Origin of the sequence: Pseudomonas sp. JS425 (assembly GCF_018223845.1) — a bacterium.
Taxonomy (GTDB): domain Bacteria; phylum Pseudomonadota; class Gammaproteobacteria; order Pseudomonadales; family Pseudomonadaceae; genus Aquipseudomonas; species Aquipseudomonas asiatica.
In genome coordinates, this window is record NZ_CP073661.1 from 2390829 (window position 1) to 2619013 (window position 228185).

Consider the following 228185-nt stretch of genomic DNA (forward strand, 5'->3'; position numbering starts at 1 on the left):
CAACCCAGCGCGCTGATCATCAGCACCAGCGCGCCGGTCAGCAGCGCGCCCGGGGCTGGCCAGCGACTAGCCGCGGATGATGCCATTTGGCCCCATATCCAGGTCGTAGAGCATGGCGTTGCGCCCGGCATAGTCCAGCTTCACCGCCCCGGAGCAGTTGAAGGTGGCGCTGGCACAGTCCGTCTCGCCGAACTCGAAGCCCTCTGGCAGCACCAGCCTGGCCCGGTGCACCGATCCGTCCACGGGGTTGCGGATCGGCTCGGCCCGGCCATCCAGCACCCCGGGCACGTGGATGCTGGCGGTCAGTGCGGCGCGGTCGGTGTGCACCTTAACCGGCACGAACTGCGGTGCGTGCATGGTCTGCACCGTGCTGGCGAAAATGGCGAAGAAGGCCGTGGGTTCCTGCTCCTGGCCGCTGAGAATGGTCAGCAATGCCTGGCGCTGGGCATCACTGGCGCGTTCATCGATAAAGGCCTGGCATTGCCCACCGCCCTCGTGGATGGGCCCAGGCCAGGCGAAGGTGCAGGCCACATTCAAGCCGGCCAGCGATACCTCGTCGAAATACCCCTCCTCGATGTGATAGCCCACTGCCGCTTCGCAAGTGCCATGGGTGGGCAAGGCGTTGAACTGGCAGGGGCAGCCATAATCGCAGTTGCAAAGGTCGACCCCTGCGCCGTGCAATCGCCAATCGACATAGGCCATGATCCTATCCTCGCAAACAAGTGCCATTTGTTAGTTTAGTTCCGGATCATGCCGCCATATTTAGATAGATTCGGCATCTGACACGGGCCGTATAAAACCACTGCTTCAAAGCATCGGCCTTCTCAGTCAGATGGGGCAGTGCGGGATTCACGGTCAATGTCCTCCGGCCAATGAACCTTGGGTGCCAGGCAATGCATGTGGCTCAGGCCATCGTCATCGTTCCAGTCACGGGGTGGGTGTACGAACTTCGGCAGGGCTTCGGGGCCTTGCTGCATGAATAGTCGGGCGATGGCCCAGTAGGCTTCGCCTTTGTAGAGGTCATAGGTGAAGAACACACGGTCGATGACTTCGTTGGTTTCCGGGTTGCGGACCGACAGCATGACGTTTTCGATCAGGCCACCGTGGCCGGGGGCGTAGACTCGGTAGACTTCGGCGGTTACGTCCTCCCAGTTGTAGGCGACCGGCTTGACGCCCCATCGTTTGCGACTGAAGATGAAGATACGGTCATATCGAAACTCATAAATATATATTTTTTGGCGTAGTCGATTGAAGCGAATTGGCTCGTCTCTAGGGGCAACCAGATCAAGCCTGACGTAGGCAGTCAAAGCCCATAATGCTACCGGAAGAAGAGCTATTGATATGTTTGTAAGCCAGTCGCGCGGCCAACTGCCATGCAAAAGGCTCCAGTATAAGTAAAGCGTAACTCCTAAAGCAAATAGCAAACCCGGAACCCCAATCAAAAATATAACACCTCGAAGGATGGTGCTGCTCCGCGGTAACTCGAGATATACATCATCGAAATAGTTTGGCGACGGCTTGACACTCGTCCACACTTCCCGCCACTTTGGAACTTCATGCACCGTGGGAAGGTCATGGCTCCAGCCTAAAGCGCGCTCGCACAAAACTTTATCATCACGCTTCACTCGCTAATCTCCTTGGCACAAATCTCAATGTACCCACTTGGCATCTAGGCAGAGCGTGTAGCAGCTTGCCGTAGGGCCTAGCTGTGCAGGGGCCTTGCGGGAGCAGTGAGGCTGCCGCAACCTATGGCAGCCTATACTTCTAGGCCCGGGGGCATCGGCCTTCTCATTCAGATGGGGCAGTACGGGATTCGCGGTCAATATCCTCCGGCCAATGAACCTTGGGTGCCAGGCAATGCATGTGGCTCAGGCCATCGTCGTCGTTCCAGTCACGGGGTGGGTGCACGAACTCCGGCAGGGCTTTGGGGCCTTGCTGCATGAATAGCCGGGCGATGGCCCAGTAGGCTTCGCCGTGGTAGAGGTCGTGAGTGAAGAACACGCGGTCGATGACTTCGTTGGTTTCTGGGTTGCGGATCGACAGCATGACGTTCTCGATCAGGCCGCCGTGACCGGGGGCGTAGACTCGGTAGACTTCGGCGGTTACGTCGTCCCAGTTGTAGGCGACCGGTTTGACGCCCCATCGTTTGCGGCTGAAGATGAATATGCGGTCATATCGAAACTCATAAATGTATATCTTTTGGCGGAGTCGATTGAAGCGAATTGGCTCATCTCTAGGCGTAACCAGATCAAGTCTGACATAGGGAATCAAAGCCCATAGTATTGCCGGAGGAAAAATTATTGATATGTTTATTAGCCAATCGCGCTGCCAACCGTCATGCAAAAGACTCCAGTAGAGGCAAAGCGTCAATCCCAGAATAAAAATCAACCCCGGAATCCCAACTAAAAATATGACACCTCGGAGGATAATGCTACTCCGAGGTAACTCGAGATAAACATCATCGAAGTAGTTGGGCGACGGTTTGACACTTGCCCACACTTCCCGCCACTTTGGCACTTCATCTACCTTGGGAAGGTCATGACTCCAGCCTAAAGCGCGCTCCCACAGAACTTTACCATCACGCTTCACTCGTTAATCTCCCTGGCACAATACCCACCTGGCAAGCTCCGATCCGGCCAGTACATCACCACCAGCGTAGCTGCCAGTATCGTGTGGTTTCCTATAGTTGCCATGAGCGATATCGAGCCAGAAATTTCTAACTGACTGAGCCCCGCAGGGTAAGGTTTTCGCTTCTCGCTGATTGAATAATTGCGGTCGTGGTCGGGTATTCGCGGCGATGTAAAGCTGGAAAATGAAGAGGACGGTGAGAGAGGCTCTTCAGAGTTTGCAAAGAAATTGCCCGAAGCAATAGTTTCCCCGCCAACGTAATCAGGGTGATGGCCATCACCGTGACGATGCACGATCAATTTCCAGTGATATCCCGAAGACCGCTCGTCGTACATAGGCAAAGCGATCAAGAATTTTAGCTCCCTCATTATTTCGACACTAATCAAGCCACCGATTTTCGGAAGACCTGGATCAGTTGCCACGTGCGACTCAAAGTGCAACTTCGCCTGCACCCCTAACGTGGCAGCATTGAGTTCGGCAAAAGCGATATCCGCATGTTCTGGGGAATTCCAATGAATGCTCGGCTTTTCGTCTGCCTTTCCAAAGCAGCACCGCCTTACCCAGCGTTCCAAATCAGTTGATTCATTTTTCTCAGCCCGTTTGCTTAGTTGATAAGCAGCAAGCGTGAGGGCTATCGCCAATCCCAGCGGGCCGAAAAATAACGGGTTGAGTACTGCGACTCCGAACGCGATAGTTCCAGCCGCATAAAAAAAGGCTGAAGTTAGATGTTGGTAGTACGCTACATCATCACCCGCAGCGGCGGTGCGCCTCATGGCATTGATTGCTTGAGCCGTATCAAAGACCCCTGCAACCACACTTACCAAAGCACCAAGCCTTATCAAGGCCCCCCCACTGGCTGCAACACCCTTTGCCCGCGCCAAATTCAGTAGACCAGCGCTTGATCTCAAAATGAGCCCAACCAGTTCGATTTGCCCTCCCAACAGGCCCAACTGCGATCCTTGCAACGCCAACCTGGCCTCATGCGCCTTCGGCCCAACCTCTGTCTCCGCCTTTTCCTGATTCCTGCCCAGGCTGTCCTGCTGCAGATACAACCCGCCAATCGCCAGCAGGACTTCCCAGCTACCAGCAATCCCGCGCAACCCGGAAAAACCGGTTTTTACCAATCGGGCCGCCTGCTGCGACGTGATCTTCATCCCCTGCAATAATTTGCGCGCATCGGCTTCCAGCGTCCCCGCTGCCACCGAGATATCCACCAGGGCAAGCTGCGCCGCGCTGCTCGCCTGGGTTACCCCCATGCTGGCCTCCTTGAACAACCGCCCATGCACTTCCTCGGCCTTGCCCTCGACCCACACCGTCACGCTGATCATCGAATTGGTGAACCGCGGGTCGAGCACGGCCAGGCTCATCAGCCCGTGCTGGATGATCGGCCGCACCTTGCGCATGGCCTTCATCGAGCCAAACTCGAAGTCATCGATATTGCGGCGCATCCGGTCCCGCGCCTCGGCGATCGACGCATTGGCCTTGTGCTGCAACTCACGCAAGTGGGCGCTCTGCAAGGCGTAGTACTCGCCCAGCTTCATCTTCACTTCCAACTCGATCAGATGGACGCCGTTGTAGAGAAACTGCGTGGCGCTGTTCAGATGCCGCACGGCCTTCTGAATACCTGGCGATAGACATGGCGCCAGCCGCTGACTGGCCGCATTGAGCGCACCCTGCGTTTCAGCAATGGCCTGTTTGAGGGTATTGCGCGTGCGCAAGCCGGCGTCATCGCTGGCGATGATCTTGCTCAGCATGCCGTAAAGCTTGTCGCTGTCGTTCCAGTTGATCGCTTCTGTGGCGGAGAAACTGGGCAGCAGCCCGGCCAGCAGTGCCTGGTCGCGTATCAGCAAGGCGCGGTAGGGCGGGCTGTCAGGGTCCTGCAGCCATTTCAGCCAGAGCAGTTCGCTGGTGCCGGAAGCGGGAACATGCGGTTCAAGACGGGGGACGACAGCTTCCGTAACCCCGCCGCCCAGGCACAGGGCCATGGTCTTGGCGTAGGCCACCCCGGACTCACGATCGTTACCGTCGTAGTCGTATGCCTCGGCCACCTTGAACATGGGCGTATCGAACAAGGCAACGTACGCCTGGGCATCCTTGTCGATGTAACGCTGAAACTCACGCTCCTGCTGCTCATATTCAGCCTGGAACGCGGCCCGCTGCGGTTCGTGGTAGCGCTCTTCAAGCCGCTCGTCACTCTCCTGCTGCGCACGCTCGACCAACAGCTGCCGCTCGACTGCCGGGTCGGTGAACACCGGTGGCCCATCACCCGTCATCGGTTCCAGCGACGGCACCTTCTGCGCCGCCCATTCCCTGTGCGTGGCGCGAATGATCTGCAGGATCTGCGAGGTCTGCAGCTGATAGGCGCGCATCGGGTCTTCACGCCAGGCCTGACGCTTCACTACCCAGTTCAGGCGCTGATGGTTGTACTCCTGAATCAGCCCGACAGTGTCGTCGAGCACCACCGCCAGCACGCCGTTTTCCAGCTGGTGCCGGTTGATCGCATTGACCAGATAGCCGCGCAGGGCGAACCGGCGCAACCAGCGGCTGTGGAAGCCGTGCGCACTGTCGAAGGGGGCGCAGCCATGCTGGGCATACTCGAACACCTGCTGGTCGACCCCAAGCTTATCGGGCGTCATGGCGATGCCCAGCAGTTCGGGATTGCTGCGGGCCTGGATCAGGTCCAGGCCCTCGAAGCGATGCGCAGGCGACGCGCCGCTCTTGTAGGCGTTCAGCACGCTCACCGGCCAGGCGTCACTGGAGAAGGCCAGCCAGGCGCTGGTGTACCTGCCGGTATCGAGGTTGAGAAAGGCCGAAGGAATGTCGTGATCTGCGTTCACGCATTTTTCGGGCAGCGGCGACGGCGGGCCATCTGGCGGCTCGTAAGGGTTGAAGCGGCGCAGATGACCTTGCTCGCTGATGGCATAGGCATGCCAGACCTGCTGGTCGAGCAGCACATACAGGAAGCCCCTGCGCAAGGTGCGCAAGCCGATCTTTGTCGAGATATGCCGGTTATCCGCCACGGTGGAGACACACTCGGGGCGGGCATCGGGCACCAGGGCGCGGCGCAGCGGCAGGATCGGCAGGCCCTGGCGCTCGCAGAACATGCACTGGTCGTGCGGCAGCCCGGCTTCGGCGATCGCGAGGGCAATACGTTGGCTGATGGTCATGAGCGATCCTAGTGTTGGACAGGTCCTTGTCGACCCCTGAACACTAACGGGGAATCGCTTTCCAGAGAGGCTTTGGGCTTCCCAAAACCTTGTAGGAAACGTCTCTGAATAATGGTTTAGCTCTATATGGGGTCATGATCGGTACCCCGGCCTTTTGCGCCACCTGTCGAGCCCAAGGCACTGCTGGTGTCCGTTTTCCGTCCGATCTGTATGCGCGATCAACGCGCAAACCCAGGAGAACGTCCATGGCAAACGATCAGAATGACCCCGGCCTCGAGCAAACCGAATCCCAGCCCGGCAGCGGTGACGGAGAGGTCCCGCTACCTTCGGATGACGAAGGCCCGATCGAGGAGGAGATGGAGGACGTGCAGGCAAACAATTCGGTTTCTGCCGAGCACCCGCAGCCTCGCTGACGGGATTTGGCCAAAACGAATGCGGTTCACATCTTTCTTGCGAGGTATGCAGCGATGAGCCCCAACCCGAATGCACAAGGCGGCACGAACCCGGAAATGCCCACTTCACCCGACCCGGCCGTTGACCCCGACCGCCCGACCATACCCGACCCTGATGACGACCCGCTCATGAACGAAGAAGAGGGTGGTGATTGGCAGGAGGAAGACAACTTGGCTGATGACGGCCGGCAGAGCGTGGAACAGCCTGCGGTAGACCTGGATCAGCGCAGGGAATGACCATTGATAGGGCAGGCCCCTGTGGGAGCGGGTTTACCCGCGAAGAATCCAACTCGGTGTATGGCACCGGCTGCGCCGGTGTTCGCGGGTGAACCCGCTCCCACAGGTACTGCGGCTGCCTTGAAGGTTGTGGTGATCCTGTGGCTGCCTTGAAGGTTGTGGTGATCCTGTGGGAGCGGGCAAGCCCGCGAAGAATCCAGCGCGGTGGCTGGCACCGGCTACGCCGGTGTTCGCGGGCACGCCAGCTCCCACAGGTACTGCATCTGCCTTGAAGGTTGTAGTGATCCTGTAGGAGCTGGCTTGCCTGCGATGGGCTGCGCAGCAGCCCCCTGGCATGCGCGCCGGTGTATCACCCCCGTCGCAACGCAGCCGCCAGCCCCACGGTCAGGACCACGGCACAAAGCATGGCCAGGCTGATGGCGATTGCGACACCCCAGGCATCGAGCAGCCCTGCCAATACCAGATAAAACGCAATCACCCCCACCGCCCCGATCGCATTGCCCCGCACCATCGCCGCCATTCCTGCACGGCCAGTCTGCACATGGGCGAACACCACTAGCGGCCAGGCAATCACCGGGATCGGCGCCAGCATCCCGCTGGTCGCCGGGCCCAGCCAGTTGGCCAGGCTTGTGGTGATCATCAGCAACGAAGTGGCAGACACCATGCGCAGAGGGATTTCCCAAAATCGATGCCGGGGCCGGACCAGGGTGTCCGGCCTGGGCTCGCGGCCGCTGGCGCGTATCAGCACGCCGATCAGCACCAGCGCCACGGCAATCGACAGGTACAGGTTGCCCCCGTGTGTAAACGCGTAGGCCGCGACGCCATAGAACAACATCGCCAGCAATACAGCCCAGCCGATGCCGAGCCTGCGTGTGGCGAACAGGTAGAAGGTGTACGTGGCCTGCACCGCCGCCAGGCCGCCCAGCGCGCCGGGCACCGCACCCAAGGCAAAGGCCGTGCCCTGTTCCAGGCACAGGAAGGTCATTACCAAGGCCGAAGTGATCGGCAGGCCGGACAGCAACCCGCCGAGCAGGCCACCCCAGCGACGCGAGGCGAGGGAGATGGCCCACATCAGGAGCGGGGTGACGATCAGCTTGAGGTAGAACAGGGTCATCGCAGGGCTATCCAGATGTGCGAAAGGTGCGCCCGCCGTAGGCATTGGGTAGGGCGCAGATGAATCAACCGCGGCTGGCCTCCAGCGCCTGGGCCAGGTCGGCGATGATATCGTCGCTGTGCTCGATGCCGATCGACAGGCGCACCATGTCCCGTGGCACGCCGGCCTTTTCCAGCTCCTCGTCATTGAGCTGGCGGTGGGTGGTAGAGGCGGGGTGGCAGGCCAGCGACTTGGCGTCGCCGATGTTCACCAGGCGCACCACCAGCTGCAACGCATCGATGAAGCGCGCACCGGCCGCCTGGCCGCCCTTGATGCCGAACGACAGGATCGACGCTGGTTTGCCGCCGGTGTAGCGCTGGGCCAGTTCATGCTCGGGGTGGTCAGGCAGCCCTGCATATTTCACCCACGCTACCTGCTCGTGGGCTTGCAGGTAACGGGCGACCTTCAGCGCGTTCTCGGTGTGGCGTTCCATGCGCAATGCCAAGGTTTCCAGGCCTTGCAGGATCAGGAAGGCGTTGAACGGCGACAGCGCCGCGCCAGTATTGCGCAATGGCACCACGCGGCAGCGGCCGATGAAGGCGGCGGGGCCGAAGGCTTCGGTGTAAGTGACACCATGGTAGGACGGGTCGGGGGTGTTGAGCAGGGCGAAGCGCTCCTTGTTGTCCGCCCAGGGGAACTTGCCGGAGTCGATGACGATGCCGCCGATGCTGGTGCCATGGCCGCCGATGTACTTGGTCAGCGAGTGCACGACGATATCGGCACCGTGCTCGAACGGCCGGCACAGCACCGGGGTGGCCACGGTGTTGTCGACGATCAGCGGCACACCATGGCGGTGGGCGGCCTCGGCCAGCGCGGCGATGTCGACGATATTGCCGGCAGGGTTGCCGATGGACTCGCAGAACACCGCCTTGGTGCGCGAATCGATCAGCGCTTCGAGGGCGGCGATGTCGTCATGGGCGGCGAAGCGGGTATGGATGCCCATGCGTGGCAGGGTGTGGGCCAGCAGGTTGTAGGTGCCGCCGTACAGCTTGGCCACCGAGACAATGTTGTCGCCGGCCTCGGCGACGGTCTGGATGGCGTAGGTGATGGCCGCCATGCCCGAGGCCACCGCCAGCGCGCCAACCCCGCCCTCCAGGGCGGCCATGCGCTGCTCGAGCACGTCGTTGGTGGGGTTCATGATGCGCGAGTAGATGTTGCCGGCCACCTTCAGGTCGAACAGGTCGGCGCCGTGTTGGGTATCGTCGAAGGCGAAGGAAGTGGTCTGGTAGATCGGTACGGCCACTGCCCGGGTGGTCGGGTCGGGGCTGAAGCCTGCGTGGATAGCGAGGGTTTCCAGCTTCATGCAATCGTTCCTTGAGCGTGGGTGGAGCGATCGAGCATGTGGTGGGTGGAGGGTGTGGGTCAAGGGTGAAACCGCGATGGGCTGCTCGACAACAGCCCATCGCGTTCAAGGGCGCGTTAGAACGTTGTAAATGGCGCGCCGGTGCAGCATGGCCCCGCCATGCCAACCGCTACAGCATTCGCACCATCTCCCAGAACGATGCCGCCACCCCGGTAATGCTTTCCCCGGCAATCAGCCCCGCTGCGGCCGTGATCGCAAACCGCTCTGTAACGCTCGGCCAACGGCAACCGACCAGCCAGGTGACCACCGCGCCGAGCCCCATCATCATGCTGATCGATGCCGGCAGTATGAACGCCAGCCCCAGTGCGCCGGTACTCGGCAGCCAACGCGCTACCCATTGCGGCAGCAGGCTGTCCAGCGTGCCCAGCAGGACGCCTGCCGCGCTGCCGGCCACGATCGCCCAGCGCAGCTCCGGCGACAGCGCCCCCAGCCCCTGCATCAGGGTCTGGGCCACGGCCTTCCAGGTTGCCACGGCCGGTGCGGGCCATTGCTCGGTGAGCAGCAGGGTCTGCGGATCGGGAATCAGCACCAGGTACACCAGCACGCCCACCACGCTGCCGATGAGGATGCCCAGGCACTGTGCAATCAGTTGCTTGTGTGGCGTGGTGCCGATCGCCTGGCCAACCTTGAAGTCGTTCATCAGGTCGGTGGCTTGCCCGGCCGCGCCGCCGGCAGTGTTGGCGCTCATCAGGTTGATGGCCACCTGGCCCGGGGCGACCAGGCCAAAGCTGAGCTGCGACAGCTTGCCGATGGCGCCGATCGGCGCAATACCGGTGGCGCCGACCACGCGCGCGGCGACCACCGCAAGGCATATCGCCAAGGGAATGCTCAACAGCGCCATCCACCAGTCGATGCCGAACAGCAACGCCTGTAACGCCACCACCAGCGTAATGGACAATAACAGCCCGCACGCAGGTGCCAGGGGAAACCGCCCACGGGTGTGCGCTGCCCGACTTGCCAGCGGGGCGGTGGGCCTCTGCCGGGGCATTTGCAACAGGCGGACCGACAATGACGTCAGGGTTGCGCATACCATCAGGCTGACGCCCGGCCACAACAGCCATTCCACCAGGGCGGCGAACTGTGGGCCGCTGGCGTTCGGGGCCAATACCACCAGGGCATGGTCGATCAGCCACGGTGCCAGCCCGCCCCAGGCCAGCGCGGCGCCGAACAGCAGCGTCAGGCCCACGCGGATGCCGATGATGCCGCCGAAGCCGACCAGCATCAGCGAAGGGTCGAGCGTGAAGGTCAGGCGCTCGAGCACAGGCGAGGGTGCCCAGCGCGGTATCGTCCAGACAAACCCGTCAATCCACTTCACCAGCCCCGACAGCAACGCGGCGCTGCACAGCACCTTTATCCGCATCATGGCTTCGTGGCCGTGGCGGTAGATCTGCTGCAATGTCTCCAGGGTCGCCATGCCCTCAGGGAACTTCAGGCCATGGTCATCGAGCAGGGCGGGGCGCAGATACCAGGCAATCCAGATGCCCAGGAAGCTCACGGAGAACACCCAGGCCATCATCGGCAGTGGGTCCAGCTGGTGACCGGTGAGCAGGGTATAGGCGGGGATCGGCGCGACCAGCCCGCCAGAAACGATGGAAGCGGCGGCCGAGGCCACTGTCTGGTTGATGTTGCTTTCGTGCAACGTCCATGCGGGCCGGCCCTTGCTGCGCCCCGCCAGGCCCTGCCACAGGGTGAAGCCGACCAGCAAGGCGATGATCGACATGTTGAACGACCAGCCGATCCGAAGGCCCGCGTATACATTCGAGGGTGTCAGCAGAATGCCCAGCACTACGCCGGTGAGCACCGCCCGCGGGCTTAGTTCACGTTCGATGCGAGCCTGGGGAAGGGCGGTGGAGGGGGCATCTCTCATGGCAATCCCTTGTCGGAGTGGTAAGCGCGCTTTGCACAACTGAGCCACTGCTGCCACAAAGGTTCACTGTCGCTTCTGGTTGTGAAAGGTGTCCGGCAATAGCCCGGAAGTGCTAGCGGTTACACCGGCGGGTCTCAAGAAAAGTGCTGCGCACAGGGGCCCGCTCTTGCTGACACTGCCGAATCAAGAGAGATTAGTGAAGTTATCTAAATTCGATAACTTTCCTAATCTTGGTATAAGTCAGGAGTGGGGCAAGCACTCATGGGATGTAGCCTCGCAGAGCCCCATCACCAGCGCTGATGTCGAAACCGCTTCAGAGCAGGCGATTGCCACACTGGATGAGAGCTTCTTCCGGGTGCGCTTTGACCGCCTTACGCTTGCGGAAAAGAAGTACCTGCGTGGCATGGCGGATCTGGGGGCCGGCCCTCATCGTTCTGGTGATATCGCGGCCAGCCTGGCGCGGAAGGTTTCCACGCTCGCACCACTGCGCAGTGCATTGATCGAGAAAGGGATGATCTACAGCCCGAACCACGGTGATACGGCGTTCACTGTGCCGCTTTTCGATGAGTTCATGCGGCGTATCATGCCGGGCGATGATTGGCGGATGGGCTAGCCTGCTCTACAGGCATGCAAGCCGCAATCACAGGCAACGGTCCTCCCCGATTGCCAGTACGACTGTAAAGATATGCAAAGTATCCCTAGGCCATCACGCTGTCACTCTAGAATCCGCCCGCTGCCGAACCTGGTAATGGCAGGCAGCAGATCTAGCCTTGTGGAGCGTTCCAATGAAGTCGAAACACCTTTTCCGCGCAGCCCTGGTTGCGGCGCTGGTATCGGCCTTGTCAGGCTGCTGGATGTTCATGCCGCCGGGTGGTGGCGGTGGTCATGGTGGTGGCCACGGTGGCGGCGGTGGCTTTGGCGGCCATCAGGGCGGTGGCCCTCGCTAAGCTGACCTAGCGATGGAGCGCACAGCCTCGGCCGGGACGCTAAAGCGTACCCGGCGCGAGCGCACATAACACGGTTCATTTCATCCCGACCGCCCAAACCGCTTGCGATACTCCGCCGGCGTAACCCCCACATGTTTCACGAACGCCCGCCGCAACGTATCTGCATTGGCAAACCCGCACAGCGCCGCCACCTGCTTCGGTGCCTCTCGCCCAGCCTCCAGCCGCGCCCGCGCAGCATTCACCCGCGCCAGCTCCACCCATGCGGCCGGGGTCATGCCCACATCACTCTGAAACACCCGTGCAAAATGCCTCGGGCTCAGCCCAACCCGCGCAGCCAGGCTGGCAACCCCGTGGTCCAGTGCAGGGTTGGCGGCCACGTAACGCTGCAACCCCTGCAATGCCGAACGCCCGACCGGTGATGTCCCACCTTGCCGGCTGAACTGCAGCTGCCCGCCAGGCCGCTTGAAGTACATCACCAGATGCCCGGCAACCTGCTTGGCAATATCCCGCCCCAGGTCTTCTTCCACCAGGGCCAGTGCCAGGTCCAGCCCGGCCGTTACCCCCGCAGCGGTACGCAGGTTGCCGTCATGCACCTGAATGGCATCGGCATCCACCTGTACCCGCGGATAACGCTCGGCCAACGGCTGCGCCACGGCCCAATGGGTGGTCACACGCCGGTCATCCAGCAACCCGGCAGCCGCCAGGGCAAACGCCCCCGTGCACACCGAGCCGTAACGCCGGCAAGCGCCCGCGCGTTGCCGCAGCCAGTCGAGAATGCCGGGGCGCAGGTATTGCTCGGCAGCCTGCGGTGTGCCGGCGACCAGCAAGGTGTCGATGGCTTCCAGGTCTTCGCCGATCCAGCCGTCGGCGACCAGGCGCGTACCGGAAGAGCTCACCAGCGGCCCCGGTTCGCAGGCCAGCAACAGCAGGCGATAGGCTTCACGGCCGGCCTGACGGTTGGCTTCTGCGAATACATCGAGCGGGCCGCAGGCATCCAGCAGTTGTACGCCGGGCATGGCCAGTATGGCGACCGTGATGGGGGCAGAGGGCATGGTGGCTCCGGGCGTTGCGCCGCAAGTCCGTAATCCGCCGACAATGGCAGTATTTGGCTGTACAAGTCAATTGAGGACATTGGCCCACGACCGCAGACTGGGCTCGTCATCAACCCACCCAGGAGCGACCATGTCTTCATCCATCGCCGGTATCCAGGTGCCCGACAGCGCCATGGCTCGGGAAATCACCGAGCTCGTCCGTGACACGGCTTCCCCTTTGCTGTTCCACCACTCCAGCCGGGTGTTCTACTTCGCGGCCCTTGCCGGGCAGCGGCTGGGGCTGCGTTACGACAGTGAACTGTTGTACGCAGGCTGCATGTTCCATGACATGGGCCTGACCCATCAGCACAGCAGCGATTGCTGCCGCTTCGAGGTGGACGGTGCCAATGCGGCGCGCGATTTCCTCCAGCGCCACGGCGTGGACGAGCGCGATGTCGAGCGTGTGTGGACGGCGATCGCGCTGCATACCACGCCGGGCATTCCAGAGCACATGCACCCGCTGATCGCCCTGGTCACGGCGGGGGTAGAGACGGATGTGCTGGGGCTGCACCACGATGGGCTGGGGATTGCCGCGCGGGATGCCGTGGTCCAGGCGCACCCGCGTGGGGAGCGGTTCAAGGAGGCGATCATCCAGGCGTTTTACGACGGCATCCGGCACAAGCCGCAGACCACGTTTGGCAACGTGAAGGCGGATGTGATCGCGGACAAGGAGCCTGCATTCCGGCCTGGGAATTTCTGCAGCGTCATTCGGCAGTCCTGCTGGGCGAGCTGAGTAAAGCGGGCTGGTGCTGCCGGTGTTGGCAGGCCCTGGTGCCTGTCAGCTAAACAGATTGGGGCCGCTTTGCGGCCCTTCGCGGGCGTGCCCGCTCCCACAGGTTGCGCATCAGATCAAACCGGTGCTCTCGAAGTGGGAGCTGGCACGTCGAGCGCAGAGTCCGCCGCCGAGCGCTCGCGATTCGCCACCCCGAACGGCACATGCACCATCGGCAAGTCCCCCGCCGGTGACTGCAGGTGGCTGCGCTGGTCATCAAAGAACACATGTGGCTTCAGTATCGACAGCACCCTGGGTTTCTCCATCCCGCCTAGAAAGAAGCACTCGTCCGGCGATACGCCCCAGTCCTTCAGCGTCGTCACCACCCGCTCATGCGAAGGGGCATTGCGCGCCGTCACGATGGCGATCCGCAAGATGCGCTTGTACGCCGGGTCTTCGGCCAACTTGCGGTCCTCGAGCATGCGAATCAGCGAAAGCTTGCGGTACAGGTCCGCCAAGGGCCCCGGCGAATGCGGGATCCCCTTGCGCACACGTTCATGCTCCTGAAACTCGTCCAGGTTGTCGTCGCGCTTGTACACGCGCTCGGCCTCGTCATCGGCAATCACCCCGTCAAAGTCGAAGGCCACCCGCAATTCGGTGTCGATCTCGTCATCGTAGATGCGTGTCGGCAGCACCCGCCCGGCGGGGTAGTTGGCGTCGATGGCTTTCTGTACATCTTCCTCGTTGGCACTTAGGAACAGCGAGGCATTGAACGCCGGGATGTACTCGTAGGGCGAGCGGCCCGACATGAATGCCGCGCGGGTGATGTCCAGCTGGTAGTGGTTGATCGAGCGAAACACCCGCAGGCCGGTCTCCGGCGAATTGCGCGACAGCAGCACCACCTCCACCGGCAACTGCTCGGGGAAGGCCTGGTTGATGCTCAGGAAGCGGCGAATGAACGGGAACGCCACGCCCTTGGGGAAGGGCTCGTCCAGGTTCTGCTGCTGGTGCTGACGGTAAGCCTCGACGCCCTCGGTCTGGTAGATGTCGTCCGAGACGGTGAGGTCGAACAGCGCACTCGAAGCAACGCCGATGACCAGTTTCTGTTCGATGGGGTAGGGCATGAAACAACTCCTGAGCGTGAGCTGAAGGCAAGTGTACCCGTGCGCTGTGACGAAAGCCCTCAGTACCCACAGGCGCTATCGGCATCAGATGAGGATGTAGTCACTACGCACCATCAGCGGCTCATGCGCCCCTTCGACCAGGTGCACGAACTGCCCTGCCACCTGGTCGATCGCCAGGCAGTCGTCGACATCCAGCAAGGCATCGGTATGCGGCTTCAGCCAGTCCGCCTGCATGCGTTGCTTGCCCAGGGCCTCGGTCTTGCTGTGGGCGGTGACCAGCAGGTAGCGGTGGGCCTCGCCGAATACTTCGCGTTCATAACCACCGAGGTTGATGAAGTACAGGCGCAGCGCACCGGGGGCGGGGGCGTGCGGGCGCAGTTCGATGCGCTGGCCGTCGACACCATGCACTTCCAGCCATGAATCGATGTGCAAACCTTTCGGGCTGCCGAACCAGGCTTGGCGCAACTGCGGGTAGGCCTGTTCGAAGGTGTCGGCCAGGGCGAACACCACATCGTGAACTTCGATCTTGGCGCCTGGGTGGCGGCCTCCGAGCATGACGACGTAAAGCATGGGCGGTCCTTTGCGGGGCTAACGTAAGAATGCGGCATTGTACTGCCTGATTCGCGGATGCCGCTTTCATGGAACTGCACAGGACTCACTGAATTAGCAGGGCCCCTGTGGGAGCGGCTTTAGCCGCGAACACCGGCGCAGCCGGTGCCAGGCACTGTGTTGGATTCTTCGCGGCTAAAGCCGCTCCCACAGGGTACGCGTACCGTTTGCGCATTCAGTTCTCTGCGCGACAGCTCCGGCCTGACAGTTGCTCTACCAGAAAATCCACGAACACCCGCACCCGCGCCGGCATCGCCGGGCCGCCGACGAACACCGCATGGATCGGCTCGCGATCACCGGGGTTGTACGCCTCCAGCAACGGCACCAGCTGCCCGTTGGCCAGGTCATCGGCCACGGTAAAGGTACCGATGCGCGCCACGCCGGCGCCGAGCCTGGCCAACTGCGCCAGGGCCTCGCCGCTGCTGCATTCGATATTGCCCGTCACCTTCAACGAGAATGCCTGCCCGTCGCGACGGAACGGCCAGTCGGGTGCGGCGCGGCGGAAGTTGAAACGCAGGCAGTTGTGCCGGGCCAGGTCCTCTGGCACAAGCGGCGTACCGCAGCGCGCCAGGTACTCGGGCGAGGCGACGATCACCTGGCCGGTTTCGCCAATGGCACGGGCGCTCAACGAGCTGTCTGGCAGGTGGCCGAAGCGCAGCGCCACATCGGCCTGGCCGCCGAGAATGTCGGCCACTTCGTCGCTGAGGGTAAGATCGACCAGCACCTGCGGGTAGCGCGCGCTGAACGCCGCCAGCAGCGGCACCACGGTCAGCCGGCCATGGCCCAGCGCTGCGCTGACCCGCAAGCGCCCGCGGGGCACACCCTGGTCGGTGATGGCCTCTTCCACTTCGAGCATGTCGGCCAGCACCCGCCGTGCACCGCGCAGATACGCTTCGCCCTCGGGCGTGAGGGTGATCGCCCGAGTGGTGCGCAGCAGCAGGCGGGTGCCCAGGCGCTGTTCGGTCCGCGCGAGGATGCGGCTCACCGCCGACGGCGTCAGGCCCAGCGCGCGGGCGGCGGCGGACAGGCTGCCCTCCTGGGCCACCTTGGCAAAGATTTCCATCTCTCCGGATCTTCCACTGAAGTCCATTTGTGCCTCTTGAGCAAAGGTGGTTCGCAAAAATGCAGTCTAGTGCGGCTCAGCTTCGGATCGTAGCATTTGCAGCACAGATAAGGAGCTTGCCATGCGTATCAATCCACCTCTTGTCGCGCTCGCCATCGGTGCCTTCGGCATCGGTGTCACCGAGTTTGCCCCCATGGGCATGTTACCCAGCATCGCCACCGACCTGGGCGTCTCCATCCCCGCAGCCGGGCTGTTGGTCAGTGCCTATGCGATCGGTGTGCTTATCGGTGCACCGCTGATGACCCTGGCCACGGTGAAGATCCCGCGGCGTTACCTGCTGATCGGGTTGATGGCCATCTTCACCCTCGGCAACCTGATGTCGGCCCTGGCCAGCGACTATGCCAGCCTGCTGGTCGCCCGTGTGGTCACCTCGCTGAACCACGGTGCGTTCTTCGGCATCGGCTCGATCGTCGCGGCCAGCGTGGTGCCGCCCGAGAAGCGCGCCGGGGCCGTGGCCGCCATGTTCATGGGGTTGACCCTGGCCACCATCGGCGGTGTGCCGCTGGCGACCTGGTTCGGTGAAATGCTGGGCTGGCGCACGGCCTTCTGGGGCATCGCCGGGCTCGGCCTGGTGGCAATGACCACCCTTTGGTACGCACTGCCTAATGTGCCGTCGCCCAAGGCTGGTGGGGCCATGGCCGAAATCCGCGTGCTGGGCCGCGGGCCGGTGCTGGCGGCATTGCTGCTGACCGTGGTGGGCTCCAGTGCGATGTTCACGGTATTCACCTATATCGCGCCGATCCTGCAGAGCGAGGCGGCAGCGTCCACCACCTTCGTCACGGCCATGCTGGTGTTGTTCGGTGTCGGCCTGACCTTGGGCAACGTGTGGGGTGGCAAGGCGGCGGACCGCTCGATCGACCGTACCCTGATGCTGTCGCTGGCCGTGCTGATTGCGGTGTTGCTGGTGTTCCCGCTGGTGATGGACTGGCCGCTGCCGACTGCGCTGGCGATCCTGGTATGGGGCGCTGCCAGCTTTGCCCTGGTGCCGCCGCTGCAGATGCGGGTGATGGAGGCGGCCAAGGATGCGCCCAACCTGGCGTCGGCGGTGAATATCGGGGCGTTCAACCTGGGTAACGCGATTGGTGCGGCGCTGGGTGGGGCGGTGATCAATGCGGGGCTTGGGTATTCGGCGGTTTCCCTGGCGGGGGCGGCGATGGCGGCGGTTGGGTTGGTGATGGTATTGATGTTTGCCTGGCGTGGGCGGGCGGTGGCGTTGGGGGATCGAGCAGCAGTGTAGGGCTTGAGATCCTGGGGGCGCTTTGCGCCCCTTTCGCGACACAAGGCCGCTCCCACAGGGAACGCGCTGGCAGTACTTGTGGGAGCGGCCTTGTGTCGCGATGGGCTGCAAAGCAGCCCCACGGTCTTGCCCCGGTCGTCAATCTGTTGCCATCACGGTGTACCGTTACGGCCATGCAGGTGATAGGCCGGGCGCTCGCTCAGCCGCTCGTAATAATCGCGCACTGCCGGCAGGTGCGGGTGCTCTAACGGCGTTTCGAACCAGCGGTTGACCGACAGGCCAATGGGGATGTCGGCCAGGGTGAACTGGCTGCCGGCCACATAGGCACCGGTGCTTGCCAGCTGGCGGTCGAGAATGTGCATGTAGCGCGCCCAGTCCGCGCAGCCGGCGGCCAAGGCCTGTGGGTCCTGGTGGGTGGGCGAGTGCCTGACCAGCGACATGAACGCGTAGCTCCAGGAACGGTTGAGGTCCGAGGCCTGCCAGTCGATCCACTGGTCGATCCTGGCCCGCGCCTGGGCCTCGCCCGGGTAGAACGCGGTGGCACCATAGCGCGTGGCCAGGTAGCGGATGATGCTGTTGGATTCCCACAGGGTGAAATCGCCATCCTGGATCACCGGGATCATGGCGTTCGGGTTCAACGCAAGGAATTCGGCGCTGTCCGTGGGCTTGAAGCCCGCCCCCCAGTCTTCGCGCTCGAACGCGACCTCGAACTCGGCGCATGCCCACAGGACTTTTCGTACATTGATGGAGGAGGCTCTGCCCAATATCCGTAGCATGGTGTTCATCCTTGTGAGGGGGGATTGATCGTCCGTCACTGCCGCTTGGCGGTCAAGAGCCAGCGTGGTGGCGGAGCGTCCTCTTTGTAGGGTTCTTGTAGTCCATTTCCGAAAGTAAGCCTTTCCACCCCCAAGGTTATTGTGGCGGGGCAGGCAGCGCCCTAGTCTCGGCACCCTCGTAACCCGAGGAAATGGACATGGACAAAGACACTCCGAAAGAAGGCGGCAATCTCAATGTCGTGCGTGCAGCGGGTCGTTTTGGCAACGGCGGTGCCGAACTGGTGCAGATGAACGCGCAGTTGCCGATGCGCACGGCATTGATGGAGGCCTCGAGCATCATGGGCTGCATTACCGAACTCACCCGCAAGGCCATCGACCGGCCCGGTGACCGCAAGGCGATGATGCAGGCCACGTACTACCTGGCAGGCATGGCCAAGGCGCTGATCGACGGCCAGTTGCAGCAGTTGCGCCAGGCTCGGGGAGGCGAGCAGGAGCCTTAGTCAGGCTTGCCTGGGGACCATGAACTTGGCACCCTTGGTCAGTTTGAATCTCTGTATCACGACAGAAGGAAGTTCGCATTGAGCTGGGACAAGGTGGGGAAACTCCTCGTAGCCGTGCTGCTTGGCCTGATGGTCCTGCTGGCCGCCTATGGGTTGCTCAGGGGCAACCCGCGCCTGGAGGCATCGCTGACCTATGCCTATCTCACCTATCCCAGCCAGTTCAGCGAACGCATCACCAAAGCCAGCGAACAGCTCAAGTACGAGCAGTTGCAGGGGCGTATCAATGCCATCAGCGAGGGCGGGCTGAGCCACGATCAGGTCGAGCGGCTGATCGAAATGGCCCAGGCGCCGTATGCCCAGCTGTTCGCCAAGCCCTTCGAGGCCGGGCTGGTCGATCACCGTACCGGTCTGCTCATCGAGCTGCGCAACCGTGGTGATGCGCAGGTACGCCAGGTGAAAATCCGCCTGCCGGCGAAAGGCCTGGTGCAGGTGCGCGATGCAGCTGGCAATGACACCATCGTGGAAACCTCTACCATGCAAGCGGACATCCCCACCATCGAGCCGGGTGGCGTATGCAAGGTATGGGTGTATTTCGATGCAGACTATTCGCAGATCCGCCAGGGCGGGGTCAGCATCAGTCACGCCGATGGCAACGCTGACATACAGGTTTACCGCGAGGTCATCGGTATCCCGGCCTGGGTGGCCCGCTACAGCCGCGAGCTGATGATGTTGCTGGGCGTATTGGCGGCCAGCGTTTTGGGCCTGGGGTATGCCTGCCTGTCGCGTCGCCGCGTGGCGTGAGCTTGCCGGGCGTGTCTTCAGGGCAAAGGACATTTGCCGCAAACTCAACAATCGCCCGTTGACAACCCTCTATAGTGCTCGGCATTACAAGACCCATGCCGAGCCTGCCCGATGATCCCCTCCCTGGACTCCATTTTTTCCCGCCTGCGCCTGCGTCAGTTACGCCTGCTCATCGAACTGGACCGTTGCAGCTCCCTGCACAAGGCGGCGGAGGCCATGGCGATTTCCCAGCCCGGGGCCACCAAGGCCTTGCGCGAGGTGGAGGAGGTGCTGGGTGTGCCGTTGTTCCAGCGCCTGCCCAGCGGCCTGGTGGCCAATGACGTGGGCCGTTGCGTGGTGCGATATGCGCGGTTGATTCACAGTGACCTGGGGCATTTGCGCGAGGAGGTGCTGGGCATCGTCCAGGGCCAGGGTGGGCGGCTGGCGGTGGGTAGCATCATGGGTGCCATGCCGACCCTGGTCGGTGCCCTCGGGCGGTTGCGCCGCAAGCAGCCGCAACTGGCGGTGGAGATCGCCGAGAACACCAGTGCCAACCTGCTGGCCCAGCTTGATGAAGGGCGCCTGGACCTGGCCATCTGCCGGCCAGGGCTGGGCCGCAATGCGGCGGACTACGCCTTTGTCGAACTGGCCCAGGAGCCGCTGGCGGTGGTCGCGCACCCGCAGCACCCGCTGGCCGGGGCGGCGACGCTGGAAGTTGGTGACCTGAGCCAGTACCGCTGGATTGTCTACCCGGCCAACATGCCCATGCGCCAGGCGCTGGAGCGTGAGTTGAGCGAGGCGGGGGTGGAGGTGCCACGCTACCCGCTGGAAACCTTCTCCACCTTTGCCACCTTCATGCTGCTGGAAGGCGACCCGACACTGGTGGCGGTGATCCCCAGCGCCGTGGCGGCCTTTGCCGAGCAGCGCGGGTTGCTGGTGTCGCTGGCAGTGAAGCTGCGGGCACTGAGCGAGCCGTTCGGGATCGTGCACCGGGTGGCAGCGCCGCTATCGCCGGCGGCGCGGTTGCTGGTGGAGGAACTTACGGCCGGTTGAGCCCTGTTGCGACCCCTATGGTAGCGGGCAAGCCAGCGAAGCAAGCGACGCGGTGGATGGCACCGGCTACGCCGGTGTTCGCGGCCACGGCCGCTCCCACAGGTACAGCGCGAGCCCGAAGCCTGCGCCGTACCTGTGGGAGCGGGCAAGCCCGCGAAGCAGGCGACGCGGTGGATGGCACCGGCTACGCCGGTGTTCGCGGCTGAAGCCGCTCCACAGGTACAGCGTGAACCCGAAGCCTGCGCCGTACCTGTGGGAGCGGGCAAGCCCGCGAAGCAAGCGACGCGGTAGATGGCACCGGCTACGCCGGTGTTCGCGGCCACGGCCGCTCCCACAGGTACAGCGCGAGCCCGAAGCCTGCGCCGTACCTGTGGGAGCGGGCAAGCCCGCGAAGCAAGCGACGCGGTGGATGGCACTGGCTACGCCGGTGTTCGCGGCCACGGCCGCTCCCACAGGTACAGCGCGAGCCCGAAGCCTGCGCTGTACCTGTGGGGGGCGGGCAAGCCCGCGAAGCAGGCGACGCAGTGGATGGCACCGGCTGCGCCGGTGTTCGCGGCTGAAGCCGCTCCCACAGGTACAGCGCGAGCCCGAAGCCTGCGCCGTACCTGTGGGAGCGGGCAAGCCCGCGAAGCAGGCGACGCGGTGGATGGCACCGGCTGCGCCGGTGTTCGCGGCTGAAGCCGCCCCCACAGGTACAGCGCGAGCCCGAAGCCTGCGCTGTACCTGTGGGGGGCGGGCAAGCCCGCGAAGCAGGCGACGCAGTGGATGGCACCGGCTGCGCCGGTGTTCGCGGCTGAAGCCGCTCCCACAGGTACAGCGCGAGCCCGAAGCCTGCGCCGTACCTGTGGGAGCGGGTTCACCCGCGAAGCAGGCGACGCGGTGATGGCACCGGCTGCGCCGGTGTTCGCGGCTGAAGCCGCTGCCACAGGGATCTCGCAATCCCTGCCTCAGAACTGCCGCTCGCGGTAATCGATCAAACTGGAAAACACCGCAATCAACACCGCAGCCACCACAAAGAAGATCAGCGCAAAGAAGTAATCCCCGGTGAACTGCACGATCAGCCCGATCACGATCGGCACCAGCACCCCGGCCATGTTGCCGCAGAAGTTCATGGTGCCACCCAGCACGCCGGTGCGCGACGGCCCGCCGATGATCGCCGGCAGGCACCAGTACATCCCGCACCAACGGATGAAGAACATCGCCACGCACAGCAGGCTGATCACCGCGACGGTCTCGCCCACATAGGCTGCCGCCAGGATGCACAGCGCCGCCACCAGAGCCGAACCGCTGAACATGGTGCGCATCACCAGGTTCGGCGAGGCGCCGCTAGCCCGCCAGCGGTCACCGATCCAGCCGCCGATCAGTTCGCCGACAAACCCGCACATGAAGATCAGGAAGGTCGCCCCGCCCATGGCCGAGATGTTCAGACCGTGGGCCTTGTGCAGGTAGCTCGGCATCCAGGTCAGCAGGCCGTAGAACACCGCCAGGATGCAGCTGTAGCCGGCGAACATGGCAAAGATCGAACGGTCCTTGAGCAGCTCGCGCAGCGGCAGGCTGGCCTTGGCTGCCGCTGCGTGGGCGCTGGCGTTGCCTTCGGTGATGTGGCGCAGTTCGGCCTCGTTGACCCCCGGATGCTCGCTGGGGTGGTTGCGGATGTACTTCCACGCCAGGATGCCGGCCAATACGGTGCCGACCCCTGCCACCACGAAGGCCAACCGCCACGAACCCAGCCAGGCAATCAGCCCGGAAATCAGGATCGCCCCCAGGGCGCTGCCCAGCGGCGCTCCGCCATCCACCAGCACCGCGCCACGGCCACGTTCGTTAGGCGTCAGCCAGGCGCCATTGAGCTTGGCCCCGGCGGGCATGATCGGCGACTCGGCCACGCCCAGGCCGATGCGCGTCAGCAGCAGTACCAGCCAGTTGTGCGAGGCCGCGCCCAGTGCCTGGAACAGGCCCCAGGCCACGGTTGCCGCGCCAATGATGCCGCGGGTGTGGAAGCGGTCCAGCAGCATGCCGCCTGGGATCTGCATCAAGGCATAGGACCAGAAGAACGCACTGAGCATCAGCCCTTCCATGGCCGGCGTCAGGTTGAATTCAGGGGCGATCAGCGGCAGCGCCACCGACAGCGAGGCGCGGTCGATGTAGTTGATTGCGGTCAGCAGCAACAGGATCAGGAAGATGCGCCAGCGCACCGTGGTCATCGGGGCCGCAGCGGGCAGCGCCAGGTCGGCCGGGGAGGGGATGGTCTTCATCGCAGGAGCTCGTTGTTGTGATTATCGGGAGGCGTAGCAACTACGCAGGCCGATTGTTGGAGCGCTGCCGGCAGTGCAGGTAATGAAAAGAGCTGATCCGCCAATAACGCCTGCTTATTACCCGGCGGGGGATAAGCAGTGGTTATTGGCGGATCAGCTCTTTTCATTATCGGCGGCCCTGGCCCGCGCTCTAGATTGCCCCGGCACGGCCCGCCAGCGTCACGGCGGGCACAACAAGAACAACGCAGTAGCCTGAGGACCCCTCATGAGCCAATTCCAGTTCCATTTCCCCACCATTGCCAAATGTGGCGCGGGCCTGGCCGACCAGGCCGGTGCGCTGCTCAAGCCGCACGTGGACGGCACCCTGCTGGTGGTCACCGACCAGGGCCTGATCGATGCAGGCATCCTGGCCGGCTTCTTCGCCTCGCTGGAGCAGGCGGGCATCGACTACCAGCTGTTCTGCGCCGTTGAAGCCAACCCCAGCACCGATGTGCTCGACGCTGCCGTGGCGCTGCTGAAAGAGCGCAAATGCACCGCCGTGATCGGCGTGGGCGGCGGCAGCAGCATCGACACCGCCAAGGGCGTGGCGGCGATGGCCACCAACCCTGGCAACATCCTCGACTACGAGGGCTACGACAAACTGACCCAGCCGCCGCTGCCGATTTTCGCCATCCCGACCACCTCCGGTACCGGCAGCGAATGCACCGCGTCGACCGTGTTCACCAACAAGCGCACGCTGTTCAAGACGGTGATTGTCAGCCCGCGCCTGTTCCCGCGCCTGGCCATCCTCGACCCGGCACTGACCCTGAAGCTGCCGGCGGCCATTACCGCCGCCACCGGCATGGATGCCCTGACCCACGCCATCGAGTCGTATGTGTCGCGCCAGGCCAACCCGATCAGCCAGGCCATGGCCCTGCAAGCCATTCGCATGATTGCCGGCAGCCTGGAAAAGACCTACTTCGTCGGCACCGACATGGCGGCCCGTGAGCAGATGCTGCTGGGCTCGTTCCTGGCCGGGGTGGCGTTCTCGCAATCCAAGCTGGGCAACGTGCATGCCATTTCCCACACCTTCGGCGGGGTGTTCAACATTCCCCATGGCATCGCCAACGCCGCCCTGCTGCCTTACGTGATCAAGTTCAACCTGCCGGCCTGCCCGGAGCGCTTCCGTGACATCGCCATTGCCCTGGGCGCCGATGTGACCGGGCTCAGCGTGGAGCAGGCCGCGGCGCGCACGGTAGATGCGGTGGTGGCCCTGAACCAGGCCATCGGCATCCCGGCGACCATCCGTGAGCTGGGCGTGGACCTGGACTTCCTGCCGCAGATGGTCAGCGACTCGATGCGCAGCGGCAACGTGCTGGTCAACCCACGCCTGACCACCGCGCGCGATGTCGAGCGCCTGATCACCGATGCCTACCACGGCAACCTCTGAACCTTTAACGGAACCACGACCATGTTCTATGAAATGCGTACCTACACCCTGCACATCGGCAAGATGAAGCAATACCTGGAGCACTTCGAAAAGGAAGGCTTGCCGGTGATCTCGCGCTACGCCAAGCTGGTGGTACACCGAGATCGGCGAACTGAACCAGGTGGTGCACATCTGGGCCTACGAGAGCCTTGACGACCGCATCGAGCGCCGCGCCGCCCTGTACCGCGATGCGGACTGGCTGGAGCGCTTCATCCCGGTGGCCTTCCCGATGCTGGTGCGGATGGAATCGAAGCTGTTGATGCCTGCCGCGTTTTCGCCGATCCAGTGACCCTGTAACTGCATTGCATCAAGGAACAACCCAATGGATCTAGGCATTACCGGCCGCTGGGCCATCGTCTGCGCGGCCAGCCAGGGTCTGGGCAAAGGTTGCGCCGAAGCGCTGGGCAAAGAAGGCGTCAACCTGGTCATCAATGCCCGTACCCAGGCCACCCTGGAGCAGACCGCCGCCGAGTTGCGCGCGGCCTGCCCGGGCATCGAGGTGCGCACCGTGGCCGGTGATGTCGCCGACGCCGAGGTGCGCCAGGCGCTGCTGGCAGCCTGCCCGCAGGTGGATATCCTGGTCAACAATGCCGGTGGCCCGCCCCCGGGCGACTTCCGCGACTGGGGCCGCGAGGACTGGCTGAAGGCACTGGACGCCAACATGCTTACCCCCATCGAGCTGATCAAGGCGGTAGTCGATGGCATGGCCGAGCGCGGGTTTGGCCGGGTGGTGAACATCACCTCCGGTGCGGTGAAGGCGCCGATCGATATTCTTGGCTTGTCCAATGGTGCGCGCAGTGGCCTTACCGGCTTCATCGCCGGCCTGGCCCGTCAGCAGCGCCTGGCGGGCCGCAACGTGACGTTGAATAACCTGCTGCCTGGGGCGTTCGACACGGCGCGCCTGCAGAAGACCCTGAAAGCGGCAGGTGGCGATGTGGAAGCCACCGCCCAGTCGCGGCGCAAGGCCATCCCGGCGGCACGCTTTGGCGGCGCGGGTGAGTTCGGCGCTTACTGCGCGTTCCTGTGCAGTGCGCATGCCGGCTACATCACCGGGCAGAACCTGTTGATCGATGGCGGGGCGTTCCCCGGCACGTTCTGACGGCCCCAACGCTGCTCCTACAGGTCAGTGCCCATTGGCACTGATAGTCAGTGAATCGCCACGGAGTTGGTGTTCTTGCCGGTCAACAACCACCCTCGTGCAGCGCCAGGCTCTGGCGCAACTGCACGAGCATGGCCTGTCGCAATGCCTGCGGCGCCTGCACGCGGATCGAGCCGGCCTGGGACAGCAGCCAGCCCATCAGCGAGCGGTTGTCGTCGACGGTAGCTACCAGGATGGCACCACCTTCCGCCTGCAGCGTCAGTTGCATATCTGCCGACAGTGGCGACGCCTCAAGGCGCCGGGCAAGGGCATCATCGACCCAGGCGTGCAACTCGACCTGTTCCGCAGGTGAGAGCGCATCGGGCTGCAGCTGTTGCGCTTCGCCAGGGTTCAGGCCCGCTTGCCAGTACCAGCCGTAGGGCATGCCTTTGCTGTTGCACTGCAGCGGGAAGAGTGCCGCGAGTTCGACCAGGTCGCGTTCGACCGTGCGTTTGCTGGTGATATAGCCAACGGTGGTCAGGGCGGCCTGCAACTGGGTGGAACTCATCCCCGGGTGACGGCCTGGCAGCAGCTTTAGCAGCTGCCACTGGCGGGCGATGGTGTGGCGGGTAGGGTGGCTGGGCAAAGGGCTCGTCCTTGAAGGCAGGCACGAAGCCTGCCTAAGTAGTGGCGTTTAGCTATTGCTCAGCATACCTTGTAGCAGAATGGGATCCAAGTTTTCGCATTTGGCGTTTAGTCCAGGCGCGTCACCCATTTGCCTGTGCCTTGGCCCTCTTTCAGCTGCCGCAGAGCCTGTGGCAAAGCAGAGAAGGTGAACTCGCGGCGCTGTGGAGCGATCAGGCGACCATCGGCAATGGCCTGCAGCAATTTTTCACCGGCCACGCGCAGGGCTTGGCGGTCTGCCAATTGGCCGTAGGCATGAATGCTGTTGAGCGCCACTTCATGCAGCGAGATCGCCGTGCTGAAAGCGGGCGTTGGTGCGGTTTCCTGGCGGTCCTGGATGCACACGAGGTGGCCGTTGTAGCCGAGCAGGTGGGCCAGGCTGCCGGCATGGGCGCCGCTGACGGTGTCGAACAGGGCATGCAGCGGGCGCTCGCCCAGGGCGGCCTGCAGTTGGTTCTGCCAGTCGGCGTCGTGATAGTCGAACACCCCGCTCACACCGAGGGCCTTGAGCGAGGCGTGGTGGTGTTGGCCGGCACTGGCCCACACGCGCAGGCCACGCTGCGCGGCCAGTTGCGCGAGGTAGAAGCCCACCGCGCCACCGGCGCCGATCACCAGCACGTCGCGGCTGGCACCTTCGGGTACCTTGGCCAGGGCCTGCCAGGCGGTCAGGGCGGGGCAGGGCACGGCGGCCGCGGCAGTGTCGCTGAGCGCGCTGGGGATATGCATGACCAGGCTTGCATCGAGCAGGCAGTGCTCGGCAAAACTGCCGTCACGCGCCAGCGATTGGTGGTAGGCGACGCGGCTGCCCAACGGCATGTCGACGCCTGCGCCAACCGCGACTACCACACCGGCGCCATCCACGCCCGGGACCGTGCCCTGCTGCCAGGCCGGGTGGCCCCACTCGCAGATTTTCCAGTCCACCGGGTTGAGGGCAATGGCGCGGTTGGCCACCAGCACCTCACCGGGGCCGGGTTGTGGCAGGGGTTTACGCAGCAGTTGCAGGCCGTCGAGGCCGGCGTTCGGGGTCCAGGCCCAGGCTTGATGATGGGTTGGCATGGTGCGGGTCCTTACGAGACGGGTGTGGGCGGCAGGCTAGCGGGGATCGGGCGTGGGAAAAAGGTGCGGTGAGGGCAAGGTGTTTTGACTGGAGGACAAAAAAGCGGGGCCGCTGGGCGGCCCATCGCAGGCAAGCCAGCTCCTACAGGTACAGCACCAGCCCGGAGCCTGTGCAATTCCGGTGGGAGCGGGCGTGCCCGCGAATGCGTCTGTCAGGCAACACAAAAGATTGACCCTTTCGCAACAGCCCCATCGCAACCTTTGCTTCCAGATCAAAACTCATTGTCCCGCGCCCATCTTTTTCCCGTCCCCACGTCCCCCCGAGAATCCATCCATCCCAACCTTCCACAGGTGATTCTCAAATGCCTCTCGCCTTGTTAGCCCTGACCCTGGCGGCTTTCGCCATCGGCACCACGGAGTTCGTGATCGTCGGCCTCATCCCGACCATCGCCAATGATCTGGCAGTGACACTGCCTTCGGCCGGCCTGCTGGTAAGCCTTTACGCCCTCAGCGTCGCCATCGGCGCGCCCTTGCTCACCGCCATGACCGGCCGCGTCCCGCGCAAGCTGCTGCTGGTCGGCCTGATGGCGCTGTTCACCGCCGGTAACCTGGTGGCCTGGCAGGCGCCCAGCTACGAATCGCTGATCATGGCGCGCATCCTCACCGGCCTGGCCCACGGCGTGTTCTTCTCGGTCGGCTCGATCATCGCCACCAGCCTGGTGCCGAAAGAAAAAGCCGCCAGCGCCATCGCCACCATGTTCAGTGGCATGACCGTGGCCTTCGTCACCGGTATCCCGCTGGGTACCTTCATCGGCCAGCACTTCGGCTGGCGCGTGACCTTCCTGGTGGTGGCTGCCTTCGGCCTGGTAGCGCTGCTCGGCGCACTGCTGTTCGTGCCCAAGCGCATCCAGCACAGCCAGCCGGCACCGCTGCTGCGCCAACTGCGGGTGATGCTGCAACCGCGCCTGCTGCTGGTGTATGCCATGACTGCCGTGGGTTACGGCGGCTCGCTGATCGCCTTTACCTTCCTTGCCCCGATCCTGCAGGACATCGCCGGCTTCGGCGCCAACAGCGTCGCCCTGGTGCTGCTCGCCTACGGCGTTTCGGTTGCCCTGGGCAACATCTGGGGCGGCCGCCTGGCCGACCGCAAAGGCCCGGTCAAGGCACTGTCGATCATCTTCCTGCTGCTGGCCGTGGTGCTGCTGGCGCTGACCTTCACCGCGCCGCATCCGGTGCTGGTGGTAATCACCGTACTGGCCTGGGGCGCGGTGGCCTTCGGCAATGTGCCGGGCCTGCAGGTGTACGTGGTGCAGCAGGCGGAAAAGGTCGCCCCCGACGCAGTCGACGTGGCGGCCGGTTTCAACATCGCCGCCTTCAACCTGGGTGTGGCCGGTGGCTCCTTGGGCGGTGTCCAGGTGGTGCAACAACTCGGCCTCGGGCACACCCCATGGATTGCCGCGCTGGTCACCCTCGGTGCCCTGGCCCTGACCCTGTACAGCGGCCGCCTCGACCGCCGCGTACCTGCCCAGTCACAACCTGTCGTCAGCCGCGCCTGACCCCTGATTCGCCTTACGGAGATGCTCGCAATGGCTCAAGATCCACTGTTCCAACCCCTGCAATTCGGCGCCCTCAACCTGCCCAACCGCGTGCTGATGCCACCGATGACCCGCTCCCGCGCTGCCCAGCCTGGCGATGTACCGACCGCGCTGATGGCCGAGTACTACGCACAACGCGCCAGTGCCGGGCTGATCGTCAGTGAAGGCACCTGGATCTCGCCACTGGGCAAGGGTTACGCCCGCACCCCGGGTATCCACACCCAGGCGCAGATCGACGGCTGGCGCCTGGTCACCGAGGCTGTGCATGCCGCGGGCGGGCGCATGTTCGCCCAGCTCTGGCACGTCGGCCGCCTCAGCCACAGCAGCCTGCTTGGTGGCCAGGCACCGGTGTCGTCCTCGGCGATGCAGGCTGAAGGCGTGAATGTGTTCATCGACAATGCCGACGGCACGCCAGGCTTTGTCCAGGCTTCCAAGCCGCGCGCGTTGAGCGAAGCGGAAATTGCCGAGATCATCGAGCAATACCGCCAGGCTGCGCGCAACGCCATGGCCGCCGGTTTTGACGGTGTCGAGTTGCACGCGGCCAACGGTTACCTGGTCAACCAGTTCCTCGATTCCGGCGCCAACGACCGCACCGACCGCTTCGGCGGTTCGCTGGAAAACCGCCTGCGTTTCCTCGACCTGGTCACCCGTGCGCTGGTCGAAGGTACCGGCGACGCCCAGCGTGTAGGCGTACGCCTGGCGCCGCTGACCACGCTCAATGGCTGTGTCGACGCCGACCCGGTCACCACCTATACCGCAGCGGCCAAGCGCCTGGGCGAAATCGGCATCGGCTACCTGCACATTGCCGAAGCCGACTGGGATGACGCGCCGGACATGCCGGTGGACTTCAAGCAACAGCTGCGGGCGGTGTTCCCCGGGGTGATGGTGTATGCCGGCAAATACACCGGCGAACGTGCACGGCGCGCGCTGGAGGAGGGCTGGGCTGACCTGGTCGGCTTCGGCCGGCCATTCGTGGCCAACCCGGACCTGCCGGCGCGGCTGAAGCTGAATGCGCCCCTGGCCGAGCACGAACGGGCCACGCTGTTCGGTGGTGATGCCCATGGCCTGACCGACTACCCGGCACTGGCAACAGCCTGACCCCGATCGCTCCTCATGGAACTGCAAATGACTCATTGAGTTAGCAGGGACCCTGTGGGAGCGGCTTTAGCCGCGAACACCGGCGCAGCCGGTGCCATGCACCGCGTTGGATTCAGAGGGCTGGGCGATCTCCCAAAAAGACGGCATTTCGCCTGTCGTGTCTCACCTCTGTGCTTGAGCAGTGACGACTTGTTTGTGTCCTATATATGGACCAAAATATGGCTCTCTTTTGAGGGTGAAAACATGCAAAACATATTCGCTGACGTGGCCGTAAGCGTGTCGGAACTGAAAAAGAACCCATCCGCGGTGATGACCGGCGCTGCGGGTATGCCCGTCGCCGTGCTCAATCACAACCGCGTGATGGGTTACATGGTGCCGGCCGAACTGTACGAGGCCATGATGGAACGCTTGGAAGATCTCGAATTGAGCGAACTGGCCAAGTCGAGGTTGGGTGAAAAAGGCGTACCGGTATCCCTGGATGACCTATAAACTCGAATTCCTGCCTTCGGCACTGAAAGAGTGGGGCAAGCTAGGCCACACCGTGCGCGAACAGATCAAGAAAAAACTCGCCGAGCGCCTGCAGTCACCCAAGGTACAGGCCGACGCGCTGCGTGACCTGCCGAACCACTACAAAATCAAGCTCAAGGCCTCTGGATATCGCCTCGTCTATCGAGTCGAGGACGAGCGGATCGTTGTAGTGGTGGTATCGGTTGGCAAACGCGAGCGTAGCGAGGTGTATCGATCCGCTCAGAAGCGGTAAACATCATCACGGTGTAGCCATCCCTCTGTTCCTCGTTGCTATTCCATCAGCATCACAGCGTTGGCGTATTTTTCCTGGTCCGGTGTGAACGTTGTCAGCATGCCGGTGTGATTACAGGTCAGGGTGAGCTCTGTTCGCGTATCGATGAACAGATCCTCGCCGCGAAGGCCCTGCCATTGCGCCAGGTACTTGAACGAACCGTACTTCATCGGTTTCTTCAATGCGCGATCATGGCCACCTTTCCAACCTAGCACCGGGAGTGCGCCATCGGCGCAGTGCCGGGCAAGTTCTGGCTGGGCCAGAGCCCGCTCACGGCCAATCTCCCAGCAGCGGATCAAGCCCTCGTCGGGCCCCTTCCATGCTTCTTCCCAAGTGATCAAGGGGCGGATGGGGTGATGAATAGGGCGTCGAATGACCCCGGTAGCTCGATCCATGACTGAGATTGTCCGTAATGTTCAGTTGGGCTGGATGCTACTAATTGGCCACTATCGTGTCCAGTGCTCGTCGACCCCAGCTCTGCGTTCAGTCAAGGCTGTGCTGCAACGCCTCGATAAACACCTCTTCCGCGCGGCTGAAGCGCTGCTCCCTGTTCCACAACAGGTGGATATCCACATCGGCAATCCCTTCCTGCGGCGGCAGCTTCCACAGCAACCCGGCGTCTACATCCGGCGCTACCACATGCTCGGGCAGGCAACCTATGCCAAACCCGGCAATCACCAGCCGGCGTACCTCCTCAAGGCTTGGTGACGAGGCCACGATCCGCCCGGCAAACCCCTGCTGGTCGCGGAAAATGGTCAGTGGCGACAGCATTCCGCCAATCTGGTCACTGGTGAAACTGACGAAATTCTCCCGCTGCAGGTCGCCTTCGTCCTGGCCGAACAGGGCATGGTGCTTGCCACAGAAGAACGCATAGCGCTGGCGCAGGAACAACCGTTGCTCCAGCCGTGGCTGCGCACGCCGGTTAAGGCTGAGGCCCGCCGTGGCGGTTTTCTCCTGCAGGGCGGCAACGATGTCGGAGCTGCGCATCACGTCGATCTCCAGCTCCACCCGCGGGTGCTGGCGGTGGAAGTCGGCGAGGAAGTCGTCGAAGTGTTCGTTGACGATACGGCTGATCATCAGCAGGCGTACCTTGCCCACCAGTTCGTCCGCCGGTTGCTCCAGCAAGCCGCCGATCTGCGACATCTGCCCATAGACCTCGCCAGCCAGCTGGAACAGCCGCTCGCCCATTTCCGTCAGCACGAAGCGCGGCCCGCGGCGGGCGATCAGTTGGCGGCCAAGCTGTTCTTCAAGGCGCTTGAGCGCCTGGCTCACTGCCGGTTGGGTGAGGTGCAGGCGCGCGGCAGCACGGCTGATGGACAGCTCCTGGCCGATGACCCGGAAGGTGCGCAGCAGGTTCCAGTCGAGGCGGTCGTTGAGCAGACGGTCGGGCATGGCATGGCTCGATAATAAGCAAGGCTAATATTTCGAATAATAAATAGAAAATTGACTAATCATAGCCCCGGGCCGATAAATCGCAGATATCGAGGCCTGCCGAGTCGGTGCTGGCTTCTTCGCGGGCTTGCCCGCTCCCACAGGATCACCACGAGTTTCGAATGCTGCGCAGTACCTGTGGGAGCGGGCGAGCCCGCGAAGAAGCCAACACCGATTCAACAGGCCAAGCGCCACAAGAGCGCCCCCGTGCCCCTGACAACTCCTGCCAGAACAACAAGCAAAGGAGCCCCCATGAAGCCCACCGCTTCCCCCCAGCCACGCCGTGCCGCCGCCGCCGCGTTCATCGGTACCATGATCGAGTGGTACGACTTCTACATCTACGCCACCGCCGCCGCCCTGGTGTTCGGCGCGCTGTTCTTCCCCTCCGACAACAGCCTGTTCAGCACCATGGCCGCGTTCGGTACCTTCGCCGTCGGCTTCTTCGCCCGGCCGCTGGGGGGCATCGTTTTCGGCCACGTGGGCGACCGTATCGGCCGCAAGAAGTCGCTGGTCATCACCTTGCTGATGATGGGCATCGTCACCGTGGGCATCGGCCTGCTGCCGACCTACGCACAAATCGGCGCCACCGCGCCGGTACTGCTGATCCTGCTGCGCATCGTCCAGGGTATTGCCGTGGGCGGTGAGTGGGGCGGGGCGGTGCTGATGGCCGGTGAGCATGCACCCAAGGGCCGGCGCAACTTCTTCGCTTCGTTCGCCCAGCTGGGCAGCCCGGCGGGCCTGATCCTGTCGCTGCTGGCCTTCGGCGCGGTCACCCGCCTGCCGGAAGAAGACCTGATGAACTGGGGCTGGCGCGTGCCGTTCCTGGCCAGCGCGCTGTTGCTGCTGGTGGGCCTGGCGATTCGCCTGGGGGTGAATGAGTCACCCGAGTTCATCGCCAGCCGCGAGCAGGCGGAAAAGGCCCGGCGCAAGGAGCAGGCCCCGGTATTCGAAGTGTTGCGCACGGCCTGGCGCCCGCTGTTGCTGTGCATCGGTGCCAATACCCTGGGTATTGCCGGGGTCTACTTCACCAACACCTTCATGATCAGCTACACCACCACGCAATTGCACCTGGAGCGCTCCTTGATCCTGGAGTGCCTGTTCTTCGTGGCGATCATCCAGTTCTGCGTGCAGCCGTTGGCCGCCTGGCTATCGGAAAAAATCGGCGCCACCCGCTTCCTGGCCCTGGTCGCGTTGCTGGCGATGGCCTCGCCTTACCCGATGTTCGTGCTGGTCAGCTCGGGCCAGGGCCCGTTGATCGTGCTCGGCATCGCCCTGGCAGCCGCGTGCATGGCGTCGTTCTACGCGGTGATCGCCGGCTATGTCAGCGGCATGTTCGACACCCGCGTGCGCTACACCGCCATTTCCCTGGCCTACCAGATCTGCGGCGCCATCGCGGGCGGCCTGACCCCGCTGATCGGTACGTGGCTGGCCCACACCTTCACCGGCCAATGGTGGCCGATGGCGGTGTTCTACACCTTGATCGCAACCATTTCGCTGGTCTGCGTGCTCGCCCTGGCGCGCCAGTACGCCCGCAGCCAGCGCCTGGAACTGGCCTGATCGAACCGCTTTTTTCTGGAGTACCCGCACATGTTGAAAAGCAATGGCGAACGCCTGTGGGCGAGCCTGATGGCCATGGCCGAAATCGGCGCTACCGCCCGTGGCGGCAGCTGCCGCCTGGCCCTGAGCGACGAGGACAAGGCTGGCCGTGAACTGTTCAGCCACTGGTGCCGCGAAGCCGGCCTGACGCTGACTGTGGATGCCATCGGCAACCTGTTCGCCCGCCGCGCTGGCAGCGACCCCGATGCAGCGCCGGTGATGATGGGCAGCCACCTCGACACCCAACCTGAGGGCGGCCGTTTCGATGGCGTTTACGGTGTGCTGGCAGGCCTTGAAGTGGTGCGCCGGCTCAATGATCTGAACATCCAGACGCGCAAACCGCTGGAAATCGCCGTATGGACCAACGAGGAGGGCGCCCGCTTCACCCCGGCCATGTTCGGCTCGGCGGTGTTCACCGGCACCCTGGCACTGGACGAAGCGCTGGCCATTCGCGATGCCAATGGCATCAGCGTCGCCGACGAACTGCAACGCATTGGTTACGCCGGCCGGCGCTCGCTTGGCGGCCAGGTCGATGCCTATTTCGAGGCGCATATCGAGCAAGGTCCGATCCTTGAAGACAACGCCAAGGCCATTGGCGTGGTCAGCGGCGGGCAGGCTCTCCGATGGCTCGACGTCACGGTCGAAGGCATGGCCGCACATGCCGGCACCACGCCGATGCCGCTGCGCAAGGATGCCCTGTTCGGCACCGCACGGATGATCCAGGCGGTCGAGCAACTGGCTGCCGATTTTGTCCCTGAAGGCCTGACCACGGTGGGTGAACTGTCCATTGCCAAGTCCTCGCGCAACACCATTCCGGGGCTGCTGCAGTTCACCGTCGACCTGCGTCATCACCGGGATGAAGCCATCGAGGCGATGGAACGCGACCTGAGGTTGAAGCTGCAAGCCATCGCCAATCAGCGCGGGTTGCAGGTGCGTATCGAGCGCCACTGGACAAGCCCGGCCACGCCATTCGATGCCGATTGCGTAGCCGCCGTGCAGCAGGCGGTGGATGGCCTGGGCTATGCCCAGCAGTCGATCGTCAGCGGCGCCGGCCACGACGCCATCCTGCTGGCCCGCTACTGCCCGACCGCCATGGTGTTCATTCCCTGTGTCGGCGGCCTGAGCCACAACGAAGCCGAAGACGTGTTGCCCGACGACGCCCGCCAGGGTGCCGATGTACTGCTCAATGCCGTGCTGGCCCGCGCGGGCCGTATCGAACAGGGAGATGCCTGATGCGTTGTTACTTCCACCCCGAACAACTGCTGCACCACCCACGCAGCTACTACTCGCGCGGCGCCATGCGCACCCCGCAGGAAGTCCCCGAACGCGCCCAGCGCCTGCTGCAGGCGGCCAAGGATCTGGGCTTCGACATCCGTCAGCCGGAGGACGCCGGCCTCGAACCGCTCAAGGCAGTGCATGGCGAGGCCTACCTGGCCTTCCTCGAAGAGGCCCATGCGCGCTGGAAGGAAGTGCCCGAGGACTGGGGCGACGAGGTCATGTCCAACATCTTCGTGCGTGAACCCAACGCCTTGCGCGGCATCCTCGCCCAGGCCGGGCGCTACCTGGCTGACGGCAGCTGCCCTGTAGGCGAACACACCTGGCGCTCGGCCTATTGGTCTGCGCAAAGCGCAGTGGCCGGTGCCAAGGCCATTCTCGACGGCGAGCCGGCGGCCTATGCCCTGTGCCGGCCGCCAGGCCACCATGCGCGCTTCGATGCGGCCGGTGGTTTCTGCTACATCAACAACGCCGCTGTCGCTGCCCAGGCCTTGCGCAGCCGCTACAGCCGCGTGGCCATCCTCGATACCGACATGCACCACGGGCAGGGGATTCAGGAAATCTTCTACGACCGCCGGGATGTGCTGTATGTGTCGGTGCATGGCGACCCCACCAACTTTTACCCGGGTGTGGCCGGGTTCGCGGACGAGCGTGGCAGCGGTGCGGGGGAGGGGTACAACCTCAACTTGCCGATGGCGCATGGGGCTAGCGAAGCGGACTTCATGGGCCAGCTGGAGATCGCGCTGGCGGCGGTGAAGGACTTTGGCGCCGAGGTGCTGGTGTTGTCGCTGGGGTTCGATATCTACGAACTCGACCCGCAGAGCAAGGTGGCGGTGACGACTGAAGGGTTTGCGGTATTGGGCGAGCGGATTCGGGCGATGCGCTTGCCGTGCCTGATCGTGCAGGAAGGGGGGTATCACCTGGAGAGCCTGGAGGCGAACGCGCAGGCGTTTTTTGCCGACAAGGCGGACTGGCGATAAGTGCCAGGGGCCGGCAGCTGAGGAATGGCTGCCGGCCTCTTCGCGGGTGAACCCGCTCCCACGGGTACGCCATCGCCTTCGAGTGGTTGTTTACCGGTTAGCGGGTCGGGGCAGCCGAGGGCAATGCCATTAGTCCAGAATAAAGACACGGGGCAACTGATATTTTTGTCAGTTGTCCGGCTTCGGAGAGCGTGTGAGTCTGTCGCCGCAGTACAGGGAATTCACTGTTCTTTCGGAGATTGATCATGGGAAGTGTAAAAGTCGCCAACACCAATTTGCTCGACCTGCCGATCCTGCTGGATTATGCGGAGGTGGACTCAGATCGGGATGGCAAAGTTTCCAACGATGAGGTGTTGGAATATTTCAAAGGGCAGCTTGATCGCCTGCATTTTGAACGCGCTTACCTCGATGAGCAGCACAGGCTGCTGGAGGAAAAGCTCAAGCAGGTTGCCCAGAAGTTCACGTACTTACAGAAAAAATGCTTGGCTTTTAATGATACCAATCGTGATGGCTATATTTCGTTCGATGAGTTCAAGGCCGCACTGTCGAAGATTCCTGTTGCAGTAGAGTTGGAGTAAAGGCCTGGTAGGCTTCGAGCCTGACAGGAGGTTGTGCATATCGCTGGGCTGCTTTGCAGCCCATTCGCGAGATTGGCCCGAAACAGATGTAGGAGCAGCCTTGTGCTGCGAAGCGCCGCGCGGGCGGCGCTCAATCTCATAGGCGCTGAAGGTGTTGTGGCGAACACCCCGCAATCCGTTACACCCCACCCCGCCGCACATGCTTCACCAACACTTTCTCCAGCAACTCCCACATCGTCGGCTCGGTACTGAACGCCACGTTGAACCGCATCCACCCGGTCGCTTTGGCATCGACCATGAACAACTGCCCAGGCCCGAGCATGATGCCTTTCTCCAGCGCATCATCCAGCAACGCCGCACTGTCTGGAATCGCCGGGTGGCGGGTCCAGATATACATCCCTTCATCCGACTCGATGAACAGCTCGAAGCCCAACCGATGCAGATGCCGGCCAACTTCCTGGTGCGCCTCGGCCAAACGCTGGCGCAGGCGCTTGAGGTGCTTGCGCCAACGCCCGTCGATGATCGCGGCATACACCACGCGCTCCATCACCTGCGAAGTGGTCAGGCCAGAGCGCATCTTCAGGTGCAGCAGCTTCTGCATCAGCTCGGGGTTGGCCAGCATGTAGCCGACCCGCACATTGGGCGAAATGCTCTTGGAGTAGCTGCCCACGTATACCACCTGCTGCAGGTGGTCCAGGCTGGCCAGGCACGGCTGCGGTTCGGCGACCATGTCGGCGTACAGGTTGTTCTCCACCAGGCGGAAGCCGTGCTGGCTGGCCAGTTGCAGCAGGCGGTGCAGCTGCGGTAGCGGCGTGCGCGAGCAGGTCGGGCTGTGCAGGTGCGGCTGGGTGAAGAATGCAGTGGGGCGGTGGTGGGTGAGCAACTGTTCCAGCTGGTTCAGGTCGTAGCCGGCCGGTGTGCGCGGCACGCCGACCAGGGTCGCGCCCTGGGTGCGCAGGATGCTCATCAGGTTGGGGTAGCCGGGGTCGTCCACCAGCACCACGTCGCCCGGGCGCACCAGGGTGCGCGCGGCCAGGTCCAGGGCCTGGCTGGCGCCATGGGTAAGCATCAGCTGCGCCGGGTTGGCAACGATCGACAGTTCCTGCTGCAGGTTCTGTGCGGTCAGTGCACGCAGCTCCATCAGGCCCATGGGGTCGCCGTAGCCCGACAGCTCCAGCGGGCTGCCGGCCACCTGGCGCAGGCCGCGGCGCAGGCCGTCTTCATACATCCAGTCGTTGGGCAGCCAGCCGCACCCGGGCTTGAACGGCAATTGGCGGATTTCGAAGATCTGCTGCAGGTACCACTCGGAGTTGAACGTTGGTCGACTGGTGTCGGCCTCGGCGTTGTGCGGGTCGAGCAATTCGCCCGCCGCGCGGTTGACGAAGAACCCCGCATTGCCCCGGCTCACCAGCAGGCCCTGGGCGACCAGACGGTCGTAGGCCTCGACCACGGTGAAGGTGCTCACCGAATAGCTCGCGGCAAAGGCGCGGATCGAGGGGACCTTGGCGCCTGGCTTGAGGGTCTGGTTGTCGATCAGCTCGCGCAGCCCGTCGATGATCTGGTTCACCAGCGGGGTCGAGGAGTCTGGATGTAATTCGAACATTTGGGCCTTCAGGTTGCGTATCGCCCGGCGTTTGCAAGGTGTATTGCAAGGGCGACCTGTACAGTGCAGTGCGAGTTTCATGCCACTGTGCATGGCTCTCTGCGTCGGACATTTTTACATTAGGTGTCAGATATCGCCACCTAAAGCATGTTCAGTTCGCTCCAGGCGCCTGCCCTGGGGCGCGTCAGCAGGCCGCCATGGAAGGCCTGCGTGTGTTCGCTCACACCATCCTGCGCGCATTAGCACTGATGTACGTGAAACCGCCAGCCATCGGGGTTTCACAGTTTTCCTTGGATAAAAAGAAGCACGGGGTACACAACTGATGGACGCAACATCCACAACCACCACCGCGAAAAGCGGGCATGAGAGCAAGCTCAGTGCCTCGCTCAAGTCGCGCCACCTGACGATGATGTCGATCGCCGGGGTTATCGGCGGCGCCTTGTTCGTCGGTTCCGGCAGCGTGATTCACAGCGCCGGCCCAGCTGCTGTGCTGGCCTACCTGGCAGGCGGCATCCTGGTGGTACTGATCATGCGCATGCTGGGTGAAATGGCGACTTCCTCGCCAGACACCGGTTCGTTCTCCACCTACGCCGATCGCGCCATCGGCCGTTGGGCCGGTTTCACCATCGGCTGGCTGTACTGGTGGTACTGGGTCATCCTCATGGCCTGGGAAGCTTATGTGGCGGGCAAGATCCTGCATGGTTTCTTCCCCGACGTCAGCGTCAACGTGTTCGTGCTGGCCACGACCCTGTTGCTGATCACCGTCAACTTCTTCAACGTCAAGCACTACGGTGAGTTCGAGTTCTGGTTCGCCTTGATCAAGGTGATCGCGATTGTCTGCTTCCTGATCGTGTGTACCGCTGCCGTGCTGAACATCTGGCAGTTCGGTGAAGTGCGTGGCATCAGCCACCTCACCGCCGAAGGCTTCATGCCCAATGGCATCACTACAGTGATCGGTGCCTTGCTCGGGGTGATGTTCGCCTTCCTCGGTGCGGAAATCGTCACCATCGCCGCTTCCGAAGCCAAGGACCCGGCTGCGCAGATCGTCAAGGCGACCAACTCGGTGGTCTGGCGTGTGTGCCTGTTCTACGTGGGTTCGATCTTCCTGATCGTCTGCCTGGTACCGTGGAACGATCCGCACCTGGGCGTTTCCGGCTATGGCGCCTACCGCCGCACCCTGGAGCTGCTGGGCGTGCCGTATGCCGAGCTGCTGATGAACTTCGTGGTGCTGACCTCGGTGAGCAGCTGCCTGATCTCGGGCCACTACACTGCTTCGCGCATGCTGTTCTCCCTGGCCCAGCGTGGCGACGCGCCGTCGTTCTTCAAGATCACCCGCGCCGGCACCGGTGTACCGGTGTACGCGATCATGGGTTCGTGCGCCGTGGCCGTGGTGTGTGCGCTGATCAACTTCAGCGAGACCCTGCGCCCGAAAGACGTGCTGGAAACCCTGATGAACACCACCGGCATGATCGCCCTGCTGGTGTACCTGGTGATTGCTTTCTCGCAGCTGCGCATGCGCCGCAAGCTGGTTGCCGAAGGCAAGGAAGTACGCCTGAAGATGTGGCTGTTCCCATGGCTGACCTACCTGGTGATCGCGTTCATCGTGGCTGCTCTGGTGACCATGGCCTTCATGCCTGACTACCAGATCCTGGTGATTTCCACCGGTATCGCCGCGGCAATCGTGGTGGCGATGGGTGTAGTGCACCAGATCCGTACTGGCAAGCAGCACTAAGCGTCACTCGCTTCTCGAAACGGCCGGCTCCCTCGGGGACCCGGCCGTTTTGCGTTATTGGGCCAGGGGTATATGGCCGCCTGTTACATGGCATATGCTGAACACATTGCCCGCCCAAAGGAGCTTCACATGGCCTGGTCCGCCACCCAGTATTCGCAATTCGAAGACGAGCGTACCCGCGCGGTGCGTGACCTGCTGGCCACTGTTCCGGCACGCCCGGTACGCCACGCCACCGACCTGGGCTGTGGCCCTGGCAATTCCACCGAGGTGCTGCTGCAACGTTACCCGGATGCCCAGGTGACGGCCCTGGACAGCGACCCGGACATGATCGACAAGGCCCGCGAGCGTAAACGGCTGTGCATCCCCCGGGTGCGCACGGTCATCGCTGACATTGCCGGCTGGTCCGCCCCCGAGCCGCAGGACCTGATCCTGGCCAATGCCTCGCTGCAATGGGTACCCGACCACGCCTCGCTGTACCCGCACCTGGTGCGCCAGCTGAGCGAAGGTGCCAGCCTGGCCGTGCAGACCCCGGACAACCTGGATGAGCCGGCCCACCGGCAACTGCGCGAAATCGCCAGCCAGGGCCCCTGGGCGGCGAAGTTCGCCGATTTCCAGCTGCCGCCACGGCACAACGCGGCGTTCTACTACGATCTGCTCAGCCCGTTGTGTGCGCGGGTGGATGTGTGGCGTACCACCTATCATCACCCTTTGGCCGGCGGTGCCGAAGCCGTGGTGGAATGGTTCAAGGGTTCGGCCTTGCGACCGTACCTGGGGCGGTTGGAGGAGCAGGAGCAGGCGGATTTCCTGCAGATGTACCTGCAAGCGATGCAGCGCGACTACCCGCCGGCCACCGATGGCAAGGTGCTGTTGCCGTTCCCGCGGCTGTTCGTGATCGCTACCCGCTAGGACGGCGCCAGCACCAGGCCACGTAACCGTAGACGCCGAGGTTGAGCAGCAGCACGAACGTGCCCAGCAGCAGCTGGATGTGCGGTGTCAGCCCGGCGGGGTAGATCAACGGCCAGATGTAGTGCTCGACGAAGCCGCCCTGATAGCCCGCGTCACCAGCCGCGCTGCGCATGCGGTTTTCCCAGGTGGTCAGCGGGCAACCCAGGTGCAGGCATTCCACCGCCAGGCCCCAGGCCATCGCCGGCAGGTGCAGCAGCAGGGCAGGGCGCCAGCGCAGTACCAGCAGGCCGCCGAACAGCACCAGCAGGATGAAGAGCAGGTGCAGCAGGACCAGGGTGTCGGCGGCAAGGCGGTAGAGCATGGGTTGTGTGCCGAGGGTTGAGGTTATCCCAGCATAGTTGGGTTGCCTGTGCTGGCCTCTTCGCGGGTGAACCCGCTCCCACAGGTACTCCACAGAGCTTGAGAGCTGCCTGCATTGGTCTCCCACAGGTACCGTGCCAATCTGAGCCTTAGTGCGGCCCCTGTGGGAGCGGGTTCACCCGCGAAGAGGCCGGCACAGGCTTACAACCCTTCCTCCACCATCTGCAGGAAGGTCGCCACCACCCGCCGCGTGCGCTGCTCGCTCAGGCACACCAGTGTCTCGGTCAGGTGCCGCTGGCAATCGACGATCGGCAACGCGCACACCCGCGCATCCGCACCAAACTCAGCCGCCGACACCACCCCCACACCAATCCCCACCACCACCGCCTCCCGCGCCGCTTCCCGGCCTTCCACCTGGATCGCCGGGCGAATCCGCAGCCCGGCCCGTTGCATTTCTTCTTCCAGCGTCTGCCGCGTCACCGACCCGGGCTCGCGCAGCACCAGCGGCGTATCGTCCAGATCCGCCAGGCTGATCGCGCCGCGGCTGGCCCAGGGGTGCTGGTGCGAGACAAACGCCACCATCGGGTCGCGGCGCAGCGGCAGGCAGTGCAGCCGCTCATCGTCGACGTCCCGCCCCAGCAGGGCCAGGTCGGCCTGGTAGCTGAACAGCCGGGCCAGCGACTCGTCGGTGTTGCCGGTCTCGATCTTGACCTGGATGCCCGGGTAGCGCTGGCAGAAGCGGGCGATCTGCGGCAGCACGTGCACCGGCGCGTCCACCGCCAGCACCAGGCTGCCGGTGTGCAGCGCACGCGAATCCTGCAGCAGTTCATGGGCCTCGGCCTCGCAGGCGAAAAGGCGCTGGCTGATGCCCAGCAGGCGTTCGCCGAGGTCGGTGAGCTGCACCGAACGCTTGTTGCGGTGGAACAGCAAGACGCCGAAGCGCTCCTCCAGTTTGCGCACCTGGTCCGACACCGCGGGCTGGGTAAGAAACAGCTTTTCGGCGGCGCGGGTAAAGCTGCCGTGAACCGCCACGGCGTGGAAGGCCTTGAGTTGTGCGTGGGAAACCGACATGACGACCTCAGTAACAAGCTGGGCTTATGTGTGAAATACGATAAATCGATTTTATTTATCTTAGCGCAACTGTTTCCATGCATGTCAGCCCGACGCTGGCACCACAAGTGCCGACCAGGGCCATGGCACCCAAACGGCGCCATCTGACCCGATGACAGCCTCGTCATCGCTGTGCGTAACACAAGAACAAGACAGGCGTTTCTTCACATTCTGCCGGCACACTCAAGCAAGAGGTCAGACTTACATGAACCAATCCCTAGCCGCGTTCAAACGCTGGCGTATCCAGATTTTCGCCATTACCTGGCTGGCCTACGCCGCCTTCTACTTCACCCGCAAGGCCTTCTCGGTGGCCAAGCTGGGCATCGGTGAAGACCCCGACTTCATGCTCGACAAGGCCGCCATGGCCAACCTCGACGCCATCTACCTGGCCGCCTACGCCGTGGGCCAGTTCACCTGGGGCATGCTTGCCGACCGCTTTGGCCCACGCGTGGTGGTGCTCGGCGGCCTGCTGATTTCTGCTGTTGCGGCGGTGGTGATGGGCAGTTACGCCACATTCCCGATCTTCGCCACCTGCATGCTGGTGCAGGGCCTGGCGCAATCCACCGGCTGGGCCGGGTTGTGCAAGAACATCGGCAGCTTCTTCCCGGCGTCGCAGCGTGGGCGGGTGCTGGGCCTGTGGAGTTCCTGCTATGCCTTCGGCGGCCTGGTGGCCTCGCCGTTCGCCGGCTGGTGGGCCTATACCCTGGTCGGTACCTGGCACGCGGCGTTCTTCTCCAGTGCCGCGGTGGTGGCACTGGTGGCCGTGCTGTTCTTCTTCCTGCAGCGCAACAAGCCTGAAGACGTCGGCCTGCCGGCGGTGGAGCCCGAGCCACAGAGCATGGCCCCGGCCGGCAACCTGTGCAGCGTGTGGGCGCCCCTGAAGGAGATCATGCGCAACCGCACGGTGCTGACCCTGGGGCTGGCGTACTTCCTGTTGAAACCGGCGCGCTACGCCATCCTGCTGTGGGGGCCGGTGATCGTCTTCGAGCAGATGCCCTCGGTGGGCAAGGTGGGGGCAGCGATCATCCCGACAGCCTTCGAACTTGCCGGGCTGCTCGGCCCGATCATCATCGGCCTGGCCTCCGACAAGCTGTTCGGCGCCCGGCGCATGCCGGCCTGTGTCATCAGCCTGGTGCTGCTGACCGTGGCGCTGGCGGCATTCATGGCGGCCATGCACACCGGCAGCGTGATCCTGGTGGTGGCCCTGCTGTTCGTCATGGGCCTGACCCTGTACGGGCCGGATTCGATGATCAGCGGTGCTGCGGCCATCGACTTCGGCACCGCCAAGGCCGGTGCCACCGCAGCAGGTTTCGTCAACGGCTGCGGCTCGGTGGGGGCGGTGCTGGGCGGGCTGCTGCCGGGGTACTTCGATGGCGTCACGGTGTTCATCGTGTTTGCCGGCTGCGCGCTGTTCTCGGCGCTGGTGCTGCTGCCGCACTGGAACAGCCGCCCGGCCAGCGCTGCGCAAAGCACCGACGTGGCACCGAATACCAGCATGGCAATCAAGCCACTGCGTACCTGAAAGGAAAGCGAGCGAATGAGACCCTTCTGGCTGCAACAGGCCCTGGATTCGGCGCAAGAGGCGGTGTGCCCGCCGCTGCAAGGCGATGCCCGTTGCGATGTATGCATCGTCGGCGGCGGCTATACCGGGCTGTGGACCGCACTGATGCTCAAGGAAGCGGTGCCGGCCCTGGATATCGTGCTGATCGAGGCCGATATCTGCGGTGCCGGTGCCAGTGGCCGCAATGGTGGCTGTGCGTTGTCGTGGTCGGCCAAGTACTTCACCCTCGAGCGGTTGTTCGGGGTGGCCGAGGCGGTGCGCCTGGTGCGTGAGTCGGAGCGCAGCATCGGTGAGATCGGCGCGTTCTGCGCGGCCAATGGCATCGACTGCGACTACCGCCTGGATGGCACGCTGTACACCGCCACCAACGCCGCGCAGGTCGGCGCCACCGACGCGGTGATCGCCGCGCTGGAGCAAAAGGGGATCAATTCGTTTCGCCGCCTGCCGCTGCAGCAGCTGCAGCGCCTGGCGGGTTCGGCGCGGCACCTGGAAGGCTGGTTCTCGCCGGCCGCGGCCACGGTGCAGCCGGGCAAGCTGGTGCGCGGCCTGCGCCGGGTGGCCTTGCAGCGTGGCGTGCGCATCCATGAGGGCACCGCCATGACCGGCCTGGAACACGGCGCCCCGGTGCAGGTGCGCACGGCCCATGGCACGGTGCGCGCCGACCGCGTGGTATTGGGCCTGAATGCCTGGATGGCGCGAGCTTTCCCGCAGTTCGAGCGCAGCGTGGCGATTGTTTCCAGCGACATGGTGATCACCGAACCTTGCCCTGAGCTGCTGCACCAGATCGGCCTGGACAGTGGCATCAGCGTGCTCGATTCGCGGATATTCGTGCATTACTACCACAACACCTCCGATGGTCGGCTGATGCTCGGCAAGGGCGGCAATACCTTCGCCTATGGCGGGCGCATGTTGCCGGTGTTCGACCAGCCGTCGCCGTACCGGCCGCTGCTGCGTGAAAGCCTGGGCGGGTTCTTCCCGGCACTGGCGCAAGTGCCGCTGGCGGCCAGCTGGAACGGGCCGTCCGACCGCTCGGTGACCGGTTTGCCGTTCTTTGGCCGGCTGAACGGGCAGGGCAACGTATTCTACGGCTTTGGTTACTCCGGCAGCGGCGTCGGGCCGTGCCACATGGGCGGGCAGATTCTGTCGTCGCTGGCGCTGGGGCTGGACAACCCATGGACCCGTTCGCCGCTGGTCAAGGGGCCGCTGGGGCTGTTCCCGCCCGAGCCGATTCGCTACCTGGGCTCGCTGATGGTACGCAATGCCATCCGCCGCAAGGAGCGGGCAGAGGACCGCGGGCAGCGGCCGCGGAGGCTGGATGTGCGGTTGGCGCGGTTCGCGGCGGCGGCGGGCAAAGCCGATAAAGGCTGATGAGATTTCTTGTCGAACACAGGCCAGAGGGCGTATAAACTGCACCCACTTTTGGCCGGTCGCTTCCTGAACCGGCCGCTGAAACAAGAGAGTCGACATGGGCGCACAGTGGAAAGCCAAACATAAAGAAGCCGCGGCCAACGCCAAAGGCAAGATCATGGGCAAGCTGTCCAAAGAGATCCAGATCGCCGCCAAGTCCGGCGCCGACCCGGACATGAACCCACGCCTGCGCCTGGCCATCGAGCAGGCCAAGAAGGCCTCGATGACCCGCGAGACCCTGGAGCGCGCAATCCGCAAGGGCGCGGGCCTGGACGGCGATGCCGTGCAGTACTCGGCGGTAAGCTACGAAGGTTTCGCCCCGCACCAGGTACCGCTGATCGTCGAGTGCCTGACCGACAACGTCAACCGCACCGTCGCGCAAATCCGCGTGCTGTTCCGCAAGGGCCAGCTGGGTGCCAGCGGTTCGGTGGCCTGGGACTTCAACCATGTCGGCCTGATCGAAGCCACCCCGAACGGCGACGCCGACCCGGAAATGGCGGCCATCGAAGCCGGCGCCCAGGACTTCGAGGAAGGCGACGAAGAGGGTTCGACCTTGTTCATCACCGACACCACCGACCTGGACGCCGTGCAGAAGGCCCTGCCGGAGCACGGCTTCACCGTGACCTCGGCGAAGATCGGCTACACCCCGAAGAACCCGGTGAGCGCGGCCAGCCTGAGTGCCGAGGCGCTGGCCGAGGTGGAAGCGTTCCTCGAAGCCATCGACGAGAACGATGACGTGCAGAACGTTTATGTCGGCCTGACTGACTGATCTGCTTCTCTGGGGCCGCTTTGCGGCCCATCGCGACACAAGGCCGCTCCTACAGGGGAACGCATGACCCATGTAGGAGCGGCCTTGTGTCGCGAAACGAGGGCAAAGCCCTCGCCAGCGGTCTGGAGCCGAACCCCGATGAACCCCGCTTTCGCCTCCCTCAGCCTCGCCCACCTGCGCACCCTCGACCACCTGCTGCAGCTGAAGAACCTCAGCCACGCCGCCGAGCGCCTGGGCGTCAGCCAGTCCGCCCTCAGCCGCCAGCTGGCCCATTTGCGCGAAGCCTTCGACGACCCCTTGCTGGTACGCCAGGGCCGCGGTTACGTGCTCAGCGAACACGCCGAAGCCCTGGTCGAACCCCTGCGCCAGGTTCTCGAGGAGCTGCACGCCCTGCGCCAGCCCGCGGTGTTCGACCCGGGGCGCTGCGAGCGGCGTTTCTGCTTGGCCGCTTCGGACTACGTGGCCGAGCATATGCTGCCGCTGCTGGTGGCGGCGCTGGAGCGCGAAGCGCCGGGTGTATCGCTGGAGTACCGCACCTGGCAGGCCGGCCAGTACGCCTTGCTGGCCAGTGGCGAGATCGACCTGGCCACCACCTTGTTCGACGAGTCGCCACCCAACCTGCACGGTCGGCTGTTGGGCGAGGACCGGGCAGTGTGCCTGATGCGCCACGACCACCCGCTGGCTGTCCACGGTGCGCTCAGCCAGGCCGACTACCTGGCGCACAAGCATGTGCGTATTTCCGGCGGAGGCGACAAGGACAGCTTCATCGACCGCCACTTGCGCGCCCAGGGCCTGCAACGGCGGGTCAGCCTGGAAGTGCCGTTCTTCTCGGCCACCGTGCAGGTGATTGCCAACAGCCAGGCGCTGGCCACCGTGCCCGAGCACATCGCCCGGCAGCTGTGCCGCCTGCATGACCTGGCCTGGCGGCCGTTGGGTTTCATCGACCACAGCCAGCGCTACTGGGTGGTGTGGCACCAGCGCCTGCAGGCCTCGGCCGAACACCGCTGGTTGCGCAACCGGGTGTTCGAGTTGTGGCGCCAGTCGCAGTTCGGTGTGCAGGGCGGGCATGCGGGTTTGCCATAGCAGGTATGCGCGAGGTGGGGTTATTCACTTCGGGATAGGTGCCTAGACTGGGGCATTGTGTTGCCTGTACCGGCCTCTTCGCGGGTAAACCCGCTCCTACAAACGATGCAATACCTGTGGGAGCGGGCGTGCCCGCGAAGAGGCCAGCACAGGCAGCGAAAAACCCCACAGGAGACCCCAGGTGACCCCCGAACAATTCCGCCAATACGGCCACCAACTGATCGACCTGATCGCCGACTACCGCCAAACCGTCGGCGAGCGCCCGGTCATGGCCCAGGTCGAGCCCGGCTATCTCAAGGCCGCCTTGCCCGCTCAGGCCCCCCGGCAAGGCGAACCTTTCGCAGCGATCCTCGACGACGTCAACCAGTTGGTCATGCCCGGCCTGTCCCATTGGCAGCACCCGGACTTCTACGGCTACTTCCCCTCCAATGGCACCCTTTCGTCGGTCCTCGGTGACTTCCTCAGCACTGGCCTGGGCGTGCTGGGCCTTTCCTGGCAGTCCAGCCCGGCCCTGAGCGAGCTGGAGGAAACCACCCTCGACTGGCTGCGTCAGCTGCTCGGCCTGTCTGGCCAATGGAGCGGGGTGATCCAGGACACCGCATCCACCAGCACCCTGGTGGCGCTGATCTGCGCACGGGAACGCGCCAGCGATTACGCACTGGTACGCGGCGGCCTGCAAGCCCAGGCCAAGCCGCTGATCGTCTATGTCAGCGCCCATGCCCACAGCTCGGTGGACAAAGCCGCATTGCTGGCCGGTTTTGGCCGCGACAACATACGCCTGATCCCGACCGACGAACGCTACGCTCTGCGCCCGGAGGCCCTCCAGGTTGCGATCGAGCAGGATTTGGCCGCTGGCAACCAGCCTTGCGCGGTGGTCGCGACCACCGGCACCACCGCCACCACGGCCCTCGACCCACTGCGGCCGATCGGCGAGATCGCCCAGGCCCATGGCCTGTGGCTGCATGTGGACTCGGCCATGGCCGGCTCTGCGATGATCCTGCCGGAATGCCGCTGGATGTGGGACGGTATCGAGCTGGCCGATTCGCTGGTGGTCAACGCGCACAAGTGGCTGGGCGTGGCCTTCGATTGCTCGATCTACTACGTGCGCGACCCGCAGCACCTGATCCGGGTCATGAGCACCAACCCCAGCTACCTGCAGTCGGCGGTGGACGGCGAGGTGAAGAACCTGCGTGACTGGGGTATCCCGCTGGGCCGCCGGTTCCGTGCGTTGAAGCTGTGGTTCATGCTGCGCAGCGAGGGGGTCGAGGCGTTGCAGGCGCGGCTGCGGCGTGACCTGGACAATGCCCAGTGGCTGGCCGGGCAGATCGGCGCGGCGGCGGAGTGGGAGGTGCTGGCGCCGGTGCAGTTGCAGACATTGTGCATTCGCCATCGGCCGGCGGGGCTGGAAGGGGAGGCGCTGGATGCGCATACCAAGGGCTGGGCCGAACGGCTGAATGCGTCCGGGGATGCCTATGTGACGCCGGCGACGCTGGATGGGCGGTGGATGGTGCGGGTGTCGATTGGCGCATTGCCGACCGAGCGGGAGCATGTCGAACAGCTCTGGGCGCGCTTGCAGGAAGTGGTCAAGGGCTGAAACTGCCGGGGCCGCGTTGCGGCCCATTCGCGGGCAAGCCCGCTCCCACAGGATCGCATCAAGGCTCAAGCTGACACGGTACCTGTAGGAGCGGGCTTGCCCGCGAAAGGGCTCCCACAGGGATCGCACAAGGCTTGAAGCCTATACGGTCAAGGTAGGAGCGGGCTTGCCCGCGAAAGGGCTCCCACAGGAACCGCACAAGGCTTGAAGCCTATGCGGTCAAGGTAGGAGCTGGCTTGCCGGCGAAAGGGCTGCAGAGCAGCCCCCTGCAATCTCAGTTGCTCACCGCCTGAAAGCTCCCTTTACGGCTAGCTTCATACGCGGTCTTGTCCATCGGCTTGGCATCGGGGTTACCCAGGTCTTCCATCGCCAGGCGATGGGTTTCCGGGGCGATGTACGCTGCCAGGGCACACACGCAGGTGATGAAGAACGCCAGGCTACCAACCACCAACGGGATGTTGTCCGAACCGGGCGGGGCTACCAGGGCGAACAGCGCCGGCAGCATGGCGGTCAGCATGGTGCCGATGTTCTGCGCGATGGCCATGGCCGAAACACGGTAGCGGGTGTGGAACAGCTCTGGGTAGAAGCTTGGGAACACCGCGTTGTAACCCTGGTACACCATGCCCCACATCACGATCGACGAGGCGAACGCCAGCGGTACGTTCTGGATGCTGATCGCATACAGGTAGACGAAGGCAAGCAGGCCAGAGCCCAGGCAACCGGCGATCATGGTCGGGCGACGGCCAATCTTGTCGGACAGGTTGCCGACAAACGGAATCACCAGCACCGCGACGATGTTGCCGACTACCGGAATCCACAGGTACACGCTCTTGTCGAAGCCGATGCCATAGGCCGGTTGCACCGCGTAGGCCGCACCGAAGATGGTAGCGACCACCGGGATCACGTTCATCAAGGCCATGAACATCACCAGCACCATGTGCTTCCAGCTGTGGCGGAAGGCCTCGCTGATCGGCGACTTGGCGACCTTGTCCTGCTTCTCTTCCTTCACGAACGCCGGGGTTTCGTGCACTTCCTTACGGATGATGAAGCCGGCGATCAGCACGAAGGCGCTCAGCAGGAACGGAATGCGCCAGCCCCAGTCGTTGAAGGCTTCGCTAGGCATGAAGTAGGCCAGTGGCAGGAACACTGCCGCCGCCAGCACCTGGCCAGCCTGCACGCCTTGCAAGGTGAAACTGGCGTAGTAGCCCCGTCGACCGAACGGTGCGTGCTCCATGATCATGGAACTGGCTCCGGAGATTTCCCCGGCCACGGCAAAGCCCTGGACCAGGCGCAGCACCACCAGCAACGCCGGGGCGAGCAGGCCGATGTCGTGGTAGGTGGGCAGCAGGCCAACGGCCATGGTCGACAGGCCCATCAGGAACATGCACAGCAGCAGTACGTTCTTGCGGCCGCGGGTGTCACCCCAGTGGCCCAGCACGAAGGCGCCGACCGGGCGCGCCAGGTAACCCACGCCGTAGGTGGCCAGCGAGGCGATGATGGCCATTTTCGGGTCGGTGTTGGGGAAGAAGATCTGCGGGAAAATCAGCGCAGCAGCCTGGGCGTAGATGAAGAAGTCGTAGTATTCGAGTGCCGAGCCTATCCATCCACTGGCAGTCGCTTTCTTGGCTTGAGAGCTGGAGTGAGCCATCGTTGTCTCCGTTGTTATTGTTGTTTGCACAGGTTCCGCCGGAGATTCGCCAAGGCAGGAGGCGAGGGTCGGTGTGCCTGCGTCTGTGGTTCATGTTGACCACGGGCCAGTGGGCTGGCAATTCGCTAAAACCGGTTTTGTTCGATAATCGAACGCAAAACTAACCATTCCGTACAAAGAGATTGAAGCGACGACTTTACCTGCGAATAATCGATCGTGCCAGGAACTGTGGCGCTGATTTTCCAGGTCCTGCCCTGGCCTTGATCCTCTAACAACAAGGAACTCCCGCCATGCAGCGTTCGATCGCTACCGTGTCCTTGAGCGGCACCCTGCCGGAAAAGCTCGAAGCCATCGCCGCCGCCGGTTTTGACGGCGTCGAGATCTTCGAAAACGACCTGCTCTATTACGCCGGCAGCCCGCGCCAGGTACGGCAGATGTGCGCCGACCTGGGTATTGCCATCACCCTGTTCCAGCCGTTCCGCGATTTCGAGGGTTGCCGCCGCGACCGCTTGCAGAAGAACCTCGACCGCGCCGAGCGCAAGTTCGACCTGATGCAGGAACTGGGCACCGACCTGGTGCTGGTGTGCAGCAACGTCCAGGCCGATGCCCTGGGTGAAGAGCAATTGCTGGTCGACGACCTGCGCCTGCTGGCCGAGCACGCTGGCAAACGCGGCCTGCGCATTGGCTACGAAGCCCTGGCCTGGGGCCGCCACGTCAATACCTACCAGCAGGTCTGGAACCTGGTGCGCCAGGCCGACCACCCGGCCCTCGGGGTGATCCTCGACAGCTTCCACACCTTGTCGCTCAAGGGCGACCCGAGCGCGATCCGCGATATCCCCGGCGACAAGATCTTCTTCGTGCAAATGGCCGACGCGCCGATCCTGGCCATGGATGTGCTGGAGTGGAGCCGCCACTTCCGCTGTTTCCCGGGGCAGGGCGAGATGGACATGGCCGGTTTCCTGGCGCCCATCCTTGCCACCGGCTACCGCGGGCCGCTGTCGCTGGAAATCTTCAACGACGGCTTCCGCGCCGCACCGCCCCGGCAGAATGCCGCCGACGGCCTGCGTTCGCTGCTGTATCTCGAAGAGCACACCCGCCTGCGCCTGGAGCAGGAAGGTACCTCGATCGAGCCCGGCGTGCTGTTCACCCCACCGGCGGCCAGTGCCTATGACGGCGTAGAGTTCCTCGAATTTGCGGTCGACGAAGCCGTCGGCGCGCGCCTGGGCAGCTGGCTGAAGCGCCTGGGCTTTGCCGATGCCGGCAAGCACCGCAGCAAAGAGGTGCAGTTGCTGCGCCAGGGCGATATCAACATTGTGCTGAACGCCGAACCCTATTCCTTCGGCCACAACTTCTTCGAGGCCCACGGGCCGTCGCTGTGCGCCACCGCGCTGCGGGTCAAGGACCAGCAAGCCGCCCTGAAGCGCGCCACCGCCTTCCGTGGCCAGCCATTCCGTGGCCTGGTCGGGCCCAACGAGTGCGAAGTGCCGGCGGTACGTGCGCCAGATGGCAGCCTGCTGTACCTGGTGGAGCAGGGCACTGCCGGCCAGACCCTGTACGACACCGACTTCAGCCTGGACAAGAACGCCACCGCCACCGGCGGCCTGCGCCGTATCGACCACATGGCCCTGGCCCTGCCGGCCGAGTCGCTGGACAGCTGGGTGCTGTTCTACAAGAGCCTGTTCGATTTCGAAGCCGATGACGAAGTAGTGCTGCCGGACCCGTACGGCCTGGTCAAGAGCCGCGCGCTGCGTAGCCAATGCGGCACCCTGCGCCTGCCGCTGAACATCTCGGAAAACCGCAACACCGCCATCGCCCATGCGCTGTCCAGTTACCGTGGTTCGGGCGTGCACCACATCGCGTTCGATTGCGACGACATCTTCCGCGAAGTGGCGCGGGCCAAACTGGCCGGGGTGCCGTTGCTGGAGATCCCGTTGAACTACTACGACGACCTGGCGGCGCGTTTCGATTTCGACGACGAGTTCCTCAGCGAACTGGCCTACTACAACGTGCTGTACGACCGCGATGCCCAGGGCGGCGAGCTGTTCCACGTGTATACCGAGCCGTTCGAAGAGCGTTTCTTCTTCGAGATCATCCAGCGCAAGGGGGGGTATGCCGGTTACGGTGCGGCCAACGTTGCGGTGCGCCTGGCGGCCATGGCCAAGGCCCGCAGCGGGGCGGCGCGCAAGCCGGTCCTCTGAGCCCGGCGCGGTCCCTGTAGGAGCGGCCTTGTGTCGCGATGGGCTGCAAGGCGGCCCCAGGATTCATGCGGTGCTGCTGAAATCCTGGGGCCGCCTTGCAGCCCGTCGCGACACAAGGCCGCTCCTACACCGACCGCGTATGCTTCAAGGGCGTTCGGCCACCAACAGCAGCGACTGTGGCAGCGCACTCTGGGGGTGCTGTGGCTCCTGCAGGCTGACCAGCCGCAACCCCGCCATGTCCAGCGCGCTCAGCCAGCTGGCCAGGGTGCGGAAGTACCACGGCATCACCTGCCAATCCCCGCCGAACCCGGCAAACGACTCTTCCCGCCAGCCATCCTGGTAATCGCCATCCGCCACGCTCCACGGGTGCAGGGTCTGGATCACCAGCGCACCGCCGGGCGCCAGCAACGCATTCATCGCCGCCAGCAGCGGGATGATGTCCTGCTGCAACAGGGCGAAGTTGGCACAGATCAGGTCATAGTCCTTGCCAACATAGGCCTGCGCAGCGGCCAGCTGGGCATAGCTGGCCAGGTGTACCTCGGCGGAACCCGCAGCACGCGCGGCATCCACCAGCGCCCGGTCACCGTCCACACCTACCGCCTCGACACCCCGGTCGCCCAGCGCGCGCAGCAGCCAACCTTCACCACAGCCCAGGTCGAGCACCCGTTCGGGCTGGCGGCCAAGAATGGCCAGCAGGATGGCCTGGTCGGTAACCTGGCGACGGCTCTCGATACTGCCGCTGCGCACCGCATCGATCCAGGCCTGGGCGTTGTGCTGCCAGCTGTCGAGCAAGGCGTCTTCAGGGTTGCGCATGTTCATCTCCGTTGGGCGGGCGATGCTTCACTGTGCCCCGGTCAACAAATGGGTGGCAAGCCCCGCCAGGGCACAGGCTATCAACACCTGGATCACCCCACGCTTGTAACGGAACAGCGCCACCGCCGCCGCCAGCGCAATCAGCGCCGAAGGCCAGTCGAACCGCCCGTCGAAACCGGCCGGCCACAATACGTGGTAGCCGAAGAACAGCGCGAGGTTGAGGATCACGCCCACTACCGCCGCGGTTATCCCGGTCAGCGGGGCGGTGAATTTGAGTTCGTTGTGGGTCGATTCCACCAGCGGGCCACCGGCCAGGATGAACAGGAACGAGGGCAGGAAGGTGAACCAGGTCACCAGGCTCGCCGCTACCGCGCCGGCCATGAACGCCTGGTCGGTGCCGAACATGGGGTGCAGGTAACCACCGACGAAGCCGACGAAGGCCACCACCATGATCAGCGGCCCGGGGGTGGTTTCCCCCAACGCCAGGCCATCGATCATCTGCGTCGGCGACAGCCAGCCGTAATGGCCGACGGCCCCCTGGTAGACGTAGGGCAGCACCGCGTAGGCGCCGCCGAAGGTCAGCAATGCCGCCTTGGTGAAGAACCAGCCCATTTGCGTTAAGGTGCCTTGCCAGCCAAAGGTAGCCATCAGTACACCCATGGGCAGCAGCCACAGCGCGGCACCCACCAGCAGCAGGCCCAGCAGCCGCCCCCAGCTGAAGCGGGTGTGCTCTGGCGCCGGTGTGTCGTCGTCGATCACGGCCGGGCCCTGGCTGGCCCTGGTTGCGCCGTGGCCACCACCAGGCGCGAACTGCCCCGGTAGCAGCCGACCGCCGACATGGCCTAGCAGCGCGGCTGCCAGCACGATCAGCGGGAAGGGAACGTCGAGCGCGAAAATGGCCACGAACGAGGCCGCGGCAATGGCCCACAACCAGCCGTTTTTCAGGGCGCGCGTGCCAATGCGATGTGCGGCATGCACGACGATCGCAGTCACGGCCGGCTTGATCCCGTAGAAAATACCAGCCACCACCGGCACTTCGCCCCAGGCCAGATAGACCCACGACAGGCCGATCAGGATGAACAGCGACGGCAGTACGAACAGGGTGCCGGCAATCACCCCGCCCCAAGTGCGGTGCATCAGCCAGCCAATGTAGGTGGCCAGTTGCTGGGCCTCGGGGCCAGGCAGCAGCATGCAGTAGTTGAGGGCATGCAGAAAGCGCCGCTCGCTGATCCAGCGGCGCCGCTCCACCAGTTCCTGATGCATGATCGCTATCTGCCCCGCCGGGCCGCCGAAGCTGATGAAACCCAGCTTCAGCCAGAACAGCAAGGCCTCGATCCGGCTGATGTGGCCACGCGTTTGCTCGGCGGCGCCTTGCAGGTGTTCCGTCATTTTCTTCCCTTTGGTATTCAGCTGGCCGCAGCGCGCTGTCGCTTGATCCGGTACATATCGCCATCAGCATGGCGCAGCAGCATGTCGGCATCATTGCCGTCTTCGGGGAAACGGGCCACGCCAATGCTGCAGGACGGCGCTCCGATGCCTGCAAACTCGGCGCCGAGTGGCTCGGCCATGGCTGCCAAAATGCGTGCCACCTGCTCGGCAATGGCCTCTGGCGAGGCGTAGTCGGTCAACAGCACGGTGAACTCGTCACCGCCCATCCGCGCCACTGTATCGGTCGCCCCAACGCAACCTTCCAGGCGCCGCGCCAGAATGCACAGCACCCGGTCACCCACGCTGTGGCCGTGGTTGTCGTTGATATCCTTGAAGTCATTGATATCGATGAACAGCAACGCCAGCGGGTGGTTGTGGTGCCGGGCCGCGACAAGTGCGGTGCCCAGCCGCTCATTGAACATGGCCCGGTTGGCCAGGCGAGTCAGCGGGTCATGGTGGGCCAGGAAACGCAATTCTTCCTCGGCCTGGTGTTGGGCGGTGATATCCCGCGCTACACCAATGCGGGCATTGGCCTCATCGGACCAGGAGGCCGACCACAGGATATGCACGATACTTCCATCCTTGCGGATGTAGCGGTTACGGAAATCGTAATGGGGTTGGCCGTTCATCACCCGTACGATCGACGCGCGGGTAATCGCCAGGTCGTCAGGGTGCATGTAGTCGGTGATCGGGGTGCCGATCAGCTCGCAGGCCTGGTAGCCCAGCAGCGCCTCGCAGGCATCGCTGACGAAAATGATCTGGTTGCCCCTGTCGACCACGAACACCGTGTCCAGCATCAGGTGGATCAGCCTGGGGTATAACGCTTGCAGGTCTACGGGCATGGGGCATGGCGTCCGCGGCGGGGTCACCGATCATAGCCTGAAATGGAACAAAATGCGGTAGGCGCCGCTGTGGGAGCGGGCCGCCGATAGTCAGTTGCTTACTACCAGTTCCGGCCCGAGGTAATCGTTGATCTGCTGGATATCGTCATCTCCCAGGCTGCCCACCGACGATGCCAGGCGCAGCCGCGACATCAGGTAGTTCAGCTTCGCCTCGAACAGGTCATGCCGGGCGTCAAAAAGCAATTCCTCGGCATTGAGCACATCCGAGTTGGTGCTGGTGCCGCCCTCCCTGAAGCCCTTGCGGGCCGAACGCAGCGAGCGTTCGTTGGATGCCACGGCCTTTTCCAGCGCCTGGATGCGCAAGGCGCCACTCTGTACGCCGCGGTACTCGCGGGTGGTGTCGGAGATCACTTCCTGGCGTGTGGCATCCAGTTCATCCAGTGCCTTGGAACTGTTGGCGCTGGCCTGGCGGGTGAGGGCGCTGGTGCTGCCGCCGCTGTATAGCGGAATGTTCAGCTCCAGCCCGATCGAGCTGTAGTGGTTGCGCTGGTTCAGTTCGGAGATCGACTGGCTGCTGCCGGCGGTATAGCCCGCCACGAAATCCAGGGTCGGCCAGTGCCCGGCGCGGGCGCGTTTCACTTCTTCTTCGGCCAGCTCGTAGTTGTGCCGGCGCGCATGGATCAACGGGCTGTCGGCCTGGGCCTTGACCAGCCAGTCCTGCAGGTTGCCCGGCATCAGCGGCGGTGTGTTGAAGCCCGGCTGCAAGGTGGTCAGCGACTCCGGCGTTTCACCAATGTATTCCTCCAGCTTGCGGCGGGCGTTGACCAGGTTGTCCTGGGCCTCGATCAGGTCGGCCTCGGCCAGGTCGCGACGGGCTATCGACTCGTCGATGTCGGTGATGGTGCCGGCGCCCAGCTCCATGCGCCGCTTTGCCGACGCCAGCTGCTCTTCGAAGGCATTTAGCTTGGCCTTGGCCAGGGTGATGGTTTCGCTGGCCAGCAGCACGTCGAAGTAGGCGTCGGCCAGGCGCACCGCAGCGTCCTGGGTCTTGGCATCGAACACCGCCACGCTGTAGTCGGCACGTTGCTGGCCCTGATGGTATTCGGCCATCTTCTGCTTGTTGAACAGCGGTTGACGCAAACGCACGTTGGCGCCCTTGGAGTCATAGTCCAGGTCGTTGTCCCGTCCACTCTGACGCTGGCTGCCATTGACCTTGTTGAAGTAACCCACAGCGTTGATCTGCGGCAGCAGGCCGGCCTGGCCGATGGCGCGGTTTTCGCTGCCGGCTTCTTTCTCGTGCACCGCGGCGCGGTAGATCGGGCCCTGGTATTGCAGCAGGTCCCAGGCTTGCTTCAGGTCCATGGCACTGGCCTGTACAGACAACCCCAACAGGCACAACATCAGGCACGGGCGATTCATGTCATTGCTCCTTGAACGAGGCGTCCACGCGTTCGAGCATCGGCTTGAGCAGGTAGCTGAGCAGGTTGCGCTCGCCGGTCTTGATGGTGACGGTGGCCGGCATCCCGGGGCGGATATGGTTGCTGCCCAGCAGGGCCATGCCGTCCTGCGTCACTTCCACCTGGGCCAGGTAGTACGGCTGCTTGCTTTCTTCGTCCATCAGGCGGTCGGCAGAGATGGTCTTGACCCGCCCCGGGATATTCGGCGTCTTCGCATGGTTGAAGGCCGGGAAGGCCAGGTCCACGTCCAGGCCCGGCACCATCTTGTCGATGGCCTGTACCGGGATCATCGCGTCCACCTGCAATGGCTGGTCCAGCGGCACCACCTCCATGATCTTGGCCGCTGGCTGGATGATGCCGCCTACCGTGGCGATGCTCAGGGCCTGGACCATGCCGTCGATCGGCGAGCGGATCACCGTATGGGTCACTTCGTAGTCCAGCGCGCGCAGGCGGTCGGCCAGGGTGGTGTTCTCCTTGGCGGTATCGGTCAGCTGTGATTCCACTTCCTTGAGGTAGTCGTGCTGGCGTTGCAGGATGCGCAGCTTGATCTCGGTGGCCTGGCTGCGCGCCCGGGCAATGTTGTTGAGGTTTTCGGCCTGACCGGCGGACAGGTCGGCATTGTTGCGCTCCAGCTCCAGCAGGCGGTTGCGTGGTACATAGCCTTCGGCGGCCAGCACGCGTGTGCCTTGCAGTTCCTGGTTGAGGAAGCCGATCTGCGAGGCGCGGGCGCCGTACACCTGCTGCAGGCCCTTGAGCTGCACCGCCGTGGCAGCCAGGTTTTCCTCGAGGATGCTCAGTTCGCCGGCCAGGCCCGCGCGGCGGGTGTCCAGCAGGCGCTGTTGCAGGTCCATGGCTGCCAGCAGGCGCGGGTCGCCGCCGTAGTGCTTGAGCAGGGCAGGGTCGAAGGTGACCTGGTCGCGGCCATCGCGCTCGGCTTCCAGGCGGTTCTCCACGGTCTTGCTGACGATGTACTGGGCACTGACCGCACCCTGTTCGGCCACCGCGCGCAGGGCGTCCAGGCGTACCACCTCCTGGCCTTTCTTCACAACATCGCCTTCACGCACCAGGATCGCCTCGACCGTGCCACCGGTCAGGTGCTGCACGGCCTTGCGGTTGCTGCTGACCTTGACGGTACCGGTGGCGACCACACCGGCATCCAGCGGCGCCAGGCCCGACCACAGCAGGAAACCGCCAAAGCCGGCGGCGACCAGCCACACGCCCCAGCGTGCCGGCCGATGAATGTCCAGGTCGATCTCGTTGCGAGCCTCGGCGGGAATCAACTCGGTGTGTTGGGTCATCTGCATGATCGGTCACTCCCGTACTTTTACCGACGCCAGCGGCGCAGCGGTCGCCGTCGGGATCACGCTGGCCTTGCGCAGCGCCGCGAACACTTCGTCGCGGCTGCCGAGCATGTGCACGGCACCGTCACGCAGCATCAGCACCTTGTCGACCGCGCACAGCACATTGGGCCGGTGGGAAATCAGGATTACCGTGGCCCCGCGTGCCTTGAGTTCGGCCAGCGCATCGACCAGGGCCTTTTCGCCAACGTCATCGAGGTTGGCGTTGGGCTCGTCCAGCACCACCAGGTTCGGCTCGCCATACAACGCGCGGGCCAGGGCGATGCGTTGCTTCTGGCCACCGGACAGCGGGCTGCCGTCGGCTGCCAGTCGGGTGTCGTAGCCCTGCGGGAAGCGCAGGATCATGTCGTGCACACCGCTGCTGCGGGCGGCGCGGATCACTGCTTCGCTGTCCACTTCGGCAAAGCGTGCGATGTTTTCGGCGATGGTGCCCTCGAACAACTCCACGTCCTGTGGCAGGTAACCGAGCCACGGGCCAAGTTCAGCCTTGTTCCAGGTGAAGATGTCGGCGCCGTCCAGGCGCACCTTGCCGGCCTGGGTCGGCCACACGCCTACCAGCAGGCGGGCGAGGGTGGATTTGCCCGAAGCCGACGGGCCGATGATGCCCAGGCTTTCACCCGGGACCAGGCTGAAGCTGACCCCGCGCACGATGCTGTTGCTGGTGCCGGGAGCACCGGCGACCACGTTTTCCACGGCCAGCATGCCCATTGGCCGTTGCAGCGACATGCTTGGTGGCCGCTGCGGGTAGTCGTGCAGCAGGTCGTTGAGCCGGCCCCAGGCGGAACGGCTGCCTTGTAGTTGCTTCCACGCGGCGATCACCTGTTCTACCGGGGCCAGGGCGCGGCCGGTGAGGATCGAGCAGGCAATCATCATGCCGGGGGTGATCTTGCCTTCGATCGCCAGCAGTGCGCCGGCACCGAGGATCACCGATTGCAAGGTAATGCGCACGAAGCGCCCGGTGCTACTGATGATCGCCGCGCGGTCGGAGGCCAGGGTCTGCATCTGCAGGATGCGCAAATGGCCCTGAAACCAGCGCTTGCCGATCGCTGGCAGCATGCCCATGGCTTCGATCACTTCGGCGTTGCGCAGGTTGTTGTTGGCGTAGCTGGCCGAGGACAGTGCCGCCTGGTTGGCCTCGGCCAAGGGTTTTTGCGTGGCCTTCTCGGTTAGGTAGGCCAGGCCCACCAGGATCAGCGAACCGATCAACGTCACCAGCCCCAGCAGTGGGTGGATCAGGTAGCAGACCAGCAGGTAGATCGGCGTCCACGGGGCATCGAAGAAGGCGAACAGGCCGTTGCCGGTGAGAAACTGCCGTACCTGGGTCAGGTCCTGCAAGGCCTGGGCCGGGTTGCCGCCGGCGCGGCTCAGGTTGCGTTCGAAGGCAGCGCTGAAGATGCGTCGGTTCAGATCCATGTCGAGGAAGTTGCCGACCCGGATCAGTACGCGGGTGCGGACCATCTCCAGGGCCGACATCAGCATGAACAGGCCGATCACCAGCAAGGTGAGCATGGTCAGGGTGGTGACGTTGCGGCTGACCAGGGCGCGGTCGTACACCTGCAACATATAAATAGCTGGCGTCAACATCATGACGTTAATGACGCCGCTGAAGGCGGCCAGGGCAAAAAAGCTGCGGCGCAGGCGGAACAGCACGTCGGCCAGCTCGGAACGAGTGCGTGGTGGCTTGTGCATCGGGGCCTCCCTTTATCACAAACGGGAAGCCCTTGCGGCGGCCCGTACAGCGGTAGTTGTGGCTTCTGGTCGGCTCGCAGGCGGGTCGCTCTGAGGGCGAATGGTCCAAAACGCTGCGCTGCTCCCACATGCTGGAGCGTAGGTTGCAGTAAAACACTCGGTAATATCTTTTTGCTCTATAAAATCTTTGAACTTTTCATAAGTGCCGTGAAAACAGTAAGTTGTATAGCGCTGTCAGCGTTGCGTGAATTTTTGACGGGATATTGACAAGGTTTTCTTCTACGACTTTAGTCTGATGTATTCGGACCCTGTGCGAGCTGGGGTCGATGTGTGTGCGGTGCCTACCTGTATCGCACCATTTACAAGGTTCCCGCCATTCCTGTGGGAGCCGGCTAACCGGCGATGAGGCCAGTGGCGATAACGCAGCACCGTAGTGCCCAACTGCCCCAGAACCCAGAATCAGAACTGCGCACGTCACATTGACTGGGCGCGGGAAGGACCCTGTTGCCCTGAGTCATCTCCCGACAGATCGAGGGCAATTGAAATGGCAGATTTCAGCAAGTCGGACCTGGAGTTCATCCTTCAGCAGATCTTCATCGCCGAAGCGCATGCCGATGGCGCCAGCCTGATCGACCTGCTGCCCAACAGCCAGGTGCCGTTCGGCCTGCGTACCGTGGACGGCAGCTACAACAACCTGGTGACCGGGCAGAGCGAGTTCGGCGCCGCCGACAATTCGTTCCTGCGCCTGCTCAGCCCATCCTTCACCGGCGACTATGCCGGCACCGGCACGGTCATCGACTCGCAACCACGCACCATCAGCAACCTGATCGTCGACCAGACGGCGAACAACCCGGCAGCGGTCGAAGCCAATGGCGGCGCCGCCCCGGTGATCAGCCCCGGCATCGACGGGGTATTCGGCACCGCTGACGACACGGAGGTGTTCTTCATCCCCAACGTGTCGCCCGACGTCGGCCTGACCGCCGGCTTCAACGCCTGGATGACCTTCTTCGGCCAGTTCTTCGACCACGGCCTGGACCTGGTCACCAAGAGCAGCACCGACGTCGTGTTCATCCCGCTGCAGCCGGACGACCCGCTGTACGTCGAAGGTAGCCCGACCAACTTCATGGTGCTGCCGCGCGCGGTGCGTACTGCAGGCGCCGATGGTGTGGTGGGTACTGCCGACGATGGCCAGACCAACACTACCTCGCCGTTCGTCGACCAGAGCCAGACCTACAGCTCGCACCCCTCGCACCAGGTGTTCCTGCGTGAATACACGCTCAATGCCGCAGGCGACCCGGTAGCCACCGGGCGGTTGATCACCAACCGTGACCTGGGCGCCGATGGCCGCTTCGGCACCGCCGACGATGGCAATGGTGAAAGCGGTGGCATGGCCACCTGGGCAGTGGTCAAGGCCCAGGCCCGCGACCTGCTGGGTATCAACCTGACCGACGCCGATGTGCACAGCGTGCCACTGCTGGCCACCGACCCCTACGGCAACTTCCTGCGTGGGCCCAACGGCATGCCACAGGTGGTGATGCGCGTGAACAATGGTGCCGACGGCATTGCCGGTACCGCCGACGACGTCACCACGCTGGTCGAAGGCAACCGCGACGCGCCTATCAGCCTGGCCAATGCCGTGAGCACCGGGCATGGCTTCCTTGACGACATCGCCCACAACGCCGCGCCGGTGATCGTGAACGGTGTGCTGCAGGCCGACGCCGATATTGCCGTAGGCAACGCGCAGCCAACCGGGCCTGGCGGCAATAACCTGACCTATGACAACGAACTGCTCGACGCCCACTACATCGCCGGCGACGGCCGGGTGAACGAGAACATCGGCCTGACCGCCGTGCACCACGTGTTCCACTCCGAGCACAACCGCCTGGTGCAGCAGACCAAGGACACCCTGCTGGCCGCCGGCGACCTGGCGTTTCTCAACCAGTGGCTGATCGATGATGTCGCTGCCATCCCCACCACGCCCGCCGAAATCGCCGCGCTGGTATGGGACGGCGAGCGGCTGTTCCAGGCTGCCAAATTCGGCACCGAAATGCAGTACCAGCACCTGGTGTTCGAGGAGTTCGCCCGCACCATTCAGCCGCAGATCGACGAGTTTCTCGCCCCCAACGGCTATGACACCTCGATCGACCCGGCCATCCTCGCCGAGTTCGCCCACGTGGTTTACCGCTTCGGCCACTCGATGCTGACCGAAACCGTCGACCGCTACGACCCGACGTTCGCCACGGTGAATGACGACCCGCAGCTGGGCCTGATCGCTGCCTTCCTCAACCCGCTGGCATTCGCCGGCAGTGGCGCCACTGCCGATGAAGCGGCCGGTGCGATCATCCGCGGTGTCACCCGCCAGTTGGGCAACGAAATCGACGAGTTCGTCACCGAAGCGCTGCGCAACAACCTGCTCGGCCTGCCGCTGGACCTGCCTGCGCTGAACATCGCGCGTGGCCGTGACACCGGCATCCCCACCCTGAACGAGGCGCGCCGCGAGTTCTACGCCATGACTGGCGACAGCCAGCTCAAGCCCTACATCAGCTGGGCCGACTTTGCCGACCACCTCAAGCACCCGGCGTCGCTGATCAACTTCATCGCCGCCTACGGTACCCACGCCACCATCACCGGGGCGGACACCGAAGCGGCCAAGCGCGCCGCTGCCGTGGCGCTGGTGCTTGGCGGTGACGGCGCGCCAGCAGACCGCCTGGACTTCCTCAACGGCACCGGCGCCTATGCCAACGTGACACTGGCCGGTGCCGACGGCATCGCCGGCACCGCCGATGACATCACCGGGGTGACCGTGACCGGTGTCGATGCCATCGACTTCTGGGTCGGCGGCCTGGCCGAGAAGAAAATGCCGTTCGGCGGCATGCTCGGCTCCAGCTTCAACTTCGTCTTCGAAACCCAGCTGGAAGCCCTGCAGAACGGCGATCGGTTCTACTACCTGTCGCGTACGGCGGGCATGAACTTCGGCACCGAACTGGAGAACAACTCCTTCGCCAAGCTGATCATGCTCAACTCCGATGTCACCCACCTGTCCAACACCGTGTTCCTCACGCCCACCTTCACCCTGGAAGTGGACCAGACCAAGCAGTTCACCGGCCTGGGCGCCGACGGCCGGGCCGACCCGACGGGCGGCATCATGATCAACGGTGTCGAAGTGGTGTCGCAGGTGATTCGCGACAACCCCGATACCGTGGGCACCGACACCAACTTCTTGCATTACACCGGCAAAGACCACGTGGTGCTGGGCGGCACCGCTGGCAACGACATCATCATTTCCAGTGAGGGCGACGATACCCTCTACGGCGACGCCGGCAATGACACCCTGGAAGGCGGTGCGGGCAACGATGCGGTGCTGGGCGGTGCCGGTGATGACATCATCACCGACTCCTTCGGCGACAACCGCCTGGAAGGCAACGATGGCAACGACGTCATCGTTGCCGGCAGCATGCTGGCGGCCGGCAACCTGATCCTGGGCGGCAACGGCCAGGACTTCATCATCACCACCGAAGACATCAGCACCACCTTCGGCGGCCAGGGCGACGACTTCATTCTCGGCGCCAAGACCAACCTGCCACCGACCGGCAACGAGGGTGACGACTGGATCGAGAAGGGCACCCAGGACGGTGCGCCCGGCGACAACTTTGCGCCGCTGCTGGGTGACGAAGTGGTCGGCAACGACATCTTCGTCGGTGGTGGCGGCTTCGACGAAATGATAGGCGAGGGCGGCGATGACATCTTTGTCGGCAGCGATGCCCAGGACAAGATGGATGGCATGTCCGGTTTCGACTGGGTTACCAACAAGAATGACCAGGTCGGCGTCACCGTCGACCTGACCCTGGCCGCCCTGGCTCAGCCTCATGGCAACGCACCGAACCAGAACACCGGTATTTTCAACCCGGTCGGCGCCTCGCCGGCCTCCATCCTCGACCGCTTCGCCGAGGTCGAGGGCGTGTCCGGTTCGAACTTCGCCGATGTGCTCAAGGGCGATAATGTCGATGCCGTGACCATCCTCAACCATGGTGGTGCTACCGGTAGTGCGCTGACCAACGTGGCGCTGATCCGTGGCCTGCAGCAGTTCCTGGCCGATGCCGGGTTGCCGACCACCGGCTTTGCCACCGGTAACATCATGCTCGGCGGCAACGGCAGCGACCTGATCGAAGGCCGTGGCGGTGATGACCTGATCGACGGCGACAAGTGGCTCAACGTGCGCATCGCCGTGTACGCGCCGGGAGACGTCAACCACACCGGCCCTGAAATCGCCAGCTTCGACAGCATGGTCGACATGATTCCGTTCATGCTCGACCGTACCTACAACCCTGGCCAGCTCAAGGCCGTGCGGGAAATCCTGCCCGGCACCTCGACGGGTGGGGCGGCGTTCGACACGGCGGTGTTTTCGGGGGTGCAGAGCGAGTACACGGTGACGCAGAACACCAAAGGTACGCTGGACACTTCCGATGACGTCTGGACGGTGACCGACAACGTGGCCGGCCGCGATGGCGTCGATACCCTGCTGCACATCGAGCGCCTGCAGTTCGCAGACAGCCAGCGGGTGCTGGTGGAAGGGCTGAATGCGCAGCCTGTCGGCAGCCCGACCGTTACTGATAACAACGGCGGCGCGATTACCGTGGGTGACCTCCTTACGGTAAACGTGGCCGGCGTGCGGGATGCCGACAACATCAGCGCCGGCAACCCGCTTGGCACGCTCGCTGACCGTTCGGTGTCGTACTACTGGCAGTTCGAGGCCACCCCGGGCAGCGGTGTGTTCGAAGACATCATCCTGCTGCCGGCAGGCGACCTGGCGTTCCAGAGCGCCGACGGCACCACGTTCAAGGTGTCGCCGGACCTGGCCGGGTTGTCGTTGCGGGTCAAGGCGATCTACCAGGACGCCCATGGCACCACCGAAGTGCTGTTCTCCCAGCCCACCACCGTGGTGCAACCGGGCGCGCCTGTGGTACCGACGCCAGCCACGCCGGTGGTGGATGCCACGGCAGGCGGTGCCGGGCTGCACATGGTGCGCTCCGACCTCAACTTCATCCTCGAGCAAATCAAGATTGCCGAGGCCGACGCCAACGGGGCAGACATCCTCTCGCTGCTGCCCAACATCCGTGCGCCACTCGGCCTGCGGGCGGTGGATGGTTCGAACAACAACCTGATGAACCTCAACGGCATCAACAACACCGAGTTCGGTGCGGCCGATAACGTCTTCCCGCGCGTGACCGACCCGGTGTTCAACCCGGCCGAAGGTGCACCGGCCGGCTTCTTCGGCCCTGGCTCGCCGGCCATTCCGGGCTCGTCGTACCAGCAGACCAGTGGCCCGGTATTCGACTCGCAGCCGCGCACCATCAGTAACCTGATCGTCGACCAGACCTCCAACAACCCGGCGGCCTATGCCACCGCGTATGATCCGGGTGCGGACGGCGTGCTCAACTTCGGCGTCGAGGGCAATGACGACGTGCTCAAGGACGGCGTGCGCATCGTCGCCAGCCCGGGCCTGGACGGCCAGTTCGGCACCGACGACGATCACGACGTTTACCTGTTCGAGAACACCGCCGCCGATGCCGGCCTGTCCGCGCCGTTCAACGCCTGGATGACCTTCTTCGGGCAGTTCTTCGACCATGGCCTGGACCTGGTCACCAAGGGGGGCTCGGGCACCATCTACATCCCGCTGCAACCGGATGACCCGCTGTACGTGGAGGGCGGTTTCACCAACTTCATGGTGGTGACACGTGCGACCAACCAGCCTGGGCCGGACGGCGTGCTTGGCACGGCCGACGACATCCACGAGCACACCAATACCACCTCGCCGTTCGTGGACCAGAACCAGACCTACAGCTCGCACCCCTCGCACCAGGTGTTCCTGCGCGGCTATGTGCTGACTGACGACGGGCCTATTGCCACCGGCCGGTTGATCACCAACCGGGACCTGGGCGCCGACGGCCGCTACGGTACCGCCGACGACACCGAAATTGGTGGCATGGCGACCTGGAAGGTGGTCAAGGCCCAGGCCCGTGACGTACTGGGCATCAACCTGACCGATGCCGATGTAGACAACGTGCCGCTGCTGGCGACCGATGCCTACGGCAACTTCATCAAGGGGCCCAACGGCTTCCCGATGGTGATCATGAAAGGTGCCGACGGCATTGCCGGCACGGCCGACGACCAGCAGGTCGAGGGCAACCCGCTGGCGCCGATCAGCCTGACCAACGCCGTGCGCACCGGTCACCAGTTCCTTGCCGACATCGCCCACAATGCCGTGCCGGTGTTCAGCAATGGCGTGCTGGTGCCTGATGCTGATACCGATGTCGGCAACGCCGTGCCGGTGAACCCGCAGACTGGCGCCAACCTGGCCTACGACAACGAGCTGCTCGATGCGCACTACATTGCCGGCGACGGCAGGGTCAACGAGAACATCGGCCTGACCGCCGTGCATGCGATCTTCCACTCGGAGCACAACCGGCTGGTGGCGCAGACCATGGACACCGTGCTCGACTCGGGTGACCTGGCCTTCATCAACGAGTGGCTGCTCAACCCGTTGAGCGCGCTGCCGGCCAACCAGGCCGAGATCGATGCACTGGTGTGGAATGGCGAGCGGCTGTTCCAGGCCGCCAAGTTCGGTACCGAGATGCAGTACCAGCACCTGGTGTTCGAGGAGTTCGCCCGTACCGTGCAGCCGCGGGTCGACTTGTTCTTCGCCCCGACCCAGGTGTATGACGTCGACCTCGATGCGTCGATCGTGGCCGAATTCGCCCACACCGTGTACCGCTTCGGCCACTCGATGCTGACCGAAACCGTCGACCGCTTCGACGTCGACTTCACCGTCATCAGCGACCCGGCCAGCGCCAACCCCGACCAGCAACTGGGCCTGATCGCGGCGTTCCTCAACCCGCTGGCGTATGCCGCCAGTGGCGTCACCCCCGAGGATGCCACCAGCGCCATCGTGCGCGGGGTAACCCGCCAGGCCGGTAACGAAATCGATGAGTTCGTCACCGAGGCGCTGCGCAACAACCTGCTCGGCCTGCCGCTGGACCTGCCGGCGATCAACATCGCTCGGGGCCGCGACGTCGGTATCCCTTCGCTGAACGCAGTACGGCGTGATATCTACGCGCAAACCGGCGATACCCAGCTCAAGCCGTACACCAGCTGGGTCGACCTGGTACAGCACCTGAAGCATCCGGAGTCGTTGATCAACTTCATCGCCGCCTACGGCACCCACAGCACCATCACCGGGGCCACCACGTTGCTGGAGAAACGCGCGGCGGCCATGGCCCTGGTGTTCGGCGGCGACGGCGCTCCAGCCGATCGCCTGGACTTCCTCAACAGCACCGGTGCGTATGCCAATGTCACGCTCCCTGGCAAGGATGGCGTGCTCGGCACCGTCGATGACCTGCGGGCGGTCACCGTGACCGGGGTCGATGCCATCGACCTGTGGATCGGTGGCCTGGCGGAGGCGAAAACCCCGTTCGGCGGCATGCTGGGCACCACGTTCAACTTCGTGTTCGAAAACCAGATGGAGAAACTGCAGGACGGCGACCGCTTCTACTACCTGGAGCGCACCGCCGGCCTGTCGATGAACGCCGAGCTGGAAAGCAACTCGTTCGCCAAACTGATCATGGCCAACACCTCGGCCACCCACCTGCCGGGCCTGGTGTTCTCCGACGTTGGCTTCTACCTGGAAGTGGACCAGAGCAAGCAGTTCAACGAAGGCTTGGGCAATGCCGACCCACTGGGCGAAAACGGCGAGCAGGTGGTGTTCCGCGACAGCCCGCTGACAGTAGGCCCGGACACCAACTACATCCGCTATGCCGGTGACCAGCATATCGTGCTGGGTGGCACCAACGGTGACGACATCCTGGTTTCCAGCGAGGGTGACGACACTGTCTGGGGCGATGGCGGCAACGACCGCATCGAGGGTGGCGACGGCAACGACCAACTGCGTGGTGGTGCCGGCGACGACATCATCAGCGACATGGGTGGTGACGACAACATCCAGGGTGGCGACGGCAACGATGTGCTGCACGGCGGTAATGGCATCAACCTGATCATCGGCGGTTTCGGCAACGACTTCATCGTTACCGGTGAGGACGCCTCCGAAGCCATTGGCGGCCAGGGCAACGACTTCATCCTGGGCAGCAAGGCCAACGAGCAGGACATGGGCAACGAAGGTGACGACTGGATCGAGAAGGGCACCTCGGACGGTGCGCCTGGCGACAACTTCGACCCGCTCGGCAACGACCCGATCATCGGCAACGACGTGTTCATCGGTGGCAACGAGAACGACAAGTTCAACGGTGAAGGCGGTGACGACATCATGGTCGGCAGCCTGGGCTTCGGTGACCGCTACATCGGTGGTTCCGGCTACGACTGGGCAACCTTCAAGGGCCTGGCCCAGGGCGTGACTGCCGACTTCAGCGACCGCTTCTTCAATGTGCCGCCGGTGCCGGGTTCGGGCGCGTCTGCGCTGGTGCGCTTCGACATCATGGAAGGCCTGTCGGGGTCGGCTCATGGCGACTTCCTGCGTGGTGACAGCGAAACCTCTGCCACCTTGCCGACCAATGGCGCCAACGGCAGCGTACTGACCAACATCAGCCTGATCAACGGCCTGTCCAGCCTGCTGGCCGCCGGTGCAACGTTCTACGATGGTGGCAACATCATCCTCGGTGGCAGTGGTAGCGACCTGATCGAAGGCCGCGGCGGCGACGATATCCTCGACGGTGACAAGTGGCTGAACGTGCGCATCAGCGTGCGCGCCAACAGCGACGGCACTGGCCCGGAAATCGCCAGCTACGACAGCATGGAGCCGATGGTGCCGCTGATGCTCAATGGCACCTACAACCCGGGCCAGCTGGTGATCGTTCGCGAAATCCTCAACGGCACCGACAGCTACGACACGGCGGTGTACTCGGGGGTGGCCAGCGACTACAGCGTGGTAGTCGATGGCAACTCGGTGATCGTCACCGACTCGGTGGCCGGGCGTGATGGTGTCGACCGCCTGACCGGCATCGAGCGCCTGCAGTTCTCGGATAGCTCGCAAGCTTCCGGTGTGGGTACCGCCGTCAACGCCGGCCCCACCGGCAGCCTGGTGATCCTTGACGCTGCCACCGGCGTGCGTGACGACACACCGGTAAGCGGCCAGCTGCTGCGGGTTACCCCGCTGGCGGTACATGACGCGGACAATGTCAGCGCAACCAACCTGACCGGTGCGATCACCGGCCCGGTGGCGTACTACTGGCAAGTAGAGACCCTGCCAGGTTCGGGGGTCTATGAAGACATCACCTTCGTTGCTGCCGGCGAGGTTTCGCGAGCTGTCGGTACCACCTACCGGGTCACGGACGATGTGGCGGGGCTGAACATCCGCGTACGCGCGGTGTACCAGGACACCAAGGGCACGCTGGAAATCGTCGATTCGGCGCCGAACAACGCGCCGACTGCCGGGCCTACCGTGACCGGGCTGCTGGTGCAGAACCAGACGCTCACCGCCAACCCGGCAACCATTGTCGATGCCGACGGCCTGAGCAACCCGCGGTTCACCTTCCAGTGGCAGTCCAACCGGGGTACCGGCTGGGTCGACATTGCTGGCGCCATCAACAGCACCTTCCTCCTTACCCAGAACCAGGTGGGGCAGAACATGCGGGTGGTGGTCAGCTACGTGGATGACTTCGGTGTGCAGGAAAGCATTGCCTCCGACATCCTCGACCCGGTGGCCAACGTCAACGATGCGCCCACTGGTGCCGTGCTGATCAGCGACACCACGCCAGACCAGGGCCAGACGCTGACCGCGCTCACCGGCAGTATCGCCGACCTGGATGGGCTGGGCGCGTTCAGCTTCCAGTGGCAGCAGAACATTGGCGGCACCTTCAGCAACATCGCGGGTGCCACTGCTGCAACCTTCACTCCGGGCTTCGAACAGGGTAACCGGCAGTTGCGGGTGGTCGTGAGCTACACCGACGCCTTCGGCACCCTGGAATCGCTGACCTCGGCAGCGACTGCGGCGGTGGTGCCGCCGGCAGGCGTGGTGCTGGTCGGTACTGCCGGGGCCAACACCCTGACCGGTGGTGCGGGCAATGACACGCTCTCGGGGCTGGGCGGCAACGATGTGCTCAACGGCCTTGGCGGCGCCGACCAACTGTTCGGCGGTGATGGTAACGACATCCTCAACGGGGGTAACGACCCCGACAGCCTCGACGGCGGTGCCGGCAACGACACCCTCAACGGCGGGCTTGGTGCGGATGCCATGGTTGGCGGTGCAGGCAACGATACCTTCGTGGTCGACAACCTCGGCGATACCGTGAGCGAGGCGCTGAACGGCGGTGTCGACCTGGTGCAGACCACCCTTGCCAGCTACACCCTGGGTGCCAACGTCGAAAACCTGACCTTTACCGGGGCAGGCAACTTCACGGGTACCGGCAACACGCTGGCCAACACCATCACCGGTGGTGCTGGCAATGACCTGCTCGATGGCGGTGCCGGTATCGACCGCCTGGTCGGTGGCCTGGGCGACGACACCTATGTGGTGGACAACGCCGGGGATGTAGTGGTCGAGGCTACGGCTGGTGGTACGGATACCGTGCGTGCCACGGCGGCCAGCTACACGCTGGGTGCCAACGTCGAGAACCTGACCTACATCGGGGCGGGCAACTTCACCGGTACCGGCAATGGCTTGGCGAACATCATTACCGGCGCGGCGGGTAACGACACCCTCAACGGCGATGGCGGCAACGACCAGTTGCTCGGTGGCCTGGGCAGCGACACCCTGAACGGTGGCGCTGGCAACGACACCCTCGACGGCGGCGCCGGTAACGACTCGCTGTTCGGGGACGCCGGCAACGATAACCTGCAGGGTGGTGCCGGCGATGACAACCTTGACGGCGGCAACGGCGTCGATGTGCTGCAGGGTGGCGATGGCAACGACACGCTGTTTGGTGACGTTGGCAATGACACCTTGCAGGGCGGTGCCGGCAATGACTTCCTCAACGGTGCGGCGGGTAACGATACCGTCGTGGGCGGTGCCGGCAACGACACGATGATGGCCACCGATGGCAATGATGTCTTCCAGTTCGCTGCCGGCTTCGGCAATGACCTGATCATCAACTTCGACGCAGTCCCGCAGGGTGGCCAGGACCGGCTGGATATCTCTGCCCTCAACATTACCGCGGCCACCTTTGCCGCCAACGTCACCATCGCCGATGTCGGCAATGACACGCTGGTCAGCATCGGTGCTACCGACTCCATCCGCCTGGTGGGGGTGGCGGATGCAACCACGGTGACCGTAGCGGACTTCAACCTGGCAGGTTGAGGGCCTGGGAGGACGCAGCAAGGGCCGCTCTGCGGCCCATTCGCGGGCAAGCCCGCTCCCACAGGGATATCACTGCCCTCAGGCTTGGTGATACCCCTGTAGGAGCGGGCTTGCCCGCGAAGAGGTTGGTTCAGGCAACAGATAACTCACAGATACCCCACAATACTCAGCCCTGTGGAGAACCTGTGGGAGTAACCTGCATCGTGTTACGCCAGAATGACGCCGCGTTCGGTATCTGGCGGCTGAGCCGCGGCAAGCAGAGCGAGTCGGTGAAGGTGCATGGCAGCCTCAGCACCAATGATGACGAGGTCGCCCTGAACTGGGCGCTGGACGGGCAGGGTATCCTGTTGCGGGCCGAGTGAAGCCTGGCCGATCACCTGCGCAGCGGGCGCCTGGTGGAAGTGCTTGGCGATCGCCAGGGGGACAACCTGGCAGCGTGGCATTGAGGCCTTTCCCACAGGCGATCGCGTTATACTCCGCGCCTTTGCCCATGCCCGGAATCCGCCCATGCGCCAGGCTTTGCTCATTGTCGATGTCCAGTCCACCTTCAGCCCGCCCGAGTGGCTGGTCGATGGCCTGCGTCGGTTGTCGGCCAACATCCCCACCATTGCCTCGGTCGAGTTGCACGATGAACAGGTCACGCCGTTCGAGCGCCAGCTTGGCTGGCACCCGGCGGCGGAGGACGAGAGCCTGGTCGAAGCTGACCAGGTGTTCGTCAAGCATGGCTACGGGCAGAGCGCAGAGGCCATCGAGTACATCCGGCAACTGGGCGTGGAGAGGGTGCTGGTATGTGGGTTGCAGACCGAAACTTGCGTGCTGGCCGCCGGTTTTGCCCTGTTCGATGCGGGGCTGATGCCCACCCTGGTCACGGACATGACTGTAGGGTCTTCGCTGGACAGGTCGGGCAAGCTGGGCACCGACCTGTGGAAGCATCACTTCCGCCAGGTCACCACCTCGGCCGAGGTGCTCGCTGAACTGGCCGCACGAGGCTAGTGCATGTCGTCATGATGCGGGGTAGCTTTAGCCGCGAAGAATCCAACGCGGAGCATGGCACCGGCTGCGCCGATGTTCGCGGCTTCAGCCGCTCCCACAGAGTCCCTGCTAATTCAATGAGTCGTGTGCAGTTCTGTGGAAGAGTGCCCAGCCCTTTGGGCTGCGCTGTTGCATAGGGAACAATGTTCGAGAGCGTGTCACATTCCCTTGTGGGAGCGGGCGCGCCCGCGAAGCAGGCGACGCGGAGGATGGCACCGGCTCCGCCGGTGTTCGCGGGATTGCCCGCTCCCACAGGGTCCCTGCTAATTCAATTAGGCATGTGCAGTTCTGTGGGAGCGGCCTTGTGTCGCGAAAGGGCTGCAAAGCAGCCCCGGCAATCTCAAGCCGTTTGCAAGGCCCGCGGCCGCTGGCCTGAAGTCGAACACCACCCGCGCCACACCGCCCTCGAGCCGTTCCACCTCGCCCACCAACCCGTCGCGGGTAGCATGGGCAAAGTCATCCCACAGGTACGCGTCACCCGTCAGGCCACATCCACCAGCACGATCTCGCTGTCCTCGATGGCGGTCACCCGCAGCACCTCCTCCTGCTCGATCGCCACGCCATCGCGCGCCTTGGCCCGCAGCCCGTTGACCTCCACCAGCCCCTTGGCCGGCACCAGGTAACCCCGGCGAGCGGTATCGAAGCGGTACTCGGCAGTTTCACCGGCCCGCAGGGTGGCAGCCACCAGCCGCGCATCGGTGCGGATCTGCAGGCTGTCCTCATCGCCCGCACGGCCGCTGGCCAGGGTCACGAAGCCTTCGCCACGCTCACCTTTGGGGAACGGCCGGGTACCCCATTGCGGTGCTTCGCCGGTGCGCTCCGGCACGATCCAGATCTGGAAAATACGCGTGTCGACGTCTTCCAGGTTGTACTCGCTATGCACGATGCCAGTGCCGGCGCTCATCACCTGCACGTCACCGGCTTCGGTACGGCCTTTGTTACCCAGGCTGTCCTGGTGACTGATCGCGCCTTCACGCACATAGGTGATGATTTCCATGTCGCGGTGCGGGTGCGGCGGGAAGCCGCTGCCAGCAGCGATCAGGTCGTCGTTCCACACCCGCAGGTTGCCCCAGTGCATGCGCGCCGGGTCGTAGTACTCGGCAAACGAGAAATGATGGTGGGCGTCGAGCCAGCCGTGGTTGGCGTGGCCGAGGCTTTCGAACGGTCGCAGTTGCAGCATGGTCGTGCTCCTTGAATCAGTGGAATGAGGCCATGATGCGTCAAAGAAGCATCGAAAATAAGCGTAAATATCGGCTTAAAACAATCAGTAAAGTTGATTTAATGCAATAGAGTGTTTTATTCGCTTCATCGCCTAATCCACTGATCTGCAAGCATTCGCTGGCGATTTTTTGTCGATGCGGCGAACATGCCCGCTGATTTTGTTTTTCAACGGAGTGACCGTGGCCCACGAGCAACCCCAGGCCCCCGCCGACCTTACCCCTCCTGCACAACTGCCTTGGTTTCGCCGCCTGGCGGCCCGCCTGCTGGGGCGTGGCCTGACCCGCCTGCAGGCCCAGCACCGCGACTCCTGGTTCCTCGGCCACGCCAGCGGCCAGCGCAGTGGCCATGCCGATGGCGTGCGTGAAGGGTTCGAACGCGGGCGGGTGGAAGGTTACGAGGCCGGGCGCCAGGTGCTGGTGATCCGCGACACCCGGCCAGACACCGCCGCCGTACCGGGCCGGGATGACAACCTGTTCGATGACTGGCGCCTGCCGCTGACTGCCGAGCTGAAAAAGCGCTTCAAGGCCGATGTCGCCCAGCGTCTGCCCGCCGAGGCGCAACCCAGTGCCGCGCAATGGAAGCTGATTTTCAGTGACACACCGTCCACCTGCGTGGTGGCAGGGGCCGGGGCGGGCAAGTCCACCTCGCTGGTGCTGCGCATCCTGCTGTTGCGCCACTACCTGGGCTACGAGCTGGATGCGATGACCGTGGTCACCTTCACCCGCGAGTCGCGCAAGGACTTCATCAAGCGCCTGCTGCAGGTTTTCGCCCTGTGGCAGATCAACCTGCAACCGCCGCAGGCCCGCGAGCTGGTGCGCACGTTCCATTCGCGCATCCTGCCGCTGGTGCGCAGCCTGCCGGGTTTTGGCCAGGTGCGCGCGTTCGAAACGCTGGGCAACGAGATGCCGGCCGGGCGTGAGGCCGAGGCCGAGAGCAACCCGTTCGACCTGCGCCTGAACGATGCCCAGCGCCAGCAACTGAACCAGTGCTACAGCACGCTGCTGGGCGAGAGCCCGCGTTTTGCCGAGCTGGTCGGCCTGTTGCGCAGCGAAGCCCTGCAGCTGAAGCCGCTGGACCCGAACAACCCCGATGTGCAGAAGCGCGCCCAGGTAACCCAGCTGGCTGCCCAGCGCGACGAAGAGCTGTGCGACGTGATCGAAGACCTGTGGTTCGCCGCCGGCGCCTGGCCGATCAAGGGCATCGAACCCTGCCGCGAGACCATCGAGATTCGTGGCAGCCGCTTCCATGTGCATGGCCGTCTGGCCGGCCAGGGGCCTCTGCTCGTGCTGGGCTTCGACCCGGCGGAAAGCGCGCAGTACCAGCGCCCCGGTGCCAAGCTGGCAGTGCGTGCCGAGTGGGCGGTCAAGCGCACCCTGTTGCAGGCCTTCTGCGACCAGCCGCTGATCTGGCTCGACAACTACGCCATGGCCCGGCGCCTGGCAGCGTCGCTGGCCGGTGATGCCGTGGCCGGCCCCGGCTTCGAATACAAGGTCAAGGGCGAACTGGCCCCGGCGCCGCTGCTCGATGCCTTTGTCGGCGCGGCGAACTTCATCGAGAACCTCGGCCTGGAGGTGAACACTGCCGTCGCGGCGATGAGCTTCCCGTCCGGCGACAGCGATGCGCTGTTCTTCGAGGCCCTGGCCCTGTACTGGAAGGCCCTGGAGGCGCACCTGCTGGACCAGTCGCCGCCGGTGATGAGCTACAACCGCATGTTCGCCTTGTTCGGCGAGAACAACCCGGAAAACCTGCAACTGCTGCCCGACCCGTTGCTGCGGCCGCTGGCGCACCTGATGATCGACGAGTTCCAGGACGTGTCACCGCAGATCGTCAGCTGGCTTCGCGCCAGCCTCGCCGAGATCCGTCGTCGCGGCCCGGCGATGCACACCGGGCGCCATGCCCAGCATTCGTCGCTGCTGTGCGTGGGCGACGACTGGCAGTCGATCTACGGCTGGCGTGGCAGTTCGCCCAAGTACTTCATGGAATTCACCAAGGCCTTCCCGTCGCCGGCCAACACTCGGGTGATGCTGGTCGACAACTACCGTTGCCAGCAGCAGGTGATCGACGCGGCCGAGCACCTGGTCAAGGGCACCCCGGCGATAGCCGGCAAGAAAGCCCGGGCCAGTGGCCCGGCGGCCGAGTTGCCAGGCTCGCCGGTAAAAGTGTTCGACCGTGACGAGGCAGCCCTGGGTGAAACACTGATCGAGCACTACCAGCGTGGCGAGACGGTGATGATGCTGTACCGCAAGGGCAGCGACAGGGCGCTGATGAACGAGCACCTGCAAGGCGTGCTGCACGCCGAGGCGGCGTTGCCGGCCGAGCAGCGCCGGCTGCGCCAGTTGACCTACCACAGTGCCAAGGGCTTGCAAGCCGATGCAGTGTTCATGCTGGGCGACTGCCAGTACCTGACCAGTTCACCCTACAAGAACCAGGTGTATCGCCAGGCCGGGCTGGGCAAGGCCGGTGATGCCCAGCCGTTCGATACCGCGCAGAAGGAAGAGGTGCAGCGCCTGGCCTACGTGGCGGTAACCCGCGCGGTCAGGCACTGCTATTGGCATGTGGAGGCGGCTAACGCAGAGGCGGCGGCAGCGCCGCGTGCGTCGAGCCAGGTGGATGGGCGGCAGGCCTTCTTCGAAGACCTGCGTGGTCATTGATCAGCTTTCAGGCATCGAGGATGTCTTCTTGCCGGGTAAGGCTCAGCAATAGCCCGGCTTCCACCTCCTCCTGTGCCTTGGTCAAGGCTTCCATAGCCTTGAAATACGCTTTCCCACTGAGCGGAACCCGGCGCAGCGTGCCGTTTTCGTCCAGCGCAAGGCCAGGCATTTCCGGGGCCAATGCCCGTATTATCGATTTGTCCAGGTGCGTGATCGCCTCCTGGCTTTCATCCAGGCAATAAAAGAGGTAATCGAGGCCAGGGCGCCAGAAGTCGGTAATGGCCTCGAACTGGCTGGCATATTTGCGCTTGAGGTAATCAACCCAGACCGGCCGTTCGCTTATCCACAGTTGTCGGGCAGTGGTGTCGGCATCGAGTTCGACCACGGCATCGCGCACGTTGTCGATGATCTGCTGGTTGATCTTGGCGAGGTCCCTATAGAGCATGCCGCTGCTGGGTTCTGGAAAATCGAGGTCTTCGCTCAACGACTGGCGCAATGCCAGGCGGACTTCAATATCGTCGACCAGGCCTGTGGTCAGGTCCGCATCGGGGAACGCCGCCGCGACATCCAGTACGTCACGGTCCGGTAACTGACCAGCATGTTCCTGCAGCGCCCGCTTGCGCAAACCGCGTTGCAGGCTGATGCGATCGGCCAGTTCGTTGACTTTCTCGCGACGGTACAGCTTGCGATAAAGGTCGAGTATCGGCTTTGCCGTGTCCTGTGCTTCCCCAGATACCTGGTGGATCAGCAACTCCACTTCCAGGGCGCTGAACGCATCGGCGCCGGCGTCACCGCAAGTGGGCGGGAAGATTTTCGCCACCTCGTTCAAACGCTCGCGCAACACCGCGTCCCCGTGGGCCTGCTCCAACAGTTCCCACACTCGGGCACGCAGGCTTCGCAGATCCCTTCGCGCTTCCACCGAGTCGGTCAGACGCTCCAACACCGCTTGCAGGTCGCCATTGTCGTTCTGATCGAACAGGTCGGACCACACCTGTACCTGATGATCGGTTGCGGAATCGCGCCAGAGCCGTTGCCACTCCTGCCTTTCGGGCGGGTGCTCGAAGATGTTGACGCCTCTTGCGCGCAGTTGCCTGGCCGGCTCGGCTTCCAGATTGTTGTAGTTGAAAAGCCAACGGCGATCGCGCACGCGCGCTGCGACGTCCCGCACATACGGACTGCGCAGGATGTTTACCAGGTCCGGAACATTGGGAATGTGGTTGGACGAGAGGTTCAGGTAACGTAACTGGTACTGTCGCTGGTTCATCAGGGTGCTCAGGCCAGGGGGAAAGGCATGCAGCTGAGTTCTGTCCAGATCCAGGTGCTGCAGCCGCGCCATGTAGCGCACATCAGGCGCGTGTTGCAGCGAGTTGAAGCTCAGGTCCAGTTGCTGCGGATGGATCATGTCCTGGAAGCGTGTGGCGAGGTTTTCATCAAGCGTGATGCGATTTCGACTCAGCTTCAGGATATTAAGCGGCTGATCGCAGAGGAAAGCCAATGTCGCTTGATCCAATGTAAGGTTGTTGCCGGTCAGGTTCAGTTCGCGCAAGCCTGGCATCGCTGCCAGCACTCGTTGTGCGGTGGGTGAGAGGGTAACAACGGTATTGTTGGTCAGGTCCAGTGTTTGCAGCTTGGGCACCGCTTCGAGCGCTTCGAACAACGCTTGCGGGTTGATTGTCGCGATGTTGGTCACTCTCAGCACTTGCAGGTTGGGGAAGCATGACAGGAACGCCCTGTCCAGTCGTTGCAGTTGCAGATCGTTCAGCTTGAGTTCACGGATGTAGGGCAGGCTCGCTGTGATCGCTGGCAGCTCGGATATTTGTATCTTCTCCAGAACGAGCGTGCCCAGTTTGGCTGAACCCTCCCGCCGCCAGGCCTCTTTGAGGCTTTCGGCGCATTTTTCTCGATCCTGGCGCCTGAAGATGTCAGGGGCGCTCTTGTACCAACTTTCCAGATTGCTATCCAGCGTTTGCCACTCCGTCTCCAGTTGCCGAATTGCCGAGCCCAGGTCACGGGTCCGGCTCAATTCGTCGCTCAGGGCGGTGATTTGTTTGCTATTCAGAGAAGGGAAAAGTCGATTGAGCCGACTTGTCGCGGCGGATGTGCTGATTGCTGCTCCTCGACCACTGAGCGGGTAACCGATTCGCCCATGTGCCAGGCGCATGGGCGAGCGAAAGCCTGGCTTGATTGATTGCTGGCCAAGCAGCACGGCGCAGCCCGATCGGTCGGCGACGGCGCTGGCGAACAGCTCGGCTTCACTCGCCTGCGGCTGTTCGGCTACCAATGCATCGCGCAGCAGCTGGCTGTCGGCATTGGCCAGGTCTGCTCGGTACAGGCCGGTCAAGGCACGATCGAGGCGGGCGCGGGCCTGCAGGTAGCGGGCTTCTTCAGCCACGCGCAAGGGCACGCGCCCGTTCTTCAGGCGTTCGCGTTCGGTGCTGTCGGCATGTGCGACGAGCTCTTCCAGGGCATTGTCAGGCAAGCCGGGGAACTGGCGGCCCAAGGTCTGTGCTTCGTCGCCAAGCGGTGCGCGATGGCTTTCCAGCATGCTCGCGAAGATTTCGTGACGACGTGCTGTCAGGTGGTTGGCCAGCAGCTCGTTCAGGGCGCCCGGGCGCTGCTCTACTGGCGTATCGGGTAGCAGCTGCTGTATGACATCTTCATCCATCCCCGCCAGGACAATCTTGCTCAGTTCGCCATCGTCAAGCTCTTCGCGGCCGATCTCGATTTGTACTGTGTCTGCTTTTGGCTGCGCACCGAAATAGTCTGCCTCCCCCCATTTTTCGGCACCGGTGAAGACCTTCAGCCTGTAGTTCTCGGGCCAGCCAGGCAGCTGTACCAGTTCCGGCAGCGCGAAGTTCATATGTGCAGCCAAAGGCTGGCCATGACGTACCCGGGTGATGATGCCCTCCACGTCGTCAGCCAGTCGCAGGCGCAGCAAGGTATCGGCCAGCAGAGGCGGCGGCTGCGAGCCGGTGACCTGGCTGCGACGCAAGGTGTCTGCGTCGACTTCGGTAATGCGCAAGGCGGCAAGTTGGTCCGATGCATCCAGCCCCTGGCCGAACCGGCCCAGCCCCTCGAGCAACTGCGCATCGTCCCATTCGAGCGGGTTGTCGTGGGCCAACTGCCAGCGCTGGTCGCCGAGGTTGCGCAAGGCCGGAGTGTAGGCATCGGGGGCGTCCGGGTGGCGCACATGCCACTGTCCGTCGGTTTCGAACACCTCATACAGTTTGCCTTGAAGCCAAACGTGGGTTTTGCCATCGATGATGTAGAGCCCTTGGGCATTTTTCTGCACACCCACCGGCAACGAGTTCGAAGTGCTGTAAGGGCCCATGTCTGGGTGCCAAAGCCGTTCGCGGCCACCTTTCCAGACGCTTTCCAGCGCATCGACGAACCCCGATGCCTTGAGCGCTTTGCTGCCGACGGCGAAACCGGCAATCACGGCGGCATTGATGGCCAGCGACTCGAGTTGTTGCAGCGCTTCCTGGGTATCGCCTTCTTCCCAGGCTTCGAACCCGGTGAACACCGAGTCCATGAGGTCGTAGGCAAATACCCCAAGCATCGCGGCATCCAGCCCAGGCACGAAGAAGGCGGCCACGTTCAGTACGTTCATGCCTGCGTCCAGCCAGTGCTGCAGCCGTTCCTTGCGTGCCTTGGCGTCGGCATCGGCGGTCGGTACTGCAATTGCTCTGGCAGTTGCCTTGACGCGGCGCTTGTGGTCTCTGTAAAGCACCTGCCAGATAGGAAAGGCCAGGCGCGTTCGTTTGAAGTGCAGCTCAGGCTTGTTCTTGGGTTTGCGTGTGGAGGCGTCGTGCTCGAACAAGGCATTTTCGAGCTTGCGGCTGAGCTCGACCTGGTTGTCCTGGTCAGCGAAGCTGATCAAGTGCTGGCGAAACGTGGTTTGCACCAGGCGTTGACGCATGAGTGAGCCGGCTTTTTGCAAGGAAGCGAACTCCCTTACCGGGTGTTCGGAATCGTGGGGAATGTAGAGCATGCAGGGGTTGGTCTGGTCGGCTTCATCGGGGCCTATCAGCAGTACGCCATGAAGCGGGATGCCGAACAGGCTGAAGCGCCAGCAGCGAAGCTTGTGTTCGCCGTAACGCGGCGTGCTTTCGTTGTCGCATAGCTGTACCAGAGCATTGTGGCCTTTGAGCGTCAACAGGCCCTTGAGGTAGGCGATCATTGCCTCGGTTTTCAGTGCCTGCTGGCTTGCATCGATCCACTGCTGTTCGATCGCGGCCTTTCTGGGGCCTTCATAAATGCCCTGCAGGTGGTCTTGATACTGCTGGCCCAGGTTCAGGCTTCGGCAAAGGTTCACGAACGCTTCGGGCTCGAGCCCGGGAAGTGAGGCGACGTTGTCCGTGCCAAGGGTCAGGGTGTCGAACGGGCCCACTTCGTCGGGCCCTTCGAAATTGTGCAGTGCGGCCTCCAGCAGCGAGCGCTTCTGTGGCGGCCCTTCGGGGCGCTTGATGTACGTATCGTCACCGCCGAGTGAAAAATCGAGGCCTGGGACATTTTCCAGCGTGGTGTACACCTTGAACGGCTGGTGCAGGTACTGGGCTTTGTCCACTTCGACATCCGGGCCCAACCGGCCCTCGAGCAAAGGCTTGCAGAATTCGCTGATCTGCCTGAAGTCATCGAGCAAGGCTTGCAGCGCTTTGAACCCGGCATTGCGGGCGCTGATCAGCTGTCGTAAACGCGCCTGGTCTTCATCGCTGGCTGCAGCGTACCAGGCGTAAGGCGAGCCGTTTTCGTCGAGGTAGTCCTTGCGCACGCTCTGCACGACGCGGCGGGTATGGTCGGGGTGCATCGTTCGGCACCAGGTAGGCAGGTTACGGACAATCTGGGCCTGATGGAAAGGCACGGGTGTGCTGGTCATGCTGAATACTCCGTGGTCAATGGAGGCGCCAGTCGACAGGTTTCGCCTTGGCATGCGGTGGTATTTAGTTGAATGCGCAGGTCGGTTCTGTGCACGAGAGCGTCGGTAGGGGAGCAGCGCGGGCAGGGCTGTTGGGAGATGGTGGCGCAAGGCATGGGGTAGGCATGTCGTGTGGATGACGCCGGCGTGTGGGGTATGGGTCGGTGTCATGTGATGCCTGGCCATGGGCCGGCGCTCTATCAGGGAGAACTAAGATGCATTCGCTGTGCAGTCCCAAGGATCACCTGCTGGACCTCGACGGTATTGAAATTGCGGTACGGACCTGGGGGGCGGAGGACGGCATCCCGGTGCTGGCCCTGCATGGCTGGCTGGACAACGCCGCCTCGTTCGAGCGCCTGGCACCGATGCTCGACGGCTGCTTCGTGGTTGCCCCCGACCTGGTGGGCCACGGCCGCTCGGACCATCGCCGCCACGACAGTGGCTACTACCTGTGGGAACATGCCGAGGACATGCTGGCGGTGGCCGACAGCCTGGGCATGGTGCAATTCCATGTGCTGGCCCATGGCATGGGCACCGGGGTGGCGTCGCTGCTGGCGGCCATGACCAGCGGTATTGCCAGCATGACCTTCCTCGACGGCATGGGCGCACCGTTCACGGTGGCCGAGGACGACCGCGTGCAGCACCTGGCCCGGGCCTACCGGCTCAAGCGCATGGTGCAGCGCAGCCAGTTGCAGGGTTTTGCCGAGCCGGACGTCGGCCGTTTCGAGGACCTGGACACGGCCCTGGCACAACGCCGCGAGCGCCTGGACACCGAGTTGTCGGAAGAGGCGGCACGGCTGCTGGCGCTGCGCGACCTGCTGCAGCTGGGCGAGGGCTATTGCTGGCGCCACGACCCACGCCTGGTGCTGCCCGAACCCATGCCGCTGACCGAGCGCGAAGCCTGCGACCTGCTCAGCCAGATCCGTTGCCCGTTGTACCTGCTGTTCGGTCGCCAGGGGGCATTCACCGGTGAGGCCTTTACCCGGCGCCAGGCGGCTTTGCCCAGCCAGGCGAAGATCTCCTGGCATCCGGGCGGGCACCACTTCCACCTGGATGCGCCGGACCGGGCGCTGGTCGATCAACTGCTGCGCATCCTCGCCCGCCATGAAGGGGGTGTGCTGCAACGGTTGGTAAACGAGTAACTGGATATGGTCATGCCATGCGCACGTGGGCTATGGTGGTGAATCTAATCGGGCTTGCGTGATCCCTTGTGGGAAGTTGTCCAGCTCTTTGGGCTGCGCTGTCGCGCAGATAACTGAATTCGCAAGCGATCCTCGTACCCTGTGGGAGCGGCTTTAGCCGCGAAGAATCCAACGCGGTGCATGGCACCGGCTGCGCCGGTGTTCGCGGCTAAAGCCGCTCCCACAGGTGCCCTGCTAATTCAATGAGTTATGTGCAGTTCCATGAGAGCGGGCGAAGCCCGTGCCATTCACCGCAACGCCTGATTCGCGGGCACGCCCGCTCCCACAGGAATCCAGCGGCCACAAGGAGCCTTGGCATGCGACCATTCGTCATCAAGCACATTGACCACCTCGTCCTGCGGGTCAGCGACCTGGAGCGCAGCGTCGCTTTCTACACCCAACTGCTCGGCTGCACGGTCAGCCGCGTGCGCGAAGACCTGGGAATGGTCCACCTGGCCACAGGCACGGCGATGATCGACCTGGTGACCCTGGACGGTCCCCTGGGTAAGCCTGGTGGAGCGGCGCCGGGGACCGAGGGGCGCAACCTCCACCATTTCTGCCTGCGCATCGAGCCGTTCGACGAGGCTGCACTTACGGCCTACCTGCAAGCTGCGGGGGTTGAAGTCGAACCTGCGGAAAAACGCTATGGCGCCGAAGGCGAGGGGCTGTCGCTGTACTGCTACGACCCCGATGGCAACCAGGTCGAGCTGAAAGGGCCGGTACCGGCAACGGAGGCTCCATGAGCAACCTGCACACCCGCGAGCACTGGATCGACACCGCCCAAGGCAAGCTCTTCGCCCAGGAATGGGCGCCGCTGCAGGCGCAGGGTGCGCCGATCGTCCTGCTGCACGATTCGCTGGGTTGCGTGGCCTTGTGGCGCGAGTTCCCGGCGCAGCTTGCGCAAACCACCGGGCACCGGGTAATCGCCTACGATCGCCTGGGCTTTGGCCGCTCCGACGCCCACCCCGGCAGCTTGCGCCTGGGCTTTGTCGAAGATGAGGCGCAGCAGGGGTTCACGGCGCTGCGCGAGCATTTTGGCATTGGCGATTTCATTGTCTTCGGCCACAGCGTTGGCGGCGGCATGGCCGTGGCCTGTGCGGCGGCCTTCGCCAGCCAGTGTGTGGGGCTGATTACCGAATCGGCGCAGGCGTTTGTCGAGGCCCGTACCCTTGAGGGCATTCGCGTGGCCGACCAGCAGTTTGCCGAACCCGGGCAGTTGCAACGGCTGGAGCGCTACCACGGCGGCAAGGCCGAGTGGGTATTGCGTGCCTGGGTGGACAACTGGTTGTCCGAGCACTTTGCCGATTGGAGCCTGGATGCGCTGCTGCCGCAGGTACGCTGCCCGCTGTTGAGCCTGCATGGCGACAACGACGAGTTCGGCTCGCCGGCACACCCCGAGCGGTTGGTGGCGCTGGCTGGCGGCCCGGGGTTGATGCGCCTGCTGCAAGGTTGTGGCCATGTGCCGCATCGGGAGCAGGCCGAGCGGGTACTGGAGGAAGTCCTGCAGTTCTTGCGCTGACCTTTCCCCAGGCTGACGCGGTCCTGCACGGATCGCGCAAGGCTCAAGTGGATATCCCGGCAAAGCCTATTATGCTTCAGTTACCTTGCTGCGATCCGAGGCGGCCTGCCTCGTCGTGCTTCGCATATCCAAAGCAAGCCCCCCAGGGCCTGGGTGCGATGGTGAAAAAGATTTGAGGTGCTCCCGGCCTGCATGACGACAAGACGGAGGCACCCCATGGCGGTTCTCGACAGCACATCCACGGGCAGCGCGCCCCAACGCGGTATCACCCGGGAGGAGCGCAAGGTCATCTTCGCCTCATCCCTGGGCACGGTATTCGAATGGTACGACTTCTACCTGTACGGCTCCCTGGCGGCGATCATCGCCAAGCACTTCTTTGCCGGGGTCAATGAAACCACCTCGTTCATCTTCGCCTTGCTGGCCTTTGCCGCCGGCTTTGCCGTGCGGCCATTCGGCGCCATCGTGTTCGGTCGCCTGGGCGACATGATCGGGCGCAAGTACACCTTCCTCATCACCATCGTCATCATGGGCTTGTCCACCGCTGTGGTGGGCCTGTTGCCCAGCTATGCCACGATCGGCGTGGCAGCGCCAATCATCCTCATCAGCCTGCGCCTGCTGCAGGGCCTGGCACTGGGTGGCGAGTACGGCGGTGCGGCCACCTACGTGGCCGAACATGCACCCAAGGGCCGGCGCGGCTTTTTCACTGCCTGGATCCAGACCACGGCCACCCTGGGGCTGTTCCTCTCGCTGCTGGTGATCATGGCTTGCCGCACGGCCATGGGTAACGAGGTGTTCGAGGCCTGGGGCTGGCGAGTGCCATTCCTGCTGTCGATACTGCTGCTGGCGATTTCGGTGTACATCCGCATGCAACTCAACGAGTCGCCGGTGTTCATGAAGATGAAGGCCGAGGGCAAGGCGTCCAAGGCGCCACTGACTGAGTCGTTCGCCCGCTGGGACAACCTCAAGGTGGTGGTCATGGCGCTGCTCGGTGGCACCGCCGGCCAGGCCGTGGTGTGGTACACCGGGCAGTTCTATGCGCTGTTCTTCCTGTTGCAGATGCTCAAGATCGAGCCGCAGACCGCCAACCTGCTGATTGCCGGTTCGCTATTGATCGGCACACCGTTCTTCATCTTCTTCGGCAGCCTGTCCGACCGCATCGGCCGCAAGAAAATCATCATGGCCGGTTGCATCATCGCCGCGCTGACCTACTTCCCGATCTTCAAGGCATTGACCCAGTACGGCAACCCGGACGTGTTCGTCGCCCAGGAGCAAAACCCGGTGGTGGTAATGGCAGACCCTGCCCAGTGCGCGTTCCAGTTCGACCCGGTGGGCAAGGCCAAATTCACCAGTTCGTGCGATATCGCCAAGAGCCTGCTGGCCAAGCGGGCCATCCCCTATACCAACGAAGCGGCAGAACCTGGCAGCGTGGCGCAGATCCGCATTGGTGAACGGGTGCTGCCAAGCTTTGATGGACGCAGCCTGGCGGCAGCGGACTTCAAGGCACAGAGCGATGCCTTTACCGCGACCTTGACCGGGGCGTTGAAGGAAGCCGGCTACCCGGAAAAGGCCGACCCGGCGAAGATCCACTACCCGATGGTGCTGTTGCTGCTGACCATTCTGGTGATCTACGTGACCATGGTCTACGGGCCGATCGCGGCCTGGCTGGTGGAGCTATTCCCGGCACGCATCCGTTACACCTCGATGTCGCTGCCTTACCACATCGGCAACGGCTGGTTCGGCGGCTTCCTGCCGACCGTGGCGTTTGCCATGGTGGCGGCGACCGGGGATATCTATTACGGCTTGTGGTACCCGATCGTGATTGCAGTGATGACGGCGGTGCTGGGGATCTTCTTCCTGCCGGAGACCAAGGACCGCGATATCAACCACACTTGAAGGTTGAGGCTGACTGTACCGGCCTTTTCGCGGGCTTGCCCGCTCCCACAGGGATATCACTGTGCCCTGTGGGAGCGGGCAAGCCCGCGAAGAGGCCGGCACAGTCAACCCATCAGTCGAAATACCCACGCAACCCAAAGGCATATCCGGTATCCACCCCAGCTGCCTCGCCGCGGCTCCAGCGCTTCTTCAACACGAACTCGAACGCTGGCTCGTACAGCCCGTCCCGCACCAGTGCACCCGCCAGCACCTCCACGTCATACCAGCCATTGTCCAGCTCGATGATCGGCCGCCCCGGCACCTGGTAACGCGCCATCAGGTCACCCAGTGTCTTGGGCGTGAAGTGCTGCAGGATGCGCCAGGTGTACAGCATCAGCGCACCGTGCTCGACCTGCAGCACATAGCCATTGCGTCGGTGCTTCAGGCGGCTGCCGGGTTCGCGCAGGGCCGGGGTATGGTTGTCCAGGGTGAACAGGATGCGGTAGGGCAGGTTATCGGCCCCGGCCAGTGGCAGCACGACCCCTTCGCGCACGGCCTGGTCGCCGCTGTCGCCGTGGGTGAAGGCATGGGCCAGGTCGTCGGGCAATTCATGTTGTTGCTTGAAGCGCTCGAGCAACTGGATATCGCCGAGCAGAAAGTAGTCGACCAGGTCGTTGAGCACTTCGCTGAATTCGTGGCGCATCTGTTTTCCTTGTTGGTGCGCGTGAGGGCAATGGCAAATGTAGCACTTCAGATTGGCTTCAGATTGCCCCCTGATACTGCCCCCAACACCTGACTTGAAAGGGGGACCGCCATGACTCAGGCAGACAGCGCCAGCCTGTTTCCACTGGCTATCGGTAGCCACGGCGAGCGGCTTGCCCGCATGACGCTGAAACGCCCGGGGGAGCCCGGGCGCGACGAGCTGGAACAGTTCATTCACGCCCGCTTTGCCTGTGCGCACCACGCCGACGTGCAGCACTACCTGCCCGAACTGCTCGGCCTGCATGACAGCCACGGGCGCCTGATGGCCGCCGCCGGCATACGCCTGGCCAGCAGTGGGCCGACCTTCCTCGAGCGTTACCTGGATGAGCCGCTGGAAGCGGCCGTGACCCGGCTGTCTGGCAGCTCGGTGAGCCGTGCACAGTTGGTCGAAGTGGGCAACCTGGCCGCGCTCAGCGCCGGCAGCGCGCGGATCATGATCATTGCCGTGACCTGGTTGCTGGCCGCCCGCGGTTTGCAGTGGGTGGCCTTCACCGGTGCCGCGACCCTGGTCAACAGCTTTCATCGCCTGGGCCTGGTGCCGACGGCGCTGGCTGTGGCCGACCCTGGCCGGCTGAACGGCGATGCCGACAGTTGGGGCAGTTACTACGCTCAGCACCCGCAAGTGTTCGTTGGCAACATCGGCTACGGCCATGCAGCCCTGGCCCGCGGCGGCGTTTTCGAGCGGCTGGGCTTGCCCGCGAGCGTGCAGGAGGCCGGTCATGCCGCGTGAATGCCAGCTGTTCAGGGAAGTGCTGCAACTGCATGCCCGCCACCGAGGGGCGCAACCGGCGTTGCTGGGCCTTGGCGGGCCGTTCACCTATCAACAATTGCTGGACGAGGTCGAGCAACGCCAGGCCTGGCTGAGCGCGCAGCCACCGGGCAGTTTCGTCCTGGCCCTGGAGAACGGTCCCGAGGCGCTGTTCTGGGACCTGGCTGCGCTGTTCGCGGCGCGCCCCATCGTTATTCTGCCGGCGTTCTTCAGCAGCGCCCAGCGCCGCCACTGCCTGGCACAGAGCGGGGCGGTGCTGGCGCTGGCCGAAGAGGCTTTCGCTGACGACTTGCACGCCAGCGGCTTCACTGCCGGTGAGCGCTTCTGGAGCCGGCAGCCGCCAGCGGCCGCACCCTTGCCGCCGGGCACCGCGAAAGTCACCTACACCTCCGGCAGTACCGGTGCACCCAAGGGCGTATGCCTGAGCGCCGAGGCCATGCTGCGGGTAGCGCGTGAGCTGGAGGCTGCCAGCCGGCCCACGGCGCCCGGCAAGTACCTGGCGGTATTGCCTCTGGCGGTGCTGCTGGAAAACCTGGGCCTGTACGCGGCCCTGCTGGCCGGGGCGAGCATTGCCCTGTATCCGCAGGCGCAACTGGGTTTTCGCGGTGCCAGCCAGGTCGACTTCAAGCAATTGCTGGGCGCCATCGCCTTGAGTGGTGCCGAAAGCCTGATCCTGGTGCCGCAACTGCTGCTTGGGCTGGTCACTGCCATCGAGCGCGGCCTGATGCGGGTCGGCCCGTTGCGCTTCGTGGCGGTGGGCGGCGCGCGGGTGGCGCCGAGCCTGCTGGCCCGGGCCCAGGCCATCGGGCTACCGGTGTTCGAGGGCTATGGCTTGTCCGAATGCGCTTCGGTGGTATGCCTCAACCGCCCCGGGGCGCATCGTGCGGGCAGTGTCGGGCGGCCGCTGCCGCATGTGCAGGTGCGCATTGCCGAAGATGGCGAAGTGCAGGTGGCCGGTTCGGCGTTGCTCGGCTACCTGGGCGAACCACCCTTCAGCGAGCCGTGGTTGTCGACCGGTGACCTGGGCCACTTCGACAGCGACGGCTTCCTGTACCTGGCCGGGCGCAAGAAGCACCAGTACAGCACCAGCTTCGGGCGCAACGTCAACCCCGAATGGGTCGAGGCCGAACTGACCCAGGGCGGAGTGATCGCCCAGGCGTTCGTCCACGGCGAAGGCCTGGCACACAACCTGGCGTTGATCTGGCCGCTGGACCCGCAGGCTGACGACCATACCCTGGAACAGGCCATTCGCCAGGCCAATGCCGGCCTGCCGGATTATGCCCGGGTGCATGCCTGGCGGCGTCTGCCCGAACCTTTGAGCGCCGCCGGGCAAACCCTGACCGCCAACGGCCGGCCACGCCGCGAACAGATCCTGCGGTGTTACCAGTCTCTGTTATCCGACCTTCAATGATCTACGAGGTTTGCCATGCTTTTCTTCGACATGCTGCAGCAGGAAACCGCCGACGAGCGTACGGCATTGTTCAGTGTCCCGGTCATCCGCGACGCGCTGGCCGGCAAGGCCAGCCTCGAGGCCTATGTGGCCTTTCTCACCCAGGCCTACCACCACGTGCGGCACACCGTGCCATTGATGATGGCCTGCGGGGCCCGTTTGCCGGCGCGGCTTGAGTGGCTGCGCGGCGCAGTGTGCGAGTACATCGACGAGGAGTACGGCCATGAGCGCTGGATTCTCGATGACATCGCCGCCTGCGGTGGCGACCCGCACCAAGTGGTCGGCGGCCGGCCGGCACTGCCCATCGAGCTGATGGTGGCATTTCTCTACGACCAGATTGCCCGTGGCAACCCGGTCGGGCTGTTCGGCATGGTCAACGTGCTCGAAGGCACCAGCATTGCCCTGGCTACCCAGGCTGCCGGTACCCTGCAGAGCAGCCTAGGCCTGCCGGACAAGGCGTTCAGCTACCTGAGTTCCCACGGCGCCCTGGACCAGGACCACATGGCCACCTACCGTGGCCTGATGAACCGTCTGGACCAGCCCGAAGACCAGCAGGCGGTAATCCACGCTGCCAAAGTGGTGTATCGCCTGTATACCGCCATGTTCGAAGGGCTGCCGCGTACCGCGCAGCAGGAGGTAAAGCATGCGCTTGCCTGATTGCGTGGCGGTGCTCACCGGTGCCAGCGGTGGCATCGGCCTGGAGTTGGCGGCCCAGCTATGCAGTGCCGGTGCTCGCGTACTGGCGGTCAGCCGGCAGCAGGGCAAGCTGACCGAACTGATGGCGCGCTACCCCGGGCAATTGCGCTGGCAACAGGCCGACCTGCGCTGCGCCGAAGGCCGCCGTGACGTGCTGGAGGCAGCGCGGGCGATGGGTAGTTGCAACCTGTTGATCAACGCCGCCGGGGTCAACCGCTTCGCCTTGCTCGAACAGATGGACGAGGCCGCCCTCGACGAGTTGTTCGACCTCAACATCAAGGCCGCCGTGCAGCTCACCCGCCTGTGCCTGCCGCTGCTGCGCGCCCAGCCCAGTGCGCTGGTGGTGAACGTGGGGTCGATCTACGGCTCCATCGGCTACCCAGGCTACGCCACCTACTGCGCCAGCAAGTTTGCCTTGCGCGGGTTCTCCGAGGCATTGCGCCGCGAGCTTGCCGACACCTCGGTGAACGTGCTGTATGCCGCACCGCGCACTACCCGCACGACGATGAACAGTAGCGCCGCGCAGGCCCTTAATCAGGCGTTGAAGGTAGGCGTCGATGACCCGCAGGATGTCGCCCGGGCGGTGCTCGACGCGGTACAGGCCGAGCGCAGCGAACTGTACCTGGGTTGGCCGGAGAAACTCTTCGTGCGCCTTAACGGCATGCTGCCAGGCGTGGTCGACCGCGCCCTGCGCAAGCAATTGCCGCTGATCCGTCGCTACAGCAACTGGCACAGCAAGGAGTCGAGCAAATGAAACGTCTGATACTGGCCAGCCTGCTGGCCATCGCCCCGTTCACCTGGGCCCTCGACCAGAACGGTACCCAGCAACTCAACGCCATCCAGCAGCGCTGGGCGGTGGTTCGCTATAACCTGCCCGAAGCCCAGCGTGCCGGGGCATTCGAGGCCCTAGCGGCACAGTCGGCGGCGTTGGTGCACCAGCATCCGGGCTCGGCCGAGCCGCTGATCTGGGACGGCATCGTCAACAGCAGCTGGGCCGGCGCCACCGGTGGGCTGGGCGCGTTGGGCAAGGTCAAGGCCGCCCGCGCCAGCCTGGAAAAGGCCCTGGCCATGGACCCCAAGGCGCTGCAAGGCTCGGCCTACACCAGCCTGGGCGCGCTGTACGACCAAGTGCCCGGCTGGCCATTGAGCTTCGGCGACCAGGCCAAGGCCGAGGCCATGCTGCGCCAGGCGCTGGCGATCAACCCGGACGGTATCGACAGCAACTATTTCTGGGCCGACCACCTGTACCGGCAAAACCGCTACGACGAAGCCCGCGCCGCCCTGCAAAAGGCGTTGCAGGCACCGCCCCGGCCCGGGAGAGAGTTGGCCGACCAGGGCCGGCGTGGTGAAATAGATGCTTTACTCAAAGCGATCAAGGACAAACAGGATTAAGCATGCGCTTGCTGTTGGTAGAAGACGACGCCGCGTTGGGGGAGGGGATTTGTGACGGCCTGCGCCGCGAGGGCTATACCCTCGACTGGTTGCAGGATGGCGCCAGTGCCTTGCATGCCCTGTGCCACGAAGAGTTCGACCTGGCCATCCTCGACCTGGGCTTGCCGCGCCTGGATGGCATCGAGTTGCTGCGGCGCCTGCGTGCGGCCGGGAAGACCCTGCCGGTGCTGGTGCTGACCGCCCGCGACGCCACCGATGACCGCATTGCCGGGCTGGATGCCGGCGCCGACGACTACCTGGTCAAACCCTTCGACCTCAACGAACTCAAGGCCCGCTTGCGGGCCTTGCTGCGGCGCAGTAGCGGCCGCGCCCGGGTGCTGATAGAGCATGCCGGGGTATGCCTGGATCCGGTCAGCCAGCAAGTGCACTACCTGGGCCAGCCGGTGATACTCACGCCCAAGGAATACCTGCTGCTGCACGAGCTGCTGGCCCAGCCGGGCAAGGTGTTCACCCGCGAACGCTTGACCCAGTTGCTGTATGGCTGGGATGAAGAGCCGGAGAGCAACACCCTGGAAGTGAACATCTACCACCTGCGCAAGAAACTGTTCAACGGCCTGATCCGCACCGTGCGCGGGATTGGCTACCTGGTGGAACGCAAGTCATGAGCTCGTTGCGCCAACGCACCTTGTGGCGGGTGATGCTGCTGTTGCTGGTCGGCAGCGGGTTGCTGGCGCTGTATAACTATCACGACAGCCGCCACGAAATTAACGAAGTGTACGATGCCCACCTGGCGCAGAACGCCCGGCTGCTGCAGGGCATCATGAGCCTGCCGGTGCAAGAGCAGAGCCGTGACGAGTTGTACCGCGCCTTCGACGAGGCCTTGAGCAAGGCCGGGCACCACAAGGTGGGGCACCGCTACGAAAGCAAGCTGGCCTTCCAGGTATGGGCCGACGACGGCGGGCTGCTGGTACACACGCCCAGCGCCCCGCAGCTGGGGCAGGCGCCGCGGGTGCCGGGTTTTGCCGACGTGGTGGTGGATGGGCGCCGTTGGCGCAGTTTTGTCTTGCCGGTGCCGGAAAAACACTGGGTGATCTGGGTGGGCGAGCGCAACGACGTGCGTGACGACCTGATCGAACGCATCGTGCAGCACACGCTGTTGCCATTCCTGTTCGGCAGCCTGGCCCTGGCCTTGCTGGTGTGGGCGGCCATAGGCTGGGGGCTGCGGCCGCTGCAGAACATGGCCAGGGTGATCCGCGCCCGCCACGCCGAGTCGCTCGAGCCGTTGCAGCTGGTGCCGTTGCCTAAGGAGCTGGAGCCGATGCAGGCGGCGATCAACCGCCTGCTCGGGCAGATCGACGACCTGCTGCGCCGCGAACACCGTTTCATCGCCGACGCTGCCCACGAGATGCGCACGCCCTTGGCCATCCTGCGCCTGCATGCGCAGAACGCCCTGAATGCAGACAGCGCTGCCGAGCGGGACAAGGCCCTGCAGTTCCTGATGGGCGGTGTCGACCGCCTTGCCCGGGTGGTCAACCAGCTGTTGACCCTGGCCCGCCTGGAGCCGCGACCAGGCCGGCGTGACTGGCCGCGGGTGGACCTGGAGGGCGTGGTGGCCGAGACCCTGGCAGAGCTTACCCCCTGGATACTGGAGCGCGGGCTGGAGCCTTCGCTGGACATCGCCGACGGCGACTACCATTTGCACACCGACGCTGGCGCGCTGGGTATTGCCTTGCAGAACCTGGTGGCCAATGCCGTGGACCATTCGCCTGCAGGCGGTCGCATCACCGTGACCCTGCAGCGCGAAGGCCAGGCCCTGCTGGTCAGCGTCGACGACGAAGGGCCGGGCATAGCGGTGGTTGACCAGCAGCGGGTGTTCGAGCGTTTCTACAGCAAGGGCTCGACCAACGGCGCCGGGCTGGGGTTGTCGATCGTCAGCACCATCATGACCCGCCTGGGTGGCAGCGTGCAGTTGCGCAACCAGACGCCACACGGATTGCGCGCGACCTTGCGCCTGCCCGTGGAGCCCTGAACGCTTGCTAGTGTTTCTGGGCGATCTGGATCAGGTTGCCGCAAGTGTCATCGAACACCGCTACGGTGACCGGCCCCATGGCAGTAGGCGGTTGGGTGAACTGCACGCCCGCTGCGCACAGCCGGGTATATTCGGCCTGGATGTCCCGCACGCCGAACGAGGTGGCGGGGATGCCGTCCTGCTTGAGCGCTGCCTTGTAGACCTTGGCGGCCGGGTGCGCGTCGGGCTCGAGCAGCAGCTCGACGCCGTTGGGGTCGTTGGGGGAGGTGAGCGTCAGCCAGCGGTGTCGGCCCATGGGGATGTCGTGCTTGGGCTCGAAACCGAGTACGTAGTGGTAGAAAGCCAGGGCTTTGGCCTGGTCGTCGACGAGGATGCTGGTGACTATGATCTTCATGAACGCACACCGTATGCCTGGAGTCGTTGAGTACCAGTAAAGACAATCAGCGGCATTTGGCCAGGGCACCGGGTTCACTGCTAACCCTGCAACGCGATCCGACAGCATTTCTCTTCACGGTCAAAGTTCCAGATGGGTTGGTGGCAATGGGGGTTGTAGCGTTGATCGGGCGATACCACCCAAACCAAGGAGTGAACCCCATGCAAGAAGAACCCGTTAACAAGCCAGACGACACGCTCGACCACGAACAGCTGGAAAATGCAGAACCGCAGGCAACGTTGTCCAGGCGCAAGCGCGGTATAGGGCCAGTAGTCGGCATGCCCTGCAGGCCAGGGTACAAGCTGATTGGTGATGACTGTGTAATCGCCAATATCGATTTCGAGTGAAGCAAAGGGGGGGGCGCATCGCGCCCCTCGTAAAAACCTGCTCAAGCCATAGGTAAATCCTTCATCACCCGGCCCCCACCCAGCCGCTGCCGAGGGTAAAGTGACAGGCATGATCCCAGCGCGCCCAGACCGGCGTCAGAGAGGTGCCCGTGGCGGCCTACACATTGCGACAACTCAAGTACTTCGTCACCACCGTCGAGGCCGGCAGCGTGGCCGAGGCTTCACGCCAGCTGTACATTGCCCAGCCGTCCATCTCCACGGCCATCAAGAGCCTGGAAGAAAGCTTCGGCGTGCAGCTGTTCATCCGCCACCACGCCCAGGGTGTGTCTCTGACGCCCAGCGGCAAGCGCTTCTATGCCAAGACCAAGTCGCTGCTGCAGATGGCCCACGAGTTCGAGCAGAACGCCCTGGCCGACAACGACACCGTGGCCGGGCAAATCGACATCGGCTGCTTCGAAACCGTGGCACCGCTGTACCTGCCGCGCCTGATCGCCGGCTTTCGCCAGCGTTACCCGGGGGTGGATATCCGCCTGCGCGACGGCGAGCAGCAGGACCTGATCCAGGGTCTGACTGCCGGTACCTTCGACCTGGCGTTCCTCTACGACCATGACCTGGACGGCACCATCGAGGCCGAGCCGCTGATGCCGCCGCAGAAGCCCTATGTGCTGCTCCCCGAGAACCACCGCTTCGCCGGGCAGGCCCAGGTGTCGCTGCGCGATCTGTGCCCGGAGCCGATGATCCTGCTGGACGTTGCCCCCAGTCGTACCTACTTCGTCAGCCTGTTCAACGAAATGGGCCTGACGCCCAATATCGTCTTCAGTTCGCCGTCGATCGAGATGGTACGCGGCATGGTCGGGCAGGGCTTTGGCTTTTCGCTGCTGGTGACGCGGCCGCATTCGGAGTACACCTACGACGGGCAACGCCTGGCCATGCTGGATATCGCCGAGCCAGTGGCGCTGTCAGGGCTGGCGGCGGCGTGGTTGAAACGGGTGCAACTGACCAAGCCGGCGCAGTTGTTCGTCGAGTTTTGCCGGGAAGAACTGGCCAAGTTCTGAAACGGGCACGCCATGCATCCTCCTGCCGAGGCATGGCGTGCCTGCTGATCAGGGGTTGACCTGATAGCCGCGACCTTGCAGGCAGCCGGCGTAGGCACTGGCATGAGCCTGGGCTTTCGCTTCGTCCTGGCCGCGCCGGTCCTGACGGCGGTCCTGACGCTGGCGCATGCCACCAACCGCAGCACCGGCGGCGGCCACTTCGCCGGCGCGGTTCTGTCGGTATTGCTCCTTGGCATCGTCACCGACCCGGTCATACAGCTCGTCGTGCTGGTTGCCGCGCACCTGCGCGCCTGCCGCACCGGCAACCGCGCCGGCGGCGGCACCGCGTACCCGGCCACCGACATGGGGGTCGCTGGAGGTCGCGGCACTGTTCGCGGCATTGGTCGCGACAGTATTGCAATCATTGATATCCAGTTGCATCTGCTGGCTGCTCTGGCCCTTGAGCGGCACCACCGACTGCGCCTGGGCTGCCGATGCCGCGCACAGCAGCACCAGCAGGCAACTCCACGTGAACGTACGCATGGCAAACCTCCAGCGGGTGGGGATCCCGTTTCACAGGATAGTTCTCTTTGCTGCCGATGATGGCAGTTTTGCCGGGATGGTCTAAACCGGATATCAAACGTGGTTCGCCTGCGTATCACGGCGTGAATCCGGGCTACCTGTGGAAACCCCATGAGTCAGAGCCAGCAACTGATCATCTGTGAGTACTGTGACACGGTGTACCACCGTGCGCCGCTGCTCAAGCACCAGCGCGCCGTTTGCCAGCGCTGTGGCGGCGTACTGTACCGGCATACCTCGCTGACGGTGCAGCAACGCCTGGCCCTGAGTGTGACGGGTGGCATCCTGCTGGTGTTCGCCAACGCCTACCCGGTGATGACCATCGGCATGCAAGGGCTCACCCATTCCGCGACATTATGGGACTCGGTACAGATCCTCAGCCACGGCAGCATCACCTTCATCGCCCTGGTCATGGCCCTGTCGATCATCTTTGCGCCGGTGCTGCAGATTACCCTCTTGTGCTGGGTGTTGGGTTTCGCCCTGGCCGGCCAGCGCGCACCCGGTTTTGCCCTGTGCATGCGCAGCCTGGAGGGCCTGCGGCCTTGGAGCATGCTGGAGGTGTGCCTGCTGGGGGCGATGGTGGCGGTGATCAAGCTGGCGGGGTTTCTCGATGTGATACCTGGCATCGGCCTGCTGGCGCTGGCCGCGCTGAGCATGCTGATCATCCATATCGCCGGCAAGGACATCCGCGGCCTTTGGGAGCAGGTATGAATACCCCGGCCAACGCCGACGACCTGGGCCTGTGCCTGTGCCATGGCTGCGGTCAGGCCTGCGAACTGGGCAGCGACAAGCACACCTGCGAGCGCTGTGGTGCCGCCATCCACCGGCGCAAGGCCAATGCCATCAGCCGTGGCTGGGCGTTTCTGCTGGCGGCGCTGGTTTTCTACATTCCCGCCAACCTGTTGCCAGTGATGCACACCGAAATGCTCGGCAGTGGCAGCGAAAGCACCATCGGCGGCGGCGTGCTGGAGTTCTGGGAGGCAGGGGCCTGGGACATCGCGCTGATCATCTTCATTGCCAGCGTGGGTGTGCCGGCCATCAAGTTCTTCTCGCTCGGCCTGTTGCTGTTCACCGCCCAGCGCGGTTCTACCTGGGCCTGCCGGCAGCGCTCGCAGCTGTACCGTTTCGTCGAGCTTATCGGCTACTGGTCGATGCTCGATGTGATGGTGGTGGCGCTGGTGGCGGCGCTGGTGCAACTGCGCGGGCTGGGCACCATCGAGCCGCGGGTGGGCATCCTGTTTTTCGGCATGGTGGTGGTACTGACCATGTTTTCTGCGATGAGCTTCGATCCACGCCTGATCTGGGATAGCCGTACCAACGAGGGAGGCCGCATTGATGGTGCAACAGACTGACAAGCGCGATGGCGCGGGGCAGGTTGAAGTGCGCACCCGGCGCTGGAGCGTGTCGCTGGTATGGATCGTGCCGATACTGGCGATCCTGATCGGCGCTTCGCTGGTGGTGCGCAACTGGATGCAGCAGGGCCCGGTCATCGCCATTTCCTTCCACACCGGGGAAGGGCTGGTGGCGCACAAGACCCAGGTCAAGTACCGCAGCGTGGTGATCGGCGAAGTCACCACGGTGGACCTGGCCGACGACAAGAAGAGCGTGGTCGCCAAGGTCCAGCTGTCCAACGACGCCCGTGCCTTCGCCACCCAGGGGGCGCGCTTCTGGGTGGTGCGGCCACGCATTGGCGTGGGCGGCGTGTCCGGCGTGGACACACTGCTGTCGGGCAGTTTCATCGGGGCGGATTCCGGCGAATCGAAAGTGCCGGAAAAGTCCTTTGTCGGCCTGGAGCTGCCACCGCCGATCACCTACGACGAAAAGGGCAAGCGCTTTGTCCTGACCGCAAGTGACCTGGGCTCGCTGGATATTGGCTCGTCGATCTACTACCGCAAGATCCCGGTGGGCGAAGTGGTGTCCTTTGCCCTGCAGGGCGATGGCAAGGGCGTGGAGATCGGCGTGTTCGTGCAGGCCCCTTACGACAGCTTCGTCACCGCCGATACCCGCTTCTGGAACGCCAGTGGCGTCGACATGCAGATCGGTGCCAACGGCCTGAAGATCGATACCGAATCACTGTCATCGATCCTGGTGGGCGGGTTGGCCTTTGGCTCGCCCGACTTCGCCCCGCAAGCCGAGGCTGCTGCCGACCAGGCGCACTTCCAGCTGTTTGCCGACCGCGATACCGCCCTGGCACCGCCCAGTGGCCAGGCCCAGTACCTGCAGTTGCGCTTCGACCAGGCCATGCGCGGCTTGTCGGTAGGCGCCCCAGTGGAGTTCAAGGGGGTCGAGTTTGGCCGAGTCACATCGGTGCAGCTCGACTATGATGCCACCCGCCAGACCTTCCCGGTGGTGGTCGAAGCGGTGATCTACCCGCAGCGGCTGGGGCCGGTACACCGCAAGATGCTGTCTGTGTTCAAGCATTCCGAAGGTGACATGGACGGCGCGCGACGGTTGATCGGCACCTTCGTCGAGCACGGCCTGCGGGCCCAGGCGCGCAGCGGCAACCTGATCACCGGGCAGATGTTCATCTCCCTGGACTTCTACCCGGATGCCCCCAAGGTGACCTTCGACAAGACCGCAGACCCTATCATCATCCCCACATTGCCCGGCAGCCTGGAGCAGCTCCAGGAACAGCTGCAGCGGGTGGTGGAGCGCATCAGCAAACTGCCGCTGGAGAGCATCGCCAGCAACCTGGACGGCAGCCTGCGAGAGCTGCGTGCCAGCCTCAAGCAGTTCAATGGCCAGACGCTGCCGGAGGTGAAGGTGGCACTGGACGAAGTGCACAAGACTCTGCGCACGGCCAATTCGGCCATTTCCGAGGACTCGCCGCAGCGCGAGCGGATGGGGGAAACCCTGGACGAACTGGAGCGCATGTCGCGTTCGCTGCGAGACCTTGCCGATTACCTGGGGCGGCACCCCGAATCACTGATACGCGGCCGGCCGAAAGCGGCCACTGCCGCCGAGCTGGAACCCTGAGGAGACAGCCGATGCTTCGACTGCGCAATGTATGTGGCGCCGGCCTGCTGGCAGTGCTGTTGGGCTGCAGCAGTACCCCGAACAACTATCACACGCTGGTACCGAGCGAGCCTGTACGCGACGGTGGCCAGCGCATCCAGGTGGCGAGGGTGGTCGTGCCGCCGCAAGTGGACCGCCCGCAGTTGGTGGTGCGGCAAGGGCAGAGCGGCCTGGCCATCCTCGAGACGGAGTGGTGGGGCGCCAACCTGGTGGATGAGTTTCGCAGCGCCTTGCAGGACCAGTTGGGCGGGCCGGTGGGTGGCGGCAAGGTGTTGTTGCGCGTGGACGTGCAGCGCTTCGATACCGTGCCGGGGCGCTACGCCTCGCTGGAGGCGGTATGGCGTCTGACGCGCTCGGGGGAGGCCGAACTGACCTGCCGTACCTCGCTACAGACGCCCGCAGACAACAGCATCGCCAGCCTGGTCAATGCCCACCAGGCCAATCTGCGCAAACTGGCCGAGGCGGTGCGGGTGAGTGCCCGTCAGGGCAGCTGTTCTGCATCCTGAGCGTCTCGCGCTCCTACAGGGTGATCAGTTCAGGCGTCCAGCATTCTGTTTCTTGCCACTGCTGACCGTTTCCTGTCCCCGCTCGGTTTTGTCCATTGGCAACTGGTCGAAGTCGCGCAGGCCATCCTTGCGGTACGGGTCGCCGATCCAGCGCGGCGCCACCAAAAACTGCGGGCTCACCAGGCTCTTGGCCGGCTCGTAACGGTCGTAGCTCAGCCCGGCCAGGTCGGACAGGGTATGGATCAGGTGCGAGCTGCTGTAGGGGCGATCGGCCATCGCCTGCAAGTCGCGCGGGTGCTCGGCCTGCCAGCTTGGCGAAGTCCACAGCAAGAACGGGATGGTGTACATCGGCCGGGTCGGCGCGCCTTCGTTGCGCCCCAGGCGGTCGTGGTTGCCAGAGCTGTACACATCTTCGCCATGGTCGGACAGGTACAGCAGGAAACCATTGGGGGAACTGGCCGAGTAACGCTTGATCAGGCTAGACACCACGTAGTCGTTGTAGCGCACCGCGTTGTCGTAGAAGTTGTAGGTTTGCACCTGGTCGTCGGTCAGCTTGCCGGGCACCCCCTGGCGGTCGTTGAAGTGCGCGTAGTCGTTCGGGTAGCGGTAGCGATAGTCCATGTGCGTACCCAGCAGGTGCACGATGATGAACTTGTTTGGCGCCGGGTCCTGCAGTGCCTTCTCGAACGGCGACAGCACCACGTCGTCGTATTGGCTGGCATTCTGGTTGCGCTGGTTGTTCAGGTAGACCGGCGCGTCCGTCTGCTGCGAGAAGGTGGTCAGCATGGTGTTGCGCTTGGTCATGGTCTGCTGGTTGGTGATCCAGAAGGTCTTGTAGCCGGCCTGTTTCATCAGGTTGATCAGCGACGGGTCGGTGAGGAAACGGTCCGGGTTCTGCTCGTCGCCGAAAGTGAGGATCTGCTGCATCACTTCGATGGTATACGGGCGTGGCGACACCACGTTGCGGAACACCGTCAGGCCCTTGTCGCTGGCGGCCAGCGCATCGAGGTTGGGCGTGGTGTCGCGGTTGTAGCCATACAGGTGCATGTGTTCGCGAGTGGTGGATTCGCCCAGCACCAGCACCAGCGTGCGTGGCGCTGCACCGCTGCTGTCTCGCAGGTTCTGCAGGGGCGGTAGCGCGGCGTTCTTGGCCAGCAGCTCTTGCATGTTGTCCAGTTGCTGGCGGTACTGGCGGTAGCCGACCAGCAGTTGCCAGGGCACGGCGGGCTCCATGCGTTGCTGCACTTTCTCCGCCGCGTCGACGAAGCTGCGCTCCTGGGTGACCATCTGCTTGTAGAACGGGTACACCAGGTTGGCCAGCAGCAACAGGGCGACCACCGGCAGGCGGCTGCGCAGTGGCAGGCTGACCGGGCGCACGCGCTTCCACAGCAGCACCGCCCCCAGCGTGTACAACAGCAATGCCAGGCCCAGCCAGGCGCTGAAGTACTGGCTGAAGTACTCACCGGCCTCGGCGGTGTTGGACTCGAACATCACGAAAATGACGCTTTGCGAGAACTCCTGGCGATAGATGCCGAAGTAGCTCAGGCCCACCAGCGAAGCAGCCCACAACACCAGGCCGATGACCGCCGCCGTGGCGCGAGTGAAGCGCGGCAGCAGCAGTACCGGGGCCAGCCACAGGCTGCTGAGGAAGAATGCATCGCGAAAACCGGCGAACCCGGTGGTACCGCTGAACAGCAGCAACGCCTGGGTCACCCCCGAGAAGTACCAGAAGAACAGCAAAAGCCAGCCCAGGCCGGCCCAATCCACGCGCTTGGGCGAGGAGGGGGATGGAGTGTGTGACACGTATGCCTCGTCGTACTTGGCGGCCAGCGGATGTGCTCGTGGCCGGAAAGGGCGTGACGCTAATCTGCCGAGCGTGAAAATAACGTCAACGAGACGCTGGCCCAGGCAAGGTATGATGTATTCAGCCAAACCGGACTGACAGGTCGAGTGAGAATGAACCGTCGCAAGAAGATCAAGCAGCTACTGCAGGCGCACGCCAAGAAGGCCAGTGCCAAGCTGGCGCCGCGCAAGCCCAAGTACATTTGCAAGGCCGACCGTTTGAAGATGGAGGCCGAGGCTGCGGGGGATACCCCCACCTGACTGGCTGACGCGGACCTTGTAGGAGCGGCCTTGTGTCGCGATCGGGCCGCAGAGCGGCCCCCTGGTTCCAGCATTACGGCAACCAATGCTGGGGCTGCTGCGAAGCCCTTTCGCGACACAAGGCCGCTCCCACATCAAGCGTGCCAACTGCGGATCAACGATCAACGGCGATAGTAGCGGTAGTCATCGTTGTAGCGGTGGTGCATGGCCCGCTCATGGCGGTGCTCCCAGTCGCGGCGCCGTTCCCAGTCGCGTCGGCGTTCCCAGTCTCGCCGGCGCTCCCAATCACGGCGGGCCTGCTCGCGGCGCCACTGTTCGCGGCGCCAGTCGCTGCGGTGGTCATGCCGAACTTCTCGCGGCTGTAGGCGATGTCGTTGACGTTCTCGGCCAGGTGGGTGTGCAACGACACCCCGTACTGGCGCGCCAGCACGGCTGCTTCGCGCATCAGGTCGCGGCTGACCGAGAACGGCGAGCAGGGCGCCACCACGATGCGGCGCATCGAGCCGTGGCTGGCGTCGTGATAGTCCTCGATCAGGCGCTGGGATTCCTTGAGGATGTCGGCTTCCTTCTCCACCACCGAATCAGGCGGCAGTCCGCCCTGGCTGCGGCCCACGCTCATGCTGCCGCGCGCGGCGTGGAAGCGCATGCCGATCTCGTCGGCGGCATGGATGCTGTCGTCGAGCTTGCAGCCGTTGGGGTAGATGTACAGGTGGTCGCTGGAGGTGGTGCAGCCGGACAGGATCAGTTCGGCCATGGCGGTCTGGGTCGACACCGCGATCATCTCGGGGGTCAGGCGTGCCCAGATCGGGTACAGGTTGGTCAGCCAGTTGAACAGTTCGCCGTCCTGGGCCGCCGGCACCACGCGGGTGAGGCTCTGGTACATGTGGTGGTGAGTGTTGACCAGGCCCGGGATGACCACCTTGCCGGACATGTCCAGCACCACGTCGGCCTGCTGTGGCAGGGTATCGCTGGGGCCGACCTGACGGATCAGGTTGCCTTCGATGAACATTCCGCCGTTCTTGATCTCGCGGCGTTCGCCGTCCATGGTGACCAGAAGTTCGGCGTTTTTGACCAGTAGCGTTCTTGGAGCATTTGTAGATGACATGGCTTAAGCCTGTCGCAATACGCATCGGCGATTACCGATGTCATAGGCGCATGGCATTGTAAGCAAGGTTTTTGCGGATTGTATACAGGGCTGATGGTCCTGTGCCGGCCTCTTCGCGGGTAAACCCGCTCCCACAGGTACTACACAGAATTCAAGCACTGTGCAGTACCTGTGGGAGCGGGTTTACCCGCGAAGAGGCCAGTACAGGCTACCTCAATGTCAGATCAAGCCGCGCCACGGCTGGCAACACCATCCACCAATCGCGCAATCCCCAGCGGGTTTGCACGTTTCAGCGCCTCCGGCAGCAGCGCATCCGGGTAGTTCTGGAAGCACACCGGGCGCAGGAAGCGGTCGATGGCCAAGGTACCGACCGAAGTGCCTCGGGCATCGGAGGTGGCCGGGTATGGCCCGCCATGCACCATCGCGTCCGATACCTCTACGCCGGTCGGGTAGCCGTTCAGCAGCAGGCGCCCGGCCTTGCGCTCCAGCAGCGGCACCAGCGCAGCAAAGGCACGCAGGTCGTCCGGTTCGGCAATCAGGGTGGCCGTCAGCTGGCCTTGCAGGTGGCGCAGCGCTTCGGCCAGTTGCTGGGCATCGGCCGCTTCCACCACCACGGTGGTCGGGCCGAACACTTCTTCCTGCAGCAGCGGGTCGCTGTCCAGCAGCAGGCTCACGTCCGCCTTGAACAGCTGCGGCTGGGCCTGCTTGCCGGCTTGTGGCTGCCCGGCCAGGTGCTGGATGCCAGGGTGCGCCAGCAGGTGCTGCACACCGCTCTGGTAGCTGCGCAGGGTGCCGGCGTTGAGCATGGTCTGCGGCGCCTGGTCGGCCATGCGCGCCACCAGCGTGTGCACGAAGCGTTCGAACTGCGGCGACTTGATGCCCACCACCAGGCCCGGGTTGGTGCAGAACTGCCCGCAACCCAGCACTACCGAGGCGGCCAGTTCGCCGGCTACCTGCTCGCCACGGGCCTGCAGGGCCTGGGGCAGGACAATTACCGGGTTGATGCTGCTCATTTCGGCGAACACCGGGATCGGCTGCGGGCGCGCAGCCGCCATGTCGCACAGGGCGCGACCACCACGCAGCGACCCGGTGAAGCCGACCGCCTGGATGGCCGGGTGCTTGACCAGTGCTTCACCCACGCCGGCGCCATAGATCATGTTGAACACACCTGCTGGCATGCCGCTGCCGGCCACCGCGCGGTCAATGGCCGCGGCCACGTGGGCAGCGGTCAGCATGTGCCCGCTGTGGGCCTTGAACACCACCGGGCAGCCGGCCGCCAGCGCCGAGGCGGTATCACCGCCGGCGGTGGAGAAGGCCAGCGGGAAGTTGCTGGCACCGAATACGGCCACCGGGCCGACGCCGAAGCGGTACTGGCGCAGGTCCGGGCGTGGCAGCGGGGTGCGCTCGGGCTGCGCACGGTCGATGCGCGCACCGAGGAAATCGCCACGGCGCACCACATCGGCGAACAGGCGCAGCTGGTTGCTGGTGCGGGCACGCTCACCGCGGATGCGTGCCTCGGGTAGAGCGGTTTCGCGCATCACATGCTGGACGAAGTCATCGCCCAGTGCGTCCAGTTCGTTGGCGATGGCGTCGAGGAAGGCGGCGCGCTGTGCCGGGCTGGTGCTACGGTAGGCCGGGTAGGCAGCCTCGGCGGCCTGCACGGCGGCATCGACTTCGTCGCTGGTCGCCTGGTGGAAGGCGTATGGCAGAGGCTCGCCGGTGTGGGCGTCGACGCTGTTCAGCAGCACTTCACCGTTGCCGCTGAGCTGGCCGGCGATGTGGTTCAGGCGATGTTCGATGGACATTTCGTTTCCCGTTGGCAATGACAGTCGATGGGCTGGGACTGTAGGGGGCGAAACGCATGCTGAATAATGATTAATGCGGATCAGGTGATAACAGATCGTTATCGCAACGGCCTTCTTCAAAAGTTTCTATCGTATGCACGGCCCCCTGTAGGAGCGGGTTCACCCGCGAAGCAGGCGACTCGGTGTATGGCACCGGCTTCGCCGGTATTCGCGGGTAAACCCGCTCCCACAGGGACCGCGCAAATGCTCGACAGCGCGTAAGTCACTCTGCCATCTGCAACTCCGGCAGCTTCACCCGGAACGCGCGGGTAAGCCCCAGCAGCACCACAAGGCCCATGCCCATCCAGCACAAACCGATGGTGAACGACAGGCTGGTAAGGCTGCTCCACAGCCACAGCGTGCTGAGAAAGCCCAGGCCGGGAATGGCGCCATACAGCAGGTAGTTGCGACCACCACGCAGCTTCTGGTCGATGAGGTAGTGCTTGACCACGGCCAGGTTCACCGCCGAGAAGGCGAACAGCGCGCCAAAGCTGATCATGTTGGCCACCGTGTCGAGGCTGATCACCAAGGCAATCAGCGACAGCAGGCTGACCAGCAGGATGGCCGTGGCCGGTACGCGCTTTTTCGTCACCAGCTGGCCGAACGCGCGGGGCAACGCACCGTCGCGGCCCATGGCGAACAGCACTCGCGACACGCTGGCCTGGGACACCATGGCCGAGGCGAAGCAGCCGGCCACGTAGGTGGCGGTGAAGGCGGTCACCAGCAGTTCGCCGCCGACCCGGCGCATCACGTCCACCGACGCCGAGTCCGGGTCGGCGAAGCTGCCCCAGTCAGGGAACACCATCTGTGCGCAGTACGACACCACCAGGAACAACATGCCGCCGATCAGCGACACGGCGAGGATCGCCACGGGAATGCGGTAGGTGGGGTTGCTGGTTTCCTCGGCCATGGTCGAGACCGCATCGAAGCCCAGGAACGACAGGCACAGCACGGCGGCGCCGGTCATGATCAACGGCACGCTGAAGCCTTCGTGGTGGAACGGCGCCAGCAGCGACACCGGCTGCGCCTGCCCGCTGAGGTTGTGGATGGACAGGGCGACGAACACGACGATGAACACCAGTTGCACCACCACCAGTATCCAGTTCACCCGGGTGATCGACTCGATGCCGATCAGGTTGAGGAAGGTGACCAGGGCAATGGAGCCCGCCACCCACACCCAGGCGTGGATGGCCGGGAAGTACTCCGACATGTAGATGCCGATCAGCAGGTAGCTGAGCAGCGGCAGGAAGATGTAGTCGAGCAGCAGGGTCCAGCCGGCGATGAAGCCGATGTGGCTGCCGAAGGCCTTGCGGGTGTAGGTGTAGACCGAGCCGGAGTAGGGGTGGGCCTGGACCATGCGGCCGTAGCTGTAGGCGGTCAGCAGCATGGCGGCGAGGGTCAGCAGGTAGGCGATGGGCAGGTGCCCCTTGGTCATCTGGGTGACCAGCCCATAGGTGGTGAATACTGCAAGTGGGACCATGTAGGCCAGGCCGAACAGCACCAGGGCGGGCAGCCCCATGGACTTGCGGAAACGGCCGTTACTGGCGGTGGGTTGCGACGGGCTATGTGCAGGGCTTTGGGCTGTACTTGTTGTTGTATGCATTGCTAACTCCTGGAAAGGGATGCAGGACGCCGCGGTATGCGAGCGGGCTCGATACCGGTGGGTGTTGTGCAAGGAGGTCGAGCGGGTGGCTCGCAGCGCTGGGGCGGGTTGATGCTCCCACACCCCACCGGTACCCGGAATCACCCTTTGGGGTGAGCCGGCAGGGGGCTTTGCCTGCTCACCCCAAAGGGTGATTTCGGTGTTTGCAGTGCCATGGGAGTATCTGGCCAACGACGCACCGCACTGGCGGCGGTGCCTTTACTTGAGACGGCAGACCCACAGTGACTGATCAATTGCTTTCGCAACAGTGGTTCGAGCACCAGGCCAAGGTCACCGAGGCAATCGGCCGACCGGGCTTTGCCGCCACCCTGTTTGCTGCGCTTGGCGTGATCCGGCCGATCCAGGCGACCACGGTGTACCTGTACCCGCACGACGGCATGCCCAGCGCGCTGTTCGAGCAGGACGACAAGGCGCCCTGGCAGCCCGAGGGCAATGTCAGCCGCTACCTGTCCGGCTTCTATCTGCTCGACCCGTTCTACGGCGCCTGTGTGGAGCAGGTCGAGTCCGGTTGCTACGGCCTGTTCGAAGTGGCGCCCGACCACTTCGAGGTCAGCGAGTACTACCAGTCGTTCTACCGGCACTCGCACCTGGAGGATGAGCTCAACTACATCCTGCAGGTCGCGCCCGGGCAGAGCCTGGCAGTATCGCTGGCGTTCACCGACAAGCTCGATGGGCAAACCCGTGCGTTGTTCGCGCGTATCACGCCCTGGGTGCTGGCGGTGCTCGGCAAGCATTTCGCCGGGCTGGACAGCCGCGCCGGGCGCTTCGAGAACATCCTCGAGCAGCGCATCCACGCGGCGCTGAACAACTTCGGCAGCTCGCTGCTGACCGAGCGTGAATGCCGTATCGCCCAGTTGATCCTGCGTGGCCACTCGACCAAGTCGCTGGCCGAGCGCCTGGGGGTGTCGGAGGACACCATCAAGTCACACCGCAAGAACGTCTACGCCAAGCTCGACATCGGCACCCAGTCCGAGCTGTTCTCCCTGTTCATCGACGCGCTGGCCAATGCCCAGGGCGTGCTGGGCAAGGACCCGCTGGAAAGCTACATGGGCAAGCTGCGCTGAGCGCAAGCCACCCTGCAACCCCACCGCAAAGGAAAACCAACAATGAATGCGCCTTTCGCCCCGCAACGCCAGACCCGTGACTACCAGGCAGCCGATGCCGCGCACCACATCCATGCCTTCCTCGACCAGAAGGCGCTGAACGCCGAAGGGCCACGAGTGATCGTCGGTGGCGAACGCCTGCACCTGTGGGACAGCGAGGGCAAGCGCTACCTGGACGGCATGTCCGGCCTGTGGTGCACCCAGCTCGGCTACGGCCGCCGCGACCTGACAGCCGCAGCTGCCACGCAGATGGACCAGTTGGCCTACTACAACATGTTCTTCCACACCACCCACCCGGCGGTGATCGAACTGTCCGAGCTGCTGTTCAGCCTGTTGCCGGGGCACTACAGCCACGCGATCTACACCAACTCCGGCTCCGAGGCCAACGAGGTGCTGATCCGTACCGTGCGCCGCTACTGGCAGGTGGTCGGCCAGCCGAACAAGAAGATCATGATCGGCCGCTGGAACGGTTACCACGGCTCGACCCTGGCGGCCACGGCGCTGGGTGGCATGAAGTTCATGCACGAAATGGGCGGGTTGATCCCGGATGTGGCGCACATCGATGAGCCGTACTGGTACGCCGAGGGCGGCGAGCTGACCCCGGCCGAGTTCGGCCGCCGCTGCGCGCTGCAGCTGGAGGAGAAGATCCTCGAACTGGGGGCCGAGAACGTCGCCGGCTTTATCGCCGAGCCGTTCCAGGGCGCGGGCGGCATGATCTTCCCGCCGGAAAGCTACTGGCCCGAGATCCAGCGCATCTGCCGCCAGTACGACGTGCTGCTGTGCGCCGATGAAGTGATCGGCGGCTTTGGCCGCACTGGTGAATGGTTCGCCCACGAGTACTTCGGCTTCGAGCCCGACACCCTGTCCATCGCCAAGGGCCTGACCAGCGGCTATGTGCCCATGGGTGGCCTGGTGCTGAGCAAGCGCATTGCCGAGGCGCTGGTGGAGCGGGGCGGGGTGTTCGCCCACGGCCTGACCTATTCCGGCCACCCGGTGGCGGCGGCGGTGGCCATCGCCAACCTGAAGGCGCTGCGTGACGAAGGCATCGTGCGCCAGGTGAAGGAAGACACCGGGCCGTACCTGCAACGCATCCTGCGCGAGGTGTTCGCCGACCACCCGTTGATCGGCCAGGTGCAGGGTGCCGGGTTGGTGGCGGCGCTGCAGTTCGCCGAGCACAAGCCGACGCGCAAGCGCTTTGCCAACGAGAACGACCTGGCCTGGCAGTGCCGCACCTTCGGTTTCGAGGAAGGGGTGATCATTCGCTCCACCCTGGGCCGGATGATCATGGCGCCGGCACTGATCGCCAACCACAGCGAGCTGGATGAGCTGGTAGAGAAGACCCGCATTGCCGTGGACCGCACGGCGCGCCTGGTCGGCAAGCTCTAAAAACCTGTGAGCGCTCCGCAGCCCCTGTGGGAGCGGGTTCACCCGCGAAGAATGCGACGCTGTGCATCGCACCGGCTTCGCCGGTGTTCGCGGCGGTTCGACGCCTCGATGAACCCGCTCCCCCAGCGCTGTATCGACACTGCACCTTACGAGCAACAGAGAGACCGCCACGACGGTCGCCTGGAGTACAAATGTACACCCTCGAATTCTGGCAACAACGTGCCTCGGACCTCTACCTCCCGGCCAATGCACTGATCGACGGCAAGCCCGTCAACGCACAGGACGGCGCCACCTTCGCCGCCATCAACCCCGCCACCAACAAGGTATTGGCCCAGGTCACCGCCTGCGGTCAGGCCGAGGTCGACCTGGCCGTCGCCAGCGCCCGCAGGGCTTTCGAGCAAGGCCCATGGCCGCGCATGGCCCCGGGTGAGCGCAAGAAAGTGCTGCTGCGCCTGGCCGAGCTGATCCTGGCCCATCGCGAAGAACTGGCCCTGCTCGACTCGCTGAACATGGGCAAGCCGGTCATGGACGCCTACAACATCGACGTGCCGGGCTCGGCGCAGGTGTTCGCCTGGTACGGTGAGGCGCTGGACAAGCTGTACGACCAGGTGGCACCCACCGCGCCCAATGCGTTGGCCACCATCACCCGCGAAGCCCTCGGCGTGGTCGCCGCCGTGGTGCCGTGGAACTTCCCGCTCGACATGGCCGCCTGGAAGCTCGCCCCGGCGCTGGCTGCCGGCAACAGCGTGGTGCTCAAGCCCGCCGAGCAATCACCGTTCTCGGCGCTGCGCCTGGCCCAGCTGGCGCTGCAGGCCGGTGTGCCGGAAGGTGTGCTGAACGTGGTGCCGGGCCTGGGCGAGCAGGCTGGGCAGGCACTGGGCCTGCACCCGGACGTGGACTGCCTGGTGTTCACCGGCTCCACCCAGGTGGGCAAGTACTTCATGCAGTATTCGGCCCAGTCCAACCTCAAGCAGGTATGGCTGGAGTGCGGCGGCAAGAGCCCCAACCTGGTGTTCGAAAACTGCCAGGACCTGGACCTGGCTGCGGAAAAGGCGGCATTCGGCATCTTCTTCAACCAGGGCGAAGTGTGCTCGGCCAACTCGCGGCTGTACGTGCAGCGCTCCATCCATGACGAGTTCATCGAGCGCCTGCAGGCCAAGGCCCGCCAGTGGCTGCCAGGCAACCCGCTGGACCCGGCGAGCCGTGCCGGTGCAATTGTCGATGCCGGTCAGGCTGGCCGGATCCAAGCCGCCATCGCCCGCGCCGGGCAGGATGGTGCGCGGTTGGTGTGCGGTGGTCGGCGGCTGACTATCGATGGTTCGGACAATTATATCGAGCCGACCATTTTTGCCGGTGTCGATGGCCGTATGAGCCTGGCGCGGGAAGAGGTATTCGGGCCGGTGCTGGCGGTCAGTGCCTTCGACAGTGAAGAGCAGGCCGTGCGCCTGGCCAACGACAGCATCTATGGGCTGGCGGCGTCGGTGTGGAGCGATGACTTCAACCAGGTGCACCGCGTGGCACGGGCGTTGAAGGCCGGCACCGTGTCGGTGAACACGGTCGATGCGCTGGATGTGACGGTGCCGTTCGGCGGTGGCAGGCAGTCCGGGTTTGGCCGCGACCTGTCGCTGCACTCGTTCGACAAGTATTCACAGCTCAAGACCACCTGGTACCAGTTGCGCGCCTGATACATCCGATCTTGCACCGCGTCGCCTGTTTCGCGGGCTCGCCCGCTCCCACAGGTACTGCACTGGCTCCGGTGCTGCGCGGTCCCTGTGGGAGCGGGCAAGCCCGCGAAGCAGGCGACGCGGTACCCGGATCATTCATGGCGTTCCGTTAATTTTCCTTGCCAACCCGGCAGAAAGCTCGGGTCCGCTCTACACTGCTGCCAAGATGGGGCAGGGCTATGTGCCGCCACGCCCCCCGTCTCGCTGCCTGCGAATGGCTTCTGCCTGCATGATCGTCCTGGCTGCCCCGTCAAACCGACATACATGGAGTACCTGAGATGGGCTGCGTGTCGAATGGTCGTGCTGCTGGCAACGCCGGACGTGGCATTTCACTGCAGTGGCTGGTGGCACTCGCCATCGTGCTGGGCATGTTGCTGCTCGGCGCCGCCCTGGCCTGGCAGGGCTATCACGGCATTCGCCAGACCCTGGTGGCAGCAGCAGGTGACTCCGCCCAGCAAATTGGCAAGACCATCGACGAGCGCGCCCGGCGCCTGATCGACCCCGTGCACAGCAGCATCCGCCTGCTCGCCCACAACCCGGCCGCGCAAACCCCGGCTCAGCGCCTGGAGCGCTTGCCGCAACTGGTCGAGACGCTGGACGCCAACCGCATGCTAAGTGCTGCCTACATCGGTTATCCCAGTGGTGAGTTCCTGCTGGTGCGCCGCTTGCGCGACCCGCAGATGCTGCAGCGTTTCGCCGCACCGCCGGGCACGGCATTTCTGGTTCAAAGCGTCAGTCGTGAGGGCGGGGCGGTGCAGGGTGAATGGCGGTTCTACGACCGCTCGCTGAACCTGCTGCAGGCCCAGGCCAAGCCTGAATACCGCTACGATCCGCGCACGCGCCCATGGTTTGTCGAAGCCAGTGCCCAGCCCACCACCGTGCTGACCCACCCCTATGTGTTCTTCACCACCCGCGAGATCGGCCTGACCATGGCCCAGCGCAGCCTCGACGGCGGGGCGGTGATCGGCATGGACGTTTCGGTCGACGACCTGGCCAGTGAGACTCAGGGCCTGCGCATGACCCCCGGCACCGAGATCGTCGTGATCGACGACCAGGGCAGCGTGGTGGCCTACCCGGACCTGCAGCGGGTAATCGTGCACGAAGGGCAGGCCGTGCGCTTGTCGCGCATCGCCGAACTGGGCATTCCCAGCCTGGAGCACCTTTACGCCGACCTGCCGCAAGGCACCCGGCCGCAGCCTTATCAGGTGGACGGGCAGACCTGGTATGGCATGCGTGTGCAACTGACCAACCTGGCCGGGCAGGACCTGCAGGTGCTGATTGCCGTGCCAGGCCATGAGTTGCTGGCCGGTGCACGCAAGGTACTGCTCGAACAGTTGCTCTGGACCGCTGCCCTGATTAGCGTGCTGCTGGTGCTGGGTGGTGTGCTTGGCCGGCGTATCGGCCGCCCGTTGCGGTTGCTGGCTGAACAGGTACAAGGCCTGGCCGGCTTTGATTTCAGCCGCGAAGTCGGGGTGCGCTCGCGGGTATCCGAAGTGCGCGAGCTGAGCCGCGTGCTTAGCCGCATGTCCGGCACCATCCGCAGCTTTCAGGCGATTACCCTCACACTCAGCAGCGAGCGCGACCTGGAACGCATGCTCGACGGTGTGTTGACCCATCTGGTGGAAGCCGCCGGGGGCAGTGCCGGCGTGGTTTACCTGTTCGATGCCGAACACGCCTTGCTGCGCCTGGCCGCTGCCTGCCATGGCGAGCAGTACCCTGGCGAGCTGGCCGTGGATGAAACTGCCCAGCAGCACCTGGCCACGGCAGTGAGCCAGGCCCTCGGCCTGCATGAGGGCACCCTGGCCTTGGTGCTGAATGACCGCAGCCAGGCGCTGCTGGGCATATTGATCCTGCAACTGGGCGATGGACATGTACACGAGCAGGCAGGCCAGCCGTTGCGCAGCTTTGTCGCGGAACTGTCCGGGGTGGCGGCGGTGGCGATCGAGACGCGCCAGCTGGCCGAAGCCCAGCAACGCCTGCTGGATGCCATGATCAAGTTGCTGGCCGATGCCATCGATGCCAAGAGCCCCTATACCGGTGGCCATTGCGAGCGGGTGCCACAACTGGCGCAGATGCTGCTGGACCAGGCGGTGGCGGCTGAAACCGGCCCGTACGCCAGTTTCAACATGACCGCGTCTGAACGCTACGAATTCCACGTCGCGGCCTGGCTGCACGACTGTGGCAAGGTCACCAGCCCCGAGTATGTGGTGGACAAGGCGACCAAGCTGGAAACCTTGTACAACCGTATCCACGAGGTACGCATGCGTTTCGAGGTGCTCTGGCGGGATGCCGAGCTGGCCTATTGGCAAGGCCTGGCCAGCGGTGGCGACCAGCAGGCGCTGCAAGCCACCCTGGTGCGCAGCCAGGCGCAGCTGCAGGACGACTTCGCCTTCGTCGCCCAGGCCAACATCGGCGGCGAGTTCATGCAGGACGCCGACATCGAGCGCCTGCAGCAGATTGGCCAGCGCCTTTGGCAGCGCCATTTCGACAACCGCCTGGGCATCTCCCGTGATGAGCTGGAGCGCTTTGCCGACGTGCCTCCACCTGCGCTACCGGTTGACGAGCCACTGCTGGCCGACCGCCCCGAGCATTGCGTACCCTGGGGCCCCCGCAAGCCGCCGGTGGCCAAGGACGACCCGCGCAACCGCTGGGGCTTCGACATGCGCCTGCCGGCCTGTGCCAGCAATTACGGCGAGCTGTACAACCTGGCGATCCGCCGCGGCACGCTGAATGACGAGGAACGCTTCAAGATCAACGAACACATCGTGCAGACCATCATCATGCTCAGTTCCTTGCCGTTCCCTCGCCAGCTCAAGCGGGTTCCGGACATCGCTGGCAACCACCACGAGAAAATGGACGGCAGCGGCTACCCGCGCAGGCTGGGCAAGCAGGACCTGGGCATTGCCGAGCGGGTGATGGCCATTGCCGACATCTTCGAGGCGCTTACCGCGGCCGACCGGCCCTACAAGGCGCCGAAGACCTTGTCCGAGTCGGTGAAGATCCTGGTGGGCATGGCCCGCGGCGGGCACATCGACGGCCAGTTGCTGGAGCTGTTCCTCAGCAGTGGGGTGTACCGCCAGTATGCCGAGCGGTTCCTGCGTGCCGAGCAGATCGACGAGGTGGACGTGGCGTACTGGCTGGGGCAGATGCGTTGCCCGGCTTGAGCGAAAAATCAGACTCAGCCCCTTCCTTGTAGGCCAATGGGCCCAGCACTTTGCAGTAAGGCTTTATTGAAGTGTCGCCAGGGCTGGCCTCTTCGCGGGTAAACCCGCTCCTACAGGATCCTGTAGGAGCGGGTTCACCCGCGAAAGGGCCGGCTCAGGCACTCGAGATGTTTCAGCACTCCCACAGGGCACAGCCATCAGTGACCCGCTCACCTCATTCATACCCCTGCGCCTCGGCAATATGCCGCCCGGCCACATAGCCAAAGGTCAGCGCCGGGCCCAGGTTGATACCACCCGACGGATACCAGCCGCCAAACACGCTGGCCATGTCGGTACCCGCCGCATACAGGCCAGCAATCGGCTGCCCAGCTTCATCCAGCACCCGGGCATTCCCGTCGGTGCGCAGCCCGGCAAAGGTGCCAAAGCAGCCGGGCTGCACCTTCACTGCATAGAACGGACCATGTTCGATAGGCGCCACGCAAGGGTTTGGCCCCTTGTGCTGCGGGTCACCCTGCTTGCGGTTGAACGGTGTGGAACCTCGGCCGAACGCCGGGTCCTGACCGTTGCGGGCATGGTTGTTGAAGTCGCTGACCGTGGCGCGCAACCCTACCGGGTCGATGCCGCAGGCCTGGGCCAACTGCTCGAGGGTGGCAGCCCGCTTGAGATAGCCGCTACGCACGTGCGGCCACACCGGCAGTGGCGCCGGGCGGGCGTGGCCCAGGCCGTAGCGGCGCAGGAAACGGTGGTCGCAGACCAGCCACGAACACACCTCTTCGCCCTGAGGCACCGCCGCGATCATCGCTGACACGTAGTCGTAGTAGCCATGCGCTTCGTTGACGAAACGCTTGCCGTTGGCCAGCACGCCGATGATGCCCGGTTTGCCACGTTCGATGATGTGCGGGAAATGGCCGACGCTGCCGTCGCGGTGCGGCACTCGCGAAACCGGCGCCCAGGCCACCGGCGACTTCAGGTCGGTAGCGACCACACCGCCGGCCGACTCGCCCAGGCGCAGGCCGTCACCCGAACAACCCTTGGGGGGCAGGGCCAGGTTGTCATGGCCACTGGCATCGCGCGGGAACAGTTGCTGGCGGCGGGCGTTGTCGTTGGGGAAGCCACCCGCCGCAAGCACCACGGCCTTGGCACGGATCAGTTGCTCGCCCAGCGGTGTAGCCACCAGCGCGCCCCGCACCTGGCCATCCTCGACCAGCAGGCGTTTGGCCGGCGCCGATTCCTGCAGGCGCACGCCCAGGTCTTGTGCCGACCTGGCCAGGCGGGCCACCAGCGCCACGCCGTTGACCAGGTGCATCGCCCGGCCATACCGGGCCAGGTGGTACAGGTGGCGGCCAAAGCGTTTGCACACGTGCAGCAAGGCCTTGGGCGAGCGGGTCATGTTGAGGAACGCGGCAAGGTCGGCACCCGCCATTATCGGCATGCCCATGAACGAGGTTTCGCGCATGGTCTTGCGCAGGCGTGGCAGCAGCGCACCCACCTCGCGGGCGTCATAGGGCGCGGCAATCACCTGGTGCCCGCCCTGGGCCGCGCCCGGTGTGTCGCCATGCATGTCGGGGATGCCGTTGCCGTCGGCAAACTGCAGCGCCGTGTGCTTTTCGAAAAACGCCACCATGTGCGGGCAGGCTTCGAGGAAGGCGTCGACGCGTTCGGCGTTGTAATACGCCCCCAGTTCATTGCGCAGGTAGGTACGCGGCTGCTCGATGTCTTCCTCGATGCCGGCCCGGCGTGCCAGCGGGTTGCGCGGCACCCAGGCCCAACCACCGGACCAGGCGGTGGCGCCGCCGAACACTGGCTCCTTCTCAACCACGATCACCTTCTGCCCATGCCAGGCCGCCGTCACGGCCGCAGCCAGCCCGGCGGCACCAGAACCTATGACCAGCACATCGCATTCGGTTTCGTAGGGAGCGGAAGGCATTGCGGGATTCCTGTATTGTTATTGGAACAAGGTTCCACATTCTTATTGGCAGCGAATCGGCCCGCAAGGGTATGGCGGCCCTTCCGGGCAAGTAATGGGCGATAACCGGACAGTTCGTGCAGCCCTTGCTGCGGCGGCTATCGGCGGTGTGGAATCATCTTCTAGAATTCGCAGAAATTTCAGGGACCTGTGTCATGGCTGGTAGTCAGATCGAACGCGCCTTCAGTCTTGTAGAAAGCCTTACCGGTGAGCCGCAAGGGCTGCCGTTGCAAACCCTGGCCGAGCGCCTGGATATCCCCAAGAGCGCCACCCATCGCATGCTCACCGAACTGGTGCGGCTGGGCTATGTGCGGCAGAACCGGGATAACAGCCGCTACCAGCTGTCGGCCAAGCTGGTGGCGCTGGGCTTCCGCTACCTGGCCAGCAGCGGTGCCGACATCATTCAGCCGATTCTCGACCGCCTGGCCCAGGACAGCGGCGAACTGGTGCGTCTGGGCGTGATCGACGGTGCCCGCCAGACCTGGATCGCCAAGTCCCAGGGTGCCCGCTCCGGGCTGCGCTATGACCCGGACATGGGCCGCGACGCGCCGCTGTTTTACACCGCGTCCGGGCATGCCTGGCTGGCCAGCCTGGACGATGAGCAGGCGCTGCAGATGGTGTTGCGCCAGGGTATTGCCGACCCGGCGCAGTTCGGCCCGAATGCGCCGCGCTCCACCGACGAGTTGCTCAGCTACCTGCGCCGCGCTCGCGAGCGCGGCTATGCCTGGGTCGAGGAAACCTCGGCCATTGGCACCTCGGCCCTGGCTGCGGTGGTGCGCCGCCCGCAAAGTGACGAGGTGATCGGTGTGCTGAGCATTGCCGGGCCCAGTGCGCGCCTGGCGCAAAGCCGCCTGGCAGAACTGGCGCCGCTGTTGCTGGCGGCGGCAGAGGAACTATCGGCGGCCAGCCGGGCCAGTGAGTTGTTCGCCTGAAGGTGCATTTCCGGTCGATTACCGCACACTCTGTCCTGCGGCTTCTTCTTAAAAGATGAACCTGGTTCTAAATTGTCGAATGTGGATTGTGGAATCAGATTCCGGAATCCGCATGACAACAATGACAAGAGGACAGGCTGTTGAACGCACCCCTTCGTATTGCCTTGATCGGCGCCGGCAGCATGGGCCGCCAGCATTACCAGCATTTGCTGAATGTGCCGCAGGCCCAGCTGTGCGCTGTGGCCGACCCGGGCCCGCAGGCCGAGGCCTTTGCCGCCGAATGCGGCGTGCCCTGTTTTGCCGACCACCGCCAGATGCTGGAGCACGCGCGCCCCGAGGCAGTGATCGTCGCCAACCCGAACAACCTGCATGTCGCCACCGCCCTGGACTGCGTCGAGGCCGGTGTACCGGTGCTGGTCGAAAAACCGGTGGGCGTGCACCTGGATGAAGTCCGCGCGCTGGTGGAAGCCTCGCGCCGCCACGATGTGCCGGTGCTGGTCGGCCATCATCGCCGGCACAACCCGCTGATCGCCAAGGCTCACCAGGTGATTGCCGACGGCAAGCTGGGCCGATTGATCAACGTCACCGCGCTGTGGCAGTTGCAAAAGCCCGACAGCTATTTCGACACCCCCTGGCGCCGCGAGCCGGGCGCTGGCTTCCTGCTGACCAACCTGATCCATGACCTCGACCTGCTGCGCCACCTGTGCGGCGAGGTGGTACAGGTGCAGGCATTCACCCGCAACGATGTGCGCGGTTTTGCCAACGAGGACAGCGCCGCGGTGCTACTGCAGTTCGCCAATGGAGCATTGGGCAGCCTGACTGGCTCCGACGCGGTGGCCGCGCCGTGGAGCTGGGAGCTGGACTCCGGCGAAAGCCCGGTCTACCCGCGCCAGGATGGCCAGCCGTGCTACCTCCTGGCCGGCACCCAGGGGGCGCTGAGCATTCCGCAACTCAAGCGCTGGCACTACGCCGAGGCCGGGTCGGGCTGGCACACGCCGTTGTTGCAGAGCGAGGAAAGCATCCCCGCCGGCGAGGCATTGACCTTGCAGTTGCAACACTTCGTACGGGTTGCCCGGGGTGAACAGGCGCCGCTGATCGATGCCGCCGATGGTGGCCGTACCCTGGCGCTGATCGAGGCGATCCGCCAGGCAGCGGAAACTGGCCGGGCCTGTGTGCCCGAGCACATTGCTTGAATTGTCGGGTGACGATAATGACTGATCGAATTTTCTCTCTGGCAGCGCTGACGGTACTCGAGCTGTCCCCGCCGGACATGGTCGAGGCAGCAGCCCGCGCCGGTTACAGCCACGTTGGCCTGCGCCTGGTGCCCGCCACCGAGCAGGAGCAGCATTTCCCGCTGGTGGCCGATGCCGGCCTGCGCCGGCAGACCCAGGCGCGCCTGCGCGACACGGGCATCAAGGTGCTCGACCTGGAGATCCTGAGGCTGAAGCCGGAAACCTGTGTCGCCGATTTCGAGCCGATCCTGGCGGTGGGCGCCGAGCTGGGCGGCACGGAGCTGCTGGTGGCTGGCAACGACCCGGATGAAGCGCGGCTGACCGAGCGCTTTGCTGCGTTGTGTGACCTGGCGGTGGGGTATGGCATCCATCCGCATCTGGAGTTCATGCCCTGGACTGATGTGCGTGATCTGCGCCAGGCCATGCGGGTGGTGGCCAACGCTGACCGTGCCAATGGCTGTGTGCTGGTGGATGCCTTCCACTTCAACCGCTCCGGTTCTTCGCTGGACGATCTGGCGCAACTGGCACCGCAGCGCATGCGCTATGCCCAGCTGTGCGACGTTGCCGGCCCGGTGCCGGCCGAGATGGAAGAGATCCTGCGTCAGGCACGCAACGAGCGGCGCTTCCCGGGCGAGGGCGATGCCGATCTGGTCGGCCTGCTGCGCGGCTTGCCGCCAAATGTGCCGTTGAGCCTGGAGATCCCCACACGGCAGTTGCTGGAACAGGGCATGAGCGGCGAACAGCGTGCGCGCATGGCGCTGGAGAAGGCCATGGCAGTGTTGGCCAGAGTCTGATTGATAGAGCGCGGCGCATGGCACGGGCTACCGCCCGTGTTCGCGGGCACGCCCGCTCCCACGGGTACAGCGCATGGCTTGAGCCCTGTGAAGCCCTTGTGGGAGCGGCTTTAGCCGCGAACACCGGCGCAGCCGGTGCCAGGCACCGCGTTGGATTCTTCGCGGCTGAAGCCGCTCCCACAGGTACAGCGCATGTCTTGACTCAGGCGCGACCCCACACAGTGCGTTCATCGGACTGATCAAAAAAAGGGCCCGCAAGGGCCCCTAGAGGAAAATGGTCAGCGCGTTCAGGCGCTCTCGATCTTGCGCGGCGCCATGAAGTACATCCACACCAGCGCCAGGAAGTACATCGCCGGGATCATGGTGAACAACACGGCATAGTTGTTATTGGTAGCGGTCAGCACGCTACCGACGATCTGCGTCATGAACATCCCGCCAATCGCAGCGCACATGCTGCCGAAACCGAACACGGTACTCACCAGGTGCTTGGGCGTGTAGTCCATCACCAAGCTCCAGATATTCGCCGTCCATGCCTGATGCGCACCCACCGCCAGCGAGATGGCCGCCACCGCGACCCACAGGCCACTGGCGTTGGCGGCAAAGGTGACGCTGACCATGGTGCAGGCGAAGATCAGCATCGACACCAGCCGCGCGGTGGTCGCGCGCACGCCACGGCCGATCAGCCAGGAAGACAGGATGCCGCCGCCGATGCTGCCGAAGTCCGCCGTCAGCCAGATGATGATCAGCGGGATGCCCATCTGGGTCACGTTGATGCCCAGGCTGTATTGCTGGTTGAGGAACGGTGGCAGCCAGTACAGGTAGAACCAGAACACCGGTGCGGTAATCGCGTAGGCCACCGCGAAGGCCCAGGTGCCACGCAGGCGCAGGATACGGCTGAACGGCACGCGGGTTGGCTCGGGCTCGTCATCCTGCTGGATGTACTCCACCTCGCTCTGGCGCACGCGCGGGTGATCTTCAGGGTTGTAGTACTTCAACACCCACAGCACCACCCACACCAGGCCCAGGCTGCCCATGGCGATGAACGCGGCCTGCCAGCCCCACACGGCCAGAATCATCGGCAGCAGGGCCGGTGTGACCATGGCGCCGACGTTGGTGCCGGCATTGAACAGGCCGGTGGCGATGGCCCGCTCGCCAGCCGGGAACCACAAGCGCACGGTCTTCACGCAGGCCGGGTAGTTGGCGGCCTCGGTCAGGCCGAGGATGAAGCGGCACACCATGAAGCCAGCGGCCGAGGTGGCCAGGCCGTGAGCGCCGGTGGCCAGGCTCCACAGCAGCACGGCGAAGAAGAACGCGCGCTTCACCCCGACCTTGTCGATCAGCCGGCCCTGCAGCAGGAAGCCGACCGCGTAGCCGACCTGAAACCAGAAGTTGATGTTGGCGTAGTCCATCGCCGTCCAGCTCATTTCCTTGGCCAGTACGGGCTGCATGATGCCGAGCGCGGCACGGTCGATGTAGTTCAGGGTGGTGGCGAAGAACACTAGGGCGAGCATGCCCCAACGGGTCTTGCCGACGCCGAAGGCGCCGCGAAGCTTGTCGCCGATCGAACCCTGGGGCATCCGGGGGGCGGCGGGGGTGATCTTGGAGTGGTTCATAAACTGCTCGATTCTTGAAATTGTATTCAGCTGTGGTGCTGCGAGTACGTGACCAGTTCCCAGGCAGGGGGCACGCAAGGCCGGTGCATGGTGAGCAGTGAAGGCGGCAGCGTCAATTAAGGGGAGGGGCTAGTGTTCGGTTACCGAACGGTTGCGTTGGGCCTGCGGGCGAGGCAAGGGGCAACGTGAATTCAGGTGGTCAAGGTACTCAACGCTCTACCAGCCAGATAACCGAATGTCATCCCCGGCCCCAGTGTGATACCGCCACTCGGGTAGTGCCCGCCCATCACGCTGTGCATGTCGTTGCCCACCGCATACAGCCCGGGGATCGGCCGCGCATTGCGGTCTAGTACCCGGGCCGAGGCATCCGTGCCCAGGCCGGCGAAGGTACCCAGGCTGCCTGGCAACAGTTTCACTGCGTGGAACGGCCCGTGCAGCAGTGGCCGCAGCGACGGATTGGGGGCTTGCGACGGCTCGCCCTGCGCCCGGTTGTAGGCCGATACACCGCGCCGGAAAAGCGGATCTTCACCCTGGGCTGCATGGCGGTTGAAGCCGTCCACCGTGCGCTGCAACTGCTCGACGTCGATCCCGCAGCGCTGCGCCAGTTCCTCCAGCGTGCGACCGCTGTGCAGGTAACCGCAGCGTTGATAGTGACGGGTGGGGAAAGGGAAGGGCTTGGCCCAGCCGATACCATAGCGACGTTGCGCGGCATGGTCGCAGATCAGCCAGGCTTCCGGCGCTTCACCCTTTGGCGTGGCGGCGAACAGTGCGTTCATGAAGTCGTGGTAGCAATCGGCCTCGTTGACGAAGCGCCGGCCATCGCGGCGCACGGCGATGAAGCCGGGTTTGGCGCGATCGACCAAGTGCGGGAAATGGCCGAAACTGCCATCGCTGCGCGGCACCCGCGACACAGGTACCCAGGCACCCGCATGGGCCGTGGTCGCCTGGACCAGGCCACCGGCCTGTTCGCCCAGGTGCAGGCCGTCGCCGCTGTTTTCCCTGGGGGCTGCGGAGTAATGCCGGGTACCGTCCGGCGCATGCGGCATCAGTTGCGCGATGCGCTGGCGATCATGCGCAAAGCCACCGCAGGCCAGCACCACACTGCGGCGGGCGTGGATCATCTGACCGTCGGCAAACTGTGCGCCGCTGACCCGGCCTTCGCCCAGCAGGCGGCTGGCCGGCTTGTCGGTCAGTAGCGTCACGCCAAGGTCCAAGGCGCTGCGCAGCAGCCGTGCCACCAGGGCGTTGCCATTGACCAGTTGCAGGCCGCGGCGGTGCAGCAGCAGATCGCGGCAATGGCGCAGCAGGCGTTTGCCCACATGCAGCGCGGCCGTGGGCGAGCGTGTGGCGTTGAAGAAGGCGGCCATGTCGGCGCCGCCGGCAATGCCCATGCCGGCCAGGCTGACGATGTCCAGCGGTGGGCGCAGCTTGTGCAGCCAGGGCCCGAGCAGGCGCCCGTCGTATGGCAGGGCGCACAGCGAACGACCACCGCGCGTGCTGCCATCGCCCTCGCGCATGTCGGGCATGCGGCTGCCGCACTGGAACTGCACGGCGGTGTGTTGCTGGAAGAACGCCACCATCTCCGGGCCATAATGCAGGAAGGCGCGCTGGCGCGGGTCCAGTTCGCTGACGTGGGTTTGCCCGCGCAGGTAGCGCTCCGGGGCATCGTCGGTCTCGACGATGCCTTCTGCAATGGCCAGCGGGTTGCGCGGTATCCACAGCCAGCCCCCCGACCAGGCACTGGTGCCGCCCAGTTGGCTGGCTTTTTCCGCGACGATCACCTGCTGGCCGTGATGGGCGGCAGTAACGGCGGCAGCCAGGCCAGAGGCACCGGAGCCGATGACGAGTACGTCACATTCGAGGGGTTGCATCGTGGGGTTCCGCTCAGGCATTGGAGGAAGGTTTTAGTTTTACTGCAGCGGCGAAAAGCCGGTGGGCCGCAGCATTCGCGACTGCAAGCGCAGCACCGCGCCCAGCTCGCGATTGCGCCTTGAGAACTCTGCCCAACGGGGGTCCGCTGCCATGGCTGCGCGGCGTGCCATGCGTTCGTCGAGGCTGGCATAGCCCCAGATATGCACCACCTGGTTGACCTCGCCGAACTCGCTGGTGAAAAAGCCGACCAGGTTACCGAGATGCTCGCTTTGCACCTCCAGCGCGTGGCTTTGGTACAGGCTCAGCCAGTCGGCCATTTTCAGTGGGTCCAGGGTGTAGGTTCTCAGTTCGTAGTACATGCTGGGGTCTCCATTTGGGTGGTTGGCGCCTGCAGGCGCGCGGCGATGTGGTTGGCAGCGAGCCAGCCGAAGGTGAGGGCGGGGCCCAAGGTGATGCCGGGGCCGGGGTAGGTGCCTTTCATCAGTGAGTTCATGTCGTTGCCCACTGCATAAAGCCCGGCAATCGGCTGGCCATCGCGGTTCAGCACGTTGGCCTGGGCGTTGGTCACCAGGCCGCGGGCTGAGCCAAGGTCGCCGGTGTGGATGCGGATGGCGTAGAACGGGCCGCTGGTCAGCGGCGCCAGGCATGGGTTGGGCGTGTGTTGCGGGTCGCCCATGTAGCGGTTGTAGCTGTTGCCGCCTTTGCCGAACGCGCGGTCGATGCCGTTGCGGGCGTCGGCGTTGAACTGCTCCAGGGTCTGCATGAATACCTGTGGGTCGACACCAATGGTCTTGGCCAGTGCCTGCGCTGTTGCGGCGCGGTGCAGGTAGCCGGCATGGATCAACGCCTGGTTGTCCACCGGCTTTGGCCGCGCGAGGCCCAGGCCGTAGCGGTTCATCGCTTCGGCATCGCAGACCAGCCAGCAGCTGGCGATGCCTTTGGCGAACATGGTCTGCACGAAGTGGTGGTAGGAATCGGACTCGTTGACGAAGCGTCGCCCGTCCGGGCCCACCGCGATCACCCCCGGCTTGGCGCGGTCGGTGACCAGGTGCGGGAAGCGCTCACGCTCGCCACTGACATGGCGCAGTTCCGAAACCGGTGCCCAGAAGAAGTTGGCCACCAGACCCTCACCCTGGGCAGCGGCCACGGCTTGGCCAAGGCGCAGGGCAGCGCCGTCATTGCTGGGCGGTGACATGGTCAGGTGCGGCGCCTGCCGGGCCGGCCGGTAGCTGTCGGCCAGCGCGCCTGCAGCGAACCCGCCCATGGCGCACACCACACCGCCCCGGGCCAGCACCCGTTCACGGCGCCCTTCGCGTTGCACCACCACGCCGGTGACCACGCCGCGTTCGACGATCAGCTCCAGGGCTTCGCTGCGCAACCACAGCTGGGTGCCATGGGCGAAGGCGCTGCTGGCCAGGCGGGCGATCAAGGCGTTGCCGGTGGTAAGGCGGGTGCCACGCGGATGATGCAGGCGGTCCCGCGCGTAACGCGCCATCAGCTTGAGGCAATGCCAAAGCGACCGGGGCGAGCGGCGAATACTGAGAAAGTGCTGGATATCCACGCGGTTGACCATCATGCCGCCGAACAGCAACATGCCGGGCGGCGGCATCTGCAGGTCCTTGAAGTGCGGGCCGAGCTGCCTGCCGTCGTACTCGACCATCTCCAGCGCCCGGCCAAACTGGGTGGCACCGGGGGCGTCCGGGTAGTAGTCCGGCGAATGCGGGCGCAGGGCGTAGCGCAGTTCGGTGTTCTGCTCCAGCCAGCGCAGCGCCTGGTGGCCATGCTCGATGAAGGCGTCGACCAGCGCGGGGTCATAGCCGTCGCCGATGACCTGCCTGAGGTAGGTGCGAATGGCCTCGGGGGAATCCACCGCACCAGCGGCGCGGGCTTGATCAGTACCATAGAGCCACACCGCCCCACCGGAAATTGCCGAGGTACCGCCAAAGTGCTCGGCCTTTTCCACCACCAGCACTTTCAGCCCCCGGCGGGCGGCGGTGGCGGCAGCGGTAAGGCCACCGGCGCCGCTGCCCAGCACGACCAGGTCAAAGTTGTGTTGCGCATGTTCATGTGTCGGCATGGCTTCAGATCTCCAGCGGCGTGACGCCCATGAAGGCGCCCAGGTGGCCGAGTTGGGCGAAGGCCATTTCCGGGCCGGTCTGGACCGCGCAGCCAACCTGGCGTGCCCGGTTCAGCAGCGGGGTGATCTCGGGCGAGGTGACCACATCGGCGACCAGGGTTTCGGGTTGCAAGGTGGCGAGCAGGGCGGCAGGCAGTGGCAGCTCCGCGCTACCGCCCATGCCGACAGGGGAGGCGTTGACCAGCAGGTCGAAGCCTTCCAGCCCGTCGACCCGGGTGGCGATTTCGACCGTGGGGAAGGCATTGCCGAGCAGCTCGCACACAGCGCCCATGCGCGCTGTGCTGGGGTCGCTGAGGGTGACGCTGGCGATGCCGGCCTCGCCCAGTGCATAGGCAATGGCACTGCCGACCCCGCCGCAACCGATTACCAACGCACGCTTGCCGGCCGGCTCGAAGCCATGTTTGCGCGCAGCACCGAGGAAGCCGGCGCCGTCCACGTTGTCGCCCAGCAGTCGCCCGTCACGCTCTCGGCGAATCACATTGACCGAGCCCAGCGCGGCTGCGCGCTCGCTCAGGCTATCAAGGCGGCTGGCCAGGGCCTGCTTGTACGGCACGGTGACCACGCAACCGCGCAGGTTCTGCCAGCCACGCAGAGTGCCGGCAAAGGTATTCAGCGCGGTCTCCTGCAGGTCGATGGGCAGCATGGCGAGGTTGCAGTTGTTGTTGGCGAACCAGGTGTTGAAGTTTTCGGGGGACTTCACCTGGGCAATGGGCGAACCGACGATGGCGACCAGTTCAGTCGAACCACGAATCATGCTGACCTCCTTATTGGCGTTGTTATGCAGGCCAAGGGTGAGGCAAGGGGGCGTGGGCAACAATGCGCTGATCGGGCGTTTAATGCGATAATCGCACCATTGATCCGGTTATCGCGGTAATCGGCTGTTTTTGCCCTGCTTGCGAGTCGAATAGATGAACACCCCCGCTATCCACCCCCGTGACCTGATCGCCGGCTTGCAGAAGGGCCTGGCGCTGATGCAGCTGTTCAGCGCCGAGCAGCCGCGCCTTAGCGTGCCGCAGGCGGCCAGGTTGTCCGGCCTTACCCCCAGTGCCGCGCGGCGGTTTCTGTTGACCTTGGTGCACGAAGGGTTTGCCGAAACCGACAGCCGTGAGTACTGGCTTACGCCCAAGGCGCTGCGCCTTGGCCAGGCGTATGTGGACTCGGCGCAACTGCCGCGCATGCTGCGGCCGATCGTCGAGCAGGTGGCGCGGCAGACCCAGGAGCATGTGTCGGTAGGTACCCGTGATGGTGACGAGATCATCCACCTGGTACGCAGCCGCTACAGCCATGTGTCTTCGTTGTCGATCCGGCCGGGTTCGCGGGTGCCGATGTATTGCACTGCCGGTGGGCGTGTCTGGCTGGCCTGGCTGGATGAGGTGGAGCGGGATGCCTACTTTGCGCGTAACCCGCTGCGAGGGTTGACGCCTTATACGCAGACGGACCGGTTGCAGCTGGAGGCGGAGTTGCTGCGGGTGAAGGAGCAGGGGTTCTGTATCGTGGACCAGGAGTATGAAATCGGCATGCGCGTGCTGGGTGTGCCACTGTTGGACCGGGCTGGCCGGCTGAAAGCGACGTTGACCATCACCACCCATGCTTCGCGGTTGAGTGTGGATGAAATACGCTTGCGGTATCTGCCGACCCTGTACGAGGCCCAGGCGTTGTTGCGGCCGGTGCTGGATTGAGGTGTTAGGGTTTGGAGGCGTGTTGCCTTCTCGCGGGAAACTCGATCTCATAGAACTGAACATGATTCATTGAGCTAGCCGGGACCCTGTGGGAGCGGCTTCAGCCGCGAACACCGGCGCAGCCGGTGCCATGCACCGCGCTGGATTCTTCGCGGCTAAAGCCGCTCCCACAGGGTACGCGGACCGCTTGTGAATTCCGTTCTATACGTGACAGCGCAGCCCAAAGGGGTGGGAGCGGCCCAGGCCCTCGGCTTATCGCTCGATCTGGCGGTTCCAGCGCGCGTTCCATTCGGGGCGCTGGGTGTTGACCTGGTCCCAGTCGATGGTCACGGCAGTCTGCAGGTAGGTCTGCATGGCTTCGACCTGGCCACGGGTCTTGTCGCTGGTGGGGGTGTTGGGGTTGGACGGGATCTGGTCACCCAGCTCCAGTGCCGGCGACTGCGCCTCGGGGCTGAGCAGGAACTCGGCGAGCTTCTGCGCAAGTTCCGGCTGGTCGTTGTTGGCCGTGACGCATTCGGCCTGGTTGAGCACCACGGCACCTTCCTTGGGCGCGGCGTACTCCACCGGGATGCCTTTGAGCTTCAGCGCCGTCACCTGGGTGGGGGTGAGCGGGAACAGCGCGGCTTCGTCGGTTTGCACCATTTCCGAGAGCTTGGCCGAGTTGGGGATGTATTCCAGCACGTTCGGGCCCACGTTCTTCTGCCAGGCCGTGAAGCCCGGGTTGACATCGGTATCGCTACCGCCGTGCAGGCGGTTGTACATCAGGAAACCATGCAGGCCGAAGGTGGACGATGCCATCGACTGGAACACCACCTTGTCCTTGAAGCGCGGGTCAGCCAGGTCGTTCCACGAGGTGGGCGCCGCCCAGCCATTGGCTTTGAACAGGCGGCTGTTGTAGGCAAGCCCGGTCACGCCCAGGCTGACTGCGGCGGCCTTGTCCTTGATCAGGGCCTTTTCCGGCAACTGGGCCAAGGTCGGGTTGGGTTTGAGCGTGCTGCACAGGCCCATGCCGATGGCGCGGTACATGATGCCGTCATCCAGCACCATCACATGGATCGACGGCTTGTTCGGCGTGGCCTGGACCTTGGCCAGGATGTCGGCCGAGGTGCCGGGGACAATCACCACCTTCACGCCGTTGGCCTGCTCGAACTTTGGCAGGATATTGTCGCTGAACAGCCGTTCCATGGTGCCGCCGTTCATGCCCAGGTACAGCGTGGGTTGGGCCATGGCGGGCAGGCAGGCGAACAGGCCGGGCACGGTGCAGAACAGGGCGAGCAAACGTTGCTTGTGCGTCATGACAGGTTTTCCTTGTGGTGGTTGGGCTGAAAGCGGTTGATGGAAAAAGCCGCCAGGCTGAGCGTCGGCGCGCCGTGCAGGATGCATTGCGCCAACGCTTCACCGGCAGCCGGGCCTATCTGGAAGCCGGCACCGGCAAAGCCGAAACCATGCAGCAGGCCGGGCTGGTGCAGGCTGGGGCCGAGCACCGGTTCGTCATCGGGCAGGTAGCCTTCGGTGCCGCTCCAGGTGCGAATGGCCTGGGCGCCGGCCAGTGCCGGGTACAGCTCGGTGGCGTTGTGCAGGATGTCGAGCACTGCGGCCTGGCCCGGGCGTGCGGTGGTCGGGGTCAGGGCAAAACCGCGCCCGCCGCCCAGCACGCAGTTGCCACGCGCCACCTGGCGGGCATAGATGCCGCCGCCTTCGACCCCGGTGCTGGCGGTCATGAACAGCGGCAGCGGCTCGGTGACCAGCATGGCTGGGTGGGCCGCGGTCAGCGGCACCGGCTCGCCGAACCGCTCGGCCAATTGCGCCGACCAGGCGCCGGCGCAATTCAACAGCCAGGGCGCCTTGAAGCCTTGGCCGCTGCTGGTGTGTACGCTGAAGTGGTGGCCGTCGTGTCCCACCTCCAGCACCTTGCACTGTTCATGCACCTGGGCGCCGCTGCGCCTGGCCGCCTGGGCGAAGGCCGGTGACACCAGCCGTGGGTTGGCATGGCCGTCCTCGGGGCAGTACGAGGCGCCGACGGCGATATCGCCTACCCAGGGGAAGCGCTGGCGCAGTTCGCGTCGTTCAAACAGTTGCAGGCGAAGGTCAAAAGCCTGGGTACGCCGGGCATAGGCCTTCAAGGCATCGAAGTCGGTTTCGCTGCGGGCCAGCTTCAGGTGGCCGCTGCGGGCGTATTCGCCATCGATGCCGATCCATTCGCGCAGATTCCCCCAGATGGCATGGGCGCGCATCGACAACGGCAGCTGGGCCAACGAGCGGCCCTGGCGGCGCACACCGCCGTAGTTCACTCCGCTGGAATGCGAGCCGCAGAAGTCGCGTTCCAGCAATGCCACTTGCCGACCAGCGCGGGCCAAGGTCAAGGCCGCGCTGCTGCCGATGATGCCGCCGCCGACGATGATGGCGTCCACTTCGATCAGCTTCATGGTTTTATCTCCAGGCCAAAGGGCAGGGGCTTGACCGGTGCCTGGCCACGCAGGCGCCCTACCTGGTCAATGGCCCGACCGCTTTCGCAGGCGATCAACTCGGCGGCAGCTGCACCGCACACGCGGCCCTGGCAGCGGCCCATGCCGACTCGGCACATGGCCTTGACCCGGTTGATTTCCCAGTGCCCGGCACGCACGGTGGCGCGGATTTCCCCGGCGCTGATCTGCTCGCAGCGGCACACGGTGAGCTCGTCCGGGGCTTGCCGGGCCCACTGCTCGGGGAATGGAAAGGCCTGCTCCAGCCCCTGGCGGAAGCGCTGCAAGGTGGCCAGGCGCCTTTCCAGTTGCTGCTGGCGCTGCGGGTTGCCGGGCTTGCCAAGGTCGGCCAGCAGTGTCAGGGCGGCCAGTTCACCGCTCATCTCGGCACCGTCGGCACCGAGGATGCCGGTACCATCGCCCGCCAGGTACACGCCAGGGCTGGTGGCCCGGCCCTGGGCGTCACGTACCGGTAGCCAGGCGCGGTTGAGCACGCTCCAGGCGAATTGGCAACCCAGCAGGTCGGCCAGTTGGGTTTCACTGCGCAGGGCGTGGGCGAATGCCACGGCGTCGCACGGCAAGTCGTGTTGTTGGCCATTGTGCGACCAGCGCACACCGCTGGCACGTTGCTCGCCGTCGATACCCAGCAGGGTCACGCCTTGGTGCACCGGCACACCCTTGCGGGCCAGCCTGGCTCGGTAGTACAGGCCCTTGGCAAAGGTGCCCGGTTGTAGAAGCAGGCGTGGCAGGGCACGCACCTGGGCGCTGAACGGTGAGGTGTCGAGTACCGCGCTGACCGTGGCACCGGCCTTGGCGTACTGGTAGGCCACCAGGTACAGCAGCGGCCCGCTGCCGGCCAGCACCACCCGTTCACCGATCGCGCAGCCCTGGAACTTCAGGGCGATTTGCGCAGCGCCCAAGGTATAGACCCCAGGCAGGGTCCAGCCGGGTATCGGCAATACTCGGTCGGTGGCACCGGTGGCGACGATCACCCGGTCGAACGCCAGGCGGTCGGCCAGTTGGCCCTGTTGCAAGGTGTCCAGCACTTGCTGCTCGGCGTTCCATACCAGGGTGTCCGGGCGGTAGTCGACCTGCCCGCGCAGTTGCTCAAGGGTGGTGTGCACGGCTTGCGCTTTTCCTGCCTCGAAGCCGTACAAGGCTTTGGCCGAGCGGCGAAAGTTGGTCGGCTGTTGGCGGTAGATCTGCCCGCCGCCGCGGCTGGCTTCGTCCAGCAACACCGGGCGCAGGCCGTGGGTTACCAGGGTTTGCGCGGCGCGGATGCCGGCCGGGCCGGCGCCGATGATCACGATCGCACTCATGGCTGGCGCCCCGGGTCGCGGGTCACGCACTGGCCCGGTTCCAGAAAGGTCGAGCAGGCGCGTACCCGACGGCCATCCTGCAGGCGTACCCAGCAGTCCTGGCAGGCGCCCATCAGGCAGAAGCCGGCGCGTGGTTCGGCGCTGAAATCGCTGCCGCGCAGGTGCCCGGCATTGGTCAGGATGGCAGTCAGCAGGGTATCGCCACTCATGCCTTTGGCCGGTTGGCCGTCGAGCAGGAAGGGCACAGGCTCGCGGTCGTGTTCGGCCACGCGCTTGAACAGAGGCATGGGGGCATTCCTTGTCATTGCTTGCCCACCAGCACGCGGTCCAGGCCATATACGCGGTCCAGGGCGACCATGGTCAGGGCGGTGACGGCGATAACCAGCGCCGAGACGGCGGCCATCATCGGGTCGATGGATTCGGTGGCGTATACGTACATGCGCACTGGCAGGGTCTGGGTGGCAGGCGAGGTGACGAAGATCGACAGGGTCACTTCGTCGAAGCTGTTGATGAACGCCAGCAGCCAGCCGCCGGCCACACCGGGCAGGATCATCGGCAGGGTGACCTTGCAGAACAGCGTGACCCGGCCAGCACCCAGGCTTTGCGCGGCCTGCTCGGCGCTGCGGTCGATACCGATGGCTGCAGCCAGTACCAGGCGCAGCACGTAAGGGGTGATCACCACGACGTGGGCGAACACCAGCCAGGCGAAGCTGCCATTGACCCCCAGCAAGGCGAACAGCCGCAGCAAGGCCACACCCAGAACCAGGTGCGGGATGATGATCGGCGACAGCAGCAGGCCGTTGAGAAAGCCTTGGCCGGGGAAGCTGTAGCGGGTGATCGCCAGGCCCGCCGGCACGGCGATCAAAGTGGCCAGCGAGGCAGCCAGGGCCGCGAGTTTCAGGCTGTTGTAAAACGCATCGAGGAAATCGGCACGCTCGAACACGGCGCTGAACCAGCGCAGCGAGAAGCCGGCGGTGGGCAGGCTGAGGGTGTTTTCCGGGGTGAATGCCACCAGGCACACCACCACCAGCGGGGCGAGCATGAACAGCATCACCAGGGCGTGAAAGGACAGGGCCAGCGGGCCGTTACGGGTCATCGGTTCAGACTCCAAGTGCGCGTTTGTAGCGGCGTTCGACCAGCCGGTTCCAGCTGAGCATCACCAGCAGGTTGATCAGCAGCAGGGCCACGGCGATGGTGGCACCCATCGGCCAGTTCAGTTCGGCCAGGTACTGGTCGTAGATCATGGTGGCGACCATCTTCAGCCGGCGTCCGCCCAGCAGGCCGGGGATGGCGAACGAACTGGCGGCCAGGCCGAACACGATCAGCGTGCCTGACAGCACGCCGGGCATGATCTGTGGCAGCACGATGCGGCGGAACACCGTCCACTGGCTGGCACCCAGTGACAGCGCGGCTTGCTCGGCAGCCGGGTCGAGCTTCTGCAGCGAGGTCCACACCGGGATGATCATGAACGGCAGCATCACGTGGACCAGGCCGATGATCACTGCAAAGGGCGTATACAGCAGCTTCACCGGCTGGCCGCCGAGGGCAGTGATGCCCTGGTTGACCAGGCCGTCGGCGCCCAGCAGCAGGCTCCAGCCGAAGGCCCGCACTACCACCGAAATCAGCAGCGGGGTCAGCACCAGGATCAGGAAGATCGAGCGCCACGGCGCGCCCATGCGGCTGAGCACCAAGGCCTCGGGGATGCCGATCAGCACGCAAAGCAGGGTGACCAGGGCGCTGATCCAGAAGGTGCGGAAGAAGATCTCGTAGTAGTAGGTGTCGGTCACCAGGCTCAGGTAATGGCCGAGGGTGTACTGGCCGGCCTGGATGCCGCTGCTGTAGTCGAACGCGTTGAACGACAGCAGCACGGTCAGCCCCAGTGGCACCACCAGCAAGGCCAGGAACAACAGCAGCGCCGGGCTGCTGAGGCCGTAGCCCCAGGCGCTGCTGCGCAGCTTTGCCGCGCTCATGCCGCCACCTCGCCAGCGTTCAGTACCCGCAGCAGGGCATCGTTCCAGTCCAGGCCGACCTGTGTGCCTTCATCCAGCGGTGTGTTGCCGTCGTTGGCACGCACCACGGCCAGGTTGCCCAGAGCAGTGTCGACCCGATACAGCCACTGGCTGCCGAGGAAGTAGCGGCAGCTGATGCGGCCTGCGAGCCTGCCGCTACCGGCCGGGCCGAGGCTGATTTTTTCCGGGCGCAGGCTGAGGGTCAGCGGGCCCTGGGCATTGGCCTGCGGTTGCCCGCCGGGGCCGGTTACGCCGCGGAGGCGGTTGGCCTTGCCGACAAAATCGGAAATGAAGGGCGTACCCGGGTGTTCGTAGAGGCGGTAGGGGTCATCTACCTGGGTAATGCGCCCGGCCTCCATCACCACCACCCGGTCGCTGATCGACAAGGCCTCGGCCTGGTCGTGGGTGACCATCAAGGTGGTAATGCCGACCTCGTTCTGGATGCGACAGATCTCGAACTGCATTTCTTCACGCAGGTGGGCGTCCAGGTTGGACAGCGGTTCGTCCAGTAGCAGCACCGGCGGTTCGATCACCAGTGCGCGGGCCAGGGCCACCCGCTGACGCTGGCCGCCGGAGAGTTCGCGCGGGTAGCGCTCGGCATGCTTGTCCAGGCGCACCAGCGCCAGGGACTGGTCGACCCGGCGGGCGATGTCGGCGTTGGCCACCTTGCGCATGCGCAGGCCGAAGGCGACGTTGTCGCGCACGGTCATGTGCGGGAACAGCGCGTAGCTCTGGAACACCACGCCCAGGCCTCGGCTGGCCGGCTTGGCGTGGGTGATGTCGCGGCCGTCGAGGACAATGCGGCCGCTGGTGACCTCGACGAAGCCGGCAATCATTTGCAGGGTGGTGGTCTTGCCGCAGCCCGAAGGGCCAAGCAGGGAGACGAACTCGCCTTTCTCGATGGCCAGTGACGAGCTGGCCACTGCCTCCGTGGCGCCATAGCGCTTGCAAAGCTTGTCGATCAACAGAAAGGTCATGGCTGTGCTCCATCGCAAACGGAACCGGGGTCAACCGGCAGTTTCAGGGTGGGCAGAGCGCCAGCGGCGAAAAGCAATGCTTTTACGGACGTTGGCGCTCGCTTCTGTGGCGGCGGCCGATGTTGTGATATCGCCCTATGGACCGGAGAGTAGGGCAATGATTAGGATGGCGACAAAGGGTAATTTCACTGGGTGATAGCTATTTTGAAATTATTCCACTGAATGGAATTTTTAAGGGTTTGACGAAAAATGGATTCCGATAAACGAAATGTGCAGGCCAAGGAAGTAGGTGTCGGTGCGGTGTCGCGTTTGTTCGCCGTGTTGCGTGCGCTGGGAGAATGCGGCGGCGAGGGCGAGAAGGTCAGCCAGCTGGCGCAGCGGGTTGGCCTGGCGCAACCCACAACCCACCGCCTGCTGCGCAGCCTGATTGAAGAAGGCATGGTCGACCAGTGCGAGACCAGCAAGCGCTACCGGCTGAGCCTGGATTTTTTTGCCCTGGCGGCCAAGGCCGGGCAAGCCGGCAACCTGCGTGATGTGGTGCGCCCCAGCCTGCTGCGGCTGTCGGCCTCGTTGGGCGATTCGCTGTTCCTGCTGGCGCGCTCGGGGTTCGATGCGGTGTGCCTGGACCGCAGCGAAGGGCCATACCCGATTCGTACCTTCACCGGTGATATCGGCGGCCGTGTGGCCTTGGGGGTGGGGCAGGGCAGCCTGGCAATCCTGGCCTTTCTGCCGGAGGAGGAGCGCGACGAGGTGATCCGCTACAACCTGCCGCGGCTGAAGGATTTCCACCATTACGACGAAGTCATGCTGCGCGCCGAAATCGACAATGTGCGCAGCCTCGGCTATGCCGGGCGCAATACCGGAGTGCTCGATGGCATGGCCGGCCTGGCGGTGCCGATCCTCGATCGTAACGGCTATGCGGTGGCGGCCCTGAGCGTGGCGACCATCAGCGACCGCCTGGGGCCCAACCGCATGCCGACCGTGGTGGCGCTGCTCAAGCGCGAGGCGACGGCGATTGGCGAACGGGTCAACCCGTTTGACCCGGTGCTGCGCCGGCCTTCGCACGTGTTTGGTTGAGGGCCAGGATTGAGCTCAGTCCATCGTCGCGATGGAAACTGATGGAGGTCGACGCATGGCACCGGCTTTGCCGGTGTTCGCCGGGCCCGCTCCCATACAGGCCTACTCCATCGCCTCGGCCACACCCTGGTCCTCACCCAGGAACCCGCCGCTCTGGTGCTGCCACAACCGCGCATAAGTACCGTTCTTCGCCAGCAGTTCCGCATGGGTGCCTTGCTCGATGATGCGCCCTTCATCCATCACGATCAGCCGGTCCATGGCGGCAATCGTCGACAACCGGTGGGCGATGGCGATGACGGTCTTGCCTTGCATCATTTCATCCAGGCTCTCCTGAATGGCCACTTCCACTTCCGAGTCCAGCGCACTCGTGGCTTCGTCCAGCAGCAGGATCGGCGCGTTCTTCAACATCACTCGGGCAATGGCGATGCGTTGGCGCTGGCCACCAGACAGCTTGATGCCGCGCTCTCCCACCAGGGTGTCGTAACCCGTGTTGCCCTGGCGGTCGCTGAGCTGGCTGATGAAACCATCGGCCTGGGCATTGGCCGCAGCGGCGCGGATCTGCGCTTCGGTGGCATCGGGGCGGCCATAGGCGATGTTGTCGCGAATCGAGCGGTGCAGCAGCGAGGTGTCCTGGGTGACCATGCCGATCGCCGCGCGCAGGCTGTCCTGAGTGACCTTGGCCACGTTCTGCCCGTCGATGCGGATTTCACCACGGTCCACGTCGTAGAAGCGCAGCAGCAGGTTGATCAAGGTGGACTTGCCGGCGCCGGAGCGGCCGACCAGGCCGACTTTTTCGCCCGGGCGAATGTGCAGGCTCAGGTCGTTGAGCACCTGACGCTCGCCGTTGTAGTTGAAGCTGACCTTGTCAAAACTCACCGCGCCCCCTGTGGTTACCAGCTCCACAGCATCCGGCGCATCCTTTACCTTGGGGCCGCGGGTGAGGGTGGCCATACCGTCCTGCACGGTGCCGATGTTTTCGAACAGCGAGGTTATCTCCCACATGATCCAGTGCGACATGCCGTTGATACGCAAGGCCATGGCGGTGATCGCCGCCACCGCCCCGGTACCGACCTGGCCCTGGTGCCACAGCCACAGCGCATAGCCACCGGCAGCGATGATCAAGCCCACCACCAGCGCCTGGTTGACGATTTCGAACTGGCTGACCAGACGCATCTGGCGAAAGCCGGTCTGCTTGAAGTCCTCCATGGCCGCGCGCGCGAAGTGCGCTTCGCGGTTGGCGTGCGAGAACAGCTTCACCGTGGTGATGTTGGTGTAGGCGTCGGACACCCGCCCGGTCATCGACGATCGCGCATTGGCCTGCTCCTGGCCGACCTTGCCCAGGCGTGGCACGAAATACAGCATGGCCAGGCCGAACAGTACGACCCAGGCAATGAATGGCAGCATGAGTTTCAGGGCAAAGCCACCGGCCAAGGCAATGATCGCGATGAAGTACACCCCGATCCCGGGCAGGATCTCGATGATGGTGAACAACACATCGCGTACCGCCAGTGCCGTCTGCATCACCTTGGTGGTGACCCGACCGGAAAACTCGTCAGAAAAGAACGACAGGCTCTGGCGTAGCATCAGCCGGTGAAAGTCCCAGCGCAGCCGCAGCGGCAAGTTGATCGCCAGCACCTGGTGCTGAACCATGGTGCGCAGCGCCACCAACCCGATGCTGACCAGCAGGACGATGCCGATACCCCACAGCACCCGGGTTTCTTCGGGGCCGACGGTACCGCCGGCCTGCCAGGCCGAGAGCAGGTCCACGACCTGGCCGAGAAAGGCGAACAGCCAGGCTTCGTAGATCGATACCCCGGCACTGAGCAGCGCAAGCGCCAGGATGTAGCCGCGTGCGCCCCGGGTGCAGGCCCACATGAAGCGCAACAGGCCAACCGGTGGCGGTGGTACCTCATCAGGTGGGAAGGGATCGAGCCAGCGCTCAAAGATGCGAAGCATGCTTGTCTCCGGAAAATCAATTCTTGCCTGGCCGGTGACCATGACACGCAGCGATATGTCCGCTGTCGCCATGGCAGGCTTGGGCTGCAATGCAGCCCCAGTCAAGCCGGCAACCTTAACTGACAGACACTGACCCAACGGTCGTTGTTAACAAAACTTTGCAAATTATTACATTTCTGTCTGATTTCATTTTGCCTTGGTGCTGTAGGGGTACCCGCAACGAGATCGGGCCTGCAGGGAACGGTCAGCGCCGTGCCGACAACTGCTGCGGTGCCAAAAAAGCATCATGGAAGTAATTGCGTACAGCCTGCATCGCCGGGCTGAACGCCCGTTCCCGGTGCCAGGCCAGCCCAACGCTCATCGGTGTCACCGGGTCGCTGATGGTCACCGTCTCGATACGCTTGCCCTCCAGCGACCAGGGCCGGTGCACCAGGTCCGACAGGATCGCTACACCGCTGCCATTGGCAACCATGCTGCGCACGGCCTCCACCGAACTGGTCCGCACCCGCACTTTCGGCCGCTGCCCGGCCTGTTCCCAATAGCGCATGGCGCTTTGCTCGGCCTCATCCACGGTCAGCAGGATGAACGGCTCGCAGGCCACATCGGCCAGGCTTACCGCCGAGCGCTCGCACAGCGGATGGTTGCCAGGCAGCCACAGGCGGCGTTCGGAGTTGAACAGGGTTTCCGAGACGATGTCCGGGTGGGTGAGGTTGGCGGTGAGTACTACTGCCATGTCGAAACGACCCTCCAGCAACCCTTGCTCGATGGCGCTGCGCTCCTGCTCGTACAGCTCCAAGGTCACATCCGGATGCCAGTGCTCCAGCCGCTGCAGGTGATGGGGCAGGAAGTAGCCGATCACCGTGTAGCTTGCCGCCAGGCGCAGCAGGCCACTGGCGCGCACGTCCGGCAGCGGGCTGTTCAACGCATCGTCCACGCTACGCAGGATCACGTAGGCGCGGTTGAGGAAGTGCCGGCCAGCCTCGGTCAGGCTCATGCCCTGCGCCGAGCGCTGGAACAGCAGCACGCCGAGCATCGCCTCCAGCTCCTTGATCGCCGTGGTCACTGCAGACTGGGAAATGTTCAGGTGGATTGCCGCCTGGGAAATCTGGCCGATCTCGGCGGTGGCGACGAAATAGCGGACCTGGCGCAGGGTCAGTGACACGATAGCTCCCGGGGGTATCTGATTTTCAGAAGACACCCTATCTGTTTATAGATCTTCCCAAGGGGGTGCGGAGAATCTAACGTGGCTTGCATGCAGTCACAAGCGCCAGGAGAGACAGTCATGCAGGTGGTGGATTTCAACTCGGACATGGGTGAGGGCTTTGGCCCGTGGACGATTGGCGACGGCGTCGACAACGAGCTGATGGGCTACATCAGCACGGCCAACATCGCCACCGGCTTCCATGCTGGTGACCCCGGCACCATGCGCCGTACCGTCGAGCGGGCCAAGGCCCTGGGCGTCGCAGTGGGGGCGCACCCTGGGTTCCGCGACCTGGTCGGCTTCGGTCGCCGGCACATCAATGCCCCGGCCCAGGAACTGGTCGACGACATGCTCTACCAGCTCGGCGCCCTGCGTGAAATTGCCCGCGCCCAGGGCGTGCGCCTGCAGCACATCAAGCCGCACGGTGCCCTGTACATGCATCTGGCACGTGACGAAGAAGCTGCACGGCTGCTGGTGGAGAACCTGCGAGTGATCGAGCCGGAGCTGCTGCTGTACTGCATGCCGGGTTCGGTGATCTGCCGCATCGCCCAGGAGCTTGGCCAGCCGGTCATTCGCGAGTTCTACGCCGACCGCGAGTACGACCTGAGCGGTTCGATCGTGTTCACCCGCAATGTGCGGGGCTACGAACCTGGAGCGGTCGCTGAACGGGTGTTGCGGGCTTGCCAGCAAGGCGTGGTGCGCACGGTCGAGGGCCAGGACCTGGCCATCGAATTCGATTCCATCTGCCTGCACAGCGACACCCCGGGGGCGCTCGACCTGGTCGAGGCCACGCGCAAGGCGCTGGACGCTGCCGGTATCGTGGTGCGTGCGCCACGCTGAATCCGTGGGGCATCCGGCAGGTATACGCCGGAGCCCGTGCAATTTGCTTTCGCCTGCCTTTCTGTAAAGACTCCAAGAAAAGGAACAGTCATGGCCGAACCGCTCGCTACAACCCCTATCCGCTACAGCTTCGGCGCCGACGAGCACCTGTTTGCCGAAGTCAGCGAGAGCATGTCGCTGGAGGCCTTTTTCAAGGGCATGGCAGTCACCCGCGCGGTGGAGCGGCTGGCCCTGGATGGCGTGCTGGATGTGTGCCTGGCCAACGCCTCGTTCCAGATTCGCTTCGACCCGGACCGTATCGCGCCGCAGGCACTGCTGGAGGCGGTGCGCGGTGCCGAAGCGCAGGCAGTGGCCGAGCGCTCGTTGCAGACACGGATCATCGAGATTCCAGTGCTGTACAACGACCCCTGGACCCATGAAACACTGATGCGTTTTCGTGACCGCCACCAGGCCCCGGGCAGCACCGACCTGGAGTACGCCGCGCGGATCAACGGCCTGGCCGATGTCGAGGGGTTCATTGCCGCGCACAGCGGCGCGCCGTGGTTCGTGTCGATGGTCGGGTTCGTTGCCGGCCTGCCGTTCATGTTCCAGATGGTCGAGCGAGAGCGGCAACTGCAGGTGCCCAAGTACCTGCGCCCGCGTACTGACACCCCCAAGCTCACCCTTGGCCATGGCGGCTGTTTCGGCTGCATCTATTCAGTGCGCGGGGCAGGTGGCTACCAGATGTTCGGCGTCACTCCGGCGCCTATCTACGACCCGCAGCAGACGCTGAACTACCTGAAGGAGCACATGGTGTTCTTCCGCCCGGGAGACATCGTGCAGTTCAAACCCATTGACCGCCGCACCTACGACCAGGCGGTGGCGGATGTCGAAGAAGGCCGTTTCGACCTGCGCATTCGCCCGGTGGAATTCTCCCTGGACGCGTTCCTTGCCGACCCGGTCGGTTATCCACGGACTCTGCAGGAGGTGCTGGCATGATCAAGGTACTCAAACCCGGCTTGGCTACCTCGGTGCAGGACCTGGGCCGCGAAGGCTACTACCACCTGGGCATCCCGCCGTCCGGCGCCCTCGACCAGTACGCCCTGAGGGCGGCCAACCACCTGGTGGGCAACCCGGCCGGCGCCGCGGGCCTTGAGTGTGCGCTGGTGGGGCCGGAGCTGGAGTTCCAGCAGGATGCCCTGGTGGCGGTTTGCGGGGCGCAGATGCCGGCCTTGCTCGATGGCCGCGAGCAACGCCCGGACACCGCGTTTGCCGTACGTGCCGGGCAGGTGTTGCGTTTCGGCTTCCCTACCGCAGGTGCCCGGGCCTACCTGGCGGTGGCCGGCGGTATCGATGTACCCGAGGTGCTCGGCAGCCGCTCCACCTATGCGTTGGGTGCATTGGGTGGCTTGCATGGGCGCAAGCTGATGGCGGGTGACCTGTTGCCGGTCGGCATGCCCAGTGGCAAGACCCGCGCCGGCGCGAGCCTGCCGATGGCCTTGCGCCAGGCCTTGGGCGGCGAGGTGGTGCTGCGGGTGGTGCCGGGGCTGTATTTTCACCGCCTGACCAAGGCTGCGGTGCAAAGCTTTTTCACCGAAGCCTGGACGGTCGGCTCCGAGGCTGACCGTATCGGCTATCGCTACAAGGGCGGCAGCGCCTTGAGCTTCCAGCCACGGGAGCAGCCGTTCGGGGCCGGCTCGGACCCGTCGAACATCGTTGACAGCTGCTACCCGATCGGCTCGATCCAGGTGCCCGCGGGGCTGGAGCCGATCATCCTGCACCGTGACGCGGTGTCGGGTGGCGGCTACGCCATGATCGGCACGGTGATCAGCGCCGACCTGGATCTGATCGGGCAGATGCAGCCCAACCAGCAGGCGCGGTTCCTCGAGGTAAGCCTGGAGGAAGCCCTGGAAGCTCGGCGCTCGTACAAGAAGAAGCTGGGTTTCCTGGCCAGGTTGTTTGGCTGATTGATGTTTGCGGCGGTGCGCCACCCACACAAGGGCTGGCGCAGTCGTTGCAGGAGCGGCCTTGTGTCGCGAAAGGGCCGCCGAGCGGCCCCGGAATTCCGGCATCACAGCGTCCAGACAAGCCAAAAGGAGAAAATTCCTACAGCGCTTTGGGACGCACCACGCTCCTCGAAGAATTGATTCCCCGATAGTGTTCATGTCTTCAGCCTAACTGGAAGACAAGGACCTCTTCATGCCCGGCCCATCTGCTGTTCGTATTGGAAAACCCCAGGCCGCCAACGCTGCCCATGACGTAACCGAAAGCAGCCTGCATGCCATGCTCGATGTCCCGGAGGGCAGCGATTCACCTTATCCACCCGGCCACGGCGGGCGCGCGGATCATGAGGGTTATCCGGCCGACCCGGACTTCCAGCTACGCGGCGGCTTCGCCAACCTGATGCTCGACGCGGCCAACCCGCTGTTCGGCCTGGTCATACGCCTGCGTACGCTGGATGACCTGCCCAACATCGAACAGGTGCACAAGACCCTGCAGATTCAGATCAGCACAATCCGCGAGGAAATACAGCAGCACGGTTATTCCTCTGTGCACCTCGAAGCCTATTCCTATGCCTTGTGCCTTTACCTGGACGAGGCCGTGATGAGTCGGCCCTGGGGGAACAATTCGTGCTGGAGTCACGAACCGCTGCTCAGCATCTTCCATGGCGAAACCCAGGGTGGCGAGAAGATCTTCGTGTTGCTGGAGCGGTTGATGCAGTCGCCCAAGGAGTTCCAGGATGTGCTGGAGTTCCTGTACTTCTGCTTTTGCCTGGGCCTGAAGGGCAAGTACGCCCTGGACCCGAAGTGCGATGAAATCATCAACGCCCTGATTTCGCGGATGCACAAGGTCATTCGTGAACTGCGCGGCCCCACGCCGGAATTCCCGGGCGATCCCTATACCAACGTGGTCCCTCGCCCCCACCGTATGCGGCGTCGGGAATGGCCCTGGTGGAGCCCGTTGGTGATCTCCGCCATCGCCATGGTCTGCGCCTACTGCTACTACAGCTACCGCCTGAGCTTGATCACCGCCGAGGTGCTGGAGTCGCTCAACGGCATTTTGCAGCAGTAGCAAAGGGGATCCGCATGCCTAGCCAATCCGACTTGCGCTTCACCTTCCAGCCGCTGGCTGGCCAGATTGACTTCGAGGTGGTTTCGTTCGAACTCGACGAAATGATCAGCTCACCGTTCCAGCTGAAACTGGAATTGATCAGTTTTGAAGACGAGGTCGACTTCGGCCAGTTGCTCGACCAACCAGTGCTGTTCACGATCTGGCGCGGTGAGCGCCCCCTGCGCTATGTGCACGGCCTGGTCAGCAGTTTCAGCCAGGGTGAGACGGGGTTCTATCGCACCCGTTACCGCGCATTGGTCGAGCCCGTGCTGGCCCGTGCCTGCTTGCGTTCGAACTGGCGCATCTTCCAGCAGAAGACCGTGCCGCAGATTCTCGAATTGATGCTCAGGCGCCAGGGCATTGCCCGTTTCGAAATCAACAGCATGGGCGAGCATCAGGTGCGCGAGTTCTGCGTACAGGCCGGTGAAACGGACCTCGACTTCATCGCCCGCCTGGCGGGGGAAGAGGGTTTCGTCTATCGCTTCGAGCACACACCGAAACACCATCAGCTGGTCATCACCGACCGACTGCTGGCGCTGGGACAGATCAGCAGGAGCGCGATCAAGGCCGACGACGAGGATGAAGACTTCTTCGACGAAGACGACATCGGCCCCGACCAGGTGCTGTACCGCGCCAACAGCGGTGGCGACCAGGCCAGGCCTTGTCTGCGCCGCCTGCGTTACAGCGAACAGGTGCGCACTGCACGTCAGGTGCAGCGGGACTACACCTTCACCAACCCGCAGTACCGGCAGGAACACCGCGCAGGTGACAGTAGCATCACCCATCAGTCCCGGGACTATGAGCGCTTCGACTACCCCGGCCGCTACAAGCGCGATGCGGTCGGTGTACCCTTTACCACTACCCGCCTGACGGCCCTGCGCCATGACGCCCGTATTGCCGAAGTCGAGGGTGACGATGTGCGGCTGCAACCGGGGCTGAGCTTTACCCTCATCGAACACCCGCGCAAAGACCTCAACGCTCATTGGCGTGTGATGCGTGTACGTCACGAGGGCAGCCAGTTCACCAGCCTGCAGGAAGAAGCTGCCGGGGCCGAACAAGGAACGCGCTACTCGCAGGAAGCCGTGCTGGTGCCCGGCCGGATCGAATGGCGTCCGGCGCCACTGCCCAAGCCACGCATCGACGGCCCGCACATGGCCACGGTCGTCGGGCCGCCCGGGGAAGAGATCTACTGCGACGAGTGGGGCCGGGTCAAGGTGAGCTTCCCCTGGGACCGGGAGAGCGAGAACAACGAGTTCAGCTCCTGCTGGGTGCGCGTGTCGCAAGGCTGGGCCGGCGGTAGCTGGGGTTCGATGGCTATCCCGCGCATCGGCCAGGACGTGATCATCCAGTACGTCAACGCCGACCCCGACCAGCCGATGATCACCGGGCGTACCTATTGCGGCGACCAACTGCCGCCGTATGACCTGCCCGAACACAAGACCCGCATGACCATCAAGAGCCAGACCCACAAAGGCGATGGTTTCAACGAGCTGCGCTTCGAGGACGAACTCGGCAAGGAAGAAGTGTTCATCCATGCCCAGCGGGACCAGAACAATGTAGTCGGCAATGATGAGACCACGCGTGTGGGGCGTAATCGTGTCGAGCAGGTCGGCAATGATGAGCACTTGAATATCGGCAATGACTTCCGCCAGGAAACCGGGGGTGACCATACCCAGCTCATTGGGCAAACCTGCCACGTAGACATCAAGCAGGACCTGATCGAGAAGATAGGCAACGACCGTAGCGAATCAACAGGGGCCAATCACCGGGCCCTTGTCGGGAAAGACGCCGAGCTGGTCGTCAAAGGTACGCAAAAGGTCACCGTCGGGCAGGGCATCGAGCAACATACGACGATCTATCAGCTGCGCGCCAGTGAGCGCATCGAGTTCAGAACCGCGGGCGGCAGCATTGTGCTGGACGGGCAGGGCATCACTATCAACGGGCTGAAGCTCGAGCTGTTGGGGCAAACCAGCGCGGCTGCGTCAGGGACTGGAAACAGCCAGCCACTTACGCTTGCGCCTGACGCCAGCAACAAGTGCGAGGCCAAGGCCTGATGCGCACTGACAACCTGGCGAGGCTCATCGAAAGCCATCATGGGGCGCACTTGTACTGCCATGTGCTGATAGATCCGCTTGCGACTGCTCACGATGGCGACCACGCCGTGCTTGCCCCGCTGCGCAATGCCCTGGGTGAGCAGGCATTGACCCGTGTGCACCGGGCCGACCTGGCCCATGCCCCCCAACTGCATCCCGTACTGGTCTGCTTGGCTTCGCCCGGCATGGTCCCCAGTCGCCGTCTGCTGGAACTGACCGCCCGAGCGGCGCAGAGGGCGTTGTTTCAGCAACGGCGTTACCTGTGTGGCTGGCTGTTCAGTGAGGCGCCTTCGGCCACTGTCGCGTCCCATCTCACGGCCTTGTGTCGGCTACCCGATTCCAATCGGGAATTTGGCTGCTACCCGGTCTACGAACCCGTCCGGCTGGAGTTGCTTGCGGCGACGTTCGAGCGGCTTGAACAAGGCCCATGGTGGCCGATCAGTGACTGGTTGTTCCTGAGTAGCGGTGGGAGGTTGGCAAGCCTGAAAGGGCAGAGCGGGCAGCGACACCCTTTGCCGACCCCTGCGCGGCGAATTCAGGATGACGTGGGGCTGATCGAATGTGTGCTGGCTACCTGGAGAGTGTTGCGGGCGGGTTCGCAGCACATCAATCAGTGTCAGATTCCACCGTTTGCTGCGGTGCGTGCTTCGAACCATATCGATGATGCACGCAGGTTGGGCCTGAGCGCGATGGAGGACATCGTGGCCTTCGCTCTCCATCACCTGTGCATTCACCCGAGGCTGCATACCGTGCCTGCGGTGGGCGAAATGATCGATGCAGCGGCCAGAGGTCAGGCGCCTCTTGCCGCGTTGCTCGCCCGCTACTCCGAGGCGCAATGGCGCCAACTGATCGAATGCCTGCCGAAATCCGAGAATCGCTCATGACCATCAGCCAACGTATTGCCCTCGCGATCGCCGAAGCCGGGCTGCCGCACGACCAGTGCATGTTCTGCGAGCGCCAGGGCCTGCCGATCCTGCCGCTGCGCCGCGCCCTGGTGCCCGATACCCGCCCCGAGTGTGTCTCCATCGTGGCGGATAACCGGCACATCTCGACAAAGATCGGCTTGCGCACCTTGCGCAGGGGCTTCCTGTATGTGCTGCTCGACCAGCAGGTCTGGCATGCCTATGCCGTCAGCGAGCAAGGTCACCTGCGCCGCTTCAACCCTTACGAGCCGCCAGATGGCCCGCCGTCGCCGCTGCCCGAAAAATGCGTGAACGCAGATCACGACATTCCTTCGGCCTTTCTCAACCTCGATACCGGCAGGTACACCAGCGCCTGGCTGGCCTTCTCCAGTGACGCCTGGCCGGTGAGCGTGCTGAACGCCTACAAGAGCGGCGCGTCGCCTGCGCATCGCTTCGAGGGCCTGGACCTGATTCAGGCCCGCAACAATCCCGAACTGCTGGGCATCGCCATGACGCCCGATAAGCTTGGGGTCGACCAGCAGGTGTTCGAGTACGCCCAGCATGGCTGTGCCCCCTTCGACAGTGCGCATGGTTTCCACAGCCGCTGGTTGCGCCGGTTCGCCCTGCGAGGGTATCTGGTCAATGCGATCAACCGGCACCAGCTGGAAAACGGCGTGCTGGCAGTGGTGCTCGACGACACTGTCGGGCTGATTCAGGAGTACAACCATCAGCGCCTGAACTGGGTACTGAAGCGTCAGGCCTGGCGTGAAGACCCGATGCGCGCCTATCAGCTGCAGACCTCGCAGATCCTGCAGATCATTCGCGCCACGCACAGGGAATGGGCGGCGCAGAAGGTGCCGTCGCTGGAACCGATGACGGGTGATGGGCCACCGGTGTTCACCGACCCGGCAGTCGAGCGGCAGCTGTTGGTCGAGCGTGCGCAGCAGGAGAGTGACGAGCGGCTTGAAGAGCGCTACCACGAACCGCAGCGGGCCGCGTTCCAGGCTGACTATGAGCAGCAGGAACGTGAGTTTCAGCGTTACATCGACAAGGATGCCCAGGCGTACGTTGCCTTGTTCGATACGCCCATGTTCAAGGTGGCCGAGGCATACGACTACGACGGTAACGATCGTGAGTCCGGGGTGGCCTACGCCAAGACCATGGCCCTGTGCCTGGGTGGTGGCGTTACGGAAGCTGTCGTCCCCCGCCTTGAACCGCATGTTCCCGCTTCCGGCACCAGCGAACTGCTCTGGCTGAAATGGCTGCAGGACCCTGACAGCCCGCCCTACCGCGCCTTGCTGATGCGCGACCAGGCACTGCTGGCCGGGCTGCTGCCCAGTTTCTCCGCCACAGAAGCGATCAACTGGAACGACAGCGACAAGCTTTACGGCATGCTGAGCAAGATCATCGCCAGCGATGACGCCGGCCTGCGCACGCGCAATACCCTCAAGCAGGCCATTGCTGAAACGCAGGGTGCGCTCAATGCGGCCAGTCAGCGGCTGGCGCCATGTCTATCGCCAGGTATTCAGAAGGCCGTGCGGCATCTGAACAGCGCCACGCAGTTTCTCTACAACGGCGTCCACCTGATCGAGCTGGAAGTGCAGATGAAGCTGGGCGAGTACTACGCCTTGCAGAGCGCCCACCTCCGGGAGTTGCAGCACAAGGCCAATGCGTCGATCGCCGAGGCGCGGGACCGGATGCGCCGCAATATCGATGACTTCGAGTTTGGCTCGATGAAGGCCATGCGCAAGGTGCGGCCGATCATCCAGCACGGGCTGATGAGCCTGGCCGTGCTCGACCCGCGGTTCACCAATTCGATGATCAGCGTGACGGTGTGGGTCGAGGGCAAGGCCGAGGAAGTGCATGGGCGGTTGTTCAAGGAGGCCAGCATGGGGGTAACCCAGGCGAGCAGCGCGGCACAGCTTGCCTTGGTGAATATCTCGGTGGCGGCGGGGACGTTGGAAACCGATGCGCGCAGGTTGTTGCACGGGATGAAGATCACGACGCAGCAGGCGGCTCGATTGGTAAAAACCGGTTTTTCTGGGTTACGCGGGATTGCTGGCAGCTGGGAGGTCCTGCTGGCGATAGGCGGGTTGTATTTACAGCAGGACAGCCTGGGCAGGAATCAGGAAAAGGCGGAAACGGAGATCGGGCCGAAGGCGCATGAGGCCAGGTTGGCATTGCAAGGATCGTACTTGGGAATATTGGGAGGGAGTATCGAGCTAATAGGGCTCTTGTTGAACTCAAGTACTAAGCATACTGGAATATCGTGGGCTAAGGGCGCCTCAGAAACTGGAGTGTCGCTGATAAAAATCGGTGCGATGATAGGTGCAATAACCGGGGTTTTGGATACGGCACAAGCATTTTCTGCCGCTAACCGTACACGAGCAGCTGGGGACAACCTAGCAGCGAGGAATTATTTTAGTGCAGGTCTTGTGTACATCTCTTCAACTGGAATGTTTGTCTATGCAATTTTCAAACCCGTCCTATTAGGGCCTTTAGGTCTGGCTATCGTACTGGCTCTCATCGCTTACGCATTTGCCAAGTCAGCTGAAGAAAGCGAATCTAATGCATTAGAGCGCTGGGTGCGACGCTGCTGCTTTGGGACTAACGATGAAAATCCGGTCGTGTCTTGGAAGACACCTGAATATGCAGATATAGCGTTTGCAGAGCTCAATGCCGCCACGCTCGGCGTACATGCGGCGATTCATTTCGAATCCAAGCGTTTAAGCGACCCGGCCACTTCTAAGATTGGTGGGTTGCTTAGCTTGGAACTAGAGCAAAAGCTAAAATTCCAAATCATATTGCCCAAATACCGTGATGAGCATTCGGCCTATCGTTTGATGCTTGTTGTACATCGTCATGGTGACGGAACCTTCCCCGACTTCAGTGGCGGAGAGACTGTTGTTCTTGATGAATACCAACCTGTCCGAGCCGAGGCGCTTACCAAAGCGGCAACATTCCATGACTTTTTTCAGCCGAGGTTGCCCGATTATAAGAGTGATATTTTAGTTGAAAAAATACTACGGTCGCCTAGCCAAAATGAGCCGCATATGTCTTGGCTAGAAATTACGGGGGCTGTGAATCTGATAGCTACGATTGGGTCGCATACCATTAGAGCCGCGACACTGCTAATAAGTTATTGGCCGGATAGAAGGCTGCCAGACGCATATGTTGAGGTCTGCATTAAGGAGGCTAACGAATGAAAACTAAGCCCAGGATCCTTTCGGAGCGAGCTCTGTGTTGGAGTCATGATCTGCCTGGTGTCAGTTCGGATGAAGCTCCGCGCTTAAGCTTTGAAGATATAGATCCGCCACCAAACTACTGTGATGATGTGTTCCTGGAGCTACCCCGATCTACTGTCAGTTTGCGTGGTGTCGCAGTGCTGATAGGGGGACCAATTCTGGTTTTTTCTGTGGGTGCATTAATCTACATGCATTGGAGGTTTTTTGGTATCTACTGGTCGAATAATTGGGGCGTTGACATCCTCTCATCGCTAGCGATTTTGATTGGCATGTGGGCTACTGCGACATATGTAAAAATGGACCTATTGCTCCCACGGGACGAACCCATTCGCTTCAATCGCCTACGACGCAAAATCTATCTCTATCAATTCAGATTCCACTACATCTATCTGTTCAGCCGCAAACACTGGGGCGTCAAACCGGTCGCCTACAACTGGGACGACGTAACCGCCGAAGTCTACCGAGTCTACGCCCCAGGCCACGGTGGCCTGATCGAGAACGTCATGCTGTCGGTCCGCAACCCGGAAACCAACGAAGTCATCGACCGCGTCTTCTTCACCCACGACCTGTATCACGGCGAAGCCTACTGGGCCATCGCCCGGCTATTCATGCAGCAAGGTCCCGAAGCCCTGCCGAAGTTCGTGCACCCACCCCGTGACTGGAACGATGACGATGGCCTGAGCCACATGCATTGCCTGGCACCCAAGGTTAATTGGCCAGAGGAGATAGACCGTGAATCTCGCACCGGGCCATCAGAAGGAGAGGCCCAATGAATCCTGTCGTACTTGTAGGCCATCGACATGTCTGTCCGCTGCATGGCATCAACGAAGTGGAAAGCGGCAGTGCCACGTACACCTTCAATGGCAGGGCGGTTGCCAGGGTGGGGGATCGGACCACGTGCGGTGCCGTGATTGAGAGTGGAGCCGAGCATTTCCTGATTGAGGGCGCGGCTGTGGCGCGTAAAGGAGACCGGACGGATCACGGTGGTGTGCTGGAGGAGGGCGATGATGGGTGGATGCTGGACTGATCAAATGTCTCTTGTACAAGATCGGGCCCACAGATCTCTGTGCGGCTTTGGCCGCGAACACCGACGCAGCCGGATGGGTTTGCTATCTCGGTGTTGACACCGAGTGCGCCGCGCCACCATTATCCAGCCATATCCACGCAACGGGCTTGCCGGCATGTCCATTTCCAACCACGCCATTTTCGCTTCGGGCTTCATCGCCCAGGCAGGCGCGTGCGTTGCCGTTGCCAAGAAATCCAAGAAACAGCCGCTCATCTGACCGAGGCGCGCTGTCTCGTCAGGTGGGCTGACGAGACAGAAGGCGCCAGGTATCCCTGCCAGACCACTTCGACTCTCCGCCCTGCTGACGCTGACTTTCGGTCAACATCAGGAGTTTTTGCATGTCGAATTTCCGTGGTATCTGGATTGCCCTCGTCACGCCATTGCGCGCCAATGAAGTCGACTTCGCCGCCCTGGAAAAACTGGTGAAGAAGCTGCTCGAAGAGGGTGTGGCCGGTTTTGTGGTATGCGGTACCATGGGCGAGGCGGCGGCGCTGTCCAAGGCCGAACAACTGGCTGTGCTGGATGCCGTGCTGGCCTGGGTGGAGCCGGGCAGGGTGGTGATGGGCCTGTCGGGCTACAACTTGCGCGAGCTGTTGGCCTTCCAGGCTGAAATCCAGCGGCGTGAGATTGGCGGGCTGCTGGTCCCTGCGCCGTGCTACATCCGGCCTTCGCAGGCCGGCATCGAAGCGTTCTTCAGCACCGTGGCAGATGCCGCCAGCGTACCGGTGATCGTCTACGACATACCCTACCGCACCGGGGTACGTATCGAGCGTGAAACCCTGCGCCGCATCGTGCGCCACCCGCGCATCGCGGCGGTGAAGGACTGCGGCGGTGACAGCGAGACCACCATGGCACTGATCCAGGACGGCCACGCCCAGGTGCTGGCCGGTGAGGACGTGCAGATCTTCAACAACCTGTGCCTGGGTGGCGCAGGGGCCATTTCGGCTTCGGCGCATGTGCGGGCCGACCTGTACGTGCGCATGCTGCAGCAGGTCGACCATGGCGACTGGGTAGCCGCGCGCGGCACGTTCTACCAATTGCTGCCTTGGATGAAGATGGCCTTTGCCGAGCCCAACCCGGCTGTGGTCAAGGCGGCCTTGCAGCTACAGGGGCTGATGAGCGACGAACTGCGAGAGCCCATGCAGCCGTGCACCGAGATGACCCGGGGCAAGCTGCAAGGCGTGCTGGATTCGCTCGGTGCTTGAGATAGAACGGCACATAACTCATTGAATCAGCAAGGCCCCTGTGGGAGCGGCTTTAGCCGCGAACACCGGCGCAGCCGGTGCCATGCAGCGCGTTGGATTCTTCGCGGCTAAAGCCGCTCCCACAGGGTACGCGGATCGCTTGCTTCTGAATCTATGAGAACGACCTGGCCTCACCAATCAGGATGTCTTCGAAAAACGCCCCGACCGGCTCGCTAGGGTGGCACAACTGGATCTCCAGCACCCACACCACTTCGCTCGGGACGATTTCCACCTCGGCCAGTTTGTCCTGCCCATACAGCACATGCGGGAAGTCGGCGATGCGATGCCCGGCCAGGTTGCGCTCCAGCTGCCAGCCTTTTACCTGGGCACTGCGCTCGGCGAAGTCGTACAGTTCGCGCCCGGTCAGGCCACGGCCCCAGGCCTGGCGGGTTTCGTCGAACACCTCATGCAGTGCCTTGACGCAGGCGTGGTGCAGCTCGTGCTGGCCGAACACGAAGGTGTCGCCATAGTCGCCCTCATAGCCATCCCATACCGGGCCGACGTCGACCACGACGATATCCGTAGTACGTAATACACGTTGCAGATCAATGCCTTGGCGCGGCGTGCGCACGGTGTCGTCGCCAAAGCGGATGTAGGTCGGGTGCCAGGTGTGCGATGCACCCATCGCCTGCAAGGTTTGCGCGGCCATCTCCAGCGCCTGGGCAGTGGTCATGCCGACTTTCAGCTGGTTCGCTATCGCAGCAACGGCCCGCACCGACTGCTCGCGGGCAGCGAGCATGCCGTCCAGCGAGTAGCGTGGGCCGACTTTTTCCAGCTCCGGGTGCAACGGGCTGGCTGTTGAAGCCTCTGGCGCCAGTGTGCCGCTGGCAACGAAAGCCTCCGCGACAAAACGATGGGGCTGCAGGCCTGCTGCGAGGCACTGCTCGCGAACCTGGCTGATCATCGTGGCATTGCCGCAGGCATAGACCTGGGTGTCGGCCCAGCGATGGGCCTGGGCCAGCGCCACCTGCTGCACGCGCGCCTGGTCCGACAGCACCGGGTGCCAGCGAAAGTGAGCGTGTGCACGGCTGGCCTGGTCGAGAAACTCACGGTCATAGAAGTCGGCGTCCGATCTGCCGCCCCAGTACAACGTGACCTCGGCATCACCTGCCAGGGCGGTCAGCAGCAATGGCTTGATGCCGGCGTAACCTGTACCGGTGGCGAACAGTACCAGGGGGCGCTGGGCCTCGTGCTGCCAGGTGCAGGCACCCACCGGTCCTTCCAGTTTCAAGGTGTCACCTGCTTGCAGGGTTGGCAGCAGGAGTTCGGTAAACAGGCCGCCACTGACCTTGCGGATGTGAAACACCAGTTTCCCCTGGTCCCGGTCGGGCAGGTTGGCGATGGAAAAACAGCGGCTGTCGCCGTTGGCGAGCCGAAAGCGCACGTACTGGCCAGCCCGTACCGCCAACGGCTGCGCAGGCTGAAGCACCAGTTCGACGATATCGGCGCTCAGTTCGCGTTTGCCATGAACCTGCGCGTGGATTTCCAGCGCCTGGGTTTCCAGGGACCAGCCGGGGATTTCCAGGCGCATGTCGCTGCAGGCGTGGCTCTGGCACAGCAACATTTCGTCGGCGGCGAGGGGGTAGCAGGGCGCGGGCATGTCTGCCGTCCGCTGCTTGTCCCGATACTGCCCCGACACCACCTTGACCTTGCACGAGCCGCAGGCGCCGCGGCGGCATGAGAAGGGCACCGGCAGACCGCTGGCGAGCATGGCATCGAGCAGCAGCTCCTGGCTGGCGTCGAAGGTTTTGCCCGAGGGCGACAATTCAATCACGTGGCGGTTCTGCATAGGCACCTCGGGGCAAGTGGAGGTTCGATTGTTGCTATAGTCCAGGACCAGTAGAACCTCCAGTTTCGGTTAATTCACATGGTCCAGCTTCGCAAATGGCAGCCGCTGCTCAAGCTCGACGGGGCGCAGCCGCAGGCTTCGTACAGGCAGATCGTCGAGGGCCTGGTAGCCGCTATCACCGAGGGCCGCCTGCGCCCCGGCACGCCGTTGCCTGGCACGCGGGAAATGGCGCAACTGCTGAACGTCAATCGCAAGACGGTGATCCTCGCCTACGAGGAAGCCGAGACCAAGGGCTGGCTGGAAAGCGTGCAGCGCCGTGGCACCTTCGTCAGTCGGCAGCTGGCGGCTGGCACCCTGACCGAGCCCGACGCAGCGCAGCCCTTTGCCCTGGTGCTCCAGGAGGAGCCTGCCGTTGCCTACTTCGCGGCCAACGAACAGGCTGCCGCGCAGCAGGATCGGCCGGGTGCGCTGTTCTTCGACAACGGTGCCTGTGACCACCGCCTGCTGCCGCAGACCGTTCTGCACCGCTATTACCGTAATGCCTTGCGCAACAGCTTTGCCGCCAACACCGTGCGCCATGGCAGCGCGTGCAGCAGCCACTCCCTGCGCAGCGCCTTGGCCGACATGCTGCGGCACAATCGCAGCCTGAACGTTGGCGCCGAGCATATCTGCCTGACCCAGGGCGTGCAGATGTCGCTGTACCTGGTGGCCAGCGTGCTGCTCAAGCCCGGTGACGTTGTGCTGGTAGAGCGCCTGAGCTATCCGCCTGCGTGGGAGATCTTCCGCCAGCTGGGCGCCCGGCTGGTCACCGTAGAACTGGATGAGGAGGGCTGTCGGGTCGAGCAGATCGATGCATTGTGCCGGCTGCACCAGGTACGCATGCTGTACATCACACCCCATCACCAGTTCCCGACCACGGTCAGCCTGCCTGCCGGGCGCCGGCAGCAGTTGCTGGAACTGGCGCGGCAGCACGACTTCTGCGTGGTCGAGGAAGACTACGACCATGAATACCACTTTGCCGGGAGGCCTTACCTGCCGCTGGCCAGCGACCGTCAGCAGCGGCATGTGATCTACATTGGCTCATTGTCCAAGTCCTTGGGCAGTACGTTCCGTTGCAGTTTCATCGTGGCGCCGGCGGAGGTGGCCGCAGCGCTCGAACGCAGGGCGACGCTGACCCTGGGGCAGGGCGATGCGGTGATGCAGCAGATGCTGGCGGACTTGATCAATGATGGCGAACTGAAGAAGCACTTGCGTCGGGTCACCCGGGAGTATCGCCGACGTCGAGAGACACTGTTGGTTTGCTTGCGCGATGCCTTTGGCGAGCAGGTAACCGTGCGCGAGCCGGAAGGTGGGCTGGCGCTGTGGGTGAGGTTTGCTGACGAGATCAATGTGGATCAGTTGGTTGGCAAGGCGTTGGAGTTGGACCTGGTGGTACGCAGTGGCCGGCAGTTTTCGCCGTTTGGTCATGCGGAAAATGCCTTGCGCCTCGGGTTCGCCTCGCTGGACATGGATGAAATCCGGCTGGCTACACAACGTTTGGCGCAGGCGGCGAAGGCGATTACCGGGTAGTAGAATGGACAGCCTGCCTGGCAGTCCTGACCAGCGACGAAGTTGCCTATATCACCGGGCAGAACAATAGCGTCGCGCGCAGCGTCTTGCCGCCGTCAATGCGCAGCCGTCGGCAGCATGCCCGAGCCCTGGGCCTTGTGCGCGGCTTCTATCAGCTGCAGGTTGCGGCTGCGCAGGGCGTGATTGTTGCCAACACGCAGGTTGGAGCGAAGCGCCAGGGTTTCGGCCTGTTCATACTGCCCTTGCTGAAGGCGCAAAACACCAAGGTAGTGCAATGTTGCCGGGTTGTTCGGCTGAATGTGCAGCGCACGCTCCAGGGTGGCCGCCGCCTGGTCCAGCTGGCCGTCGGCATACTGTTGCGAGGCGGTTTCGATCAGCACCGTCGAAGCATTGTTGCTGCGTGTGGGCGCGTAGCGTTCGCCGGCCAGTGCGCCCTGTGCCGTGATTGCGCTGAACAACAGGAGCAGGGCTGACAGAACAGGTGTGCTGGGCATCGGCGGAAGACTCGGCAGGGCTTGGGCGGGCCAGGTTGGAGGGCGAGGGGATGCTATCGACCGAATTGGAGCGTTGAAGTTCCCGCCTGGTCGGCTTGTTGCCCGTTGCCGGTATGTGCCTCGACAACATCTGTTCGGTTACCGCCCATAACCGCACTCCGGCGCCTCAAGCCTGGGGTAGTACCTCCGATAGCAGCACACCCACCGTCGAATCATCGACCAGAAGTGGTGCCAACAAGGAGTACTGCCCCCATGCTTGCCAACCTGAAGATCCGCACCGGAATGTTCTGGGTGCTGTCGCTGTTCAGCGTGACCCTGCTGTTTTCCACCGTCAGTGCCTGGCGGGCGGCGGTGGGCAGCGACCAGCAGATCACCGAACTGGACCAGACCGCGCACCAGTCGGACCGGTTGAACAATGCGTTGCTGATGGCGATTCGCGCCAGTGCCAATGTGTCCTCGGGCTTCATCGAGCAGCTGGGTGGTCATGAGGAAAGCGCCAACAAGCGCATGGCGCTGTCGGTCGAGCTGAACGACAAGAGCCAGAAGCTGGTGGACGAGTTTGTCGAAAACGCCCGCGAGCCTGCGCTGCACGCACTGGCAACGGCACTGCAGGCCACCTACGGCGAGTATGCCAAGGCGGTCGCCGGGCAGCGTGAGGCAACCCGTCAACGTTCACTCGAGCAGTATTTCAAGGTCAACACCGACGCCGGCAACGCCATGGGCCGGCTGCAGGCGCTGCGCCAGCAGCTGGTTGGCGCATTGAGTGAGCGCGGTCAGCAGATCATGCTGGAATCCGACCGGCGCCTGGCGCGCGCCCAACTGCTGAGTCTGGGGCTGCTGGGCGTGACGTTGGTGTTGGCGGTGCTGTGCTGGGCCTTTATTGCCCAGCGCGTGCTGCACCCGCTGCGCGAAGCTGGCCGGCACTTCCAGCGCATTGCCGGCGGCGACCTGAGCGTGCCGGTGCAGGGGCAGGGCAGTAACGAGATCGGCCAGCTGTTCCATGAACTTGAGCGCATGCAGCAGAGCCAGCGCGACACCCTGGGGCAGATCAGCAACTGTGCCAGGCAGCTGGACGCAGCCGCCACGGCGCTGAATATGGTCACCGAGGAAAGCGCCAACAACCTGCGCCAGCAGGGCCAGGAGCTGGAGCAGGCCGCTACCGCCGTTACCGAAATGACCACGGCCGTTGAGGAGGTTGCGCGCAATGCCATCACCACCTCGCAGACCACCAGCGAATCCAACCAGCTGGCGGCGCAAAGCCGCCGGCAAGTCAACGACAACATCGACGGCACCGAGGCCATGACTCGGGAGATCCAGGCCAGCAGCGCGCATCTGGAGCAACTGGTCGGGCAGGTGCGGGACATCGGCAAAGTGCTGGAAGTGATTCGCTCGGTGTCCGAGCAAACCAACCTGCTGGCACTCAATGCCGCCATCGAGGCCGCCCGTGCGGGCGAGGCCGGGCGCGGCTTTGCGGTGGTGGCTGATGAAGTGCGTACACTGGCTTACCGCACGCAGCAGTCGACCCAGGAAATCGAACAGATGATCGGGCGCGTGCAGGCGGGTACCGAAGCGGCCATGACCTCGATGCAGGCCAGTACCAGCCGCGCCCAGTCGACGCTGGACGTGACCCTGGCCTCGGGGCAGGTGCTTGAGGGTATCTACAGTGCGATCGGCGAGATCAACGAGCGTAACCTGGTGATTGCCAGCGCAGCCGAAGAGCAGGCCCAGGTGGCGCGAGAGGTAGACCGCAACCTGCTGAACATTCGCGAGTTGTCGACATCCTCGGCTGCGGGGGCGCAGCAGACCAGTGAGGCGAGCAAGGCGTTGTCGGGGTTGGTGGGGGAGATGGCGGCGTTGGTGGCGCGGTTCAGGGTTTGAGGTTTGGCGGGCACCAGACTGTGGCAGTGGGCGCGCCCGCGAACACCGGCGTAGCCGGTGCCTTCCACCGCGTCGCCTGCTTCGCGGGTAAACCCGCTCCCACAGGGACCCCACCAGCTGAAGGAATGCGCCATACCTGTGGGAGCGGGCGCGCCCGCGAACACCGGCGCAGCCGGTGCCATCCACGGCGTCGCCTGCTTCGCGGGCATGCCCGCTCCCACAGGGACCCCACCAGCTGAAGGAATGCGCCATACCTGTGGGAGCGGGTGCGCCCGCGAACACCGGCGCAGCCGGTGCCATCCACGGCGTCGCCTGCTTCGCGGGCATGCCCGCTCCCACAGGGAGCCCATCAGCTGAAGAAATGCGCCGTACCTGTGGGAGCGGGTTTACCCGCGAACACCGGCGCAGCCGGTGCCATCAACCGCATCGCCCGGTTCGAGGGCACGCCATCTGCGCTTTCAGTTATCGATCGTGCTTCGAAGAGGAGCGCCCGGCCTTGTTGTGTTCCTTGGAATGGGCAATGCCGGACCGGGTAGTGCCACGGCCGTTGTCATCATTGCGCAGGCTTCCATAGTGATTGCCGCTCTCGCCATGGTTGCGGGTGGCCTTGCCTGCATGATCACTCTCGTAGCCGGCGCCATTACCGTTGAACCCACCTTTGCCACCGCCATTGCCATTACCTTTGGCATATGCGGAACCAATCGGCGAGACATCGGCAGGCAACAATGCAGTTACGCCGAGCGCCAGCGCACAGGTAAAGACGGCTACCAGGGTTTTTTTCATGTTTGTTCGCTTCCAAAAGGCGCAGGGGGGAAATTTGAGTGCGGATACGACATAAGGTTGCCTTTTAAGTTCCGCAGTGCGCAGCCTTTCGACGAAGCGGCTGCCAGGCCCTTTCAGTACCTGGCAGCCTTAAGCTCATCGATCATTCTTGGAGGAGTTTTGTACCGCGCCGCTCAGCCCCTTGGCATTGTGATCACCGGGCGTAGTCCCCGAGATAGCGGTAGATTTCGTCAAGCCGCGAGTATCCTTGGACTGGGCAATGCCTGAGGTGGTGGTCCCATGGCCGTTGTCCTGGTTACGTGAGCTTCCATAATGATTGCCGCTCACACCATGATCGCGCGTAGCCTTGCCGGCATGATCACCCGCGAGACCCGCACCATTGCCAGTACCATTGTGCCCACCCATGCCGGCGCCACGTCCACCGCCATTGCCGCCGCCGTGGCCACCACCACCACCGTGGCCGCCACCGCCACCGCCACCGCCACCGCCACCGCCTTTGGCATACGCGGAACCCATCGGCGAGATATCGGCAGGTAACATTGCCGTCGCGCCGAATGCCAGAGCACACGCAAAGACGGCCACCAGGGTTTTTCTCATGTTGTTTCGCCTCCAACGGCGCAGGTAGAGCTCAGGTGCTGGTAAGACAAGCAGCGGCTTTGCAAGTTCTGTCGTCCTGACAAAAGGATCGTGGTCCATGACTGCTCAGATCTCGACCTGGGTGCCAAGCTCGATCACCCGGTTCAGCGGCAGCTTGAAGTACTTCAGGTTGCTGTTGGCATTCTTCAGCAGGAAGACAAACAGGTGCTCACGCCAGCGGGCCATGCCCATTTGCCTGCCTGCAATGACCGTCTCCCGGCTGAGGAAATAAGTGGTGCGCATGGGGCCGAACTCAAGGTCCGCACGCTGACAGCGGCTTAACGCCAACGGCACGTCGGGCTCCTCCATGAAGCCGAAATGCAGGCTCATGCGGAAGAAACCATCACCAAATTCCTCGACCTCAAAGCGCTTGCCAGCGTTGACCCGTGGCTCGTCCTCGAACACGACGGTCAACAGCACCACTTGTTCATGCAGTACCTGGTTATGCAGCAGGTTGTGCAGCAAGGCGTGAGGCACCGCCTCGGGCCTGGCGGACAGGAATACGGCAGTACCGCCCACGCGGTGAGGCGGCTGGGCCTTGAGGCTGGTAATGAACAGGTCCAGCGGCAGCGAACTTTCGTCCAGCCGCTCGACGATCATCCGTCGCCCGCGCTTCCAGGTAGTCATCAGGGTGAACAGTGCAAGGCCGGCAATCACCGGAAATGCACCGCCCTGGAGGATCTTCGGCGCATTGGCGGCGAAATACAGGCTATCGACCAGCAGGAATGCCAGCAGCATCGGCAGTGCCAGCCAGCGGGGTGCCTTCCACAGCAACAGCACCACTGCCGAAGCCAGCAGTGTGGTGATCAGCATGGTCCCGGTCACGGCTACGCCATAGGCTGCTGCAAGCGCCCCGGACGACTCGAAGCCGACCACCAGCAGCACCACGCCAACCATCAGTGCCCAGTTCACCATACCGATATAGATCTGCCCCTGTTCCTCGCTGGAGGTGTGCTGGATGAACATGCGCGGTACGTAGCCCAGCTGGATGGCCTGGCGCGTCAGCGAGAACGCACCGGAAATCACGGCCTGGGACGCGATGATGGTGGCCAGCGTGGCCAGCCCGACCATAGGCAGCAGGGCCCATTCGGGCGCCAGCAGGTAAAACGGGTTGCGCACTGCCTGCGGGTCGCCGAGGATCAGTGCGCCCTGGCCGAAGTAGTTCAGTACCAGGCCGGGCAGCACCAGCAGGAACCAGGCCCGGGCGATGGGTTTGCGGCCGAAGTGCCCCATATCGGCGTAGAGCGCTTCGGCGCCGGTCAGCGCCAGCACCACCGCGCCCAGGATCGCCACGCCCATGCCCGGGTGCAGCACGAAGAACTTCACCGCCCAGAGCGGGTTGAGTGCCTGCAGCACCTCCGGGCGCTGGACGATGCCGTGCAGGCCCAGTGCACCCAGCACGACGAACCACAGCACCATGATCGGCCCGAAGAGGATGCCGATGCGCGCGGTGCCATGCTTCTGGATCAGGAACAAGGCCACCAGCACCACCACCGACAGTGGCACGACCCAATGCTCGATACCGTCGAAGGCCAGTTGCAGGCCCTCGACGGCCGATAGCACGGAAATCGCCGGCGTGATCATGCTGTCGCCGTAGAACAGCGCGGCGCCGAACAAGCCGAGCAGCACCAGTATCCTGCCCAGGCGCTGGTAGGGCGCCGCCGCCCGATGCGCCAGGGCGGTCAGGGCCATGATGCCACCTTCGCCCTGGTTGTCGGCACGCAGGATGAACAGTACGTACTTTAGCGATACCACCCAGAGCAACGACCAGAACACCAGCGACAGCACTCCGAGTACGCCAGCGGTGTTGGCCTGTACGCCATAGTGCCCGGCGAACACCTCCTTGAGGGTGTACAGCGGGCTGGTGCCGATGTCGCCATACACCACGCCGACAGCGGCGACGAGCATGCCGACAGGGTTGGACTTGGCGGGAAGGGATTGATTTGCGATGACGGTGGGCTGGCTCACGAAAGGTTTCTCTGGACTGGCGGGTATAAATGCATGCCATCCCTGAGCATCGCGCGCCCAGTATTCCTTCTGTCTGCCGGCTCAGTCGTAAAAAGAGCGTAAAAAATCAGCCAGCGCCCCAATATTTTGTCAGTTAAGCAATTCGGGGCCGCTTTGCGGCCCGGCCAGCTCCCACAGGTACAGCGCAGACTTCAAGAGTTTACGTGGTCCCTGTGGGAGCTGGCCTGCCGGCGATGGTTTGGTCAGCCAGGTTGCGCCGCCAGGCTGTTGCTGACGTTACGCCCCAGCACCAGCACCGTAGCGAAACCGCAACCCACCAGGGCCGTGGCCAGGCTCAGCAACACCGAGCTGCCCAGCTGGTCGACGATCCGACCGCCGAAGAACGAGCCCAGTGCAATGATCACCTGAAACATGGCAACGAACAGCGGCATGCCACATTCGACATCCTTGGGCGCGACGACGAACATCCAGATACTGGCGCAGGCCGGGAACGCGCCGAAGGCGAAGCCCCACAACCCGATCAGCATCGCGGCACCGGTCATGCCGGTGGCGAAGTGAGGGAACAGGGCAGTGCTGGTGCCGATCATCAGCGCTACCAGCAGCAGGGTGTGACGTACGCTGCGGTTGGCGGCGAAACCGGCAAAGATATTGCCGAATACCCCGGCCACGCCATAAAGCAGCAGCAACGAGCCAATGGTAGGCCCATCGAAGCCGGAGCTTTGTTTGAAGAAGGGCGCGACATAGGTGTACGCGGCAAAGTGCGCCAGGCCGATCAGCAACACGGCAATCAGGCCAACCCGCGCCTGTGGGTTGATGAACAGGGCCGGCAGGTCGCTGATGCGAATGGCTTTGTCCGGGTTGAGCCGCGGGAGCAACAGGATCTGCGCCAGCAGCACCGGTATGCCCAGTAGCGCGGTTATCAGGAAGGTCATGCGCCAGCCCATCAGGCCACTCAACCAGGTGCCTACCGGCACGCCCAGCACGGTGGCCAGGGTTACACCGACCATGATGATCGAGGTGGCCTGGGCTACGCCCACGCCCTTTGGCGCCAGGCGGCCGCTGAGGGCAATGGCCGTTGCCCAGAAGCCGCCGATACTCACGCCCAGCAGCACGCGGCCGAACAGCAGCAGGTTGAAGTCGCTGGCGTAGGCCACCACCGCATTGGCGATGATCATGATCAGCGTCAGGCCGATCAGCAGGTAGCGACGGTCCAGGGCGCCAATGCCCACCGACAGTAGCGGGGCGGCGAGGGCGGCCATGATGCCGGGCAGGGTGACCATCAGGCCGGCGTGGCCTGCACTGATGCCAAGGTCGCTGGCAACATCGTTGAGTACGCCCACCGGCAGGAACTCGCTGGTCACCAGGGCGAAAGCGCCGACGGCGACCGAAAGGATTGCCAGCCACTGCTGGCTGACGCTTTGTTGATCATGTTCGGGGAGGCCGCGAGGGGCCTGGCTGGCACTTGGCATGGTATTGGATTCCAAGAGAGGGATGTCGCCTGAAGCAGGCGCAAGGAGCGGGGGAAATTTGCCGGGGATTATAGGGGGCGGTTTCGCCTGGCCAACATGCGGGTCGCTCGATAGTAATCATCAGCGCAATCGATGAAACGCCTTGCGCAGAGCGCCCGCTGTTGGAGGGGAGAAATGCTTTGGTGCCTGAAGCCAGAAAAAACAGAGGGCGCTACGGTCGTGCCCACAACCTGAAGGCCAGCGCGATCCATGTGGGAGCGGGTTTACCCGCGAAGCAGGCGCCGCGGTGGATGACGGGTGCTTCGGTGGAGGACACGCAAGCGTCCTCCACATCACTTGCATCCTATGGCGATACCAGCACATCGCACTGGGATTCGTTCAGCACATGCTTGGTGACGCTGCCTATCAGCAGCTCTTCAAGCGCGCTTTCCCCTTGCTTGCCAACCACGATCAGGTCGCATTCCAGTTCTTGTTCCTGCTCGGCAATCCGCCAGGCAGGGTCGCCATGCACCACGATTTGCCGAGCATCTGCCACTCCGGCGGTTTCGCTCAAGGCCGCGAGCTGCTGGACCGCATCCTTGCGGATGACATTGCGGTAGTGTGCAAGGGTGTCATGGTCGATGTGGGCGAAACGCATGCTGCCTTCGAACGGCGCTTCGTAAACATGCAACAGAATGATCTCGGCCTGTGGGGCAATGGCTTTTGCCAGTTCGATGGAGCGCAGTGACGAAGGCGAAAAATCAACTGCAACCAGCAAGGTCCGGTAGGCATCGCGTGGCGCCTGCTTGACCACCAGCAAAGGGCAGGGCATGCGGTTCAGCATCTTCTGCACCGTGGAGCCCAGCAGCAGGCGCCGCGCTACGCTCTGGCCCTTCGCCCCGCATACCAGCAGGTCGCTGCGTTTATCCTGCACCACACGGGTGATCTCCGTGGTCACCGAGCCATGCGCTACCTGCACGCCAGCGGCGATGTCATGGCGCTGGAACAGCATTGCAGCCAGTGCGCGGATTTTTTCGCCAGCGGTATCCAGCACGCGCTTCAGCAGATCATCACCAGGTGCGACCAGCTGCTTCAAGCGCTCGAAGGGGGCCGGGTTGGCAACGTACAGCAGGTCCAGCGATGCCTGCTGCGCCTTGCTCAGGTGCGCAGCGCGCTCTGCCGCGTTGCGGGCGGAGGTGGACAGGTCGGTTGCTACCAGTACGTGGTTCAGGTGGCTCATGTGGGACTCCTTATCCAAGGCCGCGCACAGTGATCGATGGCGATGGCCTTGAGCACAATGCGCATGGCGGTTTTCGATTCGTTCCTTGCTGACAGCCATCGTCGCGCGAACCCGGCCCAGCGGCTTGACGTGCGTCAAGGGAGCACTTCGGCTGATAGGCTCGCAGGGCTATTGCGATTGTTTGCATGAGTCAACTTGATGCTTTCCCGTAGCAGTACTAATACTAAGAGACTGCCGGGAGGGGGATGATCATGCAGATGCGCTTTGTTGTGGTTCCCGCTGTGCCGCTCAAGAAAGAGATTTACCCGCGTAGTATTGGCTTTCCCGCAACGTTAGGGGAGGGCTATGACCTTTATGACACACAGGAAAAGCTGCGCCTGACCCTCAACTACCCCACACGTGCCGAGGCGGAATTCGTATGCGCATCCCGCAACAGTTGCCGGGATGCCGACACGGCGGATATCGCCGGGAATGGTTGATGCTGTGGCGGACACCGGCGTAGCCGGTGCCATGCATCACATTGCGTTCTTCGCGGGCACGCCCGCTCCCACAGGGATTGCGCCCGGTTCAGGGCTTGCGGTCATGCGTGCTTGAGCGCTTCCACCAACTGTGCCTTGGTCATGGTGGAGCGCCCTTTGATGTTTTTGCTGCGCGCTTCCTTCATCAGGCTTTGCTTGCTCTGGGTTTCCAGGGAGCTGCCCGATGTGCGGGAATGACCTTGGCGCGACTTCGCCGCCCGTTTGGCCGAGTCCGACCGGGCAGTTTTCTTCTCGCTGGAGGATGTAGCCTTACCCGAGCCACCTTTCTTCTCGCCTCCACCGGACTGTTTGTTCACGGTGGCCCAGGCACGCGCTTCGGCCTGGTCTTTCGGCACGCCTTTGTGCTCGTAGCTTTCCTCGATATGTTCGGCCTTGCGCTTCTGCTTGTCGGTGTATTTGTCCTTGTCGCCGCGTGGCATGGCATTCACTCCCGTCTGGTTTACATGAGCGGTTGAATGCCGCGGCAACGCCAGAGTGCCCGGTAATCGACCAGCGGTGCCAGCAAACCGGTTGCCCTCTCTAAACAGTCATTCAACCGACACATCGAAGCCGTAGGGTTCAGACAGGAACCGCTCCAGGGCTCTGGCCCCTGATGTTGCCGTGATGGCGCCGCCAGACGGCTCTACCGTGCGGCCTGCCATTCATCGGTCACAAAGCTGTAACATTGCTGCTGCAAAGTGTGCCGGCCATCACACGGAGCGCTTTTCGATGATACGCCTGATGAAATCTGCTGCACTCGCCGTTGCCGTTTCTCTTTGCGCCACTTCGGCATCCTTTGCCGCAGAGAACATCCGCCTGACCGGTTCCGGCGCAAGTTTCCCGGCACCGATCTACCTGACCTGGTTCAAGGCCTTCAGCAAGGAAACCGACGGTGTCACCGTTGACTACCAGTCCAAGGGGAGCGGGGCGGGTGTTCAGGACTTTCTGAACAAGACCGTCGACTTTGCCGCCAGCGACTCGGCAATGAAAGCCGAAGAAATCGCCAAGGTCGGCGAAGGCGTGCAGTTGCTGCCAATGACCGCCGGTGAAATCGTCCTGGCTTACAACCTGCCAGGCAACCCCAAAGGGCTGAAGCTGCCACGCGATGTGTACTCCAACATCTTCCTCGGCAAGATCACCCAGTGGAACGACCCGCAGATCGTCGCGGCCAACCCTGAGCTGAAACTGCCAGCTACCCCGATCACCGTGGTCGTGCGTGCCGACTCCAGCGGCACCACTGCGGTATTCACCAAGCACCTGTCGGCCATCAATGCTGACTTCAAGCAAGCGCTGGGTGAAGGCAACACCGTCAACTGGCCGGCCAGCGACAAGTTCATCAAGTCGCCGAAGAACGATGGCGTAACCGCCACCGTCCGCCAGACCCCAGGCGCCATCGGCTACATCGAATACGGCTTTGCCAAGCTGGCCAAGGTCGACTTCGCCCAGCTGCAGAACAAGGCCGGCCAATACGTAGTGCCGAACGCCGAGAGCGGTGCCGAGGCGCTGGCTGCGGTGAAGATGCCGGAGAACCTGGTGGCCTGGCTGCCTGACCCGGACGGTGCCAAGTCCTACCCGATCACCTCCTACACCTGGATGATCTTCCGCAAGGACAACGGTAACCCGGCCAAGGCCAAGGCCATGCGCGAAATGGTCGAATACAGCCTGACCGAAGGCCAGAAGATCGCCGACTCGATGGGCTACATCCCGCTGCCAGCGTCGGTTGTCGACCAGGTACGCAAAGCGTCCGCCAACATCCAGTAACACGCCCAGGCGCTCCCGGTGTGGTCTGGCGGCCATGCCGGGTGTGTTTGCCCTCTGTCCCGGAACTTGCCCATGAACACTCCTTTTGCCATCCCGGCTAACCCCGACTCCGCGTGCCAGCCACCGTCTGCGAAAGACTTCCTGGTTGATCGCACCTTCCGTGCGCTTGCACGCATCGGTGTGGTGCTGGTGCTGGCGCTGGTCTTCGCGCTGGTCTACGAAGTGGGCCGCAAGGCACTGCCAGGCATCGAGAAGCACGGCTTTGACGTGCTGTTCGGCAGTGTCTGGGACGTCAACCAAGGCAAGTACGGTATTCTGCCAGCGATCTGGGGCACGCTCTACAGCGCCCTGATCGCCCTGTTGATCGCCGGTTTCTTCGGCGTCAGCATGGCCATCTTCCTGACCCAGGACTTCCTCCCGGCCCGGCTGGCGGCGGTGTTCCGCACCATCGTCGAGCTGCTCGCTGCCATCCCCAGCGTCGTCTACGGCCTGTGGGGGATCTATGTGGTCATCCCGGCCATTCGCCCGCTGACCACCTGGTTAAACAGCGAGCTGGGCTGGATTCCCTTTTTTGGTACTTCCCTGAGCGGCCCAGGGCTGCTGCCTGCCGCGCTGGTGCTGGCGATCATGATTCTGCCGACCATCGCCGCCGTTTCGCAGGACGCCCTGACCAGCGTGCCGATGAAGACCAAGCAGGCCGCCTACGGCCTGGGCGCCACCCACTGGGAGGCCATTCTCAAGGTAATGGTGCCATCGGCAGCTACCGGTATCTTTGGTTCGCTGGTGCTCGGCCTGGGCCGTGCGCTGGGTGAAACCATGGCGCTGGCCATGCTGGTGGGCAATGCCAACAACATTTCCCTGTCCTTGTTCGCCCCGGCCAACACGCTGGCGGCCTTGCTGGCCCTGAACTTCCCGGAGGCCGGCCCGAACGAGGTCGAGGTGCTGATGTACGCCGCACTGGTGCTGATGTTCATCACCCTGCTGGTGAACGTGCTCGGCTCGATGATCATGCTCTACGCCCAGCGGGGTAACAAATGATGACCAACCTCACCACCCCTGCAAACGCGTTGCCCAGCCTGCAGCGCAAGCTGGAAGGCCGTTCCCTGCGCAGCCTGGTGTTGACCACGCTGGCATGGTTCGCGGCACTGGTTGCCAGCGTGCCGCTGATCTCCGTGCTGTACATGCTGATCACTCGCGGTGGCGCACGCCTCAACCTGGAGGTGTTCACCGAGCTGCCACCCACCGGCTTCGAGATGGGCGGGGGCTTTGGCAACGCCATGGCCGGTACTTTCGTCATGGTCGGCATTGCTGCTGCCATCGCCGTCCCGGTCGGTATCCTGGCCGCGGTGTTCCTGGCCGAACTCGGCCCGGACAGCAAGCTGGCCAACGCCGCGCGCTTTGCCGCCAAGATGCTCACCGGCCTGCCGTCGATCCTGGCTGGCGTATTCGCCTATGCCCTGGTGGTGATGACCACCGGCACCTACTCCGCGCCGGCAGGTGGTGTGGCCCTGGCGGTACTGATGCTGCCCATCGTCGTGCTGACCGCTGAAGAGTCGATGAAGATGGTGCCCAAGATCATGAAGGATGCTGCCTACGGCATGGGCTGCACCCGTGCCCAGGTGATCTGGAAAATCGTCCTGCCCACCGGCCTGCCGGCCATCCTGACCGGCGTCATGCTGGCCGTGGCCCGTGCCGCCGGCGAGACCGCGCCGCTGCTGTTCACCGCGCTGTTCAGCAACTACTGGATCCTGCATGACGGCGACCTGGCGGTCATGAACCCGACGGCCTCGCTGGCTGTACTGATCTACAACTTCTCCGGCATGCCATTCGACAACCAGCTCGAGCTCGCCTGGGCGGCCTCGCTGGTACTGGTGATGATCGTGCTGGTAATCAACATTCTGAGCCGAGTATTCGGCAAGCCCAAGTATTGAGAAAGGGAGCATCCGACCTTGAACGTATCCACTGCGCCAAAAGCCGCTCCCGTGGTCAGCGAAGCCCCCATCGTCATGGACTGCAAGCTGGACAAGATCTTCTACGGCAATTTCATGGCCGTTCGCGACAGCCATGTGCCGATCCGCAAGAACGAGATCACCGGTTTCATCGGGCCGTCTGGCTGCGGCAAGAGTACCGTCCTGCGTAGCCTCAACCGCATGAACGACCTGGTGAAGGGCTTCCGTTTCGAAGGCCATGTGCACTTCCTGGGCCAGGACGTCTACGGCAAGGGCGTCGACCCTGTGGTGGTGCGCCGCTACATCGGCATGGTGTTCCAGCAGCCCAACCCGTTCTCCATGAGCATCTTCGACAACGTCGCCTTCGGCCTGCGCCTGAACCGCTACAAGGGCGACATCGGTGACCGCGTCAAGCACGCGCTGCAGGGCGCCGCGCTGTGGGACGAGGTGAAGGACAAGCTCAAGGTCAGCGGCCTGTCACTGTCCGGTGGCCAGCAACAGCGTCTGTGCATCGCCCGCGCCATCGCCACCGAGCCGGAAGTGCTGCTGCTGGACGAACCCTGCTCGGCACTCGACCCGATTGCCACCCGCCGGGTGGAGGAGCTGATGGTCGAGTTGAAGAAGGACTACACCATCGCCCTGGTGACCCACAACATGCAGCAGGCGATTCGTGTGGCCGACACCACCGCGTTCTTCTCGGTCGATATCTCCAAGGGCACCCGTACCGGTTACCTGGTCGAGATGGGCCCGACCACGCAGATTTTCCAGAACCCGCGTGAGCAGCTGACTGCCGACTACATCAGCGGCAAGTTCAGCTGAGGCCGCACGTGCCAAGGTGGCCGGGTGTTGCAGTCAGGAAGGCTGCAACACCCGGCCGCATTACCTTCCGTCAAGTGTTACCAGGGATTTCCAATGCCAGCGACGCGTCGTCTTGATCTGCCAGCGGTAGAGCGCGCACTGCGTGAGGTGCAGGCCCGCTTTGCCGAACTCAGCCAGCATTTCACCGAACCGCGCGATCCGTTTACCGACGAGGTGCTGCTGAATGTGGTTGAAGGCTATGCCCTGATTGACGACTATGTCGCCCGGGGTGTCGACCTTTTCGACCTTCAGCAACTGAACCTGATGCTGGAGATCAACGCCACCGTGCTGTGCGGCAGCGACCCGGCACGCAGGCAGGAGTTTGCCCCGCACCTGGCGGCGACCGAGGCGCACTTTTTCAACAACGTGGAGGGCGGCATCAAGGACCTCTACAACTGGTATTGCTCGTATGGCAGCGATTCGATCTGGAAGCGCGCGGCGGGTGTCTACGTTCGAATTCTGAGCAAGCCGCAGCTGTTCATCGAAGGCAACAACCGCACAGGGTCGCTCATTGTCAGCTACCTGCTGATGCGCGCGGGGTTACCGCCATTCGTGTTGTCGCTGGACAATGCCGAGGGTTACTTCAACCCATCCTCGGTCATACGCAACTCTGCCAAGCATGGTGTCAAGGCTTTGTACGAACTACCCAAGATCAAGAAAAAGTATGCAGCTTTCCTTGAAGCGCACGCGCCTGAGCCCGGCAAGTTCTTCCTGGACGTCACATCCATGCCTGCGCGCGAGAGGTGCCGCTGATGCAAAGCTCTTCTCTGTTCCAACGCGGGCGGCAAGCCATCGAGCGCACGTTCAACCGCCCGCAGATACGCATTTCGTTCGATATCGACGACACGCTCGCCTGCCAGGCCGACCATGCCGCCGCCGAGGACAGCAAGCTGCCGGCGTTCCTCCACCGCTGGTTGGGTGAACCCCTGCGCAGTGGCACGCGCTCGCTGATCCGCGACTTGCGCCGCCAGGGCTGCAGCATCTGGATCTACACCTCGTCGGGGCGCACGCCGTCCTACATACGCCGTTGGCTGATGCTCTACGGTATCCGCGTCGATGGCGTGGTCAACAGTGACCGGCACCAGCATATCCTGGCCGTGAACGGGCTTGAGAATGCGCCTTCCAAGTTGCCGTCGGCCTTCGATATCGACCTGCATGTCGATGATTCCGAGGGCGTGCGGCTGGAAGGCGTGGACCACGGTTTTCGCGTGGTGGTGGTGTGCCCCAAGGATGAGAACTGGGCGCAGAAAGTGATGGATGCGGCGGTCGATGTCCAGGCACAGCTGGCCTGGCAGCAACCGCACCGCTATGAAATGCCGGTACAGCAGCGTTCGCAGGCCCTCGCTTCCTGAGGGCCTCAAGGTACTTTTCTCGTTACGCCTCTTCGCTACTTGTTGCCCCCCAACACCTCCATTCGCGGCTTCCCATTTTCAGCTTCGGCTTGACTCGTGAAATTTTTCATGTAATTTTTCATGAAAAATAACTCTAAAAATTTCACGGCAGTCTCAAACGATGAAGATGCACGAAGAGGTTGAAGCCCTCGCGATCCTTATTCACGACCTGCGCAAATTCAAGAACCTGACCCTGGGCGAACTGGCCGAGCGCATCAACCGCTCGGTCGGCTTTCTGTCCCAGGTCGAGCGCGGTGTTTCGCGCCCTACCGTGGCCGATCTCACCGCCATCAGTGAAGCGCTCGGCGTATCCACCGCGTACTTCTACAACCTGAGCAAGCCCCGCAGCGTCAGCTGGGTCACGCGCCCCCACGAGCGGCGCACGCTGTACCTCGAGTCGGGCATCACCGATGTGCTGGCTTCGCCCACCATCGGCGGCGCGTTCTCCATGCTCGACAGCCATCTCGAGCCAGGCGCCAGCAGTGGCGAGCTGTACCTGACCGACCGATCCGAGCAGGGCTGTTTCGTGCTCGAAGGCGAACTCACGGTCTGGCTGGACCACGGCGACGCCGTGACCCTGCAGGCCAACGACTGCTTCCAGCTGCACCCCCACGCGCAGTTCCGTTACGCCAACCTGACGGAAAAAACCACCCGCGTGCTCTGGGTCTTCAACTGAACTCGTTCACCTCACAAGGACAAGAAGATGAGTGTCGTCTTTCCGGATCTGCTGACTGAAGTGCGCTCGTTCCGAGCGAAACACCCAGAAATACGCTATGTCGACCTGATTGCGCTGGATATCCCCGGGCACTTCTACGGCAAGCGCTACCCCATGGACATGCTGGAAAAAGTCGCAGCCGGCGCGCCGCTGAAGTTGCCGCAGAACTGCGTGTTGCTGGGCACCCAGGGGGGGCTCTACCCGATCGGTGACTACTGCTTCGCCGACGGCGACCCGGATGCCGCCCGCCGCCTGGTGCCGGGTACCCTCAGGCCGGTGCGCTGGGAAAAGGAACCGATCGCGCAGATGCTCATCACCTCTGACGGCACCGCCAACCCCATCGAGTTCGAGCCCCGTGAAGTGCTGGCCCGGGTGATCCAGCGCCTGGCCAGGCGCGGCATTCGCCCGGTGGTGGCCTTCGAGCTGGAGTTCTACCTGTTCGACCGCAAGCTCGATAACGGCCTGCCACAGTACCCACGCGACAAGGCGACCGACGACCACGACGACCAGCCGAACATGCACATCGAGCGGCTGTCGCGCTTTGCACCGGTGCTGCACGAGATGGTCGATGGCGCCAACGAGCAGGGCGTGCCGGCGAACGTGATCACCGCGGAGCTGGGCCCCGGCCAGTTCGAGATCAACTTCTCGCACAGCGACGATGCCATGAGCGCGGCTGACTGGTCGGCGCTGTTCTGCCGCAGTACCCGCGGTATCGCGATGAAGCACGGCTACCGCGCCAGCTTCATGAGCAAGCCGTACCTCGATGCGCCGGGCAGCGGCATGCATGTGCACGTCAGCCTGTACGACAACGCCGGCAACAACATCCTCGCCGGCGATGACCAGCGCAAGCTGCGCCATGCGGTGGCAGGGTGCCTGGAGTTGCTGCCCCACTGCATGCCGATCTTCGCCCCGAACCACAATGCCTACCGCCGTTACGGCGCCATGGTCAACGCGGCGAGCAAGGCCAGCTGGGGTTTCGAAGATCGCGATGCGTGTATTCGCATCCCCGAGTCCGACCCCCGCAACCTGCGCATCGAACACCGCCTCGCCGGTGCCGATGCCAACCCGTACCTGGTGCTGGCGGCCATCCTGACCGGGATGGAGCATGGCCTGGAGCGTGGCGTCGAGCCCATTGCCCCGCTGAACGACAACCGCCAGAGCGGCATCGAGTTCCCCAAGGATGCCTTCAGTGCCCTGGCGGCCATGCGTCACCACCCGGAGGTGAACGAGGGCCTGGGCAGTGAATTCGTGATGGTCTACTGCGAAAACAAATACCAGGAGCAACTGGACTTCATGCGCCACATCGATGCCCGCGAATACCGCTGGTTCCTGTAGCTGCCGGGGTCGGGGCAGCGCCGCTGCACCCTGCCTTTCTACCGTTTCAATACAACGCGCAATATGGATTTGCCGGAGGAAGATATGCCACGTGTGCCCGTTATCGGCATTACCGCATGCACCAGCATGATCGAGCTGCATGCAACCCAGACCATCAGCGAGAAGTACGCGCGCGCGGCGGCCAAGGCAGCGTGTGGGCTGCCCATCGTGATACCCAGCCTCGCAGACCTGATGGACAGCGCCGATATTCTCGACGTGGTGGATGGGCTGATCTTCACCGGTTCGCCGTCCAACATCGAACCGTTCCACTACAACGGACCGGCCAGTGCAGCGGGCACCCATCACGATCCGCTGCGTGATGCCACCACACTGCCACTGATGCGTGCGGCCATCGCCGCCGGAGTGCCGGTGCTGGGCATCTGCCGTGGTTTCCAGGAAATGAACGTGGCGCTGGGTGGCACCTTGCACCAGAAAGTGCATGAGACCGGCATGTTCATGGACCACCGCGAAAGCAAGGGTGAGCCCATCGAAAAGCAATACGGCCCGCGTCACGCCCTGCATATAGAGCCCGGCGGCATGCTCGACCGCATGGGTTTGCCAGCGGTCATCGATGTCAATTCCATCCACGGCCAGGGCATCGATGTACTGGCCCCCGGGCTGAGGGTGGAGGCGCTGGCACCTGATGGCCTGGTGGAAGCTGTTTCGGTCGAGAACAGCAAAGGCTTTGCCCTGGCCGTGCAATGGCACCCCGAGTACCAGGTCATGGACAACCCGCATTACCTGACCATCTTCCAGTCCTTTGGCAAGGCCTGCCGGCATCGCTCGGTACTGCGCCAGATGCTGTTGAAGACCGCCTGACAGCGATCTTTCCCAATTACAAAAAAAGTACCTGCGCAGCACGGCTGCGCAACTTGATGGAGTGAAGTCAATGAGTGAGCAGAATTCGCAGACCCTTGCCTGGCAAGCCATGAGCCGCGACCACCACCTGGCCCCGTTCAGCGATGTTCGGCAGCTGGCCGAGAAAGGCCCGCGCATCATCACCTCGGCCAAAGGTGTGTACCTCTGGGACAGCGAGGGCCACAAGATTCTCGATGGCATGGCGGGCCTGTGGTGTGTGGCGGTGGGCTATGGGCGCGATGAGCTGGCCGACGTCGCCAGCCAGCAGATGAAGCAGCTGCCGTACTACAACCTGTTCTTCCAGACCGCGCACCCGCCCGCGCTGGAACTGGCCAAGGCGATCGCCGATGTGGCCCCGCAAGGCATGACTCACGTGTTCTTCACCGGCTCTGGCTCCGAAGGCAACGACACCGTGCTGCGCATGGTCCGCCATTACTGGGCGCTCAAGGGCCAGAAGAACAAGAAGGTCATCATCGGCCGCATCAACGGTTACCACGGCTCCACCGTGGCCGGCGCGGGCCTGGGCGGCATGAGCGGCATGCACCAGCAGGGCGGGCTGATCCCGGATATCGTGCATATCCCGCAGCCATACTGGTATGGCGAAGGCGGCGACATGACCGAGGCCGACTTCGGCGTGTGGGCGGCCGAACAGCTGGAGAAAAAGATCCTCGAAGTTGGCGTGGACAACGTTGCCGCCTTCATCGCCGAACCGATCCAGGGCGCTGGCGGGGTGATCATTCCACCGCAGACCTACTGGCCGAAGGTGAAGGAGATCCTGGCCAGGTACGACATCCTCTTCGTCGCTGACGAAGTGATCTGCGGCTTCGGCCGTACAGGTGAGTGGTTCGGTAGCGACTACTACGACCTCAAGCCCGACCTGATGACCATCGCCAAGGGCCTTACCTCCGGCTATATCCCCATGGGCGGCGTGATCGTGCGAGATGAAGTGGCCAAAGTCATCAGCGAAGGCGGCGACTTCAACCACGGCTTCACCTATTCCGGCCACCCGGTGGCGGCTGCGGTCGGCCTTGAGAACCTGCGGATCCTGCGTGACGAAAAGATCATCGAGCAGGTGCACGACAAGACCGCGCCTTACCTGCAACGACGCCTGCGCGAGCTGGCTGACCACCCGCTGGTAGGCGAGGTACGCGGCCTGGGCATGCTCGGTGCGATCGAGCTGGTGAAGGACAAGGCCACCCGCGCGCGCTATGAAGGCAAAGGTGTCGGCATGATCTGTCGCCAGCACTGCTTCGACAACGGCCTGATCATGCGTGCCGTGGGCGACACCATGATCATCGCGCCGCCGCTGGTTATCAGCATCGAGGAGATCGACGAACTGGTGGAAAAAGCCCGCAAGTGTCTGGACCTGACGTACGAGGCTGTTCGCTGAGCGTCTGGGTCTGATACCTGTAGGAGCGGGTTTACCCGCGAAGCAGGCGCCGCGGTGGATGGCACGGACTTCGTCCGTGTTCGCGGGTAAACCCGCTCCCACAGGGATCGCACAAACTTCTGGAGTCTGGGCTAGACAGTCGCAGGCATATCGTCGCCGGCATCTTGCAATGCCGCGAAGCATCTTGCTTTGTGAAATGAATCATGTACTTTTCAGGGCATCAATTTTCCCATCCGAAAGTCGCGATTCAACCATGAAAGTGCACGAAGAGATCGAAGGCCTGGCCGTACTGATTCGCGACCTGCGCAAGTTCAAGGGCCTGACACTGGGCGAACTGGCCCAGCGCATCGGCCGTTCGGTGGGCTTTCTGTCCCAGGTCGAACGGGGCGTATCCCGCCCAACCGTGGCCGACCTCACGGCTATCAGCGAAGAGCTCGGCGTTTCCACGGCCTATTTCTACAAGCTGGACCAGCCCCGCGAGCTCGACTGGGTCACCCGTCCTCACGAGCGTCGTACCCTTCACCTGGCCGGTGGCATCACCGATGTGCTGGCATCCCCCACGATAACGGGCGCGTTCTCCATGCTCGACAGCCACCTGGAGCCGGGGGCCAGCAGTGGCGAGGAGTACCTGGACGACAGCTCGGAGCAGGGCTGCTTCGTGCTCGAAGGCGAACTGACCGTCTGGCTGGATGGCGGCGAGCCGGTAACGCTGCGCGCCAATGACAGTTTTCAGCTGCAACCCCATGCGAGCTTTCGTTACGCCAACCTGACAGACAAGCTCACCCGCGTGCTCTGGGTATTCAGCTGAGAGGGGAATCCAGGCTGGCTCTGGAGTCACCAGGCAATCGGTGTCCCGTCCCACGCCCAGAATGTACCGCTCTGTTCCGGGCCGTGTCGGCTCACCAGCGCTAGAATGCATGTCGCCGCAAACGCCGGCGAGAACAGTTTTCCTGGCGCCACATTGCCCTGAAAGGGTTGGGAAAGGCGGGTGTCGGTGGTCCCGGGATGCAGCAACAGTACCGTGGAAGCGGGGTTCAGTCGCTTGAGCTCGATGCTCGCGGTACGCAGAAGCTGGTTGAGCGCCGCCTTGCTGGCGCGATAGCTGTACCACCCGCCAAGATGATTGTCGCTGATCGACCCGACCCGCGCCGACAGCGCCACATAGGTCATCGGTTGCTGTCGCAACAAGGGCAGCAAGTGCCTGAGCAGCAGGACAGGGGCGAAACAGTTGGTCGTGAAGCTGGCCAGCAGCCCCGCCATATCCAACTGTGTCAGCGCTTTTTCGGCCCGTGCGGGTGGCGCTTGCAGCACGCCAAGCGTGCAAAATACCAGGTTCAAGTGGTTGCAGCAGGCTCCCACCCGCGCCGCCAGTGTTTGCAGTGCCACTTCGGAACAAGCGTCGCAGTCGATGCGAACCAACTGTCGTGGGTGCTCGGCAAACAAAGCATCCAGCGCAGGGCTGCTGGTGGCATGTCGCGAGACGGCAAACACCCGTCCGATGTCGTCGCGCGCCAGCAGTTGTGTGCACAGTGCAAGGCCGATCCCCTGGCTGGCTCCGCAGACCAGCACGTTGGCGGGGGTATGAAGGTCATTGATAAGGCTCACTGAACTGCCTCCTTTGCCGGCCCCGACGCTGGTATGCCTCTGTCACTGGCTCTGCCGAAACAAGGCCCTGAGACCTGCAAGTAAAAGTTGTACAACCTCATAAAAAACTGTACATAGTTTCTAATATTGTACAGGTATTTCACGTGCTCGAGGTCAGTATGGGGCACACGACTCGTTGGGCCTGGCTTTGCCTGCTATTGACTGCCCTGTCGGAGGCGGCGGACTGGCGAGCGGAGCTGCCGGCAGCGCAACGGCTGGGCGTCGGTGAGTTCAGCTGGTTTGGCTTGCGCCTTTACACCGCACAGCTATGGGCAGCAGGTCCGGTCCAGGACTGGAACCGGCCTTTTGCCCTTGAGCTGGCCTATCACCGAAGCCTGTCCAGGGACACGCTGGTACAGGCCAGCCTCGAGGAAATGTACCGCCTGGCACCTGAAAACGTGACGCCGCAGCGGCGCGCGGCGTGGTCCCAGGCCATGCAGCAGGCGTTTGTAGATGTACGGCCAGGCATGCGCATCACCGGCTTGTACATGCCGGGACAGGGCTGCCGCTTCTACGTCGATGGCAAACTCAGCCGGGCGGTCGCCGACCCCGTTTTTGCACGGGCGTTCTTCGCCATCTGGCTCGATCCGCGGGCCAGGGATCAACAACTGCGTCAGCGTCTGCTGGGAGGCATGCCATGAATCTGCATAACGGTAACGCTGACCAGCCAGGGGTAGCCTGAAGATGCGCCTGGGTCTGGTACTGGGAGACCAGCTGTCCTTCGACCTGGCAAGCCTCAACGCCCTCGATCCTGCCCGCGATGCTGTGCTGATGGCGGAAGTGGAAGGGGAGGCCAGGTACGTGCCGCATCATCCGCTGAAGATCGTCCTGATCTTCAGCGCCATGCGGCACTTCGCACTGGCACTGCGCGAGCGCGGTTGGCAGGTGCATTATGTGCAACTCGATGATGACGGCAACAGCGGAACCATCGTTGGCGAGTTGCGGCGCTGGCAGCAGGCCCTGGGAGCCACGCATATTCACCTGACCGAGTGCGGAGAGTGGCGCCTGGAGCAGGCGTTGCGCGATGCCGCACTGCCGCTTGTGTGGCATCGCGACACGCGATTTCTATGCTCTCGCGAAGCTTTCGCGCGCTGGGCCCGGGAGCGCGGCCAACTGCGCATGGAACACTTCTACCGTGGCATGCGCAAACGCACCGGCCTGCTGCTGGAGCCTGACGGCAGCCCGGCAGGTGGAACCTGGAATCTCGATGGCGACAACCGCAAGGCCTTGCCTCGCCAGCTACGTGGCCCCTTCGCCGCACATTTCGCACAGGACGACATCACAGCTGCAGTCATAGCCCTGGTACGGCAACGCTTCAGCGACCACTACGGAGCCATCGACGGTTTCGACTACCCGGTGACCCATGCCGAGGCACAGCAGCTCTGGCAACACTTTCTGGATTTCGGCCTGGCGGCTTTCGGTGACTACCAGGATGCGATGGCCGAGGGCGAGCCGTACCTGTTCCATGCGCGCATCAGTGCAGCACTCAACATCGGGCTTCTTGATGTGCGTTTTCTATGCGACGGGGTCGACAAGGCCTGGCGCGAGGGGCGAGTGCCGCTCAATGCAGCAGAGGGCTTCATCCGCCAGCTGATCGGCTGGCGTGAGTATGTACGCGGCATCTATTGGCTGCGCATGCCGGAGTATGCCGCGCTCAATTACCTGGGTAACGAGCGAGCGTTGCCGGAATTCTACTGGACCGGTCGCACCCGCATGCGCTGCATGGAGCAGGCCATCGGGCAAACCCTTCGCTTGGGTTACGCTCACCATATCCAGCGCCTGATGGTCACCGGCAACTTCGCCTTGTTGGCCGGTATCGCGCCCACCGCAATCTGTGAGTGGTACCTGGCTGTCTACATGGATGCCTTCGACTGGGTCGAACTGCCCAACACGCTTGGTATGGTGATGTACGCCGACGGCGGCTACCTGGGCTCCAAGCCTTACTGCGCCAGCGGTCGCTACATCCAGCGCATGTCCGATCATTGCAAGGCCTGCAGTTACAGGGTTGACCAGGTGGCCGAGGAAGGTGCCTGCCCGTTCAATGCCCTGTACTGGCATTTTCTCATCCGTCATCGCCACCTGCTTTCGGCCAACCCGCGTCTGGCGCTGGTCTATCGAAACCTCGATGGCATGTCGGCTGACCGTCGCGATGCCATCTGGCAGCGTGGCCAGTCACTTTTGGCGCGACTCGATGCGGCGCAACCGATATGAAAAAGGGTCTTTTGCCCAGCAAGGTCTGCGTGGTGTGTGGGCGGCCGTTCAGCTGGCGCAAGCGCTGGTCACGTTGCTGGGAGCAGGTGCGCTACTGCTCCGAACGATGCCGCAAGTCAGCACCGCACCGCAAGGCGCACGAGCAGGGGGAGGGTAACGGCCCATATCGGCATCAGTAGCAGGCCGGTTACCAGTGGGCCCATGGGCAAGTCGACATTTGCCAGCCCCGCTCCGCCTACATAGGCCAGCGGGCCGCCAACTGCACCCAGCAGTGCACCGAGCTGCCAGTGCCTGTCGGCCCATGCCAGGCTATGGCGCATGCCGCTGGCCAGTACCAGCCACAGCAGCACAAGCCACAGCGGCAATGGCCAGGTGTCGAAGCTGAACACGCCCAGCGCGCCCAGCACGCTATCCAGCACACACCCGACCGGCGTTACCAGCAACAGCGCCTTGACCTCTGCGTGGACGGCCGGGCACAGGCTCAGATGCACGGCCAGGCCAGCAATCACCAGCATCGACAGGAAGGGCTTTTCGGCCCCCAGTACGCATAGCCACCAGCCAGCCTGTAGCCACAAGGCATTGGCGAGCAGCCAGCCACGGCTCATCAGGCACTGCCAGGCAAGGGCGCGCGCCGTGCCTGGGGCGCTGCCCAGAGCAGATGCGCGACACCGATGGTGCGCTCCTCGAAACCGCCTTGGCAGTAACACAGGTAGAACTCCCACAGGCGCTGGAACATGTCGTCGTAGCCCAGGTCCGTCAGCGCTGCGCGTGCCTGGCGCAGGTTTTCTCGCCAATGCCGCAATGTGTGGGCATAGTCCTGGCCGAAATCTTCCATGTGCAAGAGGTTGAGTGCGGTGTGCCGGCTGGCAGTTTCCAGCATCACGCTCAATGAAGGCAGTGCGCCACCGGGGAAGATGTAGCGCTGGATGAAATCGACCGACCGCCGCGCCTGCTCATAGCGCTGGTCGCGTATGGTGATCGCTTGCAACAGCATCAGGCCGTCGGCCTTGAGTAGCGAGGCGCACTGGCGGAAATACACCGGCAGGTAACGGTGGCCGACAGCCTCGATCATCTCGATCGAGACCAGTTTGTCGAAGGTGCCTTGAAGATCGCGGTAGTCTTCGCGAAGCACTTTCACCCGCTGCTCCAGCCCCAGGGCCTGAACGCGTTGCAGGGTATGGCTGTACTGCGCCTCGGAAAGCGTGGTGGTGGTGACCTTGCAGCCATATCGGGTGGCGGCGTGGATCGCCAGGCTGCCCCACCCGCAGCCGATCTCCAGCAGGTGGTCGGCAGGGCTCAGCTCCAGCTTCTGGCAGATGCGCTCCAGCTTGTGCAGCTGTGCTTGCTCCAGTGTCTGCCCCGGGTGTTCGAACTGAGCTGCCGAATACATCATGGTGGGGTCGAGCAGCCGCTCGAACAGGGCATTGCCCAGATCGTAGTGCGCCAGAATATTGCGGCGGGCACCACGCCTGTTGTTGCGGTTGAGTTTGTGCTGCAACCGCAGGGCAGGGCGGCCGAAGCGGGCCAGGCCCCCCTCGAGGGCGTCAAGTACCTCAAGGTTTGCGACGAACAGACGAGTCACCAGCGCCAGGTCGGGACTGCGCCAATAGCCGTGAATGTAGGCTTCGCCAGCACCGATCGAGCCATTGCCGGCTATCAGGCCCCAGGTGATGTCATCAAGGATCTCCACCTCGGCCTGCAACGGGCTGTGGGCGTCACCGAAACTCCACTGCTGCCCGTGGCTGAGCAGGCGCAGGTGGCCATGGCGCAGCCTGCCCAGCCGGGCGAGCACGGCATTTCGTGCCAGCCCGCCGAACAATGGCCCGAGGCCTGCGAACTTGCTAACGCTCAGGGTGGGGTTCGACATCATCAGGGTCCTCGCAGGAATGGCCGAGCGCCAGGTCACGCTGGCTGGCCGTGTGGTCATGGACGGGTGTGCGTTTGAACAGCAGGCGCAATGCCTGCCAGTAAATGGCCGAGACGGTGCGCAGGCTCATCCATGGGAAGGCCAGTACGTATCGGTGCACAGCGGCTCTATCCAGCGCCTGGCGTTGCAAGGCCAGGTCGGCCTCGAACACCTTGCTATCGCCTTGCCAGTTCTCCATGTGGATGCGCACATGTTCAGCGTCCAGGGCGAAGCGCAAGCGATAGTCCATGTGCAGTGGCATGAACGGCGACACATGGAAGGCCTTGGCGACGGTGAAGGGTCCGGCAAGGTTTCCGCGCACCGGCAGCACGTAATGGAAGCGTTCACGCCATGGTGTGTTTCGCACCTCCAGCAGGATTGCCGTCAGCCGTCCGTCGCGGTCATGGCAGAAATAGAAACTGACCGGGTTGAACGACAGCCCCCAGCAACGCAATTGCGTGAGCAGGTGCACCGGCCCCTCAGGCATTTCTCCCGTCGCGCTGCGCACCAGCAAACGTGCGGCCTGGGCCAGGGTCTCGCCCCGGCGGGTCTGGGCTGGCAGGTAATCTGCCTGGTTCCAGCTCAGCGGCGCCAGGCGCCAGCGCCACAGCCAGCGTGACAGGCCTGTCAGCAAGGCTTGCTCGTCCAGGTCCAGGTAGAACATGCCGATCCTGTAGCGGAAGGCGTGGGGGCGCGGCGCCAGGCGCCGGTGGCTGACCCAGCCCACGCAAAGGCTGCTGTTCACAGGTGCTCTCCGAAATGCGCGGCCACCTTCAACGCACTGACTACGCCATCCTCGTGAAAGCCGTTGCCCCAGTAGGCGCCGCAGAAGTAACTGTGGCGCTGGCCCTGCAGCTGCGCCTGGCGCGCCTGCGCGGCGCACGCCGCAAGGCTGTATTGCGGATGGTCGTACTGGAAGCGGGCAATGATCTGCGCCGGATCCACCAGCGCGGTCTGGTTGAGGCTCACGCAGAAGGTCGTCGGTGCCTGGATACCTTGCAGAATGTTCATGTTGTAGGTCAGCGCGGCAGGCGCCTGCTGCGGCCCGCCGAGACGGTAGTTCCAGCTGGCCCAGGCGCGCTTGCGGCGGGGTAGCAGACGGGTATCGGTGTGCAGCACCACATCGTTGCTGGCATAACCGATGGCGCCGAGCACTTCCCGTTCCTGCACGCTCGGCGCTTCGAGCAAAGCCAGGGCCTGGTCGCTGTGGCAGGCGAACACCACATTGTCGAAACGCTCGGTACCGGCAGCGCTCGTCAGGGTGACGCCACCTTCGTCGCGGCTGACCCGGAAAACCTTGCAGTCGAGGCGGATGCGCCCGGCAAACGGCCGGCACAGCGGACTGACATAGCTGCGCGAACCCCCTTCGATCACGCGCCACTGTGGACGTTGGTTGACCGACAACAAGCCGTGGTTGCGACAAAACCGCACAAAGAACGCAAGTGGGAAGCCGAGCATGTCCGCGCGGGACATCGACCAGATCGCCGACCCCATCGGTACGATGTAATGGTCGATGAAGCGCTGTCCATAGCGCTGAGCCCGGAGGTAGGCGCCCAGGGTCGCGTTGGCATCGATACGCTGGTTATCCAGGTCGGCGAGTGCCTGACGATTGAAACGCAGAATATCCCGTAGCATCCCCCAGAACCCCGGGGACACCAGGTTGCGGCGTTGGGCGAACAGGGTATTCAGGTCGTGCCCGTTGTATTCCAGGCCAGTGACCGGATCATGCACCGAGAAACTCATTTCGGTCGGCCGTGAGGCGACCTTCAGGTGGTCGAGCAAGCGGATGAAGTGCGGGTAGGTCCAGTCATTGAAGACGATGAAGCCGGTATCTATTGCATGGCGTTCACCCTGCCAGATCACATCGAGGGTATGCGTGTGGCCCCCGATCCAGTTCTCGGCTTCGAAAACCGTCACCTCATGCTTGCGTGACAGCAGATGAGCGCAGGACAGCCCTGCAATGCCGCTGCCGATGATTGCTATACGCATGGATCATCATTCCTGTTCATGACGGGCAAGGCGTTGCCCAAGCCCCAGGCGCAGGCGCGCGGGCAGTGCGCCAAGCAGGCGCAATACCAGGATGAAAAGCCGGGGGAAGTTGATTTCCAGCGGGCGCTCGGGAAGGCGTTTGGCAATATGGCTGGCTGCGCGCTGCGCCGACCACAGCTGCGGCATGGGGAAATCGTTGCGACGGGTCAATGGCGTGTCGACAAAGCCCGGGTTGACGAGGGTGACGGCGATGCCTTCGCGGGCCAGGTCGATGCGCTGCGATTCCACCAGATAACGCACGGCTGCCTTGGACGCGCCATAGGCGCCGGCACGGGGCAAGGCCAGCCAGGTCACCGAACTGCCCATGACCACCAGATGAGGGCGTTGACCGGCGCGAAGCAAGGGCAGGGCCGCTGCCAGGCAGTAGCTGACAGCAAGGAAATTGGTACGGACCACACGCTCGACCAAGGCAGGGTCGAAATGGTCCGGCTCCAGGTACTCGCAGGTGCCTGCATTGAGGATCACCCTGTCCAGCGCTCCCCAGGCCTGCTCGATACGGGTTGCGATCCCGGCGACCTGTACGGGGTCGTCCAGGTCGCCAATGGCCAGCAGCACCTGCCCGGGAAAACGTTCAGCCAACGGGGCCAGACGATCTGCATGCCGTGCGCCCAAGGCGACCTGGTGGCCTTGCTCCAGCAGGCATTGTGCAAGTGCGGCACCGATACCGCTGCTTGCGCCTGTCAGCCAGCAGCGGCTCATGCCATCCGGCCTTTGAGCCATCGAATCGCACCGCCCATGACCGGAACATGTTCGTAGAGCAGGGCTGCTGCGTCGAAATAGTCCTGGTGAAAATGGACCCGGTCATGCCATTGCAGGTAACTGCATCCCTGCAAGCTGATCTGCTGACCGCGGGCCAGGCGTGGGTGGCGAAACTGCAGGGTCCAGCGCAGGTAACCTTGCCCGGGCATCACTTCGTCGATGCTGGAAAAGGCATAGCGAATGTCATGAGCGTTGGCGTACAACTGCGCGAAATAGGTTCGCAGAGCCCGCAGCCCCTGGATCTGATGCAACGGATCGCGAAAGGTGACATCGTCGCTGTACAGCTTTTCAAGGGGGCCGAGGTTGCCCCCGTCGAGTCTGCTGAAGTGCTCGGCGAATTGCTGCAGATACGCTGACATGCTGGACTCCAGGAAATCCTGTACAGAAATGGCTTGTTGTACAGGTATATCTGAAGTCTAAGCGTAAATCTATACAAGTCAACGATCTTGTATAGGTTTTGTTCAGCGCTCCGCCTGGCCCAGTTGTCGGCGCAATTCAGCCACCTCGGCCTCCAGCTCGCGTAGTTTCTCCTCAGCGAAAATCTGCGCTGTGACATCGCGCTGGATGCCGATGTAGTACGTCAACTGGTCCGCCTCGTTGTACACCGGCGTGACGGACAACTCGTTCCAGAACAAGCTTCCGTCCTTGCGGTAATTGCGCAGCACCTGGCAGCACGGCAGGCCTCCACGGATCGCCTCGCGGATGTTGGCAAGGCCGGCCTGGTCATGATCGTCGCCCTGCAGAAAACGGCAGTCCTGATACAGGATGTCCTCGGCGCGATAGCCGGTCAGGCGCTCGAAGGCGGGGTTGGCGTAGATAAGGATGCTGTCGTCGCCCTCCTGCTCTGCGACGACGATGCCATCGTTGGAATGCTCGACCATCAGTTGCATGAGTTTCGCGTTGATCATGGGGCCCACCTACAGGCATTTAGGATGCGAAGTGCGTAGCCTGGCCTGCGTGCAGAAGGCCTCGGCGCCGTTTGTTGCATGATGACCCAAGGAGGCTCGCCGCAGAAGGTGCATATGGGTTTAGAATGTGCCACCCCCCAGATAAACCCTCATCATGACTGACGCCACCCCAGCCGATTTGCTACCCATGCGCGATGTGGTCAGCCTGACCGGCATCAATCCGGTGACCTTGCGGGCATGGGAGCGGCGCCATGGGTTGATAAGCCCGCAGCGCACCGAGGGCGGCCATCGCCTTTATAGCGCTCGCGATGTCCAGCGCATACGCGACATCTTGCGCTGGACCGGCAATGGGGTGCCCATCAGCAAGGTAGGCGGCATGCTCGCAGGCCAGCCGGATGCGCCGGTGCAGCAGCACTCGGCGTTCGACGACTGGCGCGCTGCCGTGGAGCGTGCAACCAAGGCATTCGATACACAAGCGCTGGAAAGCATCCATGGGCAGTTGTTCACCGTCCTGCCCAAGGCCACCGTGCTGCGTGATGTGCTGATGCCAGTCTGGCATGGCCTGGCCTCAGGCATTGCGCCGGGCCAGCGTAGCCAATGGCTGTTTCTGGACATGTTCCTGCGCGCCCGCCTGCTGATGCGCCTGCAGATGAACCAGGCCGATGCACCGCGCGTGCTGCTGGCAGGCACCGAGGGGCAAGCCGAACTGCAGGTGTTGTGCACCGGGCTGCTGTTGAGCAGCGAGCAGCAACGCATCGAAGTGCTCGGTTGCGGGCAGCCGCTGGAAGAAATACCCATGCTGTGTGCAGCAATGCAGCCCGCGGCAGTGGTGATCAAGGTCCAGGTGCCGGTGGACCCTGCCTTGGCCAGGCGGCTGCGTTCGCTGCAAATGGCAATCGTTTGTCCGCTGGCCTTGATTGGCGAGGGATTGGCCGATTTACAACCAGCCTGGCAAGGCCTCCCGCTGTGTCTGCTGGACGAGCAGCGCGCTGACGTCGCACCCATGCTGAACGCCTTGCTCAGTGGTGCCCTGGACCTTTGACAGGGGCCCGCCGTAGTCTGCCGTACTGATCCTCGCCTGCTCCTGTGGGTTACGCCAGAAGTCTTGCCTCTGGGCGTAACCCGGTCCTGGGCCGGAATCATCACGCCGCGCGCGCAGGCCCAAAGCATCTGGCAGCCCCCTCCAAGGCAGCGTTTCTGGCTGTTTGCCAGCTTCTGATAATCGCCTCCGACATCCCGTCCCCGTTTCGGAGCGCGCCATGTACAACAATAAGAATCTGTCCCCACGTTTGCTGGCGGCTGTTACCGTCAGCCTGTCGACCCTTTGCCTGAGCAGCCTGGCCCAGGCCGAGATCATGCTGTACGACAAGGACCAGACGACGTTTTCCACCGACGGCTATATCAACGCCTTCTACGTCAACAGCGATGTCGATCGGCAGGGCGAGCAGTTCGATCGCCGCCAGTCACGGGTGAAGATGGGCTTTCTGCCCAACTACCTGGGCTTCAACATGGGCAAGCAGGTGGATGACCTGAAGCTCGGCGCGCGAGCCTCGTTCTGGGTGACCATCAACGACAGCGAAACCAACGGTACCGACACCGCCATCGACGTGCGCCAGTTCTACGGCACCGTGGCCAACCCCGAGTGGGGTGAGGTGCTGATCGGCAAGGACTTCGGGCTGTTCGCCCGTTCCAATATCCTGCTCGACGAACTGCTGGCCGGTTATGGCCAGGTCAGTGACACCCTGGGGCTGGTTGACGGCGGCGGGGTCTCGTTCGGCAACATCGGTAGCGGCTACCCGTACCCGTTCCCCACCTCGCAGATCACCTATCGCACCCCAGTGATGGACGGCCTGCGGGTGGCGGTGGGCATCATGGACCCGGTGGACACCAACGACAGCAGCCCGACCGGCAAGGCCTACCAGGAAAACCCGCGTACCGAAAGCGAGATCACCTACCAGTTCGACCTGGGTGGGGCGCAGATCTACAGCTGGCTCAACGGCAGCTACCAGACCTCCGACAACACCGACCCGGCGGTGCAGTCGGTCACCTCCAAAGGTGTCGGCTACGGTGTGCAGGCGAAGATGGGGGGGCTGTCGCTGACCGGCTCGGGGTTCCAGGCCAAGGGCATCAACCCGTTCTTCACCAACAACGCTGGCGAACCGACCTTGCGCAATGTCGACAGCGACGGCTACCTGCTGCAGGGCTCCTACAAGGTCGGCAAGAACCGGGTGGCGCTGTCGTATGGCAAGACCAAGGACGATGGCAACGGTGCGGTGGGCAGTGGTGCGGATTATGAAACCCGTGGCGTGGCGCTGTTCCATGACGTCAACGACAACCTCAAGCTGGTTGCCGAGTACAACCAGTTTTCCATCGACGGCCATGAAACCAGTGACCAGAACGAAGACACCGATACCTTTGCGGTGGGGGCGGTGTTGACCTGGTAAGCCCTCGGCCTCGACTCAAGACTGCTGGGGCTGCTGTGCAGCCCTTTCGCGACGCAAGGCCGCTCCCACATCGACCGCGCAAGCCCATGTGGGAGCGGCCTTGCGTCGCGAAAGGGCCGCGCAGCGGCCCCGGCAATCTTCAGGAAAAGCTATTACAACCATGGAACCGCCCACCCGCTACCCAAGTAGCATTCGTCCTCGATGATCGCCTTCGTACACTCATCACTCAGCCACCCCGCGCCGGAGACCACGATGCAGCAGGCTCACAACGACGGTGTGGTCAGCGCCATGTCCCAGGCAACCGATGCCCGGCAGGCAGCCCAGGAGCTGGCGGCGCAGTTGCTGCACCCGCACCTGGGCTTCGTGCTGTTCTTCTGCTCCGCCGAATACGACCTGCAGGCCCTGGGCGAAGCCCTGGAGCAGGGCTTTGGCGGCATCCGCCTGGTCGGTTGCACCAGCGCCGGGGAAATCACCCCGCAGGGCTATGGCCGCAACTGCATAACGGCAGTGGGGTTCGATCATCGGCACTTTTCCATAGCCACCGAGCTGATCGACGAAATGGAGCGCTTCAGCCTGATCGACGCCCAGCAGATGGTCGAGCGCCTGGTCGGCACCTGTCGCAGCAATAACCTGGCGCCGATCAAAGGCCACAGCTTTGCCCTGACCCTGCTCGACGGCTTGTCCAGCCGCGAGGAAATGGTGCTTGCCGCCCTCAGTGCGGCCCTGGGCGACATCCCGCATTTTGGCGGCTCGGCCGGCGACGACAACTACCTGACCCGCACCCATGTGTATTTCGGCGGCGCGTTCCACCACGGCGCGGCGGTGGTGGTGCTGGTCAATACCTGGCTCGACTTCGAAGTGTTCACCACCCACCACATCCTGCCGCGCCAGGAAAAGCTGGTGGTCACCGGCGCCGACAGTGCCCAGCGCCGGGTCTTCGAACTGAATGCCGAGCCAGCTGCCGAGGAATACGCCCGGCACATCGGCGTGCCGGTGGCCGAGCTCGATCATCGTGTGTTCGCTGCCCATCCGCTGGCCGTGCGCATCCACGACCAGTATTACGTGCGGGCGATACAGCAGGTGCACCCGGACCTGAGCCTGAGTTTCTACTGCGCTGTGGAAAACGGCATCGTGCTTACCGCCATGACCCCGGGCCCGCTGTTGCCAAACCTGCACCAGTTGTTCGACGGCTTGCAGCAGCGCCTCGGCCCGCTGCTGCTGACCATCGGTTGCGATTGCTTCCTGCGGCGGCTGGAGCTGGAAGCCCGGGACGGGCTGGAAGCGGTCGGTGCGTTCCTGCGCGAGCAGCGGGTGATCGGCTTCAACACCTACGGAGAACAGTTCGATGGCATGCACATCAACCAGACCTTCACCGGAGTCGCCATTGCCCGCAACCGGCCTCCTGTCGGTCGCTGAACTGCAGGCCGAGGTCGCCCGGCTGCAGCACCAGAACCACAAGCTGCAGCGTATCAACGGCGCACTGATCGAGCGTATCGAGTCCGGCGTCACGCGTGGCAACGACCCTTATGCCGCGTTCCAGCATTCGGTGGTGCTGGCCGAGCAGGTGCGCGAACGCACCGAAGCGCTGAACCAGGCCATGGCCGAGCTCAAGGCCGTCAACCACCTGCTCAGCGAGGCCCGGCAGCGGGCCGAGACGGCACACCAGCACCAGATTCGCCTGATCACCGACCATGTGCCGGCGCTGATCGCTTACCTGAATGCCGACCTGGTCTACGAATTTACCAACAAGGTCTATGAAGAATGGTATTGCTGGCCTCGCGGCGTGATGCTGGGCCAGAGCCTGCGCGAAGCCCACAGCGAGCAGCATTCCCAGCGCCTGGAGGCCTACGTGGCGCGGGCGCTGGCGGGGGAGAGCGTAACCTTCGAATTTGCCGAAACCAACATCAACGGCCAGGAACGCTACATGCTGCGCTCCTACGTGCCGAACCGCCTGGCCAATGGCGAAGTGGTGGGCATCTTCGTGTTGATCCGCGACATCACCGAGCGACGCAATACCGCACAGGCGCTGCACCAGGCGTATCAGCACCTGGAGCAACGGGTACGCGAGCGCACGGCCGAGCTGACCAGCCTCAACGAGCAGCTGCTGCGCGAAATCGAGGAGCGCAGCCGGGTGGAATCGCGCCTGCGCGAGGCCAAGCGCGAGGCCGAGCAGGCCAACCTGTCGAAAACCAAGTTCCTTGCCGCCGTCAGCCATGACTTGCTGCAGCCACTGAACGCGGCGCGGCTGTTCACCAGCGCCTTGCTCGAACACCGCGAGCCGCACAACAGTGCCCATTTGGTGCGTAATGTCAGCAACTCGCTGGAGGATGTGGAGAACCTGCTAGGTACCCTGGTGGATATTTCCAAGCTCGATGCTGGCGTGATCAAGGCCGATGTCGCCCCGTTCGCCCTGCGCGAACTGATGGACAACCTCGCTGCCGAATACGCCCAGGTGGCGCGCAGCGAAGGGCTTGAACTGCATTTCGTGGGCTGTTCCGCCGTGGTGCGCAGTGACATTCAGCTGCTGGCGCGGATCCTGCGCAACCTGCTCAGCAATGCCATTCGCTATACCCGCAGTGGGCGCGTGGTGCTGGGCTGCCGGCGCCAGCGTGGCGGCTTGCGGATCGAAGTATGGGACAGCGGGATCGGTATCGCCGAAGAGCACCTGGAAGAAATGTTCCAGGAGTTCAGGCGCGGCGATGTGCAGCGCCCGGACCAGGACCGAGGGTTGGGTCTGGGCCTGGCGATCGTGGAAAAGATCGCCGGCATTCTTGGCCACCGGATTCGGGTGCGGTCATGGCTTGGCAAAGGCTCGGTGTTCGCTGTCGAAGTGCCGCTGAGCACCACCGCGCCCAAGGCCCAGCCGAGCCAGGCAATCAGCGAGCCGATGCTCGAACGCCTGCGCGGGGCGCGGGTGTGGGTACTGGATAACGATGCGGCGATTTGCGCCGGCATGCGTACCCTGCTGGAGGGGTGGGGCTGCCGGGTGGTCACCGCGCTGTCGGAGGAAGACCTTGCGCGCCAGGTGGACAACTACCATGCCGAGGCCGACCTGCTGATCGCCGACTACCACCTGGACAACGACTGCAATGGCGTCGACGCCGTGGCGCGGATCAATGCCCGCCGTACCCAGCCCTTGCCGGCGATGATGATCACCGCCAACTACAGCAACGAGCTCAAGCAACAGATCCGCGAGCAGGGCCACACCCTGATGCACAAGCCGGTGCGGCCGATGAAGCTTAAGGCGGCGATGAGCCATTTGCTGGGCAGCAGTGTGGCATAGCCGCCGGCCTCTTCGCGGGCTTGCCCGCTCCCACAGGATTCCCGCAGGTTTCTGTGTTGCGCAATACCTGTGGGAGCGGGCAAGCCCGCGAAGAGGCCGGAATAGGTCAACGCCGCAGATAATCACCGAAATCGATATCACCGGCACTGAGGATGGCCTGCACCCGGTTGTGTACGTTGAGCTTGCGCAGGATCGCCGAAACGTGGGCCTTGACCGTGGTCTCGGCGATATCCAGGGTGTAGGCGATCTGTTTGTTCGACTCGCCCTTGGTCATGCGCTCGAGCACCAGCAGCTGCTTGCGGGTCAGGGCCTGGAGCATCTCCGGCGGGAAGCTCGGGGCATCGTTCAGGCGCCGGCTGGTGCTGCTTTTCTGGGCTCGGATGATGTCGGGCGGCAGGTAGACATTGCCGTTGAGGATCTGCTCGATCGCTTCGATCATCTGTGAACGTGGCGAGGACTTGGTGATGAAGCCCACCGCGCCATAAGTGATGGCCTGCAGCACGATCTGCTTTTCCTGCTCGGCCGAGACGATCACCACCGGCGTGGTCGGTGCCTCGTTGCGCAGGGTGATCAGGCCATTGAGGCCATGCATGCCGGGCATGTTCAGGTCGAGCAGGATCAGGTCGAGGTCGTCATGTTCGTGGGTCAGCGCCAGGGCGCTGTCCAGGTCGGCAGTTTCCATGACTTCGCTGCCCTGGAAGCCATCGCTGATAACGTTGTGGATGGCTTCGCGAAACAGGGGGTGATCGTCGGCAATCAGAATTTTGTACATGGCCTTTTCACCTCGTTTTTATTGGATGGAGCGGGCACGCGTTTGCAGGCGATGAATTCAGGGGAAGGGTTCCGGCTGCGCTGGCTGCAGCGGCAGGTTGGCCTGTTGCCAGGCGTCCAGGCCATCGCGGTACCAATACAGATTCTTATAGCCCAGGGCTTTCGCGCGTTTTACCGCGTTCCAGCTTAACCAGCAATCGGAGCGACAGTAAAAGACCAGCGGTTGCTCCGTGCGCCCGGCGGTGGCTTGTTGCAGGTTGCGCACGAAGTAATCGTGCCACGCCGGGCTCAGCTCGCCGTCGCCGGTGTTGGCCAGCCAGCGGCTGCCGGGGATGTTGGCGTGGGGTTCATCTTCGATGAAGCGGCCTTGCAGCCATTGGCGGCGATAGACGTCGATCAGCACCGGCTTGGGGGTGTGCCCCAGCAGGTCTTGCAGCATGGCGGTGTCGATGACCTGGCCGCCCTCGACCTGCTGTGGGGTCGGGCTGCGGTAGAGGGTGGTGCGGTAGCCGTCGGCAGAGAATAGCGGCGTGGTATCCGCCTGGGCAGCGCCTAGCGTCAGGCTCAGGGAAAGCGCCGCCAGCAATGGGCGTGGCAGCCGGGGCAGGGCACGTGGCATGGGGGTTGTCCTTTTTGTTATAGGCCCATTACATGCCAGTGGCGGTGCATTGTGAATGCGACGATCAGACAGCAAAGGCAGTACCAAAGTAGTAGAAAGCCGGGCGCCTCTGGCCTGATCCTGCCCAATATCTGAATGCAGGCGCGATCCCTGTAGGAGCGGGTTTACCCGCGAACACCGGCGTAGCCGGTGCCATGCACCGCTTCGCCTTCTTCGCGGGTGAACCCGCTCCCACACGGACCGTGTTCCTTCAACGGGTTCGGCGAAAGGTCCGATGGGAGACAGCTGCCGCTCAGCGCGGCTTGCGCAGCGCCGCATGCTGGGGGTTGAAGGTGAGGATCGCCAGCAGGGTGAACAGCACGGTCAGCCCCAGGCATACCGCCAGCGCCAGCGGGTTGAAGCGCTCATACAAGGCAAAGCGCACCAGCTCCACGGCATGGGTGAACGGGTTCACTGCACACAGCCAGTACAGCCACTGGCTGGCCTCGCGCATCTTCCACAACGGGTACAGCGCCGAGGACAGGAAGAACAGCGGGAATATCACGAAGTTCATCACCCCGGCAAAGTTCTCCAGCTGACGAATCGCATTCGATAGCAACAGGCCCAGGGCGCTGAGCATCAGCGCCACCAGCAACAACGCCGGCAGCGCCAGCAACAGGCCCGCAGCCGGTGGCTGCACACCATACAACCAGGCGATGGCAAGGAAGGCGTACACCTGCAGCAGGGAGATCAACGAGGTCGCCAGCAGCTTGCTGCCGAGCAGGAAGGGCCGCGGCAACGGGCTGGTCAGCAACACGCGCATGCTGCCCATCTCCCGGTCATAGACCATCGACAGCGAGCCCTGCATGCCGTTGAACAGCAGGATCATGCAGGCAAGGCCCGGAATGATGTACACCTCGTAGGGGGTGTAGGTGTCGTAGGGCTCGATGATCGCAATGCCCAGGGCCGCGCGAAAGCCGGCGGCGAACACCAGCAGCCACAGCAGCGGGCGCACCAGGGCGCTGAGAAAACGGGTGCGTTGCAGGACGAAACGCAGGCATTCGCGCAGGAGAATGCCGTTGAAGCACTGCCAGTAAGCGTTCATCGGGCATTGGCTCCTGTGGGGGCGCTGGTCAGGCGGGCAAAGGCATGGTCGAGGTCACCGCCGTGCTCCAGGCTCAGGGCATCGGCCGTGCCGCTGGCCACCAGGCGCCCTTGATGCAGGATCAGCAGGTCATCGCTGGGCTGCACTTCGTCCAGCAGATGGGTGGTCCACAGCACACTGAGGCGCTGCTCGCGGCACAGCAGCCGCAGGTGCTGGTTGAGCGCCAGGCGGCTGGCCGGGTCGAGGCCGACGCTGGCCTCGTCGAGCAACAGCAAACGCGGCTCATGCAGGAGCGCGCGGGCAATCTCCACCCGGCGCCGATGGCCGATGTTCAGCGCCCGGACCGGTTCGCGCCGCCGCTCATCGAGGCCCTGGCGGGCCAACTCGGCATCGACCCGAATATTGCCCTGGCGCCGCGACAGGCCGTGCAGCGAGGCGTGGTAGCGCAGGTTCTGCTCCACGCTCAGGTCCAGGTCGAGGGTGCTTTGCTGGAACACCACGCCCAGCTGGCGCAAGGCCGGGCGTGTGGCGTTGCGCAGCGAGCAGCCGCACACGCGGATGTCGCCATGCTGCAGGTCGTACAAGCGGGTGAGCAGGGCGATCAAGGTCGACTTGCCGGCGCCATTGGGGCCCAGCAAGGCGGCAAAGCGCCCGGGCGCCAGGCTGAAGCCGACTTGCCTGAGCGCCTCGCGCTGGCCGTAGGCAAAGCTCACGTCACTGACTTCGAGGGTATTCATGGCGTCACCACCACGCCCCAGGGGTAGCGGCCGACCTTCACCGACTTGAGCACCTTGAGGTTTTTTGCATCGATCACCGAAACGTCGCCACTGACCCCGTTGGTGGCCAGCAAATGGCTCTGGTCCGGGGTGAACGCCAATTGCCAGACCCGCCGGCCCACCAGCAGGTAGTCGAGTACTTCGTAGGTCTTGGCATCGACCACCGCCACATGGTTGGCCGGGCCCAGGGCGACGAACGCGTACTTGCCATCGGCGCTGAGCTTGATGCCTACCGGCTGGACCTTGTCCGGGTGCACGCCCTTGATCTGGAAGTTCAGGGTTTTCAGCACCTGGCGGCTGGCCACGTCGAGGATGGTCACCGTGCCGCCGATTTCTGCCGAGGCCCACAGCCGCGAGCCGTCCTGGCTGAACTCGACGAAGCGCGGCCGCTGGTCCACCGGGGTGCTGTCCGCCAGGGTCTGGGTGCTGGTGTCGATCCAGTGCAGCATGTTGGTGGTTTCGCTGGTGTTGACTGCCCATTTGCCATCCGGGCTCACCGCCATGCCTTCGGGCTCGATGCCGACGTCGATCTGCCCGAGCACCTTGTCGGTCTGGGTATCGATTACCGTCACCAGCGCGTCGTCCTCGTTGGACACATACAACCAGCGGTCGTTGGGGTGCAGGGCGAACTGCTCGGGGTCCTTGCCGGAGGGCAGTTCCTTGATGATCTTGCGGGTGGCCACATCCATCACTTGCACCCGGTCCGAATCGCTGGCGCAGATGTACAGCAGCGTGTTGTCGTGGGACAGCAGCAGGCCGCGCGGGCGCTGGCCCACTGGCAGGGTCTCGGTGACTTGCAGGGTCTGCATGTCGATCAGGCTGAGGCTGTTGTCCTTCTCGTTCGATACCCAGGCGGTGGCGGCCACGGCGTGCCCGCTGGCAAGGGCCAGGGCGCCGGACAGCAGGCTGGGGTAAAGCAGTGCCCGGTGAAAAGGGGAGCGACGCATGGCGAAATCCTTTTTTGTTGTGGTTATCGGGTCAGGGGTAGCCGCAGGTCACTTCGGGCCTGTCGTAGCCCAGGCTGTCCATTTCGTTGAACGGGTGCAGGAAGCCCTCCTGCGGTGAGGTACTGACCAGGGCCCGCGGCTGCACCAGCGGGATCGGCTGGCGCAGCTCGCCGTTCCACGGGCGGTAGCTGAGCTTGCGGCCCTTGAAGCCGTCCAGCGGCAACTGCTCGCTGAGCAGCAGTTGCTGCAGGGCGCGGGGCTCGGCCTGGCGCAGTTTGCTCACTGCGCTGGCGACGCTGCGCACGGCCATCCAGGCGGCGAAGTCGCGGTCGTTCATCCAGCGCCCGGCCTGGGCTTCGAAGCGCTTTTGCAACTGCGCCGCGCCGAAGGTTTCAACGGTCTTGTGCCAGCCGGTGGGGGTCAGGCCCTGGGTGCCGGCTACCGGCCGCGGATACCAGGTCTGGTAGGGCAGGTACTCGCCGAAGTCGCCGCGTTCGTCGGCCACCAGCACCACGTCGTACTCGGCGGTTTGGGTGAACAGCGGCATGTCGGCCTGGGCGCTGCGGCGCTGGTCGTTGTCGAATGTCCAGGCTTTCTCCGCGACCAGCTGCATGCCGAAGCGCTTCATGGCGCGGCGCAGGGCCGCCGCATAGGCCCGGTCATCGTCGGTCTGGCCGACGACCAACAGCGCCCGTTGCCATTTGCGCATTACCAGGAACTGCGCCAGGGCATCGGCCAGCATGGCGCGGCTGGGCAGGCTGTGCAGCACATTGCCCAGGCACTGGCTGCTGCGCAGGCTGTCGTCCGGGCTGCCGGCGTTGAACAGCAGGCTGTCGGGCAGGGCGGCAGATAGCGCGCGCAGGCTGGCGGCGGGGGCATTTACCACGAACAGCCGCAGGCCCTGGTCATGCTGGGCCTTGGCAGCCTGCAGCAGGGCTTCGGGGCTTTCGACCGTGGCATTGGCCAGGTGGAATTCCTGTTTGAGAAAACGCCCGCTGCTGTTGCTGTCGACAATCGCCAGTTCGGCGCCCTGCAGCCCGGCATCGGTGGGTTCGGGAATGATGTTGGACAGCAGCGGGCCGGGAGCGGGGCGATAGCCGAGATAGCCGATGCGCACTTGCAACGGTTCCCCGCCCGGGGCCTGCGCGGCGGGTGCCGGGCTTGCAGAAAACGTCGCGGCCAGGGCCAGCAGGCAGGTCATGGCAAGGTGGGCAGGCAGGCGCATAAGGCAACTCCACGGCAGATGGCGCCAGCATAGGAAGCGCGCCGGGAGGGGGGAATATGCAGAAAGTAGCGCTCGCCCGGTACCAAGGTAGTAATTCACCACATGGGCGCGGGTTTTACGATGGCCGCAGCAACCCCGAGGAGAACTGCCCATGCGCCTTGTCAACCTTTCGGCCCTGTGGCGGATCAACCTCTGGGTCACTTGTTGCTTCGCGATGTTGACGCTGGCCTGTGCCGTGGTGCTGTTGCGCCAGGCGGTGGCTGACGTGGAGCGGGAGCTGCAGTCGGCGCAAGCCGTGGTGGCATACCTCGGCGACACTGCCGAGCGCGACCCGCAGAGCCTGCAACCACGGCTGACGCAAAGCCTGCGCCATGTGCGGGTGCACTGGCTGGCGGCGGATGAACCTGCGCGGCTGCCGCAAGCAACCGGCCTGGATGCCTGGTTGGGCCGCCAACTGCTTGGGCAGCGCCACGACAGCAGCCGGCTGCTGGAGCTGGGGGATGGTCGCCGGGTAATGATCGCCGTGGATGCACGAGATGAAATCGACGAGGTGCGTGACTCCCTGCAGCAGTTGTTGGTCTTGTGCGGCCTTGCGTTGCTGCTGAGCTTGTTGACCATCCGTTGGGCGGTGCGGCGGGGCATGGGCTTGCTGGACGATCTGCTGCAGGCCTTGCGCCAGGTCTCGGGTGGGCAATTGACCGCACGCCTGCGCGAGGCCGGCCTGCCGGAGGCGCGCCAATTGGCGGAGCACTTCAACCGCATGACCGCGTCTCTGGAGCAGGCCCGCTGCGACAATACCCAACTTACCCAGGCCCTGCTGGCGGTGCAGGAGCAGGAACGCACCCAGTTGGCGCAGACCCTGCACGACGACCTCGGGCAATACCTGGCGGGTATTCGGGCCCAGCTCTGCCTGCTGCGCATGGTCGCCGACCAGCCAACCGCGGTGGCGCAGACGACACGCACCCTGGAGCTCGATTGTGAACGCCTGCAGCAAGGTTTCCGCGCCCTGGTACATGACCTGTACCCGCTGGCGTTGCAGCACATGCCGCTGGCCGAAGCCTTCGGCCTGCTGGTGAGCCAATGGCAGGCCAGCCAGGGTATCGATTGCCGCCTGCGGGTAGGCGAGCATTTGCCGGCACTACCCGGGCCGAGTCGCACGCATTTGTATCGTTTGCTGCAGGAGGCGTTGACCAACGTCGCCCGTCACGCCGGCGCAAGCCAGGTGCGGGTGCGCCTGCAACGCAGCGCCAAGGGCTTGCGCCTGCTGGTTCGCGACAACGGTTGCGGTGCCAGCCAGCCCCAGCGCCCCGGGGTAGGCCTGCACTCGATGGCCGAGCGCGCCCGCAGCCTGGGCGGTGAACTGCGCATCCTCAGCCGACCGGGTGCCGGCTGGGCGCTGGCCCTGAACATTCCCATGGAGGTGTGATGAATATCGTGTTGGTCGATGACCACGCCGTGGTCCGCCAGGGCTATGCCAGCCTGCTGCGAGCGGTGCTGCCGAAGGTACAGGTGCGTGAGGCTGCCAGTGGCGAAGAGGCGCTGGCGCGGGTTCAGGAACAGGTGCCCAACCTGGTGATCATGGACTTTGGCCTGCCAGGCATCAGCGGGCTGGAAACCACCCGGCGCCTGCGTCAGCGCCTGCCGCAGTTGCGGGTGCTGTTCTTCAGCATGCATGACGAACTGCCGCTGGTGCGCCAGGCGCTGGATGCTGGTGCCTCAGGATACCTGACCAAGAACTCGGCGCCCGAAGTGCTGATCGAGGCGGTGCAGCGGGTGTTGGCCGGGCATGCCTATATCGAACAGCCCTTGGCCACCCAGTTGGCCTGCACGTCACAGCAGAATGCCAGCGACCCGCGCCTGCAGCGCATGACCCAGCGTGAGCTGGAAATCTTCGTGATGCTGGCCAAGGGCACCCCGGTGCGAGGGATTGCCGAGCAGTTGTGCATCAGTGCCAAGACCGTGTCCAACCACCTGACCTTGCTCAAGAGCAAGTTGCAGGTCAGCTCCCATGCGGAGCTGGTGCATCTGGGGATTGATCTGGGGGTGGTGCGGGTGGCGGGGTGAGGTTTCTTTGAAGGCCAACATATGACTGATGGATTTAGCAGTGACTCTGTGGGAGCGGGTTCACCCGCGAATGAGGCGACTCGGTATATGGCACCGGCTTCGCCGGTGTTCGCGGGTGAACCCGCTCCCACAGGGGAACAATGTGCCCAAGCACGCTTTGCTCAATTGTCCCAGGTCTCGGGGCACCCCTTGCACCCCTCCATGTTGGCCTCTTGAAAATTCCCGTAATGCTGCCGCGCCCCGCGCAAGTCGGCGCGGGCCAGGTTGCTCTGGCCAAACTTGGCCTCCTGCAGGTTGGCATCGCCAAGGTCGGCCCCTTGCAGATCAGCCTTGCTCAGCCAGGCCATTTCCAGGTCCGCCGCGCGCAGGTTGGCCTGCTGCATCTTCGCCCCTGACAACCTTGCGAACTGCAGGTAGGCCGCGCTGAGGTCGGCCTTGGCAAATTGCGCACCCTGGGCAAACAGGCCCCAGCCCTGAATCGCAACGAGCCGGCTTTGGCTCAGGTCGGCCAGGCGCAGGTTGCTCTGCTGCAGGCTGGCGCGGGTCAGGTTGGCGCCTTGCAGGTTGGCCTTTTCCAGGTTGGCCAGGTCCAGCCGGGCATGGCGCAGGTCGGCATCGCGCAGGTCGGCGCCGGCCAGGTTCATCTTGCGCAGGTCCTGGTTGGCCAGGTTGGCGCCCCGCAGGTCGGCCCCCGGGCACTGGCTGGCTTCGGCAATCACGCAGCCGTTGATGGTCAGGGGGGTATCGTTGCCAGCGTCGTCGGCATTCTCGGCCATGGCAGGGGTCAGCACGATCAACAAGGCAAGTGGCAGGTAGTTCATGGCGAAAGGCTCTTGGCAGGAGAAAGGCAGAAGCGGGGAGGGGCGCAGGCCCGCTCCCCGCTGCAAGTCAACGCTGTGCAGTCTTGTTGTCCCAGCTTGGGATCTTGAACACCCAGAACGAACCACCCTGGGCCACCGGCTTGGTCAGTTCGGCCATGTCGCCGCCCCACAGCGGTACCGCGCCGCCGTAGCCCACGGTCACGCCGATGTACTGCTCGCCGTCCTGTTCCCAGGTGATCGGCGGCGAGACGATGCCGCTGCCGGTCTGGAACTTCCACAGCTCCTTGCCCGTCTTGGCGTCGAAGGCCTTGAAGAAGCCGTCGCCGGTGCCGGTGAACACCAGGTTGCCCTTGGTCGCCAGCACGCCGGCCCACAGCGGCAGGTGCTCCTTGTGCTCCCAAACCAGCTTGCCGGTGGTCGGGTCCATGGCGCGCAGGGTGCCGACGTGGTCGTCGTACATGCGCTTGATGCGGAAGCCCATGCCCAGGTAGGCCGAGCCCTTCTTGTAGTTCACTTCCTCGGTCCAGTACTCCTCCTTCCACTGGTTGCCGGGGATGTAGAACAGGCCGGTGTCCTGGCTGTAGGCCATGGGGTTCCAGTTCTTGCCGCCAAGGAAGGGTGGCGAGACCTCCACCGGCTTGCCCTTGGTTTCTCCCGGCAGCGGTTTGGCCGGGCGCTGCCCAGGGTTTTCCACCGGGCGCCCGGTCTTGAGGTCGATGTGGCTGGCCCAGGTGATGTTGTCGACGAAGGGGAAAGCGTTCTGCAGTTTGCCGTTGCTGCGGTCCACCACGTAGAAGAAGCCGTTGCGGTCGGCGTGGCCGGTGGCCTTGACCAGCTTGCCGTCCTTGCCCTTGTAGTCGAACAGCACCAGCTCGTTGTTGCCGGAGAAATCCCAGGCATCGTTGGGCGTGTGCTGGTAGAACCACTTCACTTCACCGGTGCTCGGGTCGACGCCGACCTGCCCTGAGGTATACAGGCTGTCGAAGTCATGCGGGTTGCCGTCCTTCGAGGTGCGCGCCCAGGTGTTCCAGGGGCCAGGGTTGCCGGCGCCGACAATGATGGTGTTGGTCTCGGGGTCGAAGCTGGCGCTTTGCCAAGGCGCGCCGCCGCCGTGGCTCCAGGCTTCGACCTTGCCGGTTTCGGTAGTGGGGTCGTCCGGCCAGGACGGCGCCTTGACGTCACCGGTCGGCGTGCTGTCCTTGCCGTTCAGGCGGCCCATGTGGCCCTCGACGAAGGGCCGCATCCACACCTCTTCACCGGTGTCCGGGTCGCGGGCGAACAGTTGGCCGACCACGCCGAATTCATCGCCGGAGCTGCCGTGGATCAGCAGTACCTTGCCGCTGGTCTTGTCCTTGATCAGCACCGGGGCACCGGTCATGGTGTAGCCGGCGGCGTGGTCGCCGAACTTCTTGTTCCACACCACTTTGCCGGTGCGCTTGTCGAGGGCGATGACCCGCGCGTCGAGGGTGCCGAAGTAGATCTTGTCGCCGTAGATCGCCGCGCCGCGGTTGACCACATCGCAGCAGGGGCGAATGTTGTCCGGCAGGCGGTGGTTGTAGGTCCACAGGCGTTTGCCGGTTTTCGCATCGAGGGCGAACACCCGCGAATATGAGCCGGTAACGTAGACCACACCGTCGCTGACGATGGCCTGGGATTCCTGGCCGCGTTGTTTCTCGTCGCCGAAGGAATAGGACCACGCCGGGGTCAGCTTGAACACGTTCTTGTCATTGACCTGGGCCAATGGGCTCCAGCGCTGGGCGTTGGTACCCATGCCGTACTGCAGCACATCCTGGGTGGTCAGGTGGTCGTTGGCGATGTCTTCCCACGTCACGTTCTTGCTGGCAGGTGCCGCAGGGGTGGTGGCTGCCGTGGCCACGCTGCCCAGGGCCAGGCTACCGGCCAGCAGCAAGGCCCGCACGCTCAGGGCCAGAGGGGAAAGGGCGGGTAGCGTTCTTGTTGTCATGGTTGCAGTTCCCAGTGGAGGTTTTGGCCTGCACAGGGTGGGACGGGGCGGGCCTTGCGGGATACGGAAAAAATCCCGCCCTTGCCGGGAATAGTTCCCACGGGGCACCTCATTTGGCCCTTCGCCACAAGCCCTACTACCAAGGGAGTAAGGCGCGGCCACCAAAGCAGCATTCGGCCGCCTGCGGGCTGTTTCTAAGATGGCGACACGGCCTCTGTGGTTGAGGCCTTGCGTGCAATCGTGAGGGCATAAAAATGACAACAAAACGCAACGTCTTGCTGGCTGCCGGGCTGCTTGCCAGTGCAGTGCTGACCGGCACTGCCTGGGCACATGGCAATGTGGTGCCCCAGGCCGTGGAAACCAAGGGCCTGACCCCGATCAAGGACGCTGGCGTAACCCTGGACGGCGATGGCTGGGCAGCGGTCAACCCGTACCGCAGCTCTCCCGAGCACGACAAGGCCGTGGAGATCGGTGCCTCGGCCTACAACCAGAACTGCGCCGCCTGCCATGGCCTGGAGGCCAAGTCGGGGGGCATCGCCCCGGATCTGCGCATGCTCGATGCCGGCGAGGCCGGGGATGAGTGGTTCGTCGAGCGGGTACGCCACGGTGCGGTCCGCGACGGCCGGGTGTACATGCCGAAAATGGCCGACTACCTGAGCCAGGAGGCCCTGTGGGCGGTGCGCACCTACCTGGACAGCGTGCACGTCGAGGAATGACGGCCATGCGTCTGTTGGCGGTGCTGTTCAGTGGCTTGCTGCTGTGCTGCGCGGCGGCGCAGGCGCAGGTGCGCAACTACGACGCGATCATCGCCGCCGGCGAATTGAAGGTGGCTGTGTACAAGGACTTTGCGCCCTACAGTTTCGAGGACCACGGCCAGCCGCGAGGTGTCGACGTGGAGCTGGCGCAGGCCCTGGCCACGGCGTTGGGGGTGCGCTTGCAGCTGATCTGGGCGCCACCCGGGGAAAAGCTCGACGACGATCTGCGCGACTACATCTGGCGCGGCAGCCCGTTGCGCCACCAGCAACTGGCCGACCTGATGATGCGGGTGCCATACGACCATGCCTATGCGCAGCGACGCAACGAGGTAGGCGAGCTGGAAAACGCCCAGGTGGTCATGTTCGGCCCTTATCAGGAGGAGCGCTGGCAGGTCGCCTATGATCGCCGCCGCCTGCCCTCGGTGGCCAGTGTCGCGGTGTTCCAGCAGCACCCGATCGGGGTCGAGGTGGACAGCGTACCGTCGTTCTATCTGACTTCTGTGTTCAACGGCATGCTCAGTGCCAGGACCCATCACTACCCCAATGTGCAGCAAGCTTTCGGCGCCATGCAGGCCGGCCAGGTGGACGCGGTGATGGCGATGCGCGGCGAAGTTGACTGGCAACTGCATCAAGCCGCCGACCCGCAGCTGGCCCTGGCGGAAAACGCCTACCCGAACCTTGGCAAGCAGGCCTGGGAGATCGGCATGGCGGTGCATGAAAGCAACCGGCAGCTGGCCTATGCGGTGGAGGAAGCGCTTGAGACGCTGATTCGTGATGGGCGGATGAAGGCGATTTATGCCAGTTATGGCCTGCGTTACCAGGTGCCGGAGATGTATCAGTAACAGGCTTCGCAGGCTTGTGAGTTTGTAAAAGCAACACATCCCCCTGTGGGAGCGGGTTCACCCGCGAAGAATGCGACGCGGTATATGGCACCGGCCTCGCCGGTGTTCGCGGGTGAACCCGCTCCCACAAGGACCGTGCACTGTCAGCCAGGTTTGCGTTGATCAAAAGGAGTGGGCGATGAACTGGCGAGCGACTTTCCTGCTGGCCTGCTGGGTGCTCTGGGCCGCACAAGCCCTGGCCAGCGAGCCAGGTAGCCAAAAGGACCCGGTGCCGTCGGTGATGTGGGACTTCTACCACAAGCAGCTGCTGGGCCAGGCCGCATTCGTGTTCGATGATCGGGTCAAGCTGCTGGCGCCACCCTTTGCCGAGGACGCACGCCAGGTGCCGTTGGAGATCGACGCTCGGGCGTTCAGCGGCCAGGTGGTGCGGATCATCGCCTGGGCCGAACTCAACCCGCTGCCGCGTATCGTCGACTTCCAGCCTGGCGAGCGCGTGCTGCCCTGGTTGTCGATCCGCATCCGCGTCGAACAGGCCACACCGCTGCGTGCCGCGGTGCTGACCCGCGACGGCCTGTGGCATGTCGGCTCGACCCTGATCGATGCTGCCGGCGGCGGTTGTACCGCGCCCAGCGTGGTACGCACTCAGCCCGGCTGGGAGGAACACCTTGGCGAAGTCCTGGGCGGACGCTACCCGCGCGGCGACAGCAGCCGCTTGCGCCTGCAGGTGGCTCACCCCATGGACAACGGCCTGGTCAGCGGCATTCCCGAATTCTTCCTCAACCATGCCGAGTTGCAAGGCGCGGACGGCCAGCGCCTGGCCAGCCTGGAACTGTACCCGGCGGTCAGCGAAAACCCCAACCTGGGCTTCGACATCCAGGGCTCCGGGCCGACCCGGCTGTTGTTGCAGGACAACAGCGGCAACCAGTTCGAGGCGGCAGTGCCCTGAACGCGTTGCCGACTCCATCCCTGACCAGAGGCGCCCGTCATGCGTTGCATTCTGCTGTTGCTACTGTGCCTGGGCCTGCCGGCCTGGGCAGACCTGGACTATCGGCTCAAGCCCCGGCAGATCGCCGAAGGCACCTGGCTGCTGGAGGGCAGCACCGACAATTTCGCCAAGGATAACGGCGGCAATATCGTCAACACCGCGTTCATCGTCACCGACAGCGGGGTGGTGGTGATCGACAGCGGGCCGTCGAAACGCTACGGCGAAGCCTTGCGCCAGGCCATTGCCGCCACCACCGACAAGCCGGTAGTCGAAGTGCTGCTGACCCATCATCACCCCGACCATGTGCTGGGCAACCAGGCCTTTGCCGATGTGCCCATCGGCGCCCTGGCCGGTACCGGCGAGCTGTTGCGCCAGCAGGGGGAGGCCATGGCCGAGAACATGTACCGCCTGGTTGGCGACTGGATGCGCGGTACCGAGGTGGTGCTGCCGACCCGCGTGCTGGAGCCAGGTATTCACGAGGTGGGTGGGCACCGCCTGCGGCTGCTGGCGCTGGGCGGGCACACCGGTGCCGACCTGGCGATTCTGGATGAAAGCACCGGTGTGCTGTTCGCCGGCGACCTGGTGTTCTACGAGCGCGCATTGACCACGCCCAACAGCCCGGGGCTGGAGGTGTGGCTGAAGGACCTGGACACCTTGCAAGCGCTGCCCTGGAAGCAGCTGGTGCCTGGTCATGGCCCGCTCGCCAGCGATGCCCGGCCGTTTGCCCAGATGCGTGATTACCTGGGCTGGCTGGACGGACTGATGCGCGACGGCGCGGCGCGTGGCGATGACATGGCCGAGATGATCCGCAGCCCCATACCCGAACGGTTTGCTGCTATCAGCCTGACCCGTTACGAGCTGATTCGCAGTGTCAGCCACTTGTACCCCCGTTACGAACGCCAGCAGCTGCGGCGTGTCGACGCCAAGCCCCCAATCTGAGGGTGTAACGCGGCCCCCTGTGGGACCGCGCAAGTTCACTGCTACCAAGGAACTAGAAAACTCAGCACTGCGGGCAATTGTTGGCAAGCAGGTCGGGACCAAGAATTCCCGACACACCGGGAAGTTTTCCCGGATACAACAAAAAAACCAAAGGTAGCCGTCATGACCCGATCCACACGTCGTCCCGTGTTCGCCTTGAGCCTGGTGCTCAGCGCCATGCTGCTTGCCGGTGCAGCCCACGCCGCTGTCAGCAATGAAGAAATTCTCCAGGACCCGAAGAACCCGCAGCAGATCGTGACCAATGGCCTGGGCGTGCAGGGCCAGCGCTACAGCCCGCTGAACCTGCTCAATACCGACAACGTCAAGGACCTGCGGCCGGTCTGGGCATTTTCCTTCGGTGGTGAGAAGCAGCGCGGCCAGCAGGCCCAGCCGCTGGTCAAGGACGGGGTGATGTACCTGACCGGCTCCTACTCACGGGTGTTCGCCGTGGACGCCCGTACCGGCAAGAAGCTGTGGCAATACGATGCGCGCCTGCCCGATGACATCCGCCCGTGCTGCGACGTGATCAACCGCGGCGTGGCGCTGTACGGCAACCTGGTGTTCTTCGGCACCCTCGATGCCAAGCTGGTGGCGCTGAACAAGGACACCGGCAAGGTGGTATGGAGCAAGAAAGTGGCCGACCACAAGGAAGGCTACTCCATCAGCGCGGCGCCGATGATCGTCAACGGCAAGCTGATCACCGGCGTCGCCGGCGGCGAGTTTGGCGTGGTGGGCAAGATCCAGGCCTACAACCCGGAAAACGGCGAGCTGCTGTGGATGCGCCCGACCGTGGAAGGGCACATGGGCTACGTGTACAAGGACGGCAAGGCGATCGAAAACGGCATTTCCGGCGGCGAGGCGGGCAAGACCTGGCCCGGCGACCTGTGGAAGACCGGTGGTGCGGCGCCTTGGCTGGGTGGCTACTACGACCCGGAAACCAACCTGATCCTGTTCGGCACCGGCAACCCGGCGCCGTGGAACTCGCACCTGCGCCCGGGCGACAACCTGTATTCCTCGTCGCGCCTGGCCCTGAACCCCGACGATGGCACCATCAAGTGGCACTTCCAGAGCACGCCGCATGACGGCTGGGACTTCGACGGCGTCAACGAGCTGATCTCGTTCAACTACAAGGACGGCGGCAAGGAGGTCAAGGCCGCCGCTACCGCTGACCGCAACGGCTTCTTCTACGTGCTGGACCGCACCAACGGCAAGTTCATCCGCGGCTTCCCCTTCGTCGACAAGATCACCTGGGCCACCGGCCTGGACAAGGACGGCCGGCCAATCTACAACGAGGCCAGCCGGCCGGGGGCGCCGGGTAGCGAGGCCAAGGGCAGCTCGGTGTTCGTCGCCCCGGCGTTCCTCGGGGCCAAGAACTGGATGCCGATGGCCTACAACAAGGACACCGGGCTGTTCTATGTGCCGTCCAACGAGTGGGGCATGGACATCTGGAACGAAGGCATCGCCTACAAGAAGGGCGCGGCGTTCCTCGGTGCCGGCTTCACCATCAAGCCGCTCAACGAAGACTACATTGGCGTGTTGCGCGCCATCGACCCGGTCAGCGGCAAGGAAGTGTGGCGCCACAAGAACTATGCGCCACTGTGGGGCGGGGTGCTGACCACCAAGGGCAACCTGGTGTTCACCGGCACGCCGGAAGGCTTCCTGCAGGCCTTCAACGCCAAGACCGGCGACAAGGTCTGGGAGTTCCAGACCGGTTCCGGCGTGCTCGGTTCGCCAGTGACCTGGGAAATGGACGGCGAGCAGTACGTTTCGGTGGTTTCCGGTTGGGGCGGCGCGGTGCCGCTGTGGGGCGGTGAAGTGGCCAAGCGGGTCAAGGACTTCAACCAGGGCGGCATGCTCTGGACCTTCAAGCTGCCCAAGCAACTGCAAACGGCAAGCGCCAGTCGCTAAGCCTGCAACCTGCCGCTTGCTGCCAGGGACCCTGTGGCAAGCGGCCCTACTACCAAATGACGAGAGCCCCGCTGCCAACGATGCATTCGCCCGGCAGGCGGGGCTTTTTACCATCGGCTCATCGCCTGTCGCCGGACAGGCATCGACCCACAGAGGCTCAGCATGATCTACGCACAACCCGGAACCCCAGGCGCCGTCGTGTCCTTCAAACCACGCTACGGCAACTTCATCAACGGTGAATTCGTGCCGCCGCTGGGCGGCCAGTACTTCACCAACAGCTCGCCGGTCAATGGCCAGCCGATTGCCGAGTTCCCGCGCTCCGGCGCCCAGGACATCGAGCAGGCCCTGGACGCCGCGCATGCCGCTGCCGAGGCCTGGGGCAAGACCTCGGTGCAGGACCGCGCCCTGGTACTGCTGAAGATCGCCGACCGCATCGAACAGAATCTCGAAGTACTGGCCGTTACCGAGAGCTGGGACAACGGCAAGGCCGTGCGCGAAACCCTCAACGCCGACGTGCCGCTGGCGGCGGACCACTTCCGCTACTTCGCCGGCTGCATCCGTGCCCAGGAAGGCGGCGCCGCCGAAATCAACGAGGGCACCGTGGCCTACCACATCCACGAGCCATTGGGCGTGGTCGGGCAGATCATTCCATGGAACTTCCCGCTGCTGATGGCCGCCTGGAAACTCGCCCCGGCGCTGGCAGCCGGCAACTGCGTGGTGCTCAAACCGGCGGAGCAGACGCCGTTGTCGATCACCATTTTCGCCGAGCTGATCGCCGACCTGCTGCCAGCAGGCGTGCTGAACATCGTCCAGGGCTTTGGTCGCGAAGCCGGTGAGGCACTGGCCACCAGCAAGCGCATCGCCAAGATCGCCTTCACCGGTTCCACCCCGGTGGGCTCGCACATCATGAAGTGCGCGGCCGAGAACATCATCCCGTCCACCGTCGAACTGGGTGGCAAGTCGCCGAACATCTTCTTCGAAGACATCATGCAGGCCGAGCCCGCGTTCATCGAAAAGGCAGCCGAAGGCCTGGTGCTGGCGTTCTTCAACCAGGGCGAAGTGTGCACCTGCCCGTCGCGGGCGCTGATCCAGGAATCGATCTACGAGCCGTTCATGGCCGAGGTGATGAAGAAGATCGCCAAGATCACCCGTGGCAACCCGCTGGACACCGCGACCATGGTCGGCGCCCAGGCCTCGGAGCAGCAATACGACAAGATTCTTTCCTACTTGCAGATTGCCCGGGAGGAGGGCGCGCAGCTGCTCACCGGTGGCGCTGCCGAGCGGCTCGACGGCGACCTGGCCAGCGGTTACTACATCCAGCCGACCTTGCTCAAGGGCAACAACAAGATGCGCGTGTTCCAGGAGGAGATCTTCGGCCCGGTGGTGGGCGTGACCACCTTCAAGGACGAAGCCGAAGCGCTGGCGATCGCCAACGACAGCGAGTTTGGCCTGGGCGCGGGGCTGTGGACCCGTGACATCAACCGTGCCTACCGCATGGGCCGCGGGATCAAGGCCGGGCGCGTGTGGACCAACTGCTACCACCTGTACCCGGCGCATGCCGCGTTCGGTGGCTACAAGAAGTCCGGGGTGGGCCGCGAGACGCACAAGATGATGCTTGATCACTACCAGCAGACCAAGAACCTGCTGGTGAGCTACGACATCAACCCGTTGGGCTTCTTCTAAAGCCTGAGCTGGCCTCGGGGGCTGCCTTGCAGCCCATCGCAGGCAAGCCAGCTCCTACAGGGACCGCGCAGGCCATGGATCTTGCGCAATCCCTGTGGGAGCGGGCGAGCCCGCGAAGAGGCCGGCACTGCCATGCACAAACCACAGCTGCTCCGTGTTACCCCTACCAACGCACCCCGCAAACCTGTCCCAAAGTAGCATTCGGCCCCGTCGCCCCTCGTGCATTAATGCCTCTACCGGAATCGCCCGGCACCAAGAAGAGGAATGCCCCATGTGGACTAAACCCGCCTTTACCGACCTGCGCATCGGCTTCGAAGTGACGATGTACTTCGCCAATCGTTGATGCCTGTCCGGCCATCAGCGCGATGGCCGGTTCTTCATTGAGCATGCCCGTTGTGAACCTGATCGATCGCGAACAAGCCCTGGCCTTGCGCAAGGGCTTCCGCCTGCGCTGGGAGCCCTGCCGGGCCTGCCATGTGCTGCTGTACCCGGAGGGCACCATCGAACTCAATGCCAGTGCCGGCTGGGTGCTCGAGTTGCTGGACGGCCGGCGCAGCGTGGCGGCGGTCATCGACCGCCTTGCACAGCGCTTCCCCGGGGTGCCGGGGCTGGACGAGGACATCCTGGCGTTCCTGGAGGTGGCCCGTGCCAAGTACTGGATCGAATGAGCCGTGGCCAGGCTTTGGTCTGGTTGCTTTCGCTGCGGGATGCTTTACGCTGGCGGTTACCTTCCAGAACAATAAGAACAGGCTTCCCGATGAGCCAGAGTTTCAGCCCGCTTCGCAAGTTCGTTTCGCCCGAGATCATCTTTGGTGCCGGCTGCCGGCATAATGTCGCCAATTACGCCAAGACCTTCGGTGCGCGCAAGGTGCTGGTGGTCAGCGACCCCGGTGTGATTGCCGCCGGTTGGGTGGCGGACGTGGAGGCCAGCCTGCAGGCCCAGGGCATCGACTACTGCCTGTACAGCGCCGTATCGCCCAACCCGCGTGTGGAAGAGGTGATGCTTGGCGCCGAGATCTACCGGCAAAACCACTGTGATGTGATCGTCGCGGTCGGCGGCGGCAGCCCGATGGATTGCGGCAAGGCCATCGGCATCGTGGTCGCCCACGGGCGCAGCATCCTCGAATTCGAAGGCGTGGACATGATCCGCGTGCCCAGCCCGCCGCTGATCCTGATCCCGACCACGGCCGGCACCTCGGCGGACGTGTCGCAGTTCGTGATCATTTCCAACCAGCAGGAGCGCATGAAGTTCTCCATCGTCAGCAAGGCGGTGGTGCCGGACGTGTCGCTGATCGACCCGCAAACCACCCTGAGCATGGACCCGTTCCTGTCGGCCTGCACCGGTATCGATGCGCTGGTGCACGCCATCGAAGCCTTCGTTTCCACCGGCCACGGCCCGCTGACCGACCCCCATGCGCTGGAGGCCATGCGCCTGATCAACGGCAACCTGGTGGAGATGATCGCCAACCCCACCGATATCGCCCTGCGCGAGAAGATCATGCTGGGCAGCATGCAGGCGGGGCTGGCGTTTTCCAATGCGATCCTGGGTGCGGTCCACGCCATGTCGCACAGCCTGGGCGGGTTCCTCGACCTGCCGCATGGCCTGTGCAATGCGGTGCTGGTGGAGCACGTGGTGGCGTTCAACTACAGCTCGGCACCGGAGCGTTTCAAGGTGATTGCCGAAGTGCTGGGTATCGACTGCCGCGGCCTCAACCACCGGCAGATCTGCGCGCGCCTGGTGGAGCACCTGATCGCGCTCAAGCGTGCCATCGGCTTCCACGAAACCCTGGGCCTGCATGGGGTGCGCACGGCCGATATCCCGTTCCTGTCGCAACATGCGATGGACGACCCGTGCATCCTCACCAACCCGCGTGCGTCGAGCCAGCGTGATGTCGAGGTGGTCTATGGCGAGGCCCTCTGACGAGCAGCAACGGGCGCTGGCCGGGCTGCTGGGGCTGGGCGACCACTCGGCGCGCAAGAGCCATTACCCGGAGCTGGCGGCGCGCCTGGACGAACTGGAGGCCGAGCGCAACCGCTACAAATGGTTGTTCGAAAACGCCGTGCACGGGATTTTCCAGGCCAGCCTGCAAGACGGCATGCGTGCCGCCAACCCGGCGTTGGCACGCATGCTCGGTTACGACAACCCGCAAGCGTTGCTGTTTCCGCTGACGGACCTTGCCGCCAACCTGTTTGTCGGCGGGGCCGAAGAGTTGCACGCCATCACCGCGACCCTCGCCCGTGAACGCAGCCTGCACGGTTATGAAACCCGCTTGCGGCGCAAGGACGGCAGCCACCTTGATGTGTTGATGAACCTGTTGCTCAAGCCAGGTCAGGAAGGGCTGGTGGAAGGGTTTGTCGCCGACATCACCGAACGCAAGCTGGCCCAGCAGCGCCTGCAGCAACTGAATGACGAGCTCGAGCAACGGGTGGCTGCCCGTACCGATGAACTGCTGGAGGCCAACCGCAACCTGCAACAGCAGATCGCCGAGCGCAAACAGATCGCCCGCGCCCTGCGCGATGCCCGCGACGCCGCGGAAACCGCCAACCGCAGCAAGGACAAGTACCTCGCTGCCGCCAGCCATGACCTGCTGCAACCGCTGAATGCCGCGCGGCTGCTGATCTCGACCTTGCGCGAAAGACCGCTGCCAGAAGCGGAAAAAGTGCTGGTGGAGCGTACCCATCAGGCGCTGGAGGGCGCTGAAGACCTGCTGACCGACCTGCTGGACATTTCCCGGCTCGACCAGGCGGCGGTCAAGCCGGACGTGGCGCTGTACCGCCTCGATGAGCTGTTCGGGCCACTGGTCTCGGAGTTCCGCACGGTGGCCGATGCGGCAGGCCTGAAGTTGCGTGCGCGCATTGCCGACTACGCCATCAGCACCGACCTGCGGCTGATGACGCGTATCCTGCGCAACTTTCTCAGCAACGCCTGCCGTTATACCGATGAGGGCAGGATTCTGCTGGGCGCCAGGCGCCGCGGCGATCACTTGCGCCTGGAGGTGTGGGATACCGGGCGGGGCATCGCGGCCGATCGGCTGCAGGCCATTTTCCTCGAGTTCAACCAACTTGACGTAGGCCGTGCCGCCGATCGCAAGGGTGTGGGGCTGGGGCTGGCGATCGTCGAGCGGATCGCCAAGATTCTCGGCTATCGCGTCGAGGTGCGTTCATGGCCGGGGCGTGGCTCGATGTTCAGTATCGACGTGCCGATCGGCGAAGCCATGCCGCTGCCTATCCACCAGGCCGCGCCGCAGCCTGGCGCCGGCAACCCGTTGCCGGGCCGCCGCCTGCTGGTACTGGACAACGAAGTGAGCATCCTCGAGAGCATGGGCGCGCTGCTCGGGCAGTGGGGCTGCGAAGTGGTTACCGCGACCGACCAGGCCGGGGCCTTGCTGGCCTTGCAGGGGCGGGCACCGGAATTGATCCTGGCGGACTTTCACCTGGACCACGGTGTTGTCGGCTGCGAGGTGGTCAGGCACTTGCGTGAACATTTCGGCGCCGCCATTCCTGCGGTGATCATCACTGCCGACCGCAGCGATCAGTGCCGACGCTCCTTGAACAAGCTCGGTGCGCCGTTGCTGAACAAGCCCGTCAAACCGGGGAAGTTGCGTGCGGTATTGAGCCAGTTGCTGGGCTGAAGCCTCAACCCCATGGCCTTGCGTGACAGATAACTGAATTCGCAAGCGATCCTCGTACCCTGTGGGAGCGGCTTTAGCCGCGAAGAATCCAACGCGGTGCATGGCACCGGCTGCGCCGGTGTTCGCGGCTAAAGCCGCTCCTACAGGGGGGCGCGCAGTGCCAGGTGGCTGTTCCTGAAATGGGACTCTGTATGGCCCTGGTGGATCATAAGTCAGTTGTGTGCCGCCGGTGCCTTTGCCTCCAGCAGGGCGGTACCGAGCGTTTGGTGATAGTGCCCGGGGCCAAGCAGGCGCAAGATTCCGGCCTTTTCGAGCTTGCCAAGTACCTTGCCGTTGGCTTCGCACAGTTTCACAACGATCTGGCGTTCATGCAGTTGCTGGATCACTTCCTCCAGGGTCTGCAGCCCGGTGATGTCCATGAAGGGCACCCGCTTCAGGCAAATTACCAGCAGTTCAGGGTCGGTATGCGTTTGTGACAGGGCGCGCTCGAAGGTTTCAGCGGCGCCAAAGAACAGCGGGCCTTCGATGGTGTACACCAGCACGCCGGGGGGCAGCGATTTCTGGCCGTTGCTGTGCAGTTCATTGGCCAGTTCCTCTTCGACCACCTGCTGGACTTCGACGGACGATGCCATGCGGCGCATGAACTGAAGCATGGCGAGGATGACGCCGATATTCACGGCGATCACCAGGTCGCTGAACACCGTCAAGGTGAAGGTGACGAGCAGGATGGCGATGTCGGCTCGCGGTGCGCGCTGCAGCATGCGCTTGAAATGCTTCAGCTCGCTCATGTTGTAGGCGACGACGAACAGGATCGCTGCCAGTGCGCAGAGTGGAATGTTCGACGCCAGTGGCGCCAGGAACAGAATGATCAGTACCAGTGTCAGCACATGGATGATGCCGGCCAACGGCCCGGTAGCACCATTGCGGATGTTGGTCGCTGTCCGGGCAATGGCACCTGTGGCGGCAAAGCCCCCGAACAGCGGCACTACCAGGTTGGCGACCCCTTGGCCGATCAGTTCCTGGTTCGAGTCGTGCCTGGTCCCTGCCATGCCGTCGGCGACAACAGCAGAGAGCAACGATTCGATGGCCCCCAGCATGGCGATCGCAAAGGCTGGCCCGATCAGTTCGATCACCCGCGCCAGGGAGACTTCGGGCCAGGTCAGTGACGGCAAACCTTGTGGGATAGCCCCGAAGGCGGTGCCGATGGTAGCCACACCGTCAAAATGAAACAGGGATTGGACCAGCGTCGCGAACACCATGGCTACCAGTGGCCCGGGCAGGCGTTTCAGCACGGGCAGCCTTGGCGCCAGGATCAGCAAAGCAAGGCTGCATGTCGCGAGCAGCGTCGTGGCAATGTGGAGGTCCGGCAGGGCTAGCAACAGATGCCACAGTTTTTCGTGGAAGTGCCCACCTTCGATTTCGGGCAGGCCGAAGAAGTCACGCCATTGCCCAACCCAGATGATGATGCCGATGCCGGCGGTGAAACCTACGATCACCGGGTCGGGAATGAACTTGATGACTGCACCCAGGCGGGTAATGCCAAGCACCAGCAGTATGGCGCCAGCCATCATCGTGGCCAGTTGAAGGCCTTCCACTCCGTACTTCGCCGTCACCCCTGCGAGGATCACGATGAAGGCCCCGGTCGGTCCGGCGATCTGCAATCGACTGCCGCCCAGCAAGGAAACCAGCAGCCCGCCTATGATCGCCGTGTAGATGCCTTGCTCCGGCTTGACCCCGGAAGCGATGGCGAAGGCCATGGCGAGGGGCAGCGCAACAACCCCGACGATGAGGCCGGAGACAAGGTTGCGCATCCAGTGTTCACGCTTGAACAGGCCGGCGTTCCAGGCTTCGCGAACCGCGATCATTGCAGGCTCCTTGATAAGGTGCATGCACATAGTATTTAGCATGCCATGGGCCTGTTGTGCCTCTGAACGAACTGATCGAGCTGAACGAGGCGGAGCAGGGCAGGCGCGGCATCTGCACCCTCAAGCGTTCATATTCGTGAACAGTGCACAATATTGATTTGTTCGCGGCGCTATTTCTCTTGCCCCCGCAATTCCCAAGAATTCGCCTCACTTTCAAATACCGAGGCTTTCCCCATGACCGCTATCAAGCACGCCCTGCTCGCGTTCGCCACCCTGGTCACCCTGTCGTCCACCCTGGCTGTTCACGCCGAGGAGTCGTCGGCATTCGTCGAGCGCAACCATTCCCTCAACGCCCACGCCTTCAGGAAATGACGCCGGTTATGGAGATCATGAACGTGAAACTGCCCGTAACGGGCAAAAGGGCGCTGTTCGCCTTGTCGCTGGCGGCATTGCTGGTCGGCTGTGGCCCGCAGGCGCAGGAGAGTGCTCCGGCGGCGCCGAGTGTGGTGGTGAGCCAACCGTTGAAGTCGACCATCAGTGACTGGGACAGCTTTACCGGCCGGTTCGAGGCAACCGATTCGGTAGAGGTACGCTCGCGCGTCAGCGGCTACCTGGAGAAGGTAGCCTTCCGGGACGGTGCAATCGTGAAGAAGGGCGATCTGCTGTTCGTCATTGATTCGCGCAGCTTCCAGGCGGCGGTGACCCAGGCCCAGGGCAAATTGGCCCAGGCCCGTTCGCAACAGGCTCTGGCCGAACAGGAGTATGCCCGCGCCAAGGTGCTGATCGATTCCAGGACCATTGCGCAGAGCTTGTACGACCAGCGCCTGCAAGCGCGCGAGGCGGCCCGCGCCGAAGTGCTCAGCGCCGAAGGCGCGCTGGCCAGCGCTCGTCTGGACCTCGAGTTCACCCGTATCACCGCGCCCATGAGCGGGCGTATCAGCCGCAAATTGATCAGCGAAGGCAACCTGGTCAACGGTGGCAGCAACGATGCCACCCTGCTGACCACCATCGTCTCGCTCGATCCCATCGACATCTACTTCGACATCGACGAGCAGAGCTACCTGAAGTACCGCCGTCAGTCGGCCGGCAACATTGCCGGGAGCCAGGTGCGCATCGCCCTGCCAGGCGAGCTCCAGGCATCGCTGAGCGGGCGCATGGATTTCATCGACAACCGCCTGGACCCATCCACCGGCACCCTGCGCCAGCGCGCGCGGGTCAGCAACCCGGACCTGGCGTTGAGCCCGGGCCAGTTCGGCCGCGTGCAGTTTTCCGCGCGCCCGGCCTATGAGGCCTTGCTGGTGCCGGATACCGCCGTAGGCATCGATGCCACGCGCAAGGTGCTGTATGTGCTCGATGCACAGAACCGCGTCGAACTGCGCCCGGTACAGCTGGGCAAGCTGCATGACGGCCTGCGCGAAGTGGTCAGCGGCCTGCAGGCCGACGACCGGGTCATTGTCGATGGCCTGCAACGGGTACGCGCCGGGGATACTGCGATCGGTGAACAGCGCAGCCTGACCCGGGTTGCCGCCGCCAACCCGGCCCAGGAGGCGACGCTATGAACCTGGGACGCACCTCGATCGACCAGCCGGTGCTGGCGATAGTCCTCTCGGTGGTGCTGATGATCGTCGGCGGCCTGGCCTACCTGGTGCTGCCGACTGCCGAGTATCCCGACATCGCGCCACCCACGGTAGTGGTCCAGGCCACCTATCCGGGGGCCTCGGCGCAGACCGTCGCCGAGACTCTGGCGATCCCGCTGGAGCAGGAGGTCAACGGTGTCGAGGACATGCTCTACATGTACAGCCAGGCCACCTCCGATGGCAGCCTGAACCTGACCGTGACCTTCAAGGGCGGCACCGACGTCGACAAGGCCCAGGTGCTGGTGCAGAACCGCGTGGCCCTGGCCACACCACGCCTGCCCGAACCGGTGCAGCGCAGCGGTGTGTCGGTGCGCAAGTCCTCGCCGACCCAGCTGTCGACCATTTTCATTTCCTCGCCCAAGGGCACCTATGACCAGCTGTACGTGTCGAACTTCGCCATTCGCACAGTGGCCGATACCCTCAAGCGCATCGACGGCGTTGGCGACATAAACCCGCTGGGCGCGCGTGAGTATTCGATGCGCATCTGGCTGGACCCGGAGCGCGTCGCCGCCTTCGACCTGACCCCGGGCGACATCATCGCCGCCGTGCGTGCGCAGAACACCCAGGTGGCCGGCGGCGTCATCGCCCAACCACCGGTGGCCTCCCAGGCGTTTCAGCCGAACCTGATCTTCGAAGGGCGGCTCAAGGAGCCGGCTGACTTCGACAACATCGTGCTCAAGTCCGGCGAGGCGGGCCGCCTGGTGCGCCTGAAGGACGTGGCGCGTACCGAGATCGCCGGGCTGGCCTACGTCAACAACACCTACTACCTGCGCAACCCGGCCATCGGCCTGCAGGTGCTGCAGCGTCCGGGCGCCAATGCCCTGGCGACCATGCAGGTGGTGGAGCAGACCATGCAGCAACTTAGCAAGGACTTCCCGGAGGGCATCGAATACAGCATTGGCTACAACCCCACGGCGTTCATCGCAGACAGTATCGGTGAGCTGGGCAAGACCATCTACGAGGCGGTAATCCTCGTGGTGCTGGTGGTGCTGTTGTTCCTCCAGGGCTGGCGGCCGTCGATCATTCCGATCCTGGCCATCCCGGTGTCACTGGTGGGTACCTTCGCAGTGATGGCGCTGCTGGGTTTCTCGATCAACAACCTGACCCTGTTCGGCCTGGTGCTGGCGGTAGGGATCGTGGTCGACAACGCCATTGTCGTGGTGGAGAACGTCGAGCGCCACCTGGGCGAGGGCAAGAGCCCGCTCCAGGCGACCATCGTCACCATGCAGGAGATTGGCGGTGCGCTGGTGGCGATCACCCTGGTGCTCTGTGCGGTGTTCATTCCCACGGCGTTCATCCCGGGGATTTCCGGCGAGTTCTTCCGCCAGTTCGGCGTGACCATCGCGGTGGCCACGGCCATTTCGCTGTTCAACTCGCTGACCCTGTCGCCGGCGCTGGCGGCGATGATCCTGCGCCGTCACGGTGGCCATGCGCCGCTGCGTGCCGGTCTGCCGGGCCTGCCGCGGCGCGCTGCCGAAGCGTTCAACCGGGGCTTTGCCCGGCTGTCCAATGGTTATGCCGGCAGCGTCCGCGGCCTGGTTGCCAGGACGCCGCTGATGCTGGCCGTGTATGCCGTACTGATCGCCGCTACCGCCTACCTGATGGTGTCCACGCCCAAGGGCTTCATCCCGGCCCAGGACCGTGGCTACCTGGTGGTGATCGTGCAATTGCCCGACGGCGCATCGCTGGAGCGTACCAATGCGATTTCCCAGCAGATCGAAGCCATCGCCCTGCAGGTGCCGGGTGTGGACAGGGTGCCGACCTTCTCGGGCTTCTCGATGGTCACCGGGACCAACTCGTCCAATTCGGCGGGCCTGGCCCCGGTGTTCGAACCCTGGTCCAAGCGCAAGCTGAAGGGCCGCACATCGGACGTGATCGCGGCCGACTTGCGCGAACGCCTGAAAGCGGTCAGCGGTGCGTCGGTGATTGTCGCCACGCCGCCGCCGGTGCAGGGGCTGGGCAGTACCGGTGGTTTCTCCCTGCGTCTGCAGGACCGTGCCGGGCTAGGCAGTGACGCGCTGGCCAAGGCCACGGCGCAGCTGATTGCCGCCGCCAACGCCACACCGGGCATGACGGGTGTGTATTCGCCGTTTTCGGCCAGCACTCCGCAGGTGTTCGTCGAGCTCGACCGTGAGCGCGCCGAGATGCTGGGCGTGCCAAGCAGCCAGATCAACCAGGCCATAGAGACCTACTTCGGCTCGACCTACATCAACGACTTCAACCTGGTCGGCCGCACCTACCGTGTCACTGCCCAGGCCGACCTGCCTTACCGGGTCACGCCAGAGGACCTGGCGCGGGTCAAGGTGCGCAATCAGGCCGGGCAGATGGTTCCGCTGGCCAGCGTGACGCAGCTGCACGAGGCCCTGGGGGTAGAGCGCTTCCCGCGTTACAACCTTTTCCCTACTGCCGAGATCAACGGTGACACCTTGCCAGGCCTGGGTTCGACCTATGCCATCGAGACCATGGAGCGCCTGGCCAAGGTGAATCTGCCGGCGGGCATCAGCTACCAGTGGACCGACCTGAGCTACCAGCAGACCACCGCCGGCAACATGGGCCTGCTGGTCTTCCCGCTCTGTGTGGTGTTCGTCTACCTGGTGCTGGCGGCGCAATACGGCAGCTGGAGCCTGCCGCTGGCGATCCTGCTGATCGTGCCGATGTGCCTGCTGGCCGCGGCCGGTGGCGTGCGCCTGATGGGCCAGGACATCAACATCCTCACCCAGATCGGTTTCATCGTTCTGGTGGGCCTGGCGGCAAAGAACGCCATCCTCATCGTCGAAGTGGCCCGGCAGCTGGAGAAGGAAGGGCAGGGTACGGTCGAGGCGGTGGTGGAAGCCTGTCGCCTGCGCCTGCGGCCGATCCTGATGACCTCGCTGGCGTTCATCCTTGGCGTCTTGCCGCTGGTGCTGTCCGAGGGGGCCGGTTCCGAGATGCGCCTGGCGGTGGGGGCTGCGGTGTTCTTCGGGATGATCGGGGTAACCCTGTTCGGCCTGGTGTTCACACCGATTTTCTATGTGCTGGTTCGTCGCCTTGCCGGCGGCGAACGGCAGGTATCGTCACAGCCTTCGGCTGTCGAACAGGACTTCCAGCAATGAACATGCGTCTTCGTTTCCCCGTACTGGGTTTTACTGCGGCGCTGCTGGCTGCATGCGCTGCCCCGAGCTTGCCGCCGCCCAGCGCTGCACCTGTGCAGCATTACCTCAATGCCCGCTCCGAAGCACCGCTGGCTGTGACCGAACAGTGGTGGCGCGGCTATCACGATCCGCTGCTCGACCGCCTGGTGCAGCGGGCATTGGATGATAACCTCGATCTGCAGGTTGCCCTGGCGCGCATCGATGCAGCCCGGGCTCTGAGGGCAGTCAGCGCTGCGGCCGGCAGCCCGGCCCTGGACTTCGGCGCCAGTGCCGCACGCCAGCGTACCTCGGCTTACCAGACCGGCTACAGCGAGGCACTGATCGATGCGCCGATCTCGTTGGGCCTGGGCGCCAGCTGGGAGCTTGACCTGTTTGGCCGCATCCGTGAAGGCGTCCGCGCTGCTGACGCCGAGGTGACGGCAAGTGAAGAGCAAGCCCATGCAGTAAAGGTTGCGCTAGTGGGTGAAGTGGTCCAGGCCTATGCCCAGGCCCGAGGCCTGGAGCAGCGCCTGGAGATCGTCCGCCAGAGTGCCCAGAGCCAGGCCGAGACCTTGCAGTTGAGCGAGCAGTTGTACGCGGCGGGCAGCAGCCCGGAGGCCGACCTGCTGCGGGCCCGCGCCCAGGCCGACCGCACTGCGGCCCGGGTGCCGGCGCTGCGCCTAGAGTGGCAGCGCACCGTGCACCGGCTTTCGGTGCTGCTGGCCATGTCCAGTGCCGAGTTGTACGGGCAGATGCATGCCAACCCGGCGAGTGTGCGTGAGGTGGCCTTGCAGGATGCTGGCACGCCTGCGGACCTGCTGCGTCGGCGTCCTGACGTGAAGGCTGCCGAGGCACGGGTGGTTGCCGCCTATGCGCGGGTTGGCGTGGCCAAGGCAGAGCTGATGCCACGTCTGAGCCTGTCGGCGGCGTTGGGTTCGTTGATCAATGGCATGAGCGCGGCCACGCTGGCCAACTCGACCTTCTGGCTGGCCGGCGTCAATGCCAGCGCGCCATTATTCGATGGTGGCCGGCGCAAGGCGCAGGTGCAGGTCCGGGATGCCGAGGCGCGGGAGGCGTTGCTGAGTTACCGGCGCACGGTACTGGTGGCGGTGTCGGAGGTGGAATCGGCACTCGCGGCGGCCCAGCGCAATGCGGAGCGCCAGGTACTGCTGGCACGTGCCAGCGAGCAGTCGACCTCGGCCTTCGAGCAGATCCGCCGTTCGTGGCAGGCTGGCGAGGCGCCGTTCCTTGATGTGCTGGAGGCCCAGCGCAACCAGCTCAGTGCCCTGGATGCCCTGGCCACGGTACGCACTGCCCAGTGGCAGAACCAGGTGGCACTGGTCAGTGCGTTAGGCGGGTAAGCGTAATGGGGGCTGCCTGGCAGCCCCAGCGTCTACGACTCAAACCTGATCGATCGGAATGCCGTGGTTGTTCTTCCACATCAGTACCACGCCACTGGCAATCAGCGCCACGACGATCAGGTAGACGTTGAACACCCAGCCAATCTGCTCCGAGTAAAGCCAGGTTGTCACATACGACGCAGTTCCCCCGAATACCGCCACACCCAACGAAATGCACACACCGAACATCCGCGTGCGATAACGGGTAGGGACTTGCTCGGAAATCGATGCGGGCTTGCAGCCGGTGATGAAGGCCACCAGCATCAGGCCGGCAGTCTGCGCCACCATCAGGGTCCACGGCTCGCTGGAGATCATGCCCCACAGAGGGAACAGGGTTGCCGCGATACCCAGCAGCGAAATCAGTGCACAGACCTTGCGCCCCACCTGGTCCGAAACCCAGCCGCAGACCGGCAGGAAGGCGAGATAGATGACCTGGGCGACGCAGCTCATCATGAAGGCGTTGTGCGGGTCCATGCCCTTCACGCTCATGGCATAGATCGATGCCGACGTGACCCAGGTGTAGTAGGTCAGGGTGGCGCCTGCTTCATACAGGAACAACCGCACACCATGTTGCAGTACCTGCCCGCGGCTCCAGCAAGTAGTGTGCTGCGTTGCGCTGGCGGTGCTAGGGCTGTGGTCGCTTTCCATCATGTTGCGGCGCAGCCCCAGGGCAACCACCGCCAGCAGGCCACCGGTGGCGAAGGGGATGCGCCAGCCCCAGTCCTGCATCTGCTCGGTGCTCAGCATCGAGGTCAGCAGGGCCATGTAGAAGGTTGCCAGCAGCGAGCCGCTGCCCACCGCGAAGAACACCGTGCTCGACCACAACCCCCGGCGCTTTGGCGGGGCGATCTCGGCGATGTAGGCGTAGGACGTGGTGGTCTCTCCACCGTGGGCGAAGCCCTGGACCAAGCGCGCACAGAGCAGCAATCCGGAAGCCCAGCTGCCGATCGATTCATAGGAAGGGATGAACGCGATCAGCAGGCTGGCGCCGGCCATCAGCAGCATGGTGCTGAGCAGCACGGTGCGTCGGCCGAGGCGGTCGGCGAGGATACCGAAGACGATGCCGCCCAATGGCCGCAACAGGAAACCTGCGGCGAACACCGCCAGGGTGGCGAGCAGCGCCGAGGTGGGGTTGCTCTTGTCGAACAAGGCACTGGCAATGTAGACGGAGGCAACGGTGTAAAGGGTCCAGTCGAACCACTCCAGCAGGTTGCCGACGCCGGTAGCAAGCAAGGACTTGCGACGCAGGCGCGTGGCGTCAGGTGCAGCGTAGGCAACGCTGCCTGGCAGGGTCTCGGTCATGTTGTTCATTGTAGTCTCCGAGCGAATGGGGCGGGCAGCACCCAAGACGGCGCTGCCCGTATTGCGGGGCGGGTCAGCTCGCCATGTGGGCCAGGGCCACTTCCTCGATACCGGCGGCATCGAGCTTGTAGTGCTGGTACAGGTGGGTCGGCGGCGCGATCAGGCTGTATTCGTCGTAGATGCCATGACGCTTGAGCTTGACCCCGACGCCTTCGTCGGCCAGCACCTCGGCCACCGCGGCGCCCAGGCCACCGAGCACGTTATGCTCCTCGACGGTCATCATCCGCTTGCTGCGCGCAGCGGCCTGGAGGATCGTCTCGCGGTCGATCGGCTTGATCGAGGCCATGTCGATCACGCCCACCGAACGGCCTTCGGCATTGAGCTTGCGGGCCGCGGCAAGCGCCGGGTGTACGGTGATGCCACAGGCGATGATGGTCAGCTCTTCACCCTGCAAGTGCTCGGTGGCCTTGCCGAACTCGAAGGTTGTGCCGTGCTCGTAGATGATCGGGTCGCGGCCGCGACCGATACGGAAGTACACCGGTTTGTCGTAGCTGGCCGAGGCCTTGATCGCTGCCGCCAATTGCGGGCCGTCGGAGGGCGAGACCACCGCCAGGTCGGCGATCGAGCGCATGGTGGCTATATCCTCGGTGGCATGGTGCGAGGTGCCGTAGAAGCCCAGCGAGATCCCGGTATGGTGGCCGATCAGGCGCACCGGCTGGGCCGAATAGGCCACGTCCATGCGGATCTGTTCGCAGCACAGCAGGCCCAGGAACGAGGCGAAGGTCGCCACGAACGGCATCACCCCGCAGGTGGCCAGGCCGGCGGCAGCGGTGACCATGTTCTGCTCGGAGATGCCGAACTGGATGTAGCGGTCGGGGAACGCCGTGGCGAACTTGTTCAGGCCATTGGAATACTGCAGGTCTGCCGAGCCTGCCATAACCGGATGGCCTTCACGGGCCAGCTCGATCAGGGCATCGGAGAGGTAGGACAGCCCTGGGTTCATGGCATTCAGGCCACGGTATTGCCAGGAGTTGGGGGACAGGGGGGCGTTCATGTTTCAGATCTCCTTGGCTTCGATTTCAGCGATCGCGCGTTTGGCGTCTTCAGGGTCCAGGTAGCCCAGGTGCCAGCCCGGCTCGGTTTCCATATAGGAAACACCTTTGCCCTTGACGGTCTTGGCGATGATGCACACCGGCTTGTCGCGGTTTTCGTCGGCCTTGACCTTGCGCAGGGTGGTGGCAACCGCGCGGATGTCGTGGCCATCGATGACGTGCACTTCCCAGCCGAAGGCGCGCCATTTTTCGTCCAGCGGCTCGACGCCGATCACGTCGTCGACGCTACCGTCGAGCTGGAAGCCGTTGCGGTCGACGATCGCGATCAACCGGTTGGCCTTGTGGTGGGCGGCACCCATGGCAGCTTCCCAGACCTGGCCTTCCTGCATTTCGCCGTCACCGAGCATGACGAACACGTCGTAGCTTTCGCCAGTGAAACGCTGGGCCAGGCACATGCCCAGGCCCCCGGAAAGGGCGTGGCCAATGGAGCCGGAAGAGAAGTCGATGCCGGGTACCTTGCGCATATCAGGGTGATCACCCAGAGGGCTACCCAGTCGCGTGTAGTCATCCAGCCACGCTTTGGGGAACATGCCGAGGTCGGCAAGTATCGGGAACTGGCCAACGGCCGCGTGGCCCTTGCCCATCAGGAAGCGGTCGCGCCCGGCCCAGCCCGGCTCCTCGGGGCGCAGGTTCATCACGTCGTAGTACAGCGCCGAGAACAGTTCGGCAGCGGAGAACACCGAGGTGTAGTGGCCGGTCTTGGCGATCTCGATCAGGCGAATGGTTTCCAGGCGGACGAATTTCGCCCGTTCGCGCAGGTGGGCGACGGTCTCGGCGCTGGGCACGAAATCGCTGGCTTTCCAGGCCTCAAGGGTTTTACGGGGTGTAGCCATCTCTACCTCCAAATGCAGGCATAGCAGGGTGGGTGTTGCCGGGGGAAATCAGCGGGTCAGGGATTCGAGTGCGCGCATGGCTTCGATCAGTTCACCGCTGTGTAGGGGTTGGCCGTTGCCACGCACGAAGTTGCGTGCGTGGGGGGCTTGCAGGGTGGGTTCGGCGACCTTGAGCAAGATGGCGTCGTCGACGCCCGTCACACCCAGTTCGGCCAGGTTGCAGGGCAGCCCGATGCGTCGGTAGAAGGCCAGCAATTCGGCCATGAACGCCGCTTCGCGGTCTTCAAGTACCAGTTGCACCAACAGACCATAGGCAACCTGCCAGCCATGCACCTGGTCGCGGGCACCGGGGATCTTCGACAGGCCACGGGTCATCGCGTGGGCGATGGACAGGCCGCCACTCTCGAAGCCCAGGCCGCTCATCAGCAGCACGGCTTCGATCAGACGTTCGAACGCTTCGTTGACCTGGCCGCTGCCGGCCAGCGCCAGGCCCTCTTCGGCATGGGCGCGCAGCACGGTATAGCATTCGCGGGCCAAGGTGACCCCGGCAATCGACGGGCGAGCGCCAAACATGTTCACGCCGCCGGCTTTGAGGCATTGCTCGGCTTCGAACTTCTTGGTCAGTGCGTCGGCGATGCCGGCCAGAAGGAAGGGGCGCGGGGCCTGGGCTATCAGGCGGGTGTCGACCAGGACATAGCGTGGGCTGCTGAGCAGGTGGCCTACTTCGCTGAGTTGGTGATGCTCGTCGTATACCACGAAATTTTTCGAAGTAGGCGCATCGTTGGAGGCAACCGTGGGCATGCTCACCAGCGCCGCACCGCAGGTGTGGGCCAACGCCTTGCCGGCATCGATCGATTTGCCGCCACCGACCGCCAGGACCACGTCGAAGTCGAAGCGCGCGGCCGATTGGCGCAGGCCGGCGATGCCCTTGGCGGTGATTTCGCCATCGAAGGTGATGTAGTGCAGTTGCACATCGGCGCGAGCGCAGGTGGCGTCGAGGCGCTCCTTGACCAAGCCGATCACGAAGCTGTCGATGACCACCACGGCTCGGCGGCCGCAATGGGCCAGGTACTGGCCTGCCTCGTCAAGAACATCGGGGCCTTGCACATAGCGCCCGGGTGAGCCGAATACCAGATTCATACGGCACCTCTTTATGACTGTTTGTTGTTGTTATGCGAGACCTCAGGGGATCTGCGTCATTTGTGATGCATCATATATCATGCGTGATGGCCGTCAAGCTTGTTCGGGGGCAGTGGTAGCCATCTGTCTGTCGAATGGGATATCAGGCGATGGAGTAGCCGCCATCGACGGCCAGCGTGGTGCCGGTGATATAGCGGGCGCTGTCAGACGCCAGGAAGGCGATGGCATTGGCCACGTCCTCGGGTTGGCCCCAGGCGTTCATCGGGATGCGTGACAGAATGCCGGCCGAGCGGGTGGGGTCTTCATAGGCTCGGCGCGACAGCTGGGTGAGGATCCAGCCCGGGGCCACGGCATTGGCGCGCACACCGTCGGCGGCCCAGGCCACCGCCTGGCAACGGGTCAGCTCGCTGATCGCGGCCTTGCTCGAGGCGTAGGCGGGGGTCTTGGCCGAGCCGAAGATGCCCCACATCGAAGCGAAGTTGATCACCGCGCCGCGCGCCACTTTCAGGCCCGGCAAGGCGGCATTGCTGATGCGCAGGACGGCGGTCAGGTTGACGTCGAGCACGCGGTTGAAACCGTCGATTTGCCATTCCCGGTTGTGGTCGATCACGCCGGCGGCATTGACCAGGGCATCGACGCGCTCGAAGCGGCTGAAGAAGCCATTGACCTCGGCATCGCTGGTCACGTCCAGCACCTGATAGTGGATGCCTTCGACCCGTGCTTCAGGTTCGCCCAGGCCCAGGGTGTGCACCTGATAGCCATCGGCAAGCAGGCGCTGCGCGGTTGCCAGGCCGATGCCCGAGCCGCCGCCGGTGATGATTGCAATCTTGCTCATGGGTGTAGCTCCTTTCGGGATGTGTACATGGGTGGGGCCTGACCCAGGCGCCCCGCGAACAGGCCGACAAAGGCACAGGGCGCGTCAGCGACCGGGCGCTGCGCCAAACAGGTAATCGGCCAGCAGCTCGAGCTGCCCGGTGAGCATGTGCACGCCCTTGTGGATGGGGCAGCCACGGGCCTGGGCCGCTTCGAGCAACGGGGTGACATCAGGATTCATCACCACCTCGCCCACCAGCGTGCCTGGCTGCAGGGTATCGGCCGCCAGCGGCAGCGGATCGTCCGCCTTCAGGCCCAGTGCGGTGGCGTTGATCACCACATCGAAGCCGCGTGCATCGGCCGCACCCGCAGCGATATCTCGACCAGGCATCAGCGTGCGCAACTGCGCGGCGAGTGCTTCAGCCTTGGCCAGCGAACGGTTGGCGACCACCAGCCGGGTGATCGGCTCACTGAGCAGGGCATGGGCGATACCGGTGGCGGCACCACCGGCGCCGAGCAGCAGCACACGCCGGCCGCCCAGGTCATGGCCCTGGTTCTTCAGGCCACGTACGAAGCCTTCGCCATCGAACATGCGCCCGACGAAGCGGCCATCGGGCAGACGACGCGCGACGTTGCACACCTTGAGCACTTCGGCGATGCCCAGCAGCTCGTCGCACAGGTGGGCCACTTCGATCTTGTGCGGCACGGTCACGATCACCCCGGCGAGGTTTTCGATACCACGCAGGCCAGCCCAGGCCGAGGCCAGGTTGTCGGGCGAAACCTCCCAGGGGACCAGCACCCCGTCATGCCCCAGGCGTTCAAGAAGCGGGTTGAACAAGGACGGTGTTCGCAGGTGCTTGGCTGGGTAGGTGAGATGTACCACCACCCGGGTAGTGCCGGTGACAGGCATGGCTGTTTCCTTGAAAGCTGGCGTGAAAAGGCAGAGCGCGGGCCAGCGCCGCGTTCGTTATTAGATTCATAAATGCATCATATATCATTAGTCAATCCCCATCCTGGCCGCAAAAGTCTTTTGCATGAAAGTCAAAAGACTTGATCTTGCGATTTAAAAATAAAACATGATATATCATGCCTCCAGTCGGCTGCGGCCGCTGAACGTCCTGATATCAAAAACAACAAGGCCTTCTACGAAAGGCGAGGATGACCTCATGCACGGAATGCTTCATGCATTGCCGGCCCTGTGTGACGGGAGGTGCGAATGACCCAGATATTCGCCGCGCCCGGTCGCTACATTCAGGGCTACAAGGAACTTGAACGCCTTTACCGGCATATCGCCTGGTTTGGCCAGCGCTTCCTGATCATCACCAGCCAGGGCCGTCTGGATAGCCTGCAGCAGACCCTGGCCATCAGCTTCGACAAACCTGAACATGCCCTGCGTTACGCCGTATTCGAAGGCGAAGTCACCCGAGCCGAGGTGCAGCGGCTGTGTGCGTTGCGCGAGCGACTGGGCTGTGACGGGGTGGTCGGGGTGGGTGGTGGCAAGGTGCTCGACGCTGCCAAGGCGGTTGCCCAGCAGGGCCGGCTGCCGCTGTGTATCGTGCCCACGGTGGTCTCCAACGATGCCCCCACCAGCGCCTTGTCGGTGCTCTACCACCCGGACGGTGCCTTCGACGATGTACTGTTCCACGAGCGCAGCCCGGACGTGGTGGTGGTGGACACCTGGATCATCGCCCAAGCGCCGGTGCGCCTGTTGGTGGCTGGCATCGGCGATGCTCTGGCGACCTACTACGAGGCACGCACCTGCGTGCAGGGCGACCACGACAACTTCCTTGGCCTGGCCGGCGGTGGCCTGCAATCGAGCGCGGGCGGCGGCAAGCCGACCCTCACATCGATGGCCATCGCCCAACTGTGCCACCAGGTTTTGCAAGCCAATGCGGTGCAAGCCGTGCGGGCCTGTGCGCAGCAGCAGGTGACCAAGGCGCTGAACCGGGTGATCGAGGCCAACGCACTGATGAGCGGCATCGGTTTCGAGAGCAACGGGGTGGCCACCGCTCATGCCGTGTATTGCGGCTTCAGTGAGCTGGGTCCACGGGCCACGGCCTACCACGGCGAATACGTTGCCTTTGGCACCCTGGTGATGCTGGTGCTCGAGGGTGCGCCGGCCGGTGAACTGGATGGCCTGCTGCGACTGTGCCTGGCGGTTGGCCTGCCGGTGTGTTTCGCCGACCTGGGCCTGGCGGACCTCAGCGAGCAGGAGCTGCAACGGGTGGTGCAGGTGGCGGCCTCGCCGCAGCAGACCAGCCGCGTCGAGCCCTTCGACGTCACTGAGTGGGAGATGCGCGCAGCGCTGCTTGCCGCCAGCGACCTGGGGGAGTTCTACAAGAAAGGCGGATCGGTTCTGGCAAGTTCGGCCAGCCCGCGTTTGCCATCAGTCATTCGCCACGAACAGAGGTAAGTAGATGAAAGCATTTCAGGCAAGCCTGCCGGTCAAACTGGACTTCGAGGCCGGTGCAATCCGCCGCATGGGTGAAAAGGTCGCGCCGTTCGGCAACAAGGTGCTGTTGATGGTCGACCCGTTCCTTGAAGGCAGCGAGCTGGTCGCCCAGGTGCTCGGCAGTTTCGCCGAGCGTGGCATCACTGTCCTCGAGTTCTACGACATCGTGCCCAACCCGCGCCATACCACCATTGACCGCGCAGTGGCGCTGGTGCGTGACAGCGGCTGCCAGGCTGTGGTGGCGATCGGCGGCGGCAGCGCCATCGACTCGGCCAAGGCCGTGGCGTTCGTCGCTGTACATGGCGGCCGCTGTTGGGACTACACCGAGCGTCTCGGTGAGCCGGTGACGAGGCCGCAGTCCCGTGGTCTGCCGCTGCTGGTGGTGCCGACCACCTCTGGGACCGGGACCGAGGCGACACCATTCGCGGTGATCAACAATCCTGAGCTGGGCCTCAAGTGTGCCATTGTCAACCCGCACATCTACCCGGATGTGGCGTTGATCGACCCGCAAATCCTGGTTTCCAAGCCGCCACGGCTGACGGCGCTGACTGCCGTGGATACTTTCTGCCACGCACTGGAAGCATTCATCAGCATCCATGCCACACCCTGGGTGGAAATGGTCGCGCTGGAGTCGATCCGCCTCTTTGCCGCCAATGCCCTGCGCTGCGTGGAGCATGGGGACGACCTGGAGGCGAGGGCGCGCATGGCCTTTGCGTCGACCCTCGGCGGCATGGCCATTGCCGGCGCCGGGGTCACCGTATCCCATGCGCTGGGCCAGCCATTGGGCGCCATGACCGATGCGCCCCATGGCGGCACGGTGGCAGCCAGTACGCCGCAGGTGATCCGCTGGACCCTACCGGTGGCCGAGGACAAGTTTGCCCGGGTGGCCGAGATCCTCGACCCGGGCACTCATACCTTGCCGCTAAGCGAGCGCGCCGCGCGCCTGCCTGACATCGTCAGCGCCCACTTCACCCGCCTGGGCGTACGGGACACGTTCGGCAGCTATGGCCTCAAGCCCGAGCAGGTCGATGAGTTCGCTCAGGTGGTGTGGACCAGCTTCAACCAGGACCTGGCCTGCCACCCCAAACCCATTCGTGACCAGCAGGAGGTGGCCGAAATCGTCCGCCAATGCCTGTAGTTGGCGTCACCCAGCCCTGGCCGCCTTGCGCGCGGCCAGGTCAGTGACGCCAGGCGCCCTCGTTGCACGCTCGCAAAGCTGAACAAAAACCACAAGAAAACAGTTTCGGGAACAGATCGCAATGACAAGATCCACCTTGATCGGGGTCGGGTTGCTGGGCGTATGCGCCTTGCAGCAGGCCCAGGCCGACAACTACTCACCCGGCAATTTCCTGTTCGGTGACTGGCAGGGGCAGCGCACCCGTCTGCATGAGAAGGGGGTAGACCTGCAGTTCACCTATGTCAATGAACTGGCCTACAACACCCAGGGAGGGGCGCAGCACAAGGGCACCTACAGCGACCAGCTGATGGCCGATGCCCGCTTCGACCTGCAGCGCCTGTTGGGTTGGCAGGGGGCCGCGTTTCGCATCACTTTCACCAACCGCAACGGTGAAAGCCTGGCCCGCGAAGCCGACACCGGCACCCTGCTGGCCGCCCAGGAAATCTACGGCTATGGCAGTGTTACCCGGCTGGTGCAGTTCTATTACCAGCAGGCACTGCTCGATGAGCGTTTGCTGTTCAAGATCGGCCGGCTGCCCATGAGTGGCGATGTATTTCCGTTTTCCTGCACGTTCCAGAACCTGACCTTCTGTGGAACGGTGCCTGGCTACATCACCCCCAACTGGTTCACCTGGCCGGTCAGCCAATGGGGCGCGAGCCTGGCGGCGCAGTTGGCCGATGACTGGTGGCTGAACACCTCCGTGTACCAGGTCAACCCGCACTTTACCGAGAACAGCCAAGGGTTGAACTTCGGCAGCCCCTCGGGCACCACCGGTTACCTGGCGGTTGGCGAACTGGCCTGGAAGCCGGTGCTTGGTGGCCTGCCTGGCAGCTACCGGGTTGGCGTATGGCGCAATACTGGCGACTTTGATGACCTGTACCAGGACATCGATGGGCAACCCATCGGCTTGACCGGCGCGGCACCCGCGCAACACGACCAGGCAAGCGGCTACTACGCCATGGCCGAACAGCAGGTCTACCGCAACCCGGACAATGCTGCGCGTGGCCTGACGCTTTTCACCAACTTCATCCAGTCCGACCGGGACGTTTCCAGTGTCGAGCGGCTCTGGCACCTGGGCGCGTTCATCCGTGGGCCCCTGGCCCAGCGCCCGCAGGACGAGATCGGGCTGGCGTTGGGCCGCCTGGAGGTCAACCCGCGTTCGGCGCGGCGTGTGCAGCAGGCCAGCGGCGTGCCCCGGCGGGCCGATGTCGAGTACCCGGTCGAACTCTATTACGGGTTGCAGCTGACACCGGCACTGACCCTGCGCCCCAACCTGCAGTACGTACGCAACCCCGGCGGCTTCGAGCATGACCGCAGTGTGGTGGTCTGGGGCCTGAAGACCGAAATCAGCTTCTAGTGCAGTGCCGGCGTCAGGCCGACGTCTCGCTGTTTTTATGATGCATCATGTATCCAATGGAGAATCCCATGAGCCTTGCCAGTTTCATTGACCTTACCACCGTGCAGCAGCGTGCCAGCGAACTCCAGCTGCTCGGCCAGGCCTTCATCGACGGCCGCTTTGTCGATGCCTTGAGTGGCGAGACCTTCGCCAACATTTCGCCGCGCGACGGGCGCGTGCTCAACCAGGTTGCCTCGTGCCAGGCCGAGGATGTGGAGATGGCCGTGAAGGCCGCGCGGCGTGCCTTCGACAGTGGTGTGTGGTCGCAGCGCACACCGAAGGAGCGCAAGCGCGTCATGCTGCGCTTCGCTGCCTTGTTCGAGCAGCACATGGAAGAGTTGGCGTTACTGGAAACCCTCGACATGGGTAAGCCCATCAGCGAGAGCGCCGGGTTCGATGTGCACGCGGTGCTCGATTGCCTGCAGTGGTACGCCGAAAGCTGCGACAAGCTGTATGACGAAGTCGCGCCGTCGGGGCCCTCGGCCGTGGGCTTGGTGACCCGCGAAGCGATCGGCGTGGTGGCGGCGGTCACCCCCTGGAACTTCCCGATGCTGATGGCCATGTGGAAGGTCGCACCCGCCCTGGCCATGGGCAACTCGGTGGTCCTCAAGCCCGCCGAGCAATCACCGCTGACTGCCCTGCGCATTGCCCAGTTGGCCGCCGAAGCCGGTATCCCGGCCGGTGTGTTCAACGTGTTGCCGGGCTTTGGCCCCACCGCGGGCAAGGCGCTGGGCCTGCACATGGACGTTGATACCCTGGTGTTCACCGGCTCCGGCGAGGTCGGCAAGCTGTTCCTGCAGTACGCGGGGCAGTCGAACATGAAGCGGGTGTGGCTGGAGTGCGGCGGGAAGACCCCGAACATCATTCTCGATGACTGCCGTGACCTGGAGAAGGCCGCGACCACTGCGGCGCGCTCGATGTTCTTCAACCAGGGCGAAGTCTGCGTGGCGCCCTCGCGGCTGATTGTCGAAGCTGGCATCCGCGCCGAGTTCGTTGCCGAGGTGCTCAAGGTGGCACGCACCATCGCCGTCGGAGATCCACTGGACCCAACCACCCAGCTTGGCGCTATCGTCGATGCCAGCCAGTTGCAACGGGTATTGGGTTATATCGACAAAGGCGTGCAGGAGGGCGCACAGCTGATCCTCGGTGGTGAACGGGTCAAGCACGGCCTGGGCGCCGAGGGCTTTTACATCCCGCCGACCATTTTCGACAACGTCAGCAACGACATGACCATCGCCCGAGAGGAGATCTTCGGCCCGGTACTTTCGGTCATCACCGCCCGTGACCACCTCGATGCTCTGCGCATCGCCAACGATACCCCGTATGGCCTGGCCGCCAGCCTGTGGACCCGCGACCTCTCGCGGGCCCACCAAATGGCCCGGGGCCTGCGTGCCGGCAGCGTGTGGGTCAACTGCTTCGATGGGGGCGACATCAGCATGCCGTTCGGTGGCTTCAAGCAGTCCGGCAACGGTCGCGACCGCTCGTTGCATGCCCTGGACAAGTATTCGGAGCTCAAGTCCACCTGGATCGAGTTGTGACCTTTTGCCTGGCAACCCTGGAGAACAACAATATGAAAAGCACAGTTGCCCGTACCCTGGCCACCTTCGGCCTTGCCACGCTGCTCGCCGGGCCGACCGCCGCCGAGGCGCGCCACCCACTGTACCAGCTGATACCCAACACGGCGTTGTCCGGCCTGGTGGACCCGCAAATGGCCGATCGTACCGACATCGACAAGGGCTTGCCCTTGAAGCAGAAGGGGGAACGGTTACGCATTGGCTGGACCGACATCACCCTGGGTAACCCCTGGTTCGTCTCGATGATCGACGACGCGCGCAGCCTGGCCGAGCGTTACGGCTATGACATGCAGGTGCAGGTGGCCGACGGCGATGTGGCCCGCCAGAGCGCCCAGGTCGACAACTTCATCACCCTGGGGGTGGATGTGATCGTCATCGACCCCACCGACATCCTCGGTTCCGTTGCCGATGTCGAGCGAGCTGTGGCGGCCGGGATCCCGGTAATCACCGTCGGCACTGCACCCGACGCGCGAGCGCCGGTGATCACCACCAGCACCGGAAACCCCTACGGCAGCGGTGTCGAGGCCGGGCGCTATGTGGTCGAGCACACTGACCCGGGCAGCGAAATCAACGCTGCCATGGTCATCGGTGTAATGGGCAACTCGACCTCCGAGAGCCGCCTCAACGGCATGATCTCGGGGATCGTCCAGGCCCGTGCCGAGCAGCGCCAGCTCGGCCTGTCGAAGGAGGATGCGCTGCTTAAGGGGTTCGAGCTGTTCCAGCAGGTC

At 63.9% G+C, this 228185-nt stretch carries 194 protein-coding genes and 4 pseudogenes (2 of these 198 cut by a window edge); 114 read left to right on the forward strand and 84 right to left on the reverse strand.

Annotation, left to right across the window (positions count from 1 at the left end; translation table 11 throughout):
- The 5 genes from KDB76_RS10990 to KDB76_RS11010 form a co-directional block, all read right to left on the reverse strand.
- A protein-coding gene (locus tag KDB76_RS10990; protein ID WP_038409269.1) for a DUF2182 domain-containing protein crosses the window boundary here: on the reverse strand, window positions 1–86 show its beginning. It extends 679 nt beyond the left edge of the window; the window shows 86 of its 765 coding nt (coding positions 1–86); its start codon is at window positions 84–86; its stop codon lies off the left edge, out of view.
- The gene (locus KDB76_RS10995) at window positions 67–702 is read right to left on the reverse strand and encodes a DUF1326 domain-containing protein (protein WP_038409270.1); all 636 of its coding nucleotides are present in this window, start codon (window positions 700–702) and stop codon (window positions 67–69) included. Before KDB76_RS10995 ends, KDB76_RS10990 begins: the two co-directional genes overlap by 20 nt.
- 122 nt (window positions 703–824) lie before the next feature.
- A complete protein-coding gene (locus KDB76_RS29740; RefSeq protein ID WP_235208035.1) occupies window positions 825–1625 on the reverse strand; it encodes a DUF6708 domain-containing protein in 801 nt (266 codons plus the stop codon).
- A 163-nt stretch (window positions 1626–1788) separates the two neighbouring features.
- Window positions 1789–2589, reverse strand: a complete 801-nt coding sequence (locus KDB76_RS29745; RefSeq protein ID WP_023660822.1) for a DUF6708 domain-containing protein — start codon at window positions 2587–2589, stop codon at window positions 1789–1791.
- Entirely contained in the window at window positions 2586–5795 is a 3210-nt protein-coding gene (locus KDB76_RS11010; protein WP_212632269.1) for a T6SS effector BTH_I2691 family protein, read from the reverse strand. The genes KDB76_RS29745 and KDB76_RS11010 overlap by 4 nt, the downstream gene beginning before the upstream one ends.
- A 245-nt stretch (window positions 5796–6040) precedes the next feature.
- Between KDB76_RS11010 and KDB76_RS11015 the strand changes: the two genes are divergently transcribed.
- Complete coding sequence (locus tag KDB76_RS11015) at window positions 6041–6208, forward strand: hypothetical protein (RefSeq protein WP_023660823.1); 168 nt, start codon at window positions 6041–6043, stop codon at window positions 6206–6208.
- Window positions 6209–6304: 96 nt separating this feature from the next.
- Complete coding sequence (locus tag KDB76_RS11020; protein WP_169775263.1) at window positions 6305–6484, forward strand: hypothetical protein; 180 nt, start codon at window positions 6305–6307, stop codon at window positions 6482–6484.
- Window positions 6485–6833: 349 nt separating this feature from the next.
- Here KDB76_RS11020 and KDB76_RS11025 read toward each other — a convergent pair whose 3' ends face one another.
- From KDB76_RS11025 to KDB76_RS11035, 3 genes are all read right to left on the reverse strand, one after another.
- On the reverse strand, window positions 6834–7598 hold the full coding sequence (locus KDB76_RS11025; RefSeq protein ID WP_038409274.1) for a hypothetical protein: 765 nt from the start codon (window positions 7596–7598) through the stop codon (window positions 6834–6836).
- 64 nt (window positions 7599–7662) lie between these two features.
- Window positions 7663–8940 carry a bifunctional O-acetylhomoserine aminocarboxypropyltransferase/cysteine synthase gene (locus tag KDB76_RS11030; RefSeq protein WP_013972022.1) on the reverse strand — a complete coding sequence of 426 codons (1278 nt, stop codon included), beginning with the start codon at window positions 8938–8940 and terminating at the stop codon, window positions 7663–7665.
- 169 nt (window positions 8941–9109) lie between these two features.
- Window positions 9110–10867: an OPT family oligopeptide transporter gene (locus tag KDB76_RS11035; RefSeq protein WP_024086756.1), complete on the reverse strand. Its 1758-nt coding sequence runs from the start codon at window positions 10865–10867 to the stop codon at window positions 9110–9112.
- 166 nt (window positions 10868–11033) lie between these two features.
- Here KDB76_RS11035 and KDB76_RS11040 point away from each other — a divergent pair, with 166 nt between their 5' ends.
- Together KDB76_RS11040 and KDB76_RS11045 are read left to right on the forward strand one after the other, a co-directional pair.
- Window positions 11034–11480 (forward strand): hypothetical protein, encoded by a 447-nt coding sequence (locus KDB76_RS11040; RefSeq protein ID WP_015269926.1) that lies wholly within the window; start codon window positions 11034–11036, stop codon window positions 11478–11480.
- Window positions 11481–11652: 172 nt separating this feature from the next.
- A complete protein-coding gene (locus KDB76_RS11045) occupies window positions 11653–11814 on the forward strand; it encodes a hypothetical protein (RefSeq protein WP_024086757.1) in 162 nt (53 codons plus the stop codon).
- A gap of 80 nt (window positions 11815–11894) precedes the next feature.
- Here KDB76_RS11045 and KDB76_RS11050 read toward each other — a convergent pair whose 3' ends face one another.
- Complete coding sequence (locus tag KDB76_RS11050) at window positions 11895–12866, reverse strand: helix-turn-helix domain-containing protein (RefSeq protein ID WP_024086758.1); 972 nt, start codon at window positions 12864–12866, stop codon at window positions 11895–11897.
- A gap of 130 nt (window positions 12867–12996) precedes the next feature.
- On the opposite strand from KDB76_RS11050, the gene KDB76_RS11055 reads away from it, so the two are divergent.
- Entirely contained in the window at window positions 12997–13638 is a 642-nt protein-coding gene (locus KDB76_RS11055; RefSeq protein ID WP_013972026.1) for an HD domain-containing protein, read from the forward strand.
- Window positions 13639–13754: 116 nt separating this feature from the next.
- On the opposite strand, the gene KDB76_RS11060 is transcribed toward KDB76_RS11055, so the two are convergent.
- From KDB76_RS11060 to KDB76_RS11070, 3 genes are all read right to left on the reverse strand, one after another.
- Window positions 13755–14741 carry a 5'-nucleotidase gene (locus KDB76_RS11060; RefSeq protein ID WP_013972027.1) on the reverse strand — a complete coding sequence of 329 codons (987 nt, stop codon included), beginning with the start codon at window positions 14739–14741 and terminating at the stop codon, window positions 13755–13757.
- A gap of 84 nt (window positions 14742–14825) precedes the next feature.
- Window positions 14826–15311 (reverse strand): DUF1543 domain-containing protein, encoded by a 486-nt coding sequence (locus KDB76_RS11065; protein ID WP_038409276.1) that lies wholly within the window; start codon window positions 15309–15311, stop codon window positions 14826–14828.
- Between the two features lie 214 nt (window positions 15312–15525).
- Window positions 15526–16440 carry a LysR substrate-binding domain-containing protein gene (locus KDB76_RS11070; protein WP_024086760.1) on the reverse strand — a complete coding sequence of 305 codons (915 nt, stop codon included), beginning with the start codon at window positions 16438–16440 and terminating at the stop codon, window positions 15526–15528.
- A 94-nt stretch (window positions 16441–16534) separates the two neighbouring features.
- Between KDB76_RS11070 and KDB76_RS11075 the strand changes: the two genes are divergently transcribed.
- A complete protein-coding gene (locus tag KDB76_RS11075; protein WP_013972030.1) occupies window positions 16535–17710 on the forward strand; it encodes an MFS transporter in 1176 nt (391 codons plus the stop codon).
- A gap of 152 nt (window positions 17711–17862) precedes the next feature.
- Here KDB76_RS11075 and KDB76_RS11080 read toward each other — a convergent pair whose 3' ends face one another.
- Window positions 17863–18486, reverse strand: coding sequence for a glutathione S-transferase (locus KDB76_RS11080; protein ID WP_038409278.1), 624 nt, complete (start codon window positions 18484–18486; stop codon window positions 17863–17865).
- 197 nt (window positions 18487–18683) lie between these two features.
- On the opposite strand from KDB76_RS11080, the gene KDB76_RS11085 reads away from it, so the two are divergent.
- The 3 genes from KDB76_RS11085 to KDB76_RS11095 all read left to right on the forward strand — a co-directional run bounded on the left by KDB76_RS11085 (window position 18684) and on the right by KDB76_RS11095 (window position 20819).
- On the forward strand, window positions 18684–18986 hold the full coding sequence (locus KDB76_RS11085) for a DUF3077 domain-containing protein (protein WP_031325298.1): 303 nt from the start codon (window positions 18684–18686) through the stop codon (window positions 18984–18986).
- Window positions 18987–19064: 78 nt separating this feature from the next.
- The gene (locus KDB76_RS11090) at window positions 19065–19787 is read left to right on the forward strand and encodes a hypothetical protein (RefSeq protein WP_023662503.1); all 723 of its coding nucleotides are present in this window, start codon (window positions 19065–19067) and stop codon (window positions 19785–19787) included.
- Between the two features lie 111 nt (window positions 19788–19898).
- Window positions 19899–20819 carry a LysR family transcriptional regulator gene (locus KDB76_RS11095; protein ID WP_013972034.1) on the forward strand — a complete coding sequence of 307 codons (921 nt, stop codon included), beginning with the start codon at window positions 19899–19901 and terminating at the stop codon, window positions 20817–20819.
- Between the two features lie 947 nt (window positions 20820–21766).
- Here KDB76_RS11095 and KDB76_RS11100 read toward each other — a convergent pair.
- Window positions 21767–23071, reverse strand: coding sequence for an MFS transporter (locus KDB76_RS11100; RefSeq protein ID WP_013972035.1), 1305 nt, complete (start codon window positions 23069–23071; stop codon window positions 21767–21769).
- A 265-nt stretch (window positions 23072–23336) separates the two neighbouring features.
- Here KDB76_RS11100 and KDB76_RS11105 point away from each other — a divergent pair, with 265 nt between their 5' ends.
- From KDB76_RS11105 to KDB76_RS11115, 4 genes are read left to right on the forward strand one after another with little or no spacing between them, the layout of a single operon-like run.
- On the forward strand, window positions 23337–24500 hold the full coding sequence (locus KDB76_RS11105; RefSeq protein ID WP_038409285.1) for an iron-containing alcohol dehydrogenase: 1164 nt from the start codon (window positions 23337–23339) through the stop codon (window positions 24498–24500).
- Between the two features lie 21 nt (window positions 24501–24521).
- Window positions 24522–24692, forward strand: a complete 171-nt coding sequence (locus KDB76_RS30055) for an NIPSNAP family protein (protein WP_265182883.1) — start codon at window positions 24522–24524, stop codon at window positions 24690–24692.
- The gene (locus KDB76_RS30060; RefSeq protein ID WP_265182884.1) at window positions 24664–24828 is read left to right on the forward strand and encodes an NIPSNAP family protein; all 165 of its coding nucleotides are present in this window, start codon (window positions 24664–24666) and stop codon (window positions 24826–24828) included. The genes KDB76_RS30055 and KDB76_RS30060 overlap by 29 nt, the downstream gene beginning before the upstream one ends.
- A 33-nt stretch (window positions 24829–24861) precedes the next feature.
- Window positions 24862–25638 carry an SDR family oxidoreductase gene (locus KDB76_RS11115; protein ID WP_013972038.1) on the forward strand — a complete coding sequence of 259 codons (777 nt, stop codon included), beginning with the start codon at window positions 24862–24864 and terminating at the stop codon, window positions 25636–25638.
- Between the two features lie 82 nt (window positions 25639–25720).
- On the opposite strand, the gene KDB76_RS11120 is transcribed toward KDB76_RS11115, so the two are convergent.
- Both KDB76_RS11120 and KDB76_RS11125 read right to left on the reverse strand, forming a co-directional pair.
- On the reverse strand, window positions 25721–26263 hold the full coding sequence (locus tag KDB76_RS11120) for a WYL domain-containing protein (protein WP_038409286.1): 543 nt from the start codon (window positions 26261–26263) through the stop codon (window positions 25721–25723).
- 107 nt (window positions 26264–26370) lie between these two features.
- Window positions 26371–27357 (reverse strand): zinc-binding dehydrogenase, encoded by a 987-nt coding sequence (locus KDB76_RS11125; RefSeq protein WP_013972040.1) that lies wholly within the window; start codon window positions 27355–27357, stop codon window positions 26371–26373.
- 362 nt (window positions 27358–27719) lie between these two features.
- Here KDB76_RS11125 and KDB76_RS11130 point away from each other — a divergent pair, with 362 nt between their 5' ends.
- The 4 genes from KDB76_RS11130 (at window position 27720) to KDB76_RS11145 (ending at window position 30810) form a co-directional block, all read left to right on the forward strand.
- Window positions 27720–28913 (forward strand): MFS transporter, encoded by a 1194-nt coding sequence (locus KDB76_RS11130; protein WP_038409288.1) that lies wholly within the window; start codon window positions 27720–27722, stop codon window positions 28911–28913.
- A gap of 30 nt (window positions 28914–28943) precedes the next feature.
- Window positions 28944–30050, forward strand: coding sequence for an alkene reductase (locus KDB76_RS11135; RefSeq protein ID WP_031325095.1), 1107 nt, complete (start codon window positions 28944–28946; stop codon window positions 30048–30050).
- Window positions 30051–30293: 243 nt separating this feature from the next.
- Window positions 30294–30539, forward strand: coding sequence for a type II toxin-antitoxin system Phd/YefM family antitoxin (locus KDB76_RS11140; RefSeq protein WP_013972043.1), 246 nt, complete (start codon window positions 30294–30296; stop codon window positions 30537–30539).
- Entirely contained in the window at window positions 30529–30810 is a 282-nt protein-coding gene (locus KDB76_RS11145) for a type II toxin-antitoxin system RelE/ParE family toxin (RefSeq protein WP_003259987.1), read from the forward strand. The genes KDB76_RS11140 and KDB76_RS11145 overlap by 11 nt, the downstream gene beginning before the upstream one ends.
- A gap of 38 nt (window positions 30811–30848) precedes the next feature.
- Here KDB76_RS11145 and KDB76_RS11150 read toward each other — a convergent pair whose 3' ends face one another.
- Together KDB76_RS11150 and KDB76_RS11155 are read right to left on the reverse strand one after the other, a co-directional pair.
- Window positions 30849–31244, reverse strand: coding sequence for a hypothetical protein (locus KDB76_RS11150; protein WP_023662326.1), 396 nt, complete (start codon window positions 31242–31244; stop codon window positions 30849–30851).
- Window positions 31245–31332: 88 nt separating this feature from the next.
- Window positions 31333–32241 (reverse strand): LysR family transcriptional regulator, encoded by a 909-nt coding sequence (locus KDB76_RS11155; protein WP_038409290.1) that lies wholly within the window; start codon window positions 32239–32241, stop codon window positions 31333–31335.
- 291 nt (window positions 32242–32532) lie between these two features.
- Between KDB76_RS11155 and KDB76_RS11160 the strand changes: the two genes are divergently transcribed.
- The 4 genes from KDB76_RS11160 to KDB76_RS11175 all read left to right on the forward strand — a co-directional run bounded on the left by KDB76_RS11160 (window position 32533) and on the right by KDB76_RS11175 (window position 36709).
- A complete protein-coding gene (locus KDB76_RS11160) occupies window positions 32533–33837 on the forward strand; it encodes an MFS transporter (protein ID WP_013972046.1) in 1305 nt (434 codons plus the stop codon).
- A 30-nt stretch (window positions 33838–33867) separates the two neighbouring features.
- Entirely contained in the window at window positions 33868–35109 is a 1242-nt protein-coding gene (locus tag KDB76_RS11165) for a Zn-dependent hydrolase (protein WP_013972047.1), read from the forward strand.
- Window positions 35109–36131, forward strand: coding sequence for a histone deacetylase family protein (locus KDB76_RS11170; RefSeq protein WP_013972048.1), 1023 nt, complete (start codon window positions 35109–35111; stop codon window positions 36129–36131). The genes KDB76_RS11165 and KDB76_RS11170 overlap by 1 nt, the downstream gene beginning before the upstream one ends.
- Before the next feature lie 245 nt (window positions 36132–36376).
- Window positions 36377–36709 (forward strand): EF-hand domain-containing protein, encoded by a 333-nt coding sequence (locus KDB76_RS11175; RefSeq protein WP_038409291.1) that lies wholly within the window; start codon window positions 36377–36379, stop codon window positions 36707–36709.
- Between the two features lie 178 nt (window positions 36710–36887).
- On the opposite strand, the gene KDB76_RS11180 is transcribed toward KDB76_RS11175, so the two are convergent.
- Window positions 36888–38312, reverse strand: coding sequence for a PLP-dependent aminotransferase family protein (locus KDB76_RS11180; protein ID WP_013972049.1), 1425 nt, complete (start codon window positions 38310–38312; stop codon window positions 36888–36890).
- 197 nt (window positions 38313–38509) lie between these two features.
- Here KDB76_RS11180 and KDB76_RS30065 point away from each other — a divergent pair, with 197 nt between their 5' ends.
- The 3 genes from KDB76_RS30065 to tam all read left to right on the forward strand — a co-directional run bounded on the left by KDB76_RS30065 (window position 38510) and on the right by tam (window position 40950).
- Entirely contained in the window at window positions 38510–38635 is a 126-nt protein-coding gene (locus KDB76_RS30065; protein ID WP_023661944.1) for a hypothetical protein, read from the forward strand.
- Window positions 38635–40044, forward strand: coding sequence for an amino acid permease (locus tag KDB76_RS11185; RefSeq protein WP_013972050.1), 1410 nt, complete (start codon window positions 38635–38637; stop codon window positions 40042–40044). Before KDB76_RS30065 ends, KDB76_RS11185 begins: the two co-directional genes overlap by 1 nt.
- 129 nt (window positions 40045–40173) lie before the next feature.
- On the forward strand, window positions 40174–40950 hold the full coding sequence (gene tam / locus KDB76_RS11190) for a trans-aconitate 2-methyltransferase (RefSeq protein WP_038409292.1): 777 nt from the start codon (window positions 40174–40176) through the stop codon (window positions 40948–40950).
- Here the strand turns inward: tam and KDB76_RS11195 are convergent.
- Together KDB76_RS11195 and KDB76_RS11200 are read right to left on the reverse strand one after the other, a co-directional pair.
- Complete coding sequence (locus KDB76_RS11195; RefSeq protein WP_038409294.1) at window positions 40940–41311, reverse strand: DUF2784 domain-containing protein; 372 nt, start codon at window positions 41309–41311, stop codon at window positions 40940–40942. The genes tam and KDB76_RS11195 overlap by 11 nt on opposite strands.
- A 200-nt stretch (window positions 41312–41511) precedes the next feature.
- Window positions 41512–42381, reverse strand: a complete 870-nt coding sequence (locus tag KDB76_RS11200) for a LysR substrate-binding domain-containing protein (protein WP_013972053.1) — start codon at window positions 42379–42381, stop codon at window positions 41512–41514.
- Between the two features lie 244 nt (window positions 42382–42625).
- Between KDB76_RS11200 and KDB76_RS11205 the strand changes: the two are divergent.
- The 5 genes and pseudogenes from KDB76_RS11205 to KDB76_RS11225 form a co-directional block, all read left to right on the forward strand.
- Window positions 42626–43873 (forward strand): annotated as a pseudogene (locus KDB76_RS11205) (MFS transporter); the annotation flags it as partial.
- 84 nt (window positions 43874–43957) lie between these two features.
- Window positions 43958–45349, forward strand: coding sequence for an FAD-dependent oxidoreductase (locus tag KDB76_RS11210; RefSeq protein ID WP_024086771.1), 1392 nt, complete (start codon window positions 43958–43960; stop codon window positions 45347–45349).
- A 97-nt stretch (window positions 45350–45446) separates the two neighbouring features.
- Window positions 45447–46157: a YebC/PmpR family DNA-binding transcriptional regulator gene (locus tag KDB76_RS11215; protein ID WP_013972055.1), complete on the forward strand. Its 711-nt coding sequence runs from the start codon at window positions 45447–45449 to the stop codon at window positions 46155–46157.
- A gap of 138 nt (window positions 46158–46295) precedes the next feature.
- Window positions 46296–47240, forward strand: coding sequence for a LysR family transcriptional regulator (locus KDB76_RS11220; RefSeq protein WP_038409295.1), 945 nt, complete (start codon window positions 46296–46298; stop codon window positions 47238–47240).
- 181 nt (window positions 47241–47421) lie between these two features.
- Window positions 47422–48834 (forward strand): DOPA decarboxylase, encoded by a 1413-nt coding sequence (locus tag KDB76_RS11225; protein ID WP_038409297.1) that lies wholly within the window; start codon window positions 47422–47424, stop codon window positions 48832–48834.
- A 274-nt stretch (window positions 48835–49108) separates the two neighbouring features.
- On the opposite strand, the gene KDB76_RS11230 is transcribed toward KDB76_RS11225, so the two are convergent.
- Entirely contained in the window at window positions 49109–50482 is a 1374-nt protein-coding gene (locus KDB76_RS11230; RefSeq protein WP_013972058.1) for an MFS transporter, read from the reverse strand.
- A 290-nt stretch (window positions 50483–50772) separates the two neighbouring features.
- Between KDB76_RS11230 and quiC the strand changes: the two genes are divergently transcribed.
- Window positions 50773–52680, forward strand: coding sequence for a 3-dehydroshikimate dehydratase QuiC (quiC, locus tag KDB76_RS11235; protein ID WP_038409298.1), 1908 nt, complete (start codon window positions 50773–50775; stop codon window positions 52678–52680).
- 144 nt (window positions 52681–52824) lie between these two features.
- On the opposite strand, the gene KDB76_RS11240 is transcribed toward quiC, so the two are convergent.
- The 6 genes from KDB76_RS11240 to KDB76_RS11265 form a co-directional block, all read right to left on the reverse strand.
- On the reverse strand, window positions 52825–53493 hold the full coding sequence (locus KDB76_RS11240; RefSeq protein WP_038409300.1) for a methyltransferase domain-containing protein: 669 nt from the start codon (window positions 53491–53493) through the stop codon (window positions 52825–52827).
- A gap of 27 nt (window positions 53494–53520) precedes the next feature.
- Window positions 53521–54882 carry a chromate efflux transporter gene (gene chrA, locus KDB76_RS11245; protein ID WP_013972061.1) on the reverse strand — a complete coding sequence of 454 codons (1362 nt, stop codon included), beginning with the start codon at window positions 54880–54882 and terminating at the stop codon, window positions 53521–53523.
- A 17-nt stretch (window positions 54883–54899) separates the two neighbouring features.
- On the reverse strand, window positions 54900–55763 hold the full coding sequence (locus KDB76_RS11250; protein WP_031325771.1) for a sensor domain-containing diguanylate cyclase: 864 nt from the start codon (window positions 55761–55763) through the stop codon (window positions 54900–54902).
- Window positions 55764–55853: 90 nt separating this feature from the next.
- The gene (locus KDB76_RS11255) at window positions 55854–57182 is read right to left on the reverse strand and encodes a TolC family outer membrane protein (protein WP_038409303.1); all 1329 of its coding nucleotides are present in this window, start codon (window positions 57180–57182) and stop codon (window positions 55854–55856) included.
- Window position 57183: 1 nt separating this feature from the next.
- Window positions 57184–58524, reverse strand: coding sequence for an HlyD family type I secretion periplasmic adaptor subunit (locus KDB76_RS11260; protein WP_038409305.1), 1341 nt, complete (start codon window positions 58522–58524; stop codon window positions 57184–57186).
- A 6-nt stretch (window positions 58525–58530) separates the two neighbouring features.
- A complete protein-coding gene (locus tag KDB76_RS11265; protein ID WP_024086777.1) occupies window positions 58531–60267 on the reverse strand; it encodes a type I secretion system permease/ATPase in 1737 nt (578 codons plus the stop codon).
- A gap of 544 nt (window positions 60268–60811) precedes the next feature.
- Between KDB76_RS11265 and KDB76_RS11270 the strand changes: the two genes are divergently transcribed.
- The 3 genes and pseudogenes from KDB76_RS11270 (at window position 60812) to KDB76_RS11280 (ending at window position 72562) form a co-directional block, all read left to right on the forward strand.
- Window positions 60812–71569, forward strand: a complete 10758-nt coding sequence (locus KDB76_RS11270; protein WP_038409306.1) for a peroxidase family protein — start codon at window positions 60812–60814, stop codon at window positions 71567–71569.
- 197 nt (window positions 71570–71766) lie between these two features.
- Window positions 71767–71928 (forward strand): annotated as a pseudogene (locus KDB76_RS11275) (LysR family transcriptional regulator); the annotation flags it as partial.
- Window positions 71929–72076: 148 nt separating this feature from the next.
- Window positions 72077–72562, forward strand: a complete 486-nt coding sequence (locus KDB76_RS11280) for an isochorismatase family cysteine hydrolase (RefSeq protein WP_038409308.1) — start codon at window positions 72077–72079, stop codon at window positions 72560–72562.
- Window positions 72563–72873: 311 nt separating this feature from the next.
- Here the strand turns inward: KDB76_RS11280 and KDB76_RS29750 are convergent.
- A pseudogene (locus KDB76_RS29750) lies at window positions 72874–73086 on the reverse strand (hypothetical protein); the annotation flags it as partial.
- Window positions 73083–73781 (reverse strand): pirin family protein, encoded by a 699-nt coding sequence (locus KDB76_RS11285; RefSeq protein ID WP_013972071.1) that lies wholly within the window; start codon window positions 73779–73781, stop codon window positions 73083–73085. The gene KDB76_RS11285 and the pseudogene KDB76_RS29750, both read right to left, overlap by 4 nt.
- 175 nt (window positions 73782–73956) lie before the next feature.
- On the opposite strand from KDB76_RS11285, the gene KDB76_RS11290 reads away from it, so the two are divergent.
- Window positions 73957–76473: a UvrD-helicase domain-containing protein gene (locus KDB76_RS11290; RefSeq protein WP_038409309.1), complete on the forward strand. Its 2517-nt coding sequence runs from the start codon at window positions 73957–73959 to the stop codon at window positions 76471–76473.
- A 7-nt stretch (window positions 76474–76480) separates the two neighbouring features.
- Here KDB76_RS11290 and KDB76_RS11295 read toward each other — a convergent pair whose 3' ends face one another.
- The gene (locus KDB76_RS11295) at window positions 76481–81349 is read right to left on the reverse strand and encodes an NEL-type E3 ubiquitin ligase domain-containing protein (RefSeq protein WP_321029172.1); all 4869 of its coding nucleotides are present in this window, start codon (window positions 81347–81349) and stop codon (window positions 76481–76483) included.
- A 254-nt stretch (window positions 81350–81603) separates the two neighbouring features.
- On the opposite strand from KDB76_RS11295, the gene KDB76_RS11300 reads away from it, so the two are divergent.
- From KDB76_RS11300 to KDB76_RS11315, 4 genes are all read left to right on the forward strand, one after another.
- Window positions 81604–82530: an alpha/beta fold hydrolase gene (locus KDB76_RS11300; RefSeq protein ID WP_013972074.1), complete on the forward strand. Its 927-nt coding sequence runs from the start codon at window positions 81604–81606 to the stop codon at window positions 82528–82530.
- Between the two features lie 356 nt (window positions 82531–82886).
- Window positions 82887–83312, forward strand: coding sequence for a VOC family protein (locus KDB76_RS11305; RefSeq protein WP_013972075.1), 426 nt, complete (start codon window positions 82887–82889; stop codon window positions 83310–83312).
- Window positions 83309–84088, forward strand: coding sequence for an alpha/beta hydrolase (locus tag KDB76_RS11310; protein ID WP_013972076.1), 780 nt, complete (start codon window positions 83309–83311; stop codon window positions 84086–84088). Before KDB76_RS11305 ends, KDB76_RS11310 begins: the two co-directional genes overlap by 4 nt.
- A 216-nt stretch (window positions 84089–84304) precedes the next feature.
- Window positions 84305–85981 carry an MFS transporter gene (locus KDB76_RS11315; protein WP_013972077.1) on the forward strand — a complete coding sequence of 559 codons (1677 nt, stop codon included), beginning with the start codon at window positions 84305–84307 and terminating at the stop codon, window positions 85979–85981.
- A 112-nt stretch (window positions 85982–86093) separates the two neighbouring features.
- Here KDB76_RS11315 and KDB76_RS11320 read toward each other — a convergent pair whose 3' ends face one another.
- Window positions 86094–86663: a hypothetical protein gene (locus KDB76_RS11320; protein ID WP_038409312.1), complete on the reverse strand. Its 570-nt coding sequence runs from the start codon at window positions 86661–86663 to the stop codon at window positions 86094–86096.
- 111 nt (window positions 86664–86774) lie between these two features.
- Between KDB76_RS11320 and KDB76_RS11325 the strand changes: the two genes are divergently transcribed.
- From KDB76_RS11325 to KDB76_RS11355, 7 genes are read left to right on the forward strand one after another with little or no spacing between them, the layout of a single operon-like run.
- Window positions 86775–87452: a thermostable hemolysin gene (locus KDB76_RS11325; protein WP_003259304.1), complete on the forward strand. Its 678-nt coding sequence runs from the start codon at window positions 86775–86777 to the stop codon at window positions 87450–87452.
- Window positions 87442–88902 (forward strand): AMP-binding protein, encoded by a 1461-nt coding sequence (locus KDB76_RS11330; protein WP_038409314.1) that lies wholly within the window; start codon window positions 87442–87444, stop codon window positions 88900–88902. Before KDB76_RS11325 ends, KDB76_RS11330 begins: the two co-directional genes overlap by 11 nt.
- Window positions 88903–88917: 15 nt before the next feature.
- Window positions 88918–89598 (forward strand): iron-containing redox enzyme family protein, encoded by a 681-nt coding sequence (locus KDB76_RS11335; protein WP_024086785.1) that lies wholly within the window; start codon window positions 88918–88920, stop codon window positions 89596–89598.
- On the forward strand, window positions 89585–90391 hold the full coding sequence (locus KDB76_RS11340) for an SDR family oxidoreductase (protein WP_013972081.1): 807 nt from the start codon (window positions 89585–89587) through the stop codon (window positions 90389–90391). The genes KDB76_RS11335 and KDB76_RS11340 overlap by 14 nt, the downstream gene beginning before the upstream one ends.
- A complete protein-coding gene (locus KDB76_RS11345; protein ID WP_024086786.1) occupies window positions 90388–91029 on the forward strand; it encodes a tetratricopeptide repeat protein in 642 nt (213 codons plus the stop codon). Before KDB76_RS11340 ends, KDB76_RS11345 begins: the two co-directional genes overlap by 4 nt.
- A 2-nt stretch (window positions 91030–91031) precedes the next feature.
- Window positions 91032–91694: a response regulator gene (locus KDB76_RS11350; protein WP_024086787.1), complete on the forward strand. Its 663-nt coding sequence runs from the start codon at window positions 91032–91034 to the stop codon at window positions 91692–91694.
- A complete protein-coding gene (locus tag KDB76_RS11355; RefSeq protein WP_013972084.1) occupies window positions 91691–93058 on the forward strand; it encodes an ATP-binding protein in 1368 nt (455 codons plus the stop codon). Before KDB76_RS11350 ends, KDB76_RS11355 begins: the two co-directional genes overlap by 4 nt.
- A gap of 7 nt (window positions 93059–93065) precedes the next feature.
- Here the strand turns inward: KDB76_RS11355 and KDB76_RS11360 are convergent, their stop codons facing one another.
- The gene (locus tag KDB76_RS11360) at window positions 93066–93452 is read right to left on the reverse strand and encodes a VOC family protein (protein WP_013972085.1); all 387 of its coding nucleotides are present in this window, start codon (window positions 93450–93452) and stop codon (window positions 93066–93068) included.
- A gap of 200 nt (window positions 93453–93652) precedes the next feature.
- On the opposite strand from KDB76_RS11360, the gene KDB76_RS11365 reads away from it, so the two are divergent.
- Entirely contained in the window at window positions 93653–93838 is a 186-nt protein-coding gene (locus KDB76_RS11365; protein WP_023663548.1) for a hypothetical protein, read from the forward strand.
- A 149-nt stretch (window positions 93839–93987) separates the two neighbouring features.
- Window positions 93988–94893 (forward strand): LysR family transcriptional regulator, encoded by a 906-nt coding sequence (locus KDB76_RS11370; RefSeq protein ID WP_013972086.1) that lies wholly within the window; start codon window positions 93988–93990, stop codon window positions 94891–94893.
- 48 nt (window positions 94894–94941) lie between these two features.
- Here KDB76_RS11370 and KDB76_RS11375 read toward each other — a convergent pair whose 3' ends face one another.
- Window positions 94942–95415 (reverse strand): YMGG-like glycine zipper-containing protein, encoded by a 474-nt coding sequence (locus KDB76_RS11375; RefSeq protein ID WP_003259312.1) that lies wholly within the window; start codon window positions 95413–95415, stop codon window positions 94942–94944.
- A gap of 150 nt (window positions 95416–95565) precedes the next feature.
- Between KDB76_RS11375 and KDB76_RS11380 the strand changes: the two genes are divergently transcribed.
- The 4 genes from KDB76_RS11380 to KDB76_RS11395 are packed head-to-tail and all read left to right on the forward strand — an operon-like array spanning window position 95566 to window position 98972.
- Window positions 95566–96162 carry a paraquat-inducible protein A gene (locus KDB76_RS11380; protein ID WP_013972087.1) on the forward strand — a complete coding sequence of 199 codons (597 nt, stop codon included), beginning with the start codon at window positions 95566–95568 and terminating at the stop codon, window positions 96160–96162.
- Window positions 96159–96803, forward strand: coding sequence for a paraquat-inducible protein A (locus KDB76_RS11385; protein ID WP_024086789.1), 645 nt, complete (start codon window positions 96159–96161; stop codon window positions 96801–96803). The genes KDB76_RS11380 and KDB76_RS11385 overlap by 4 nt, the downstream gene beginning before the upstream one ends.
- Window positions 96787–98427: an MlaD family protein gene (locus KDB76_RS11390; protein ID WP_024086790.1), complete on the forward strand. Its 1641-nt coding sequence runs from the start codon at window positions 96787–96789 to the stop codon at window positions 98425–98427. Before KDB76_RS11385 ends, KDB76_RS11390 begins: the two co-directional genes overlap by 17 nt.
- 11 nt (window positions 98428–98438) lie before the next feature.
- The gene (locus KDB76_RS11395; RefSeq protein ID WP_013972090.1) at window positions 98439–98972 is read left to right on the forward strand and encodes a PqiC family protein; all 534 of its coding nucleotides are present in this window, start codon (window positions 98439–98441) and stop codon (window positions 98970–98972) included.
- A gap of 24 nt (window positions 98973–98996) precedes the next feature.
- On the opposite strand, the gene KDB76_RS11400 is transcribed toward KDB76_RS11395, so the two are convergent.
- On the reverse strand, window positions 98997–100775 hold the full coding sequence (locus tag KDB76_RS11400) for a phosphoethanolamine transferase CptA (RefSeq protein WP_080708146.1): 1779 nt from the start codon (window positions 100773–100775) through the stop codon (window positions 98997–98999).
- Window positions 100776–100928: 153 nt separating this feature from the next.
- On the opposite strand from KDB76_RS11400, the gene KDB76_RS11405 reads away from it, so the two are divergent.
- Complete coding sequence (locus KDB76_RS11405; RefSeq protein WP_023662626.1) at window positions 100929–101075, forward strand: DUF2986 domain-containing protein; 147 nt, start codon at window positions 100929–100931, stop codon at window positions 101073–101075.
- 337 nt (window positions 101076–101412) lie between these two features.
- Here the strand turns inward: KDB76_RS11405 and KDB76_RS11410 are convergent.
- From KDB76_RS11410 to KDB76_RS11420, 3 genes and pseudogenes are all read right to left on the reverse strand, one after another.
- Window positions 101413–102180 (reverse strand): annotated as a pseudogene (locus KDB76_RS11410) (amidohydrolase family protein); the annotation flags it as partial.
- Window positions 102181–102404: 224 nt separating this feature from the next.
- A complete protein-coding gene (locus KDB76_RS11415) occupies window positions 102405–103985 on the reverse strand; it encodes an aldehyde dehydrogenase (NADP(+)) (protein ID WP_038409317.1) in 1581 nt (526 codons plus the stop codon).
- A 262-nt stretch (window positions 103986–104247) separates the two neighbouring features.
- Window positions 104248–105627 carry an APC family permease gene (locus KDB76_RS11420; RefSeq protein ID WP_023661531.1) on the reverse strand — a complete coding sequence of 460 codons (1380 nt, stop codon included), beginning with the start codon at window positions 105625–105627 and terminating at the stop codon, window positions 104248–104250.
- Between the two features lie 281 nt (window positions 105628–105908).
- Between KDB76_RS11420 and KDB76_RS11425 the strand changes: the two genes are divergently transcribed.
- The 4 genes from KDB76_RS11425 (at window position 105909) to KDB76_RS11440 (ending at window position 113064) form a co-directional block, all read left to right on the forward strand.
- Window positions 105909–106751, forward strand: coding sequence for a helix-turn-helix transcriptional regulator (locus KDB76_RS11425; protein ID WP_023661532.1), 843 nt, complete (start codon window positions 105909–105911; stop codon window positions 106749–106751).
- A gap of 42 nt (window positions 106752–106793) precedes the next feature.
- A complete protein-coding gene (locus KDB76_RS11430) occupies window positions 106794–108176 on the forward strand; it encodes an aspartate aminotransferase family protein (RefSeq protein ID WP_038409318.1) in 1383 nt (460 codons plus the stop codon).
- A gap of 191 nt (window positions 108177–108367) precedes the next feature.
- On the forward strand, window positions 108368–109861 hold the full coding sequence (locus tag KDB76_RS11435; RefSeq protein ID WP_013972100.1) for an aldehyde dehydrogenase: 1494 nt from the start codon (window positions 108368–108370) through the stop codon (window positions 109859–109861).
- A 317-nt stretch (window positions 109862–110178) separates the two neighbouring features.
- The gene (locus KDB76_RS11440; RefSeq protein ID WP_038409320.1) at window positions 110179–113064 is read left to right on the forward strand and encodes an HD domain-containing phosphohydrolase; all 2886 of its coding nucleotides are present in this window, start codon (window positions 110179–110181) and stop codon (window positions 113062–113064) included.
- Window positions 113065–113278: 214 nt separating this feature from the next.
- On the opposite strand, the gene KDB76_RS11445 is transcribed toward KDB76_RS11440, so the two are convergent.
- Window positions 113279–114991 carry an FAD-dependent oxidoreductase gene (locus KDB76_RS11445; RefSeq protein WP_038409321.1) on the reverse strand — a complete coding sequence of 571 codons (1713 nt, stop codon included), beginning with the start codon at window positions 114989–114991 and terminating at the stop codon, window positions 113279–113281.
- A gap of 194 nt (window positions 114992–115185) precedes the next feature.
- On the opposite strand from KDB76_RS11445, the gene KDB76_RS11450 reads away from it, so the two are divergent.
- The 3 genes from KDB76_RS11450 (at window position 115186) to KDB76_RS11460 (ending at window position 117988) form a co-directional block, all read left to right on the forward strand.
- A complete protein-coding gene (locus KDB76_RS11450; RefSeq protein WP_023662480.1) occupies window positions 115186–115962 on the forward strand; it encodes an IclR family transcriptional regulator in 777 nt (258 codons plus the stop codon).
- Window positions 115963–116102: 140 nt separating this feature from the next.
- On the forward strand, window positions 116103–117155 hold the full coding sequence (locus KDB76_RS11455) for a Gfo/Idh/MocA family oxidoreductase (RefSeq protein WP_023662479.1): 1053 nt from the start codon (window positions 116103–116105) through the stop codon (window positions 117153–117155).
- 17 nt (window positions 117156–117172) lie between these two features.
- Window positions 117173–117988: a sugar phosphate isomerase/epimerase gene (locus KDB76_RS11460; protein ID WP_023662478.1), complete on the forward strand. Its 816-nt coding sequence runs from the start codon at window positions 117173–117175 to the stop codon at window positions 117986–117988.
- A 287-nt stretch (window positions 117989–118275) separates the two neighbouring features.
- Here KDB76_RS11460 and KDB76_RS11465 read toward each other — a convergent pair whose 3' ends face one another.
- From KDB76_RS11465 to KDB76_RS11485, 5 genes are all read right to left on the reverse strand, one after another.
- The gene (locus tag KDB76_RS11465) at window positions 118276–119601 is read right to left on the reverse strand and encodes an MFS transporter (RefSeq protein ID WP_015269991.1); all 1326 of its coding nucleotides are present in this window, start codon (window positions 119599–119601) and stop codon (window positions 118276–118278) included.
- Between the two features lie 191 nt (window positions 119602–119792).
- Complete coding sequence (locus KDB76_RS11470) at window positions 119793–121472, reverse strand: FAD-dependent oxidoreductase (RefSeq protein WP_038409322.1); 1680 nt, start codon at window positions 121470–121472, stop codon at window positions 119793–119795.
- A gap of 39 nt (window positions 121473–121511) precedes the next feature.
- Window positions 121512–121832, reverse strand: coding sequence for an NIPSNAP family protein (locus KDB76_RS11475; RefSeq protein ID WP_013972108.1), 321 nt, complete (start codon window positions 121830–121832; stop codon window positions 121512–121514).
- The gene (locus tag KDB76_RS11480) at window positions 121817–123550 is read right to left on the reverse strand and encodes an FAD-dependent oxidoreductase (RefSeq protein ID WP_013972109.1); all 1734 of its coding nucleotides are present in this window, start codon (window positions 123548–123550) and stop codon (window positions 121817–121819) included. The genes KDB76_RS11475 and KDB76_RS11480 overlap by 16 nt, the downstream gene beginning before the upstream one ends.
- Before the next feature lie 4 nt (window positions 123551–123554).
- A complete protein-coding gene (locus KDB76_RS11485; protein ID WP_024086799.1) occupies window positions 123555–124364 on the reverse strand; it encodes a shikimate dehydrogenase in 810 nt (269 codons plus the stop codon).
- Between the two features lie 154 nt (window positions 124365–124518).
- Here KDB76_RS11485 and KDB76_RS11490 point away from each other — a divergent pair, with 154 nt between their 5' ends.
- Complete coding sequence (locus KDB76_RS11490) at window positions 124519–125289, forward strand: IclR family transcriptional regulator C-terminal domain-containing protein (RefSeq protein WP_013972111.1); 771 nt, start codon at window positions 124519–124521, stop codon at window positions 125287–125289.
- Between the two features lie 252 nt (window positions 125290–125541).
- Here KDB76_RS11490 and KDB76_RS11495 read toward each other — a convergent pair whose 3' ends face one another.
- The 7 genes from KDB76_RS11495 to KDB76_RS11525 are packed head-to-tail and all read right to left on the reverse strand — an operon-like array spanning window position 125542 to window position 132056.
- Entirely contained in the window at window positions 125542–126585 is a 1044-nt protein-coding gene (locus tag KDB76_RS11495; protein ID WP_013972112.1) for an ABC transporter substrate-binding protein, read from the reverse strand.
- Entirely contained in the window at window positions 126582–127715 is a 1134-nt protein-coding gene (locus tag KDB76_RS11500) for an FAD-dependent oxidoreductase (RefSeq protein WP_038409324.1), read from the reverse strand. Before KDB76_RS11500 ends, KDB76_RS11495 begins: the two co-directional genes overlap by 4 nt.
- Complete coding sequence (locus KDB76_RS11505; protein WP_038409325.1) at window positions 127712–129070, reverse strand: FAD/NAD(P)-binding oxidoreductase; 1359 nt, start codon at window positions 129068–129070, stop codon at window positions 127712–127714. The genes KDB76_RS11500 and KDB76_RS11505 overlap by 4 nt, the downstream gene beginning before the upstream one ends.
- Entirely contained in the window at window positions 129067–129357 is a 291-nt protein-coding gene (locus KDB76_RS11510) for a (2Fe-2S)-binding protein (protein WP_003260558.1), read from the reverse strand. Before KDB76_RS11510 ends, KDB76_RS11505 begins: the two co-directional genes overlap by 4 nt.
- A gap of 14 nt (window positions 129358–129371) precedes the next feature.
- Window positions 129372–130166, reverse strand: a complete 795-nt coding sequence (locus KDB76_RS11515) for an ABC transporter permease (RefSeq protein ID WP_025339622.1) — start codon at window positions 130164–130166, stop codon at window positions 129372–129374.
- Window positions 130167–130170: 4 nt separating this feature from the next.
- Window positions 130171–131040, reverse strand: coding sequence for an ABC transporter permease (locus tag KDB76_RS11520; protein ID WP_013972117.1), 870 nt, complete (start codon window positions 131038–131040; stop codon window positions 130171–130173).
- Window positions 131037–132056 (reverse strand): ABC transporter ATP-binding protein, encoded by a 1020-nt coding sequence (locus KDB76_RS11525; protein ID WP_013972118.1) that lies wholly within the window; start codon window positions 132054–132056, stop codon window positions 131037–131039. Before KDB76_RS11525 ends, KDB76_RS11520 begins: the two co-directional genes overlap by 4 nt.
- A gap of 249 nt (window positions 132057–132305) precedes the next feature.
- On the opposite strand from KDB76_RS11525, the gene KDB76_RS11530 reads away from it, so the two are divergent.
- Window positions 132306–133133 (forward strand): IclR family transcriptional regulator, encoded by an 828-nt coding sequence (locus tag KDB76_RS11530; RefSeq protein ID WP_023661551.1) that lies wholly within the window; start codon window positions 132306–132308, stop codon window positions 133131–133133.
- Between the two features lie 102 nt (window positions 133134–133235).
- Here the strand turns inward: KDB76_RS11530 and KDB76_RS11535 are convergent, their stop codons facing one another.
- Entirely contained in the window at window positions 133236–135089 is a 1854-nt protein-coding gene (locus tag KDB76_RS11535; RefSeq protein WP_024086806.1) for an ABC transporter ATP-binding protein, read from the reverse strand.
- 244 nt (window positions 135090–135333) lie between these two features.
- Entirely contained in the window at window positions 135334–136251 is a 918-nt protein-coding gene (locus KDB76_RS11540; RefSeq protein ID WP_023661550.1) for a LysR family transcriptional regulator, read from the reverse strand.
- Between the two features lie 120 nt (window positions 136252–136371).
- On the opposite strand from KDB76_RS11540, the gene KDB76_RS11545 reads away from it, so the two are divergent.
- From KDB76_RS11545 to dapA, 11 genes are all read left to right on the forward strand, one after another.
- The gene (locus tag KDB76_RS11545; protein ID WP_013972122.1) at window positions 136372–137130 is read left to right on the forward strand and encodes a 5-oxoprolinase subunit PxpA; all 759 of its coding nucleotides are present in this window, start codon (window positions 136372–136374) and stop codon (window positions 137128–137130) included.
- A gap of 90 nt (window positions 137131–137220) precedes the next feature.
- Window positions 137221–138108 carry an allophanate hydrolase subunit 1 gene (locus KDB76_RS11550; RefSeq protein WP_024086807.1) on the forward strand — a complete coding sequence of 296 codons (888 nt, stop codon included), beginning with the start codon at window positions 137221–137223 and terminating at the stop codon, window positions 138106–138108.
- Window positions 138105–139076 (forward strand): biotin-dependent carboxyltransferase family protein, encoded by a 972-nt coding sequence (locus KDB76_RS11555; protein ID WP_023661548.1) that lies wholly within the window; start codon window positions 138105–138107, stop codon window positions 139074–139076. Before KDB76_RS11550 ends, KDB76_RS11555 begins: the two co-directional genes overlap by 4 nt.
- Window positions 139077–139308: 232 nt before the next feature.
- Window positions 139309–140181, forward strand: a complete 873-nt coding sequence (gene icmH, locus KDB76_RS11560; RefSeq protein ID WP_024086808.1) for a type IVB secretion system protein IcmH/DotU — start codon at window positions 139309–139311, stop codon at window positions 140179–140181.
- 14 nt (window positions 140182–140195) lie between these two features.
- Complete coding sequence (gene tssI / locus KDB76_RS11565; RefSeq protein ID WP_212632270.1) at window positions 140196–142274, forward strand: type VI secretion system tip protein TssI/VgrG; 2079 nt, start codon at window positions 140196–140198, stop codon at window positions 142272–142274.
- The gene (locus KDB76_RS11570) at window positions 142274–143197 is read left to right on the forward strand and encodes a hypothetical protein (protein WP_038409327.1); all 924 of its coding nucleotides are present in this window, start codon (window positions 142274–142276) and stop codon (window positions 143195–143197) included. Before tssI ends, KDB76_RS11570 begins: the two co-directional genes overlap by 1 nt.
- Entirely contained in the window at window positions 143194–146421 is a 3228-nt protein-coding gene (locus KDB76_RS11575; RefSeq protein ID WP_212632271.1) for a T6SS effector BTH_I2691 family protein, read from the forward strand. The genes KDB76_RS11570 and KDB76_RS11575 overlap by 4 nt, the downstream gene beginning before the upstream one ends.
- Window positions 146418–147233: a DUF6708 domain-containing protein gene (locus KDB76_RS29755; RefSeq protein WP_230491498.1), complete on the forward strand. Its 816-nt coding sequence runs from the start codon at window positions 146418–146420 to the stop codon at window positions 147231–147233. Before KDB76_RS11575 ends, KDB76_RS29755 begins: the two co-directional genes overlap by 4 nt.
- Complete coding sequence (locus KDB76_RS11585) at window positions 147230–147487, forward strand: PAAR domain-containing protein (RefSeq protein ID WP_024086811.1); 258 nt, start codon at window positions 147230–147232, stop codon at window positions 147485–147487. The genes KDB76_RS29755 and KDB76_RS11585 overlap by 4 nt, the downstream gene beginning before the upstream one ends.
- Before the next feature lie 103 nt (window positions 147488–147590).
- The gene (locus tag KDB76_RS11590; protein WP_023661540.1) at window positions 147591–147743 is read left to right on the forward strand and encodes a hypothetical protein; all 153 of its coding nucleotides are present in this window, start codon (window positions 147591–147593) and stop codon (window positions 147741–147743) included.
- Between the two features lie 121 nt (window positions 147744–147864).
- The gene (dapA, locus tag KDB76_RS11595) at window positions 147865–148731 is read left to right on the forward strand and encodes a 4-hydroxy-tetrahydrodipicolinate synthase (protein ID WP_038409330.1); all 867 of its coding nucleotides are present in this window, start codon (window positions 147865–147867) and stop codon (window positions 148729–148731) included.
- Between the two features lie 151 nt (window positions 148732–148882).
- Here the strand turns inward: dapA and KDB76_RS11600 are convergent, their stop codons facing one another.
- Window positions 148883–150622 carry an NAD(P)H dependent flavin oxidoreductase family protein gene (locus KDB76_RS11600; RefSeq protein ID WP_038409331.1) on the reverse strand — a complete coding sequence of 580 codons (1740 nt, stop codon included), beginning with the start codon at window positions 150620–150622 and terminating at the stop codon, window positions 148883–148885.
- A gap of 15 nt (window positions 150623–150637) precedes the next feature.
- Here KDB76_RS11600 and KDB76_RS11605 point away from each other — a divergent pair, with 15 nt between their 5' ends.
- Window positions 150638–152128, forward strand: coding sequence for a PLP-dependent aminotransferase family protein (locus KDB76_RS11605; RefSeq protein WP_038409333.1), 1491 nt, complete (start codon window positions 150638–150640; stop codon window positions 152126–152128).
- A gap of 95 nt (window positions 152129–152223) precedes the next feature.
- On the opposite strand, the gene KDB76_RS11610 is transcribed toward KDB76_RS11605, so the two are convergent.
- Complete coding sequence (locus tag KDB76_RS11610; protein ID WP_024086815.1) at window positions 152224–152622, reverse strand: tetratricopeptide repeat protein; 399 nt, start codon at window positions 152620–152622, stop codon at window positions 152224–152226.
- A 252-nt stretch (window positions 152623–152874) separates the two neighbouring features.
- Here KDB76_RS11610 and KDB76_RS11615 point away from each other — a divergent pair, with 252 nt between their 5' ends.
- The gene (locus KDB76_RS11615; RefSeq protein WP_024088018.1) at window positions 152875–154500 is read left to right on the forward strand and encodes a methyl-accepting chemotaxis protein; all 1626 of its coding nucleotides are present in this window, start codon (window positions 152875–152877) and stop codon (window positions 154498–154500) included.
- Between the two features lie 462 nt (window positions 154501–154962).
- On the opposite strand, the gene KDB76_RS11620 is transcribed toward KDB76_RS11615, so the two are convergent.
- The 5 genes from KDB76_RS11620 to KDB76_RS11640 all read right to left on the reverse strand — a co-directional run bounded on the left by KDB76_RS11620 (window position 154963) and on the right by KDB76_RS11640 (window position 160575).
- Window positions 154963–155283: a hypothetical protein gene (locus KDB76_RS11620; RefSeq protein WP_013972138.1), complete on the reverse strand. Its 321-nt coding sequence runs from the start codon at window positions 155281–155283 to the stop codon at window positions 154963–154965.
- 135 nt (window positions 155284–155418) lie between these two features.
- Window positions 155419–155880 (reverse strand): hypothetical protein, encoded by a 462-nt coding sequence (locus KDB76_RS29760; RefSeq protein WP_235208045.1) that lies wholly within the window; start codon window positions 155878–155880, stop codon window positions 155419–155421.
- Between the two features lie 105 nt (window positions 155881–155985).
- Window positions 155986–157827 carry a potassium transporter Kup gene (locus KDB76_RS11630; protein WP_049870806.1) on the reverse strand — a complete coding sequence of 614 codons (1842 nt, stop codon included), beginning with the start codon at window positions 157825–157827 and terminating at the stop codon, window positions 155986–155988.
- 302 nt (window positions 157828–158129) lie between these two features.
- Window positions 158130–159356: an MFS transporter gene (locus KDB76_RS11635; RefSeq protein WP_038409343.1), complete on the reverse strand. Its 1227-nt coding sequence runs from the start codon at window positions 159354–159356 to the stop codon at window positions 158130–158132.
- Between the two features lie 343 nt (window positions 159357–159699).
- Entirely contained in the window at window positions 159700–160575 is an 876-nt protein-coding gene (locus KDB76_RS11640) for a universal stress protein (protein WP_038409345.1), read from the reverse strand.
- 245 nt (window positions 160576–160820) lie between these two features.
- Between KDB76_RS11640 and KDB76_RS11645 the strand changes: the two genes are divergently transcribed.
- Window positions 160821–161054, forward strand: coding sequence for a hypothetical protein (locus KDB76_RS11645; protein WP_013972143.1), 234 nt, complete (start codon window positions 160821–160823; stop codon window positions 161052–161054).
- A 101-nt stretch (window positions 161055–161155) separates the two neighbouring features.
- Here the strand turns inward: KDB76_RS11645 and KDB76_RS11650 are convergent, their stop codons facing one another.
- Entirely contained in the window at window positions 161156–161533 is a 378-nt protein-coding gene (locus KDB76_RS11650) for a hypothetical protein (protein WP_024086821.1), read from the reverse strand.
- Between the two features lie 289 nt (window positions 161534–161822).
- Between KDB76_RS11650 and pstS the strand changes: the two genes are divergently transcribed.
- From pstS to KDB76_RS11705, 11 genes are all read left to right on the forward strand, one after another.
- Window positions 161823–162854 (forward strand): phosphate ABC transporter substrate-binding protein PstS, encoded by a 1032-nt coding sequence (gene pstS / locus KDB76_RS11655; RefSeq protein ID WP_003259756.1) that lies wholly within the window; start codon window positions 161823–161825, stop codon window positions 162852–162854.
- Between the two features lie 72 nt (window positions 162855–162926).
- Window positions 162927–163892, forward strand: a complete 966-nt coding sequence (pstC, locus tag KDB76_RS11660; RefSeq protein ID WP_013972145.1) for a phosphate ABC transporter permease subunit PstC — start codon at window positions 162927–162929, stop codon at window positions 163890–163892.
- On the forward strand, window positions 163892–164785 hold the full coding sequence (pstA, locus tag KDB76_RS11665; protein ID WP_024086822.1) for a phosphate ABC transporter permease PstA: 894 nt from the start codon (window positions 163892–163894) through the stop codon (window positions 164783–164785). Before pstC ends, pstA begins: the two co-directional genes overlap by 1 nt.
- 75 nt (window positions 164786–164860) lie before the next feature.
- Window positions 164861–165622 carry a phosphate ABC transporter ATP-binding protein PstB gene (gene pstB, locus KDB76_RS11670; RefSeq protein ID WP_049870846.1) on the forward strand — a complete coding sequence of 254 codons (762 nt, stop codon included), beginning with the start codon at window positions 164861–164863 and terminating at the stop codon, window positions 165620–165622.
- A gap of 93 nt (window positions 165623–165715) precedes the next feature.
- Entirely contained in the window at window positions 165716–166414 is a 699-nt protein-coding gene (locus KDB76_RS11675) for a hypothetical protein (RefSeq protein ID WP_038409355.1), read from the forward strand.
- Window positions 166414–167013, forward strand: coding sequence for a hypothetical protein (locus KDB76_RS11680; RefSeq protein ID WP_024086825.1), 600 nt, complete (start codon window positions 166414–166416; stop codon window positions 167011–167013). The genes KDB76_RS11675 and KDB76_RS11680 overlap by 1 nt, the downstream gene beginning before the upstream one ends.
- A gap of 160 nt (window positions 167014–167173) precedes the next feature.
- Window positions 167174–167728 (forward strand): XRE family transcriptional regulator, encoded by a 555-nt coding sequence (locus KDB76_RS11685; protein ID WP_013972148.1) that lies wholly within the window; start codon window positions 167174–167176, stop codon window positions 167726–167728.
- Window positions 167729–167755: 27 nt separating this feature from the next.
- Window positions 167756–169102 carry a glutamine synthetase family protein gene (locus KDB76_RS11690; RefSeq protein ID WP_013972149.1) on the forward strand — a complete coding sequence of 449 codons (1347 nt, stop codon included), beginning with the start codon at window positions 167756–167758 and terminating at the stop codon, window positions 169100–169102.
- Between the two features lie 84 nt (window positions 169103–169186).
- Complete coding sequence (locus KDB76_RS11695) at window positions 169187–169960, forward strand: gamma-glutamyl-gamma-aminobutyrate hydrolase family protein (RefSeq protein WP_015270028.1); 774 nt, start codon at window positions 169187–169189, stop codon at window positions 169958–169960.
- Window positions 169961–170030: 70 nt separating this feature from the next.
- Window positions 170031–171389: an aspartate aminotransferase family protein gene (locus KDB76_RS11700; protein ID WP_023661869.1), complete on the forward strand. Its 1359-nt coding sequence runs from the start codon at window positions 170031–170033 to the stop codon at window positions 171387–171389.
- A 253-nt stretch (window positions 171390–171642) separates the two neighbouring features.
- Window positions 171643–172197, forward strand: coding sequence for an XRE family transcriptional regulator (locus KDB76_RS11705; protein ID WP_013972152.1), 555 nt, complete (start codon window positions 171643–171645; stop codon window positions 172195–172197).
- 26 nt (window positions 172198–172223) lie between these two features.
- Here KDB76_RS11705 and KDB76_RS11710 read toward each other — a convergent pair whose 3' ends face one another.
- Window positions 172224–172994: an SDR family NAD(P)-dependent oxidoreductase gene (locus tag KDB76_RS11710; RefSeq protein ID WP_038409357.1), complete on the reverse strand. Its 771-nt coding sequence runs from the start codon at window positions 172992–172994 to the stop codon at window positions 172224–172226.
- Window positions 172995–173152: 158 nt separating this feature from the next.
- On the opposite strand from KDB76_RS11710, the gene KDB76_RS11715 reads away from it, so the two are divergent.
- Genes KDB76_RS11715 through KDB76_RS11725 form a run of 3 tightly spaced genes read left to right on the forward strand, consistent with a single transcriptional unit; the run spans window position 173153 to window position 175423 of the window.
- On the forward strand, window positions 173153–173674 hold the full coding sequence (locus tag KDB76_RS11715) for a chalcone isomerase family protein (protein WP_038410392.1): 522 nt from the start codon (window positions 173153–173155) through the stop codon (window positions 173672–173674).
- Between the two features lie 43 nt (window positions 173675–173717).
- A complete protein-coding gene (locus tag KDB76_RS11720) occupies window positions 173718–175244 on the forward strand; it encodes a cryptochrome/photolyase family protein (protein ID WP_023661872.1) in 1527 nt (508 codons plus the stop codon).
- Window positions 175241–175423: a DUF2256 domain-containing protein gene (locus KDB76_RS11725; RefSeq protein ID WP_003257620.1), complete on the forward strand. Its 183-nt coding sequence runs from the start codon at window positions 175241–175243 to the stop codon at window positions 175421–175423. Before KDB76_RS11720 ends, KDB76_RS11725 begins: the two co-directional genes overlap by 4 nt.
- Here KDB76_RS11725 and KDB76_RS11730 read toward each other — a convergent pair.
- The 7 genes from KDB76_RS11730 to KDB76_RS11760 form a co-directional block, all read right to left on the reverse strand.
- Complete coding sequence (locus tag KDB76_RS11730) at window positions 175361–175849, reverse strand: DUF2878 domain-containing protein (RefSeq protein WP_013972156.1); 489 nt, start codon at window positions 175847–175849, stop codon at window positions 175361–175363. The two genes, KDB76_RS11725 and KDB76_RS11730, sit on opposite strands and share 63 nt — an antisense overlap.
- A complete protein-coding gene (locus KDB76_RS11735) occupies window positions 175849–177111 on the reverse strand; it encodes a cyclopropane-fatty-acyl-phospholipid synthase family protein (protein ID WP_024086828.1) in 1263 nt (420 codons plus the stop codon). Before KDB76_RS11735 ends, KDB76_RS11730 begins: the two co-directional genes overlap by 1 nt.
- Window positions 177086–177895 (reverse strand): DUF1365 domain-containing protein, encoded by an 810-nt coding sequence (locus KDB76_RS11740; RefSeq protein ID WP_023661874.1) that lies wholly within the window; start codon window positions 177893–177895, stop codon window positions 177086–177088. The genes KDB76_RS11735 and KDB76_RS11740 overlap by 26 nt, the downstream gene beginning before the upstream one ends.
- Window positions 177892–179139: an FAD-dependent oxidoreductase gene (locus KDB76_RS11745; RefSeq protein WP_038409360.1), complete on the reverse strand. Its 1248-nt coding sequence runs from the start codon at window positions 179137–179139 to the stop codon at window positions 177892–177894. Before KDB76_RS11745 ends, KDB76_RS11740 begins: the two co-directional genes overlap by 4 nt.
- A 6-nt stretch (window positions 179140–179145) precedes the next feature.
- Entirely contained in the window at window positions 179146–179898 is a 753-nt protein-coding gene (locus KDB76_RS11750; RefSeq protein ID WP_013972160.1) for an SDR family NAD(P)-dependent oxidoreductase, read from the reverse strand.
- On the reverse strand, window positions 179895–180317 hold the full coding sequence (locus tag KDB76_RS11755) for a nuclear transport factor 2 family protein (protein WP_013972161.1): 423 nt from the start codon (window positions 180315–180317) through the stop codon (window positions 179895–179897). The genes KDB76_RS11750 and KDB76_RS11755 overlap by 4 nt, the downstream gene beginning before the upstream one ends.
- 102 nt (window positions 180318–180419) lie before the next feature.
- Window positions 180420–180866: a PAS domain S-box protein gene (locus KDB76_RS11760; protein WP_013972162.1), complete on the reverse strand. Its 447-nt coding sequence runs from the start codon at window positions 180864–180866 to the stop codon at window positions 180420–180422.
- Between the two features lie 154 nt (window positions 180867–181020).
- Here KDB76_RS11760 and KDB76_RS11765 point away from each other — a divergent pair, with 154 nt between their 5' ends.
- The 4 genes from KDB76_RS11765 to KDB76_RS11780 all read left to right on the forward strand — a co-directional run bounded on the left by KDB76_RS11765 (window position 181021) and on the right by KDB76_RS11780 (window position 186593).
- Window positions 181021–181908 (forward strand): MerR family transcriptional regulator, encoded by an 888-nt coding sequence (locus KDB76_RS11765; protein ID WP_013972163.1) that lies wholly within the window; start codon window positions 181021–181023, stop codon window positions 181906–181908.
- A gap of 217 nt (window positions 181909–182125) precedes the next feature.
- Window positions 182126–183310: a porin gene (locus tag KDB76_RS11770; RefSeq protein ID WP_003257627.1), complete on the forward strand. Its 1185-nt coding sequence runs from the start codon at window positions 182126–182128 to the stop codon at window positions 183308–183310.
- A 252-nt stretch (window positions 183311–183562) separates the two neighbouring features.
- Complete coding sequence (gene nosP, locus KDB76_RS11775; RefSeq protein WP_013972164.1) at window positions 183563–184726, forward strand: nitric oxide-sensing protein NosP; 1164 nt, start codon at window positions 183563–183565, stop codon at window positions 184724–184726.
- Window positions 184695–186593, forward strand: coding sequence for a NahK/ErcS family hybrid sensor histidine kinase/response regulator (locus KDB76_RS11780; protein ID WP_038409362.1), 1899 nt, complete (start codon window positions 184695–184697; stop codon window positions 186591–186593). The genes nosP and KDB76_RS11780 overlap by 32 nt, the downstream gene beginning before the upstream one ends.
- A 106-nt stretch (window positions 186594–186699) precedes the next feature.
- Here KDB76_RS11780 and KDB76_RS11785 read toward each other — a convergent pair whose 3' ends face one another.
- From KDB76_RS11785 to KDB76_RS11810, 6 genes are all read right to left on the reverse strand, one after another.
- Window positions 186700–187365 carry a response regulator transcription factor gene (locus KDB76_RS11785; protein ID WP_013972165.1) on the reverse strand — a complete coding sequence of 222 codons (666 nt, stop codon included), beginning with the start codon at window positions 187363–187365 and terminating at the stop codon, window positions 186700–186702.
- 57 nt (window positions 187366–187422) lie between these two features.
- Complete coding sequence (locus KDB76_RS11790; RefSeq protein WP_023661936.1) at window positions 187423–187983, reverse strand: PQQ-dependent catabolism-associated CXXCW motif protein; 561 nt, start codon at window positions 187981–187983, stop codon at window positions 187423–187425.
- A gap of 292 nt (window positions 187984–188275) precedes the next feature.
- Window positions 188276–189067, reverse strand: coding sequence for an ABC transporter permease (locus KDB76_RS11795; protein WP_038409364.1), 792 nt, complete (start codon window positions 189065–189067; stop codon window positions 188276–188278).
- Window positions 189064–189804, reverse strand: coding sequence for an ABC transporter ATP-binding protein (locus KDB76_RS11800; protein WP_038409366.1), 741 nt, complete (start codon window positions 189802–189804; stop codon window positions 189064–189066). The genes KDB76_RS11795 and KDB76_RS11800 overlap by 4 nt, the downstream gene beginning before the upstream one ends.
- Window positions 189801–190790, reverse strand: a complete 990-nt coding sequence (locus KDB76_RS11805) for a YVTN family beta-propeller repeat protein (RefSeq protein ID WP_013972169.1) — start codon at window positions 190788–190790, stop codon at window positions 189801–189803. Before KDB76_RS11805 ends, KDB76_RS11800 begins: the two co-directional genes overlap by 4 nt.
- A gap of 31 nt (window positions 190791–190821) precedes the next feature.
- Window positions 190822–192015, reverse strand: a complete 1194-nt coding sequence (locus tag KDB76_RS11810; protein ID WP_013972170.1) for an ABC transporter substrate-binding protein — start codon at window positions 192013–192015, stop codon at window positions 190822–190824.
- Between the two features lie 151 nt (window positions 192016–192166).
- Between KDB76_RS11810 and KDB76_RS11815 the strand changes: the two genes are divergently transcribed.
- Together KDB76_RS11815 and KDB76_RS11820 are read left to right on the forward strand one after the other, a co-directional pair.
- On the forward strand, window positions 192167–193441 hold the full coding sequence (locus KDB76_RS11815; RefSeq protein ID WP_015270048.1) for a histidine kinase: 1275 nt from the start codon (window positions 192167–192169) through the stop codon (window positions 193439–193441).
- Window positions 193441–194079, forward strand: a complete 639-nt coding sequence (locus KDB76_RS11820) for a response regulator transcription factor (RefSeq protein WP_003257635.1) — start codon at window positions 193441–193443, stop codon at window positions 194077–194079. The genes KDB76_RS11815 and KDB76_RS11820 overlap by 1 nt, the downstream gene beginning before the upstream one ends.
- 161 nt (window positions 194080–194240) lie before the next feature.
- Here the strand turns inward: KDB76_RS11820 and KDB76_RS11825 are convergent, their stop codons facing one another.
- Both KDB76_RS11825 and exaA read right to left on the reverse strand, forming a co-directional pair.
- On the reverse strand, window positions 194241–194900 hold the full coding sequence (locus KDB76_RS11825; protein WP_013972173.1) for a pentapeptide repeat-containing protein: 660 nt from the start codon (window positions 194898–194900) through the stop codon (window positions 194241–194243).
- A 67-nt stretch (window positions 194901–194967) separates the two neighbouring features.
- Window positions 194968–196863: a quinoprotein ethanol dehydrogenase gene (exaA, locus tag KDB76_RS11830; RefSeq protein ID WP_013972174.1), complete on the reverse strand. Its 1896-nt coding sequence runs from the start codon at window positions 196861–196863 to the stop codon at window positions 194968–194970.
- Window positions 196864–197117: 254 nt separating this feature from the next.
- Here exaA and pedF point away from each other — a divergent pair, with 254 nt between their 5' ends.
- The 10 genes from pedF to KDB76_RS11880 all read left to right on the forward strand — a co-directional run bounded on the left by pedF (window position 197118) and on the right by KDB76_RS11880 (window position 207646).
- Window positions 197118–197579: a cytochrome c-550 PedF gene (gene pedF, locus KDB76_RS11835; protein ID WP_013972175.1), complete on the forward strand. Its 462-nt coding sequence runs from the start codon at window positions 197118–197120 to the stop codon at window positions 197577–197579.
- A 5-nt stretch (window positions 197580–197584) separates the two neighbouring features.
- Complete coding sequence (locus KDB76_RS11840; RefSeq protein WP_015270051.1) at window positions 197585–198460, forward strand: transporter substrate-binding domain-containing protein; 876 nt, start codon at window positions 197585–197587, stop codon at window positions 198458–198460.
- A gap of 178 nt (window positions 198461–198638) precedes the next feature.
- Window positions 198639–199406, forward strand: a complete 768-nt coding sequence (locus tag KDB76_RS11845; protein ID WP_024086833.1) for a quinoprotein dehydrogenase-associated SoxYZ-like carrier — start codon at window positions 198639–198641, stop codon at window positions 199404–199406.
- A gap of 39 nt (window positions 199407–199445) precedes the next feature.
- Entirely contained in the window at window positions 199446–200384 is a 939-nt protein-coding gene (locus KDB76_RS11850; RefSeq protein WP_013972178.1) for a quinoprotein relay system zinc metallohydrolase 1, read from the forward strand.
- A gap of 162 nt (window positions 200385–200546) precedes the next feature.
- Window positions 200547–202331 (forward strand): PQQ-dependent alcohol dehydrogenase PedH, encoded by a 1785-nt coding sequence (gene pedH, locus KDB76_RS11855; RefSeq protein ID WP_024086834.1) that lies wholly within the window; start codon window positions 200547–200549, stop codon window positions 202329–202331.
- A 162-nt stretch (window positions 202332–202493) separates the two neighbouring features.
- Window positions 202494–204014 (forward strand): aldehyde dehydrogenase family protein, encoded by a 1521-nt coding sequence (locus tag KDB76_RS11860; protein WP_024086835.1) that lies wholly within the window; start codon window positions 202494–202496, stop codon window positions 204012–204014.
- A 271-nt stretch (window positions 204015–204285) separates the two neighbouring features.
- A complete protein-coding gene (gene pqqA / locus KDB76_RS11865) occupies window positions 204286–204357 on the forward strand; it encodes a pyrroloquinoline quinone precursor peptide PqqA (protein ID WP_003253598.1) in 72 nt (23 codons plus the stop codon).
- 52 nt (window positions 204358–204409) lie between these two features.
- A complete protein-coding gene (pqqD, locus tag KDB76_RS11870; RefSeq protein WP_003257646.1) occupies window positions 204410–204682 on the forward strand; it encodes a pyrroloquinoline quinone biosynthesis peptide chaperone PqqD in 273 nt (90 codons plus the stop codon).
- Between the two features lie 89 nt (window positions 204683–204771).
- The gene (ercA, locus tag KDB76_RS11875; protein WP_013972181.1) at window positions 204772–205935 is read left to right on the forward strand and encodes an alcohol dehydrogenase-like regulatory protein ErcA; all 1164 of its coding nucleotides are present in this window, start codon (window positions 204772–204774) and stop codon (window positions 205933–205935) included.
- A complete protein-coding gene (locus KDB76_RS11880) occupies window positions 205919–207646 on the forward strand; it encodes a NahK/ErcS family hybrid sensor histidine kinase/response regulator (protein ID WP_015270056.1) in 1728 nt (575 codons plus the stop codon). The genes ercA and KDB76_RS11880 overlap by 17 nt, the downstream gene beginning before the upstream one ends.
- A gap of 212 nt (window positions 207647–207858) precedes the next feature.
- Here the strand turns inward: KDB76_RS11880 and KDB76_RS11885 are convergent, their stop codons facing one another.
- On the reverse strand, window positions 207859–209511 hold the full coding sequence (locus tag KDB76_RS11885) for a SulP family inorganic anion transporter (RefSeq protein ID WP_038409369.1): 1653 nt from the start codon (window positions 209509–209511) through the stop codon (window positions 207859–207861).
- A gap of 234 nt (window positions 209512–209745) precedes the next feature.
- Here KDB76_RS11885 and KDB76_RS11890 point away from each other — a divergent pair, with 234 nt between their 5' ends.
- Genes KDB76_RS11890 through KDB76_RS11905 form a run of 4 tightly spaced genes read left to right on the forward strand, consistent with a single transcriptional unit; the run spans window position 209746 to window position 215619 of the window.
- Window positions 209746–209883 carry a hypothetical protein gene (locus KDB76_RS11890; RefSeq protein ID WP_023662445.1) on the forward strand — a complete coding sequence of 46 codons (138 nt, stop codon included), beginning with the start codon at window positions 209746–209748 and terminating at the stop codon, window positions 209881–209883.
- 23 nt (window positions 209884–209906) lie between these two features.
- A complete protein-coding gene (locus tag KDB76_RS11895; protein ID WP_230491499.1) occupies window positions 209907–211070 on the forward strand; it encodes an efflux RND transporter periplasmic adaptor subunit in 1164 nt (387 codons plus the stop codon).
- Window positions 211067–214240: a multidrug efflux RND transporter permease subunit gene (locus KDB76_RS11900; protein WP_013972185.1), complete on the forward strand. Its 3174-nt coding sequence runs from the start codon at window positions 211067–211069 to the stop codon at window positions 214238–214240. Before KDB76_RS11895 ends, KDB76_RS11900 begins: the two co-directional genes overlap by 4 nt.
- Window positions 214237–215619 carry an efflux transporter outer membrane subunit gene (locus tag KDB76_RS11905; protein WP_013972186.1) on the forward strand — a complete coding sequence of 461 codons (1383 nt, stop codon included), beginning with the start codon at window positions 214237–214239 and terminating at the stop codon, window positions 215617–215619. The genes KDB76_RS11900 and KDB76_RS11905 overlap by 4 nt, the downstream gene beginning before the upstream one ends.
- A 39-nt stretch (window positions 215620–215658) precedes the next feature.
- On the opposite strand, the gene KDB76_RS11910 is transcribed toward KDB76_RS11905, so the two are convergent.
- The 6 genes from KDB76_RS11910 to KDB76_RS11935 form a co-directional block, all read right to left on the reverse strand.
- Window positions 215659–216969 carry an MFS transporter gene (locus KDB76_RS11910; RefSeq protein WP_080708151.1) on the reverse strand — a complete coding sequence of 437 codons (1311 nt, stop codon included), beginning with the start codon at window positions 216967–216969 and terminating at the stop codon, window positions 215659–215661.
- A gap of 64 nt (window positions 216970–217033) precedes the next feature.
- Window positions 217034–218014, reverse strand: a complete 981-nt coding sequence (locus KDB76_RS11915; protein WP_003257656.1) for a transketolase C-terminal domain-containing protein — start codon at window positions 218012–218014, stop codon at window positions 217034–217036.
- Between the two features lie 3 nt (window positions 218015–218017).
- Window positions 218018–218905, reverse strand: coding sequence for a transketolase (locus tag KDB76_RS11920; protein ID WP_003257657.1), 888 nt, complete (start codon window positions 218903–218905; stop codon window positions 218018–218020).
- Window positions 218906–218953: 48 nt separating this feature from the next.
- The gene (locus tag KDB76_RS11925; protein ID WP_013972189.1) at window positions 218954–220045 is read right to left on the reverse strand and encodes a glycerol dehydrogenase; all 1092 of its coding nucleotides are present in this window, start codon (window positions 220043–220045) and stop codon (window positions 218954–218956) included.
- A 142-nt stretch (window positions 220046–220187) separates the two neighbouring features.
- Entirely contained in the window at window positions 220188–220880 is a 693-nt protein-coding gene (locus KDB76_RS11930) for an SDR family oxidoreductase (RefSeq protein ID WP_013972190.1), read from the reverse strand.
- Window positions 220881–220964: 84 nt separating this feature from the next.
- Entirely contained in the window at window positions 220965–221768 is an 804-nt protein-coding gene (locus KDB76_RS11935) for a shikimate dehydrogenase (RefSeq protein WP_013972191.1), read from the reverse strand.
- Between the two features lie 306 nt (window positions 221769–222074).
- Here KDB76_RS11935 and KDB76_RS11940 point away from each other — a divergent pair, with 306 nt between their 5' ends.
- From KDB76_RS11940 to KDB76_RS11960, 5 genes are all read left to right on the forward strand, one after another.
- Complete coding sequence (locus KDB76_RS11940) at window positions 222075–223271, forward strand: glycerol dehydrogenase (RefSeq protein ID WP_038409371.1); 1197 nt, start codon at window positions 222075–222077, stop codon at window positions 223269–223271.
- 4 nt (window positions 223272–223275) lie between these two features.
- The gene (locus tag KDB76_RS11945) at window positions 223276–224448 is read left to right on the forward strand and encodes an iron-containing alcohol dehydrogenase (protein ID WP_013972192.1); all 1173 of its coding nucleotides are present in this window, start codon (window positions 223276–223278) and stop codon (window positions 224446–224448) included.
- Window positions 224449–224569: 121 nt separating this feature from the next.
- Complete coding sequence (locus KDB76_RS11950) at window positions 224570–225844, forward strand: carbohydrate porin (RefSeq protein ID WP_038409373.1); 1275 nt, start codon at window positions 224570–224572, stop codon at window positions 225842–225844.
- 68 nt (window positions 225845–225912) lie between these two features.
- The gene (locus KDB76_RS11955; RefSeq protein ID WP_128637201.1) at window positions 225913–227421 is read left to right on the forward strand and encodes an aldehyde dehydrogenase; all 1509 of its coding nucleotides are present in this window, start codon (window positions 225913–225915) and stop codon (window positions 227419–227421) included.
- 32 nt (window positions 227422–227453) lie between these two features.
- Window positions 227454–228185, forward strand: the 5' portion of a protein-coding gene (locus tag KDB76_RS11960) for a sugar ABC transporter substrate-binding protein (RefSeq protein ID WP_038410395.1). It continues 510 nt past the right edge of the window; the window shows 732 of its 1242 coding nt (coding positions 1–732); its start codon is at window positions 227454–227456; its stop codon lies off the right edge, out of view.

What these genes read in the sequence shown, in the direction of transcription:
- KDB76_RS10995 (WP_038409270.1), bottom strand. Translation starts at nt 702, where the DNA reads ATGGCCTATGTCGATTGGCGATTGCACGGCGCAGGGGTCGACCTTTGC.
- KDB76_RS11010 (WP_212632269.1), bottom strand. Translation starts at nt 5,795, where the DNA reads ATGACCATCAGCCAACGTATTGCCCTCGCGATCGCCGAAGCCGGGCTG.
- KDB76_RS11015 (WP_023660823.1), top strand. Translation starts at nt 6,041, where the DNA reads ATGGCAAACGATCAGAATGACCCCGGCCTCGAGCAAACCGAATCCCAG.
- KDB76_RS11020 (WP_169775263.1), top strand. Translation starts at nt 6,305, where the DNA reads ATGCCCACTTCACCCGACCCGGCCGTTGACCCCGACCGCCCGACCATA.
- KDB76_RS11025 (WP_038409274.1), bottom strand. Translation starts at nt 7,598, where the DNA reads ATGACCCTGTTCTACCTCAAGCTGATCGTCACCCCGCTCCTGATGTGG.
- KDB76_RS11030 (WP_013972022.1), bottom strand. Translation starts at nt 8,940, where the DNA reads ATGAAGCTGGAAACCCTCGCTATCCACGCAGGCTTCAGCCCCGACCCG.
- KDB76_RS11035 (WP_024086756.1), bottom strand. Translation starts at nt 10,867, where the DNA reads ATGAGAGATGCCCCCTCCACCGCCCTTCCCCAGGCTCGCATCGAACGT.
- KDB76_RS11045 (WP_024086757.1), top strand. Translation starts at nt 11,653, where the DNA reads ATGAAGTCGAAACACCTTTTCCGCGCAGCCCTGGTTGCGGCGCTGGTA.
- KDB76_RS11050 (WP_024086758.1), bottom strand. Translation starts at nt 12,866, where the DNA reads ATGCCCTCTGCCCCCATCACGGTCGCCATACTGGCCATGCCCGGCGTA.
- KDB76_RS11055 (WP_013972026.1), top strand. Translation starts at nt 12,997, where the DNA reads ATGTCTTCATCCATCGCCGGTATCCAGGTGCCCGACAGCGCCATGGCT.
- KDB76_RS11060 (WP_013972027.1), bottom strand. Translation starts at nt 14,741, where the DNA reads ATGCCCTACCCCATCGAACAGAAACTGGTCATCGGCGTTGCTTCGAGT.
- KDB76_RS11065 (WP_038409276.1), bottom strand. Translation starts at nt 15,311, where the DNA reads ATGCTTTACGTCGTCATGCTCGGAGGCCGCCACCCAGGCGCCAAGATC.
- KDB76_RS11070 (WP_024086760.1), bottom strand. Translation starts at nt 16,440, where the DNA reads ATGGACTTCAGTGGAAGATCCGGAGAGATGGAAATCTTTGCCAAGGTG.
- KDB76_RS11075 (WP_013972030.1), top strand. Translation starts at nt 16,535, where the DNA reads ATGCGTATCAATCCACCTCTTGTCGCGCTCGCCATCGGTGCCTTCGGC.
- KDB76_RS11080 (WP_038409278.1), bottom strand. Translation starts at nt 18,486, where the DNA reads ATGCTACGGATATTGGGCAGAGCCTCCTCCATCAATGTACGAAAAGTC.
- KDB76_RS11085 (WP_031325298.1), top strand. Translation starts at nt 18,684, where the DNA reads ATGGACAAAGACACTCCGAAAGAAGGCGGCAATCTCAATGTCGTGCGT.
- KDB76_RS11095 (WP_013972034.1), top strand. Translation starts at nt 19,899, where the DNA reads ATGATCCCCTCCCTGGACTCCATTTTTTCCCGCCTGCGCCTGCGTCAG.
- KDB76_RS11100 (WP_013972035.1), bottom strand. Translation starts at nt 23,071, where the DNA reads ATGAAGACCATCCCCTCCCCGGCCGACCTGGCGCTGCCCGCTGCGGCC.
- KDB76_RS11105 (WP_038409285.1), top strand. Translation starts at nt 23,337, where the DNA reads ATGAGCCAATTCCAGTTCCATTTCCCCACCATTGCCAAATGTGGCGCG.
- KDB76_RS30055 (WP_265182883.1), top strand. Translation starts at nt 24,522, where the DNA reads ATGTTCTATGAAATGCGTACCTACACCCTGCACATCGGCAAGATGAAG.
- KDB76_RS11115 (WP_013972038.1), top strand. Translation starts at nt 24,862, where the DNA reads ATGGATCTAGGCATTACCGGCCGCTGGGCCATCGTCTGCGCGGCCAGC.
- KDB76_RS11125 (WP_013972040.1), bottom strand. Translation starts at nt 27,357, where the DNA reads ATGCCAACCCATCATCAAGCCTGGGCCTGGACCCCGAACGCCGGCCTC.
- KDB76_RS11130 (WP_038409288.1), top strand. Translation starts at nt 27,720, where the DNA reads ATGCCTCTCGCCTTGTTAGCCCTGACCCTGGCGGCTTTCGCCATCGGC.
- KDB76_RS11135 (WP_031325095.1), top strand. Translation starts at nt 28,944, where the DNA reads ATGGCTCAAGATCCACTGTTCCAACCCCTGCAATTCGGCGCCCTCAAC.
- KDB76_RS11140 (WP_013972043.1), top strand. Translation starts at nt 30,294, where the DNA reads ATGCAAAACATATTCGCTGACGTGGCCGTAAGCGTGTCGGAACTGAAA.
- KDB76_RS11145 (WP_003259987.1), top strand. Translation starts at nt 30,529, where the DNA reads ATGACCTATAAACTCGAATTCCTGCCTTCGGCACTGAAAGAGTGGGGC.
- KDB76_RS11150 (WP_023662326.1), bottom strand. Translation starts at nt 31,244, where the DNA reads ATGGATCGAGCTACCGGGGTCATTCGACGCCCTATTCATCACCCCATC.
- KDB76_RS11155 (WP_038409290.1), bottom strand. Translation starts at nt 32,241, where the DNA reads ATGCCCGACCGTCTGCTCAACGACCGCCTCGACTGGAACCTGCTGCGC.
- KDB76_RS11160 (WP_013972046.1), top strand. Translation starts at nt 32,533, where the DNA reads ATGAAGCCCACCGCTTCCCCCCAGCCACGCCGTGCCGCCGCCGCCGCG.
- KDB76_RS11165 (WP_013972047.1), top strand. Translation starts at nt 33,868, where the DNA reads ATGTTGAAAAGCAATGGCGAACGCCTGTGGGCGAGCCTGATGGCCATG.
- KDB76_RS11170 (WP_013972048.1), top strand. Translation starts at nt 35,109, where the DNA reads ATGCGTTGTTACTTCCACCCCGAACAACTGCTGCACCACCCACGCAGC.
- KDB76_RS11175 (WP_038409291.1), top strand. Translation starts at nt 36,377, where the DNA reads ATGGGAAGTGTAAAAGTCGCCAACACCAATTTGCTCGACCTGCCGATC.
- KDB76_RS11180 (WP_013972049.1), bottom strand. Translation starts at nt 38,312, where the DNA reads ATGTTCGAATTACATCCAGACTCCTCGACCCCGCTGGTGAACCAGATC.
- KDB76_RS30065 (WP_023661944.1), top strand. Translation starts at nt 38,510, where the DNA reads ATGGAAGGCCTGCGTGTGTTCGCTCACACCATCCTGCGCGCATTAGCA.
- KDB76_RS11185 (WP_013972050.1), top strand. Translation starts at nt 38,635, where the DNA reads ATGGACGCAACATCCACAACCACCACCGCGAAAAGCGGGCATGAGAGC.
- tam (WP_038409292.1), top strand. Translation starts at nt 40,174, where the DNA reads ATGGCCTGGTCCGCCACCCAGTATTCGCAATTCGAAGACGAGCGTACC.
- KDB76_RS11195 (WP_038409294.1), bottom strand. Translation starts at nt 41,311, where the DNA reads ATGCTCTACCGCCTTGCCGCCGACACCCTGGTCCTGCTGCACCTGCTC.
- KDB76_RS11200 (WP_013972053.1), bottom strand. Translation starts at nt 42,381, where the DNA reads ATGTCGGTTTCCCACGCACAACTCAAGGCCTTCCACGCCGTGGCGGTT.
- KDB76_RS11210 (WP_024086771.1), top strand. Translation starts at nt 43,958, where the DNA reads ATGAGACCCTTCTGGCTGCAACAGGCCCTGGATTCGGCGCAAGAGGCG.
- KDB76_RS11215 (WP_013972055.1), top strand. Translation starts at nt 45,447, where the DNA reads ATGGGCGCACAGTGGAAAGCCAAACATAAAGAAGCCGCGGCCAACGCC.
- KDB76_RS11220 (WP_038409295.1), top strand. Translation starts at nt 46,296, where the DNA reads ATGAACCCCGCTTTCGCCTCCCTCAGCCTCGCCCACCTGCGCACCCTC.
- KDB76_RS11230 (WP_013972058.1), bottom strand. Translation starts at nt 50,482, where the DNA reads ATGGCTCACTCCAGCTCTCAAGCCAAGAAAGCGACTGCCAGTGGATGG.
- quiC (WP_038409298.1), top strand. Translation starts at nt 50,773, where the DNA reads ATGCAGCGTTCGATCGCTACCGTGTCCTTGAGCGGCACCCTGCCGGAA.
- KDB76_RS11240 (WP_038409300.1), bottom strand. Translation starts at nt 53,493, where the DNA reads ATGCGCAACCCTGAAGACGCCTTGCTCGACAGCTGGCAGCACAACGCC.
- chrA (WP_013972061.1), bottom strand. Translation starts at nt 54,882, where the DNA reads ATGACGGAACACCTGCAAGGCGCCGCCGAGCAAACGCGTGGCCACATC.
- KDB76_RS11250 (WP_031325771.1), bottom strand. Translation starts at nt 55,763, where the DNA reads ATGCCCGTAGACCTGCAAGCGTTATACCCCAGGCTGATCCACCTGATG.
- KDB76_RS11255 (WP_038409303.1), bottom strand. Translation starts at nt 57,182, where the DNA reads ATGAATCGCCCGTGCCTGATGTTGTGCCTGTTGGGGTTGTCTGTACAG.
- KDB76_RS11260 (WP_038409305.1), bottom strand. Translation starts at nt 58,524, where the DNA reads ATGCAGATGACCCAACACACCGAGTTGATTCCCGCCGAGGCTCGCAAC.
- KDB76_RS11265 (WP_024086777.1), bottom strand. Translation starts at nt 60,267, where the DNA reads ATGCACAAGCCACCACGCACTCGTTCCGAGCTGGCCGACGTGCTGTTC.
- KDB76_RS11270 (WP_038409306.1), top strand. Translation starts at nt 60,812, where the DNA reads ATGGCAGATTTCAGCAAGTCGGACCTGGAGTTCATCCTTCAGCAGATC.
- KDB76_RS11280 (WP_038409308.1), top strand. Translation starts at nt 72,077, where the DNA reads ATGCGCCAGGCTTTGCTCATTGTCGATGTCCAGTCCACCTTCAGCCCG.
- KDB76_RS11285 (WP_013972071.1), bottom strand. Translation starts at nt 73,781, where the DNA reads ATGCTGCAACTGCGACCGTTCGAAAGCCTCGGCCACGCCAACCACGGC.
- KDB76_RS11290 (WP_038409309.1), top strand. Translation starts at nt 73,957, where the DNA reads ATGCGGCGAACATGCCCGCTGATTTTGTTTTTCAACGGAGTGACCGTG.
- KDB76_RS11295 (WP_321029172.1), bottom strand. Translation starts at nt 81,349, where the DNA reads ATGACCAGCACACCCGTGCCTTTCCATCAGGCCCAGATTGTCCGTAAC.
- KDB76_RS11300 (WP_013972074.1), top strand. Translation starts at nt 81,604, where the DNA reads ATGCATTCGCTGTGCAGTCCCAAGGATCACCTGCTGGACCTCGACGGT.
- KDB76_RS11305 (WP_013972075.1), top strand. Translation starts at nt 82,887, where the DNA reads ATGCGACCATTCGTCATCAAGCACATTGACCACCTCGTCCTGCGGGTC.
- KDB76_RS11310 (WP_013972076.1), top strand. Translation starts at nt 83,309, where the DNA reads ATGAGCAACCTGCACACCCGCGAGCACTGGATCGACACCGCCCAAGGC.
- KDB76_RS11315 (WP_013972077.1), top strand. Translation starts at nt 84,305, where the DNA reads ATGGCGGTTCTCGACAGCACATCCACGGGCAGCGCGCCCCAACGCGGT.
- KDB76_RS11320 (WP_038409312.1), bottom strand. Translation starts at nt 86,663, where the DNA reads ATGCGCCACGAATTCAGCGAAGTGCTCAACGACCTGGTCGACTACTTT.
- KDB76_RS11325 (WP_003259304.1), top strand. Translation starts at nt 86,775, where the DNA reads ATGACTCAGGCAGACAGCGCCAGCCTGTTTCCACTGGCTATCGGTAGC.
- KDB76_RS11330 (WP_038409314.1), top strand. Translation starts at nt 87,442, where the DNA reads ATGCCGCGTGAATGCCAGCTGTTCAGGGAAGTGCTGCAACTGCATGCC.
- KDB76_RS11335 (WP_024086785.1), top strand. Translation starts at nt 88,918, where the DNA reads ATGCTTTTCTTCGACATGCTGCAGCAGGAAACCGCCGACGAGCGTACG.
- KDB76_RS11340 (WP_013972081.1), top strand. Translation starts at nt 89,585, where the DNA reads ATGCGCTTGCCTGATTGCGTGGCGGTGCTCACCGGTGCCAGCGGTGGC.
- KDB76_RS11345 (WP_024086786.1), top strand. Translation starts at nt 90,388, where the DNA reads ATGAAACGTCTGATACTGGCCAGCCTGCTGGCCATCGCCCCGTTCACC.
- KDB76_RS11350 (WP_024086787.1), top strand. Translation starts at nt 91,032, where the DNA reads ATGCGCTTGCTGTTGGTAGAAGACGACGCCGCGTTGGGGGAGGGGATT.
- KDB76_RS11355 (WP_013972084.1), top strand. Translation starts at nt 91,691, where the DNA reads ATGAGCTCGTTGCGCCAACGCACCTTGTGGCGGGTGATGCTGCTGTTG.
- KDB76_RS11360 (WP_013972085.1), bottom strand. Translation starts at nt 93,452, where the DNA reads ATGAAGATCATAGTCACCAGCATCCTCGTCGACGACCAGGCCAAAGCC.
- KDB76_RS11365 (WP_023663548.1), top strand. Translation starts at nt 93,653, where the DNA reads ATGCAAGAAGAACCCGTTAACAAGCCAGACGACACGCTCGACCACGAA.
- KDB76_RS11375 (WP_003259312.1), bottom strand. Translation starts at nt 95,415, where the DNA reads ATGCGTACGTTCACGTGGAGTTGCCTGCTGGTGCTGCTGTGCGCGGCA.
- KDB76_RS11380 (WP_013972087.1), top strand. Translation starts at nt 95,566, where the DNA reads ATGAGTCAGAGCCAGCAACTGATCATCTGTGAGTACTGTGACACGGTG.
- KDB76_RS11385 (WP_024086789.1), top strand. Translation starts at nt 96,159, where the DNA reads ATGAATACCCCGGCCAACGCCGACGACCTGGGCCTGTGCCTGTGCCAT.
- KDB76_RS11390 (WP_024086790.1), top strand. Translation starts at nt 96,787, where the DNA reads ATGGTGCAACAGACTGACAAGCGCGATGGCGCGGGGCAGGTTGAAGTG.
- KDB76_RS11395 (WP_013972090.1), top strand. Translation starts at nt 98,439, where the DNA reads ATGCTTCGACTGCGCAATGTATGTGGCGCCGGCCTGCTGGCAGTGCTG.
- KDB76_RS11405 (WP_023662626.1), top strand. Translation starts at nt 100,929, where the DNA reads ATGAACCGTCGCAAGAAGATCAAGCAGCTACTGCAGGCGCACGCCAAG.
- KDB76_RS11415 (WP_038409317.1), bottom strand. Translation starts at nt 103,985, where the DNA reads ATGTCCATCGAACATCGCCTGAACCACATCGCCGGCCAGCTCAGCGGC.
- KDB76_RS11420 (WP_023661531.1), bottom strand. Translation starts at nt 105,627, where the DNA reads ATGCATACAACAACAAGTACAGCCCAAAGCCCTGCACATAGCCCGTCG.
- KDB76_RS11430 (WP_038409318.1), top strand. Translation starts at nt 106,794, where the DNA reads ATGAATGCGCCTTTCGCCCCGCAACGCCAGACCCGTGACTACCAGGCA.
- KDB76_RS11435 (WP_013972100.1), top strand. Translation starts at nt 108,368, where the DNA reads ATGTACACCCTCGAATTCTGGCAACAACGTGCCTCGGACCTCTACCTC.
- KDB76_RS11440 (WP_038409320.1), top strand. Translation starts at nt 110,179, where the DNA reads ATGGGCTGCGTGTCGAATGGTCGTGCTGCTGGCAACGCCGGACGTGGC.
- KDB76_RS11445 (WP_038409321.1), bottom strand. Translation starts at nt 114,991, where the DNA reads ATGCCTTCCGCTCCCTACGAAACCGAATGCGATGTGCTGGTCATAGGT.
- KDB76_RS11450 (WP_023662480.1), top strand. Translation starts at nt 115,186, where the DNA reads ATGGCTGGTAGTCAGATCGAACGCGCCTTCAGTCTTGTAGAAAGCCTT.
- KDB76_RS11460 (WP_023662478.1), top strand. Translation starts at nt 117,173, where the DNA reads ATGACTGATCGAATTTTCTCTCTGGCAGCGCTGACGGTACTCGAGCTG.
- KDB76_RS11465 (WP_015269991.1), bottom strand. Translation starts at nt 119,601, where the DNA reads ATGAACCACTCCAAGATCACCCCCGCCGCCCCCCGGATGCCCCAGGGT.
- KDB76_RS11470 (WP_038409322.1), bottom strand. Translation starts at nt 121,472, where the DNA reads ATGCAACCCCTCGAATGTGACGTACTCGTCATCGGCTCCGGTGCCTCT.
- KDB76_RS11475 (WP_013972108.1), bottom strand. Translation starts at nt 121,832, where the DNA reads ATGTACTACGAACTGAGAACCTACACCCTGGACCCACTGAAAATGGCC.
- KDB76_RS11480 (WP_013972109.1), bottom strand. Translation starts at nt 123,550, where the DNA reads ATGCCGACACATGAACATGCGCAACACAACTTTGACCTGGTCGTGCTG.
- KDB76_RS11485 (WP_024086799.1), bottom strand. Translation starts at nt 124,364, where the DNA reads ATGATTCGTGGTTCGACTGAACTGGTCGCCATCGTCGGTTCGCCCATT.
- KDB76_RS11490 (WP_013972111.1), top strand. Translation starts at nt 124,519, where the DNA reads ATGAACACCCCCGCTATCCACCCCCGTGACCTGATCGCCGGCTTGCAG.
- KDB76_RS11495 (WP_013972112.1), bottom strand. Translation starts at nt 126,585, where the DNA reads ATGACGCACAAGCAACGTTTGCTCGCCCTGTTCTGCACCGTGCCCGGC.
- KDB76_RS11500 (WP_038409324.1), bottom strand. Translation starts at nt 127,715, where the DNA reads ATGAAGCTGATCGAAGTGGACGCCATCATCGTCGGCGGCGGCATCATC.
- KDB76_RS11505 (WP_038409325.1), bottom strand. Translation starts at nt 129,070, where the DNA reads ATGAGTGCGATCGTGATCATCGGCGCCGGCCCGGCCGGCATCCGCGCC.
- KDB76_RS11510 (WP_003260558.1), bottom strand. Translation starts at nt 129,357, where the DNA reads ATGCCTCTGTTCAAGCGCGTGGCCGAACACGACCGCGAGCCTGTGCCC.
- KDB76_RS11515 (WP_025339622.1), bottom strand. Translation starts at nt 130,166, where the DNA reads ATGACCCGTAACGGCCCGCTGGCCCTGTCCTTTCACGCCCTGGTGATG.
- KDB76_RS11520 (WP_013972117.1), bottom strand. Translation starts at nt 131,040, where the DNA reads ATGAGCGCGGCAAAGCTGCGCAGCAGCGCCTGGGGCTACGGCCTCAGC.
- KDB76_RS11525 (WP_013972118.1), bottom strand. Translation starts at nt 132,056, where the DNA reads ATGACCTTTCTGTTGATCGACAAGCTTTGCAAGCGCTATGGCGCCACG.
- KDB76_RS11530 (WP_023661551.1), top strand. Translation starts at nt 132,306, where the DNA reads ATGGATTCCGATAAACGAAATGTGCAGGCCAAGGAAGTAGGTGTCGGT.
- KDB76_RS11535 (WP_024086806.1), bottom strand. Translation starts at nt 135,089, where the DNA reads ATGCTTCGCATCTTTGAGCGCTGGCTCGATCCCTTCCCACCTGATGAG.
- KDB76_RS11545 (WP_013972122.1), top strand. Translation starts at nt 136,372, where the DNA reads ATGCAGGTGGTGGATTTCAACTCGGACATGGGTGAGGGCTTTGGCCCG.
- KDB76_RS11550 (WP_024086807.1), top strand. Translation starts at nt 137,221, where the DNA reads ATGGCCGAACCGCTCGCTACAACCCCTATCCGCTACAGCTTCGGCGCC.
- KDB76_RS11555 (WP_023661548.1), top strand. Translation starts at nt 138,105, where the DNA reads ATGATCAAGGTACTCAAACCCGGCTTGGCTACCTCGGTGCAGGACCTG.
- icmH (WP_024086808.1), top strand. Translation starts at nt 139,309, where the DNA reads ATGCCCGGCCCATCTGCTGTTCGTATTGGAAAACCCCAGGCCGCCAAC.
- tssI (WP_212632270.1), top strand. Translation starts at nt 140,196, where the DNA reads ATGCCTAGCCAATCCGACTTGCGCTTCACCTTCCAGCCGCTGGCTGGC.
- KDB76_RS11570 (WP_038409327.1), top strand. Translation starts at nt 142,274, where the DNA reads ATGCGCACTGACAACCTGGCGAGGCTCATCGAAAGCCATCATGGGGCG.
- KDB76_RS11575 (WP_212632271.1), top strand. Translation starts at nt 143,194, where the DNA reads ATGACCATCAGCCAACGTATTGCCCTCGCGATCGCCGAAGCCGGGCTG.
- KDB76_RS29755 (WP_230491498.1), top strand. Translation starts at nt 146,418, where the DNA reads ATGAAAACTAAGCCCAGGATCCTTTCGGAGCGAGCTCTGTGTTGGAGT.
- KDB76_RS11585 (WP_024086811.1), top strand. Translation starts at nt 147,230, where the DNA reads ATGAATCCTGTCGTACTTGTAGGCCATCGACATGTCTGTCCGCTGCAT.
- dapA (WP_038409330.1), top strand. Translation starts at nt 147,865, where the DNA reads ATGTCGAATTTCCGTGGTATCTGGATTGCCCTCGTCACGCCATTGCGC.
- KDB76_RS11605 (WP_038409333.1), top strand. Translation starts at nt 150,638, where the DNA reads ATGGTCCAGCTTCGCAAATGGCAGCCGCTGCTCAAGCTCGACGGGGCG.
- KDB76_RS11610 (WP_024086815.1), bottom strand. Translation starts at nt 152,622, where the DNA reads ATGCCCAGCACACCTGTTCTGTCAGCCCTGCTCCTGTTGTTCAGCGCA.
- KDB76_RS11615 (WP_024088018.1), top strand. Translation starts at nt 152,875, where the DNA reads ATGCTTGCCAACCTGAAGATCCGCACCGGAATGTTCTGGGTGCTGTCG.
- KDB76_RS11620 (WP_013972138.1), bottom strand. Translation starts at nt 155,283, where the DNA reads ATGAAAAAAACCCTGGTAGCCGTCTTTACCTGTGCGCTGGCGCTCGGC.
- KDB76_RS29760 (WP_235208045.1), bottom strand. Translation starts at nt 155,880, where the DNA reads ATGAGAAAAACCCTGGTGGCCGTCTTTGCGTGTGCTCTGGCATTCGGC.
- KDB76_RS11630 (WP_049870806.1), bottom strand. Translation starts at nt 157,827, where the DNA reads ATGCTCGTCGCCGCTGTCGGCGTGGTGTATGGCGACATCGGCACCAGC.
- KDB76_RS11635 (WP_038409343.1), bottom strand. Translation starts at nt 159,356, where the DNA reads ATGCCAAGTGCCAGCCAGGCCCCTCGCGGCCTCCCCGAACATGATCAA.
- KDB76_RS11640 (WP_038409345.1), bottom strand. Translation starts at nt 160,575, where the DNA reads ATGAGCCACCTGAACCACGTACTGGTAGCAACCGACCTGTCCACCTCC.
- KDB76_RS11645 (WP_013972143.1), top strand. Translation starts at nt 160,821, where the DNA reads ATGATCATGCAGATGCGCTTTGTTGTGGTTCCCGCTGTGCCGCTCAAG.
- KDB76_RS11650 (WP_024086821.1), bottom strand. Translation starts at nt 161,533, where the DNA reads ATGCCACGCGGCGACAAGGACAAATACACCGACAAGCAGAAGCGCAAG.
- pstS (WP_003259756.1), top strand. Translation starts at nt 161,823, where the DNA reads ATGATACGCCTGATGAAATCTGCTGCACTCGCCGTTGCCGTTTCTCTT.
- pstC (WP_013972145.1), top strand. Translation starts at nt 162,927, where the DNA reads ATGAACACTCCTTTTGCCATCCCGGCTAACCCCGACTCCGCGTGCCAG.
- pstA (WP_024086822.1), top strand. Translation starts at nt 163,892, where the DNA reads ATGACCAACCTCACCACCCCTGCAAACGCGTTGCCCAGCCTGCAGCGC.
- pstB (WP_049870846.1), top strand. Translation starts at nt 164,861, where the DNA reads ATGGACTGCAAGCTGGACAAGATCTTCTACGGCAATTTCATGGCCGTT.
- KDB76_RS11675 (WP_038409355.1), top strand. Translation starts at nt 165,716, where the DNA reads ATGCCAGCGACGCGTCGTCTTGATCTGCCAGCGGTAGAGCGCGCACTG.
- KDB76_RS11680 (WP_024086825.1), top strand. Translation starts at nt 166,414, where the DNA reads ATGCAAAGCTCTTCTCTGTTCCAACGCGGGCGGCAAGCCATCGAGCGC.
- KDB76_RS11685 (WP_013972148.1), top strand. Translation starts at nt 167,174, where the DNA reads ATGAAGATGCACGAAGAGGTTGAAGCCCTCGCGATCCTTATTCACGAC.
- KDB76_RS11690 (WP_013972149.1), top strand. Translation starts at nt 167,756, where the DNA reads ATGAGTGTCGTCTTTCCGGATCTGCTGACTGAAGTGCGCTCGTTCCGA.
- KDB76_RS11695 (WP_015270028.1), top strand. Translation starts at nt 169,187, where the DNA reads ATGCCACGTGTGCCCGTTATCGGCATTACCGCATGCACCAGCATGATC.
- KDB76_RS11700 (WP_023661869.1), top strand. Translation starts at nt 170,031, where the DNA reads ATGAGTGAGCAGAATTCGCAGACCCTTGCCTGGCAAGCCATGAGCCGC.
- KDB76_RS11705 (WP_013972152.1), top strand. Translation starts at nt 171,643, where the DNA reads ATGAAAGTGCACGAAGAGATCGAAGGCCTGGCCGTACTGATTCGCGAC.
- KDB76_RS11715 (WP_038410392.1), top strand. Translation starts at nt 173,153, where the DNA reads ATGGGGCACACGACTCGTTGGGCCTGGCTTTGCCTGCTATTGACTGCC.
- KDB76_RS11720 (WP_023661872.1), top strand. Translation starts at nt 173,718, where the DNA reads ATGCGCCTGGGTCTGGTACTGGGAGACCAGCTGTCCTTCGACCTGGCA.
- KDB76_RS11725 (WP_003257620.1), top strand. Translation starts at nt 175,241, where the DNA reads ATGAAAAAGGGTCTTTTGCCCAGCAAGGTCTGCGTGGTGTGTGGGCGG.
- KDB76_RS11730 (WP_013972156.1), bottom strand. Translation starts at nt 175,849, where the DNA reads ATGAGCCGTGGCTGGCTGCTCGCCAATGCCTTGTGGCTACAGGCTGGC.
- KDB76_RS11735 (WP_024086828.1), bottom strand. Translation starts at nt 177,111, where the DNA reads ATGTCGAACCCCACCCTGAGCGTTAGCAAGTTCGCAGGCCTCGGGCCA.
- KDB76_RS11745 (WP_038409360.1), bottom strand. Translation starts at nt 179,139, where the DNA reads ATGCGTATAGCAATCATCGGCAGCGGCATTGCAGGGCTGTCCTGCGCT.
- KDB76_RS11750 (WP_013972160.1), bottom strand. Translation starts at nt 179,898, where the DNA reads ATGAGCCGCTGCTGGCTGACAGGCGCAAGCAGCGGTATCGGTGCCGCA.
- KDB76_RS11755 (WP_013972161.1), bottom strand. Translation starts at nt 180,317, where the DNA reads ATGTCAGCGTATCTGCAGCAATTCGCCGAGCACTTCAGCAGACTCGAC.
- KDB76_RS11760 (WP_013972162.1), bottom strand. Translation starts at nt 180,866, where the DNA reads ATGATCAACGCGAAACTCATGCAACTGATGGTCGAGCATTCCAACGAT.
- KDB76_RS11765 (WP_013972163.1), top strand. Translation starts at nt 181,021, where the DNA reads ATGACTGACGCCACCCCAGCCGATTTGCTACCCATGCGCGATGTGGTC.
- KDB76_RS11770 (WP_003257627.1), top strand. Translation starts at nt 182,126, where the DNA reads ATGTACAACAATAAGAATCTGTCCCCACGTTTGCTGGCGGCTGTTACC.
- nosP (WP_013972164.1), top strand. Translation starts at nt 183,563, where the DNA reads ATGCAGCAGGCTCACAACGACGGTGTGGTCAGCGCCATGTCCCAGGCA.
- KDB76_RS11785 (WP_013972165.1), bottom strand. Translation starts at nt 187,365, where the DNA reads ATGTACAAAATTCTGATTGCCGACGATCACCCCCTGTTTCGCGAAGCC.
- KDB76_RS11790 (WP_023661936.1), bottom strand. Translation starts at nt 187,983, where the DNA reads ATGCCACGTGCCCTGCCCCGGCTGCCACGCCCATTGCTGGCGGCGCTT.
- KDB76_RS11795 (WP_038409364.1), bottom strand. Translation starts at nt 189,067, where the DNA reads ATGAACGCTTACTGGCAGTGCTTCAACGGCATTCTCCTGCGCGAATGC.
- KDB76_RS11800 (WP_038409366.1), bottom strand. Translation starts at nt 189,804, where the DNA reads ATGAATACCCTCGAAGTCAGTGACGTGAGCTTTGCCTACGGCCAGCGC.
- KDB76_RS11805 (WP_013972169.1), bottom strand. Translation starts at nt 190,790, where the DNA reads ATGCGTCGCTCCCCTTTTCACCGGGCACTGCTTTACCCCAGCCTGCTG.
- KDB76_RS11810 (WP_013972170.1), bottom strand. Translation starts at nt 192,015, where the DNA reads ATGCGCCTGCCTGCCCACCTTGCCATGACCTGCCTGCTGGCCCTGGCC.
- KDB76_RS11815 (WP_015270048.1), top strand. Translation starts at nt 192,167, where the DNA reads ATGCGCCTTGTCAACCTTTCGGCCCTGTGGCGGATCAACCTCTGGGTC.
- KDB76_RS11820 (WP_003257635.1), top strand. Translation starts at nt 193,441, where the DNA reads ATGAATATCGTGTTGGTCGATGACCACGCCGTGGTCCGCCAGGGCTAT.
- KDB76_RS11825 (WP_013972173.1), bottom strand. Translation starts at nt 194,900, where the DNA reads ATGAACTACCTGCCACTTGCCTTGTTGATCGTGCTGACCCCTGCCATG.
- exaA (WP_013972174.1), bottom strand. Translation starts at nt 196,863, where the DNA reads ATGACAACAAGAACGCTACCCGCCCTTTCCCCTCTGGCCCTGAGCGTG.
- pedF (WP_013972175.1), top strand. Translation starts at nt 197,118, where the DNA reads ATGACAACAAAACGCAACGTCTTGCTGGCTGCCGGGCTGCTTGCCAGT.
- KDB76_RS11840 (WP_015270051.1), top strand. Translation starts at nt 197,585, where the DNA reads ATGCGTCTGTTGGCGGTGCTGTTCAGTGGCTTGCTGCTGTGCTGCGCG.
- KDB76_RS11845 (WP_024086833.1), top strand. Translation starts at nt 198,639, where the DNA reads ATGAACTGGCGAGCGACTTTCCTGCTGGCCTGCTGGGTGCTCTGGGCC.
- KDB76_RS11850 (WP_013972178.1), top strand. Translation starts at nt 199,446, where the DNA reads ATGCGTTGCATTCTGCTGTTGCTACTGTGCCTGGGCCTGCCGGCCTGG.
- pedH (WP_024086834.1), top strand. Translation starts at nt 200,547, where the DNA reads ATGACCCGATCCACACGTCGTCCCGTGTTCGCCTTGAGCCTGGTGCTC.
- KDB76_RS11860 (WP_024086835.1), top strand. Translation starts at nt 202,494, where the DNA reads ATGATCTACGCACAACCCGGAACCCCAGGCGCCGTCGTGTCCTTCAAA.
- ercA (WP_013972181.1), top strand. Translation starts at nt 204,772, where the DNA reads ATGAGCCAGAGTTTCAGCCCGCTTCGCAAGTTCGTTTCGCCCGAGATC.
- KDB76_RS11880 (WP_015270056.1), top strand. Translation starts at nt 205,919, where the DNA reads ATGGCGAGGCCCTCTGACGAGCAGCAACGGGCGCTGGCCGGGCTGCTG.
- KDB76_RS11885 (WP_038409369.1), bottom strand. Translation starts at nt 209,511, where the DNA reads ATGATCGCGGTTCGCGAAGCCTGGAACGCCGGCCTGTTCAAGCGTGAA.
- KDB76_RS11890 (WP_023662445.1), top strand. Translation starts at nt 209,746, where the DNA reads ATGACCGCTATCAAGCACGCCCTGCTCGCGTTCGCCACCCTGGTCACC.
- KDB76_RS11900 (WP_013972185.1), top strand. Translation starts at nt 211,067, where the DNA reads ATGAACCTGGGACGCACCTCGATCGACCAGCCGGTGCTGGCGATAGTC.
- KDB76_RS11905 (WP_013972186.1), top strand. Translation starts at nt 214,237, where the DNA reads ATGAACATGCGTCTTCGTTTCCCCGTACTGGGTTTTACTGCGGCGCTG.
- KDB76_RS11910 (WP_080708151.1), bottom strand. Translation starts at nt 216,969, where the DNA reads ATGAACAACATGACCGAGACCCTGCCAGGCAGCGTTGCCTACGCTGCA.
- KDB76_RS11915 (WP_003257656.1), bottom strand. Translation starts at nt 218,014, where the DNA reads ATGAACGCCCCCCTGTCCCCCAACTCCTGGCAATACCGTGGCCTGAAT.
- KDB76_RS11920 (WP_003257657.1), bottom strand. Translation starts at nt 218,905, where the DNA reads ATGGCTACACCCCGTAAAACCCTTGAGGCCTGGAAAGCCAGCGATTTC.
- KDB76_RS11925 (WP_013972189.1), bottom strand. Translation starts at nt 220,045, where the DNA reads ATGAATCTGGTATTCGGCTCACCCGGGCGCTATGTGCAAGGCCCCGAT.
- KDB76_RS11930 (WP_013972190.1), bottom strand. Translation starts at nt 220,880, where the DNA reads ATGAGCAAGATTGCAATCATCACCGGCGGCGGCTCGGGCATCGGCCTG.
- KDB76_RS11935 (WP_013972191.1), bottom strand. Translation starts at nt 221,768, where the DNA reads ATGCCTGTCACCGGCACTACCCGGGTGGTGGTACATCTCACCTACCCA.
- KDB76_RS11940 (WP_038409371.1), top strand. Translation starts at nt 222,075, where the DNA reads ATGACCCAGATATTCGCCGCGCCCGGTCGCTACATTCAGGGCTACAAG.
- KDB76_RS11945 (WP_013972192.1), top strand. Translation starts at nt 223,276, where the DNA reads ATGAAAGCATTTCAGGCAAGCCTGCCGGTCAAACTGGACTTCGAGGCC.
- KDB76_RS11950 (WP_038409373.1), top strand. Translation starts at nt 224,570, where the DNA reads ATGACAAGATCCACCTTGATCGGGGTCGGGTTGCTGGGCGTATGCGCC.
- KDB76_RS11955 (WP_128637201.1), top strand. Translation starts at nt 225,913, where the DNA reads ATGAGCCTTGCCAGTTTCATTGACCTTACCACCGTGCAGCAGCGTGCC.